The organism is Pannonibacter phragmitetus (genome assembly GCF_050510895.1).
Lineage (GTDB): Bacteria > Pseudomonadota > Alphaproteobacteria > Rhizobiales > Stappiaceae > Pannonibacter > Pannonibacter phragmitetus_B.
This window is the reverse complement of sequence record NZ_JBNINT010000001.1, coordinates 901,997-1,132,682: the sequence shown is the minus strand read 5'-3', so window position 1 is coordinate 1,132,682 and position 230,686 is coordinate 901,997. Positions and strand designations below refer to the sequence as shown.

Below are 230,686 nucleotides of genomic sequence, written 5' to 3'. Positions count from 1 at the left end.
AAGCCCCCGGCAGCACAGCTGACGGGGCTGAAATTTTTACGAGGAACCGGGATCTCAGTCGTCCCTGTACACCTTTTCGCGGCGCTCATGCGCTTCCTGAGCCTCGATGGACAGTGTCGCAATCGGACGGGCTTCCAGGCGCTTGACGGAGATCGGCTCGCCGGTCTCTTCGCAATAGCCGTAGCTGCCGTCTTCAATTCGCTCCAGCGCCGCATCGATCTTTGAGATCAGCTTGCGCTGCCGGTCACGTGCACGCAGCTCGATGGAACGGTCCGTTTCCGAAGAAGCTCTGTCAGCGAAGTCAGGGTGATTGGTGCTTTCTTCCTGCAGGTTTGCCAGCGTCTCGCGGCTTTCACGCAGGATGTCCTCTTTCCAGGCGAGCAGCTTGTTGCGGAAGTACTCGCGCTGCCGTTCATTCATGAACGGCTCGTCCTCGGAAGGTCGATAGTCAGACTCAAGTTCAACCGTCATCGGAAACTCCGGTTACCGTTAGGACGGGGCGAATATATAGTCACTGGAGGTCAGCTACAACGGGCAAGCCGGAAAAAAATGTTAAGCTTTACTCCTTATTTTTCAATATCTTACCCACAGCGCCTGAAGTTTGCGCAGCTCTGAAGCCGGCAAGCAGGCATCAACTAGTAAACCGGCCCTGCTTAGCCAGCTCAACCTTCACGCGCAGTTCAATCTCGTCGATGACTGATTCCAGTCCCGGATCGCTGCTGACAGGACGGTCTGCAAGAGCTGTCATCATCTCCTCCAGCCGGGAGGGCTCAAGCACACCGGCCAGCAGGTCTGCCTTCAGCGCATCGAGCAAATCCAGCATGGAATGCCCACGCGCGGTGGCAGCATCGCGATCATCTGGCTGGACCTGCATCTCCTGCAGAGACAGCAGGGCGTCGATCCCTGAGAGTGAGGATGACGAGGAGGTCGAGACCGCAGCATGCGCTTCGCCATCACCCCCGATCAGGAAACCGCCGCCGCCACCGGTCTTCTTCTTGCTGCCCTTACCCTGAACAGAGGAAACGGGCGTGTTGTTGGTGATACGCATTGTGGCCTCGCTTCCCGCGTTTCATGAGCCAGCCTGTACCAGGATGGCCGGTCTGACCTTGCCGGGCTCAGGATCAGATTCTTTCAGTACCAAAGGTAGGGAAAACCAACCTCCCCGGCAAGAATTGCCCGGCAGACTTCCAACGGAACGCAATCAAAACATAGAGCGCAAGGTATCGATTGGAGTTATTTCTTTTGTTTCCAGATACTTATAACAAATTCAGGAGACGTGGATAATCTGGCATGGACTTCGCATTAGCAGGTGCAAACCACTCATGCGCCGGGTCCCACCCATGCCATTTATACCTCTGCTCCGTTCTTGCCTTCTCCTCGCGGCCATGGCCGTTGCGCTGACGGCTCTTGCTCCGGCGGCAATGTCTGCCTCACGGGTCAAGGATATCTCGGACTTTGAAGGCATTCGTGAAAACCAGCTGGTCGGCTATGGCCTCGTGGTTGGCCTTCAGGGAACAGGCGACGGACTGCGCAACTCGCCCTTCACCCGGCAAAGTCTGCAGGCCATGCTGGAGCGGCTGGGCGTCAACACCGCTGCTGCGGACCTCAACACGAACAACGTGGCCGCTGTGATGGTGACTGCGAACTTGCCCCCTTCGCAACACAGGGCACGCGTATCGACGTCTCCGTCAGCGCACTGGGCAATGCTGACAGCCTGCAGGGCGGAACCTTGCTGGTAACTCCGCTGATGGGCGCCGATGGCGAGACCTATGCCATTGCACAAGGCGCTGTAGCCATTGCCGGTTTTGCGGCGCAGGGTGATGCCGCTTCGGTCGTTCGGGGCGTTCCGACTTCCGGCCGCATCGCCAATGGCGCGCTGGTTGAAAGGGAAGTCGGCTTCAAACTGGCCAGCATGACCACCGTGCGCATCGCCTTGCGCAATCCGGATCTGACCACCTCGCGCCGCGTTGCTTTGGCCATCAACGAACTGATCGGATTCCCGACGGCCGAGCCCCTCGATCCCGGGACTGTGCAGCTCACCGTACCGCGCGACTACAACGGCAACGTCGTGGACCTGCTCACAGACATCGAACAGCTGATCATCGAGCCGGACCAGCCTGCACGCGTTGTCATTGACGAAAGCGCCGGCATCATCGTGATGGGCCAGAACGTCAAGGTTTCGACCGTGGCCGTCGCCCAAGGCAATCTGACCGTCACCATCGCGGAAAATCCGCAGGTGAACCAGCCCCTCCCATTTGCAAACGGTCAAACTGCAGTCACGCCACAAACCGATGTGGCGGTGAGCGAAAGCGGCAGCAAGCTGGCGATCGTCAGCGAGAGCGTGACCTTGCAACAGCTGGTCGACGGGCTGAACACGCTCGGCATCGGCCCGCGTGACATGATTTCCATCCTTCAGGCCATCAAGGCAGCCGGTGCGCTGCAGGCTGAAATCGAGGCCCTGTAAGCCATGACGCCGTCAGATCTCAATCTCACCAGCTCTGCCCCCTGCCCCTCAAAGGCGGCAGCCGCATCATTGCTCCGGATTCGATCCGCAAGCAGGCCGAGACCTTCGAGGCGGTCTTCCTCAACACCATGATGCAGTCGATGTTCACCGGCCTTGAGGAAGGCGGGACCTGGGGTGGCGGACAAGGGTCCGACACCTGGCAGAAAATGCTGATCGACGAAATGTCCAAAACCATCGCTTCGGCCGGAGGAATCGGCCTGGCCAACACGATCGAGCGCGAATTGCTCGCCCTTCAGGAGGCAAACCAGTGAACGCCCACACTCCGGAAACAGCGGCCCTGCCCTTTTCCACCGCAAGGCCAACCAGCAGGTCTGAAGCAGAGAGCTTTTGCCTTGCGGTCTGTCACACCATGGAGAAGCTTCTCGAACTGATCGAGAAAGAGACCGACATGGTGCGGGAAGGTCAGCTTCGTGCGGCCGGCGAATTGCAGCCCGAGAAAGCCGTGCTGGTACACCACTACACACAAGGCGTTCTCTTCGCCAAAGAGCACTCTGTGGCTCTAGGCAATCTGGCTCCGGCTGCGGTACAATCCCTGCGGCGGCAGCATGCGGAGTTCCAGCCAGTCCTGCGCATCAATCTGGCGGTGCTGTCCACCGCAAGGGAAGTGGCGTCGACCGTGGTGACAACCGTCGCCCAGGCCGTTGGCGCACGGCAGCGGACGACGACCTATGGCCCTGGCGGAGCCTCACCGCAGGCAGCCCGGATCGCAGAAGGGATCGCTGTCAACAGATCGCTTTAACGCAACGGCGCGAATCACTTGCCAGCACCCGCGAAAAGTCTAACCTTTTCGTTAACGGAGGATTCATATCCCCGTTGTATTTTGTGGGTGATACCATCGGGTCAAGGAGTGTTACCCGAAGGAGGCAGGCATGGATACAGGAGCAATCCGGCCGTCACTGACCGCCTATGCGGCAGTAACCCCGGCTACGCGGGCTCCGGAACAGAACGAGCCCGCGGCTAAAACAGAATTGCCAGGTTCCCAGACCGTCAAGCCGTCAGGGAGTTCTGAAGAGCAGCGCCAGCTTGCCGAAAACGGTAATCAGCAAAGCGCAGCAAACCAGTCTGGGCAACGGGAGATCGTGCGTAAGAATACGCTCGATCCCGAGAGCCAGTCGTACATCTATGTCGCCATGGACCAGGAGACCGGAGAGGTCATCCAGCAAGTTCCAAGCGAGACATTACGCAAGCTTCGCGCCTATGCGAAGGCAGGCGACGAGCCAGGACCCCTCCAGAGTTCAGGCTCAGTTCAACGCACCGCCTGACCTCAGTCCAAATTCAAAGTTCTACGCAAAGCCCCAGGCCTCAGGCCGTGGGGCTTTTTTCGTTTGCCCTCACCCATGCACCTCACAGCCTCTTCCAGGCACCTGACGCGACGCACATTGCAAGCCCTTGATATGAAATTAAAATCAAATTAACCATAAAGTAAAGTTCACGATGCATTAAGGTTAAATTCCGATAACCATAAAGCTTAACTTGTCATTACAGTTTAAAGCTGACTTTGTTGCTTGCGGGATCCAGAACGGATCCATGTATTGTGTTTTCCCAGGAAGGAAAAACCGTAATGGCAAGCAATATCAGCCTGTCGAGCGCCGTGCGCTCGAACCTCAATGCCCTTCAGTCAACTGCTCAGATGATGAGCGGCGTGCAGGAGAAACTCTCCACCGGCAAGAAGGTCAACTCGGCTCTCGACAATCCGAACTCCTTCTTCACCGCAAAGGGCCTCGAGAACCGCGCTGGCGATCTTGGCTCCCTGCTCGATGACATGGGCCAGTCGGTCCAGACGCTGAAGGCCGCGGACAAGGGCATCAACTCCATCTCCGGTCTGGTTGACGCTGCAAAGGCAAAGGCCAACCAGGCTTCGCAGACCTCCAACCAGGTCGAACGTGCGAAGTATGCGAAGGAGTTCAATGAACTTCTCACGCAGATCGAAGACGTTGCCAAGGACTCCGGCTACAAGGGCAAGAACCTGCTCGCCGGTGACGGCAACGACCTGAAGGTGACCTTCAACGAAAGCGGCAAGTCGTCCCTGTCGATCTCGGCCGTGGATTACACGGATGCCTCCAGCTCTACAGGCCTCAATCTGTCGGACATCAAGTCGGGCACGAGCGGCACTGCAACCGTCTCGTTCCAGAATGGAACACCTGGCGCAGCAGCGCTTACGGCTGGCGGCTTGGTAGCAGCGGACAGCAACTTCAACGTTGGCGACGTCATTACTCTGACCGACACCAACGGCTCGGAACTGGGCAAGCTGGAGATCAAGGCGGACACCACCGTCAAGGATTTCGAGAACTTCATTGGCGAAACCGAAGGCGTCTCGACCAGCCTTTCAGGCGGCACGATCACCATCACTTCGGACTTCAAGCTGAGCGTCAAGTCCAAGTCTAGTGAAGTCGGCGCCTACGCCGGGACAACCACGAACAACACTGCAGAAGGCGGGTTCGCCAAGGACAGCGACATCGACGCCACGATGAGCAAGCTGAAGAAGGCCCAGGACTCCTTGCGCTCCCAGGCCTCCACCTTCGGTACCAATCTGTCTATCGTGCAGAACCGTCAGGACTTCACGAATGCGATGGTGAACACGCTTCAGGAAGGCGCCGGCAAGCTGACCCTCGCCGACACCAACCAGGAAGGCGCAAACCTTCTGGCTCTGCAGACTCAGCAGTCCCTCGCCTCCACTGCCCTGTCGCTGGCAGCCCAGGCGGACCAGAACGTGCTGCGTCTGTTCTAAGACAAGACATACCCCCGCGAAACAAGGCGGCAGACTCCGGTCTGCCGCCTTTTTTATTTTCGTTAACTATTCAGGCCACCAGCTTGAGATCAATTTAGAAGTAATAAAGTATTAACTCTATTTCAGAAAGCAATTAACTATGTATTAGGGTTACCAAATCATGATGAAGCCATCCCGCTCAGGACGAGCGGAAACTAATGCTGGACCCAGGAAAGGGATACTAGATGGCTGATATCACCCTGTCCGCCGCCGTACGGCAGAACCTGCTCACCCTTCAGCAGACTGCCGATTTCATGTCGGGCGTGCAGAACAAGCTCGCGACCGGCAAGAAGGTCAACTCGGCACTCGACAATCCGAACTCCTTCTTCACCGCTTCCGGCCTCAACAACCGCGCCAAGGACCTTGGCACCCTGCTCGATGACATGGGCCAGGTTGTTCAGACGATGAAGGCTGCCGATCAGGGCATCACCAACATCACCAAGCTGGCTGAAAGTGCAAAGGCCAAGGCCAACCAGGCCCTGCAGACCCAGAGCCAGTACGAGCGCGCCCAGTACGCCAAGCAGTACAACGACCTGCTCAAGCAGATCGAAGACATGGCAAAGGACAGCTCCTACAAGGGCAAGAACCTTCTGGCCGGCGATGGCAACGACCTGACTGCCATCTTCAACGAGGACAACACCTCGAAGCTGACTGTAAAGGCTGTCGACTACACCGACACGACCCTGTCCACGGGCCTGAACCTGCAGGATCTGGCACAGGCCAAGGGTGGCGCAGCTTCGTTGCAGCTGGAAGGCGGCAAGTCCTCCGCGACGTTCGTGAATGCCAGCGGCGATGCTTTGTCCTCCGGCTCGCTCCTGTCCGACGCAACCAATCTTGCCGTTGGTGACGTTCTGCAGCTGCGCACGGCTTCGAGTGGCGGCGGCGCCGGTGTGACCGGCTTCACCAACATCACCATCGGCGCCAATACGACGATGCAGAACCTGGTCGACCAGATCAACGGTGTCGCCGGTGTACGTGCCGAGTTCGATGAAAAGACAGGCTCCCTGTCGATCATCTCAAACGACAACGTTTATCTGCACAATACGGATGCTGGTGCTGCTACGGCAGTTCCCACGGACATCATCGGCGTTTCCGCCGCGAACTTCACGTCAGGGTCGCAGCTGCTGAAGAACTCGGGCTCGTTCAACGTTGAGGACATCCTGACGCTGACCGACGGCAACGGCTATGAGCTGGGCTCGCTGGAAGTGACGGACAAGACCTCGGTCAAGGACCTGACCGATTTCGTCAAGCGCTTCAACGGCGTCAATGCCTCGTTCAACACCGGCACTGGCAAGCTCACCATCGAAAGTGACGTTACGCTCAACCTGAAGAGCACGAACACTGACTTCGGCGCGACAACCTTCACCGCTGACTCGGATGGTGTCAACGTCGCGGCCGCCGTCGAATCCGGCTTTGCGACGGACGAGAACATCAATCAGACCATCGAGCGGCTGAACAATGCGCTCTCCACCCTGCGGTCGCAGGCCTCGGAGTTCGGCACCAACCTGTCGACCGTGCAGATCCGTCAGGACTACACCAAGTCCATGATCAACGCCCTGCAGGAAGGCGCCGGCAAGCTGACCCTCGCCGATACCAACGAGGAAGGTGCAAACCTTCTCGCCCTGCAGACCCGCCAGCAGCTTGCGTCGACATCCTTGTCCTTCGCTTCGCAGGCGGACCAGACCGTGCTGCGTCTGTTCTAAGAAGCAGCTCACGCACGACTCACAACCTGACAACCAGAAAAGGCCGGGCCAATCGCCCGGCCTTTTTCATGTCACCCGCGAGCAAGGGAAACTTGACGCTACGGCCTGCTGGCATTTCTGACCGGCACGCAAACATTAACGGGCATCCTGCAATTTTTAACCATCTGTTAAGGTTACCAAATCATGATGAGGCCATCCCGCTCAGGACGAGCGGATGAAATTGATGGACCCAGGAAAGGGACACATAGATGGCTGATATTACTCTGTCCGCCGCCGTACGGCAGAACCTGCTCACCCTTCAGCAGACTGCCGATTTCATGTCGGGCGTGCAGAACAAGCTCGCGACCGGCAAGAAGGTCAACTCGGCACTCGATAATCCGAACTCCTTCTTCACCGCTTCCGGCCTCAACAACCGCGCCAAGGACCTTGGCACCCTGCTCGATGACATGGGCCAGGTTGTTCAGACGATGAAGGCTGCCGATCAGGGCATCACCAACATCACCAAGCTGGCTGAAACGGCAAAGGCCAAGGCCAACCAGGCCCTGCAGACCCAGAGCCAGTACGAGCGTGCCCAGTACGCCAAGCAGTACAACGACCTGCTCAAGCAGATCGAAGACATGGCAAAGGACAGCTCCTACAAGGGCAAGAACCTTCTGGCCGGCGATGGCAACGACCTGACCGCAATCTTCAACGAGGACAACACCTCGAAGCTGACTGTAAAGGCTGTCGACTACACCGACACGACCCTGTCCACGGGCCTGAACCTGCAGGATCTGGCACAGGCCAAGGGTGGTGCAGCTTCGTTGCAGCTGGAAGGCGGCAAGTCCTCCGCGACGTTCGTGAATGCCAGCGGCGATGCTTTGTCCTCCGGCTCGCTCCTGTCCGACGCAACCAATCTTGCCGTTGGTGACGTTCTGCAGCTGCGCACGGCTTCGAGTGGCGGCGGTGCCGGTGTGACCGGCTTCACCAACATCACCATCGGCGCCAATACGACGATGCAGAACCTGGTCGACCAGATCAACGGTGTCGCCGGTGTACGTGCCGAGTTCGATGAAAAGACAGGCTCCCTGTCAATCACCTCGAACGACAACGTTTATCTGCACAACACGGATGCTGGTGCTGCCACGGCAGTTCCCACGGACATCATCGGCGTTTCCGCCGCGAACTTCACGTCAGGGTCGCAGCTGCTGAAGAACTCGGGCTCGTTCAACGTTGAGGACATCCTGACGCTGACCGACGGCAACGGCTATGAGCTGGGCTCGCTGGAAGTGACGGACAAGACCTCGGTCAAGGACCTGACCGATTTCGTCAAGCGCTTCAACGGCGTCAATGCCTCGTTCAACACCGGCACTGGCAAGCTCACCATCGAAAGTGACGTTACGCTCAACCTGAAGAGCACGAACACTGACTTTGGCGCGACAACCTTCACCGCCGATACGGATGGCGTCAACGTCACGGCCGCCATCGAATCCGGCTTTGCGACAGATGAGGCGATCAACCAGACGATTGACCGCCTTAACAACACCCTCTCCGTGCTGCGGTCGCAGGCCTCGGAGTTCGGCACCAACCTGTCGACCGTGCAGATCCGTCAGGACTACACCAAGACCATGATCAATACCCTGCAGGAAGGCGCCGGCAAGCTGACCCTCGCCGACACCAACGAGGAAGGTGCAAACCTTCTCGCCCTGCAGACCCGCCAGCAGCTTGCGTCGACATCCTTGTCCTTCGCTTCGCAGGCGGACCAGACTGTGCTGTCCCTGTTCTAAGAATCAGCTCACGCACGACTCACAACCTGACAACCAGAAAAGGCCGGGCCAATCGCCCGGCCTTTTTGCCATTTCATGACCCGGCGCCATTCAGACACACCGTTTTTCCCTTTGGATTCAACTCCTTAAAAGAAATCATTTGGTAACCTTCATGACTGAAACCTTAACAGGTGCAAATTGGATTTACTTTTCGTTAATGATTAATGTCAGAACATTGAGAGCGGGTGTTCACTCGCACCCCATGTAGAGACCGGTGAGCCAACCATGAGCGACATTGTCCTTTCCAGCGCCGTCAGGGAAAACCTGCTTTCGCTCAAGAATACCGCAGGCCTCATGTCCACGACCCAGAATCGTCTGGCGACAGGACTGAAGGTGAACTCCGCGCTCGACAATCCGAATTCTTTCTTCACTGCGGCAGGTCTTAATGACCGGGCAAAGGACCTGAACAACCTGCTCGACAACATGGGGCAGGCAGTCCAGACCCTCAAGGCGGCGGACAACGGCATTACTTCGATCACCAAGCTGGTGGAGTCGGCCAAGGCAATTGCCAACCAGGCCCTGCAGACTCAGAGCGAGTACGAACGCAAGATCTATGCCGAGCGTTACAACGCCGTCCTTGAACAGATCGAGGAAATGGCAAAGGATTCGAGCTACAAGGGCAAAAATCTGCTGGCTGGTGCAGGCAATGAACTCTCCATCCTGTTCAACGAAGACAGCACCTCGAACCTGAAGGTTCTGCCGGTCGACTTTACGGACACGCAACTTGAAGATGGCTTGGCGCTGAAGGATCTTGCGACAGGGGCAGGAGCAACATCTTCATTTGCCCTTGCAAGCGGCACTGGTTCTCTCGATTTGACAGGCCTTCAGGCATCGTCGCAGCTGACCGACCTGGCCTCGTGGAGCGCAGGCGACGTCGTGTCCGTGTCGGATGGTGTAACGACGCGAACCTTCACAGTTGGTACGGGTGCTGGACAGATCAACACGGTGCAAGACTACGTCAACGCCCTGAACAGCCTTGGCGGCGTGAAGGCAGCCTTCGACGAAGGAACAGACAAGATCACCCTCACCTCAGGTCTCGGATCAGCCCTGAGCATCAGCAAGAACGCGGCAGGCGGTGGCACAGCGACCAACGGTGGCACGTCCGCAGGCACAACGACCCTTGCAACGACGCCGATGACGGCATCTTCGAAGCTGATCGATTCCGGCACTTATGCTGTGGGTGATGTTCTGAAGATCGTGGACGGAAACGGCTACGAAGCGGCTTCGCTGGAAGTTTCCTCCAGCACGACTGTTGATGACCTCGTAAAGCTGATCAACAGCGTCAAGGGACTGGATGCAGGCTTCTCCGGCGGCACCATCAGCCTCGTCGGTGATATTTCCTTCGACATCAAGAGCACAAACAAAGACTTCAACGTTGGTGCACTGGCGACAACTGATGGCACAGTTAAGCTAACCGCCACCGACTCCGACTTCAAGGATGATACGGACATCGAGCGTACGCTGCAGGCCATCAATGGTGCGCTAGCCACCTTGCGCTCTACAGCCTCCTCCTTTGGCACGACACTCTCCACCGTTGAAGTCCGGCAGAAGTTCACGACCCAGCTGGTAAACACCCTTGAAGTAGGGGCCGGCGCCCTTACAATCGCTGACATGAACCAGGAAGGTGCGAACATGCTGGCCCTTCAGACCCGTCAGCAGCTCTCCTCCACGGCTCTGTCGCTGGCGAACCAGGCCGATCAGAGCGTCCTCAGCCTTTTCGGATAAGACTGAAACGGGTTAAGACTTTGTCAGCAATCGTTAACTCTTTGGTGAGTGATTCTGGGCGATGCTGTTTTCTGGAGGTTACGCATGGCTCTCAAGGTTGAGTTGAAGCCGGGTGAACGGATAATCGTTGGCGACAGCATCATCACCAATGACAATCAGCGCACACGCCTCTTCATTGAAGGCCAGGCCCCGATCCTCCGGGAAAAGGACATACTCACACCAGCTACCGCAGATCTCGCCGGCAAAGCGGATCTACCTTGCTGTGCAGCTTATGTACCTTTCAAAAGATATCGAGAAGATCGAGGACAACTACTTCAGCTTGGTGAATGACATAGTGCAGGCAGCACCAAGCACGATACCTTATGTTACCAAGATCAGTAATTCGATATTGGCTGGTGCCTTCTACAAGGCTCTGAAAGAAGCAAAAAAGCTTATCGAGTACGAGAGGACGCTTATCGGTCATGTACAAGCAGGCAGCACAAGCGTACCAGAAGACAAGCCAGGTAGCGGTTTCCCCGAGGGAGCTTGAGGCAACGCTGCTGATGAAGGCAGCTGCACGGCTTCAACTGATCAAGGATGAGTGGGATAATTCATCCCTCGCCGAGATCGATGACGCGCTGACCTACAACCGCAAGCTCTGGACCATTCTGGTCACCTCGGTGACAAATCCTGAAAACCCCTGCCCGACCAGATCAAGAACAACATCGCTTCGCTTGGTGTATTCATCTTCAAGCACACGATGGGCCTGATTGCTGATCCACATCCGGACAAGCTGAACACGCTGATCTCCATCAACAGGAGCATCGCGGAAGGGCTCCGCGCTCGACCCGAGTGATATCCGCCAAACAATGGCTGCGCCCATTCAAAGCCGCCCTAGAGGCGGCTTTTGCATTTTCGCACAAACAAAAAGATGGCGTTGCGGGTGGTAATGCACCTGGCTTTGCAGCCACATGCGAGACAAACGGCAATGGCAAAGCCGCTGCGGATGTCTCCGTCAGCGGCTTTGTCAGGCTTATAAGAAAACGTCAGATGTAATCTGCCAGCGAAAGCTTCATGACGATGGACGAGGCCCTGTAGGAAGCCTCAATATTCGTCTGCATCTGCAAAATTTCAGCTGCAAGCAACTCCTTGTCGACACCCTCGATCTCGTCCACGGTCGTGTTGTAACCGGACTTGCGGATCTGGTGCCGGTCAGCCGTGTTCTCGATGGATTTATAGGCGACAGCGACCTCAGTGGTGATGTCTACGATTCCAGACCGGTCTGTGTTGGCAGGCTGCAGAATGGCCTTCATGCCATCTGCAAGCGCACCATAGTACTTTTTGTCCGTCGCGGAGTTGGACGAAAAGTCTGCAGCAACAAACGTCGCAAGAGTCTTCACCACATCGGCAAGGCCCTGCTCGTTGGCACGAACGCCATAACCAAGACTGAGATTATCGTCCACTGCAGCGACCTTGTCCTGACGCGGATCAAGTGTGGGCAGGTTCTCCCCGACGTACCAAGACGTTGTCGTAGCGGCCCCAGAGACGACACCGGTGGCCGTATCGAAGGGTGGTCCATCAACACGGTTCGGAACCTGTCCGTTGAATGTGTTGAAGAATTCGTTGGCTGCCCACTCATCCGAGGCTGCACGCAGGCTGATCCCGGCCTCTTGCTGAATCTTGCTCTGAATGGCAGTCCTCAGGTTCGCCGCCGTTTCAGCCAGATCCGCGCCAATCAGGAATTCTCCCTCACTCGCACCTCCAACTGCTGCCGTCAGCTCGATCTTGGTGGTCTTGCTGCCATCAGGCGGCAGGCCCAGCTCGATCGTGATCTTCTCCCCAGGCAGCGGCTGCCCCGTGAACTCGACACCAAAACTGTCAGGATCCGCCCTCGCCGGAGGCGTGAGATTCATGTTGCTGAGGCTGGAGGTCACGGCACTGATGTCGAAGCCGAAGTTATGGGCGCCATCTTCCGTGATCGAAAAATCAGAACTGACCGGCACGCCAGCTGCCAGAACGGTGTTGAGCGGCGAAACCGTGAGCCGTCCTTCACTACCTGCCGGGCCCTTGTTCGCCTGCCAGTACTCATCCATCACCTGCTTGAGCCCCGCCTTGCCATCAACGCCATCCAGGATCTGGGACATCTCCAGAACCGGGTTGGTATTCGAATCGCTGCCGCCAAAAAGATAATGGCCGCCGACCTCCGCATTCAGAAGGCTGATGGCTTCCGTCAGCAGAATTTCAGCTGTCGCCTGGGTGCTCGTCTGACCATCTGCCTGGAGCTGAAAGTTGTTCAGATCCATGGTCGACTTGCTCTCGATCCGCAGTGCCTCAAGACGCTGCAAATTGAGGTTGAGCGTCTTGATGTGCAATCGGCTCATGGTGATCGTTTCCTCATAGGACTCGATCCGCTCAACCTTCTGCTTCAGTTCCATGCTGAGCAGGCGCTGATTGCCAATCCCGCCATAGGTTGTCGAAACCTTGCCGGTTGCCATCTGCGCTGTCTTCTCAGACAGCGTCGAGCTCAGCTTGTTGAGCTGCTGGGTCAGATAGCCCCGTGACGTGGTGATCGAACTGATACCCATTGCCAGCTCCTTACATCGAGTTCAGCAGCGTTTCGAACATCTCACGGGCCGCCTGCATGACGCGGGCGTTGGACGTGTAGGCGTTCTGAAGCTGAATGAGAAAACCAAGCTCGGCATCCACATCGACAGAATATTCCTGCTCATGGCGAATGGCGAGGTTCTGCGTTAACGCAGTATAGGACGCGGCCGCCTCTTTGTCGGTCTGGGCCTGTTCCCCCTGATAGGCCACCACCTGATTGACGAAATCCATGACAGATCCACGGAATGGATCCCCCTCAGTTCCCAAGCCAGTGGATGCAGAGAAAGAGAAGTTCGTCTTGCTCATGGCATTCACGAGGAACTGCGGCCGGCTGCTATCCTTGTCCGAGTTTGACACAGGCGTCGTCTGATAGATCACCAGCTTGGAGCTGTCTTTCGGCAAGGTGGAATTCAGCATAATCGAGCGCGCGTAGCCCGACTTTTGCCCGCCTGCCTCCAGAGCACCCGTGTAAAGCGCCTCACCCGCCCGGCCATCTGTAAAGAGGGCAAGACCCAGCCCCTGATCGGAACTGCCGGTGACCGTAACATTTGCTTTCAGTGACGTGACGGAGGTGTTGGTTGCCGTGTCGCCCAGAATGCGCAGCTGGTCAGAGCCATTGTTGGCAACATCCAGATCCGTGGCACCGAGCGCCGCAATCATCTGGGTGATGTAATTGGCAGGATTACCGCTCGAAATGTCGATGCCAAAAACCGCATCGGATGGATCGGCAGTGACATTGGCATCCAACGGCAGAAGCGCCGGATCCTGGACGGCAACGAAGGTCACGTTGCGCTGAACGCCGCCAGAGTCCTTGTAGCTGAGTGAGACAGTGTTCCCTGACTGAAGGGACGAGACATCCAGCGTAAAGCCGCTTTCCGCTCCAACAGTGGTTGCAGTGCTAGCAACGTCCACATTGGAGAACGCCAGGGAAAGTTGCGAGGCAATTTCGTCCAGCTGAGCCTGTGCTTCGACGAGAGTTTCATCCCGCAGATCGACAAGGGCCATCAGTGAACCGGAACTGGATGTTCTGCCCAGGTCCTGGGTCAGGCCTCCCGGCGTTGTCAACGTCACCTGATTGCCGTTCTGGCCAGGCAGAAGCGTACTTGCAGGTGTGAAACTGAGAGAGGAGGCCTTTCCGTCACTGAAAAGGCTCTCACCGTTGTTTGTGGTGATGTTGACGGTATTGTTGTCGCCGCGTGTGATCCGGACATCCAGATAGCCGGTCAACTGCTCCAGATAACGGTCGCGTTCATCCAGAAGGTCAGATTCGGAAACGCCGGCCGTCTGGGCCTTGTAGATCTTGGACTCAACCGCTTCGATCTGCTTTAGCAGCTGATTGACCTCACCAACCTGAGTTCCAATCGTCCGGTCCGCTTCCTTGCGCAGATCTTCGAAGGCGCGGTATGTGGAATTCAGTTCATTCGCCACCAGATTGGCGGTGCTCAGCACATCCTGACGGGCCGCATAGCTATCCGGAGAGCTGACAAGTGTCGCGAGGGACGTATTGAGCCTGGACATGAGCGAGGGCAGCGAGGAAGAATCCTGCAGCGTGCCCAGCGTGGCGTCCATCTGCTGCGTGTAACTGGCCTTGGTCGTGGAATAGGCCGTGGCTGCACGGCTTTCCCAATAGGCCATCTGGATGGATTCATTGACCTGACGCTTGATGTCACTCGACAGAATGCCGGAGACATTGCCATCCTTGTCGAAATAGACCTTGGCCTCAATCCGCTTGGCCGTATAGCCTTCGGTCTTGGCATTGGCGACGTTGGCCGCAGTCAGATCGATCTGCTTCTGATTATAAGACAGACCGAACAATGCCGTATTGAGTGCCGATGTCAGACCCATTTTGTGCCCCCGAAATCCTTTGGAAGCGGCGGCGCACCTTCCTGGGCGCCGCCTGTAAGATCAGCCAGCCAGATCAGCGGATCATGTTGAGAGCATCACTCAGCATCTGGTCAGACGAGGTAATGACCTTGGAGTTGGCCGAATAGGCCTGCTGAGTGATGATCAGCTTGGAAAATTCGGTCGCGATATCCGAGTTCGAAGATTCCAGGTTGTTGGCGAGAACCGCCCCGCCTTCACCAAACTCAGGCTCACCGGAACTTGGCGTCGCAGCAAAGGCAGCACCATCCACACGGCGCAGGTTCTGCTCCGCCTTGAACGTGGCGATCGGAATTTCGTAGACCGCGCGCTGCTGATTGTTCGAGTAAGACGCCGTGACGCGGCCCGCCTCGTCAATGGAAAGGCTCACCACCTGACCTGCAGGATAGCCATTCTGCTGGATATCAAGGCTGCTGACGATGCCGGCATCATCGTTGAACTGGGTCAGCGAACCATTGTCGAAGGACAGTTCCACGTTGCCAGCATTCACACCACCAACCGTCAGGCTATCGATCGTGAAGCTGGTGGCGGAGGCCGTGTTCGGCGCATCAGGTGTCAAGGTGTTCATGACACCCGACGCGGTGAAGTCCACCTCGCCGACGCGGCTCCAGGAAACAGCGGTCGCAGGGGTAGTCGCGCCAGTGTTGTAGTAAAGGTTCCAGGTGTTTGCCGAGGTCTGCGCCCAGCGCAGCGAAACGCTCACCGGAGCGCCATTCGCATCATAGACGGTCTTTGATCCGCCGGAGATGGACGAGTCCACAAAGGCCTGATCATCGGCAACGGTGATATCGGATGTGGTAGTGATCGACGTGGAGCCGCCCGTCTGCAGGAACTGGCTGCCCGGAGCATTTTGTGCGGCAACGGCACGGTTGGTCTTCGGAACGGTCGGAAGGTTGGCCTGATAGGTCATCTCCGTCGTTGCCTTCGACGGCATCGGCTTGTCATCAATCTGAATCACACCGGGAGCATCGCCAATGGCATTGCCGGTGAGCGGATCAAGCGGGAAGCCCTTCAGATAGTAGCCCGCGCTGTTGACAAGATAGCCGCTCTCATCGCGCTCAAAGTCGCCGGCGCGGGAATAGAATTGCGTATCCGCGAAAGTGGTCTTGCCGTCCACCACATCTGCCGCCTGCGTCACGACGAAATAGCCCGGGCCGTTGATCGCCATGTAGGTATCAACCTGAGACTGGATAATCGGCCCGGCTACGGTGTTGGTGGCGCGCGAGGTCGCAGCGGTAGTACCGCTCTGCTGGCTGGCCTGAGTGCCGCCGCCACCGCCAGCCACCATTTCCGAGAACGTGGTGTCGAGGCGCTTGAAGCCCACGGTCTGAGAGTTGGCAACGTTACCGGAGATGTTTTCCAGCGCCCTGGACTGCGCGGTCAGGCCGGAGATTGCAGCGTTGATAGCCCCGTAAATACCCATTTTGATTCCTCGTGAGCACAAGAACCCGAAGGTTTTTCCTGCCCACTCATCGCAAAGGGTGTGCCACATTGCGGCCAAACAGCTATCTGATTGATTTATTTGATTTTTGAGAAGAGTCTCAACTCAGTATGGCAGAAGCTGGACGGGACTTTCCTGCCGGAAAGGGAAGAAACTGCCGGGCGCAACCGGCAATTCCGTCCCTGCCCGGCAAAGCTTGCATGGGAACGGGCACACCCCTACTCTGCCCGCAACAGTCAGTTTGCGAGGCACGCATGCGCTTTGAGGGAACACGGGACTACATCGCCACGGACGACCTGCGGGTCGCGGTCAATGCAGCGGTTGCGCTGGAGCGGCCGCTCCTTGTCAAGGGAGAGCCGGGCACGGGCAAGACCGTTCTCGCCCATGAAGTGGCCAGGGCCCTCGGGGCCCCGCTGCTGGAATGGCACGTCAAGTCCACCACCAAAGCGCAGCAGGGTCTTTACGAATATGACGCCGTCTCCCGCCTGCGCGACAGCCAGCTGGGCGACGAGCGGGTGCGCGACATCCGCAACTATATCCGCAAGGGCAAATTGTGGGAGGCCTTTGAAAGCCCGGTGAAGCCGGTGCTGCTCATCGACGAGATCGACAAGGCCGACATCGAGTTCCCCAATGATCTCCTGCAGGAAATCGACCGGATGGAGTTCTTCGTCTACGAGACAGGCGAAGTGGTCAAGGCTCGCCAGCGGCCAGTGGTGATCATCACATCGAACAACGAAAAAGACCTGCCGGATGCCTTCCTGCGCCGATGCTTCTTCCACTACATCCGCTTTCCGGACCGGGAGACCATGGCGGAGATCGTTGCCGTGCATTTCCCCGGCCTCAAGGACAAGCTGCTGCGTGAGGCGCTGAGCCTCTTTTATGATATCCGCGACGTGGCGGGCCTGAAGAAGAAGCCTTCAACCTCGGAATTGATTGACTGGATCAAGCTGCTGCTCAACGAGGATATCGATGCAGATGCGCTGCGCGAGCGAGACCCGCGCAAGCTGGTGCCGCCACTGCATGGCGCCCTGCTCAAGAACGAGCAGGACGTGCATCTGTTCGAGCGGCTGGCCTTCATGACCCGGCGGGAGCAGCGCTGACATGTCCATCAGGGCGGCTCTTACGAAGTGGCTCCACGCCGCGGCAATTTCTGCCGCGCTGGGTTTTGCCTGTGCCGCCCAGCCTGCGTCTGCTCAAACTCCAGCCCCCTCAGTTCAAAATGAGTACGAGGCAGGCTGGATCAACGATGCAAAGGGCATGCGCCATTTCACCGGTTTCCGCTGCCCCAACGAGGTGGGCGGACTAACCCGTTCCAAGGTGATGCCAACCGTCAACAGCCGCATCGCCAGCTGCATCTATTTGGATGAAACAGCTGGCATACAGGTGGTGATCAGCGCCTTTCAGCAGGGCATGGCGCGGCGTGAGGCAGGCAAGTTCAAGACCGGGTATCAGGCGGCGGGATACAAGGAGCTTGCCCTCTCCGGCATTGCCGCCAGCGGCATAACATTCACCACTGGCGGCAACCAGAGCCGGATGCTGTGCGAGACCCTGTGGCCCATGTCGGGCAAGAACGCGGACTACACCGTCTGGATCCATTACTCGCTGCCCGTCCACGAACAGGCCGTCGAGCCGGCATTCAAGGCAGTGGTCGAGATGCTGAAGCAACAGAACTGATTCCCTACGTGGAACCACAGGGTTGCCTTGCCAGAGGGCGCAACACGCCTCAGGATGGCTGCGACAAACGCCAACCGGAGACACGCCCTTGCCGCGACTTTTGCTTCTACGCCATGCCAAGTCCGACTGGAGCACGCCGGGCCTTTCCGATCATGACAGACCGCTGAATGCCCGCGGCGAGGACGCCGCACGGCGGATGGCCCGCTGGATAGAGAAGGAAGGCCTCAGGCCTGATCTGATCCTCTGCTCCACAGCCTTACGCACCCGCATGACACTTGCAGCGCTGCTGCCTGTACTGGGCCATGAATCAGAAATCCGCCTCTCCCGGCGGATCTATGACGACAGCGATCTCGATTACATCAGTTTCCTGCGCGAGGAAGGTGGAGATGCCAAGACGCTCATGCTGATCGCACATAATCCGGCCACCCATGATACGGCCTGCGAACTGGCCATTCCCGGCTCAGGCATTGGCTGGGCGGCTCTGGAGACAAAGTTCCCGACCGGAGCCCTGGCGGTGCTGGACAGCCCTGCCGCCGCCTGGCCGGGCCTTCTGCCCCTGAGCTGCACCTTGCAGAATTTCATTCAACCTCGCCTTCTGCCGGAGTGATCCGCTCTCTGGTGCATTTGCGCAAGGTCTCCGGCCTTCCCATATGAAGGGCCGGAGACACAGGACCGACATGAAACTCTCTTCCCTTGCCGATGAGGCGCTGCTGGCGCTTGAGAACCTTGCCGAGAGCGCATCCGGCCTTGGTGTTCCCACCTTGCGGCTGGGCGTCACCGGCCTTGCGAGAGCCGGCAAGACCGTGTTCATCACCGCGCTCGTTCACAATCTGCTCCATGGCGGGCGCCTGCCGCTGTTCGATGCCGCAGCAGGGCGGCGCATCACCCGCGTATCCCTGCAACCACAGCCGGACGATGCCGTGCCACGCTTCGATTATGAGGCGCATGTGGATGCACTGGTAAAGGAGCGTATCTGGCCCCAGTCCACCCGGCAGGTCTCCGAACTGCGCCTGACCATCGAATATGAATCGGCCTCCTTCCTCGCCCGCAAGCTCGGGCGCGGCAAGCTGCATCTCGACATCATCGATTATCCCGGCGAGTGGCTTCTGGATCTGCCGCTGCTGGTCAAGGACTACCGTCAGTTCAGCGCCGAAGCGCTGGCGCTGGCACACTCTCCTGCCCGTGCGTCCGTAGCCTCCCCTTATCTTTCGGAGCTGGCACGGCACGATCCAGCTGCACCTGAAAGCGAAAGCGATGCACGGGCGCTGGCCAAGGCCTTCACCGCCTACCTGGCAGGCTGCCGGGCAGAAGAGCACGCTCTCTCCATGCTGCCGCCAGGCAGGTTCCTCATGCCGGGCGATCTCGATGGCTCGCCCGCCCTCACCTTTGCTCCGCTCGCTCTCCCGCAGAGCGGGCAGGCACCAGTAGGCTCGCTCTGGGCCATGATGGAGCGGCGCTACGAGGCCTACCGCAAGCATGTCGTCCGGCCCTTTTTCCGCGAGCACTTCGCCCGCCTCGACCGGCAGATCGTGCTGGTGGACGCGCTGCAGGCGCTGAACGCCGGACCTGAGGCACTGCGCGATCTGGAGACGGCGCTGGGACAGGTGCTCACCTCCTTCCGCCCGGGCAAAGCAAGCTGGCTGGCCTCGATCCTGACCCGCCGGATCGACCGCATCCTCTTTGCCGCCACCAAGGCCGACCACCTGCACCGGGATGACCATGACAGGCTGGAAGCCATCCTGAAACGGCTGGTAACGCGGGGCATCGAACATGCCGAGTTCAGCGGTGCCGAGGTGGATGTGCTGGCGCTCGCAGCCGTCAGAGCGACCCGTGAAGCCTCCGTACGCCATGCAGGCGAAGAGCTTCCCGCCATTCTTGGCACTCCTCTGCCGGGTGAGCGCGTCAACGGCGAGAGCTTCGACGGCAGGACCGAAATAGCTATGTTTCCCGGTGACTTACCAGAAGATCCGGAATCACTTTTCCAATCACTTGAATCAAAGTCTGCAAGGGTTCAGAGCCTTGAATCTGAATCAGAACATGAACCACGTGCATGCCTTGATTCATCACATGAAGAGGGTTTGCGCTTCGTGCGCTTCCGCCCGCCGCATCTGGAGCGAACTGCCGAAGGGCTGACGCTGTCCCTGCCCCACATCCGGCTGGACCGGGCGCTCAACTTCCTGATCGGAGACCGCATCGCATGAGCGAGGAGATCCGCAAGCCCCGCCGCCCCACGGCCTTCCGCCTTGATGACGAGCGGGTGCGCTTTGACGACGGTTCGCTCGGCGCGCCCCTGCGCAACGAGGCCCGCATCGTGCCCAGCGGCGAGCCTGAGGAAGATGCACTGCTTCCTGCAGAGCCTCGCTCCGCCCCTTGCGCTTTGGCCGCTGGCTGGCGGGCGGCCTTCTTGGCCTCGCCATGCTCGCCCTCGGCCTGTCGGTGGATGCGCTGATCCGCGATCTGTTTGCGCGCACGGACTGGCTCGGCTGGATGGGCCTCGCCCTCACCGGCCTTGCGGTCCTTGGTTTTCTTGGGCTGGCCGTGCGGGAAGTCATCGGCCTGATGCGCCTGTCCCGCATCACGCACCTGCGGCAGGCACTTGCAGACGCGGCAGAGGCCGATGACGCCAAGACCGCCCGTGCCGCGCTGACAGACCTGATCGAGCTCTATAAGGACCGGCCCGAGACAGCCCGTGGCCGCACCGCGCTGAAGGCACATATGGCCGAGGTCATCGACGGGCGCGACCTGGTGGTACTGGCTGAACGCGAGATCCTGGCACCGCTGGACGCCACTGCCCGGCGCATCGTCAGCGACAGCGCCAAGCGCGTCTCCGTCATCACCGCAGTCAGCCCGCGTGCTGCACTCGATCTGGTGGTCGTGCTCTCGGAGAACATCCGCATCATCCGCCGCCTTTCGGCGCTCTATGGCGGGCGGCCGGGGACGGCGGGCTTCCTGCGTCTTGCCAGGCAGGTGGGCACACATCTCGCCGTCACCGGCGGCATGGCCGCAGGCGACAGCCTCGTCTCGCAGGTGCTGGGACACGGCCTTGCGGCCAAGCTTTCGGCGCGGCTGGGCGAAGGCGTCATCAACGGTCTGCTGACCGCCCGCATCGGCGTTGCGGCAACAGACGTCTGCCGCCCCGCCCCCTTTATCGGCCAGCGCGGCCCGCGCATTTCGGATTTCCTGTCCGAATTGACACGCAGCAGCAGCGGAGAGATCAAGGATGGCAAGGCCGAGTGACCAATCGGGCAAGAACCTCCGGCGCCGCCTCGCGCTCTCCCCTTGATCCCGGTCAAGGCATCACAGGAAGCTTCTGTTAGCCTGCTTCGGTTGAAATGGCTGAGGAGGCAAGCCCATGGACGATCGCACTGTAACCCGCAAGCCGCGTGGCACTCGCACGGCACCTGCCGCCGATGCAGTTCTCCCAGTCACGGCGGACAGTGCTGAGGCAACCCCTTCCGCCGTTGCAGATACACCATCGGAGGCCGTAGCCGCACCCCAGCCGGGGACAGAACCTGTGACAGCACAGGAAGCAGCCCCTGAGCTAACCTCTGCCCCGATTGCCGCCAGACCGCGCAAGACGCTGGCCGAACTGCGTCATGACCCGGCAGCAATCCACGAGCTGTTTGAAAGCGGCAAGTATCCCTATGCCAGCCCCATGCGCCGGGCGCCCTATGAGCAGCGCAAGGCCAAGCTTCAGGCCGAGTTGCTGAAGGCACAGCGCTGGATCAAGGAAACCGGACAGCGCGTGGTCATCCTGTTTGAAGGCCGCGACGCAGCCGGTAAGGGCGGTACGATCAAGCGCTTCATGGAACACCTGAACCCACGCGGCGCCACGGTCGTCGCCCTGCAGAAGCCGACCGAGCAGGAGGTCACGCAGTGGTATTTCCAGCGCTACATCAATCACCTGCCCTCAGGCGGGGAAATGGTGCTGTTTGACCGGTCCTGGTACAACAGGGCAGGTGTCGAACGCGTCATGGGCTTTTGCAGCGCCAGCCAGTATCTGGAATTCATGCGGCAATGCCCGGAAATCGAGCGCATGATGGTGCGCGATGGCATCCACCTGTTCAAATACTGGTTCTCCGTGAGCCGTGATGAGCAGCGCCGCCGCTTCATGGAGCGCCAGACTGACCCGTTGAAGCAGTGGAAGCTGTCGCCCATCGATATTGCCTCTCTCGACAAGTGGGACGACTACACCGAGGCCAAGGAGGCGATGTTCTTCTACACCGACACCGCTGACGCGCCCTGGACCATCATCAAGTCCGACGACAAGAAACGCGCCCGGCTGAACTGCATGGAGCATTTCCTCCACTCCCTGCCCTATCCGGACAAGGACACCCATCTCGTCGGCGAACCGGACCCGTTGATCGTGGGGGCGGCACACCATGTCATCCGCCACGACAGCCATGTGCTTGGCAAGACACTGCATCCGGAAATGAAATCCGGCGAATAATGCCAAGGCTTTCGATGCTGACGCATCACGCCTTGAAATTGCTCAAGCGCCGCACGGGCTAAGGCAAAAGCAATCTCGACAGGCGTGATGGACGGGCCTAACCTCTGGCCATGTTCATCACGTTCTTCTCTGAGCTGAAAAGCGCCGGTGTGCCGGTTTCCTTGCGGGAATATCTCGACCTGATGCGCGCGCTGGAGCTTGATCTGGCTGGGCGCAGGGTCGAGGATTTCTACTATCTTGCCCGGTCTGCGCTGGTGAAAGACGAGAGCAATCTCGACCGCTTCGACCGCATCTTCTCGCAGGTCTTCAAGGGCCTTGATCTCCTTTCAGATGCGCCGCAGGCGGACATTCCCGAGGAATGGCTGCGCAAGCTCGCTGAAAAGCATCTCACCGAAGAGGAAAAGGCGCTGATCGAAAGCCTTGGCGGCTTCGACAAGCTGATGGAGACGCTGAAGCAGCGGCTCGAAGAGCAGAAGGAGCGCCATCAGGGTGGCAACAAGTGGATCGGCACGGCTGGCACCTCCCCTTTCGGCGCCTATGGCTACAATCCGGAAGGCATCCGTATCGGCCAGGCCGAAAGCCGCCACCGGCGCGCTGTCAAGGTGTGGGACAAGCGCGAGTTCAAGGATCTTGACGATACGGTTGAACTGGGCACCCGCAACATCAAGGTGGCACTGAAACGCCTGCGCCGTTTCGCGCGCACGGGCGCCGCCGACGAACTGGATCTTGACGGTACCATCCGCGCGACTGCCCACAAGGGCCTGCTCGACGTGAAGATGCGGCCAGAGCGGCGCAACGCGGTGAAGGTGCTGCTGTTCTTCGACATCGGCGGCTCAATGGACGACCACATCAGCATCTGCGAGGAGCTGTTTTCCGCTGCCCGGTCAGAATTCAAGGTGATGGAGCATTTCTACTTCCACAATTGCCTCTACGAGCATGTGTGGAAGGAAAACCGCCGCCGCCATTCCGAGCGCATGTCCACGATGGACGTGCTGCACAAGTACCCGGCAGACTACAAGGTGATCTTCGTCGGAGACGCCTCGATGAGCCCCTATGAAATCGCCTATCCCGGCGGATCAGTCGAGCACTGGAACGAGGAAGCAGGCGCCGTCTGGATGCAGCGGATCACCGGCCTCTACAGCCGTGCGGCATGGCTCAATCCGGTGCCCGAAGCCCATTGGGACTACACCCATTCCATCCGCATGATGCGTGAACTGATGGGCGGGCGCATGTATCCCATGACCCTTGAAGGCCTGACGGACGCCATGCGCGATCTGGCAAGGTAAGGGCGCTTTCCGGCAAATGCGGAAAACGCCCGTTCACGGCCTGAACTTTACTTCTCAGGGCGCAGCACCAGCACCGAGCAGGGAGCGTGGCGGACAACGTGGGCGGCGTTGGAGCCGATGAGATAGGTGGCAAGGCCCGGGTGATGGGACTCCATCACGATGAGGCCAGCCTTGATGAAACGCGCTTCCTCGATGATCTCATGATAGACACTGCCGCTACGCACCACGCCCGATACACGCCCGTCTGCCAGCCCCATGCCCTTGGCCAGATCCTCAAGCATCGCACGGGTTTCAGCCATGGCCTTGCTCTCGAAATCTTCCGGCAGATAGCTGGCAATGAAGCCTTGCGTCTGCGCCAGAACCGCAACGAGCCGGACCTTGCTGCCATAGTCATTGGCAAAGCGTGCGGCCGCCTCAAGGGCCGGAGCGGAAAACTTCGGTTCAGCCGGGTCAATCGGGACCAGAATGGTATCGAACATGGCACATCTCCTCTTTGTTTCTCATTGAGCCAGGAGAAGCTTGCCTGCCGGCTCAGCTTTTGGCGTTGAGAAAGATCAAGAGCTTTCAAAGCTTTTCGATGAAATGCCACCTTGCGGCACCTGACAGGGACAAGCAGGCTTGTTGCGCCGAATACATGGTTCCTGCCTTTGCTGACCTTGCGCACCGCCCCCGGATCTGTGCCTTGTGAAAACACCAGCTCCGCTGCTGCACGCGGGAGCGCGATGTCCCTTTCTTACTGGCATGGCCGATCATGAGCTTCTTTACGAAAACCGCAGATCCGATGACCGCTTCCACCGGCTGGCGCTCGCCGCTGATGCTGCTGATGCTCATGGCCGGGGCGATGCAGCTGTCCTTTGCCGGATGGTGGAACCTCGTCAACAATTTCGCCGTGCACGAACTGGCGTTCAGCGGACGCGAAATCGGCATTCAACAGTCGATCCGCGAGATCCCGGGCTTTCTGGCCTTCACCGCGGTCTACCTGCTGCTGGTCATGCGCGAGCAGACGCTGGCCTATGTCTCCCTCGCCTTTCTCGGGCTCGGCGTCGCGGCGACCGGCTATTTCCCGTCAGCCATGGGCTTCTACCTGACGACCTTCATCATGTCGGTGGGCTTTCATTATTATGAGACGATGGCCCAGTCGCTGTCGTTACAATGGCTGCCCAAAGCGACGGCTGCGGCCGGCATGGGCAAGATCCTGGCGGTAGGCGCCTTTGCCCAGCTCATTGCCTATTCTCTGATCCTCGTGGGCTGGAAGGCTTTTGAGCTCAGCTTCACCACGGTCTTTCTGATCTCCGGCCTCACCACCTTCGTCGCTCTTGCCGCACTTCTCATTATCTTCCCGCGTTTCCGGGAGGGCGTGCCGCAGCACAAGAAGCTAGTGCTTCGCAAGCGCTACTGGCTCTACTACGCCCTCACCTTCATGGCCGGTGCACGGCGGCAGATCTTCACCGTCTTCGCCGGTTTCCTGATGGTGGAGCGCTTCGGCTATGACGTGCATGAGGTGGCAGGCCTTTTCCTGATCAACGGCCTGATCAACATGCTGATCGCACCGAAGATCGGCGCCATGATCGTGCGCATTGGCGAGCGCCGGTCGCTGGCGATCGAATATTCCGGCCTCTTCTGTGTCTTTGTGGGCTATGCCTTCGTCAGCAATCCCCATGTGGCGGCGGGCCTTTATGTGATCGACCACATGTTCTTCGCCATCGCCATTGCCATGCGCACCTACTTCCAGAAAATCGCGGACCCGGCCGACATCGCCCCCACTGCGGGCGTTGCCTTCACGATCAACCACATCGCTGCGGTTTTCATTCCCGTGGTTTTCGGGCTGTTGTGGCTACTCTCTCCGGCAGCGGTTTTCCTGGCAGGGGCCACAATGGCACTGATCAGCCTGGCCCTGTCCCGCCTCATCCCGCTCGCCCCGGATGCCGGCAACGAAGTGGACTTCCCCTGGCGGCGTACACTGCGCCCGGCGGAGTGAGAGCTATTTGAGGCTGCAGGTCAATCAGGCGGCAAAATTGCGAAAACCCCTCAATCGTCATCGCGGACTCAGCGAAGCGAAGAGCCGGGACCGGTGAGCCGGGGCGCGTCCGGGATGACGATGGCAGGGCCGAAGGACATAAACAAAACGGCAGGCCTCAGGCCTGCCGCAGCATTCCCGTTTCCGGGCAGGCCTCAGGCCTGCCGCAGCGTTCCCGTTTCCGGGCAGGCCTCAGGCCTGCCGCAGCGTTCCCGTTTCCGGGCAGGCCTCAGGCCTGCCGCTCCGGGACATGCACCACGATGCCATCGAGGTCATCGGTCATCTTGATCTGACAGGACAGGCGTGAGTTGTGCTTCACGTCATAGGCGAAGTCCAGCATGTCTTCTTCCATCGGGTCCGGGAGCCGGCACGGCCGGACCACTCCTCGTCCACGTAGACATGGCACGTCGCACAGGCGCAGGCGCCGCCGCATTCGGCCTCGATGCCGGGGACCATGTGCTTGATGGCGCTCTCCATGACAGTGGCACCATTTGCGGCCTCCACATCATGACGGGCACCGTCAGCGGTGATGAATGTGATTTTCGGCATGATGATAGCGTCCATCCTGCGGGGAGAAAATTGACCTACCCGACATAAAGGTTCGGACGCAAAGGTCAAGAACCGCGCACGCGGCAAAAGAGCTTCAGCCCTCAATCAGTTCGCGGATGAAATCGTTCGTCTCGCCCACGAGACTGACAAGCGTCAGGAAGGCAGGCGAACTGCCTTCGCGCAGCTCCTCCTCCACCGTATCGCAGACATCAGCCAGCCGCAGAGCACCGATGCCGCGTGCCGAGCCCTTGAGGCTGTGCACCAGATCGGCCTGATGCTGGCGGTCATCGGCGTCGGAGAGCTCGCTGATCAGCGTCTTTGAGCGGGCAAGGAAAAGCTTGAGAACCTCCTGCTGGAGTTCCCGGTTTCCAAGGGTATTCGTTGCAAGCTGCGCAAGATCGATCGGAGCATGCCCCCCATGACGGACAAAGCGGTCCGTGCTGCCCTTGCTGGCCATATTCGCCATTCCAGCTACCCCGTTTACTCATGCACTTGCCGGGGCGCGGCCCGGCTTCATCAGGTTTGTTACCCGAATGAATGCCAGCCTGTCCGCAAAGGTGAGGTTAAGATCCCCAGTTCAAACCGTTGCCAATCCGCCTCTCTCCTCAACAAAGTGAATCTTTGGTTAACAAGGATAAACGAATTTTAGGGGATAGCGCAGGCAAGCCTTCATCATAGCCGCTTCCACAATGTGAAACAGCGCTCCGGAACAGGCATGGAAGGCTGGCTGAGGTTATTTTCCGGAAGCTGACAGAACGGCCTTGCGCCCTGCATCCGTCAGCCGGCAGACGAGCCAATCGGGCTTGATTGGGTTGGAAAACCAAGGTTCTGCCCAGCCTGCCGCCATACACGCACGGATCGTTGCGGCAGGAACAGAGCGGCCCTCATCGTCAAAAAGTGGAAGTTTTCCACCGGCCTGCGCCAAGCCTCTGGCAAGCCACTTGAGCTGTGCCGCAGTGGGCTTTTTCGCACCGGCTGCCTTGGATCCGTCGTGGTCTGAAGGGCCGGAGGACGACGATCTTACGTTGCGTTGGCTCATGGCTTCACCACCTCCGGCAGGCTGACTCACAATGGCGTTTCTTGTTCCTTAACGTAGATTGTGCCATTACGTTGTCTGATGCGGCAAGATGGGGAAAAGGCCGCCTGACTCAGCGTCAGGCAGCCGATGCGGCGGCACCCTGTTCTGCCACGTCCAAGCGGCGGACGGTTTCTGCTTCAGAATCGAGGCGGAGGCGGACCCGGAACGGCGCGGGAAAAAGTGCTCGGTGGCTCAGGCCTCCGATTTGTAATGAGTTCGGATGTGAGGCGATCCAGATGGCAAATCCCCCGAAGGTGAAAGACCCGGCGGAAGCGGCACTGTCGGCAGTTGAAGAGGCGCTGAAGCTTGACTTCGGTGGCCCTGCAACGGCAGCGGGCAGCGAAGACGGGGCCCGTGCGGCCCTTGGCGAAGCGGCACGCGCCGAAAGACCGGGCAGCGGATCTGCCGATGCAGCAGACAACACTGCGTCCGGCGAAGGACGCCGTGGCCGGGGACGCGGCGGACGGCCGCCTGCGGCCAATGACGACCGCCGCACCATCGGCAACCTGATCTTCGCCCTGCAGCGCCGCCCTTCGGCAGCCCCTTCTGGGTTGCGCTGGTGCTGAGCGTTCTGTGGGGCGCCATCGGATCACTCCTCACCATCTCCAGCTTCGGTGCGCAGATTGAAGCCCTGTCCAACGGCGCGGGCCTTTCCGCCGCCCCCGGACTGGTGCTTGCAGGCGTCGCCATCGCTGTGCCGATCCTGTTCTTCTGGGTCATGGCCATGATGATCTGGCGTGCGCAGGAAATGCGCATCGTCGCCCGTGGCATGACGGAAGTTGCCCTGCGCCTCGCAGAGCCGGAAGACATGGCCAAGGAATCGGTTCTGTCCGTCGGCCAGGCCATCCGCCGCGAAGTTGCGGCAATGGGCGACGGCATCGAGCGTGCCATTGCCCGCGCCAGCGAACTGGAAGTCCTCGTCCATAACGAAGTTTCCTCGCTCGAGCGCTCCTACAACGACAATGAGCTGAAGATCCGCGCCCTCATCGAGGAACTGGTCAGCCAGCGCGAGGCCATTCTCGCCAATGCCGACCGGGTGCGCGATTCCATTTCCGGCGCCCACGAGAGCTTTGCCGGCCAGCTGTCCGCCACCTCCGAGGAAATCGCACGCACCGTCGAGACGGCCACCTCCCGTCTTGTTGGCGCCGTGGAAGACCGCATCAATGAGCTGACCAGCTCTGTCGACAGCCGCATCGACGCACTCAGCTCCTCGCTCAACGCCTCTGGTTCCGAACTGGTCGACGCTCTCACCGACCGCGCCGGCGACTACGTGGCCCGCCTCACCTCTTCCGGCAGCGAGCTGGTCGACAACCTGTCGCGCACCGGCAACGATATGTGGGAGACGCTGACCACCCGCGGCAAGGAGGTCAACGACCGCTTTGCCGAGACGGCCAGCAACTTCGTCGAGACGCTGGACGTGCGCGGCGGCGAAATCACCACCACCCTCACCCAGCGCACCCAGGAATTCACCGAGGCGCTGGAGCGTACCGGCAACACCGTTGGCGAGACCATTGCCCTGCGTGGTGAAGAGATCAATGCAACCCTGTCCCTCACCTCGGGCCGCCTGATCGACACCATCTCTGCCCGCACCGACGAGCTCATCACCACCGTCGACACCCGCGTGTCGCAGCTGGATGCTTCGCTCAGCGACACCGGCGAGCGTGTGGTCAGCAGCATCACCGAACGTGGCCAGGCCGTCACCGACGCCATCTCCATCAAGGGCGCCGAAATCGTCGAGACCCTCGCCGAGCGCAGCTCCGAGGTCGCCGAGATCCTGCGTGGCACGGGTGAATCCATCGTCGTGGACCTGTCGCTGCGCGGCGGCGAAATCGCCTCCAAGCTCGATGCCACGTCTTCCAGCCTTGCCGAGACCATTACCGGCCGAGGCGGCGATCTGGCGGACCGCCTTGGTTCCATCAGCGAGCGTATCGAGACGGCCATCACCGTGCATGGTGCCGAACTCGACACCCGCCTTGGCGCACGTGGCACGGAAATGGCCCTGCTCATCGAGAGCCAGACCATCGGCTTCCGCGAGACACTGCAGGCAGCCTCTTCCGAAATCTCCAGCTCTCTCGGCCAGCGCACAACGGAACTCGCCCAGAAGCTGGCCGAGACCGGCACCGAACTCGCCCGCCTCATCGGCACCCGCGGCGAGCGCGTCAGCGCCGATATCGGCTCTGTCGGCGACCGCATTGCCGAAACCATGGAACTGCGCGGTCAGGCTCTGCAGGAAGGTCTTGCGACCCACCTCACCGAGCTGGAAAAGATCGTCACCGAGCGCGGCTCGCAGCTCGTCGAGAGCTTCGACAGCCGTTCCACCGTACTGGCGCAGACCCTCGACAGCCGTCTGGAAACTCTCGATCAGACCTTCGAGCACCGCGTCGGCGGCCTCGATCTGGCCCTCGACAGCCGCATCAGCCGTATCGACCAGACCTTCGAGGCACGCATTGGCGGGCTGGAGGCAACCCTCAGCGACAACATCAATCGCTTCGACCAGACCTTCGAGGCACGGGCCAGCAGCCTTGACGCTGCTCTTGACAGCCGTCTCGGCCGTCTGGACACGACCTTCGACAGCCGTATCACCACGCTGGACACGGCACTGGGTGACAGCATCAACCGTCTTGACCAGACGTTTGAAATCCGCGCCAGCGGCCTGGATGCCTCGCTCGACAGCCGCATCAACAGCCTGGATCTGACGCTGGAACAGCGTACGGCCGCCTTTGAAGCTGCGCTGGAAACCCGCACGGTCATGTTGTCCGATGCGATCAACTCGCGCACGGAACTGCTCAGCGAAACGCTGGAACAGAAGTCGCGCACCATTGCCGATGTTCTGGCCGACCGCTCCGACGCGATCACCTTCGAGCTTGCACGCCGTGTGGAAACCGCCGGCGAGTCGCTTGCTGACAAGGCTGACAATGTGGGCCGCCTCATCGGCGAGCGCGTGGACCAGGCTGCCGAAGCCATCTCTGAAAAGGCCGAGCATCTGGCCCAGAGCATGATTGCCGGCACCGAACGGATCGACCAGACGCTCGACAACCGTGCCCGCCAGATCAGCGAAACCCTGATTGCCCGCACCCGCGAGATCGCGAAGGCCTTCGTCGATGGCCAGACCGAGATGGCGCAGGCCCTCGACAGCCGTCTGGACGAGGCAGGCTCCGTTCTCGCCCGCCAAAGTGCGGAACTGACCGAGTCCCTCTCCGAGCGGATCGCGGAAATCAACGTGTCGCTTGGCGCCAAGGTGTTCGAAGTGGCCGAGACCCTCGACACCCGCGCCAGCCAGCTGGAAACGGTTCTGACTGACCGTCTGTCCTCCATCTCCGGCACCCTGTCGTCGGAGACCGAGCGCGCCCGTCTGGTGCTGACCGAAGCCATGCAGGATGCCACCTCGACGCTGAGCGGCGAAAGCACCCGTGTTCGCGAGATGGTGCTCGATGCCGTCACGCAGGCCGCTTCCGCCCTCTCCGAAGAGCGCAGCCGCACCGTCGAGACGGTCAGCACGACCTTCTCCGACGTCACCGGCAAGCTGACTGGTGAAGGCGACCGCCTGCGCCAGCTGGTGCTAGGCGCCGTGGGCGAGGCCCGTGGCGTGCTTGTTGGCGAAAGCCAGCGGGCTGCCGAAACAGTCACCAGCGCCATGGCTCTGGCCACAGGTTCGCTCTCCGGCGAAGGCGAGCGCATCCGCGATATGGTGCTCAGCGCCGTTGGTGAAGTCCGCGGCGTGCTGGAAGGCGAAAGCCAGAAGGCAGCCGAGAGCGTTACCGGCGCGATGACCGTTGCCACCGGCTCTCTCTCCGGCGAAGGCGAGCGTATCCGCAACATGGTGCTCAGCGCCGTTGCCGAAGCTGCCCGCTCCATGGCCGTGGAAAGCGAAAAGGCCCGCACGCTCTACGTCAGCACGCTGGCCGAATTCTCCGGTTCGCTGACCGGCGAAAGTGACAAGGTGCGCGGCGACCTCGCCCGCACGATTGCGGAAATCTCCGGCAACCTCAACGCCGAGAGCGAGCACGCCCGCGTCACCCTCACCCGCACCGTGGAAGAGATGCGCAATCTCATCTCCGGCGAGGCGGATTCGGTGCGCAGCCGCGTCAGCGGTGCCGTGCAGCAGGCTGCTGAGCTGCTGTCGCAGCGCGGCCACGCCGTTGCACAGGAAATGCTCGAAAAGGCCGCTGCCCTCAACGAGGCCTTCTCCTCGCAGAGCGCCGAGTTCACCAAGCTGGTGGGCGAAGACGGTAACCAGCTGGTTGCCGCCATTGAGACCCGCGCCAATGAACTCACCGGCCGTGTGTCCGAGATCCACCGCGCCATCCTTGACGCCATCTCCGTCAAGGGCCGCGACGTCACCGAGAGCTTTGCTCAGCGTGGCCTTGAGGCGACCCGTTCGCTGGTGGAAGCGGGCGACCGCATCATCAACGGCCTCGACGAGCGCAGCAACCGTGCTGTCAACGTGCTGGAAGAGACCAAGCTGCGTCTGGAAGCCGACGTTTCGGCCATCCTGGACCGTCTCGACACCTCGAACAGCACACTGCACCAGGTGATGACCGATGCCGGTCAGAACCTTTCGGACGTGGAAACGAACCTTGCCCGCCGTGCGAGCGAGTTCCGTTCCGCCGTGGACCGTGCCGTCGCAGAGACCAGCTCCTCCACCGGCCTCATCGATGGTCAGGTTGGCGCGCTGCGGGATATCTCGACCACGGTTCTGGCCGATATCAAGGCCCTGTCGACCCGCTTCGACCAGCAGAGCCAGGATCTCATCAGTGCGGCCCGTCACCTTGAGGAGACGAACCGTCTGGTGGAGGGCCGTGTAGCCGAGCGCAAGACCGCCATTGAACAGGTGGCCGACACGCTGCTGGCAAAGACCGAAACGGTCGACACGCTGATGCGCACCTTCACCAGCACGCTGACGGAAACGCTGGACTCGGCAGATGACCGGGCCCGCGAAGCCGCCACCATGCTCTCGGCCGCTGCCGAAGCTGCCTCGCGTCAAGTTGCTGAGCAGTTCGAATCCATGCGCCTCACCGCAGGCATGGAAGGCCAGCGCGCCCGCGATGCGATCCGCGCCGTGCAGGACGAGATCATGACGGAAATGAGCCGCACCGTGACGGAAGCACAGGAGCGGTTCGGCGAAGCAGCAACCCGCATGCGGGACGTTGCCCGCGAGGTGCACCGCGAGCTGGAGGCAACCCGTCAGGAGCTGAAGCAGGGCGTTCTCAACCTGCCGGAAGAGGCAGAAGAGTCGTCTGCAGCCCTGCGCAAGGTCGTCAACGAGCAGATCCGTGCGCTCAGCGAGCTGTCGGACATCGTGGCCCGCCAGTCCAACGCGCTGGATATCTCACGCCCGCAAGAGCGCGCCGTTGCAGCCAGCGCTGCCCCGGCTGCCAGCTACAGCGCCCCGAGCCGTCCGGCCGCCCCTGCCCCGCGCAGTGAGCCGGAACCGCGCCCTGCAGCACCCCGCCGCCCCGCAACCGCCCCTGCCCCCGAGCAGGCACCGGAAGCTGGAAGCGGCAAGGGCTGGGTAAGCGATCTGCTGCGCCGTGCCTCGCGTGATGAAGACACCGGTGGCAAGGCGCCGCGCAGCCCGCTGCACATGGTCGAAAGCCTGAACTCGCTGTCCATGGACATCGCCCGGGCCATCGATCATGAGACCTTCATCGACCTGTGGGACCGCTATAAGCGAGGCGAGCGGCATGTGTTCACGCGCCGTCTCTACACCCTGCAGGGCCAGCAGACCTTCGACGAGATCCGCCAGAAATACGGCCGTGATCCGGAATTCCGCACAGCGGTTGACCGGTACATCGCCGATTTCGAGCAGCTTCTCACGCAGGTCTCGCGCAATGACCGTGACAACATGCTGGGTCAGACCTACCTGACCTCGGACACGGGCAAGGTCTACACCATGCTGGCCCATGCCAGCGGCCGCCTCGACTGAGGCAGGCTGACCTGAAACAAAAAGCCCGCCGGAGCGATCCTGCGGGTTTTTTTCGTTTGCAGCGGCGGGTTCCTGCCTTCCGCCATCCGGTGCCTAAAGACGTTTGTCACCCGCCTGTTGTTTCGGAATGCCGACTCGATGGCATCCGGAATGCAGCCAGAATCGCAAGGATGGCGGCCGGACCAACAGGCAGCAAATGCCTTACAGATCCCGGCGCAAGGCCGGGACGGCGCGGTGGGGATGTTCAGGGAGTGCGCGGTGATTTCAGGCAGAGTGCGTGGAGTCTTCTTCGATAGGAGCCAAACTCTCTCCGCCGTCCCGGCCTTGTGCCGGGACCTGTGAGGAGGGCACGGTTTCCTGCTCTCACCAGCCCCTGCCCCAACCTTTGAACCAGATGCGCTCGTTCGCAGAGCAGCATGATGGCGGCAGGACGCAAAGGCTTGCTGCGGCCGGGAGCCTGCCGTACGGCAACGGACAGCCGTCTCTCTCTGAAAACGAGCGGCCCCCAGCCCGCACTGCCCTAGCCCGGGGTGTCTCAGTGCGGTTTACCCGCGCCCTGCTACAGACGTGGCTCGGCTCAGACCTTGGAAATGACCCAGGCCGCCAGTTCGGCAAAGACTTGCCCTGCGGCTGTGTTCATGGCGCGTACGGCCTGATCGGCAGACTGGCCGCCAGAGGCCACTTCTGCACGGAAGACCATGCTGTCCACCGTCCGGCCGTTGCGGTCGTTCACAAGCCGCGCGGCAATTTCCACGACGCCGCGCGCACTGCCGGCGACGTTCAGTTCAAAGGAACGGATTTCGGTCTGGAGCTGGTAATCGATCAGCAGACCATCCCCTGGCATGCCGACGCCGCGCAGGCGGCGGGTGTTCTCCAGCGTCCGCACCAGCCCGGTCTGCACCACATTGCCAAGCTGGTCGGCCCAGGCGACCTGCGGCAAATAGCTGTAGACCGGCCCCTGCTGCACCACGGCGATGTTGCTGCTGTCGAGCGCTTGCAGCGCCTTCGGCGCAGCCACTAGCACCTGCACGGGCTTGCGTGCCCCTTCCGCGGCAGAAGCAGCCGCCGGGGCCTCAATGCCATAGAGCGCATTGGGAGCAGTGGAGGCACAGGCAGACAGGCCTGCCGCCAGGGTTCCAAGACCCAGAAGCGTCAATGCACGGCGGCGGTTGATCAGCGTTACAGCGTCGGTCATGCCCTTAGTCTTCCCGGCCTGTGCCATTCCTTGCCAAGCCGCAGCGCCGCAACGCCGTGACTCCATTTCGTAAGTGCGTCATCCGTCAATCTGCCCGGCAGTATCCGGCAGATGCCGCGTCATGCCGCCCGCAGCGGTCTCAGCGCCGCTGCCCGCCATTGAAGCGTGGCACATCGTCCCCGCCGAAAATCACCCGGTTCGGCGCACGGTCAAAATTCTCGATTGCCCTCTGCAGGGTGATGAAAGTGCGGTTGACCTGCCCCAGCGTCGCCGCGAGATCAGCCGAGCCCTGCGAAGCAAATTTCGACAGCCCGTCAGCAATGCTGCCTGCACGGCTTTCAAAGGTCTCTGCCACCTTGCGGATCGCCGTCATCGCCTTTGTCGCCTCGGTGATCAGGCCTTCGCCATCAGCGTCCACCATGCTGTTCACCTTGTCCATCAGGCCATTCAGCTTTTCGGACGAGGTGTTGAGGTTAGAGGCGACCGTCTTGGCGTCGGTAATAATCTGATTCACGTCATCCGAGCGGGCGGACAGATCAGCCGACATGCGCTCGACATTGGTGGCGGCATTGCGCGCCGAGGCAATCGTCTCAGCGATGGCGTTGCCCTGCCCTGCAATGGCGCTGACCGTCCGGTCCACCGCGTCTACAATTGAGGACACCCGCGCCGGATCGATCGCGGCGACCACCTCACCGGTGTCATCCACGGTCTTGATCAGGCTGGCGAGCAGCTTCTGGGCATCGCCGATCAGCGTAACAATGTCTTCCTCACGGCTGCGGATCGTCTGCGCCACCTGATCCACATGCGCCATCGTGCTGGTCGTGCTGCGGATCAGCTCGTCGATGTCAGCAGAGCGGTTGGACAGCACATCGCCAAGGCTTGCGGCGCCTGCCACGACACGCTGCACTTCTTCCGGATTCACGGCATTGACCACCGCTTCGACCTGCGCCAGTGAGGTGTTCATCCGCTCGGTGAACTGCTGCACGTTGGCCACAGCGGAGCTGGCATCGCCCATAATCTGGCGGATTTCTGGCCCTGCGGCCTTCAGTGAATCCGAGAACTCGGTGATGTTGGCCACCAGTTCCTCAACCTTGTCATCCGGCACGGCGGCAAGTATCCGCTCGCCCTGCATCACCAGACCTTCCAGCTTGCCAGACAGAGAGCTGAAAGCCGTCGTTGCCTCGCCTACGGAGGCCATGAAGTCCTTCACGCCATCGGAATTCTGGGCCAGCGCCGCAGAAAATGTCTCCACATTCCGGATGGTGGAGGCAATCGCCGGCTGGTTTTCGCGCAGCACATCGTTGATGGACTCAAGCGTAATGTCCGCCTTCCGCAAGACATCACGGCCGTTCTCGAGCACATCATCAAAGAAGGAACGGTCGGCGTAGATCACCGGTTCCTTGCCATCGTTCAGCGCACCAAGAAGAAGTCCTGTCTCGGTGGAGCCCCCTTCAGGTCGACATAGGCTACGCCGGTCAGCCCCTGGAAGCCCAAGGTCGCCCGCACGTCCTTGCGCAAAGGAGCGTTGGGAGAGACACGGATTGTGGCAATCACGATGCGCGGATCACGCGGGTCAAAGTCGAGCGCCGAGACATCGCCCACCTTGATGCCATTGAACAGCACCTGGCCGCCAACGGGCAAGCCGGTTACCGGGCCGGGAAAGACCACCTTGACGTTGACGCTCTTGCCGGAATCGGCAGCCGCAGCCAGCCAGTAGATGAACAGGAACGCAGCTACGAGCGTGCCAAGAACAAAGCCGCCGATCATGACGTAGTTTGCACGGGTTTCCATCAGCTGCCTTTCAAACCCTGCGCAGGGCACGCTTGCCCCGGAAGTAGGATTTCACCCAAGGGTGCTCACTCTTCATCATGTCATCCACTGTACCGGCCAGCAGAACTTTCTTCTCGCCCAAGACCGCTATACGGTCGCAAATCGAATGCAGGCTATCAAGGTCGTGTGTCACCATATAAACGGTCAGACCCAAGGTTTCACGCAACTTTGCAATCAAACCGTCAAAGGCCGCAGCACCAATCGGATCAAGCCCGGAAGTCGGCTCGTCAAGAAACACCAGATCTGGATCCAGAGACAAAGCACGGGCGAGGCTTGCGCGCTTGACCATACCGCCGGACAGTTCCGAAGGATACTTGTCCGCCGCATCCCGGGGCAAGCCAACCAATTCCAGCTTCAGAAACGCAAATTCATCCATCAGCCGCTGGGAAAGCCCAAGGTATTCGCGCATCGGCACCTGAATGTTCTGCTTCACGGTCAGTGAGGAGAACAAGGCCCCCTGCTGGAACAGCACGCCCCAGCGGCGCTCGATCCAGTTGCGCTCTTCGGGCGTGGCGCTGTCGAGATCCTGGCCAAAAACGGAAATCTGCCCGCTCCGGCGCGGGGTGAGCCCAAGGATGGCGCGCATCAGCACTGACTTGCCCGTGCCTGAGCCACCCACGAAGCCGAGAACTTCGCCGCGGTAGACATCAAGGTCGAGCCCCTCGAGGATCACCTTGCTGCCAAAGCCGACGGTGACGCCGCGCGCGGACAGAATCACCTCGCGCTCCCGCGCAGGGTCCGGTGTCCGGGAAAGGGCTTCAGCGGCGCTCATCATCACCCTTATACGTTGATGGCTGCAAAGAAGATGGCGAAAAGACCATCAACGACGATCACAAGGAAGATGGCCTTCACCACGGACATGGTGGTGTGGCGGCCAAGGAGTCCGCAGAACCGCCAACTTTCAGGCCTTCCACGCAGGCGATCAGGCCGATGATCAGCGCCATGAAAGGCGCCTTCACCATGCCGACGACGAAGGTCTGGACGTTCACCGCCTCTTCCAGGCGGCTGAGATAGGCAGCAGGCGGAATTTCGAGGTACCACCAGGTGACGAGCCCGGAACCGCTCAGAGCCGCCAGATCGGCCACAAAGGTCAACACCGGCATAGCGGCCATCAGCGCCAGAAGACGCGGCAGAATAAGGACTTCCGTCACGCTCAGGCCAATAACCTGCAGCGCGTCGATTTCCTCCTGCATCTTCATTGACCCTAGTTCGGCTGTGAAGGCCGAGCCAGAGCGGCCGGCGACCATGATGGCCGTGAGCAGAACGCCAATCTCGCGCAGAACCAGCACACCGGCCAGGTCAACGACGAAAAGATCCGCGCCAAATTGCCTCAGGTAAAAGCCGCCTTGTTGCGCAATGATAGCCCCGATCAGGAAGCTCATCAGCGCAACAATCGGCACAGCCCCGATGCAGGACTTGTCGAACTGAACGGCGATGGCAATTCCGCGCAGGCGCTTGGGCTGGAAAAGCACCGTGAACACGACAGCGCTGAGCGAACCGAGGATGTGCAGCATGGCAATGAAGTCATGCCAGGCCTCGACCACGGCTTTTCCGGTGGTCTCCATCAGACTGATCAGCATGCCCTGACGCGGCTCGTGGCCTGGCGGAGGCGGATGGTGGGCATCCACTTCATTCAGCAGGACAGCCTGTTCAGGGCGCAACCCCTCGATACGAACGCGTGTGCCGGAAAATTCGATACGTCCGCGCAACTTGTGGATCAACCAGGCGCCAGCGGTATCGAGCGCACGCAGACTGGACAGGTCCAGGACAAGTTCGACCTGCCCCTGTTCGTCCGACAGGCCCTCGACAATCGCCTCTGCTTCCATGGCCGTCCGGATCACCCAGTCTCCGGACAGGGCAAAGGTCACGGTCTCCCCGTCATGGGTGGCCGAGCATCCGGGGGCGAGCAGTTGAACCTGTAATGACATGCGCTCTGACGCAACCCCTTGCCGCTTCGAAGGACTACCCCTATACCTGAGAGAAAGGCAGGCCGTCCAGACGCACGGCCGTCAACAACCAGAAGAGGCGGATCACACAATGGATATTGCAAACCCCTATCTGATGTTCCTGGGCGACGTTCCGGACGCTCTGGCGGCCAAGACTGCGCTTGGCGTGGTCGACTGGCGCCGCGAATGGTGCATTGGCCAGAATCGGCTGCCGGGCTGTCAGGCAGATGCCGGGCTGACCGACATGACGATTCCCGCAGCAGCAAAGGCTGGCGCAAAGACCATGATCGTCGGCGCCGTGAATGCAGGCGGACGCCTGCCGGATCACTGGGTTGCGTCCATTGTAGAGGCGCTAGACGCAGGCATGGATGTGGCCAGCGGGCTGCACGTGCGCCTCGGCTCCATCCCGGCCATCAAGGAAGCCGCAGAGCGCAATGGCCGCCAGCTGTTCGACGTGCGCCATTCCGACATGGCCTTCGCCACCGGCAAGGGCAGCAAGCGCACTGGCAAGCGCATTCTCACCGTCGGCACCGATTGCTCGGTCGGCAAGAAGTACACCGCACTCGCCATGGAGCGGGAGATGCGCGCCCGTGGCTATGACTGCGACTTCCGCGCAACCGGCCAGACAGGCGTGTTCATTTCCGGGCGCGGCGTCGCAATCGATGCCGTGGTGGCCGACTTCATCTCCGGCGCCGTCGAGTGGATTTCCCCGGCTGCGGACGAAAGCCACTGGGATGTGATCGAGGGCCAGGGCTCCCTGTTCCATCCGTCCTTCTCGGGCGTAACGCTCGGCCTGCTGCACGGCGCCCAGCCCGACGCCTTCATCGTCTGCCATGAGCCGACCCGCCGCACCATGCGCGGCGTACAGACGCCCCTGCCCTCCATTCAGGACGTCATCGACCTGACGATCCAATGCGGCAAGCTGACCAATCCGGACATCCGCTGCATCGGCATTGCGGTGAATACGGCTGCCCTTGGTGATGCAGAAGCTCAAGCCTATCTGGCCGAGCTTTCCGCCAAGTACGGCCTGCCCGCAACCGACCCCGTGCGCTATGGCATGGCCAAGGTGGTGGACAAGGTGGTTGAAATCTACGGCGCGGCCTGAGCCATGGCGTCGCCCCTGTCCATTACGGCAGCGCATGAGCGCTTTGCCATCGAAGGCGGCTTCGCGATCTCGCGGGGCAGCCGGACACATGCAGATGTGGTCACCGTCAGCGTTGCCCGTGATGGTGTCACGGGCCGCGGTGAATGCGTGCCCTACGCCCGTTACGGCGAAAGTATCGCCAGCGTGATGCAACAGATCGAGGAGTCGGCTGCACGCTTCGGTCAGGACATCAGCCGCAAGCTACTGCAGGAGCAGATGGAGGCAGGCGCAGCGCGTAATGCACTCGACTGCGCCCTGTGGGACCTGGAGGCCAAGGCAGCCGGAACCAGCGCTGCCGCTCTCGCAGGCCTTGCTGGCATGAAACCGCTCGTTACCGCCTATACGCTGAGCGTCGGAACGGCGGACAGCATGGGAGCGGCGGCCGCAAAGGCAGCGTCCCGCCCACTGCTGAAGGTGAAGCTGGCCGGACCGGGGGATGATGCGCGTATCGCCGCCGTCCGGGCCGCTGCGCCGGACGCACGGCTGATCGTGGATGCGAACGAGGCCTGGGACGAAAGCTGCTTTGCCGTCAACATGGCGGCTTGTGTGGCCGCAGGGGTCGAACTGATCGAACAGCCCCTGCCAGCCGGCAATGACGGGCTGCTTGCCACGGCAGAGCGGCCAATCACGGTCTGTGCAGATGAAAGCCTGCATACGCGGCATGAACTGGCAGGCCTGCGCCAGCTCTATGACGCCGTGAACATCAAGCTGGACAAGGCGGGTGGCCTAACCGAGGCACTGGCACTGGCAGCCGATGCGAGAGCCCTTGGCTACAGGATCATGACCGGTTGCATGCTGGGCACGTCTCTTGCCATGGCTCCGGCGCTTATCGTGGCACAGACAGCTGATTATGTTGACCTTGACGGTCCCCTTCTGCTCACCGCAGACCGGGAGGGCGGACTGACCTATGAGGGCAGCCTCGTCTATCCGCCGCAGTCCAGTCTCTGGGGCTGACCCTGCCGGGCACCAGACATGTTCAGCCTGCCGTCCCGGCCTTGAAACCGGGATGGCGGGCAAGCAGCAGAAGACACACGAAGGCCAGAGCGGCCATCGCTGACATGGCATAAAAGGCGTAGGCGGGCTTTGCCGCATAGAGCGGCCCGCTGAACCACGTGGCCGTTGCCGTCAGAAAGCCGGTGGACGTCGCCATCAGGCTCTGCCCTGTCGCCGACCAGCGCATCGGCACAGCCTGCGCAATCAAGGCCACGCCCCCAGATGCACGGCACCAAAGGAAAGCGCGTGCAGGGTCTGCATCGGCACAATGAAGACCGGGTCCTGGACATGGGTGAAAAGCGCCCAGCGAAGCACCGAACCGGCCGTTCCGATGATGATCAGACGCATCGGCGTCAGCCAGGCCGGAAGCCTTGCCGCAAACAGGAAGAGCAGGATCTCTGCCGTCACGCCGACGGACCAGAGGGGCCCCATCCAGTGTTCGGGAACGCCTGCTTTCGTCCAGTAAATCGTTGAAAACGCATAATACGCCGAATGCGCCGCCTGGGAGAGGCCAATGAGCGTGACCAATGCCAGAAACCAGTGTTCACGGAAGACGGCAGGTTTCTTGTCAGGCACCTGGAAAGCAGCAGAAGCCTCCATGGCTTCCCTCTCGGGATTGCGCATGGGGGGCAGTGTCCCCGCCACCAGCACAGTCGCAACCATCGACCCGAGGATGCCGGCCAGATAGGGCATCTCCGTATGCGGCGTCATCAGCCATCCGGCAAGGACAGTGCCTGCCACAAAAGCAGCAGAGCCCCAAAGGCGCATGCGCCCATAGGCGGCGCCTGTCTGGCGCACGACATCCAGCGCATAGCCATCAGCCAGCGGCACAATCGGTGCCCAGCAGACCATCAGCCCCATTACGGCGGCGACCGCCAGAACATAACTTGACGTAAAGGCAAATAGCGCAAGAAAAGCCATGCCCATCAAGGAGTAAAAGCAGATTGAAAGACGACGGAGACCAGTCTTGTCAGAGAACCCCGTCAGAAATGGAGAAGCTACTATCTTTGCATAGGTGCCAATTGCGAGAGCAAACGAGACTTCTGTAACCGAGTACGATCTGTTGGCAAGAATGATCGGGAAAAACGGGAGAAATAATCCCGTACCGACAAAATTGACACCATAGAGAGCACTCACCCGAGGGGCGAGCCCAACTTGGAACATCTTCATGGAGGATCGAACCTTGACGGCCTAAAGGGATGTTAACTTCTTGGGCCTACTATACCGCATGAGTTGGAGGAACATTCGAATCGAATGTCCTCTGCAGCGAATAGGACGCCGAGACGATACGATGGCAGAAACCGAACCGCCAGTCCTGATACCGGAGCACGAGTATCACACACTGGAGCAGACCCTTTCGGAATCGGATCGCGGCCGCCGCTTTCTGTCCGAATATCTGCGCCGCCACCGCAGCTCCGAAACAAACTCCATTCTTGATGCCATTGCCCGGCTTGAGAAGATGATGCGCCGGGAACGCAGCGTTCCCGATCTCAACCGCATCCGTCTCGACATTGCCGATATGCATGAGGCGATCGAGCGCACCAAGCGCGAGATTTCCAACATCAAGAAGGAAGACGAGGAAAGCAACCGTTTCACGGATGCCTCGCACGAGCTGGATGCGATCATCACGCAGACGGAAGGCGCAACGCAGGACATCCTGAACGCTGCAGAAAAAATCCAGGAATATGCCTGGACCCTGCGCGAGAACGGCGCCGACGAAGCGGTCTGCGACGATATCGACGCCAAGGCCACCGAAATCTTCATGGCCTGCTCCTTCCAGGATCTCACCGGCCAGCGTACCCAGAAGGTCGTGCATGTTCTGCGCTACCTCGAAAGCCGCATCAACCTGATGATTGGCATCTGGGGTATCGAAGATGTGGAAGCCGAGGATACCGCCGGCCCGGTCGACACCCGTCCGGATGCACATCTCCTCAATGGCCCCCAGCTTGCCGGCAAGGGCGTCAGCCAGTCGTTCGTTGATGACATGATGGGCAATGCCGACGCGGCCCAGAACAGTAGCTTCTTCAGCGTTGAGTTTGGCGGCGAAGCAACTGCTCCGGCGCCGCAGCCCGCAGCAAAGCCCGCTGCGGCTCCTGCCAAGGCAGCTGCCCCTGCACCGGTCAAGGCCAGTGAAGAGCAGGACATTGATCAGCTGGACGCAGCCACCATCGATGCCATTTTCGAGCAGACGGATGAGACGTTTGCCGGAGAAGCGGGCTTTGATGATCCGGAACAGGAGATGGGCGAGGACGATATCGCCAAGCTGTTCGACATGGGTGGAGGCGATGAAGCTCCGGCAGAAGAAACTCAGGCAGACGCCGAGTGGGAAGCCGCCGAGGAGTTCTCCGAAGATGAAGATCCGCTGGCGATGCTGACCGAAAGCGAGCGTCAGGCCCTGTTCAGCTAACCGCTGCTCACGCCATCATGATCTGCCACGCGAGCCCCCGGCCAACAGCCGGGGGCTCTTTCGTTTTCAGCCCCTCCGCACAAATGCTTAATTGATCCGTATCAAGGCCCGCTACGCCTGTATTCCCTTAGCTTTTCTCAAGCGCAACATTCAGGCAGAAAAATGCGGCATGTTCCTGCCAAATAGGAAGCAAGCAGGATTTATGAAATAGCGTTCACAAAACCAGAAAAGAACATCAGAACCCGAAAGCTGCCTCCAGACGATAAGTGCGCCTCAGCAACTCGCGACCATATTTTCTTCATGGAGAAACAGCATGGCCTACAAAACGCAAAATCCTTACACGGGCGAAGTGTTGCAGACATTTCCCGAGGCAACGGATGCAGAGGTGTCGGCTGCCATCAGCAAGGCGCATGAGGCCTTTCTTGGCTGGCGCGTGCTCTCCTTCACCGAGCGTGGCAAGATCCTTCAAAAAGCAGCCGACCTTCTGCGCGCCAGCGTTGACGACTATGCCCGGCTGCTGACGCTTGAAATGGGTAAGCTCTTTGCCGAGGCCAAGGCAGAGGTGGAGCTTTCGGCGAAGATCTTCGAATATTACGTGCAGAATGCCGAACGCCTGCTGCAGCCCGAAAAGCTGGAGGTCGCCGATCCGGCAGAGGGCGAGGCGATGCTCGTCTGCGAGCCCCTTGGCGTGCTGCTGGCAATCGAGCCCTGGAACTTCCCCTATTACCAGATTGCCCGCATCATCGCGCCGCAGCTGTCTGCCGGAAACACCATCCTGCTGAAACATGCGTCCAACGTGCCCCAAAGCGCAGCTGCCTTTGAACGCCTGATGCGTGAAGCAGGCCTTCCGGACGGGGCCTTCACCAACCTCTATGCCACCCGCTCGCAGGTCGAGATGATCATCAACGACCCGCGCGTCCATGGCGTCGCGCTGACAGGCTCGGAAGGGGCCGGCGCGGTTGTCGCCGCACAGGCAGGCAAGGCGCTGAAGAAGTCCACCATGGAGCTGGGCGGCGCGGATGCCTTCGTCGTGCTGGCCGATGCTGACCTTGAAAAGACCGTCCGCTGGGCCGTCTTTGGCCGCCACTGGAACGGCGGTCAGGTCTGCGTGTCATCCAAACGCATGATCGTCGTGGACGAGATCTACGACGAATTTCTGTCCCGCTACCGCGAAGGCGTTGCCGCTCTGAAGGCGGGTGATCCGTTCGACGCGCAGACGACGCTTGCCCCCTTGTCCTCGCAAGGCGCCGCAGACGAAATCAAGGAGAAGGTCAAGGAGGCCATCGCACACGGTGCCAAGGCAGAAGAGGTCGGCCAGCCGGTTCCCAATCAGGGCGCCTTCGTGCAGCCGGTAATCCTGACGGACCTCAGCGAAGACAACCCGGCACGCTATTGGGAGTTCTTTGGCCCCGTGTCCATGATCTTCCGCGCAAGAGACGAGGCTGATGCCATCCGCATTGCCAACGACTCGCCCTTCGGTCTCGGCGGCTCGGTCTTCACCCGCGATACCGCCCATGGCGTGGAGGTGGCCCGGCAGATTGCCACTGGCATGGTCTACATCAACCATCCGACCAAGGTGGAGGCAGACCTGCCCTTCGGCGGCATCGGCCGCTCCGGCTATGGCCGCGAGCTTCTCGGCCTCGGACTCAAGGAGTTCGTGAACCACAAGCTGATCGGCGTCGTGGACATCGACGCCCGCTTCTGAGGCACCGAAGCAAAGAGCTCCGGCAGATGCGGCTGCCGGGGCTCTTCTTTTCATCAGGCAGACCCTGAGTTCAGACCGCTAGCGCCCTCGCGAGCGTTTCCGGATCAATGTTGCCGCCGGAGAGGATCGCCACCACAGGGCCGTTTCCGGCTGGCACCTTGCGGAAGAGCACCGAGGCAAGCGCCACCGCACCGCCCGGCTCCACCACCAGCTTCAGTTCGCGGAAGGCAAAGGCAACAGCGGCCAGTGCCTCGTCATCACTTACCACAAGGCCACGTGCCTTGCGGCGGGTCAGCACCTCGAAGGAGAGCTCGCCGGGGCTTTCGGTGAGAATGGCATCACAGACCGAGCCGGAACCGCTTGCATTCACCTCTCGCCGGCCGCTGGCGAGCGAACGGGCATAGTCGTCAAAGCCTGCCGGTTCGCAGGTGCAGACCACAGCATCCGGCAGCCCTTCTTCCAGCCCCAGCGCCACGCCACTCGTCAGCCCGCCGCCGCCGGTGCAGGCTGCGACCGCCTCGATATCGAGGCCGAGGGCTGCGGATTGGCGGACGATCTCAAGGCCAATTGTCCCCTGCCCTGCAATGACCCCCGGTCATCGTAGGGATGCACGAAGGTGGCGCCGTTCTCCTCGCAGATCGCTTTGGCAATGGCGATCCGGTCCTCAATACCCCGCTTGTAGGTCACGACCCGAGCGCCCATCTCCGCCGTGCGCTTCAGCTTGATGGCAGGCGCATCCTCCGGCATGACGATGACGGCAGGCATGCCGAGAATGCGCGCAGCCTCCGCTACGCCTTGCGCGTGATTGCCTGAAGAGCAAGCCACAACGCCTGCCGTCCGCTCGCCTTCCGGGATCTGCGACAGGCGGTTGAAGGCACCGCGGAACTTGAAGGAACCCGTACGCTGGAGGTTTTCCGGCTTCAGCCAAACCTTGCGGCCAGCTGCATCATCCAGCACCTTGAAGGAGAGAAGCGGAGTTTCAAAAGCGTGCCCTTGCAGCCGTGCGGCTGCGGCTTTCACATCATCAAGCGAGAGGGTGCCATTCATGGCCAGTCTCCGGAATATTGGCTTTCCGAAGACCTACCAACGCCTTGCGTGCCCGGCAACGAAAGGCTTGTCACCGTGGCAATTCAGGCACCAGATCAGGCGGCCTGCGGCTGCGGCTCTCCGGGAAGCCCATAGGCGGCGATGGCATTGTCCAGGAACTGGCGGGAGCTGGCCTCCCAGCTGAAGCCGAGCGCCATCTGGCGGCAATAGCTGCGGGGAATGTCAAGTGCGGCCAGCGCCGCAGCTCTCAGATCCTCATCCAGCACCCCTGCCCCGCTATCGCCAATCACGTCGAGCGGCCCCATCACCGGATAGGCGGCCACAGGAACCCCGCAGGCCAGCGCCTCCAGCAGCACGTTGCCGAATGTATCGGTCAGCGAGGGAAACACGAACACGTCCGCAGAAGCATAGGTTCGGGCCAGATCCTCGCCCGTCTTCGGCCCCGTGAAAAGTACATCAGGGTATGCCTTACGCATGGTCTCCAGCTGCGGTCCACCGCCGACGACGACCTTGCTGCCGGGCAGGTCCAGCTCCAGAAAAGCTTCGATGTTCTTCTCCACCGCCACCCGGCCAACGTTCATGAAAATGGGGCGCGGGAGATCCGGCGGCAGGACAGACCCCTCATAGGGGCGGAAGAGCTCGGCATCCACGCCACGCGACCAGCGCATCAGGTGCGTGAAGCCACGCCCGGCCAGATCCTTCTCCAGACTGCCGGTAGCCACCATGCAGCCCTGCCCCGCATTGTGGAAGCGCCGCAACCATCTATAGGTGACAGACACCGGCACCGGCAGGCGTGCGGCCAGATACTCCGGAAAGCGGGTGTGATAGCTCGTCGTGAAGACCTTGCCCTGCTTCAGCGCAACGGAGCGGGCCATCAGCCCCAGCGGGCCCTCAGTGGCGATGTGCAGATGGTCACAGTCAAACCGGTCCATGATCGCCGCCACACGCGTCCGCGTTGTCAGGGACAGACGGATCTCCGGATAGGTCGGGCATGGCAGGGTACGGAAGAGCTGGGGCGTCAGAAACTCAACTCTCAAGCCCATGCGCACCAGCTGGTTTGCGGTCAGCTCCAGCGAGCGCACCACACCGTTGATCTGCGGATGCCAGGCGTCTGTGACGATGAGAATGGAGGTCATGCCGCGACGGAGCGCTCCCCAATCCCCTGTTCCGCCTGCAGTTCGGCCGGACGCTGCACCCATCTGATAACCTCGAACGTTCCGTCGTGATGCTCGGCAACCGCCGTGCAGCTTTCGACCCAGTCACCGGTGTTGATGTAGTGGATGCCGTCGATATCATGGCTGGCGGCATGGTGGATGTGGCCGCAGATGACCCCGTGAACGCCCTTGCGGCGGGCCTCATCGGACAGGGCATCCTCAAAGCGGCCAATGAAGTTGACGGCGTTTTTGACCTTCAACTTGGCCCAGGCAGAAAGCGACCAATACGTCAGCCCCAGGCGGCGGCGCATGAGGTTGAAGCCGGTGTTGAGCGCCAGCGCCGTGACATAGGCCTTGTCGCCGAAGAAGGCGAGCCACTTGGCATGGCGGATGACCACATCGAACTGGTCGCCGTGGATGACCAGATACTCGCGCCCGTCTGCTGCCGTATGGACAACACTATCCGCCACTTCCACACCGCCGAAATGTGTCCCCAGGAAGTCACGCAGGAATTCGTCATGGTTGCCGGGGATGTAGAAGATGCGCGCCCCTTGCGGGCCTTGCGCAGGATCTTCTGGATCACGTCATTATGTGCCTGCGGCCAGTACCAGCTGCGCTTCAGACGCCAGCCATCGACAATATCGCCGACAAGGTAGACCGTCTCGGCGTCATTGTACTTCAGGAAGTCGAGCAGAAGATCTGCCTGACAACCGCGCGTGCCAAGATGAACATCCGAAATGAACAAGGCCCGGTAATGCTTGCCTTCCTGCAGAGCTGTCATGTCTGGCGCTCCTGATTTCCTTTGCACCCGTTAGACGCGATTCAGGTATCAGGATTATGACAGCAAAGTTTCCAGTAATAAAAACGCCTGATTTACGGCCATTTTTCTTGTGTCACATGAGGCGCTTACGCCTAAATACGACAGTTTGGTGAACAGGCCGGACAGCCGTTTGTGTCAGAAACGAAAACGGCCGGCACCCAACGAGGCACCGGCCGCAAGTCTCACAGTTCCTTGATCGATCAGAACCGGTAGCGCATCGCTGCACTCACGATGTTGACCGAGGCATCAACATTACCGGACAGGACAAGACCGGCATAGTCCTGATGGCCCGGAACAATCGCAAGCTTGGTGTCGCGGCCAATGATGTGAGTGTAGCCGAGGTCGAAGGCCAGATTGTCCAGAACCTTGTAGCTCGCGCCAGCGCTCAGCCAGATGCGATCGTTGTCCGGCAGACGGGCAGAACGGATCTTGTCGTCGATCGGCGACCATTCGTAGGCCGCACCGGCGCGGACGGTCAGGCTCTCGTTGATGTCATACTCGGCGCCGAGAGCCGCGTACCAGCCGTCGTTGTAGTTGAAGTGCAGCGTCTGAACCAAAGCCCCATTCGGCTGCAGGGTTGCCTTCGGCTCCTTCAGACGGCTCCAGTTGGTCCACTCGACCGTACCGAGTACGCGGAACGCATCCGTCACGCGCTGCTTGGCGGAGAGGGTAACAGTATCCGGCGTGACGAGAGAGGCGTAGATCGGCAGAACAGCACCAGCTGTCAGCGTTCCATCCAGCCGGTGTGCAACACCAGAGCGGTAGCCAAGGCCCAGTTCGGTTCCGGCCATCGGCTTGTAGATCACACCAGCCGTGACACCCACACCGATATTGTCGCCTTCAAGAGTGGCGACGCGGGGTGATCTGGAGGCGTCCAGCGCGCTGCGAAGGCGCACGCTGAAATACTGCACCTGTACACCGGCGCCGAAAGCGAGCTGGTCGTTGATCTTGTAGCCAACCATCGGAGTGGCGTTGATCGAGAACACCTTGGAACCGGCATTGTAAACCTGGCCAGCCCAAGGCACGCCACCATCAGGCTTCGTGGACAGACCGAACGGCGCATTCACGGCAAGGCCGAAATACACCTGATCATTCACATTGTAGGCGGTGTAGCTGGAGCCGATCCACGCGTCAGATGCGATGTCACCGCCGTTCCCGTAGGCACGCAGGGTCGTCGAGGAGTCCAGATTGATCTCGGCCTTCGGCGCGATCAAAGCATGATGGGACTCGCTGGTGAGGCCCTTGCCTGCACCTGTGATGGCTGCCGGGTTCCAGAACATCGACGAAATGGACGGGCCAGTCGTCGCGTTACCGGCGAAAGACATACCCTGATAATAGGCGCTCTGCTCACGCAGCGCAAAGCCGCCCGCATAAGCCTGACCAGCAACAGAAATCATCCCGATGGCGGTGGTGCACAGAGCCAGCGTCTTGCTGATACGAATCATGTTGCTCAAACCCTCCCAAGCATTTCCCAAAGCCCTGCCAAGCTTTGTTCCTCAAGCACCACGGTCAGACAAATTCGAAGGCAGATCAATTGTAAAAGAGAGCATGGCTAATTGCCTTGCGGGCATGCTGCACCGCACCAAGCCCAAATGCGGACCTGCATTCCCCTAGGGAAGCTCCCTCAAGAATCATGGAAACAAGTCAATTCAGCAGGATTATGCGCTTCGGATCCCGCAAACACTCAATCTGCATAATTTTTAGGCAAAGGCATCATGATTTCACGCCGTTTCTTTTTCCAACACCGTGTTGCAATATAACAACAATTCAACCGGGCAGTTTCCACATTTCCGGCCTTGCTGCGGTGTCCTCAAGGCAGGAAGAGGCCAGCAGAGATTCTGCGTCACAGGCAAAGCACTTAATCGCATGCAAGCTGCCTGGGCAGTGGCTGGCCGGCGGCCTCCTCAGGCCTTGTCAGCGTCGCGGGCCGCTAGAAAGCGCTGCACGGAAACACGGCTCCAGGGTGAAAGCCGCGCCAGAGCCTTGTTATAGCTCGCATGGATGCGGCCGCTAAGATCATCCTTGGCAGCAAGTTCCCCCAACACCACCTCTGTTTCGCGGCGCAGCGCCTCCAGCACGTCTTCGGGATAGAAGCGCAGCAGCACCCCATCGTCCTTCTGCAGGCTCTCGAGGCTGCCCGCATTCATCCACTCGCTTTCGGCCAGCGACCGGCCATTCTCGGCCTTGCAGGCCTCCAGAACGATGGTTCTGAGGTCTTCCGGCAGCCCTTCCAGCGCAGTCCTGTTGAACAGGGCTTCGCCAGTGCCGTTCGGCTCGTGGAAGCCGGGGGCATAATAGAACTTGGCAACTTTCTGGAAGCCCATGGCCTGATCACTCCACGGCCCCAGAAACTCGGTTGCGTCGATGAGGCCGGATTGCAGCGCCGGGAAAATTTCCCCGGCGGCAGTGCCACCGGCGTTGCGCCCAGACGGCGCATGACTTCCCCGCCAAGCCCCGGCATGCGGATCTTCAGACCTGCCAGATCATCGAGCGTGTTGATTTCCTTGCGGAACCAGCCGCCCATCTGCACGCCGGTGTTGCCTGCCATCACCGGCTTGATGCCGAACGGGGCGTAAAGCTCATCCCACAGCGCCTGCCCGCCGCCCTGCTCGATCCAGGTGATGTGTTCCAGCGGCAGAAGACCAAAAGGAATGGCCGTGAACCAGACGGCGGCAGGCATCTTGCCCTGCCAAAAAGGACGCCGTGTGAGCCACCTGCGCCGTACCGGCCGAGACGGCATCGAACACGCCAAGCGGCGGCACCAGTTCGCCGGCCGCAAAGAGCCGCACGCGCATGCGCCCGCCCGACATTTTCTCAATCCGGTCACAGATTGTCTGCGCAGTCGTGCCCGGCCCCGGCAGGTTCTTCTGCCAGGAAGTCACCATTTTCCACTCGATAACGGCATCGCCAGTGTTGGCAATCGCGGGTGATGCCAGCAAGGATGCCGCGCTCGCGGCCCCCAGTTTGAGGGCCTGACGGCGCGAGGCGGAGGGCTTGAACTCAGCTGACATGACTTGTCTCCCAGAGCGCATGGAAATGATGCACGGGCCCATGCCCCTCTCCAACATGCAGGCTGTCGGCAGCGCGGATGGCATGGGTCACATAAAGCTTTGCCCCGGCAACAGCGTCAGGCAGGGAAGCCCCTTGGCGAGGCCAGCTCCAATGGCGGACGACAGTGTGCACCCCGTGCCGTGACTGTTGCGGGTGGCATGGCGGGGCGCGGTGAACCATTGCTCACGCCCATCGCGGGACAGCAGCAGATCCTCGCTCTCCGGCCCCTCCCCGTGGCCGCCTTTCAGCAGCACCGCGTTGGCACCCAGATCGAGCAGCGCCTGTGCCTGTATGCGCATGGCCTCACGACCCTGTGCGATTTCCGTATTCAGCATGCGGGCAGCTTCCGGCAGGTTCGGCGTGATCAGCCTTGCACGCGGCAGCAACTCCGCAATCAGCACAGACACCGCTTCCGGCACAAGAAGCGGGTCGCCGGAGGCAGCGACCATCACCGGATCGAGCACCACATTGGACACTTCATGCGCATCCAGTCCTTCCGCAACGGTACGGATCACGTCGGGACGCGACAGCATGCCGATCTTGATGGCATTGACCTTGAGATCGGACAGCACCGCATCCATCTGCGCACGCACAAAAGCGGGAGGAATGTCGTGAATGGCAGTGACGCCAAGGGTGTTCTGCGCCGTCAGTGCGCTCAGCACACTGGCGCCATAGACGCCCAGTGCCGAGAAGGTCTTCAGATCGGCCTGGATGCCGGCTCCGCCGCCGGAATCCGAGCCTGCGATGGTCAGGGCAATGGCAGTCATGGTTCCTCCTGAAATTGGTCCGCCAAGCCGGTTTGGCCGGGCCGGAAGGCAGCTCAGGCGAGCCGCAGGTGCGCGCCAATCTGCGGCGCATCAAGCCCGTAAAGGGCGTCAAGGAATGCGGGCACGAAACTGCCCGGCCCGGCGGCAGCAACAGCAGCGATCTCTCCGGCAATCGCCATGATGGACAGCGCGGCAGCCGCAGACACCAAAGGGTCCGGCTCCACGGCAAGCGCCGCAGCCGCCACCGCCCCGGCAGCACATCCGGTCGCCGTCACCTTGCCCATCAGCGGATGGCCATTGGCAAGGTGCAGGCTCTGCGTGCCATTGCTGATGTCATCCACGGCACCGGTCATTGCAACGGGAAGCCCCAGCTGGCGGGAAAGTTCCAGAACGGACGCCCCGCCGCCAAGAGCTGCGAGCTCCCCGGCATTGATCTTCAGTAGCGTGGGCCGAAGCGCCAGCAGGCGGCGCGCTTCCGTCAGACGTGGCGGCGAACGGTCGGCAAAGACCGGATCCAGCACCCAGGGCTTGCCTTCGCCTGCGGCAATGCTGATGGCGCGGTTTGCTGCTTCCTTGCGCGCTTCGTCCAGCGTTCCGAGGTTGACCAGCAGCGCCTGCGCAGAAGCCGTGAAGAAGGGCACTTCTTCCGGTGAAATCGTCATGGACGGAATTGCGCCCAGTGCCAGCAGCACGTTGGCGGTAAAGGCCTGCGCCACGGCATTGGTGAGGCAATGCACACGAGGGGCGGATTTGCGGATCTTGTCCAGAACTTCCGCTGTGCGCAAAGCCAGCTCATCTGCCGTGATGTGAGAACTGACAGCAGCATCCGCTGCGCCGCGTGCCATTTGACCGCTCATCATCCCAAATCCCTCCGCCGGTACAAGCCGGATCAGGTTCAAGGAGTTGGCACCATCGCCTCTCAGCCCGGCGCATCCGGCGGGCACCCCCATGAGACGGCAAACAGCTACCAAGCCCTTTCCGGCTTGGCAAGCTTGCTCTGCTGCCAGCAAGACAGCGCGGCGATTGACTGGCGGCGGCGGATCGGCCATGTCCTGTCACAGGACAGCCCTCAGGAGCACGCCATGAAGCCCTTCTTCATCATGATCAAATGCCACCTCGGCGAGACCTACAAGGTCGCCAATGCCATTGCCGATGCCGAGATCGCTTCGGAAATCTACTCCACGAGCGGCGACTATGACCTGCTGGTGAAGGTCTATATCGAAGATGGCGAGGACATCGGCCACTTCGTCAATGAGAAGCTGCACTGCCTGGAAGGCATCCGCGACACCCGCACCATCATCACCTTCAAGGCATTCTGAGACACTACGCAGCCTGCGCCCGGGCTTATCAGCGGGGCGCAGGCTGAGGGTCAGGGCCGCAGCGGCGAGGAGGCCTTGCGCGCCCGGGTATCATCCTTGCCCAGCGCCCGCTCGCGGTAGATGACGAAGAGGCCCGCCGCCACCACGATCAGTGCGCCTGCGACAACCTGCCAGACAGGAATATCACCAAAGATCGCCCAGCTGAGCAGAACCGCCCACAGCAGGTTGGCATAGTCGAAGGGCGCAATGGTCGAGGCATCCGCATAACGGTAGCTCTCGGTCATGACGATCTGGCCAACGCCGCCTGCAAGACCGACGAAGACAAGCAGCCCTGCCGTTTTCGCATCCGGAATGACCCAGGCATAGTCGGGGAAGATCCAGCCGAACGGAATGGTTGCCAGCGAAATCAGCGAGGCACAGCCGGAGAACCAGATGACGATGGTACTGGTCCGCTCTGTCTCGCAGAGCTTGCGCACGAAGATCATTGCCATGGCAGTACAGAAAGCGCCCGCAGCGGCCGCAGCTGCCCCAAACCAGGCATCCCCGCTCATCTCCGTCCCGCTCATATGCGGTGACAGGATGACGACGATACCGCAAAACCCGATGATGACGGCAGTCCACCGGTAGATCCGCACCGTCTCTCCAAGGAAGAAAAAGGCGAGAACCACCGTAAACAGCGGTGCGGCAAAGCCGATGGCAGTCGAGTCTGCGATCGGCAGATACTTCAGCGAGGTAAAGGCAAACAGCATGGCCGCGATGCCAGCCATGGCACGGCCCACATGCCCCAGAGGCTGGCGAGTGTGCAAGGAACTCGTCAGCTCGCCACGCAATGCCACCAGCAGCAGCACCGGGAACATGCCAAAGAAATTGCGGGCGAAGACGATCTCGCCAATTGGCACGCTCTCTGTGGTGATCTTCAGGGCGACGGCCATGCAGGCGAAAGTGAATGTGGAGCACAGCTTCAGAGCGATGCCCAACACGGGCTTCTGCGACGTGAGAACTACGGCTTGCGGCGGGACTGATGCCCCCTTCCCGGAAGCCAATACATGCGTCTCCGCCTCATCCTCGTCAGGGGCGTTCGACTCCCTCATGGCCATGTGATCGTCCAAAGGTCCGGCGCAGGGGCGGGCATGAAGAAGCTGGGCGCCGGGCCTGGCCTCAACTCAAATCTGCTGATAGCGCGGCAACTTCGCCGTGCGCATCATGCATGCTTATGTATACAAGGGTAGCAAACCGCTCTCAAAATTCCAGACCATATTGCCGCAGCATACAGAATTTTACGCTGCCGGGCAGAAGAAGCGGCCAGCATGGTCTCAATGAGGGGACGGCGCGCTTATCTGCGCTGTCCCCTCATTGTGTTCTCAGGCGCGCGCGGTCTGGATGGCCTGCCATACGCGGTGTGGCGTGGCAGGCATATCGATATGCTCCACCCCTGCCCCATCGCGCAGCGCCATCTGCAGGGCATTCATTACGGCTGCGCAGCCGCCAATGGTGCCGGCCTCGCCAGCGCCCTTGATGCCCAGCGCGTTGGTGGTGGACGGCACGTTCTTTGTCTCGAAGTGGATGTCCGGCAGGTCCGATGCGCGGATCAGGCGGTAGTCGAGCAGCGATGCGGTCAGAAGCTGGCCATCGGCATCGAAGACCGTCTCCTCACACAGGGCCTGACTGATCGCCTGCACCGTGCCGCCAATGACCTGTCCTGCGAGCAGAACCGGGTTCACCGTGACGCCGAAGTCATCGACGATCGTGTAGTTCAGCAGCTCCACATCACCCGTCTCCGGGTCCACCTCCAGCTCGCAGACATGCGTACCATTGGGATAGGTCGCTTCTGCCTGCTTCACCTCTTCCTGCCCGGCGAGCTTTTCACCGGCGGCAGAGGCAACGGCGGCCAGCGAGACGGAACGGTCCGTGCCAACGACGCGGACCTCACCATCTACCAGCTCCAGATCATCAATGCCGGTTTCCAGCTGATCGGCGGCCTTCTCCTTGATCTTGCGGACAAGGCTCTTCGAGGCTTCGAGCACTGAGGGAAGACCGAGCGGAATGGAGCGGGAGCCGCCCGTGCCGCCGCCCTTGCGCACCCGGTCCGTATCACCCTGGATCACCTCGATCTGCCCGATATCAAGCCCGAGCTGTTCCGCAATCACCTGCGAATAGGCCGTGGCGTGACCCTGACCGTTGGTCTGGGTGCCAATCAGCAGCGTCACCGTGCCATTGCCGTTCAGCTCCACCGTTGCCTCTTCTCCGCCGGGAAAGGCGCAGGCCTCGATGTAGCTGCAAAGGCCGATGCCACGGTACTTGCCACGCGCTGCGCTCTCTGCCTGACGGGCCGCAAAGCCGTTCCAGTCAGCCACTTCCAGCGCCTTGTCCATATGCCCGGCGAAATCACCGGTGTCATACATGCGGCCCGTTGCCGTGGTGTAAGGCAGAGCGCTGGAGGGCACAAAGTTGCGGCGGCGGATTTCTGCCGTGCCAAGGCCGGTCTCAAGCCCTGCCTTCTCGATCAGCCGCTCGATCAGATAGGCCGCCTCCGGACGCCCCGCACCGCGATAGGCATCGGTCGGCACCGTGTGGGTGTAGACGCCGGTGGCCGTGACGAAAAGCGCAGGAACATCGTACAGCCCCGTGGACATGGAGGTGCCGACGAAGGGGATGAAGGGGCCATACTGGTGCAGATAGGCACCCATGGCAGCCAGAACATTGATGCGCAGGCCAAGGATGCGGCCATCGGCATCCAGTGCCAGATCTGCGGTGGTGATGTTGTCGCGGCCATGCGCGTCGGTAACGAAGTGGTCCATGCGGTCGCCGGTCCACTTCACCGGACGGCGCAGCTTCTCCGCCGCGAAGAGGCATAGCGGATATTCCCGGTAGACGAACATCTTGGTGCCGAAACCGCCGCCCACTTCCGGAGTGATGATGCGCAGCCGTGCCGGATCAATGCCGAGGATATCCTTGGCGATGATGTCCCGCTGGCCGTGACCACCCTGCGTCCCCGCTGTCAGCGTGTAGCGGCCTGTATCTGCATCATATTCGGCAAGGCAGGCACGCGGCTCCATGTAATTGGCCACGAGCCGGTTGTTGACGAGGCGGATGGAGGTGACATGCGAAGCCTTGCGGAAGGCCTCTTCCGTCTTCGCCTCATCACCATGACCAAGACGGAAGGCCTTGTTGGTGCCATGCTCCGGCCAGACCAGCGTTGCCCCGTCCTGAGCTGCTTCCTCGATATCGATGATCACGTCGAGCGGCTCGTAATCCACCTCGATCAATTCCGCCGCAGACTTGGCCGCATTGACACTGTCTGCGACAACGAAGGCGATGGCATCGCCTACGTGGCGGACGGTATCCGTGCAAAGCACCGGCCGCACGGGACACCAGTGCATGGTGCCGTCCAGCTGCTTCATCACCGCCTTCACCGGCATGGACTTCATGCCGTCGAGGTCAGATCCACTCAGCACCAGCGCCACGCCCGGATGAGCGCGAGCCTCATCAAGACCGGAGACGGAAATCCGGGCATGCGCCATGGCCGAGCGCAGAACATAGGCATGCAAGGTGCCCTCGGGGGCGAAATCGTCCGTGTAACGGCCGTTGCCGGTGATCAGGGCAGGATCTTCCTTGCGGCGGACCGGGGCACCGATCCCGAATTTCTTCGGCGTCATCTGGTTCATCTGGAAACGGCCTCGATTGTTATGGGCTGATGCAGCCATGCGGCACATGGGGATTGGCCATTAGGGGCTGCGGCGCTTGTCTTGTCAGACAAGAATGTTGTGCCGGACCGTGAAACGTCAACCCCGAATTAGAGCCAAGACGCCCGTTCCTCATATCCGCAAGAATGACGAGGGCCTGCCGGCGGCATCCGGCAGGCCCCTGAGTTTTCAGGTGAAGGCTTCAGGCGGCAGGTTTGCTTGCCGCTGCAGCCGCGCGCTTGGCCGCTTCTTCTTCGACCAGTTCCTTCTTGGACAACTTGCCAACCATGGTCTTGGGCAGCGCATCGCGGAACTCGATCTCGCGCGGCAGCTCAATGGCCGAGAGATGATCCTTGAGGAAGGCGCGCATTTCCTCCTGCGTCACCGTGGCTCCGGCCCGCAGCTTTACGAAAGCCTTCGGCGCCTGGCCGCGGTATTCGTCCGGTACCGCAATGACGATCGCCTCTTCAACGCCGGCATGCTGATACAGGGCTTCCTCGATCACACGCGGATACACGTTGTAGCCCGAGCACAGGATGAGATCCTTGATCCGGTCCACCAGATAGATGAACCCATCCTTGTCCACGTAGCCCACATCGCCCGTGTGGAGGAAACCATTCTCGATGGTCCGCGCTGTCTCTTCGGGCCGCTTCCAGTAGCCCTTCATCACCTGCGGCCCCTTGATCACCAGTTCGCCTTTTTCACCCTGCGGCACAGTGCGGCTGGGGTCATCCAGAGCGCGGAACTCAGCCATGGTGCCGGGCGCGAGCTGGCCAATGGAGCCAGCGCGGCGGCGCTCGTCCAGCGGATTAACCGAAGCAACCGGCGAAGTCTCCGTCAGGCCATATCCCTCCACGAGGATACAGCCGGTGATCGTCTCGAACTTCTCCTTCACCTCCACCGGCAGCGGCGCGCCGCCGGAGATGCACAGCTTCACGCTGGTCAGGTCATAGGAAGGCGTAAGTGGCGAGTTGTTGATGGCCGTGTAGATGGTCGGAACGCCTGGGAACAGCGTCGGGCGCGTGCGTTTGATGGTGTCCAGCAGCATCTTCATGTCGAAGCGCGGCATAAGGACCATCTGCGCGGCAAGCACGACAGCAAGGTTCTGCGCAACCGTCATGGCGAAGACGTGGAAGAAGGGAATGACGCAGAGCATCCGCTCCTTGCCCTTCTCCGCCGCGTGGAAAATATCCTTCATCTGCTCGATGTTGGCGGAGAGGTTCGCATGCGTCAGCATCGCGCCCTTCGGCACGCCCGTGGTGCCGCCGGTGTATTGCAGAACCGCCACGTCCTCGGCAGGATCAATGGCAACCGGCACCGGACTGGCACCGCGGTTCAGCAGCGCCGCATAAGGCACATGGCCGCCGTCTGCTTTCCACGAGGCCCGGTCCTTACCCTTGAACAGGGTGAACAGCGCCCTCTTTACCGCAGGCAGGATATCGGCCATCGGACAAACGATGATCTTGTCCAGAATGCCATCCTTCCTTACGGCCTCAACCTTGTCGTAGATGACCTTGAGGTCGAGCGTGACCATGATGCGCACTTCCGCATCCCGCGCCTGGAATGCGATCTCGCGCTCCACATACAGCGGATTGAAATTGACGACCGTTGCCCCGGCCTTCATCAGCGCAAAGTAGAAGATTGTGTAGTAGGGCGTATTCGGAAGGCAGAGGCCAACCTTTGTCCCCTTGGTTACACCCAGAGCCTGCAAACCTGCGGTGACACGGTTCACCAATGCGCCAAGTTCACCATAGGTCCAGGTCTTGCCGAGGAAATCGGCAGCCACGGTCTTGCCGTAGCTTGCAACGGTCTCCTCCAGATATTCATGCAGCGGGCGGGGCCTGAAAGCCGCGACCCATTCCTCCACTTTCGCCATGGCGGTCTCCAATCGAGATTCTGCGCCACCTGGACGGCCTTGGCCCGGGAGCTTCACTCCCGGCTTGCGCTCCTCAGCGCAACCTCCCTGCCTGCAGCATTCCAGGTTGATACCCCTGCCTGGGGCGTCTTCCTACAGATTTGTCGTTCCTTCCGTTTACGTCAACCGGCGACGTAACGGCACCTGCGACTTTTTCTCCAATATCGCAGAGACAGAGGTTTAGGAGGTCAACTGCCCGGTGATTTCAGAATTCCGGTGGCACTTACGCAAATGGGGCAAAATTGTTCAACCACATTACCCATAGTTGAAATTGCCATCTCCTCAAAACAAGCAAGGGAATCTAATATGCCAGCTTCTGGAATTTGACGCAGTGCAACATCGAAAATGGTTGACTGCATGGCACAAGCATCAAATAATTAAATCAAGAAAAATTATTCGGTGCTGGCGGCAGTTTCATATCAGCCACCAGGGAGGACGCTGAATGGCAGGAAACGTCACAAGCGGGAGAGGCAGCAATTCGGCGCAATTGCGCCGTTACAACGAGCGTATCGTGCTGCAGATCCTCCGCCGCGCCGGGGAAGCGTCCAAGGCGGAGCTTGCCCGGGCAGCAAACCTGACCAACGCGGCGATCGGCGCCATTATCCAGGAACTGGCGCAAGACGGCCTGATCGAGGAAGTGGGCAAGCGCCATGACGGCGGACGCGGCCAGCCCGCGACGATCCTGCGCCTTGCCACGCGCGGTGCCTTCGGATTTGGCGTGCGTCTCGGCCGTGCGGGCATCGAGACCGTGCTCGTTGATTTCGGCGGGCGCATCATCGGCCGAAGCTATCACGATATGATCCTGCCACTGCCCTCCGTGGCTGTGGACATGATCCGGCAGGACATCGAAAAGCTGCAGGAGTTGCTGTCTCCGGCAGAGCGCCGCCGCCTGACCGGCATCGGTCTGGCGCAGCCCTTCAATCTGGGCGCCTGGCTTCAGCAGCTCGGGCTTCCGGCCGAAAACTTCAAGCCGTGGGACGAGGTCGACTTCGCCGCCAGTCTTGAGGAGGCCACCGGCCTTCCGGTCTTTGCCGAAAACGATGGAACAGCCGCAGCCGTCGCCGAGCTGTTCTATGGGCTGGGCCGGTTGGAAGACAATTTCCTCTATCTGTTCATCGGACCTGCCATCGGCGGCGGGCTGATCATGAACGGCGACGTGGTGCGTGGTGTTACCGGAAATGCTGCGGATGTGGCCGTCATGCCCGTTCCGGCAAGTACCCTGGCCAGCGCTCCGCGCCCAAAGGGCAAGTGGGACATCCTGCTGACGCGGGCTTCACTCGGCGCACTCGCACGGCATTTGACACAAGGTTCTGGCCTGCGCCCCTCCCGGGCTGAGCTGGAACAGGCTGTCATCGCAAAGCGGCCCGAAGTGGATGAATGGCTTGAGGACTGCGTGGACGCGCTGCTGCCAGCCGTCAGCGCCAGTCACGCCCTGCTCGACATCCCGCTGGTCGTGATCGATTGCGACATCGACAGCGGCATGCTGAGCCAACTGATCGGAAAGCTGCACCGGGCCCTTGTCGAGGAGGCCCCGGAAGCCCGCGACGCACCACGCGTGGAGCACGGCAGCTTCGGACAGGATGCAGGCGCCCTTGGTGCGGCCAGCCTGCCCATGTTCTTCAATTTCTCGCCCCGGGCAGAAATCCTGACCGGTGGCCTCAAGGGATCGGCGGGGGTGGGAGCCCTCCGTCTGGAAGCCCCTCGACAGCTTGAGGGGCAGCCGTTCTGGCCCGAACCGGCCGGGGTCAGAACGGGAGGAGAGAAAACGGTCAGGGAGGATGATGACAATGATCCGCAAGATGCTTCTCGCAGGTTCCGTATTCGCAGCCATGGGCGCCCTTGCCCCGGCACAGGCAGATACGGTCAATGCCTGCCTCATCACCAAGACGGACACCAACCCGTTCTTCGTGAAGATGCGCGAGGGCGCCACCGCCAAGGCCAAGGAACTGGGCATCGAACTGAATGCCTATGCCGGCAAGGTGGATGGCGACAACGACACCCAGGTGGCGGCCATCGAAACCTGCATCGCCAATGGCGCCAAGGGCATCCTCCTGACGGCCTCTGATACCTCGGCCATCGTTCCTGCGGTGAAGCAGGCTCGTGACGCGGGCATTCTCGTCATCGCCCTCGACACCCCCTAAATCCTCTGGATTCGGCGGATATGACCTTCGCCACAGACAATTTCCTTGCTGGTGAGCTGATTGGCCAGTGGGCCGTCAAGACCTTGGGCGACAAGGCCGCTGACGCAAAGATCGCCATGCTCGACCTTGATGTGTCCCAGCCGACCGTTGACGTGCTGCGCAACCAGGGCTTCCTCAAGGGCTTCGGCATCGAGCTGGGCGACCCGAACAAGTGGGGCGATGAAACCGATCCGCGCATCGTCGGAAACGACATAACCCAGGGCAATGAGGAAGGCGGCCGCAAGGCCATGGAAAGCCTGCTCGCCAAGGACCCTTCGGTCAATGTGGTGTACACCATCAACGAACCGGCAGCCGCAGGCGCCTATGAGGCCCTGAAAGCCATTGGCCGCGAGAAGGACGTACTGATCGTGTCTGTTGATGGCGGCTGCCCGGGCGTCGCCAATGTGGAAGCCGGCGTCATCGGCGCCACTTCCCAGCAGTACCCGCTGCTGATGGCCTCAAAGGGCATCGAGGCGATTGCCGCCTGGGCCAAGGACGGCACCAAGCCGCAGGCTTCCGACGGCAAGGACTTCTTCGACACGGGCGTATCGCTCGTCACCGGCAAACCGGTGGATGGCGTGAAGTCCATTTCCGTCGAAGAAGGCAAGAAGCTCTGCTGGGGCTGAGCCCCTGTGCATGCGGATCAGGCGGCAAACCCGCCTGATCCCTGACGTCGCAAGAACCAGAAAAAACATGCCGGAGAAGCTCCGGGCGCCCTGCCGCGCCCGGTGTCTCTCTCACAGCGGGAGGAGGCTTGGCCGTGAGCAACACCGACAACTTCGAGGACGCGGTAAAAACGCGCCGGGAAGAAAACTTCGCCGAGTTCCAGGATCCGAAGAAAGGCGTCCTGCAGCAGTTCCACCATGCGCTGCACACCAACACTGCGCTCGTGCCGCTGCTCGTTCTCATTGCGGCCATCCTGCTTTTCGGCGCTTATCTGGGAGAGAAGTTCTTTTCGCCCTTCGCCATGACGCTGATCCTGCAGCAGGTGCAGATCGTCGGCGTGCTGGCGGCGGCGCAAAGCCTGATCATCCTGACTGCGGGCATCGACCTCAGTGTTGGCGCCATAGCGGTGCTGACGTCCGTCATCATGGGCCAGTTCACCTTCCGCTATGGCATTCCGCCCTCTGTCTCTGTGATGATCGGTCTTGCCTGCGGCACGCTGATCGGCGCCGTCAACGGCTGGCTCGTGTCCCGCGTCAAGCTGCCGCCCTTCATCGTCACGCTCGGCATGTGGCAGATCGTGCTGGCAGCCAATTATCTTTACTCTGCCAATGAAACCATCCGCGCACAGGACATCGAGACGCAGGCGCCCTTCCTGCAGTTCCTTGGCACCACCCTGAAGGTTGGCGGCGCGAGCCTTACCTACGGCGTCATCCTGATGATCCTTGTGGTGGCAGTGCTCGCCTATGCCCTGCGCAGCACGGCCTGGGGACGCCATGTCTATGCGGTTGGCGACGATCCGGAAGCGGCAAAGCTTGCAGGCGTCAACGTGCATCGCACGCTCATGTCGGTCTACATGCTCGTCGGCTTCATCTGCGGCCTTGCTGCCTGGGTCATGATCGGACGCTTCGGCTCCGTCTCCCCTCGGCTACCACGGGTGTCATCGGCAACATTCAGGCCATCACCGCCGTTGTGATCGGCGGCATCTCGCTCTTCGGCGGGCGCGGCTCCATTGTTGGTGCCTTCTTCGGCGCGCTGATTGTCGGCGTATTCGAACTGGGCCTGCGCATGGCCGGCGCCGATCCGCAGTGGACCTATCTTCTCATCGGCGTGCTGATCATCGCCGCCGTCACCATCGACCAGTGGATCAGAAAGGTAACGGCATGACCGAAGCAATTCTGAAGGCCCGTGGCCTCGTCAAGCGCTATGGCCGCGTCACCGCCATGGATCATTGCGACTTCGACCTGATGCCGGGCGAGATTCTCGCCGTCATCGGCGACAATGGCGCGGGCAAGTCCACCCTCATCAAGGCACTGTCGGGCGCGGTAACGCCGGACAGCGGCAGCATCTATCTGGATGGGGAGGAAATCCGCTTCACCTCTCCGAATGATGCGCGAATGGCGGGAATCGAGACCGTCTACCAGACCCTCGCCATGTCCCCTGCCCTGTCGATCACCGACAACATGTTCATGGGCCGCGAGATCCGCAAACCAGGCTTCATGGGCAAGGTGTTCCGCACTCTGGACCGCAAGGCCATGGAAGACTTTGCCCGCGAGAAGCTGGCAGAACTCGGCCTGATGACCATCCAGAACATCAATCAGGCGGTCGAGACGCTTTCGGGCGGCCAGCGCCAGGGTGTTGCGGTGGCCCGCGCTGCGGCCTTCGGCTCCAAGGTGATCATCATGGATGAGCCGACGGCCGCCCTCGGCGTCAAGGAAAGCCGCCGGGTATTGGAACTCATCAAGGACGTGAATTCGCGTGGGCTGCCGATCATCCTGATCAGCCACAACATGCCGCATGTGTTTGAAGTGGCAGACCGGATTCACATCCACAGGCTTGGCAAACGCGCCGCCATCATCAAGCCATCGGATTTTTCCATGTCGGATGCTGTGGCAATCATGACCGGCGCCATGGAGCCTCCGGTGGGTCTAGCCGCTTGATTCTGTTGAACTTCGTTCTCCGCCTCTGAAAAACCAAATCGGGGCGGAGACGTTCAGGCGAATGCGTGTTAGCATTGCGGCCCAAGCCGATTTCCTTTATTTAACTCATCGAAATAAATCAGACGGCCGTTGCGGCCGCACTCCAAAAGGGAGACGAGGAGCATGGCCGTTCGCGTGATCGCAGTGGATGATTTCGATCTGGTCGTATTCGGCGGCACCGGTGACCTCGCGCACCGCAAGCTGCTCCCGGCCCTCTATTTCCGCGATCTCGACGGACAGATTCCCGAAGCGGCCCGCATCATCGTCACTTCCCGCCGAGAATACTCCTCTGATGAGTACCGGGCATGGGCAGAAGCGGCGCTGCGGGAACATGTGAAGGAACTGGACGATGAGGCCCTCGCCCGGTTCCTCGGCCGCCTCACCTATGTCGCCATCGATGTCGCCGCAGATGCAGGCTGGGCGGAGCTGGGCAAGATCCTGAACGAACGCCCCGACGTGGTCCGCGCCTTTTACCTCGCCGTCTCGCCGGACATTTTCGGCACCATCTGCGCTGGAATTGGCAAGGCAGGCCTTGTCAATGACCACACCCGCGTTGTCATCGAAAAGCCGATCGGAAAGGACGGAGAGTCCGCCAAGGCCCTGAACGAGACCATCGGCAAGGTGTTCCAGGAACATCAGATCTTCCGTATCGACCACTATCTCGGCAAGGAAACGGTGCAGAACCTGATGGCACTGCGCTTTGCCAACGCCCTGTTCGAGCCGCTGTGGAATGCCGCCCACATCGACCATGTGCAGATCACCGTCGCTGAATCGCTCGGCGTCGGCGGACGTGCCGGTTACTACGACACGGCAGGCGCCCTGCGCGACATGGTTCAGAACCATATTCTCCAGCTGCTGTGCCTCGTCGCCATGGAGCCGCCCGCCTCGATGGATGCGGACAGCGTGCGCGATGAAAAGCTGAAAGTGCTCAAGGCGCTGGCGCCCTTTACCCCTGAGCTCGTGGAAAAGCACATTGTGCGCGGCCAGTACAAGGCAGGCGCATCCTCCGGCGGTGCTGTGCCGGGCTATCTGGAAGAACTGGGCCGGGACGACAGCCTCACCGAAACCTTTGTCGCCATCAAGGCGCAGATCGCCAACTGGCGCTGGTCCGGCGTACCCTTCTACCTGCGCACGGGCAAGCGCCTTGCCACCCGCGTTTCGGAGATCGTCGTACAGTTCCGCCCGATTCCCACTCCATCTTCGGCGCAGAAGCCGGTGTCATCACCGACAATCGCCTCGTTATCCGCCTTCAGCCGGATGAGGGCGTGAAGATGGAGATCATGATCAAGGACCCGGGCCCCGGCGGCATGCGCCTGCGCAAGGTGCCGCTGGACATGAGCTTTGCCGACGCCTTCAAGGTGCGTAACCCGGATGCCTATGAACGCCTGATCATGGACGTGATCCGCGGCAACCAGACCCTGTTCATGCGCCGCGACGAGGTGGATGCAGCCTGGGAGTGGATCGATCCGATCCTCGAAGCCTGGTCAACTACCAAGGATCAGCCCAAGGGCTACACCGCCGGCACTTGGGGGCCCTCCGCCTCGATCGCCCTGATCGAGCGTGACAGCCGCACTTGGTCGGAAGAAAACGCCTGATCCTGCCCGAACCTGGGCAACCGTGCCGCCGGCCCTCCGCTGGCGGCACGTTGACACGGATCGAAAATGACATGCCGGAAGCGGTTGCCGCTTCGGCTTAAATCGATTAAATCCGCAGGGCGGCGGGATTGTGATCTTCTATGGACGCGCCTCATGCGCCCCTCCCGCCCCGGAACTGAGGGAGAGAAAGTTCCATGACCGTGCATGCCCGCATCGCAGAGGTGACCGAGCGCATCGTCAAGCGCAGCCACGACAACCGTTCCCGCTATCTGGACCGTATCCGGGCCGATGGTGAGAAGGGGCCGCGCCGCTCCACTCTGGCCTGCGGCAACCTTGCTCACGGCTTTGCTGCCTGCACCGTCTCCGACAAGGCCGCGCTCGCTGGCGATGTAGTGCCGAACCTTGGCATCATCACAGCCTACAACGACATGCTGTCCGCCCATCAGCCTTACGAAACCTTTCCCGAGCTGATCCGCCAGGCTGCGCGGGAGGCCGGCGGCGTTGCCCAGGTAGCTGGCGGTGTCCCGGCTATGTGTGATGGCGTGACGCAGGGCCAGTCGGGCATGGAACTGTCACTCTTCTCACGCGACATCATTGCCATGTCCACGGCCATCGGCCTGTCACACGCCATGTTCGATGCTGCCGTTTATCTCGGCATCTGCGACAAGATCGTTCCGGGCCTCGTTATTGGCGCCCTCTCCTTCGGCCATCTGCCTGCGATCTTCATTCCCGCCGGGCCGATGACTTCGGGCATCACCAATGACGAGAAGGCCAAGACACGCCAGCTCTATGCCGAAGGCAAGGTGGGCCGGGCGGAACTGCTGGAGTCGGAATCGAAGTCCTATCACGGCCCCGGCACCTGCACCTTTTACGGCACGGCCAATTCCAACCAGATGCTGATGGAGATCATGGGCCTGCACATGCCGGGCGCGTCCTTCATCAATCCGGGCACGCCGCTGCGTGAGGCACTGACCCGCGAAGCTGCCAAGCGCGCATTGGCGATCACTGCCCTTGGCAATGAATACACCCCCATCGGCGAAGTGCTGGACGAGCGCGCCATCGTCAATGGTGTCGTCGGTCTGCACGCCACGGGTGGCTCCACCAATCACACCATGCACCTTGTCGCCATGGCCAATGCGGCCGGTATCAAGCTGACCTGGGATGACATTTCCGAGCTGTCGGACGTGGTGCCGCTGCTGGCTCGCGTCTATCCGAACGGCAAAGCGGACGTGAACCATTTCCAGGCCGCCGGCGGCATGGGCTTCCTCATCCGCGAACTGCTGTCTGCCGGGCTGCTGCACAAGGACGTGCGCACCGTCAACGGCACCGGCCTTGACGGCTACACCGTCGAAGCCAAGCTGAGCGATGAGGGCACCGTCCGCCGCGATGCAGCTCCCGCCGTCTCGGGCGACGAAAAGGTTCTTGCGCCGATGCCGAAGGCATTCCAGGCAAATGGCGGACTGAAGGTGCTGGACGGCAACATGGGCCGCGCCGTCATCAAGATTTCTGCCGTCGCCGCGGAACGCCACATCATCGAAGCCCCTGCCCGCGTCTTCAATTCACAGGACGACCTGCAGGCCGCCTTCAAGCGCGGCGAGCTGACCAGCGACGTCGTGGCTGTGGTGCGCTTCCAGGGCCCCAAGGCCTGCGGCATGCCCGAATTGCACAAGCTGACGCCTGCCCTCGGCATCCTTCAGGACAAGGGCCTGAAGGTGGCGCTGGTCACCGATGGCCGCATGTCGGGCGCCTCCGGCAAGGTGCCTGCCGCCATTCACGTGACACCAGAGGCTTGCGACGGTGGTCCCATCGCCCGTATTCAGGACGGCGACGTGATCCGCGTCGATGCCGTCAAGGGTACGCTGGAGGTGCTGGTGGATGCGGCGGAGCTCAACGCCCGCCCGCTTGCCACCTATGACCTATCGGCCAACCAGACCGGGACAGGCCGTGATCTCTTTGCCCCCTTCCGTGCCCTCGTCGGCACGGCTGACACGGGCGCGCATGTTTTCGGCAGCTGATGCTGCCTCTACCGGAAGGACCAAGGAATGCCGCAGGATACCGCCCGCATTGAAGCTGTCATGACCGCCGCGCCGGTCATCCCCGTTCTCATCGTCGAGGACCCTGCGGCAGCCGTTCCCATGGCTCAGGCTCTGGTGCGCGGCGGCCTCCCGGCCATCGAAATCACGCTGCGCACCCCGCGTGCACTGGAAGCCATCAAGGCGGTTGCCGACAACGTGGAAGGCGCCATTCCCGGTGCAGGCACCGTTCTGGATGCCGCTCAGTATGAAGCTGCCGTCAAGGCTGGCGCCAAGTTCATCGTCTCTCCGGGCGTGACGCCGAAGCTGCTGGATGCGGCAGAGAACTTCGACGTGCCGCTGTTGCCGGGCGCAGCCACCTCCTCGGAAGTGATGGCCCTGATCGAGCGCGGCTATCTGCGCCTCAAGTTCTTCCCAGCAGAACAGGCAGGCGGCGCTTCCTATCTGAAGTCCCTGTCCTCGCCGCTGGCACAGGTGAAGTTCTGCCCGACCGGCGGGATCACGCTGGAAAAGGCTCCGGCCTACCTTTCCCTGCCGAACGTGTTGTGCGTCGGCGGCTCGTGGATTGCCGATGCCAAGGCCATTGCCTCGGGCGACTGGGCCGGGATTGAGGCCCGTGCCCGCGAAGCGGCCGCCATCAAAGGCTGATACGCACAAATATTCTGTATTTTACGGACGTAATGAACCGGCGGGCTTGAAAAAACCGCCGGTTCTTCTTAAGTGCGCCGGGATTTCCGGGACTGTTTTCCAGACAGTTGTGACTTTGGTTCCGCTCTTCTCTTGCGGCAGAGCGAACATGGCCGGCCGATCCGGCACCTGACAGAAGGAAGTGGTTTTATGGCATTGGATCTGACGTTTCTGGCAGCCGGTCTCATCCTTCTGTTTCTGGGCGGCGAAGGCTTGGTTCGAGGCGCAGTCTCGATCGCAGCGCGATTTGGCATGCCGCCGCTGATCATCGGCCTGACAATTGTCGGCTTCGGCACCTCCATGCCGGAACTGCTTGTCTCGCTGAAGGCGGCCTTTGACGGTGCACCCGACATTGCCGTCGGCAACGTGGTCGGCTCCAACACTGCCAATATTCTGCTCATCCTTGGCGTTGCTGCCGTAATCTGCCCAATCCCAACGGCCATTGCCGGCATCCGCCGGGATCTGGCCATGGTCACCCTGGTCGCCGCCTTCACGCTGTTTCTGGGCTATCTCGGCCATGTCTCACGCCCGATGGGCGCGGCGATGTTCATCACTCTCTGTGCTTATCTCTTCTATGCGGCCGTCTATGGCAAGAAGGAAGAAGCGGAGGAAGATGACGAGCATAAGCCTGTGCCGATGCCGCTCTGGATGCAGCTTGCCTATATCGCCGGTGGTCTTGCAGGTCTTGTCATCGGCGCAGATCTGCTTGTGCGCGGCGCAACGTCCATCGCCCGCGGCTACGGGATTTCCGAAGCCGTCATCGGCCTCACAATTGTTGCCGTCGGCACCAGTCTGCCGGAATTGGCAACCTCCGCAATCGCCGCCTTCCGCCGCCACTCGGAAATTGCCATCGGCAATGTGCTGGGCTCCAACCTCTTCAACATCATCGGCATTCTGGGTGCGACAGCGGTCTTCCACCCGGTCACGATTGCACCCAGCATCGCCAGCTTCGACATTCCGCTGATGCTTGGCATCACCGTTCTGCTGGCACTGATGCTGCTGGGGCTGAAGTCAATCAACCGGCTGGCAGGTGCAGCCTTCCTGCTGCTCTACGTGGGCTACTGCGGATATCTCTTCACCCAGATGCCCAGCGCCTGACGTCGAAACGGGCGCGCCGGGTCAGGCGCGCCGCACCATCTGCTCGATCGCACCGCCAGCCGCCACCCAGGCCGCGAAGCCTCCATCGAGATGCACGACAGGTTCGAGCCCCATCTCGGTTGCCGTCCGCGCAGCAAGCGCCGAGCGCCATCCGGCCGCGCAGAAAAACACATATGTCGCGTCGCTGGCGAAGACCGGCTTGTGGTAAGGGCTCGCCGGATCGATCCAGAACTCCAGCATGCCGCGTGGACAGGAGAAGGCGCCGGGAATGGCACCCTCCTTCTGTACTTCCCGCACATCGCGCAAGTCCACGAAGACATAACCTTCACGGCCAAGCAGCAGCTTCGCCTCTTCGGCGGAGATCGCGCTGACCAGCTCTGCAGCCTCTGCCAGAAGCACGTTGATACCGCGCGAGATTCTCTGAGCCATGCAAAAGCCTCCTGAGAAACGGGAAGGCTGATCATGCCACTGTCCGGCGAAGAAGGCGACCCATCAATGACACAAGAAGATTTCACGCCAGTCGGCTCGCTGCCATTCTACCGCCCGGAAACTGGGGCATGGCACTGTCATGCCCGCATGCTATACCATTGCCATGTTTTGCAGTATGCCTGCATTCACAGGCTTTTAAATCGATTGAGGAGCTTTCATGTTCACCCCGGACCACTGGCAGTCGCTGAAGTCTCATGCCGCAGACCTGAAGGCCACCAACCTGCGCAATCTCTTCGCGGCAGACCCGAAACGGTTCGAAAAGCTGAGCGTGCGTGACGGTGATTTGCTGATCGATTTCTCCAAATCGCAGCTGACGTCCGAAACCATCTCGCTGCTGTGCCGCTTTGCCCGCGAGGCCGGACTTGAGACGCACCGCGCTGCCATGTTCGCGGGCGAAAAGATCAACGGCACCGAAAAGCGCGCCGTTCTGCACACCGCCCTGCGCAACCAGTCGGACGAACCGGTGCTGGTGGACGGCGTGGACGTGATGCCCGATGTGCGCGAAGTCCTCGCTGACATGGGCGACTTCGCCGAGGGTATCCGCTCAGGCGATATCGCCAGCGCATCCGGCGCGCCTTTCACCGATGTGATCAACATCGGCATCGGCGGCTCGGACCTTGGCCCGGTGATGACGACGCTGGCGCTTGCCCCCTATCACGACGGCCCGCGCCTGCACTACGTGTCCAACGTGGATGGCGCCCATATCGCCGACACGCTGAAGGATCTGGACCCGGCCACGACGCTGGTGGTCGTTGCCTCCAAGACCTTCACCACCATCGAGACCATGACCAACGCCCGCACCGCCCGCGCCTGGATTGCCGATGCGCTGGGAGAGGCTGCCGTTGGCGCGCATTTCTGTGCCGTCTCCACTGCGCTGGACAAGGTCGCCGCCTTTGGCATCGCCGAAGACCGCGTGTTCGGTTTCTGGGATTGGGTTGGCGGGCGCTATTCTGTCTGGTCCGCCATCGGCCTGCCGCTGATGATCGCCATCGGCCCGGATGCCTTTGCAGAGTTCCTCGAAGGCGCTCATGCCATGGACGAGCATTTCCGCACCGCCCCGCTGGAGCAGAACCTGCCGGTGCTGATGGGTCTCACCGGTGTGTGGAACCGCAATGCAATGGGGTACTCCGCCCGCGCCGTTCTGCCTTACGACCAGCGCCTGTCGCGCCTGCCCGCCTATCTGCAGCAGCTCGACATGGAATCAAACGGCAAGCGCGTGACTCTGGATGGCACCACGGTGGAGACCGAAACAGGCCCGCTGGTTTGGGGTGAGCCCGGCACCAACGGACAGCACGCCTTCTACCAGCTGCTGCATCAGGGCACGACAGTGATCCCGTGCGAGTTCATCGTCGCCGCGCAGGGGCATGAACCGGAGCTGGCCCATCATCACGAGATGCTGGTTGCCAACTGCCTTGCCCAGTCGGAAGCCCTGATGCTGGGGCGCACGCTGGATGAGGCGAAAGCACAGCTGGCCGCGAGCGGGATGGCCGCAGACGAAGTGGCGCGGCTGGCCCCGCATAAGGTGTTCCCCGGCAACCGCCCGTCTATCACCATCGTGCATGACCAGCTGACGCCCTTTGCACTGGGCCGTCTGATTGCGCTCTACGAGCACCGCGTCTTCGTGGAAGGTGTCATCTGGGGCATCAACTCCTTTGACCAGTGGGGTGTGGAGCTTGGCAAGGAGCTGGCGACGGCACTCCTGCCCATGGTCAAGGGCGAGGTTTCCGCAGAAGGCAAGGATGCGTCCACACGCGGTTTGCTGGCTGCATTACGTAGCGCTTGACGGAACTTGGCTGCGAAGTCACCTTGATAGGTGGACGGGTGCGATTTATTGGAACCAAATCAGCGCCAGCGGGTTAAAAAAGTGACATGGATCACCGCAATCTCGTCACTTTAGACTAATAACGGTGCCGGTCTTGGTTGCGGAATCATATCCGCAATTTCGGGAGAAATCAGATGAAGAGATCTCGTTGTTCTTGCTGCGGCCGGTCTGCTGCTCGCAGCCTGCCAGTCCGACAGCCAGCGTGACCGCGCCCTGGTCGGCGGTGGTCTTGGCGCCGCAACCGGCGCTGTGATTGGTGCTGCGGCGACGGGCGACGTCGGCGGAGCCCTGGTTGGCGGCGTCATCGGCGGTGCCGGTGGTGCGATCGTCGGTTCTGCTACCACGCCGAAGAACTGCGTGGCCTATGACCGTTACGGCCGTCCGTACCGGGTCGTCTGCCCGTAAGCTTCAGGCTTGACTTGACAGGCAAGGCCTTCCCCATCCATCGGTGGGGGAGGCCTTCTTGCTTTGTGAGAGATACGTGTCCCTTTCGCCGCTTCCACTTACTGCCATTCTGCTCGGCGCAGCACTTGCCCTGTCCGGATGCAATTCGGCCAGCAAGACGGAACGTGCCGTAGCCGGCGCAGCCGTTGGCGGGGCGGCGGGCACCGGCGCAGGCTGGCTGCTGGGAGGCAATCCGGGCGCGGCCGTCGCCGGGGGCGTGGTGGGGGCAGCAGGCGGCGGGCTGATTGGCGCCCTCACTCCTGGAAAGTGCGTCAAGCGCGGCCCGGACGGCATCTATTACCGCATACCCTGCCCCGAATGACAAAACCCCGGCGCCTTGCGGCACCGGGGCTGAGCGCTTTCAGCAATTCGATAGTTCAGGCCTGCAGTGCAGCTTCCGGCGCGGCATAGTCGTAGCCCAGCGCCTCGGCAACGGCCTGACAGGTCACCTTGCCCTTGTAGACGTTGAGACCCGGCAGGAACGCCGGATTGGCGAGCAGAGCCGCCTTGGCGCCCTGGTCTGCCAGCGCCAGCGTGTAAGGCAGCGTCACGTTGTTAAGGGCAAAAGTCGAGGTGCGCGGCACCGCACCCGGCATGTTGGCAACGCAATAGTGCACCACACCGTCAACGATATAGGTCGGCTCGGCATGAGTGGTTGCACGGGAAGTCTCGAAGCAGCCGCCCTGGTCAATGGCAACGTCCACCACCACGGAGCCGTTCTTCATGCGGCGGATCATGTCAGCCGTCACCAGCTTCGGCGCGGCAGCGCCAGCCACCAGCACAGCACCCACAACGATGTCGGCATCCAGCACATACTGCTCAAGCGCAGCCTTGGTGGAATAAACGGTGCGCAGGCCCGAACCGAAGGTGCGCGACAGCCCGGCCAGCACGTCGACGTTCCGGTCCAGCACGGTCACATCGGCGCCAAGGCCCAGCGCCATCGTAATGGCATGGGCACCAACGACGCCGCCGCCGATGACAACGACCTTGGCAGGCGCCACACCCGGAACGCCGCCGACGAGGATGCCGGAACCGCCAGCCGCCTTCTGCAGGGCATTGGCGCCAGCGGTGATCGACAGACGCCCGGCAACCTGTGACATCGGCGCCAGGAGCGGCAAGCCGCCACGGCCATCAGTCACGGTTTCATAGGCGATGCAGGTCGCGCCCGACTTTACGAGGTCAGCGGTCTGCTCCGGATCCGGAGCCAGGTGCAGGTAGGTGAAAAGGGTGTGATCGGGGCGCAGCATGGCACGTTCAACGGCCTGCGGCTCCTTCACCTTGACGATCATTTCCGAAACGTCGAAGATTTCCTTCGCAGTCGCACAGATCTTGGCACCAGCCGCAACGTAGGCGGCATCTTCAGCACCAATACCGGCGCCTGCATTCGTTTCGACATAGACTTCGTGACCATGAGCCACAACTTCCATAACGCTATCCGGCGTCAGACCAACACGGTATTCATGGTTTTTATTTCTTTTGGCACACCAATGCGCATCGTTTATTCCTCTCTGGTAAGGATTTATGCGATGACACTAGAGGAGATGTGATCGAATAGGCTTGCGTTCTTTGCAGCGTGAGCGGCATTTTTGCATTACAATTCGAATTTGGGCGGTATATTCCGCATATTCTGCGAGGCGCGATGAAATTAGACCGGATCGACAAGCGTATTCTCACCCTGCTTCAGCAGGACGGGAGGATGCCAAATGCCGATCTGGCGCAAAAAATCGGCCTCTCACAATCGGCATGCCTGCGCCGCGTGCGGGCGCTTGAGGATTGCGGCATCATCAGCCGCTATGCCGCCCTGCTTGATCAGCGCAAGCTCGGGCGGCGCATGGATGTCTTCGTCGAAATCTCCCTCACTGGCCAATCCAACGAGGTGCTTCTGGCCTTTGAGCAGGCGGTCAGTCAATCGCCCGAGATCATGGAATGCTATCTCATGGCGGGCGATGCAGATTACCTGCTCCGGCTCGCGGCGGAGGACCCCAACGACTTCGAGCGGTTGCACCGCGAGACGCTGGCACGGCTGCCCGGCGTCTCGCGGATGAAATCCTCCTTCGCAATCCGGCCGATAGTTCGCAAGACCGCCTTTCCACTGGACAGTACCCACAGAAGCACCGACTGACCACTGCAAGGTCGACGCCAACAGCTCCTTCCGCCTATAGTGCGCGCAAACGACGCATCCATGGATCCGGAGCCTTTCTTGACTGCCGAAATCACCTGTCTGCTCGATGGCCGCTTCGCGCTGGCCGAATGCCCCACCTGGGATGAGCGCCGCCAGAAGCTTTTCTTCACCGATATCAAGGGCAAGGCCATTCACGCTCTCGACTGGAAGAGCCGTGAACTGGAAACCTGGACCTTCGCCAAGGAAGTTGGCTCTTTTGCGCTGTGTGAGGATGGGCGGCTGATCGTGGCCGTCTGGGATCAGGTGGTCCTGTTCGATCCGCAATCCGGCGCGCAACAAGCCATCGCCAGCATCGAGGCGGACAATCCGCATACCCGCCTCAACGACGGCAAGGCAGGGCCGGACGGAGCCTTCTGGGTCGGCACCATGGACAACCGTTCGCCGCGCCAGCCGGTTGCGGGGCTCTACAGAGTGGCACCCGATGGCAAGGTGACGCAGATCCTGGACGGCCTGCATGTCTCGAACGGCCTCGCATGGTCGCCGGACGGCACGGCCATGTATCACGCCGACAGCTCCCCGGCTGGGTGGACCGCTGGACCTTTGACCCGGCAAGCGGCGCAGTTTCGGGACGCACCCGCTTTGCCCAGCTTACAAACGAGACGGGCCGGCCGGATGGCGCCACGGTCGATTCTTCGGGAAATTACTGGAGCGCAGGCGTTTCGGCTGGCGTACTGAACTGCTTCTCGCCAGCAGGCGCGCTTCTGGCAAAGTTCACCCTGCCTGTGCCGCGCCCGACGATGCCCTGCTTTTGCGGGCCGGAGCTGGCCGACCTCGTCATCACCAGCCTGCGCCCGGATGATGCTGCCAGCATTGAGGCTGCCCCCAGTCCGGCAGCCTGTTCCATCTGCGTCCCGGCCTGACGGGCCTGCCTGCCTACCGGTTCGGAGCAAAGGGCTGAAACTCAGCCCTTTGCAGAGGTGTCCTCTAGATCCGGCTTGCGGACAAAGTCTTTGGCCTCCTCGGGGATATTGCGTCCCCAGGTGGCCTTGAGGTTGTGGTCTACGGCGATGCGCTCGTCAAAGACGAAGCATTCGCCGGACCACAGGCTCTTCTCTTCCGGCATCTTTTCCAGATAGTTCAGGATGCCGCCATCAAGGTGGAAGACGTCCTCGAAGCCCATGTCCAGCAGCAGTGAGGTGGCCTTCTCGCAGCGGATGCCACCGGTACAGAACATTGCGACCTTCGGCTTGCCCTCCAGCGCCTGCTGAGCTTTCAGCCACTGCGGAAACTCGCGGAAGGAGCGGGTCTTCGGGTTGATCGCGCCCTCAAACGTGCCGAAGGCAAATTCGTAGTCGTTGCGGGTGTCGATCACCAGCACGTCCGGGCTGGAAATGAGGCCGTTCCAGTCCTCCGGCGCCACATAGGAGCCGACGCGCTTGCGCGGATCGACGGTCTCGACGCCCAGCGTGACGATCTCCTTCTTCAGCCGCACCTTCATGCGCTGGAAGGGTTTGCGCTCGGCCCAGGACTCCTTGTGGTTGAGATCGGCCAGGCGCGGGTCCTGACGGATGACGCCAAGCACATGACGCAGGTTCTCTTCCGTGCCCGCGATTGTTCCGTTTATGCCTTCGGCTGCAAGCAGCAGGCTGCCGCAGATTTCATGCGTCTGGCACAGGTCCAGCAGCTGTCCGCGCAGATCGCGGAAATCTTCCAAAGGGACGAACTTGTAAAGGGCGGCAACGAGGTACATGCGGCAAACCTGAGTGATGCGGCGCGCAAATGCCGCCGTTCTGTCTTCTGACGCGCCTTATAAACCCGCCCGGCACCAAAACGCAAAGGGAGCGCAGCCCTTCCCGCAAGAGAAGGACAGCGCTCCAGTGATCCCGGCTCCTCAGGTCCGGGAAAGAGATCAGCGGCCGCCGCTGAAAGCGTTCAGAACGGTCAGCAGGCTGGTCAGGTTGTCGGAAACGCCGGTCTGGGCCACCTTCTCGGTCGCACCGGCCGCTGCCGTCGTGTCCAGCGTGTAGATCTGCATGATGCCCTGGTTCGCGGCAGCCTGCGCCAGAGAGTTCTGCTGCTGTTGGGCGGCAACGGCGTTCTCGAACAGGATGCCGGTCGAATGCACCATCGACTGATAGAGGGTGCTGATGGCGACAGCCGGAGCTTCGCCGACGACCTTCACGTTCGACTGCGTGACGGCATCGGTGATCATCGGATTCACGGTGGTAGGATCAGCCATGTATTTCACTCCTTCAAGCAGGCCTTGAAGCTTCAGGCCCGTTACACCCCTTAGGACGCCAACCCGCCGCTGGCGTGAGGTAGAGCGCGCATCTTTCAATCACTGACTGTGGACGGCGTGAGCAATTTCTCCTCGCCACCTCCTCAAAACTGGCTTTTGAATGCGTTCAGTGCCGTAAGCAGGCTGTGCAGGGACGCTGGATGCTCGGGCTGAGCGGAACTGCCGGCGTCCTTGGCCGGAATATCCGGCCAGCCAGTTTCATCTACATGCATCCCGCACGCCTCCTGCCGAACACTCGAAAGGTGATTGCCGTTTAAAGTATCCCCGCTCCGGTACGCTTCAAGCGACGGCTGCGTGTGGTGCGGATGCAAAACGGGGCTGGCGTCATGCCAGCCCCCTTGCAGAATGCCTCCGGTCAAGCGGGTTGCCCGCCGGTCACCGCCCCCGCTGAAAGCGTTGAGCACAGTCAGCAGGCTGGTGAGATTGTCGGAGACACCCGTCTGCGCCACCTTCTCCGTAGCGCCAGCAGCGGCGGTGGTGTTCACCGAGTAGATCTGCATGATGCCCTGATTTGCAGCTGCCTGAGACAGGCTGTACTGCTGCTGCTGCGCGGCAACCGCATTTTCGAACAGGATGCCGAGCGAGTGGGCTTGTGACTGATACAGCGTGCTGAGTGCGACAGCCGGCGCATCGCCGACAACCTGCACATTGGACTGGGTCACCGCATCAGTGACCATCGGGCTCACGGTGGTGGGATCGGCCATTTTTTTACTCCTTCAGGCGGGCCAGCACCGCATGCGGCCCTCTACACCTCATAGGACGTCAATCCCAGGCACCTGTGAGGGAGCTTCCCCTCATTTAGCCGACCCTCACGTGACAAAAGGGCCGGCATGAAGCCGGCCCCGATCTGGTCTGGTCTGATCTGTGCGTCCCCGGCGGTCTGCGGTCAGCTGAAGGACTGCAGCACCGTCAGCAGGCTGGACAGATTGTCGGACACGCCCGTCTGGGCGACCTTCTCGCTCGCACCGGCAGCCGCCGTCGTGTCGACGGAGTAGATCTGCATGATGCCCTGGTTGGTCGCAGCCTGGGCCAGCGAGTTCTGCTGCTGCTGAGCGGCAACAGCGTTCTGGAACATGATGCCGGTCGAGTGGGACATGGACTGATAGAGCGTGCTCAGCGCAATTGCCGGCGACTCGGCAACAACCTTCACGTTGGACTGGGTCACGGCATCAGTGATCATCGGGCTCACGGTAGTGGGTGCGGCCATATTCATCTCCTTGATCTGCGGCGTGGCCGGGTTCAGCCAACCGCCTGCAAAATAAAAGACGCCACCCACCACTCCACGTGACAAATCACTGAAAAATTAAATCTGTAAACGACAATAAAAATCAAGACGCCCCCGCAATTTAATCGCGGAGGCGCAAGCCTTTCATGATGCTCCCACTTGTTCAGCGCGAAGCTCCTGCCAAATGCTGCTTCATCTGCTCAATCTGATACTGGAGCCCCTGCTTTACAGTTGGGTTTGACAAGCCAGCTTTCTGGGTCGCCAGATTGTGGCCAATCTGCTCCATGACGCTCAGAGCTTTCACTGCATCCGGCGGCAGTTTCACCAGCTCTTCGTTGTTGGAGAGCAGCTTGGCCAGCGTCTCCTGCTCGCCCTGAATAGAGCTTGAGAGGTTCTTCGCGGCATCACGGGCGCTTGTCAGAACCTTCACGGCAACCGCCAACCCCTCTTCATAGGCCTGATCCGCAGCCTTCTTGCGCTGTCCGGCCTCAATTCCGGCCGCCAGCACCTTCGGCAAGGCCTGCGTCACCTGGGCATAGCCCGATTGCAGGGCGGCAACCTTCAGATGCTCGATGAGCAGCTGGCGCAGCAACTGCGCCCCAGTGGCGCCCCCGGAGCCAGTGCCCTTGCCATCTCCGCTGCTGCCAGCCAGATCACGGACGAACTCACCGGTGGCTGCTCCTTCCGGCTGGCCGGAGGATCCGCTTGCAGCCGCCTCTTCGCCGCCACGCCCAGCGCCGCGCCCGTCACCGCGCCCGCCATCACGCCCTTCTCCGCGGGCATTGCCCGCATCAGCCCCGGAGGGCGGGCTGGAAGGCGGGGTCATCACAGGCACTTTGACCTCCGGAACGTTTACCTCAGGCGCGGTGACCTTGGGCAGGTCCACCTGCGGTGCAGGCACTGCCGGTATCTGCCCTGCACTCTCGGTGCCGGACTGGACAGCGGACTGCCCGGAAGGCTGTACGCCTGCTTGAATGCCAGACTGGCTGTCAGGCTGTGGGGACGCCGTTTCAGCCTTGGGCTCAACTCCGGCACCGGTCTCTACGTCCGTCATTTTCGCTCTCCTTACGTGTCTTGGCCGAACGGCTGGTGCTGCGCATGGACTGGCTGATGAAGGCAAGAGCGTCACGCATCAGGCTCTCGGAGTTGCAGGACGCCTCCCTGGCGCCGCGCTCGGTGACGGCCGCCTCTCCGGCTTCAAACACGGCCGCCATCTCGCAAGTGGTGACCGCCGTCACCTCGCCCCTACTGGCAAGGTTCATCAACTGTCCTGCCTGTCCCAGCGCTGTACGCGCCCAGGAGAGCTGCGTGATGACCTGAGGATAGACGTTGAAGAGGGTTTCCTCTCCAGGCAAATCGCAGGCCTGGCCGATCTCTTCGGCCCAGTTTTCGAGGAAGCACTGGATCAGCACCTCCAGATCCTGGCACAAGCCATCCGTACTCAGTTCCATGACACACCTTCCCAATGGCCGAAGCTGATCCGGCCTCTGCGGCACGCTTGCCGTGCCTGTTCTTCAGGATTTCAGCGGCCCACCGGCTCTCAGGACACGGCCGTCTTCAGGTCACCAATCACCGTGGAAGCCGAGGTTCCTGCGGTGGTGCTGACGCTGCCGTAGACGGCAACAGCGGCCTGTACCATGGCCTGGATTTCCGCCATCAGCGGAACGGCAATCAGTTCGCCCGCAGGCCCTTGTGCCGCCTTCTTGATTGCGACCGCCTGCCCGGCCACAGCAATCTGCATGATGGCGTTCATGTAGCTTTCTGCATCCTGCACGGCGATGGCGGTCGTCTGGCCGACGCTCATCTCCGGCGGCGTGATGACCATGGCGGGCGCATTGGCCAGATTCTGATAATTGGTGAAGCTCACCGCCTGCACGATCTGCTTGTTCAGCGCCGAAGTGTCAGGCGGTGTCGCCCCACCGGGGCATTCGGATCTCCAGGCATTTGTTTCTCCTTTGACAGGTCTTTCTCAAGCTGCGGAGCAAAGGCCGCTTCAAGGTTCACCGGCTTGCCGTTGACCGGGCGGCCGTTGGCCGTCCGCACAGTCTGGGGCGCCCCAATCATCCGCCCGCCGAGGCTCATGTTAACGTTAACGGAACGTCCCGAACCTTCATCGGCATTCCCTCCCCCTTACCCCCGCAAGGACAGGCCGCGAGAGAGCAGCAGCCCCAGGATCAGGCGCCTTGGCGGACAGGCGGGACGCCGGCCGTGCCGAAGCAGAAGCTGCTGCAGGCGCGGCTCGCTGTTCAGCCGCCCGAGACTTCGGCTCCGCCTGCGCATCCTGCTTGTCAGGCCCGCCTGGCACCGGCTTTCCACCATGGATCCAGTCGGACAGCCAGCCATCCAGCCAGGCTCGCTGCTTGCCTGCTCCATCCACCCCGCTCACCACGGCGGAGGCGGACTGGCGCAGGCGGTCCAGAAACTTTTCGTGGCCATGGCACAGCTCCTCATCGCACCCCGGCCAGACCGGAGCGTCTCTGAGCACGTCAGGACGGAATGGAAAAACCCGTAGACCTGATGTTACTGGCCCACTTCCATGATCAGCTGCACCGCCTTGGAGACGACCGCCGTCATGACCTGGTTCAATGCCTGCTGGCTGTGAACCGCATTCTGGATCGACAGGCCCGTCGCATGGCTGCTAACCTGATAAAGGCTCGCGATTGCCTGGGAAGGCGCTTCGGCAACCACCTTCACGTTGGTCTGGGTGACCGCATCGGTGATCTGTGAATTTACAAGCTGATCGGCCATTTCCTGTTCCTGTTCGGTTTGCGATGACCCGACATAAATCTGGACGCGTCAGGCTTTCGTCCGTGAGGGCCGCGAAGGAGCGGTTTTTGTGGTCCGCTCCTGCGGCTGGTTCCATGGGTCCTGCCCGGTTTCGCCCAAGGCTGCTCTCAGCGTCTGGCGCAGGGTCTGCACCCGCTTGCGCGCCAGCGCCTCCGAAATGCCCAGCACATCCGCGATGTCCCGGTAGCTCTGCTCTTCGCAGAAACGCAGTTCGAAGATCCGCCGGTGCTCCGCAGACAGGGAGTTCATGACCGCCATCACCCGCCGCAGGATTTCCTGCTGCCACAGGAGATGCTCCTGTGACGGACGCACGTCGGCATAGCCCGTGTCGTTGTCCTCGTAGATGTCAGCGGAAAAATCCCGCACCTGGCGCTCGGAGTTCTTCCGGCGCAACCTGCTGATGTACTCGTTCTTGAGCGCAAAAAGCAGGAAAGCACGTGGCTCACGGATATGGGTTTCTGCACGCTCAACGTGTGAGATCGCCTTGATCAGTGTGGAGGAAAGCAGATCCTCTGCCTCCTCCCTGTCCCCTTTCGTCAGGCGCAGCGCCCGGCGCCGAAGCACAGGGGCGTCATCGATCCAACTGGTCCACAATCCGTTTGCAGGCAGAATACTCGTCATTGTGCGATTCCCGGTTTCAACCATGAAAGTCTTCGACGCAGACCCTCTCACCCTATGGGCTTGTCTGGATAGACGCAGAAGAAATTCCTTCGTGACAACCTTAGCGGGATTTTTTACAGCGACAAATTAATAAATTAATACTTTATTAAGCATGATATTGCTGCGTATTAGCGCTTTAACCTTGAATTCAGACAAACACCTTCTGGCAAATAGGAAAACGGAATCAGCCTCAACGTATTGCACGCATAAGATGAAGAAAGGGCGTACACCGCGTATACAACCTTGAATACGCAAACCTGCGGAGGGCTCGGCTACCTGCCGCACGCGCCAGATCTTTGCAACCAGATACAACCGAGGATTTAATTCACAGCTGCGGCAAAAATTACGCCCGGACAGGCAAACCTGACCGGGCGCAAGAATGTCGTTGATCGGAAATCGGGCCTACCAGCGGCTCTCGCACACGCAGGAGGGCACGTCGTCATGGCGCACGGTGATCTTCACACCCTCCATATACGACAGCAGGGCCTCAAGGGTCACGGGCTGCAGAGCGGCCAGAGGCGCGAAATCCAGCGTCGAAATCCCCTTCGCCGAACTGACATTCACATACATCAGACCGGCAGGATGCGGAACGGATGCGATGATGGCGGTCAATGCCTTGCGGCTTTCCTGATCCATCAGCTGATCGGGCAGCCCGTCAACCTGCTTGGTCAGCATTTGCTTTGCAGCCTCGACGGCACCCTCGGGCGTATCGCCATAGGCCGGATAAAGGAACGCGATCCAGACCGCCGACATGGATTCAAAGAAACCACCGTTCTCGACCTTGACGTCCAGTTCGTGAAGGCGGACCTGCGCGGCCTTGTCCATCTGCGCCGGCACCGCCAGCAATCCGGGAAGGTCAAACTCCTCAAGCCGGGCCGCCGTTCGCATCCGGGCGCCCCCGCCCATGTCGATTTCAAACCGGTTCAGTGTCAGCTGCTTGCGCTCCGGGTCCAGCTCATAGTCGAGATGAACGCTGCCGCGGTTCCTCTCCCCAATCAACCGCATCTGATAGATCGACTCGGGCATGCCCTCGAACATCGGGATGTTGCGTGCGCCGGTCATTTCCAGCACGAGCTTCTGCGGCGCGATCTCGCGGCCGCCCTCTCCCCATTGCGCGGTCCAGGCAACCTCATCCGCCTCGATCGTGTAGCTGACCATTCCCTCCGTCAACGGCAGGGAAACATCCCGCAGAATGCAGCGGCCATTCTCTTCCACCGGCGTCATCGCCGCGAGCGCGGCACCGGCGCGCTCAGTCGCAGCCTGTCTCAAAACAGAAGCGGCGAAAGCCACATCGGCAGCACAGTCAGTTTCCGCCGCCTGCGAACTGCCGGCAGCAGAAACGCAGCCCGCAAGGATCAGGGCGCCAGTGGCGAATAGCGATTTCATGGGAACTCCACATGCATGTCATCAGAATCGAATGCCAGAGAGGCTCTGGCCTGCCCGGACAATGCACAACCCTGCCCTGCGGATCCGTGATCTGCATCGCATTTTTACGGATGGAAAGATCAAAACAGAACAAAGCCGCAGAAACGCATCCGCTGCTTCAAGCTTCTAAATTTTCAAGGGAAGGAGATGGTGGGTGCACAAGGATTCTGAACCTTGGACCGTCTGATTAAGAGTCAGATGCTCTACCAACTGAGCTATACACCCATCTCGTCGCGGCGGCGTCAGCGCCTGTCCGCTTCGGATGAGCGGTGTATACCCACCACTTTCCGGACTTGCAAGAGGGTTCGATGAAGTTTTTGTGGCACCTGTGCAAAACTTTTCGGAGGCCGCAAAAACCGGCAGAAATCCGCCATTCCGGAAGCCAACTCCACCACCTCCGCAACTTTCGGCAACTGAAACGGGCTTTTGCGAAATAATCAGAATTTCCGCTTGACCAACCCTCAGCACCAATACTAGTGTGCAGCGCAACTGCAGCAGCTGCCGAAGGTGGCCTGCGGAACTGAAACTTGTCATGACCGGCCTTTACAGCAAGACCGGCAGTCAGGAAGCGGGACGCCCCATGGCGAAGCAGATTTTCGCAGCTTCACAGCTGCTTCTGGTAGTAGGAACGCGCGCGGCCTGAACGGTATACCCGTTCGGAACAGGCTGGCGCGCAGCAAGGGCTCCTCGGGAGCCCTTTTTCGTTCCAGCCTTCCGGACACACTTCAAACACGGCAAGATCAAGAGATTTCGGATCAAGAAGCCAAGGCAAGGAAGCAGACGATGACACGGGAGATGACCGGAGCCGGCATGGTGCTCCAGGCGCTTAAAGACCAGGGTGTGAAACATATCTTCGGCTATCCCGGCGGCGCGGTACTGCCGATCTATGACGAGATCATCCAGCAGGATGACATCGAGCATATCCTTGTGCGCCACGAGCAGGGCGCTGGCCATGCGGCGGAAGGTTATGCCCGCTCCACCGGCCGCCCCGGCGTTGTTCTGGTCACCTCCGGCCCGGGCGCGACCAACATGGTCACGGCGCTGACGGATGCGATGCTCGATTCCATTCCGCTGGTCTGCATCACCGGCCAGGTTCCGACCCATCTCATCGGCACGGACGCTTTCCAAGAATGCGACACCGTCGGTATCACCCGCAATTGCACCAAGCACAACTGGCTGGTCCGCGATGTCAACGACCTGCCGCGCATCATCCATGAGGCCTTCTATGTCGCCACCTCCGGCCGCCCCGGCCCGGTCGTGATCGACATTCCGAAGGATGTCCAGTTCGCAACCGGCACCTATCAGGGCCCGACGGCCAACCCGGCGGCGGCGCACAAGAGCTACCGCCCGCAGATAAAGGGCGACCTCAATGCCGTGCGTCAGGCCATCGAGCTGATGGCCAGCGCGAAGAAGCCGGTCTTCTATACCGGTGGCGGCGTCATCAACTCCGGTCCGCACGCCAGCCAGCTTCTGCGCGAGCTGGTCCAGCTCACCGGCTTCCCGATCACCTCGACGCTCATGGGCCTTGGCGCCTATCCGGCGTCCGGCGCAAACTGGCTCGGCATGCTGGGCATGCACGGCACCTACGAAGCCAACATGACGATGCATGACTGCGACGTCATGGTCTGCATCGGCGCGCGCTTCGATGACCGCATCACCGGCCGTATCGATGCCTTCGCCCCCAACGCCCGCAAGATCCACATCGACATTGACCCCTCCTCGATAAACAAGGTGGTCAAGGTGGATGTTCCGGTTATCGGCGATGTCGGCCACGTGCTGGAAGACATGGTCCGCCTGTGGCGCTCGTCCGGGGCCAAGGCAGATCCGGCCGCGCTCAAGGCCTGGTGGGCTCAGATTGATCAGTGGCGCGCCCGCAACTGCCTTGCCTACACGCCCAACAACGACATCATCATGCCGCAGTATGCACTGCAGCGCCTTGCCGAGCTGACGAAGGGCCGCGAGACCTATGTCTCCACCGAAGTCGGCCAGCACCAGATGTGGGCGGCGCAGTACATCGGCTTTGAATCGCCCAACCACTGGCTCACCTCCGGCGGCCTCGGCACGATGGGCTATGGCCTTCCCGCCTGCATCGGCGCACAGGTTGCCCACCGCGATGCGCTCAGCATCTGCGTGGCAGGCGATGCCTCCGTGCTGATGAACATGCAGGAAATGTCGACGGCGGTGCAGTTCAACCTGCCGGTCAAGATCTTCATCCTCAACAACCAGTACATGGGCATGGTGCGCCAGTGGCAGCAGCTGCTGCATGGCAACCGCATGTCGCATTCCTACATGGAGAGCATGCCGGACTTCGTGAAGCTAGCCGAGGCCTATGGCGGCGTTGGCTTCCGCGTCGAAAAGCCGGGTGAGCTGGATGATGCCATCCGCGAGATGATCGCCGTTGACAAGCCGGTGCTGTTCGACTGCCGCGTGGCCAACCTCGCCAACTGCTTCCCGATGATTCCCTCGGGCAAGGCCCACAACGAAATGCTGCTTCCCGATGAAGCCAATGACGAGGCGGTGGCCAATGCCATCGGTTCGGCAGGCAAGGCACTGGTCTGAGGCAAGGAACCGTCATGAACGCACAGAACGTCAACGCCCCTTCCGCCTATTTCATGGCCGAAGTCAGCGACAAGATCGAATCCCACACCCTATCCATCCTGGTGGACAACGAGCCGGGTGTGCTGGCCCGCGTCATCGGCCTGTTCTCGGGCCGTGGCTACAACATCGACAGCCTCACCGTTTCGGAAACCGAACATGAGGCGCATCTGTCGCGCATCACCATCGTCACCACCGGCACGCCGATGGTGATCGAGCAGATCCGCCACCAGCTGGACCGGCTGGTGCCGGTGCACCGGGTGACCGACCTTACCGTGCAGGCGCGCCTTGGCACCAATGACAAGCCGCTGGAGCGGGAACTGGCACTGGTGAAAGTGGCTGGCCATGGCGAAAAGCGTCTGGAGGCCCTGCGCCTTGCCGATGCCTTCCGCGCCACGGTGATCGACGCAACGACGGATCATTTCGTCTTCGAGATCACGGGCCGCACGTCCAAGATCGAGCAGTTCATCACCATCATGAAGCCGCTCGGCCTCGTCGAAGTCTCCCGCACCGGCGTCGCCGCCGTCCAGCGCGGCGCCGAAGGGCTGTAAGCTTCTCCGCGAAAGGCCCTGTCAGACACTGCAAGGCCATAGACGCACGCGCCGCAACGCAATATACGGTCACCGGCTCAGGCCGGTGACCGTTTTCCGTTCCGGCCCGCCCCTCTCGGATTGCTGACCGCAAGGTCCTACAAGGAAGGCTTAGAAGCCCATGAGCAACGGTTTGTCCCGGCCGAAGAATCAGATCCGCTGGCTGCTGCTGGAGGGCATTTCCCCCACGGCGAAGGCTGTGCTGGACGCCAGCGGCTATCACAATGTCGAAATGCTGCCGAAGGCGCTCGACAAGGAGGCGCTGATCGAGGCGCTCAAGGGTGTGCATGTGGTGGGCATCCGCTCGCGCACGCAGCTGACCCGTGAAGTCATCGAGGCGGCCGGAACGCTGGTCGCCATCGGCTGCTTCTCGGTGGGCACCAACCAGGTGGATCTGGCCGCTGCCCGCGAGCGCGGCATCCCGGTGTTCAACGCCCCTTCTCCAACACCCGCTCCGTCGCCGAGCTGACGATTGCCGAAATCGTCATGCTGATGCGCGGCGTCTTCGAGAAGTCCACTGCCGCCCACGCCGGGCGCTGGATGAAGACGGCCACCGGCTCGCGCGAAGTGCGCGGCAAGACGCTGGGCATCGTTGGCTACGGCAACATCGGCACGCAGCTGGCCATGCTGGCGGAGGCCATGGGCCTCACCGTCATCTATTATGACAAGGTGGACAAGCTGCGCCACGGCAACGTGATGCCGGTGGACACGCTGGATGAGCTGCTGTCGCGCTCCGACATCGTTTCGCTGCATGTGCCGGACACGGCCGAGACGCGGAACATGATCCGCGCCGAAGAGCTGGCGAAGATGAAGCCCGGCAGCTTCCTCATCAACAATGCCCGCGGCAAGGTGGTGGATATCGACGCCCTCGCCGCAGCACTGAAGAGCGGCCATATCGCGGGTGCAGCCATCGACGTGTTCCCCTCCGAGCCCAAGTCGAACAACGACGAGTTCCTAAGCCCGCTGCGCGGCTTCCCCAACGTGATCATGACCCCGCATGTGGGCGGCTCCACGGAAGAAGCGCAGGAGCGCATCGGCGAGGAAGTCTCCCGCCGCCTCGTCGAATATTCGGACGTTGGCTCCACCGTGGGCGCGGTCAACTTCCCGCAGGTGCAGCTGCCGCGCGGCACGGATGCCACCCGCTTCATCCAGGTGCACCGCAACGTGCCGGGCGCCATGCGTGCTCTGAACGACCTGTTCGCCCGCAACAACCTCAATATCCACGCCCAGTACATGCAGACGGTGCAGGAAACCGGCTATGTGGTGCTGGATGTGGACGGCAAGGTTGAGAACGCGGTCGATATCCTTGAGGAAATCCGCACCCTCCCCGGCACCATCCGCGCCCGCCTGCTGAACCGGGTGTGATGGTTCAAGCCTGATGAGACATGAACGGCGCGGGGCATGGCCTCGCGCCGTTTGTTTTTAGGGGTTCTGCCCCAACGGCAGGTCCAATAAATTCTTGTCACCGCAGCAATATCCGGTTTGACAGGGACGCCGTTCCGGCCGATTTTCGGCACTCTGCGGCACGAGCCGCCTCATTCTATTGCCGGACGCCTGCCATGACTGCCTCCCGCCTTTCCGTGAATGTCAACGCCATCGCCATGCTGCGCAACCGGCGCGATCTGCCCTGGCCGAGCGTCACCGGCATGGCGGCGATTGCGATGGAGGCAGGCGCAAAGGGCATCACCGTGCACCCGCGCCCGGACGAACGGCACATCCGCAAGAGCGACGTGTTCGATCTGGCAGAGCTGATCGAGGACCGGTTCCCCAACAAGGAACTGTGCCTTGAGGGCTATCCGACGCCGGACTTCCTTGATCTGGTGGAAAAGGCGCGGCCCGACCAGGTGCTGTTCGTGCCCGACGCACCGGAACAGACCACGTCTGACCACGGCTGGCAGTTCGGCGCGGACAAGGCGCTGCTGAAGGAAGCCATTACGGCAGCGCGGGAATGGGCTGTCACCGTCTCCCTGTTCCTTGATCCAAACCCGGCACTGGCGGCGGAGGCTGCCGCAATCGGGGCGGAGCGGATCGAGATCTACACAGGCCCTTATGGCGCCTGCTATGACAGCCCGGAGCGGGCACAGGTGGAGCTGGACAAGGTGGCGGCAACTGCGGAAGCTGCCCGCGCTGCAGGCCTCGGCGTCAATGCCGGGCATGACCTGACGGTGGAGAACATCCCGGCGCTGATCAAGCGCGCCCCCTTCATCCGCGAAATGTCCATCGGCCACGGCTTCACCGCCGACGCCCTGATCCACGGCTTCGCCGGCAGCGTTCAGCGCTTCCGCAAGGCGATGGGCGAAATATAGGCCTGCACGGACCATGTAAACATGCAGGCATAACTTGTGACCACACCTGAAACGCCCTAGCCTTTATCAAAATATTTCCGGGCGATTCTGATGATGTCAAATCCTTACAGCAGTTTGCCGCAGTCCAGTTTTTGGAAAACCGGCGTCACTGAGGATAGAAGTTCAGTGGTCTGCAAGGACCTCTGGCTGCCCCGGTTTCCCATCCCGCGGGACACGCGCATTCTGACTGCGGGCTCCTGCTTTGCCCAGCACATCAGCCGCTGGCTGACGGCCAATGGCTACAACTGGGTTGATACGGAGCCTGCGTCTGAAGAGTTGACGGATGACGAGCGCCGCGACGGGCAATATGGCGTCTTTTCGTTCAGAACCGGCAACATCTATACCGCAGCCCTGCTGCGCCAGTGGGTCGAGATTGCATTGGGCGTCCGCCCGCCCGTTCTCGACACTGCTGAAGAGGATGGCCGCCACTTCGATCTGCTGCGGCCGGCCGTTCCAGCCTGCGGATACGAAAGCAGGAAAGCCGCCCAGGAAGCACTCGACCGGACACTCGGCGCAATCCGCAAAGGGCTGAAGGAGGCTGACCTTTTCATCTTTACCCTGGGATTGACGGAGGCTTGGGCCCACCGGGACGGCCATGTCTATCCCATGTGCCCGGGCACCCTGCGCGGGACATTTGATCCCGGAACGGTTCATTTCGTCAATCAGGCTTATGAAGACGTGCGGCGGGACATGGCCGAGGCCATCCGTCTGGCCCGCACTGTGAACCCGGATCTGAAGTTCCTGCTCACGGTTTCGCCAGTCCCGCTCACGGCAACTGCCAGCGGCGATCACGTGCTCAGCGCCACGATCTACTCGAAATCGGTACTGCGTGCTGTGGCAGGAGACCTTTGCCGGGAACTGTCAGGCGTAGACTACTTCCCTTCCTATGAACTGATCTCCGCCTTCCCGGCGCGCGGGCGCTTTTATGAGGCGAACCTGCGCAATGTAACGGCGGAAGGGGTTGCCCATGTCATGTCGCATTTCAGCGAAGGCATTGGCGCAACACTGCCATCAAGCGGGAGTGGCGCTCCACTGCAGCCAGCAGCGGCCCAAAGCGGCAAGGCTGCCGAAGAAATTCTGTGCGATGAAGTGGGCCTCGAGTCCTGGGCACCGGGCGCGGCAGATGCGGCGGAGACATCCATCTGCCTCATCGGGGACAGCCACATGGGCCACCTGTCGCTTGCCTTCAGGCGTCTCGGGCTGCCACACGCGGGCGGCATGATCATGAATGGCAAGGCCTGGACTTCAAATGAACTCGCGCTTGATGACGAAGAGCTTTGGGTACCGCTTGAGAATGCTCTTGCCCGCCGGCGCTGGCAGGAAACACTGCCGTTTCTACGCTCAGCTGCCAAAGGGCCGGACGGCCAGAAGATCATCTTCACGAACATTGGCCAGCAGACACACCGCAGTGTGGCTTTCCTGTCCGCCTGGCTTAAGGCTGAGCACGGCAACAAGCTGACAAACCCGGTATTCTTCCAATATTTCGGCAAGGAAAATCACGACAAGCTGATCCTTATCAAGCGTATCGTCAATCTCGGCTTCAAAGTGGCTGTCATCAGCGACCCGCCGACGCAACATCTAGCAGGCTATCACGAACCTCAACTCTGGAAGATATATGAAAACTTGTCGGAACAGGTCTATTCCGAGCTTGGCTGCGAGTTCTTCAATGCCCGGAAATACATAGACACCATTGGCTTTCAGGACCGGTTCATCTCGGAAAAGTTCAAGCAAGGCGTGGAGTATGATTGGCTGCATGGCAGTGCAGCCTATTACGAAGAGATCGCTGAAGAGCTGATCCGGCGCTACGCCTTGAAGTAGAGCCACCTGTACCAGACTTCCCTCAGCACGTGACCTCTCTCGATCTGGCTGGCGCTGAACCCCGCCCAAACCGGCAAACAGCCGGTCCAGGCGGGGATCACCGGATCATTTTTCGAGAATGAACCGGCGGCCGATTTCCTGCAGCGGACGGGCGTTGGCAGCGTAGATGGCCTCAAACTCCTTGATGGAGGCCTCGGACACCTTGATCGGCTCCTTCATCACCGTCCAGACCACGGTTTCCGAGCAGGGCGGCGTGGTCAGTGAGCCTTCGTAGCGGAAGAAGTGCCGGGTGTCGGGCAGCATCTTTGCCGCATCCGCTTCGCCAACTTTCACCTCTTCACCGGCCTTGTGCGGCGCCTTGTCCATGACGGCCTTGAACAGGTCATTCTCACCACCTGGTTCGATCAACGCGCCGACGACGGCAAGTGAGCCGTCTTCGGCCTGATGCACGAAGTGGGCTTCCATCGGAGCCTTCTTGCCGTCGATGGCGTGCTCGGACGGCGTGTGGAAGTGGAACTGGCGCAGCACATAGGACTTGCCGTCCAGATCAATGGTGCCGCCATCATCGGTGTTTGCCTGAATGGTGTGCCCATTGTTGACGACGTTCCAATGAGCATCCTTGTTCCAGTGGAAGACGATGTCCGCAGGCTCGGCCTTGACCGCATGGGTCAGGTCGACGGGAGACTGCTCATGCCCGGTCTCGCAGGCCTCGAAGTTCTTGGCCAGATCCGCCCAATGGGCCGGTCCTTCGGCACCCTCGTAAGTCCAATGCGGCGAGCTTGCGGCAAATGCAGATGTTGAAATGAGGGATGCAGCAGCAACTGCAATCAGAAAACGGCTTTTCATCCTGGTCTCCTTGACCACCTCTCAGTCAGCGCTGAGGTGACACTGGAGTAAACACGAAGAAGAGCCGCGCAAAGTTACAGATCGGTCATGACAAAGATGTAATAGACTGCCAATCAGAATATGTAAGAAACGAAAATGCACCCCACAGACCCGACCAACTCTTGATGACTCAGGCCCATCGAAGGTTGGTATCATTCCACCTTTGGCAGGGTTTTGTCTTTCTCGCATTGAGCCAGTTTGAGCTGACGGAAAGAATAGACGGCGGTGATGAACTGCGTTCCGTCTTCCTTTTCGGTTTCCACCTTCATGCAGCCGCAGGCATAGCCGTAATTGCCGTTCACGGCGCGGTAGTCACCGGCGGAGATATCGCCGATATTTTCCATGCCAAGCGCCTCGCGGTCCGAGCCTTGCGTGGCCAGAATCCAGTCGCCGTCCCGGTCGGTCAGCCACCAGTTGCCCGGCGTTGGATTGACCACCCAGCCGCAGCGGTTCTCAGGCTCCGCAAAGGCACGAGTTGCCGGAACCAGACACGTTGCAACAGCACAGACGAGTGCAAGAACAGAGGGGATGCGCATTCCTTATCTCCTGAACCGGGATCAGTTGTTGATCGAGACAATCGCCCAGTAACTCTTTGTGCAGGCATTGTCCTCGCACACCGGGCTGAGCCAAACCGCCCCATCGCCAATGGCGACCCCCTCGTCCGTTACGAGAAGATCCTCGTAGGCGGCTTCCGCGACGATGTTCTTTGTCCCCTCGCTGACCAGCCGGGGATAGGCGGCGATGAATTCCTCTGCCGTTTCAACGGAATGGAACGTGCCACTGTTGTTGACCGGCAGCGGAAATGCAGCAAGGGCGGCAACCTCTTCCGCCGTTCCGTTCACCAGAGCCTGACGCACGTCTTCCAGAAACGGATCCAGCCCCTTGGCGTCGCCGAGGATGGTCTCGACCTGCTGATAGACATCTTCCGCACTCGCCGCAGCGGCAGGCAAGGCGGGCAGAAAGGCAAGAAACAGGGCAAGGACAGGCGTCTTCATCAGCAACTCCAGAGAATAACCGGGATGGAGAATACCCGCTTCCTGATCTGTGCGCCTGACAAACTTTGGGCTAAATAATGGCAGCGGCCGGAACTCGAAGCGCCTCGCTGCGTTTCCTGTTCGGCAAATTTCGCTGTGCCTCTCATCCTGACGGCACACACCAGCCGCTGGCGGACACAACAGCAGGGGCAGTGTCAGCAATGACCCCAAGCGATGGCCCTCTGGAGGGCGAAGCACATTCTCCTCATGATCATCTCCCAAAATCCAGCCACGGCATGCTCATGCTGGGCGCGGCCGGGGTGGTTTATGGCGACATCGGCACAAGTCCGATATATGCCCTGCGCGAGACACTGAGGGCAGCAACAAGTGGTGGCACGGTTCCACCCACAAGCACCGAGATCATCGGCTCACTGTCGATCATCGTCTGGGCCCTCACGGTCATCGTCACGCTCAAATATGCGCTCATCGTGCTGCGTGCAGATAACAAGGGCGAAGGCGGAACCTTGTCGCTGGCCATTCTTGCCCAGTCCGCCGCTGGGCGGATGCGCCTTGCCGTGGTCTCCCTCGGCGTCATCGGCGCGGCGCTCTTCTTCGGCGACGCAGTGATCACGCCCGCCATCTCGGTTCTGTCCGCCGTCGAGGGCTTTGAACTCACGCTTCCTGCGGTCGAGGACTACATTATCCCGATTACCGCCGGTATTCTCATCGCACTCTTCGCTGTCCAGCGTTATGGCACCGGGCGGGTATCGTCCGTCTTTGGCCCGGTCATGCTGCTCTGGTTCGCCTGTCTCGCCGCCGCTGGCGCGGGTCATATCATGGATGATCCAGCCGTCCTGCGCGCCCTCAACCCGCTGGAAGCCATCGCCTTTGCGCAGGCACACACAGGCGTTGCCCTGGCGGTGGCGGGTGCGGCCTTTCTCGCCGTGACCGGGGCCGAGGCGCTTTATGTCGATCTGGGGCACTTTGGCCGCAAGCCGATCATTCATACCTGGTTCGCACTGGTGTTCCCCGCCCTCGTCATCAACTATCTCGGCCAAGGTGCCTATCTGCTGAAAACCGGCGGCTCCATCAGTCAGCCGCTGTTCGAGATGATGCCAGCCTGGGGCCAGACGCCGCTTGTGGTGCTGGCGACCGTCGCAACGGTCATCGCCAGCCAGGCCGTGATCTCCGGCGCCTTCTCCATGGCACGGCAGGCAGCGCAACTGCATCTGCTGCCGCGTCTGACGGTGATCCACACTTCGGAAACCCAATCGGGCCAGATCTACCTGCCGCAAGTCAACTGGCTGCTGCTGGCCGGCGTTCTTGCGCTGGTGCTGGGCTTCGGCTCGTCGGATGCTATCGCTGCCGCCTACGGTATCTCCATCTCTGGCCAGATGCTGGTCACCACCCTGCTTCTGGCCCTCGTCATGCGCGGTGTCTGGCGCTGGCCTCTGCCGACGGTGCTGCTGGTCACGCTGATCTTTGCCGCCATCGATGCCACATTCCTCACGGCCAACATGCTGAAATTCATGGACGGCGGCTGGGTGTCGATCTTCATGGCCATGATGCTGCTGGTCGTAATGACCATCTGGACACGCGGCAGCAGGAAGCTCTTTGAAAAGACACGGAGAATGGAGATCCCGCTGGCAGACCTTGCCGCCTCGCTGGAGAAGAGCCCGCCGCACCGGGTGCCGGGAACAGCCATCTTTATGACCGGTGACCAGGAAAGCGCACCGACATCGCTGCTGCATAGCCTCAAGCACTACAAGGTGCTGCACCAGCAGAACCTGATCATGACGGTGAAGACCTTGCCTGTACCGCATGTCGAGGAAGACGACCGGGTGGAAATCACACCGCTGAACGGCGACTTCACGCTGCTGACCGTCAACTTCGGCTATATGGAAGACCCCAACATTCCCGGCGCGCTCAAGGCCTGCCGGAAGCAGGGCATCAAGTTCGACATCATGTCGACGTCCTTCTTCCTGTCACGGCGCACGCTCATTCCCGCCGCGGCACCGCCCCTCACCAGCCTGACGAAGCGGATCTTCATTCAGCTGGCCCGCAACGCCGCCGACACCACCAACTTTTTCCGCCTGCCCACAGGCCGTGTGGTGGAAATCGGCACGCAGGTGGTAATCTGACCCTGAGAACGGGGCGGGCGGGGAGCGGTCCGCCTACTTTCCAATCCCCTCCCCGTCTTCCCCTCTTGACGGCACATGCAGCCTCGCCTAGAACCATGAACCGTACGGTACGGTACAGAAATTCCGGAGTGGTTCCTTGGCCAGTGCAGACCTTCACGACAGCTTGCCGGATGAGGCAACCGCCTTTTCCCCGCGCCAGCAGGCCGTGCTGGAGTGCGCGCTGAAGCTGCTGGTCGAAGGCGGCGAAAAGGCCCTGACGACCGCGGGCCTTGCACGCAGCGCCAATTGCTCCAAGGAAAGCCTCTACAAGTGGTTCGGCGACCGGGATGGGCTGCTTGCGGCTGTCGTCGCCTATCAGGCCAGCAAGGTTCACTTTGCCTCAGAGGCGGCCGCCACCGATGCCACCACGTTCAAGGCCCATCTCACCGGTTTCGTGCGCGAGTTGCTGGAGGTTCTCTCCGGCGAGACGTCGCTGGCGCTGAACCGCCTGGCCATCGGCCAGTCCAACCGGGACGATTCCCGTTTGGGACGCCTGTTGCTTCTCAAGGGCAAATACACCATTTCGGCCCGCGCCCGCAGCCTGCTTGAGGCAGGCCGGTTCAGGGGCTTTGTCAAGTTCGATGACGCCGAAGAGGCCTACCAGGTGCTCTACGGCCTTGCGCTGCGCGACCAGCATATCCGCCAGATGCTGGGCGATACGCTGCGGCCGCGCGAAAAAGACATCGAGGCACAGGCCGCTTTGGCCGTGGACAGGTTCTACCGGCTGTTCAGCGCCTGAAGCTGCCAGCTGGAGAAAGCAAAGCGCCGCAGCGGATTACCGCCTGCGGCAGAGATAAACGGGAGAAAGGAAGACCCATGCGTGTTTATTACGATCGCGATGCCGATCTGAACCTGATCAAGTCCAAGAAGGTCGCCATCATCGGTTACGGCTCGCAGGGCCGCGCCCATGCGCTGAACCTGAAGGACAGCGGCTGCAAGGACATCGTCGTTGCCCTGCGCCCCGGCTCCACCACCGCCAAGAAGGTTGAGGCTGACGGCCTCAAGGTCATGAGCGTGGCAGAAGCTGCCGCCTGGGCCGACCTGATGATGATGGCAACGCCGGACGAGCTGCAGGCCGACATCTACAAGGACCACATCGAAGCCAACATCCGTGACGGCGCGGCAATTGCCTTCGCTCATGGCCTCAATGTCCACTTCGGCCTGATCGAGCCGAAGTCCACCGTTGACGTGCTCATGGTCGCTCCGAAGGGCCCCGGCCACACCGTGCGCGGCGAATACGAGAAGGGCGGCGGCGTGCCGTGCCTCGTGGCCGTTCACCAGAACGCTTCGGGCAACGCCCTTGACCTCGGCCTGTCCTACGCCTGTGGCGTTGGCGGCGGCCGCTCGGGCATCATCGAAACCACCTTCAAGGAAGAGTGCGAAACCGACCTGTTCGGCGAGCAGGCTGTTCTGTGCGGCGGCCTCGTCGAGCTGATCCGCGCCGGTTTCGAGACCCTTGTGGAAGCTGGCTACGCTCCGGAAATGGCCTATTTCGAGTGCCTGCACGAAGTGAAGCTCATCGTCGACCTCATCTATGAGGGCGGCATTGCCAACATGAACTACTCCATCTCGAACACCGCCGAGTGGGGCGAGTACGTCACCGGCCCGCGCATCATCACGCCGGAAACGAAGGCCGAGATGAAGCGCGTCCTCTCCGACATCCAGACCGGCAAGTTCACGTCCGACTGGATGCAGGAGTACCGTGCAGGCGCCGCCAAGTTCAAGGCAACCCGCCGCCTGAACGACGCTCACCCGATTGAGGAAGTTGGCACCAAGCTGCGCGGCATGATGCCGTGGATCGGCAAGAACAAGCTGGTCGACAAGACCCGCAACTGATCCCGGCTTACCGATCCACGTTTGAAAACTGGTGCGGGCATAGCCCGCGCCGGTGATCGGCAAGAACAAGCTGGTCGACAAGACCCGCAACTGATCCTGAATTCAGGCTTTAACAAACAAAATAATGGGCCCGTCATTGACGGGCCCATTTGCTTTGCATGCGTCAAGACAGCCAGCAGAGATCAGTTCATCAGGCTGGCAGTGTCAGATGCAAAGTACCGCTCGAACAGAGCAGTCACTTCCCTGTCCCGGGCCGATTCTGTTGCACCGCCGATGACGACAACCATCAGCTGGCGGCCGTTGCGGCTGCCGGTGGCGACCAGATTATAGCCCGACATATCGATGTGGCCGGTCTTCAGGCCATCAACGCCGGGCACCTTGCCAAGCAGGTTGTTGGTTGCCTCGATCGTACGGCCGCGGAACTGGAACGACGGCTCGCTGAAGTAATGCATGTGCTGCGGGAAGCGCCGGCGCAGTGCCTGGCCTAGCGTTGCCATATCGCGTGCCGTGGTCACCTGCCGGGTGTCCGGCAAGCCGGAGGCATTGACGAAGCGGGTTCGGGTCATGCCAAGCTGCAGTGCCTTGCGGGTCATCTCTGCGGCAAAGGCATCCTCGCTGCCTGCAAGCTGTTCGGCGACCGCCACTGCCATGTCATTGGCCGAGCGGATCGCCAGCGCCTGAACCGCCTCTTCCACCCGCAGCGAGCCGCCAGCGCCAACGCCCAGCTTTGCGGGCGGGCGGGATGCAGCACGGGCGGACACGGGAAGCTGACTGTCCAGAGAGATTTCACCCCGGTCGATCGCCTCGAAAAGCAGGTACAGCGTCATCATCTTGGTCAGCGAAGCCGGATAGCGCGGCGCATCGGCATTGAAGCTGTCCAGCTCCTGACCCGTTGCCATATCCACCACCAGCACCGACTTGCCACGGACTTCCGCCTTCGCCGGGGCGGAGATACGGCCAGTGGAGCAGGAGCCGCCGCAGCCTGAACCGCAGGCACAGCAGCAACAGCTGCCATGGCTGGCGGGCGCGAGGCCTGCTGGGCACTCTGGCACGCAGCCAGCGTAAGGATAGCAAGGCCAGCCAGCCCGGCGCGCAAAACGCGCAAGGCCGCCGTCGAATGGGAAAAGGATGCAGTCACGCCAGGCACTCTCTCAACTGGTCAGCCGGATCATGACTTGAGGCGATAGCCGGTCCTGAAGATCCACGCAATCACCCCAAGGCAAAGCACGAGGAACAAAAGCGTCATCACCAGTGACAGTTCCACCCCCACGTCCGCCTGTCCGTAGAAACTCCAGCGGAAGCCGGAGATAAGATAGACGACCGGATTGAACATGGTCACTGTCTGCCAGAATTCGGGCAGCATGCGGATCGAGTAGAAGCTGCCACCGAGGAACGCGAGCGGTGTGACGATCAGCAAAGGCACGAACTGCAACTGCTCGAAATTGCGCGCCCAGATGCCGATGATGAAGCCGAGCAGCGCGAATGTGACAGACGTCAGCACAAAGAACAGCGCCATCCAGAACGGATGCTGGATGTGCATGTCGACGAAAAGGCTGGCCGTGATGAGGATGATTGCCCCCACCAGCATGGCCTTGGTTGCCGCCGCCCCCACATAACCGATGACAATCTCCAGATAGGAAACGGGTGCCGACAGGACCTCGAACACCGTACCGGTGAAGCGCGGGAAGAAGATGCCGAAAGAGGCGTTGGAAATGCTCTGCGTCAGCAGCGACAGCATCGTCAGCCCCGGCACGATGAAGGCACCGTAGCTGATGCCGTCCACCTCCTGAATGCGCGACCCGATGGCGGCGCCGAAGACAACGAAATAGAGCGACGTTGAGATCACCGGCGAGACGATGCTCTGGAAGAGAGTCCGCAGGGTGCGGGCCATCTCGAACACGTAGATCGCCTGAATAGCACGAAGGTTCATTGGGACTGCCTCACCAGATTGACGAAGATCTTTTCAAGCAGAATCCTGCCGGGTCTGCAGGTCACGGAAGGTAATGCCGGCCTCACGCAGGTCATTCATCAGGCTGGTGATGCCGGTCCGTTCACCCTGGGTGTCGTAGGTGTAGACCAGTTCCCTGCCCTCCTCCTCCAGCGCCAGATCATGGGCGGAGAGGCTTTCCGGGATGGCTGCCAGCGGCTCGTTCAGCTGCAAACGCAACTGCTTCTTGCCGAGTTTGCTCATCAGGGCGTTTTTCTCTTCCACGAGAATGATCTCGCCCTTGCTGATCACCCCCACCCGGTCGGCCATCTCCTCGGCTTCCTCGATGTAGTGGGTCGTGAGGATGATGGTGACGCCGGACTCCTTCAGCCGCCGCACCACCTGCCACATGTCGCGGCGCAGTTCCACGTCAACGCCTGCGGTCGGCTCATCGAGGAAAAGCACTTGCGGCTCATGCGCCAGCGCCTTGGCAATGAGCACACGCCGCTTCATGCCGCCCGAAAGCGTCATGATGCGGGAATCCTTCTTGTCCCACAGCGAAAGATCCTTCAGCACCTTCTCGATATGGGCCGGGTTCTTCGGCAGGCCAAAAAGTCCGCGGCTGAAGCTGACCGTCGCCCAGACCGTTTCGAAGGACTCGGTCGTCAGTTCCTGCGGCACCAGCCCGATCAGGCGGCGGGCAGCGCGGTAGTCGCTGACCGTATCGTGCCCGTTGACCAGCACACGGCCAGAAGAGGCGCGCACGAGGCCGCAGATGATGGAGATCAGCGTGGTTTTGCCTGCGCCATTGGGCCCAAGCAGCGCAAAGAGTTCTCCCCTTCCGATGGACAGATCGACTGACTTCAGCGCCTGAAAGCCGCTGTCATAGACCTTGGAAAGGGCTTCGATGGAAATGGCCGGTTGCATGGCGGGGTCCGTGCAGGAGGGAATGGCTGTGGCGGGATGACGCAGGATATGAGTGCTTTGCGCTCATCTTTAAACCCCTTTGCCGCAATTTGCAGCACTTCACCGTTCACAGCGCCGTTCACCCAGGCTGAACACTGTGTATGGATACGCGCCCTTGGCCCCTGCCCCGGGGAGGCCTATCTTCAAGGCAACTTCACAAGATACCCGGAGGCTGCCATGTCCATCCGTCCCGTCCGCCAGATCTCTGGCACCACCCCCGCGCTGGAAGGCGCTGGCGTTCATCTGCACCGCGTTTTCGGCTTTCAGGATCCGGAACTCACCGATCCGTTCCTGATGATGGACGACTTCCGCAATGAAAACCCGCGTGATTATCTCGCTGGCTTCCCCTGGCATCCGCATCGCGGCATCGAGACCATCACCTACGTTCTGGCCGGTACCGTCGACCATGGCGACAGCCTCGGCAACACCGGCACGCTGGGCGCTGGCGACGTGCAGTGGATGACCGCCGGACGCGGCATCATGCATCAGGAAATGCCGAAAGGTGACGCCAAGGGCCGCATGCACGGCTTTCAGCTCTGGGCAAATCTGCCCTCAAACCTGAAGATGACGGCGCCGCGCTATCAGGACGTTGAATCCAAGGACATCCCGGTCATTCAGGATGACGACGGCACCATCGTGCGTGTCGTCTGCGGCGAGTTCTGGGGCAAGCGGGGACCGGTGGACGGCATTGCTGCCGATCCGCAGTATCTCGACATCACCATTCCGCCGGGCCGCGCCAAACGCCTGCCGGTCGACACCCGCCGTCAGGCCTTCGCCTACATCTTTGAAGGTGCAGGCCGCTTCGCCGATGCCTCCAAGCCCTTCGGCGTGCTGACGGAGAAGGAACTCGACAACGAGGAAATCTACATCCGCGACGAGACCGGCAACCGCACGCTGGTGGTCTTTGGCGCTGGCGACGAGGTGGTGGTGCAGGCAGGCGAGGAAGGCATGCGCTTCCTGCTCGTCTCCGGTGCGCCGATCCGCGAGCCAATCGCCTGGCACGGCCCAATCGTCATGAACACCCGCGAGGAACTGATTCAGGCGGTGACGGAACTGCGCAACGGCACATTCATCAAGCCGTAACGGCAGGCTCAGTCCATAATCCCGGGCTGATGCTCAGGGATGAAACAAAGCCAGCACTTGCAGGGCATAGAAGGGCACGCTAGCCATAGTGTGCCCTTTTGTTGTTTTCATCCGTGGATTTCTCCAATGTTTCCAAGCCTCAGCCTGCGCCGCGCCCGATTGTCCGACGCTCCGGAGATGACGCAGATCCTGCACCGGGCCAAGGCCTCCTGGGGCTATCCAGCGGCGGTGATGGATGCCTTCCGCGCCGAACAGCGCATATCTCCGGCAACGATCACTTCTCAGCTTCTCGTCGTCGCGGAGCGCGAGGGACGCATGGCCGCCTTTGCGGGCGGGGAAACGCGGCAGGACCACTTCTATCTCGGCTTCCTGTTCGTTGCGCCGGAGCATCAGGGACAAGGCCTTGGCCGCCTGCTTCTATCGGCCATCGAGGATCTGTGCCGCGATCAGGAAATCTACCGTATCCTGCTGGAAAGCGACCCGCACGCTGCCCCCTTCTACCGTCATCTTGGCTACAGGACCTTGAGCGAGCGCGCCTCCGCCATGGCCCCGGATCACCCCATTCCAATGATGGAGCGCACCTTCGAGCCGGAGTTTCTGCCGCTCGAAGGCATCTCCATGCATCTGTCGCGCTCTCAAGGCTGGACATTCGAGACACGCGAAGCCAAAGCCATCGCCGCGCACTGGCAGGATCTCAACAGCGCAAATCCGAGCCTGTGGAACGGGCGCAAGCTGCACACGCTGCATGTGCAGCACGAACGGGGCCATCTCACCGCCCGCTGCGCGGAGGTGAATTACGCCTCCTTCCTGGCCTGGCGTGACTGGGGTGCGCCGGACCGGGCGGCCTACAACCTCTTCGGTTCAGCCATCGTGCGCAGCAGCGACGGCGCGCTTCTCTACGGGGTCATGGGACCGAAGACCGCCAATCACGGCGCCTGCTATCCACCGGCCGGCAATCTCGACTTAAGCGACCTCAGGTCTGACGGCACCGTCGATGTGGAAGGCTCCATCGCCCGGGAACTGTTCGAGGAAGCGGGGCTGGACATAAACACGGCACAGAAAGGCACGCTCTTCGCCCTGTTCGACGGCCAGCGCATATGCATCGGCCAGGAGCTTACCTTTGACGCAACGGCCGAAGAACTGCGCGAACGGATGCTTGCCCATGCGGCTACGGACCCCGAGGAAGAACTCGAGGACGTCGTCATTCTGCGCCACGCGGACGACTTGAAAGCACATCCCTCGCCGGGCTACGCAAGGGCGATTGCCCGCAGCCTTTTGCCCGAATAGTGAATCAGGCGTTCACCAAAGATGAAAAAGCCGGGCTGGCGAAGCCATGGAAACCATGCAAAAGTCCGGCCTCATCTTGAACCAGCCCGAAGCGCTGGGAGAACTTGCAGGAGACATTGCTGATGGGACGCCGTTACGCTGTGCTTGATGTGTTCACGAACAAGGCGCTGGCCGGAAATCCGCTGGCCGTGGTTCTGGACTCCGAAGGCCTCGAAACCGCGCAGATGCAGGTGATTGCCCGCGAGTTCAATCTGTCCGAAACCGTCTTCGTCTTCCCGCCGGAAAATCCGGGCCAGTCCGCTTCCATCCGCATCTTCACGCCCGAATCCGAACTGCCCTTTGCCGGGCACCCGACTGTCGGAACCGCTGTCCTTCTGGCGATCGAGCGCTTCGGCGAAGTGAAGGGCGAGCAGGATGCGGTGGTCGTGCTGAAGGAAAAGATCGGGCCCGTGCGCTGCGCCGTCATCCTGCGCGAGAATGCGGCCGCCTTTGCCGAATTCGACGTGCCGAAACTGCCGGAACCAGCCGGCCCGACGGTCAACCCGGAACTGATCGCAGCCGCCCTGTCGCTGGACGTGTCCGAGATCGGCTTTGAGAATCACACCCCCAGCCGCTTCAAGGTTGGCCCTGCCTATACGTATGTGCCGGTGCGCGATCTGGACGCCCTCGCCCGCGCCAAGCCAGACCAGAGCCGCTGGACCGCCGCCTTTGGTCATGACGACCACAACAATGCCTATGTCTACTGCCGGGAAACGCGTTCCAACGAAAGCGCCTTCCACGCCCGCATGTTTGCGCCTGGCATGGGCGTGCCGGAAGATCCGGCAACAGGCTCGGCAGCGGCTGCCTTCGCCGGTGTCGTGCAGTTCTATGACGCCCTTCCGAACGGCACCCATTTCATCCGCATCGAGCAGGGCTTCTTCATGGGCCGCCCGTCGCTGATTGATCTGGAGATCGACATTGCCGCACGCAAGCTGCATGCCGTGCGCATCGGCGGGCAAGCCGTTCTGGTTGCAAGGGGCGAGCTTTTCGTTTGAGGGGAACTCCCTCTTGCGCGCAGCTCACCCATCCGCTACACAATTTCGCAATTAACGCATGTCCGGCGCCCTGCCGGCACGGGAAAGGCCCTGAATTTCATGATCGCCATTTGCGACATGACTGGCTCCAAGACCACCGCGCTTCTGCGTGGCGGCCTTTCCGCGCGCGCCCTTCTGCTTGGCAAGCTGCTTCTGCTTAGATGCCCCTGAGCGTCGGCTGCCCCATGCGCGGGCGGGCTCTCAGGGGATAGCGAACTCACCCGATTACGTCTGATCGCTCCCGTCCGAGACCCCGCTACCAAGGGTATGACATCAGGGCTGGCGGGAGACACCAAGGGAAGGAACACCCATGACCACCACCGGCTCCAAGGACCAGGTCCTCATCTTCGATACCACCTTGCGCGATGGCGAACAGTCGCCCGGCGCGTCCATGACGCTGGAAGAAAAGCTCCAGGTGGCCGAACTGCTCGACGACATGGGCGTCGACATTATCGAAGCCGGTTTCCCGATTGCCTCCAACGGTGACTTCGAGTCCGTGCGCGAGATCGCCAAGCGCTCCAAGCGCTCCGTCATCGCCGGTCTTGCCCGCGCCATCCACGCCGACATCGACCGCTGCGGTGAGGCGGTGCGCTTTGCCGAGCGCGGCCGTATCCACACCTTCGTCTCCACCTCGCCGATCCATCTGAAATACCAGATGAACAAGACCGAGGACGAAGTGCTGGCCATCATCACCGACACGGTGACCCGCGCCCGCAACCTCATCGACGACGTGGAATGGTCGGCCATGGATGCCACCCGCACGCCGATCGAATATCTCTGCCGCACGGTGGAAGCCGCCATCAAGGCCGGTGCCACCACGATCAACCTGCCCGATACGGTTGGCTATTCGACGCCGGACGAATACCGCGACATGTTCGCCCAGATCCGCAATCGCGTGCCGAACGCGGACAAGGCCATCTTCTCGGTGCATTGCCACAATGACCTTGGCCTCGCTGTTGCAAACTCGCTGGCCGGTGTGGCTGGCGGTGCCCGCCAGATCGAGTGCACCATCAACGGCCTCGGCGAGCGCGCAGGCAATGCGGCGCTGGAAGAAATCGTCATGGCGATCCGCACCCGCTCCGACATCTATCCCTATGGCTGCAACGTCGAACCGAAGTTCCTCACCCGCGCTTCCAAGCTGGTGTCGGCCGTTTCGAACTTCCCCGTGCAGTACAACAAGGCCATCGTCGGCAAGAACGCCTTCGCACATGAGAGCGGCATCCATCAGGATGGCATGCTCAAGAATGCCGAGACCTACGAGATCATGCGCCCCGAGGATGTTGGCGTGAAGGCCACCTCGCTCGTCATGGGCAAGCATTCCGGCCGCCATGCCTTCAAGGACAAGCTGAAGGAACTCGGCTACGAGCTTGGCGACAACGCCCTGCAGGAGGCTTTCCGCCGCTTCAAGGATCTCGCCGACCGCAAGAAGAACGTCTACGACGAGGATATCGAGGCCTTGGTCGAGGATGAAATCTCCACCTCCGGCGAAGGCGCCAAGGTGATTGCGCTGACCGTGATTGCCGGAACCGGCGGTCCGCAGAAGGCAATTCTCACCATGGACATCGATGGCCGCCATGAAACGAAGGAAGCCACGGGCGACGGTCCGGTGGACGCGACCTTCAAGGCCATCCGCGCCATCTGCCCGCACAACGCCACCCTGTCGCTCTATCAGGTGCATGCGGTGACCGAGGGCACGGATGCGCAGGCGGAAGTCTCCGTCCGCCTCGAAGCCAATGGCCGCATCGCCACCGGCAAGGGTGCTGACACCGACACGCTGGTGGCCTCTGCCCGCGCCTATGTGGCGGCGATGAACCGCCTGAACCTGCGCCAGCAGTCCACCAATCCGGGCGCGCTCAAGGCCAGCTGATCCAGCGCAAGCCTGACTTTCTGAAAACCCGGTGCTGCACCAGCGGCGCCGGGTTTTCCATTTGATGCTCTGCAACAGGGAAAAACTGCTGTGCCTGCTGGCGGCCTTGATCCAGAAGCAAAGCGTGCCATGCTGCGGCTCAAATCTGCCAGCCCGGAGGAGCCAGCCATGATTGCCGTGATCTTTGAAGTCGAACCGCATGCGGAGCATGTCTCCGCCTACTTCGATCTTGCAGGCTCTCTGAAAAGCGAACTGTCAAAGATCGACGGCTTCATCTCGGTGGAGCGCTTTGAAAGCGTCACCACGCCGGGCAAGTTCGTTTCCCTGTCCTTCTGGCGTGATGAGGAAGCCCTTGCCGAATGGCGCAGTCTTGCCCGGCACCGAGCAGCGCAGACGGCGGGACGGACCCGCATGTTCGCGGGATACCGCCTGCGCGTTGCCGCCGTCATCCGCGATTACGGCCTTGAGGAGCGGTCCGAGGCCCCGGAAGACAGCCGCGCCCTGCACGGCTGATGCTTCATCCGGTCGCCACCAGCCGCCGCAGAGATGGATTGAGGATCTGGTAGGCATCGCAGGGCCGCCCTGAGGACCAGCGGGTCTCCCGCCAGCCGAGGCCAGCCCGGTGCAGCACCTTGCGTGCAGCCGCATTGCCGCGAGCAACGAGGCAGATCAGATGGCTGTAGTAGGTGTTGAGAAAGAACCAGTTCACCAGCGCCGGAGCAAGTTCACTGGCGAGCCCCTGCCCCCAGTGAGCTCGGCCGATGACAATCTCCATGCTGATTTCGGAGGTCGGTTCATGTGGCTCGAACCCGGCCCTGCCAATGAAGGTGCCGTCCTTGGCCAGAACCTTCCACATGCCGAATCCCTGCAACGCATGGCTGGTGACGTAATCAACCAGCCGGCTCGCCAGCCAGATATCGTCCGGCACACGCTCTGCAAAGCGCCGGCTTATGTCGAGATGAGCGTTCACTTCCGGATCTGCATGAAGCGTCTTCAGCTCATCCAGATCGTCCGGCATGAAGGGTACGAGGCGTAAACGGCTGGTCGCCAGTACGGTATCCTGCATCGCGCATTCTCCCTTCGTCCTCATCGTTATTTTTGACGGGACGAGGAGATAGAGAGCGAATGTGCACTTTAAAGGGCTGTTTGACGACAATCCGGCGACAGTTTGCAATCTTCTTTATAACCATCAGAAATCATTAATAATTTCCCGCAGCAGCATATCCACCCCCTGCCCTTGAGGGTCGCGCCGTGGCCAATTGGCGAGTTGTCCGCGGAAAAAGGTCTCCTGCCGCTTCGCATATTGGCGGGTGGCCACGGTCAGGGCGAAATGGGCCTCGTCCCGGCTGCATTCCCCGCGCAGCAGCGCACCAATCTCGGCAATGCCGATGGCCCGCATGGCTGGCAGCGTGTCCGGCAGCCCCAGCGCCAGCAAGGCCTCTACCTCGGCGAGGCCTTCCGGTGCCAGCATAAGTTCGGCCCGCAGCGCAATGCGTGCATGCAGCCAGGGACGCGGCGGAGCGAGAACCACTTTCACCAGCCCTTCTGGCCCCAGCAGCGGCGCACCGTGCGCTTCGGCCTGCCAGTCTGCCAGCGTCCGGCCGGTGCCCAGCGCCACCTCCAGCGCTCTCGTCAGGCGCTGCAGATCCATCAATCGCTCAGCCGCTTCGGCATCCAGAGGTGCAAGCTCTGCCCGCACAGCAGCAATGCCCCCATCAGCCGCCAAAACCCGGCAATGCTCCCGAATGGGCGCGGGAATCGATGGCACCTCGGCAAACCCCTGCGTCAGCGCCCGGAAATAAAGCCCCGTGCCGCCCACCAGCACCGGCAGCTTGCCGTCTGCCCGGACAGCCTCGATCGCTCCGCGCACCAGTTCGAGATAGGCCCCGGTCGAAAAGGCTTCGCTCGCAGGAAGGCAACCGTAAAGCCGGTGCGGCACCAGTGCCTCTTCTTCGCTGGAAGGCCGGGCCGTCACCAGCCTCAGCTCGCGGTAAAGCTGCATGGAATCGGCATTGATCACCACACCATTTGCGGCACGTGCCAGTTCAATGGCCAATGCCGACTTGCCGCTGGCCGTCGGCCCGGCTATCAGGATCGCAGTTTTCGCTGTTCCGGCCATGTTGCTCCGGTCTTCTGCCCTTTCAAGAGGTTCACCGATGCCGTCTCTGGTTGCCACGCTCGTTTCCAATCCGGCTTCCCCGGCCCTTGATGATACATTTCTGGCCGAAGCCGCCCGCCTGCTGAACAGCGCCGTCGCTCCCGCTCTTCTTGCTCCCGGCGTTGCCGCAGATCTCTCCGTAGGGCTTGATTTGCCTGCCCGCGAGATTGATGCCAAGCTGCGTGCGCTTGTTGGCACACGCCCGGTTGACGTCTTTGTGCAGCCTGTCGAAGGCCGGCGCAAGCGGCTGCTGATCGCGGATATGGATTCCACCATGATCGGGCAGGAGTGCATCGACGAGCTAGCGGCGGAACTGGGCCTTAAGGACCATATTGCCGCCATCACCGAGCGCGCCATGCGCGGCGAAATCGAGTTTGAGCCCGCCCTGCGCGAGCGCGTCGGCCTGCTCAAGGGCCTGCCGGTCTCAGCAGTTGCAGATGTGCTCGACAAGCGCATCACGCTGATGCCTGGAGCCATCTCTCTGGTGCGCACGATGAAGGCCAATGACGCCTATTGCGCGCTGGTCTCAGGTGGTTTCACGCTGTTCACCGGCCCGGTGGCGGAACGCATCGGCTTTGACGAGAACCGCGCCAACATTCTGGAGCATGCGGACGGCAAGCTGTCCGGCACCGTGCGCGAGCCGATCCTTGGCCGCGAAGCCAAGCGCGAGCGTCTGGAACAACTGGTGGCGGAGAAGGGCATTCCCTTCGACGAGTCCATGGCCGTGGGTGACGGTGCCAATGACCTGGCCATGATCGCCCGCGCTGGTGTGGGCGTTGCCTATCATGCCAAACCCAAGGTGGCCGCCGAAGCCGACATGCGCGTTGATCACGGTGACCTGACGGCGCTCCTGTTTCTTCAGGGTTACCGGCTGCAGGACTTCGCCGCCTGAGATGTCTGCTTCCCAGCCGCGCCCTGCTCAGGCAGGGATACGCACCGGCATGCCGCTCGTATCGAGAAGTTGCTGAACATCAGCCGCTGGCATGGGACGTCCAATGAAGAAGCCCTGTGCCTGCGAACAGCCTTCCCGGCGCAAGGCGTCGAGCTGTGCGGCCGTTTCAACGCCTTCTGCAGTGGTTTCAATCCCGAGACTGGCGCAAAGGCTGGTCACGGCACGCACCACCGCCCGCTTGTCCTCGCCCTCATGAATGTCTTGCACAAAGGCCTTGTCTATCTTCACCTTGTCAAAGCGGAACTTCTGAAGGTAGCTCAGACTTGAATAGCCGGTGCCAAAGTCATCCATGACAATGCGCACCCCAAGGCTTCGCAGTTCTTCGAGGATCGTGAGCGTGGCTTCCGTATCCTGCAGCAGCACGCCTTCCGTAATCTCGATCTCCAGACGGCTCGCCGGAAGGCCTGATGTGCCAAGAGCGGCCAGAACATCCAGAACCAGCGTACGCGTGCGGAACTGGACCGGAGATATGTTGACGGCCACCCGCACGTCTGACGGCCAGCTGGAAGCTTCACGGCAGGCCTGTTTCAAGACCCAGGCGCCGATTGTGCTGATCAGCCCGGTTTCCTCTGCAACGGGAATGAACTCACCAGGAGGAATGTTGCCGCGCTCAGGATGCGTCCAGCGGATCAGGGCTTCGAAACACGCCACCTGACCATGGCTGAGACCATAGAGCGGTTGATAATGCAGCTGGAACTGCCCAGCCGCCAGAGCCGAGCGCAAGTCCAGCTCAAGTTCCCTGCGCTGCTGGATCTGCGCATCCATTGCCACCTCGAAGAAGCGGTGAATGTTGCGCCCGTCCTGCTTGGCGCGGTACAGCGCCATGTCCGCATGCATGAGAAGCGTGTCCGCGTCTTCTCCATCCTGCGGGGAAATGGCAATGCCGATGGAAACCCCGACGAAGATGCACTGCCCGCCGATATCAAACGGCTGGCCAATGGCGTCGATGATCCGATCCGCGATCTCCGCAGCCTGCGCGGGGCTGCGGCGGCCATGTAGCACGATGGCGAACTCGTCACCGCCCAGCCGCGCGATCAGGTCTTCTTCGCCAATCGCCTGCCGCAACCGCGCAGCAACTTCAACAAGCAGCTTGTCTCCAACAGGATGGCCAAGCGTATCGTTGACCGTCTTGAACTGATCCAGATCGAGATAAAGCAGGGCCGTCGGCTGGCCCGTCGCAAGGCTTCGGGCGACATATTCCTCGGCCTTTTCCCGGAAAAGGATACGATTGGCAAGGCCGGTCAAGGCGTCATGAAGGGCAAGGTGCGCAATCCGCTGCTCCTGCCGCTGGCGCTCCGTCACATCTTCATAGACGGCAACTGATCCGCCTTCTTCCGTCCTGGCGATAGTCACCACGATAGTGCGTTCGTCCCGCACCTGTACGATACGTTTGCGAGTCACCTGCAGCCCGGCAGCAAGCCTCTGATCCTGCGGGCCTTCATCGGCAATCACCTGTGCCCCCTGCCCAATGCAAGCCGCAACGACCCCGGCACGCTCTGTGCCCGGCAGGACCGCCTCTTCCGGCAGATCAAACAGAGCACGGAAGTTGCCATTGGCGAGGATCACCCTGTCATCCGGCCCGCACATCAGGATTCCTTGCGGAATGCTCTCCACCGCAGAAGACAGCCGGTCAAACTGCTGTTTTACCTCTTGGCGCGAGGAAGCCAGAAGATCCTGCCGCGCGGCCTCCAGAGACTGGATCAGCCCATCAAATGCGGCCCCCAACTCTCCGATCTCATCCGGGCGCCGGATGAGATCCTCCGGAACAGGATGAATGGCATTTCCCGATTCCTTGAGGGCCCTGGCGTGGCTCGTCAGGCGTTCCACCGGCCTTGCCACCGCAACACCAAAGGCAAACACGGCGCCGATACAGGCAAAACAGGCAAAGGCAGCCACGGCAAGAATGGTGAACATCCCGGCTTCAATACGCCGGCTGATCATTGCCGAAGTTTCCTCGTTCTGCTCCCTTGCCCAAACGGCGAGCCGTTGCACAGCCTTCGTCAACCGGTACTCAGAAAGGCGCAGCAGGCGCATGACATCAGTGCGGGCCCGGTCGATCGTCATGGCCTGCTGCAACACTGCCTCAAGCGGACCGCCAGCATTCATCTCATTTGAGACAGCGTGAAGGGCATCACGCAACGGGCGCGTCCGGGGAAGAGAAGACTGTGCCTCCAGCCATGGCATCAGTTGACGGGAGACTGCTCCGATCCTCTGAGCCGCAAGATTCTGGTTCTGAAGCGCCTCACCAAGATTGCGCGTGCCTGCCGCGTACCAATCCCCCAGCAGGCTGTCGTCGAAACGCTCCACTTCCTTGCGCAAGTCATAAGCAAGGCGGATGACTGGCCAATTCTCCACCATGGCGGAACCGAGTTGCGCACGCGCAGCCTCAAGCCCACCAGCTTTGCCGATCATCTCGCGCATGCTGCGCTCATCAAGCGCGACAGCACCGTCGATCTGCTCCAGCAGCCTGTCCAGCGTTGCGTTCATGCGCTTGAAACTGAAGTGGATACGCTCCTCAACCCGCCTGAGCTCTCGAGAGTTCAGAATATGCTGATCGCAGACAGCGAGGACCTCTCCCTGGATCTTCTTGAAATCATCGCGCGCCCGGATTGCGTCCTGTCCAAGAGACTCGAGATTCCGCTGGCGGATCGACACTTCAAGCGCATCAAACTCTGAATAATCGACTGAGCGCAGATTGAAGGCCGCAAGTGCGGGGTCTCCGCCCGTGCGGAAAAAACACTCATCAATCAAGGTCCGCGAAAGGCCGGCAATCTGCTGGACGCTGGCCGTTGCACGAAGGGCATCCACGTAGAGCGGGCCAGTTGCCTGGCTCATCAGGTTCATCCCGCCGGAGACCGCCTGCATCTGACGGATGCTGACCAAACCAAGGCTTAGGATGAGGAGAACAAGGACACCGCCAAAACCAGCGACAGCAATACGCAGGCGCTGAAACCGCAGGAGGACAGGTATTGAAAACCAAAAGCGCATCCAAAACCCACCCCAACTGGATTTCCTGCCTCAGACAATGCCACTCCAAACATCACCAGCGCCAATCCAGTCTGGCGCAGCCGGTAAAGCCAACCCTCGACAAAGGGAACACTCGTATAAATTGCTATACGTTTGGTAAAAGACATACGGAAAACACAAAATAACGCAGCGTCAATAATGACAATCCCGCAGGGCGGCGACACTCATCGGTTGCGCAACAAAAACAAGGGGTGCGGAACAGGTCCGCACCCCTTGCCGGCAAAGATACCAGGAGCTTGAATCTACTTCTGTTCGTCAATCCTCACCGGAATGAAGCGCAGCTCCCCATTCGGGTTGGCCAGCAGCAAAAGCGCCGACTTCCGGCCATCTTTTTCAGCTTCTCGACCTGAGTGGCGACTTCCTCGGGCGTCTTGACCGGTTCCTGGGCAACTTCCTTGATGGTGTCACCGGCCTGAATGCGCTTTTCCTCAGCGGAACTACCGGCGACGACCTCCGTCACCACAACTCCCTGAACTTCGGCATTGATCTGATACTTCTCCCGCAGAGCGTCATCGAGGGTAGCCAGCTTCATGCCCAGCACTTCGCTGGTCTTCTGCTCTTCCTCCGCCGGCTTCTTGTCGTCCTCAGCTGCACCCGAAGCATCCGCCTCCTCCAGGCGGCCGAGCGTCACCTTCAGGGTCACACGCTCGCCCTTGCGCAGCACTACAATGTCCACTTCTTTGCCGATGGCCGTGTCGGCCACCATGCGCGGCAGGTCACGCATCGCCGGAACGGGCTTCCCGTCGAACTCGACGACCACATCGCCAGGCTGGATCTTGGCTGCGGCAGCCGGACCATCATCAGACACACCAGCAACCAGCGCGCCCATGGCCTTTTCCATGCCCAGGCTCTCCGCGATCTCGTCCGTCACTTCCTGAATGCGCACGCCAAGCCAGCCGCGACGGGTCTCGCCGAACTCACGCAGCTGCGCAATCACGGCAGTGGCCGTGTTCGAGGGAATGGCAAAGCCGATACCAATCGAGCCGCCCGACGGGGAGATGATGGCCGTGTTGATGCCGATGACCTTGCCATTCATGTCGAACAGCGGGCCACCCGAATTGCCCCGGTTAATGGCCGCGTCCGTCTGGATGAAGTTGTCATAGGGACCGGCATTGATATCGCGCTTGCGGGCAGAAACAATGCCAACCGTTACGGTACCGCCAAGGCCGAAGGGATTGCCGATGGCCATCACCCAGTCGCCAACGCGGATCACCTCGCTGTCGCCAAACTCGACCGCCTTCAGCGGCTTGGCGGGCGTCACCTTGAGAACAGCCAGGTCGGTCTTTTCATCCACTCCGATGACTTCAGCTTTCAGCTTGGAGCCATCATTGAAGTTGGCCGTGATTTCGTCCGCATCCTCAATCACGTGATTGTTCGTGATGATGATGCCCTCGGCGCCATCAATGACGAAACCGGACCCGAGCGACTGGACGCGGCGCGGCGAACCGCCGCCCTCGCCTCCCTCTCCGCCTTCATCGTTATTCTGGCGGTTGAAGAATTCGTCAAAGAACTCCTGGAAGGAGAGCCTTCCGGCAATTTCGGGATTGGGATTGAGCGCCGGGCCTGCACGGTCTGCTCGGTGGAGATGTTCACCACAGCATCGGCAAGGCCTTCCGCCAGATCGGCAACGGAGGCTGGCCCCTGTGCGAGAGCAACATGCGCGGGCGACACAACAACAAAGGCCGTCAGCATCGCTGCGGCTGCCATGCGGGCTCCGCGAGAGAAATGTTGAGCTTTGAAAATACGGGCCATCGGCCGCTTTCCTCCATACCATCGGGCGGGCAAATGCCCGGATCATGAAATCACTCTAACGATATAAGCAAACATGGCGCCAGTTCGACAGCAATCGGACTGGCGCCATGACATTTCCGAGAGGTGGACAGCCCTTCAACCGCGAACCAGCCAGATGACAAATACACCGGCAGCCAATGCGGCAAGGCCAACTCCGCGCAACACGCTGTCATCCAGATCAAGCATGCTGCGCAGCATCGCTTTCATGCGCCCTGGCGCCAGCGCGTAGAGGGTTCCCTCCAGCGCCAACGCCAGGGCAATGGCTGTTACCAGATCGCTCATTGCCCCGCAGGTGCAGCACCTGCAGCTGGCACCGCCGCAGCTGCCGGAACTCCGGCCGGATCATTGAAGTACCGGAAGAAGCTGGAGTCGGGCGAAAGGACAAGACTTGTCTGCCCCGCCTTAAGTCCCGCTTCATAGGCTTGCATGGAACGGTAGAAGGCAAAGAAGGACGGATCCTGGCTGAAAGCTTCGGCGAAGATGCGTCCGCGTTCTGCATCACCGTCACCACGCAGAATTTCCGCATCACGGCGGGCCTCTGCGATCAGAACCGTTGCATCACGGTCAGCACGCGACCGGATACGGCGGCCCTGCTCTTCACCCTGGGCGCGGATTTCGGTCGCTTCACGCTCACGCTCGGTCTGCATGCGCGAGAACACGGCCTGACTGTTGGCTTCCGGCAGGTCTGCACGGCGGATCTTCACATCCACGACTTCAAGCCCAAGATCGGCAGTCGCAGTCGTTACCAGGGTGCGGATCTGCGTCATGATCTGGGAGCGGTTGTCACGCACCACGGCCGTAAAGGTCGAACGGCCCAGCTCGTCACGCAGCGCGCCCTGAAGCAGCGTCGAAAGGCGCTGGTTGGCGGCATTGATGTTGTTGACGCGCTGATAGAACTTCACCGGATCGGAGATCCGGTAACGGGCGAAGGCATCCACCACCAGACGCTTCTTGTCCGAGGCAATGGCTTCCAGCGGCGGCATGTTGAAGTCCAGAATGCGGCGGTCGATATAGACCACGTTCTGGACCAGCGGGATCTTGAAGTGCAGACCGGGCTGCTGGGTGGCAGAGATCACCTTGCCGAACTGCAGCACAAGCGCCTGCTGCGCCGGGTTGACGATGTAGATTGACAGGTACAGAGCCGTCAGCGCCAGGGCGACAATGACCCCGAGAAAACCGAGAACACCGTTCTTCATTACTGCTGTCCCCCGCCGTTACGCACTGCCGGCTGCTGCGGCTGGCTGGTTCCCCGGCCCAAGAGATCATTAAGCGGCAAGTAAGGCACCATGCCCTCACCAGCCTTCTGGTCGATGACGATCTTGGCATTGCTGCCAAGCACCCGCTCCATCGTTTCCAGATAGAGACGTTCGCGGGTCACGTCCGGGGCCTTGCGGTACTCTTCATAGATCTTGGTGAAGCGCTGCGCCTGACCGGTCGCCTCTGCAATCACCTGATCGCGATAGGCGTTTGCAGCTTCGATGACACGGGCCGATTCACCGCGTGCTTCGGGCACAATGCGGTTGGCATAGGTCTGTGCCTCGTTCTGGATACGCTCCTGGTCAGCACGGGCGGCCTGCACGTCGCGGAAGGCATCAATCACCTGCTGCGGCGGATCAACCTTCTGCATCTGCACGCTGACGATATCGATACCCGCCTGATACTGGTCGAGCGTCGTCTGCATCAGGTTCTGCACGGCAACCTGAATCGGTGCGCGGTTCTCCGTCAGGATCGCATCGATGTCCGAGCCGCCAACGACTTCACGCATGGCGCTCTCGGCCACGGCCTTCACCGTGCCTTCCGGATCCTGAATGTTGAACAGATAATTGGCCACGCCCTCGGTCGTGGTCTTGATGCGCCACTGAACCTTGAAGTCCGCATCAACGATGTTTTCGTCGCCCGTGAGCATCAGGCTTTCTTCAGGCACATCGACGGAGCGCACGGTACCGCCAGAGACACGCTCCTGCATGCCCACCGTCATTTCCTGAAGGCGCAGGACTTCCGGCTTGTACACTTCACCGATCGGATAGGGCCAGTTGTAGTTCAGGCCCGGCTGGGTCTGGCCGGTAACCTCACCCAGCACCAGTTCCACGCCCACCTGATCCGGCGCCACGCTGTAGAAGCCGGTCAGCATCCAGCCGCCCACCAGCACGACGCCAGCCAGCAGGATGCCCTTGACGCCGAAGTTGCCGCCGCCACCCGGCAGAACCGTCTTCATACGGTCCTGCGTCCGGCGCAGCAGATCCTCGAGATCAGGGGATTTCCGCCACCATTGCGATTGGGGCCGGAACCCCACGGTCCGCCATTATTGCCGCCACCGCCGCCGCCCCAGGGACCGCCGTTTCCGCCGCCCCCTTCCAGCCGCCACCGCCACCGCTCTGGTTGCTCCAAGGCATCAAGACATCCTTTTTCGGGGGCAGATTTGACTGTCCCCTGGTTGAACTTGCTGTATCTGACCTGCTGTGGGTTATAGGAAGGTTAGCGGCCGCTGACAACGCGCAGCCTCCGGAGCCTCCCCAACTCAGCCGGATTCAGGTTTATCACCCGGGACATGGGTGCCAAGACCCGGATTTTCAAGGCTTTGCGACGCCTAAGGTTACGCTGTGGCCGCGGCAGGGCGACGCATATCCACGTGCGGAATTCCATCCTCCAGATAGATTTCTCCGGCCGGCTCAAAACCATGGCTGCCATAGAAGCGCTGGAGGTGGGCCTGTGCAGAAAGCTCAACCGGCACATGCCGATGTTCTGACGCCGCCCAGGCGAGTCCTGCCGTCATAAGGTGATCCCCCAGCCGAAGCCCGCGCGCGTGCGGCGCGACAACAATACGGCCCAGGCGCACGAAGGGCTCTTCCGCAGAAGGCGCAAAGGCACGCAGATAGGCGGCAAGACGCCCCTCAGCATCCGTCAAAAGATAGTGAAGCGCCTCGGGATCGCGGCCGTCGATTTCCGGATAGGGGCAGTTTTGCTCCACGACGAACACGTCAACGCGCAGCCTCAGGACCTCATAGAGCACCGCAAGAGGAAGTTCATCGAAACAGAACCAGCGGCAGGACCAGCCGTCGGGCAACTCCCGCACCATCATGGTCATACTGCGGTCCTCCGGCGGTATGTTTGGAAGGTCACATCCGCGCTGTCCTTTTCACTGCGCTCTCCAGCCTGCTCTGCCGCAAGCTGCCAGACATCGCGATCGACCGCAGGAAACACGGTATCCCCTTCGGGAGAAGCATGAACGCGGGTCAGCTCCAGCCGGTCCGCATGGGCCATGGCCTGTGCATAGATCTGACCGCCTCCGATGATCATAACTTCTGCCGCACCGCTTTCTGCCGCCAATTTGCCGGCAAGTTCCAGCGCAGCGTCGAGGCTGTCCACCAGATGCACTCCTTCCGGCAGATCAATCGCCTGCCGGGAGATCACCACATGCGGACGGCCCGGCAACGGCTTGCCGAGGCTCTCAAAGGTCTTGCGGCCCATCACCACCGGCTTGCCCAGCGTCAGCGCCTTGAAATGCTTCAGATCAGACGGCAGCCTCCAGGGCATGGCATTGTCCGCACCAATCACCCCGTTAGCCGCCACCGCCGAGACAATCACCGTTTCCAGCATTTTTCCGCCTGCGCTGATCATGGTTTCACCGCCCCAACGCCTTCAGGCCGAGATCCGGCTGATCGGTGAAAAAGCCATCCGCCCCGGCTTCGAGCACTGTCAGGCGCACCAGCTCGTCATAGCTGGGCGCAAAGGACGGCAGGCGGTCGGCGCGCAGCGTATAGGGGTGAACGGCAAGGCCAAAGGCCTTGGCATCGCGCACCAGCGGCGTCACTTCGGCCACGCCGTCCTTGTTTTCATCCGTCAGAACCTGCGTCAGCGACGGCCCCAGCCCATTCGCAACTTCTGCAATGGCAGCCAGCCCTTCCGGCGTCTTCAGCCAGTCGTAGTTCGTGCCTGGCGCCATGTTCCAGCTGTTTTCCCCCAACAGCTGCACCAGCTTGCCCTTGTAGCCCAGTTCCTGCCGGACGCGGCGGATCTCGTTGAAATCAAAGGACTGGAGATAGACCTTGGCATCAGCTCCGGCGAGGTCATGAGCCTCAAGCACAGCAATCACCGCCTTGGCCAAATCCTGCCCCTCGTCCCGGTGGAAGGCAGGAGACTTCAGTTCCGGGTAATAGCCAAACGTCCGGCCGCTCGTCTGCGAAAGCCCCTTTAGGAAGACTATTTCCTCTTCCAGAGTTGGCACGGTCAGTCCCGTTTTCACCCGGGGAAAGCGGCCTGGAAACGCAGGCTCCCTTTTGCGGTTCACCCGCTCCATCACCTGAAGCCGGCGGATTTCCTCTAAGGTGAAGTCGATGGCGTAATGCAGACCGTCCGCCCGCGCCCGGCCCGGAAACACGTCCGCCACATCCGTGGTCGCATCCAGCGTGATGTCATGCAGAATGATGGGAACACCATCCTTCGTCAGCACCACATCCTGCTCGATGTAATCCGCCCCCATGCCCACAGCCAGTGCCTTGGCAGCCAGCGTGTGTTCCGGCAGATAGCCGGAGGCACCGCGATGGGCGATAACAAGGGGTTCTGCCATTGCAGAGCCCGCCATCAGGACGAGGCCGAGCAGAGTGGCAGGCAGAAACTGGTAAGGACGGCGCATGGCGTCTCCTTTTATGTGTCAGGCAGAACGTGGGCGAACCGCCATCCGGTCAGACGGCAATCGGCGCCTTGATTGCCGGATGCGGATCATAGCCCGACAGCTGGAAATCCTCATAGCTGAAGGCGAAAAGATCGGTCACGTCCGGGTTGAGCGTCATCACCGGCAGAGGGCGCAGCTCACGGCGCAGCTGCTCGCGCGCCTGATCGAAATGATTGGCATAGAGATGCGCATCCCCCAGCGTATGGACGAAATCGCCCGGCTTCAGCCCACACACCTGCGCCACCATCATGGTCAGCAGCGCATAGGAGGCGATGTTGAAGGGTACGCCCAGGAACACATCCGCCGAACGCTGGTAAAGCTGGCAGGACAGACGCCCTTCCGCCACATAGAACTGGAACATGGTGTGGCACGGCGGCAGCGCCATTTCGTCCACCAGCGCCGGGTTCCAGGCGGAGACGATCAGGCGGCGCGATTCAGGATTCTTGCGGATCATTGCCAGCACATTGGCAATCTGGTCGATGGTCCGGCCATCGGGTGCTGGCCAGGAGCGCCACTGCGCCCCATAGACAGGGCCCAAATCGCCGTTCTCATCAGCCCACTCGTCCCAGATGCTGACGCCATTGGCTTTCAGATAGCTGATGTTGGTGTCACCGGCGAGGAACCACAGAAGCTCGTGGATGATCGATTTGAGATGCAGCTTCTTCGTCGTGACGACCGGGAAGCCCTCCTCCAGATTGAAACGCATCTGGTGGCCGAAGACCGAGCGCGTTCCGGTGCCCGTCCGGTCGCCCCGGTCGATGCCTTCATCCAGAATGCGCTGCATCAGATCGTGATATTGCTGCACGTGAATGCCCGCCCGCTGTCCAGTTGCGCGTCTGTGCCTGTTCTGGCCCGCCCCGGTCTGAGGCGCAAGGATTCATTACGCCAGAAAGGCCCCGGCAAGACCAGCCATCCACAGGCGCCCTGCCCTCTTTCAATCCGGAGGGGAAATGCCTATATTCCACCTGCCGGTTCACCGGCTATGGCGATAAATTGACTGTGTAATAAGCCTATCGGACCCGGGGGCGGTACCCGGCGCCTCCACCCAAGCCCACCCGAGCGGTGGGTTTCGGCGGGGGCGAAATAGGATCGACGAGGGTGTAAAGACTGCTCTTTCGCTCGGCATGGTACCACCGATATCGGACCAAATCTGTAGTTGCAAATGACAACTATGCTCAGGACGTCGCTCTCGCCGCGTAATGCGGTGCGGGTTGTCCACCTAAAGCCCTGACGGGTAGCACTGTCAGGCGGGGTTCGGAGGCACCTGGCAACAGAAGCCTCCACTTAATCTCCCTAAGCAATCCATAGATTTCCGCCGTTTTTCAGCACGGCCAAGGCATTGCCCATGCGTCATGCTCTTGCCACGGCGTAGCCGCATGCCCATTATTTCCCGCATGCGCCCTTTCCGGCATCCGGAGCGGAAGCGGGTGTGGAGGACAGGTCAGCGAAAAGCCGGGATTACAGGCCTTTCAACAAGGCAATATGTGACGCTGGGGGCTTTTCTTTTGACCGGCAAAGGGTCAAGGTGCCCAAAATTGATTTGATTCCGGCGGATAATAAAGAATGGCAGAAGACCTGCTCCGTTATGACATCATCGTGCAGGACGCCCTGCGGGCGGCGGTGAAGAAGATCCTTGCCGAAGTTGCCCGGACGGGCCTTCCCGGCGAGCATCATTTCTACATCGCATTCGACACCAACGCCCCCGGCGTGCGGATTTCCTCGCGCCTGAAGGAGCGGTATCCGACCGAGATGACCATCGTTCTCCAGCACCAGTTCTGGGATCTGGCCATCGGCGAACATGCCTTTGAAGTTGGCCTGTCCTTTGGCGGCATCCCTGAGAAGCTGCTGATCCCGTTCAGTGCCATCAAGGGCTTCTTCGATCCGTCTGTCCAGTTTGCGCTGGAGTTCGAGCCGGGCAAAACCGCAGAACCCATTCCGGACGATCTTGTGGAAGCTGTTGGCGAGCTCGCCAATCTGGAAGCCGCCGCTGCCAAGTCCCTCGAGGACAAGAACGTCAAGCCGGCCACCCGCAAGACGGCAGCAAGTGCCAGCAAAGCCGAAAAGGCTGAAAAGGCCGCCAAGGCAGATGCAGCGGACGAGGGTTCCAAGGACGAGAAGCCGGCTGAAGGCGGAGAAGTCGTCTCACTGGATGCCTTCCGCAAGAAGCCGTAAGCTGCTGTCATACCGGGCGCCAGGCCTCAAGGGCCGGGCTGCCCTGTTGGGGTAGGGCACTTTGGCGAGGCTGAGCATGAGCGCCGATATCATCAACCTGCGGCAGGCGCGAAAGGCCCGTGACCGGAAGGCGCGGGAGAGCGAGGCCGAAACCAACCGCCGCCTGCACGGCCGCACCAAGGCGGAACGCAAGCTCAAGGACGCGCTCGACAGCAAGGCGCAGCAGATGCTGGATGCCCATCAGCTGGAGCGCAGGGCATCTGATGATGACGAGGGTCCGGACCAGGACCATCAGGCGTGACTTTCCTCAAGCGCTCGCTCAGCCTAAAGGGCCATCGCACCAGTCTCGCACTTGAACCAGATTTCTGGACAGAACTGGACCGGATCGCCGAAGACCGGTCTCTTTCCTTGCCGCGCTCATCGGCATGATCGACGCCGAACGCGCTCCTGATCAGCCGCTGTCTTCTGCGGCAAGAGTCTTCGTACTGCGGACACTCAAGGCTGTGCCGGAAAACGGGTGACGGATTCCACCCGTCGAATTCACCTCAAATACAGGAACCGTCCTTGCTGGCGAACGGCTCCAACCCTCCGCCATTCCTCCGTCATGGCATGACGAAACGGTTGAGGTCTCTCGAGATGCGCCGCTCTTGCCCAGAGGTATCAGTTGGCAGGTGCCGGATAGGTGACCACGACGCCGCTCGGCATGGTGACCTGCACCGGCTGTGCCGGTCTGGCCTGAGCGCGCGCGGCAGGCTTGCCTGCACCAGCATCAGAGCGTTGCCCCTGCACACGCGGCGCTGAGGGAATTTCCTTCGCCGGTTCCAGCGGCGGCAAAGGTGCTACGCTTCCGGTCGCCTCCGGATCGCTGGCTCCCGCACCATTGCCCCCGGCGTTTCCAATGGCGGACTGAATCTTTTCCTCGAAGGTGAGCAGATCTCCGATCGCATCCCCATTCGCAGACCGCGCCCCTGTTTGGGCACTCTCACTCCTGGATGGCCCTGAAGTCTGAGCACTTCCACGCTGATCGGGTGCAGGAGCTGTGTCAGGTACCGGTGCAGGTTCCGGCTCACGGACTGGCGCATTCCCGGCTGCGGCTTTTTCAGCAGCCGCCTTCTCCGCGGCCGCCTTCTCCGCAGCGGCTTTTTCGGCTGCCTTATGCTGCTCCTCCGCCTCGCGGAAGTACTTCATCTCGCGGGCCAGACGGTCACGGTCGAGAATATCGGCCTGGAGACGCTCCACCCGCTCCACTTCCTTCTCGAAGGCGCGCAGAGTGAGGAAGGCCATCAACGGGCCAGTGTCGATCCGCCGTTCCGGATTACCCAGAGGGCCGGAGAAGATGACCCCTGCCTGCGGTTCGGCTCCTGCGACTGCGTCTTCGCCTGCATCGGCCTTCAGCGAGAGGTCCGCCTGCACCGTCCAATCATTCAGATTGATCTGGCCGGAGCCAAGCAGCGCTGCCGCTGTCCCCTCAGCACTGAGATTGCGCAGGCTAACCCGGCCAGCTGCGATCGACAAAGAGCCCTCGATGGAAGTGAAAGGCAGCGTGCCAGCATCCAGCTGGCTGGCAAACAGGCTGCGGATCTTGTCTTCTTCCAGCTGCAGACCGGAATCGGCGGCGCGGATGATGAGGCCGAAGGCTTCGGGGTTCAGCGCCCGCAGTTCACCGTCCTTAAGAGCCACGGTACCACCGCCGCTGAGCCCCGCGGCCATGGCTGCGATGGACCGGCCACCCGTCTCGAACTGCGCATTCACATCCAGCGTGCCGGTGGCTACGGCCCGGCCAGAGCGCTGCCAGACCAGATTTTCAGCCTGCGCACCGGTCAGTTGCAGCGTTCCGGAGAGACCTGCCTCGCCGGCATTGCGGGTCAGTGCCACCTGTCCGCTCAAGCTGCCGCCACCATAGCGGGCCTCAAGACCTTCCAGGCGCAAGCTGTCCGGCACAAGCCGCAGCTTCGCGGAGACGGTCTCGATGGCCGTAAGGTCATCCAACCACAGTTTCCCCGCCTTCAGGTCAAGCCCCAAATCCATGTGCCCGGCAAAGGGAGCACCAAGCGCCTGCCCCGGCCAGACGCCATTGCCTTCGGCAAGCGCCCATTGATCCGCGCCGAGCATGACTTCTGACAACAGGCGGGCGTCGAGGGCCGACAGGTCCAGTGCGCCGGAGATCCGGTAGAGGCCGTTTTCTTCGCCAGGCGTCAGATCCCCTGTCAGCCGTCCGGCCACGGTGACACCGGCCATAGTCCCCTTGATATCACTCAAGGTGAGCTTTCCGCCCTCCCCGAGGAGATCAAAGCGCATGTCAGCCGTCAAATCCCCTGCCAGTGCAGGCAGAACCTGACCGGTCATCAGGACAGCAGGAGCAAGGTCCTGCGACTTCAGCGTCACCCCGGCGGTGTAGCGCAGCGGCAGGCCATCGCGCGGAAGCTCCACGTCACCTACGGCTTCCAGACGGCTTGATCCCGTCTTCGCATCGAGGCTTAGGGCAAGGCTGTCACCCGGCTGCCCATTCAGCTTCATTGCCATTTCTGCCGCGCCAAGTCCTTCTTCCGACGCAACGTCAAAGCCGAGCTGGCGCAGCAGAAGTGCGCCTTCCGGCCCGGACATGTTCAGCGTCAGGGCAGCATCTCCCTCGCGCCAGGTATCGATCCGCCCAGCAAAGCGGCCATCAATGCCAATCTTGTTGCCGTTGACCTCGCCTGACAGCACCAGCCGCATTTCACTGCCATTCTCACCGGACGGCTTGGCCTCGATACGCCCGTCCAGCTTGGCCGGCACCAAATAGTCGCCGCCGATCTGCAGCCGCCGGGTCAACTCGCTGTCCGGCGCCACATTCTCGATCAGGGCATAAAGCCCCGCGAGTGAACTTGCCTCCAGTGTTGCGTTGAGAGAGCCAGAGGGAACGGTCGCAAGATCGCGGATTGTGCCGATAGCGTCGATACGTGCACCGGCCAAATCGTTGGCGGAAAGCTTCGAGATATTCAGCTGCTCGCCGTCATATCCGGCTTCCACCGTCAGCGCTTTGCCCTTGATGCCCCGGATCGACACCTCGCGGGCGTGGAGCTTCACGTCAATCTCAGCGCCGGCAAGCATACCGCCAAGCGCATCGGTACCCAATGCCGGAGCCAGACCGGATACAAGATCCAGATCCAGTTTCTCCGCCTCAAGGCCGAGCGCGAACACCGGTTTGCCATTGTGCTCATGGGTATAGGCAATAGAGCCGGACGCCTTCGCGCCATCGATATCAAGGCGCGACACGGCAAAGCTCATCCCGCTTCGGCCTGCATCCAGCTTGCCTTCAAGTGCGACCGGCAGGCCGGTAAAAACCAGCCCGTTGTGTCCCTGAAGCCAGCCCATCAGCACGCCCGGCTGCGCAGAATTAAGTACAAGCGTTCCGCTGTAGAATGGCTCGCCTTGCAGGGAGAGGTCCCCTTGGGAAGTTACCTGCGTGCGGCCCGGCAGGCGGCTTGCAAGCCGCAGCACTTTCCAGCCGCCCGTAGCCGTTTCAAGGTCCAGCCTTGTCCCCTGAATGATCTCGCCGCCTGCCACAATGGCAGGAAGATCAAGAGACACCTCGCCCTTCAGTGTGTTGGGGGCAAGAGCTGCAAGAGTGGACAGAAGGCTCTGCCCTGCCGAGCGGATGGTCACTGGCTGCTGCGGGCCCTGCCCCAGCATCCGGTCCAGATCCAGTTGCCGCGCACCTGCCTTGACGAGGAACCGGCGCGAACCGGCCAGATCCAGATTTCCCTCGCCCGTCAGCGTGACATGCCGTTCTTCAGACCCATAGCGAAGCTCAAAAGATGGTGCAGTGATCGCCGCCGGCCCGGCCTTCAGGTCTCCCTGCACCCGCCACTCCTGATCGGCCGGATCATCGGAAGGCACGGAGGCGAGCGTGAAACGGCCCTCAAGCTCCGGCGCACCGGCCTTGTCGCTCAACAGCGCATCAACACTCACCTGAGCAGGTGTCAGTGCTGGGGTCAGGTCTGCCTTGACGCGGATGCCACCGCCGGGCTGGCGTTCGCCGGTGGCAAGACGCAGGGACATGGGCTCGCCATCGCTGGAGAGGCTGCCATCCACCTTGAACGGCCCGTCGAGCGAGCGGGCGCTCACCACCACGTTCACATTCTCAATCTTGCGCGAGCTGCCGTCGCGTGCATCGGACAGCGTCACGCTGCCGTTGTTCACCTCGATCTGGTCGAAGGCAACGTTTTTGGGATCGACCCGCGCAAGGCCAGAGTCACTGCGCTCCATCAGCCAGTCGAGGCGGCCATCCTCGTCGAGCGCTAGATTCACCTGCGGCCGGTCAAGCCGCATTTCCACAACGCGGATCTCGCCTTTCAGCAGAGACGGCAGTTCGACGCGCATCTGGAAACGGGAGACGGAAAGCAGCGGATTTTCCGCATCCCCCACACGCACATCCGTAAAGGTCAGAGCCGGAGCGGGCAAAAGACTCATGTCGGCCTTGCCCAGCACCGTCACCTTGTGGCCCAGCGCCTCGCCTGCATAGCGCTCGAAGGTCGAACGGTACGCTGTCCAGTCAACAAACAGAGGCCCGACCAGCGCCGCCAGCAGCGCCAGGATGATGGCCACACCCGCCGTGATATAGACCGAATTCAGCGTCATTCTCCTGTCGCTCGAGGCAGCCTTCCGTTACACGAGCACGATCTTGCCCGGATTCATGATGTTATCCGGATCAAGGGCAATTTTAAGGGTACGCATCACATCCAGCGCCTCCCCGTGCTCTTTTTCAGATATTTCATCTTGCCCTGCCCCACGCCGTGCTCGCCGGTACAGGTGCCGCCCATCTCGATTGCGCGCCAGTTCATCTGCTCGATGAATGCCTCGCTCTCAGCCATTTCCTTCGGGTTGTTGACATCCACCAGCACCAGCGTGTGGAAGTTGCCATCACCGACATGGCCGACGATGGGAGCCAGCAACCCGCGCCGCTCGATATCAGCCACAGTTTCGGCCACGCATTCGGCAAGGCGGGAGATGGGCACGCACACATCCGTAGAGACGGCCTTGGAGCCTGGGCGCAGCCCCTGCGCTGCGAAATAGGCGTTGTGGCGGGCGGTCCAGAGCTTTGTCCGCTCCTCCGCCTGCGCAGACCAGCGGAATGTGCCGCCGCCGCAATCAGCCGCAATGGCTTCAAACAGCTCCGCCTGCTCCTTCACGCCCGAAGCCGTGCCGTGGAATTCGAGGAACAGCGTCGGCGTCTCTTCAAGGTCCAGCTTGGAATAGGCGTTGCAGGCCCGCACCTGCATCTTGTCCAGAAGCTCAATCCGTGCCACCGGAATGCCAGACTGGATGGTCATGATCACCGCGTTGCAGGCCGATTCCACATCCGGGAAGGGGCAGACACCGCCGGAAATGGCTTCCGGCTGACCGAAGAGCCGCAAGGTGATTTCGGTGATCACGCCCAGCGTGCCTTCCGAGCCAACGAAAAGCCGGGTCAGATCATAGCCCGCGGAAGATTTGCGTGCCCGGCCGCCCGTGTGAATGATGCGGCCATCCGCCGTCACCACGGTCAGGCCCAGCACCACATCCTTCATGGTGCCATAACGCACCGCATTCGTGCCCGAAGCACGGGTTGCCGTCATGCCGCCAATGCTGGCATCGGCGCCCGGATCAATCGGGAAGAACAGGCCTGTGTCACGGATATAAGCGTTGAGCTGCGTCCGCGTCACGCCCGCCTGCACCACGCAGTCAAGGTCTTCGCTGTTCACTTCCAGAATGCTGTTCATGCGGCTGAGATCAATGGAGACGCCGCCGCCGGGTGCGTTGACATGGCCTTCCAGAGAAGAACCGGTGCCAAAGGGGATGACAGGGACCTTGTGCTGGGCGCAGAGGCGGACAGCTTCCGCCACCTCTTCTGTCGTCTGCGCAAACACAACAACGTCGGGTGCCTGATTCGGGAGCCATGTGGTGGTGTGGCCGTGCTGCTCACAAACGGCTGCGGAAGTGAGGCACCGCTCACCGAAACGGGAAGAAAGCGCCGCTTTCACCGCGGCAATGCCGTCCTCATTGCGTTTTACCTGAACCTGCATGGCCGCCAGCGACATGGCGCATCTCCTCATCCTGTCGTGAGAACCTTGTTTTCCGGCCCTCTTGTGCTGGCGCACACTATCAAAGATGCCCCGCTACCCAAAGCTGTCTTGTGGGCAAGTCCCGGATCTGTTGCCGCCCTCCCGGCCCCGGCAGACGGAAAGGGGCCGCACAGCTGATTCTGTACGGCCCTGATCATTCAACACGCTTGCGGCAGTTCAACCATAGTGGTTGGCAATCACCGCCTCTGCGATCTCCGGCGCATCGACCACACCGACCACATCATCCGGGCGGGGAATGCGCCCGTCGCCTGCAACAATCAGTGCATAGCTGCGCTTGCGCGCATTCATCCGGGAGATCACCGAATTGAGGATGTTGTCTTCGGGCGCGACGACGAAGTCGCTCGACAGAAGATTGCGCAGCGTCTGCCCTGCCATCCGGTCCGCCTGATAGGGAAGGTGCCAACGCGCACGACACCGGCAATCCGCCCCTCTTCCGAGACGATGATATGCGCGCCGTTGCGGGCATGAAGCGCCTCCAGCGCATCCTGGACCGGTGTATCCACCGGCAGAATGATGAAATTGCGCGCCATCACCTCATGCACCGGACGCACGAGATACATGTTCGTGTGCCGGTTGGTCGGAATGGCCCGGCCGCGATGGCGCAGTTTGATGGTGTAGATATTGTCCTGAATGAGCGCCCGGCGGATGCCCACCGCGATAGCCACGGCCAGAACCAGCGGCACGATGACGTTATAGTCGCGTGTCATTTCGAAGATCATCACGATCGCCGTCATGGACGCGCCCGTCGCACCGCCAACGAGGGCCCCCATGCCAACGAGGGCAAACTCGACCGCCGTGAAGCCATGGCCGGGGAACATGTAGTTGCAGGCCGTACCGACAAGACCGCCCAGCGTCGCGCCAATAAAGAGCGACGGTGAGAAGACACCACCCGACGCCCCTGCCCCGAGACTGACCGAGGTGGCGATGATCTTGGCGATGAACAGGACCGCCAGGAGAGCCATCGTGTAGGGCGTTGCATTCAGAATGTCCTGAATGGTCGCATAGCCCACACCAGCGGTATGAAGCTGTCCCGTCGTCAGGAACAGCGCATAGGCCAGGACGCCGATGAACAGCATGCCGATAATGTTCTGAACGTAGTCATTGCCCGGCAGCTTCGGGAACAGATCCTCACACCAGGCAAGGGTGCGGATGAAAGCCCAGGACGCACAACCTGCCAGAATGCCAAGGCCCGCGTAGGCCAGAAGCTGGAGCGGGTCCGCAGGTGTCAGCATCTCCTGCCGCGCCAGAGGCACGATGAAAGCCGGATCCAGCCCGAAGGCGATGCGCCCGGCGTAGGTGGCCGTTGCGGTGGCGACGACAACAGGCAGGAAAGTGCGGTTGCTGACTTCAGGCAGCAGCATCTCGACCGCAAAAAGCACACCGCCCAGTGGTGTGTTGAATGTGGCGGCAATGCCTGCGCCCGCACCGGCCGAAAGAAGCGTAATCTTCTGCCAGCGCACAACCCGAAATGCCCGGGCAATCGTGGAACCGAAAGACGCACCGATCTGGATGATCGGTCCCTCGCGGCCAACGGATGCGCCAGTTCCGATCGAAATGGCCGAAGCAAGAGACTTCACCACCGCCACGATGCCACGGACGTTTCCGTCCTTGTGGTAGATCGCAAACATCACCTCGGGCACACCGTGTCCCTTGGCTTCCGGCGCGAATGTCTTGACCAGAAAGACAACAACAAGACCACCAATGACAGGGATCAGGATGACAAACGCACCAAAGGGGCTGGGGTCACCAAACTGATTGGCATCATAAACGCCGGAGAATGTGCCGTAGTAGAACAGATTATGGATGAAGGAGATAAGATAACGGAAGACTACGGCACCAGTTGCGGCAACGATGCCAATGGCGACGGAGATAAGGCACAGAACAGGAACAGAAAAAACCGCTCCTGATTACCTTCACCCTCAGGCAAAGCAGTTGCCTGAGAATTATCAGGAAGATCAAGGGAAGACATGGCAGACCAACTGTTATGGACAGGACTGGATCGCTTGTACCTGCCCTAGCCCAAAAGGGGTACAGACTCAGATTGTCAGATTGAAGAACTTGTCTGAACGGCAGGCCTTTACGTCCTGAACCTCTCCGGAATGAAAATCAAGAAAAAATCCTGATATTTTTTTGAGCAAGAGACTGCCCTTCCCTGATCACCGCACGCATAATCGGATGCAATGGCCGCTCTTCCAGAATGCGGACAAACTGCCCATCGGGGCAAGAAACTGGCACAGGAACACGTCTTGCCACTTCGATTGCATCACGCCTTCAGGTCAGGGCTTGCGACCATTTCAGCTTCGTTGCGGATCAACTTGCGCACATTTCGCGCGCAGAAGAGCCCTTTTGTCTGGTGCCTGGCGCTTGCCATCGGCACCATCGTTTCCTGGGCCGCAATCATTTTCCGCGAAGCCATTGGCCTCGTGCAACTGTTCTGGCTCGGCACTTCGTCCGAAGCCGTTGCCTCTGCCGCGGCCGCACTGCCTTGGTATGTCATTCTGCTGGCTCCAGCCTGCGGTGGCCTCGTGGTCGGACTGATCCTGCAAACCGTACACCCCATGCAGCGGCCTTACAGCGTTGCAGATGCCATCGAAGCTCGGGTGGCAGGCGGGAGGGGTCTGCGTTTCTGGCCCGGCATGTCCTCTGCCATCATCGCCGCTATATCACTTGGGTCCGGCGCAAGCGCGGGCCGCGAGGGCCCCATGGTGCATCTGGGAGCGACCATCGGCACAAGCATCTGCCGCGTCTTCAGCCTGCCGGATTCGTCCCGCCGCATCCTGCTTGCCTGCGGCGTCGCCAGCGCCGTCTCTGCTTCGTTCAATGCACCGATTGCAGGCGTTCTCTTTGCTCATGAGGTCATTCTGGGTCACTACGCCCTTTCGGCGCTTCCGCCCATCGCCATCGCAGCTGTCACAGGCACAGTGTTCTCCCGGCTCTGGTTTGGCGATGTGGCAGCCTTTGTCATTCCCGGCCACCAGATAACCTCCTACTGGGAATTTCCGGCCTTTGCCCTGCTGGGGCTGGTCTGCGCGCTGGTATCCATCCTGTTCCAGTTCGCTCTGACGGGCACTGACTGGGTGGCACGGAACATCTCCATGCCCGTCTGGCTGCGCCCCGTCACGGGAGGCCTTGCCGTGGGCGCCATCGCTCTTGTGTTTCCTCACGTGCTCGGCGTCGGCTATGAGGCAACAGATGCAGCGCTGAAAGATCAACTGCCTCTCTGGCTCATGCTGGCGCTGCTCGTGGCCAAGACGGCAGCAACCGCAATCACCCTTGCCTCGCGCTTTGGCGGCGGAGTTTTCTCCCCTGCCCTCTATCTGGGAGCCATGGCTGGCGGGGCCTTCGGCATCATGGCTGCTGGTGTCTTCCCGCAGATGGCCTCAAGCGAGGGGCTGTATTCCATTCTGGGCATGGGCGCCGTTGCCGCCTCCATGCTGGGCGCACCCGTATCCACCACAATGATCGTGTTCGAGCTGACCGGAGGCTATGCCCTTTCCATGGCTTTGCTGCTCTGCGTCTCCATCGCCACGGGCATCACTCAGGCCGTGCACGGGCGCTCCTTCTTCCAGTGGCAGCTGGAAATGCGCGGTGTGCCACTCAAGGACGGCCTGCACCGGATGCTGGTGCGGGAGGTACGGGTAGACGACTTCATGACGCCGCTGGCAACGGTAGACAGCTCAGACACGGCCCTCCTGACACCGGAGGCGCCCGTGCTTTTCACAGACGAAACGCTGGACAGGGCCTTGAGACGTTTTGATGAGACCGGTCAGATGAGGCTTCCGGTCGTGCGCCGCTCAGCCCCGCTAGTGCCTGTTGCCACGGCCTTCCACGTGCATGCGCTGGCGCATTACAACGCAGTGCTGATTAAAGCGGCGGAAGAAGAACACCGGTAAGGGCTATATTTTTCAGCGAGTTAACTGGAGAACCGAAATCAAGCCGCTAGGCAGGACCAGCACTGTCTCAGCGGCTTGACTCAATGTGTGAGGAACAGCCTCAATCCGCAGGCCCTGCCCCTCTGGCGCCATCCCGGGCGCGGTGAAGCGAAGACCCGGGATGACGAAGGAGGGGCAGCAGGCCCGTGAAAAGACCCCAGAGCAGGGTCAAACCGGCTCCGTTGCCTGCTCCAGCCAAATGCGCGTCTTGCCATCGAGATGCGGGCCAACTTCATGCCGCACACGGGCATGGTAGGCGTTGAGCCAATTGCGCTCGGCCACCGTCAACAGATCCACATCCACCAGCCGGCGGTCGATGGGGGCAAGCGTCAGCGGCTCGAAGCCCAGCATGGGCCGCTCCCCGCCGGGAATGTCCCGCGCCTCCGTCACCAGTTCCAGATTCTCGATGCGGATGCCGTATTCCCCCGCAGGGTAATAGCCCGGCTCGTTGGAAAGGATCATGCCCGGCTTCAGCGGCTGGGTGCCTGTCTTGGCAATGCGCTGCGGCCCTTCATGGACGGAGAGATACGCCCCCACGCCATGGCCGGTGCCATGGTCATAATCAAGCCCGGCCTGCCACAGCGCGATGCGCGCCAGCGTGTCAAGCTGAGCACCTGTCGTGCCTTCCGGGAAGCGGGCCGTGGCGATGGCGATATGCCCCTTCAGCACGAGCGTGAAGTGACGCTTCATCTCCGCCGTCATCTCGCCCACCGCGATGGTGCGGGTGATATCGGTGGTGCCGTCCTCATACTGGCCGCCAGAGTCGATCAGGAACGGGCGGTTCAGCGGGATCGGCAGATTGCTCTCCCGGTTCACACGGTAATGGCAGATCGCCCCGTTCGGCCCGGCACCGGAAATTGTGTCGAAGGAGATGTCCTTCAGCACGCCCGTTGCAGCGCGGAAGGCTTCCAGCTTCTCCGCTGCGCCGATCTCATCCAGCGTGCCCTTGGGTGCCTCTTCATCCAGCCAGCACAGGAAACGGCAAAAGGCGGCCGCATCACGCAGATGCGCCGCCTTGGCCCCGGCAATCTCAGCCGCATTCTTGATGGCCTTGGGCAGCAGCACGGGATCTGCGGCTTCCACCAGCTTGCCGCCGGCGTCTGTGATACGCGCCGCGATGGCCTCTCCGGCAAGATCAGGATCCACCATCACCGTGAGCCCCTCCTTGCCGAGGCTTTCCAGCGCAGGCAGGAACTGATGCGGCTCGGCAATATCGGCATGGGCCGAAAGTTCGCTGCGGACCTCGTTAGAGAGCTTACGCCCGTCGATGAACAGCACCGGCGGTTTCGCTGCGTTGAGCACCGCAAAGGACAGCGGCAGCGGCGTGTGAGATACGTCAGACCCGCGAATGTTGAAGAGCCAGGCAATCGAGATCGGGCTGGGTGATCACTACCGCATCGGCACCGCGCTCCACGACAGAGGCCATCACGCGGCCAATCTTGTCCGCAACGGCCTCACCTGCAAACTTGAGCGGATAGAGCGAAACTGCGCCCAGCGGCGCCTCGGGCCGGTCTTCCCAGACGGCATCAACCGGGTTCGTCTCGACAGCCACCAATTCCGCGCCCGCCTTGGCACACACTTCGCGCAGGCGGCGGGTGGCATTAAGCGTGTGCAGCATCGGGTCAAAGCCCAGCTTCATGCCCTTGGAAAGATTCGCCTCGATCCACTTCAGCGGCGGTTCGTTGATCAGATGCAGCGGCGTGAAGAGCGTACAATCCACCTGCTCTCGCACCTGCAGCGTATAGCGGCCATCCACGAAGATCGCCGCTTTGCCGCCCAGCACAGCGGCCACGCCTGCCGAGCCGCCAAAGCCGGTCAGCCATTGCAGGCGGCAATCGCAGGGCGGAACATACTCGCCCTGATGCGCATCGGCGCGGGGGATGAGGAAACCGTCAAGGCCACGGCGGGCAAGCTCTGCCTGAAGGGCCTGAAGCCGGGGACGGCCAACGGAAGGATCGGTGGGGGTGTCAAAAGTCTGGAACATGGTGCGGAGCCTAAACCCGCAGGCGCGGCCAGACAATCTCAAAGGCGGCACCCGTCCACATGCAGCAAGGTTAAAAAGCCGTTTCCCTTCGCACTGCGGTATAGTCTTTTCGCACATGCAATAAATGCAAGGCAGTCATGCGGTTCCATGTCTTTTCGGAATGGCCGGATAAGGACATATTCAACCCGTGACGAGGGAGGAACCTAGCCACACTGAATTGATGGAGAAATCCAAATGGCACTTTCGACTGTTACCTCCACGATGATCGCCGCTGATCGCCGTTCGTCCCGCAGCATCATCCGCCGCGCTTTCGACCACATGGTCGCTGCGCGTGAAAAGCAGGCCCTGCGTTATGTCAACGGCTACCTGCTCTCGCTGGACGATGCCACGCTGGCAGCATACGGCTATGATCGCGAAGAACTGCGCCGCCAGGGCTCGCTGACCAGCGCGATCTGAGACGGAAACCATATCGCAGCCGCGGCGGAGTGATCCGCCGCCCGGACTGCGGAATGACAAGGCTCCTCCGGGGGCCTTTTTCCGTTTTGGGGCAATGGCTTGTGGTGCTTGGCGGAATCAGGCAGGCAGCAGATTGAGTCAGACTGTTGGCGAATGGCACTGAAGGCACGGAATTGCCCTTCCCGACATCCTCCGCCGTCGTCTTCCCTGACGAGAGCGAAGCCGAGATCCGTGACCGGTGAGCCAAGGTCTCCCGGCTATCGCTTTTAAGGGCAAACCAATTTGCACCCCGGCTCACCGGTCCCGGCTCGCGCTGCGTTTGGCCGGGATGACGACCGAGAGTATCTTCTGTTTTACAAACAGTTAGGCGGGCACATTGGCCCGCCTTATGCTCGTCTGATCTACGCTCAACCGCGCCCGCGCGTAAGCGTCAGGGTGATCCAGCCATTCTTCTCAAAGCGCCGCACCAGACGGAACCCCTGCGTGCCATAGGCAAAGAGGATGCGCGGGCCGTCCTCGATCTCGCAGACCCGAGAGAACCAGCGTTGCATCGCCAGTCATGCGGGCGGAAATGCTTTTCGCCATCTGCATCAGCGGGCGGGCCAGAATGTTGGCGATCACCAGATCAAAAGGTCCGTATTCGGCAAAGCGGCGGTCCTCCACGCCTGCGGCGGTGAATGTGCGCACAAAATTGCCCACGCCGTTCAGCACGGCGTTTTCTGCAGCCGTCTGCGTCGCCACCGGATCGATGTCACTGGCGATCACCTGCTGATGGGACAGCTTTGCCGCAGCGATCGCCAGAACGCCGGTGCCGGTGCCGATATCCAGTATCCTATCGAAGCGCCAATGGGTCAGAAGACGGCTGATCTCGCGCAGGCAGCCCTCTGTGGTGGCGTGGTGCCCGGTACCAAAGGCAAGGGCAGCCTCGATCTCGATGCCAATACTGCCCGCAGGCACGGTGCCCCGGTCATGGCTGCCGTGGATCAGGAAACGTCCCGCAGGGACGGGAGCAAGCCCCTCAAGGCTCTTCTCCACCCAGTTCAGGTCTTCAAGGACCTCGGCTTCCACCGGCGCGGCAAAAGCGTCAGCCCCCACCCGGTCCTTCAGCTCATCGGCGGCCTCGTCCGGCTCCATGCCGAACATGAGAATCTCGACCGCCCAGACCGAGCCATCCGGCACGAACTCATAGACCGTGACCGGATTGCCATCGTCCTCATAGGCCTGTTCCACGATCCCGTAGATACGTTTGGCTTCCAGTTCGGCGGCACAGATCCGCACTCTCACAGTCTGCATGAAATCCTCGGCAGCTTGGCAATGACGTGGCCGATATAGACCCAGCGGCCTCAAACAGCCAGCCTATTCGGGCGGCAGCTGCCTGAAGATCGCAGGAAACCAGCGGGCGGCCTTCGTTCAATGCCGCTCGACGAAGCTGTCGATCACCCGCTTCTCGCCAGCCTTCTCAAAGTCGATGGTCAGCTTGTTGCCCTCAATAACCCGGATCGCGCCGTAGCCGAACTTGATGTGGAACACCCGCTCGCCAATCTCGAATTCCGAAGGCTTGTCCGCCACGGAACGGGCAACCAGCTCGCCCTCAATGGTCAGCGGACCTTGCGCCCGGCTGCGGGAAGAGCGCATGTCGCCGCGCCGCCCGTAATCCTCGCCGCCAGCCCGCGCCTTCTGCGCCCGCTGCCAGCCCGGCGTGGAATAGGTGTTCTGGAAGGCATCGCGGCTGTCAAAGCGTGACACGCCATAGCCACCGCCACTGTAGCCGCCATAGCGGCTGGAGCTTTCGACAACCTCCACATGATCCTCCGGCAGCTCATCAAGAAACCGCGAGGGAATGCTCGACTGCCAGGTGCCATGGATGCGCCGGTTGGAAGCAAACCAGATCTTGGCCCGCTGCCTTGCGCGCGTGATGCCCACATAGGCAAGGCGCCGTTCTTCCTCAAGCCCGGCCCGGCCACCATCGTCCAGCGCCCGCTGATGAGGGAAGAGACCTTCTTCCCAACCCGGCAGAAACACCGTGTCAAACTCCAGCCCCTTGGCCGAATGCAGCGTCATGATCGACACGGCATCGGCAGCGTCAGCCGAATCCCGGTCCATGACAAGGGCGATATGCTCGAGGAACCCCGGCAAGGACTCGAACTCCTCCATGGAGCGGATGAGTTCCTTGAGGTTGTCGAGCCGGCCCGGCGCCTCGGCAGACTTGTCCTGCCGCCACATGGCCGTATAACCGCTCTCATCCAGAATAACTTCCGCCAGCTCCGAATGCTTGACGCGGGTCAGTTGCGCCCGCCAGCGGTCAAGGTCGGCCAGCAGATCCGTGAGCGCCTTGCGCGCCTTGGGCTTGATCTCTTCCGTGCGGCACAGCTGCGTTGCCGCTTCGATCAGCGGAATGCGCTGCGACCGGGCAAGCTCATGCACGATTTTCAGTGTCGCCTCGCCAAGGCCACGCTTGGGTGTGTTGACGATGCGCTCGAACGCCAGATCATCGGCTGGCTGCACCACGCAGCGGAAATAGGCCATGGCATCGCGGATTTCGAGCCGCTCATAGAAGCGCGGGCCGCCAATGACGCGGTAATTCAGCCCCAGCGTGATGAACCGGTCTTCAAACTCGCGCATCTGGAAGGACGCACGCACCAGAATGGCGATCTGGTTGAGCGAATGCCCCTTGCGCTGCAGCGCTTCGATTTCATCACCGATGGAGCGCGCCTCTTCCTCCGAATCCCACGCAGAGGCGACCGTGACGGCCTCAGCCTCCGGATCTCTGTCATCCGTGAAGAGCGTCTTTCCAAGCCGCCCCTCATTGTGGGCGATCAGATGCGAGGCCGCACCCAGGATGTGCGCAGTGGAGCGGTAGTTCCGCTCCAGCCGGATGACGAGCGCACCGGGAAAATCGTGTTCAAAGCGGAGGATATTGTCCACCTCCGCTCCGCGCCAGCCGTAGATCGACTGGTCGTCGTCACCCACGCAGCAGATGTTGGCATTGCCCTGCGCCAGCAGCCGCAGCCACAGATACTGGGCAATGTTGGTGTCCTGATACTCATCCACCAGCATGTAGCGGAAGCGGCGTTGATAGTCCTTCAGCACATCCGGCTGGGTCTTGAACAGGGTGATACAGTGGAGCAGCAGGTCACCGAAATCCGCAGCATTGAGCACGGACAGCCTGTCCTGATATTCTTCGTAAAGCTTGCGCCCCTTGCCATTGCCGAAGGAGCGCGCCTCGCCCTCCGGAATGTCCTTCGGAGTCAGGCCACGGTTCTTCCAGCTGTCCACCTGCGCGGCGAACATGCGGGCCGTCCAGCGCTTCTCATCCAGCCCCTCGGCCTGGATCACCTGTTTCATCAGGCGCAGCTGATCGTCGGTATCGAGAATGGTGAAGCTGCTTTTGAGGCCCACCAGCTCCGCATGGCGGCGCAGGATCTTCACGCAGATGGAGTGGAACGTGCCCAGCCAGGCCATGCCCTCCACGCCCTCGCCCACATAGCGGGCGATGCGCTCCTTCATCTCGCGCGCCGCCTTGTTGGTGAAGGTCACCGCAAGGATCTGCGAGGGATAGGCCCTGCCGCTCGCCAGAATATGCGCAATGCGGGTGGTCAGAACCCGGGTTTTGCCCGTGCCGGCACCTGCCAGCACCAGAACGGGGCCATCGGCACTTTCCACCGCCAGCCGCTGTTCAGGGTTGAGACCTTCGAAATACTCCGGCGCCCCGCCCTGCTGGCCGGTCCCCTGCCGCGCGGCCAAAGCCCGCGCCGCAATGCCGCCGCCCTGCGGCTTGTGGGCCGCAACAGGCGCAGCCCCCGGCCCACCCCCGGCATCATACTCAGCGTCAATATCGCTCCAGTCGTCGGAAAAACCGGGGGGCACAGTCATTCATCCAGCCAGGGTTCGGGTGCTTGTCATGGAGAACAATATAGCAACAATCGCGGCAAGAGCGAGGCTTTGAGGGGAATATAATGGGGGAAAGGGCGGGAGGGAGCTGCAGCGCCGGATCATACGGCCAGAATTTTAATTGTGTTTTTCAATAACATCTCCTCATGATTGCCGAGGAATGCAGGATGGAGAAGACATGCCATTCCATGTCTACATCACAGCCAGCCGGATGAATGGCACCTTGTACACTGGGGTAACGAATGATCTTGCCCGGCGCATTCACGAGCACCGGACTGGCATCGGCTCAGCGTTCTGTAAAAGACACCGCGCAATTCTGCTGGTCTATTACGAAACATTTGAAGATCCTCAGGCAGCTATCAGCGCAGAGAAAAGGATAAAACGCTGGCAGCGCAGTTGGAAAATCCAGCTGATAGAGCGCTTCAATCCAGACTGGAGGGATCTTTATCTGACGCTCAACGAGTGACAGCACTGGAGTATTCGCCACGTGTTTCACTTCAATAAGAAGCACAGCCCACCACACACACCGCGTCGCCCCGGGCGGAGCGGAGCGCAGACCCGGGGTCCACTCACTACCTGAGCGGTGAGGTTGCGGCAGAATGGACAGGCTTGCACAAAATCCCGCTGCTGCAGCACTCAGAAATACGGCCTCTCTCTGCAAGCGAGTGGGCCCCGGCTCGCGCTACGCTTGGCCGGGGCGACTCAGTGTCGGCTACGCAGCACCGTGCCGGGCGGCAGGGCGGATCAGCCTCAAAGTGAAGCACGGCCTCACCACACACTCCGCGTCGCCCCGGGCGGAGCGGAGCGCAGACCCGGGTCCACTCACTCCCAGAGCGGTGATGCTGCGGCAGAGTGGACAGGCTTGCCAAAATCCAGCTGCTGCAGCACTCAGAAATACGGCCTCTCTCTGCAAGCGAGTGGGCCCCGGCTCGCGCTACGCTTGGCCGGGGCGACTCTGTGCCGGCTACGCAGCACCGTGCCGGGCGGCAGGGCGGATCAGCCTCAAAGTGAAGCACGGCCTCACCACACACTCCGCGTCGCCCCGGGCGGAGCGGAGCGCAGACCCGGGGTCCACTCGCTTCCAGAGCGGAAAGTCCGAAACAAGGCGGGTAGACCTGCAAGCAATCCTGCTGTCGCGCCGCTGAGGACAACACGCCCCCTCTAGTGGGCCCTGGCTCGCGCTGCGCTTGGCCGGGGCGACTTGGTGACCAACCCCTCACCCGCCAACCAGATCGAACCAGCCGTCTTCCGTGATCACCTCAATGCCCAGGTCCTGTGCGGTCTTGAGTTTGGAGCCTGCGCCCGGGCCAGCCACCACAAGGTCGGTCTTCTTGGACACCGAGCCTGCCACCTTGGCGCCCAGCCGTTCGGCCATGACTTTTGCCTCGTCGCGGGTCATGCGCTCCAAGGAGCCGGTGAAGACGACTGTCTTGCCCGCGACCGGAGAGCCTTCAGCGGCGATCTTCTCCGCATCCTGCGGCGTCACTTCAGCCAGGAGCGCAGTCAGGGCCTCGCGGTTGTGGTCTTCACCAAAGAACTGCACCACCGCCTCAGCCACGGTCTCGCCGATGCCGTCGATGGCGTTAAGCTCCGCCCAGGCGTCGCTGCTGCGGTCCTGCGCGGCTTCCATGGCAGCGGAAAAGGCGGCGAAGGAGCCATAGGCGCGTGCGAGAAGCTTGGCATTGCCCTCCCCCACATGACGGATGCCGAGCGCAAAGATGAAGCGGTGAAGATCGATGCGGCGGCGGGCGTTGATCGCCTCGAACAGATTCTTCGCTGAAACGGCGCCCCATCCTTCGCGGTTGCGCAGCTTGGTCAGCGCCAGCTTGTCACGCGCCTCCAGCGTGAAGATCTCCGCCGGGCTGCGCACCAGCCCTTCAGCAAAAAAGGCATCGACCTGCTTGTCGCCAAGCCCCTCGATGTCAAAGGCATTGCGGGAGACGAAATGCTTCAGTTTCTCGGAAGCCTGCGCCGGGCAAATGAGGCCGCCGGTGCAGCGGCGCACGGCATCCGGGCGGCCCGTCTTGCTGTTGATCTCCCGCACCGCATGGCTGCCGCAGGCGGGGCATACGTCCGGGAAAGCAAAGGGCGCGGTATCCGCCGGGCGGCGCTCCAAATCCACCGCAATCACCTGCGGAATCACGTCGCCCGCGCGCTGGATCTGCACTGTGTCGCCGATGCGCAGATCCACGCCGCCACGGATAGGCTCGCCGTCCGTGCCGATGCCCTTGATGTAATCCTCGTTGTGCAGCGTCGCGTTGGAGACGACCACACCGCCCACCGTTACCGGCTCAAGCTTGGCGACCGGCGTCAGCGCGCCGGTGCGGCCAACCTGAATCTCGATATCGCGCAGGATGGTGTAGGCTTTCTCCGCCGGGAATTTATGCGCAATCGCCCAGCGGGGCGAGCGGGAGACGAAGCCGAGCCGCTGCTGCAAGTCCAGCCGGTCCACCTTGTAAACGACACCGTCAATGTCATAGCCAAGGCTGGCACGGTCTTCCTCGATGCCGTGATAGACGGCGAGAAGCTCCTCTACGCTGGAGCAGCGGACCATGCGCGGGTTCGTAGCAAAGCCCCAGTCGCCAAAGCGGCGGACCATGTCGAACTGAGTGTCACAGGGGACATCGCTCATCTGCCCCCAGGCATAGGCGAAGAAGCGCAAGGGGCGTGAGGCGGTGATGTCCGGGTTGAGCTGGCGCAGCGAGCCTGCCGCCGCATTGCGCGGATTGGCGAAGACCTTGCCGCCATTGCCTGCCATGCGGGCATTAAGAGCCGCAAAATCTGCGTGGGACATGTAGACCTCACCGCGCACTTCCACCACCTCCGGCACACCGGCGGGCAGTTGGTGCGGGATATCTGCAATGGTGCGGGCATTGGCCGTCACGTTCTCCCCCACCGCACCGTCACCACGTGTGGCGGCGCTGACCAGAACGCCTTTCTCGTAGCGCAGCGACAGGGAGAGACCGTCAATCTTCGGCTCGGCTGTGACGGCAAGCTCCCCCATCAGCGGATCGAACTTCAGGAAGCGGCGGACGCGGCCCACGAAGTCGCGCACATCCTCGTCGGCAAAGGCATTGTCGAGGGAGAGCATCGGCACCGCATGGGTAACCTTGCCAAAACCATCAGCCGGCGCAGCGCCAACACGCTCCGAGGGGCTGTCGGCCCGCATCAGCTCCGGGAAGCGCGCCTCGATGGCGGCATTGCGCTGACGCAGGGCGTCATAGTCCGCATCGGAAATGACCGGCGCATCCTCGCCGTGATAGCGCGCATCGTGGAAGGCAATCTCGCTGGCGAGCCGCTGCAACTCGGCAGCCGCCTGCTCAAGCGTCAGAGCCTCGACGGCGATGTTGGCGTTGGAGCTGTCAGTCCCGGTCATGGTTGTCATCCGCAAGCGCAGCGGCCCGGCATCTGCCGCAGGACCGCAAAAAATCAGAGCAGGGACGGAACCGGAAGCAGGGCTGCCGAGTTCTTCTCCCGAACAGACCAGCCAAGCCCCACGGGGACATGATTGGTCTCAAGGCCGGATGCGTCAGCATCGCAGCGCCTTGGTATTAAAGCCAGAAGAAGGAGAGGCCAAGATGCCCGCAGGAAACAATTCAGCAAAGCTTCGTCCCAGTAGCAATGCGGGATGGTTTGTGGCTGGTGCCCTCGCCGTGGCACTCGTTGGTGTCGCTTTCTATGCGGCGGAAGGCGGCTTCACGAAGCAGGACAAGGCTGTGATCGAGCTGAACATCCCCGATGTGGGTGAGAGCAAGATCGAGCTGCCAAAGCCTCAGGAAGGCCCGATGACAACGCCGACCACGCGGGAGTAATCCCCGCACAAGGCACAGACAAGACACTCCAAATCAGGTGAAATCCCCCGCACCTGATTTTCATGGCCCACGCTCCACGCAAGCCCCCAACTCAGCCCGGAGCGTGGGCCATGAGCTTTTCAGCCGCCGCACGGGCTTCATCCGTAATGACGCTGCCAGCCAGCATCCGGGCGATCTCCTCGCGCCGGTGCGCGTCATCAATCGCCGTGATACGCGTGGCGACCCGGTCTTCGGCGACTGCTTCCTTCGAAATCAGCAAGTGACCATTGGCGCGGGCAGCCACCTGCGGCGCATGGGTCACTGTCAGCACCTGAACCGACCGGGCCAGACGGGCCAGACGCATACCGATGGCCTCGGCCACCGCACCGCCAACGCCCGTATCAATCTCGTCAAACACCAGCGCCGGCACCGAACCGCTGTCGGCCAGCGACACCTTCAGCGCCAGCAGGAAGCGGGAAAGCTCTCCACCGGAGGCAACCTTCATCATCGGGCCGGGGCGTGTGCCGGGGTTGGTCTGCACCCAGAACTCCACCGTATCAACGCCGTTTGCCGACCGGTTCTCCGGGTCGCTGGTCATTTCGACGATAAAGCGCGCCCGCTCAAGCTTCAGGGCCGGAAGCTCGGCGGCAACGGCAGCCTCCAGAGCACGGGCAGCATTGGCGCGGCGGGCGGACAGTTTCGCCGCCAGACCATCAAAGGCCTTGCGCGCCGTGTCAGCCGCAGCAGCCAGCGCATCCAGCTTCTCCTCACCTGCATCAAGGTCGTTGAGGTCTGCCGCCATCTTCTGGCGCAAGGCCGGAAGCTCATCCACCTGGACTGAGAACTTGCGTGCTGCAGCACGAAGGGCAAACAGCCGCTCTTCCGCAGCTTCCAGCTCCCGCGGGTCAAAGTCGGTCTCACGGATTGCAGTCTCAAGGCCTGAGCGGGCTTCCTCAAGATTGTCCAAGGCAGTTGCCAGAGCCGCCACAGGGCCAGACAAAGCTTCGGCGCCTGATCGGCCTTGCGTTCGAGACGGCGCAGCAGGCTGGAAAGTTCCGGGATGGGCGAAGCGCCGCCATTCAGCGTCTCGTAGGCTTCATTGAGGTCGGTGGCGATCTTTTCCACCTGCATCATTTCGGCACGGCGCATGGCCAGCGCGTCTTCCTCGCCCTGCTTCGGATCCAGTCTTTTCAGCTCATCAACGGCTGAGCGCAGGAAATCAGCCTCCCGGCGGGCCGCGTCGATGCGGGCCTTGTGGTCACGCAGCGCCTTCTCTGCCTTGCGATAGGAGGCATAAGCGGCCTCAACGGCCGCCAATTCGCCCTGCAGCACGCCAAAGGCATCCAGCAGCTGCCGGTGGCTTTCCGGATCCACAAGCGCCCGCTCGTCATGCTGTCCATGCACCTCGACCAGCATTTGCCCTGCCTGCCGCAGCAGGCCGACGCTGACGGGCTGATCGTTGATGAAGGCACGGCTGCGGCCATCGGCCGTCTGGATACGGCGCAAAATGACATCACCATCGTCGGGCACGTCATTCTCACGCAGCAAGGAGCGCACAGGGTGGGCACCGGCGACATCGAAGACGGCAACCACCTGCCCCTGCGCCTCACCATGGCGCACAAGGCCAGCGTCGCCCCGCCCGCCGAGGGCAAGGGTAAGCGCGTCGAGAAGAATGGACTTGCCCGCACCGGTTTCACCGGTGAGCACAGTCATACCGCCGGAAAACTCGATGTCGAGCCGGTCGATGAGGACGATATCGCGAATGGACAGCGTCGCCAGCATGTGAAATTGCCCCGCCCTGATGACCCGGTATCCGGATCAGAACACATTCACCCCCTGGAAGGCGCGGCTGATCCAGCTCGACTTGTTCTCGGAAGGCTCATATCCGCCCTTCTGCAACAGCGAGAAAGCGTCCTTGTACCACTGGCTGTCAGGATAGTTGTGACCGAGAATAGCCGCAGCGGTCTGCGCCTCGTTCACCACACCCAGCGCGTAATAGCCTTCGGTCAGACGGAAGAGAGCTTCCTCGACGTGGCGGGTGGTCTGATAATTGATCACCACCGTCTTGAACCGGTTGATGGCCGCAATGTAGTTGCGCTTCTCAAGATAGAAGCGGCCCACCTGCATTTCCTTGCCTGCAAGCTGGTCTTCCGCCATCAGCAGCTTGGCCTTGGCATCCGCCGTGTACTCGCTGTCGGGATAACGCTGGATCAGCTCACTGAAGGTCTGTGCGGCCTGTTCGGTGATCTTCTGGTCGCGGGTGATGTCCGGAATCTGACGCTGATAGGACTGCCCCTTCAGATACAGCGCGTAAGCTGCATCCTCACTGCCCGGGTAAAGCGTGATGAAGCGGTCTGCAGCATTGATCGTCTCGGCGTAGCGGCCCAGCGAAAAATTGATGTAGGCGAGGTTGATCAGCGATTTCCGGGCATATTCGGAATAGGGATAGACCTTGTCTACCTCGGAGAACTTCTTGCCGGCATCACTCAGGCGGCCTGCATTGCGCAGCGCCAGGCCCTCGTTGAACAGCACTTCGGCCGGGGTGTCGTCCAGCGCCAGGTCGTCATCGTCCTTGGATGCGCAAGCTGACAGGGTCAATGCACATACCAGCATGATCGAGCCAAGAAGGGCAGTCTTTCTGCCGGAACGCTTGCCAGCCTCTGTTGCCATGTTTCGCAGCACGCCTCACCACTCCTTGCCCGAGTTATGCATGAGCCCCCTGCCCAGGGGCCACAGTCCGGTTACCAAACACGTTCCACGCTAAGGCTTTTAGCGGAACCGGACGGCATTCGTCACGCCGTGTGTCGTCTTTTTTGAGCTTTTTGTGACCGTAGACAAAGAGCGGGCGCCTCTCGGGCGCCCATACTCGAATGACTTGTGCAAAAACTCAGGAAACCTCAGGGCCGAAGGCCGCTGCAGCCAGCCCGGAACGCTCAACATTGCCATGTTCGCGCCATGCCGGAGCCTCGACAATTTCGAACGCATCCTGCCCTGCCTTGCTGAACAGTTCAGCCAGAATGGCCACATTCATGCGGTGACCAGCCTTGTAGGAGCGGTAAAGACCGAGAATCGGCAGACCGGCCAACGCCAGATCACCAACTGCATCCAGCGTCTTGTGACGGACGAACTCGTCAGCCCAGCGGGTGCCTTCCGGGTTGAGCACCCGGTCACCGGCAACGGCGACGGAATTCTCCAGCGAAGAGCCGCGGGCAAAGCCCATCGCCCACAGCTTCTCGACTTCCTTGACCTGACCAAAGGTGCGGGCACGCGAAACTTCCTTGCGGAACACATCCGGCGTCATGTCGCTGGCAAAGGTCTGACGGCCGATCAACGGCGTCTCGAATTCGATGGTCACTTCGAAACGGGTGCCGGAATAGGGCAGAAGCTCGCACCAGGCACCATTCTGCTCAAAGCGAACGGGCTTCTTGATTCTGCAGATAGCGGCGGCCACGGTCGAGGCGCTTGAGGCCAACCTGATCGATGGCCTCCACGAAGGCAGCCGCACTGCCATCCATGATCGGCATTTCCGGGCCGTCCATTTCGACGATGACATTGTCAACGCCGAGGCCGCGCAGCGCAGCCATCAGATGCTCGACCGTGGACACGCCGTTGCGGGCCGGGTCAGCCATGACGGTGCAGAGTGCCGTTGCCGTCACATGATCCCAGCGGCCGGGAATGTCCGTCTGCAGGTCGTCACTCACGTCCGTGCGGTGAAAGACAATACCCGTTCCAGCATCTGCGGGCAGAAGGGTCACCGAGGCCGGCGTACCCGAATGAACGCCAATACCTGTCAGTGTCACCTGATCCGCCACAGTGGTCTGGAAATCAAGACGGTTGGTCATTCGGGTCTGCCTATGCCGGTTTCGCGGTCAAAGTGTCATTCCGAAAACTGAAATGACTTTAGCTACCGCGCATTAACGCTTCTGGAACTGGCAGCACAATACCCCCCAAGCGTCATGTCAGAAATAAAGCTTTATTACGGTTTGTAACGCGAACTCAGGCACCAACATATTGAATCTACAACGGAACCCTCCAGACACACGGAAACGGCCTGACACATTGTGTGTCAGGCCGTCCAAGGGAAGAAGGGTCAGGAGCGACTCAGTTCGACTGACGGCGCAGGAACGCCGGGATCTCGAGCTGGTCTTCCTCGCTGTGCACCTGCGGACGCGCCGGAGCGCGGCCCTGCATGTCGAGCTGACCGGCAGCGCCAGCCGGGCGGCCCTGCTGAGCAGGGGCCATCTGCGGCATGCGCGGAGCCGGACGCATCTGCGGCTGGGGAGCAGCAGCCGGAGCACGCGGGGTCATGACGGGAGCTGCCTCATGCGCGGCATGCTCTTCATGATCTTCGCGGCGGGACAGACCGCTGGCCAGACGGCGCAGCAGACCCATCGGGCGGCGGTCATCGCCATGCTCTTCCATGTCGAGCGCAGGCGCAGCCATCGGCTGCGGCGCGGGAGCGGGAGCCGCCGGGGCAACAGCTTCGGGGCGCTGCGGCTGGCGGGCCATCAGCTCACGCTGGGCGATCGGCGGGAAGTCTTCCACGCGCGGCATACGCGGAGCAGCCATCGGCTGTTCAGCTGCCGGGGTCTCGAACGGAACGGCGGCCTGGACTGGCTGCTGAACCATTGGCTGCATCGGAGCTGCCGGAATTTCGGCCTGAACCGGAGCGGGGATTACGGCTTCGGTTGCGGGACGAAAGGATTTGGCTTCCACAGCCTCGCTCACCTGAGCGGCCGGAGCCGGCTCATTGATCGCCAGTTCACGCTCAAGGCTGGCCAGAGCGCGGGAAGCTGCATCCTGCTGGAAGCTGGTCACGGCCGGACGCTCAACGGGACGCTCAGGCTGACGCGGAGCGGTGTTGACGACCGGGCGGGAGACGGGCTCGGTCTTCGGGGCCGGAATGGCCTCGAATTCACCGTTTCCCATCAGCAGTTCCTTGTCGATGCCGGTGGCGACGACGGAGACGCGGATGATGCCGTCCATGCTTTCATCGAAGGTCGCGCCCAGGATGATGTTGGCGTCGGCGTCCACTTCCTCGCGGATGCGGGTGGCAGCTTCATCAACTTCGAACAGGGTCAGATCGTTACCGCCCGTGATCGAGATGAGCAGGCCCTTGGCACCCTTCATCGAGGTCTCATCGAGCAGCGGGTTGGCAATGGCAGCTTCAGCCGCCTGTTGGGCGCGGTTCTCGCCCGATGCCTCGCCGGTGCCCATCATCGCCTTGCCCATGCCGCGCATGATCGAGCGCACGTCGGCAAAGTCGAGGTTGATGAGACCTTCCTTGACCATCAGGTCGGTGATGCAGGCCACGCCCGAGTAGAGCACCTGGTCAGCCATCGCAAATGCGTCGGCGAAGGTGGTCTGGGCATTGGCGATGCGGAACAGGTTCTGGTTCGGAATGACGATCAGAGTATCGACATTGCGCTGCAGTTCCTGGATGCCTGCTTCGGCGATGCGCATGCGGCGCGCACCTTCGAACTGGAACGGTTTGGTCACCACACCTACCGTCAGTATACCCTGGGCGCGAGCCGCCCGGGCGATAACGGGGGCAGCGCCCGTACCGGTGCCACCGCCCATGCCGGCGGTGATGAACACCATGTGCGAGCCGGACAGGTGGTCGTTGATTTCGTCGATAACCTCTTCAGCAGCAGCGCTGCCGACTTCCGGCTGAGAGCCGGCGCCGAGGCCTTCGGTCACAGCCACGCCCATCTGGATCAGGCGTTCTGCGTGGTTCATGGCAAGAGCCTGCGCATCCGTGTTGGCTACGACAAAGTCGCAACCCTGCAGGCCGGCCGTGATCATGTTGTTGACGGCGTTTCCGCCCGCGCCGCCGACGCCGAAAACCGTGATCCGCGGCTTCAGCTCCTGAATGTCGGGCATCTTCAGGTTGATGGTCATTCTATCCTCGCGACCCTAAAAGGAACACCCGGTTCTCGGGGGCTCCGCATTCTTCCCTTTGAAGTTCGCCGTTTCCGGCAGTTTCCCTGACGCGGATGCCGCGTCAGAAGCTGTCCCTGATCCACTGGCCGACACGGGCCAGGTAACCCGTGCTGCCGCCCCATCCAGACCGCCTGTGTTTCGGTTGAAACTGTTCGATCTGGGAGACCTGCGGATAAATCAGCAACCCGACCGAGGCGGCGAAAGCCGGCCCCTTGGCTGCATCCGGCAGTCCGGCCACCCCGAGTGGCCGTCCGAGCCGGACATTGCGGCCGATGACACGGCGCGCAACTTCACTCAATCCCGTCAGCTGGCTCGCCCCGCCCGTGAGGACGATTTGCTTGCCGACGCGCCCGGCAAAACCGGAGGCCGTCAGCCTGTCACGGACCAGCTCCAGGATTTCCTCAACCCGCGGACGCACAACCCGGATAAGGGCCGAACGCGGGATCTGGTTCGGAAGGTCACCTTCCACCGGCGGGATCGTGAGCATCTCACGGTCATCCACGCTGGTCGGCAGGGCCGAACCATGAAGGGTCTTCAGACGCTCAGCGTCCGAAAGGCGCATGGCAAAAGCCCGCGCAATGTCAGTCGTCACATGCTGGCCGCCAACAGCGATGGCATCCAGATGCACCATCTGCCCCTCAACGAAGACGGACAGCGTCGTGGTGCCACCGCCCATGTCGACGCAGGCAACGCCCAGCTCAGCCTCATCATCCACGATCGTGGACAGGCCGCTGGCATAAGGCGTTGCCACCAGTGTCTCCACGTGCAGGTGGCCACGATTGATGCAAAGCTCGAGATTGCGGACCGGCGGCACCTCGGTGGTGACGACCTGCATGTCGACGCCCAGCTTCATGCCCAGCATGCCGCGCGGATCGCGGATGCCACGGTTGCCATCCAGCGAATAGGAGATCGGCAGCGCGTGATTGACAGCCCGGCCTTCCATGACCGTGTGCGAGGACCCGGCAACCAGAACACGCTGGATATCGGCTTCGCTCACGGCATCACCGGCCAGCGGCACGGTGGCGCTGAAGATCTCGCTCTGCAGGCGGCCGCAGCTGACGTTGGCGATGACGGATTCAACGGTCACGCCAGCCATGCGTTCGGCGGCATCCACGGCAAGGCGGATCGCCTGCTCGGCCGCATCCATGTCCACTACCACGCCGGACTTGATCCCGCGCGAGCGCTGGTAGCCGTAGCCCAGAACCTCGATGGCATGGGACCGGCCGGCCAGAACGGAACCTTCGGCACGCGGAGTCAGCTTGGCGATGAGGCAGCAGATCTTGGTAGAGCCCACATCAAGCACGGACATCACAACGGCGCGGCGCCCCGGAAGGGGCGCATGCGCGGCAGATAGAGGGTGGAACCGGTGCGGCTCATGTGTTGGCACCCCCTCTTGCAACTTTCTTGTTTCCATCCAGCGCCTCGCGGCGGCGCTGCGCGGCTTCATCCGTCAACCGCACCACCACACGGTCCGGCAGGCGCAGGTCGATGGCCGCAATGTCACGGGCCAGAATGGCGCTTTCCTTGTCCATCTTCACCAGAGCAGCCAGAGCCTTGGCCGGATCTTCTTCCGGCAGGCGGATTGTGATGCCGTTTTCGAGCATGAGATCCCAGCGGCGCTGACCGATGAGATACGCGGCGCGCACTCGCGGGCGCAGCTCAGGCTCGCTCTCAAGGGCCTTGAGGATTTCACCCGCACGGGTCTGAGCGCCGTAGTTCACCACCAGCAGCAGATTGGCGTAGCGCCCATCTACATCGTCGGTAATGACTTCACCCTGCTCGGTAACGATGGACACGGTGTTGCCGCGCTGCCAGAGAGCGTAAGGCACCCATTCGTCAATCGTGACCTTCACCGTATTCGGGTAAAGCTTCATGACCGAAGCGGACTTGACCCAGGGGTTCTGCTTCAGGCGTTCGCGCGCAGCATCTGCATCGAAGAGCACCAGCAGAATCACCTTCTTCGAGCGCGAGAGCATCGAGGATCTGGTATTCAGCCACTTCACGCTGACCAGACAGCTTCACAGCCTCAACACCAAGACCGGCTGCGCTGATGAGGGACTGCGCGACCATGCGCCCATGACCGCCCAGAATGACACCATACGTGATGGTGGCAGCCAGGAAGGCCACAGCAGATACAGTGCCAGTCCAGCGGGGCAGATCAGCGATCCAGCCCGCCTGCCGCCAGACAGGGCGGCGCCGCAGCCGCGGAACACCACGCCCGCGCGGCGCCAGCTCCGCTTCCAGCGGATAAGCACTTACTATCCCGGCTTTGCGCCTCAGCGACAGCAACTTGCGTCCTCCACCATCCAGGTGACGAGATCCCCGAAATCACGGCCGGCATGGGCGGCAAGCTCAGGAACCAGCGAGGTTGGGGTCATTCCAGGTTGAGTGTTAACTTCCAGGCAGATCAGGGTACCCGACCCATCCGGACGCTCATCGAAGCGGAAATCCGCCCTCGAAACACCCCGGCAGCCGAGCGCACGATGCGCTGTTAAGGTAAGTTTCTGTACTTCTTGGTAAATAAAGGGTGAAATTTTCGCAGGAAGGATGTGAACAGAGCCTCCTTCCGCATATTTCGCTTCAAAATCATAGAAACCGTGCCCTTTTGGCACAATGTCGATAACTCCAAGCACCTCATCTCCCATCACTGCGCAGGTCAGCTCGCGGCCAGGGATGTAGGTCTCGCACATCATTGTGTCGGGATATGGCCAGTCAGAGCGCGTCAGCTCCTGCGGCGGATGCGACTGGTCTTCCTTAACGATCAGCACGCCAAAGCTGGAGCCTTCGTTAATGGGCTTGATCACATAAGGCGGGCGCATCGGGTGCTCATTACCCACTTCCCGCCGGTTGATGATCAGATGCTCGGTCACCGGCACCCCATGCGCCGCCATCACGGCCTTGGCCTTGACCTTGTTCATGGCAAGGGCAGAAGCCATCACACCGGAATGCGTGTAGGGGATATTCATGATTTCGAGCAAACCCTGAATGCAGCCGTCCTCGCCGAAGGGGCCATGCAGGGCGTTGAAAGCCACATCCGGCTTCAGCTCAGCCAGACGATCAGCGATGGAACGATCAACATCCACGCGCGAAACCTTGAAACCGCGCGCTTCCAGCGCGTCGGCGCAGGCGTTACCGGACGAAAGGCTCACCGGCCTCTCATTCACCCAGCCACCCATCAGTACCGCGACATGCTTACCCGTCATTTCCACCGACTCACTCAGACAAACGTGAGCCCATAAGATGCTGCCCAAATTGGTAAGGAAACGTTAACCAAGCCGTTAAGGAATGTATTAACCCCCTGTTGCCTGCACTGTGTGATTCAAATGCAACAACAGCGGCAGCAGACGCGTCTGAGGCTGTGGAAATCCGGGGCAGGGCTGAATTCGCCCCGCCACTCCCCTCAATCCAGAAATGGGGTGATCGCCTCACCGGGCATGAACTGCCCAAGGCGCTTGATTTCCCATTCGAGTTCGACGCCCGAATGGTCACGCACGCGGCGGCGGACGGTTTCGCCCAGAAGCTCCAGATCGTGACCTGTCGCCGTGCCGGTGTTGATCATGAAATTGCAGTGCATTTCCGACATCTGCGCCCCGCCGACGGTCAGCCCGCGGCATCCCGCAGCGTCGATCACCTTCCAGGCAGAATTGCCCGGAGGGTTCTTGAAGGTGGAGCCGCCGGTCTTTTCACGGATCGGCTGAGCCCGCTCACGGTGGGCAACGACCTCGGCCATCTCAGCACGGATCTTCGCCTCATCCTCGACCGGGCCTTCAAAGACCGCACTGGTAAAGATCAGGCCGGGAGCTGCGGAACTGTGCCGGTAGGTGTAACCCATATCCGCATTGCTCAGCACATGACGCGAGCCCTTGCGGTCAATCGCGGTGACTTCCACCAGACGGTTGCAGGTTTCCGTGCCATGGGCTCCGGCGTTCATGCGCAGTGCGCCGCCGACGCCACCGGGAATGCCGGTGTAGAAGGAAAAGCCGCCGATTCCGGCTTCTGCCGCCGATTCCGCCAGCCGCTTGTCCGGCACGGCAGCGCCCGCACGGATGCGCCCGCCATCGAGCACCTCAACGGCACCGAAACCGCGCGCGCCAAGACGGATTACAACACCCTCGATGCCACCATCGCGCACCAGCAGGTTGGAACCGAGGCCGATGGTCAGAACCGGGATTTCCTCCGGCAGCACAGACAGGAACTGCGCCAGATCCTCTTCGTCCGCCGGCTGGAACAGCAGCTGCGCCGGTCCGCCTGCCCGCAGCCAGGTGACTGCGGACAGCGGCTGATTGGCCGTTAGCTTGCCGCGCAGCCCCTCAAGCCGGGAGCCAAGGCTTTCCAGAAGATCGGGAAAGCTCACGCCCTCTCCCTTGCCAAGGGCTTCCAGCTGGCCCGGCAGCGCATGCGCCCACTGGGTGATGTTGCCTGCCCCAAGGCAGACAACGTAATCGCCCGGCTTGGCGAGATCCGCGATGACACCGGCCAGAGCTTCCGGCCCCTCCAGCGCAATGGCGGAACGGTGGCCGTGGGTCTTGAGGTTGGAGACCAGGCTGTCCCGGTCAATGCCCGCGATGGGCTGCTCGCCTGCGGCATAGACCGGAGCCACGATCACCGTGTCCGCATCGTTGAAGCAGGTAGAGAAGTCCTCGAACAGGCTGGCGAGGCGGGTGTAGCGGTGCGGCTGCACCACGGCAACCACCCTGCCCTTTGCCGATTCACGCGCAGCCTTCAGCACGGCGCGGATTTCCACCGGATGGTGGCCGTAGTCATCGAAGAACTCGGCACCGTTCCAGCTGCCCGTGTGGGTGAAGCGGCGCTTGACGCCGCCAAAACCTGCAAGCCCCTTGCGGATGGCATCTGCTGAGATACCCAGCCGGTTTGCCACCGCAATGGCTGCCGTGGCATTGGAGATGTTGTGCAGACCCGGCATGGGCAGCATCAGATCATCAATCACTTCGCTTTCGCCTGACCGGCGGTTTTGCAGGATGACACGGAAGCGGGACTTCCCCCGCGATAGAAACATCCGCAAAGCGCACGTCTGCCTGCGGGTTGGTGCCATAGGTGACGATGCGCTTGTCCTCGATCTGGCCAACGAGCGTCTGCACTTCCGGGTGGTCAAGGCACATGACGGCAAAGCCGTAGAAAGGCACGTTCTCAACGAAGTGGCGGAAGGCCGCACGCACTCCGGCGAAATCGCCGTAATGGTCGAGATGCTCCGGGTCGATATTGGTGACGATGGCAATGTCGGCAGGCAGCTTGACGAAGGTGCCGTCGCTTTCGTCCGCTTCCACCACCATCCACTCGCCGTCACCCATACGGGCATTGGTGCCATAGGCGTTGATGATGCCGCCGTTGATCACGGTCGGGTCCATGCCGCCAGCCTCAAGCAGCGCTGCCACCAGTGAGGTAGTCGTCGTCTTGCCATGAGTGCCGCCGATGGCGATGGCCTGCTTGAAGCGCATCAGCTCTGCCAGCATTTCGGCGCGGCGGACCACCGGGATCAGCTTCTCGCGGGCGGCGATCAGCTCCGGATTGTCGCGCTTGATGGCGGAGGAAACGACCAGAACCTCGGCCCCGCCAAGGTTCTCCGCCTTGTGACCGATGAAGACCGGAATGCCCTTCTCGCGCAGGCGCAGCACATTGGCACTCTCGGACATGTCCGAGCCCTGAACGGTGTAACCGAGGGTATGCAGCACTTCGGCAATGCCGCTCATCCCGATGCCCCCGATGCCGACAAAATGCACCGGCCCCAATTCACGCGGCATCTTCATGCGCGGTCTCCTTTGTCTGTTGTGTATGCGCCAGCGGTCTCTTCCACCAGATCGGCAAGGCGGGCAACCGCATCGGGCTTGCCCTGCCCGCGCGCGGCGGCGGCGGCGGCTTGAAGGGTGGATGGCTCATCCATGAGCCGGGTGAGTTCTTCGGCAAGGCGCTGCGGCGTCAGGTCCTTCTGCGCCACCGGCCAGGCCCCGCCCACGGCTTCCAGCACCCGGGCATTGTTGCTCTGGTCCTGATCCAGCGCATTGGGCAGCGGCACGAGGATCGACGGGCGGCCAATGACGGACAACTCGCTGACGGAAGACGCGCCGGAGCGGCAGATGACGAGATGGGATGCGGCAATCCTCGCTGGCATGTCGCGGAAGAACGGCGCGAGCTCCGCCGAAAGCCCAAGCGCCTCGAACGCGGCTTTCACACGTTCCATGTCTTCTGGACGGCACTGCTGCACCAGCCTGAGCCGGGCGCGGTGTTCCGGGGACAGAAGCTTCACCGCTTCCGGCATGACATCGGAAAAGAAACGCGCCCCTTGCGAGCCGCCGAAGACCAGCAAGTGAAAAGCGCCGCCAGCCTGTGGCACCGCATAAGGCACGCTGGCAGCATCGACCACCGGCGGGCGCACGGGGTTGCCTGTCTCGCGGATCTTCGGGGCAACGGCTGCATCCGGATTGACCAGCGTCAGGCTGGTAGCCACACGGGTGACACCCTTGGCCAGCATCCGGTTGGCCCGGCCCATCACCGCATTGGCCTCATGCAAGATAGACGGCACGCCCGTCAGCCGCGCCGCCATCATCGGCGGAAAGGTGGGATATCCGCCGAAGCCAACCACAACGGCAGGCCTGATCTGCCGGATGACACGGCGGGCCTGCAACGTGCCACGGGCCAGGCTCAGAACCGTCTTGATCAGGGCAACAGGTGACTTCGAGCGCAAGGTCTCGGAGGCAATGATATGGACCTCCCGGGCCGGAAAGCTCGTTCCGTAGCGGTCGGCCCGCTCATCCGTCGCCAGATCGACAGTCCAGCCCCGACGCACCAGTTCATGCGCCAGCGCTTCGGCAGGGAACAGATGACCACCGGTTCCGCCGGCAGTCAGGAGAACGGTCTTGCTCATTGAATACCCGGCTGGATGATCTGCGAGGGCTGTACGCGGGCAACCGTCACTCTGTCGCTGTGCAGAGGCCGCGGCTTGCGGCGTGACAGGGCCAGAATGAAGCCCGCCGTCAGCGCCGTCGAAAGCAACGACGAACCGCCGTAGGAAATGAAGGGCAGCGTCATGCCCTTGGCGGGCATGAGGTTGAGGTTCACCATCAGGTTGATCGTCGCCTGCAGGCCGAACATGATCGTAAGCCCAGCCGTCGCCAACCGCGAAAAAGCATCCTGATCCCGGCCCGCATTACGCAGACCACGCAGGATGATAAAGGCGAAGAGCGAGACAAGCAGCATGCAAACGATGATGCCGAATTCCTCAGCCACCACGGCAAAGATGAAATCGGTGTGACTGTCCGGCAGGCCGCGCTTGACGATGCCCTCGCCCGGCCCCTTGCCAAACCAGCCGCCGGACAGAAATGCCTCACGTGCCCGGTCGATCTGGTAGGTATCGCCGGATTCTGGATCAAGGAAGCGGTTCACACGTGCTGTCACGTGCGGCAGCATGAAATAGGCCGATGTCAGCCCGGCAACACCCAAGCCCCCAGGGCTATAATGGCGATCCACGGCAGGCCGTTCATGAAGAACAAGCCGCCCCAGACCAAGCCGATCAGCATGGTCTGACCGAAATCTGGCTGCGCAACCAGCAGTGCCGCACACATGACAAACAGCAAGGCGGAGAGCACCATGCCCGGCACCTCGCGCCGCCGCCCGCTTTCCGACAGAAGGAAGGCGACCAGAACGACGAAGGCAGGCTTGAGGAACTCGGAGGGCTGAACCGAAAAACCGGCGATGTTGATCCAGCGCCGGGCGCCCTTCACTTCAGCGCCGACAAACAGCGTGGCCACAAGAAGCGCAAGCGACACGCAAAAGAGCAGCAAGGCTCCCCGGCGCACCATTCGCGGTGACATCAGAGACACGCTGAACAGCACGATTAGCGCCAGAGGCAGGAACATGGCTTGCCGCTTGACGAAATAATAGCTTTCAACACCGATGCGCTCGGCCACAGGAGGGCTCGCGGCAAAGGACAGCACCACGCCGCCGATCATGAGCAGGACGAAAAGCGCGAGAAGAATGTGGTCAACCGTCCACAGCCACTCCGCCAGAACACCACGATCAGCGCGAGAAACCATCAGGCATCCTCCGTCTTTTCCGGCACCGTCAGCAGCGCCTGGACACTTGCGGCAAACGCATCACCACGCACTTCAAAATTCGGATACTGATCAAACGACGCACAGGCCGGGGACAGCATGACGACCTTTTCGGACTGCGGGTCGAGCGCAGCATCCGCCGCAGCCCGCTGCACCGCAACGTCCAGCGTGCCGCTGATCTCGTAGGGTACCTTACCGTCCAGCGTGCGGGCAAACTCCTCGGCAGCCTCGCCGATCAGATAAGCCCGGACAATACGCGGGAAGAACTCGCCCAGCGGCTCGATACCACCCGACTTCGGCTTGCCGCCTGCGATCCAGTAAAGCCGGGGATAGCTCGCCAGCGCCCAGGCCGTGGCATCGGCATTGGTCGCCTTGCTGTCGTTGACGAAAAGCGTGCCTTCATGGCGGGCGATGATCTGCATCCGGTGCTTGAGGCCGGGGAAGCTCTCCAGTCCGGCAGCCAGTTCCTGGGGCATCACACCAAGCGACAGCAGGGCTGCACAGGCCGCTGCCGCGTTCTGTGCATTGTGCTGGCCCCGCAGAGACGGCGCACGCGACAAATCAGCAATGACGGTTTCCGTACCATTGTCAGCGCAGATCAGCAGGCCATCACGGGCAAAGACGCCATGTTTCTGTGTCTGATAACCGGAAATGCGGCGCACATCGTGCCCGGCAGCTTCCAGCCGGTCGGCAATGGCAGCACTCATTTCGTCATCCACGCCGACGACCGCCGTACGGGCAGCTGCAACCAGCCGCTCCTTGATGCCGGCATAGTTCTCCATGGTCCCGTGCCGGTCGAGATGATCCGGTGACAGGTTCATGTGAATGCCGGCCGTAGGGGCGAGACCGGGGGCAAGGTCGATCTGATAGGACGAGCACTCGATGACATAATGCCGGTCGACCGCGAGCGGGGCGAGGTCGAACACCGGTGTCCCGATGTTGCCGCCCATCTGCACATCACGGCCCAGCGACTTCAGCAGATGCGCCGTCAGGGCCGTGGTGGTGGACTTGCCATTGGTACCGGTGATGCAGATCAAGGGCGCATCGGGGCAGACGAGCGCACGCTCACGGGCGAACAGTTCGATATCGCCGATGACTTCGACGCCCGCTTCCCGCGCCAGCGCCACCGTCCAGTGCGGTTCGGGATGTGTCAGCGGCACGCCGGGAGACAGCACGAGGGCTGACAGGCCGTGCCAGTCGAGCTCTGCCAGATCGCGGGCCTCGAGGCCTTTGGAGCGCGCAAGATCATTGCGCGCGGGCGCGTCGTCCCAGACGGTGACATGCGCACCGCCAGCCTTCAGTGCCAGCGCACTGGAGAGGCCCGAGCCGCCAAGCCCGAAGAGCGCTATCCTTTTTCCCTTGAAACAGGTGACCGGGATCATGACCGCCTCACCTCAGCTTCAGAGTGGCAAGGCCGACAAGTGCGAGAACCACGGCGATGATCCAGAAGCGGATCACCACCTGAGACTCGGTCCAGCCCAGCTGCTCGAAATGATGATGAATCGGCGCCATGCGGAACACACGTTTGCCAGTCATCTTGAAGGACGCCACCTGCACGATCACGGACACGGCCTCCAGCACGAACAGCCCGCCAACGATGGCAAGCACGATCTCGTGCTTGGTCACGACGGCGATGGCGCCAATCATGCCGCCGAGCGACAGCGAACCCGTGTCACCCATGAAGATGGCCGCCGGCGGCGCGTTGAACCAGAGGAAGCCAAGCCCTGCACCAATCACCGCACCGCAGATGACCGCAAGCTCGCCCGTGCCTGGCACGTGGTGGATCTGCAGATATTCGGCAAAGACCGCGTTGCCCGAAAGATAGGCGATGAGCGCAAATGTAGCCGAGGCGATCATCACTGGCACAATGGCCAGCCCATCCAGCCCGTCTGTCAGGTTCACCGCGTTACCGGCTCCGACAATGACGAAGGCAGCGAAGGGGATGAAGAAGATGCCAAGGTTGAGCAGCAGGTCCTTCACGAAGGGGAAGGAGATGGACGTGGCAAAGGTGCCCTTGTCCAGCATGGCCACGGCCAGGGCCGCTCCGCCTGCAATCAGAAACTCGATACCAAGCCGGGCCTTGCCGCTGAAGCCCTTGTGTGTCGCCTTCGTGACCTTCAGATAGTCATCATAAAAGCCGATGGCGCCGAAACCGACGGTGACCCAAAGCACGATCCAGACATAGGGATTGCGCAGGTCCGCCCACAGCAGTGTGGAGACGATGAGCCCGGAGAGGATCATCAGCCCGCCCATGGTCGGCGTGCCCTTCTTGGTCAGAAGGTGGCTCTGCGGCCCGTCTTCACGGATGGGCTGGCCCTTGCCCTGGCGCAGGCGCAAGCCCGCAATGATGCGCGGCCCGAACAGGAACACGAAAAACAGCGCCGTCATGATGGCACCGCCCGTGCGGAAGGTGATGTACTTGAAGACGTTCAGCGCAGAAATCTGGCCGGACAGTTCACCGAGAAGATAGAACATTTGGATTCCTCAGGCCGAAGCCACTTCATCCGCTGCGGGATATTCCTGCTTGAGCGCTTCCACAAGGGGGCCCATTCGGCTCCCGAGGGAACCCTTGATCATGATGATGTCGCCAGGGCGCAGCTCATCCTTGAGGCGCTCGGTCAGCGCTGAGGATTGCTCGGCATAGACGGCGCGCTTCTCGCGCGGCAGCCGCTCCCACAATGCGTGCATCAGCGGGCCCGAGCAATAGACCAGATCTGCTCCGCAGTCTTCGACGGGGCCAATCAAATCGGCATGCAGCTGTTCAGCAGCATCGCCCAGTTCCAGCATATCGCCAAGCACCGCAATCTTGCGGCCCGGCGCTGCAGCCAGCATGCCGCCAAGCACGCTGAGGGCGGCGCGCATGGACGCAGGATTGGCGTTGTAGCTTTCGTCTACCAGCACGGCTTCACCGCCCGGCAGCTTCAGCCGGGTCTGGGCGCCGCGCCCCTTCGGAGCCGAGAGCTCGGCCAAAGCCAGACCGGCCAGCGCCAGATCGGCTCCAAGCTCGCAGACAGCCAGCAGCACCGCGAGACTGTTGCGGACAAGGTGCTTGCCTGGCGCGCCGATCTTGTAGGTGATCTCATGCCCGAGCACCTGCGCCTGAATGGAGGACGACCCGGTCTGCACCGCATAATTCTCCAGAAGCGCGTCGCAGCCCTCGGCCTCACCAAAGGTCTGAATACGCTCCACACCGGCCGTCTTGGCCAGGAACGTCAGCAGGTCAAACTGATCATTGTCCCGGTTCAGGATGGCAAGGCCGCCCGGCTCCAGCCCGAGGAAGATCTCGGCCTTGGCCTGCGCGATCTTTTCAACCGAGCCGAAGAACTCCAGATGTACGGCCTGCACCGTTGTGATGATGGCCGCATGCGGGCGCACCATCTGCACCAGCGGCGTGATTTCGCCGGCATGGTTCATGCCGATTTCAAAGACGCCAAACTCGGTATCTTCCGGCATGCGCGCCAGCGTCAGCGGCACGCCCCAGTGATTGTTGAAGGAAGCTGCCGATGCGTGAACCTTGCCAGAACGGCCAAGGGCGAGGCGCAGCGCCTCCTTGGTGCCGGTCTTGCCGACAGAGCCGGTAACAGCCACGATCCGCGCATGGGTACGGGCCCGGGCGGCGCGTCCGAGATCGCGCAAGGCCTCCAGCGGATCATCCACCACCACGTAGCGGCCGTCCCTGGGCAGATCGACCAGCTTGTGCCTGGCAACCAGCGCCAGTGAGGCACCTGCCTCCAGCGCCTTGGCCACATAGTCATGCCCGTCCAGCCGGTCTCCGACGATGGCGACGAAAGCCTCACCGGGCGTGATGGTACGGCTGTCGATCGAAATGCCGGTGATTTCGGCCTGCGGCTCTCCGCGGGCTTCGCCGTGAGTTGCGGCCAAAAAGGCATCTAGGGTCCAGAGCGGTGCGCTCATGACCGGGCTCCTTGTGCAAGCGCGGTGCGAACCGCATCATGATCCGAGAACGGGAGCACCGTCTTGCCGACGATTTGGCCCGTTTCGTGACCCTTTCCAGCCACACACAGGACATCCCCGCTTTCCAGCATGGAAACGGCCGTTGCAATGGCCTCCGCCCGGTCGCCAATCTCCAGTGCGCCCGGAGCGCCTGCCATGACAGCCTTGCGGATGAGAGCAGGGTCTTCCGTTCGGGGGTTGTCGTCAGTGACGATGACCACATCGGCGCGGCGGCTTGCTGCTTCTCCCATAAGAGGACGCTTGCCCGCATCCCGGTCGCCGCCCGCACCGACAACCACAATGAGCCGTCCCGTGGTGAAGGGGCGCAGAGCGGCCAGCGCATTGTCCACGGCGTCAGGCTTGTGGGCATAATCTACGAAGCAGAGAGCACCATTATCCTTGCGGCCCACCAATTCCAGGCGCCCCGGCGCCCCTTCCAGCGTCTCCAGCGCCCGCATGACAGCCCCCGGCGCCTCGCCTGCGGCAATGGCAAGACCAGCAGCAACAAGCGCGTTGGACACCTGGAAATGACCGGCAAGCGGCAGCGAAACCTTGTACTCACCGCGCGGGGTGTCGATCGTCAGAACCTGGCTGAAACCGCTGAACTGAACATTGCGCAGATGAAGATCCCTGCCCCGCTCGCCGACGGTCAGCACCTGCTGGCCACGTTCTCCGGCAACCGCCAGAACACGGTCCGCCTTGTTCTGTGCAGGATCCACCACCACGGTGCCCCCGGCAGGCAGAAGCTCACGGAAGAGACGCAGCTTGGCCTGCAGGTATTCCTCTTCGGTGGCGTGATAATCCATGTGATCACGGCCAAGATTGGTGAAACCGGCAGCCACCAGCTCCACACCATCCAGACGGTATTGATCAAGCCCGTGGCTCGAAGCTTCCATGGCCGCATGGGTGACACCGGCATCAGCCAGCTTCGCCAGTTCGGCATGCAGGGAAACCGGATCCGGCGTGGTCAGGCCGCCGTAGCTGGTGCCGGAGGCTGTCACTGTCCCAAGCGTGCCAAGGCTGGCTGCATTATGGCCGCAGCGCTGGAAAATCTGCCGGACGAAATAGGCAACGGACGTCTTGCCGCTGGTGCCGGTGACGGCCACCATCGTTTCCGGCTGGCGGCCGTGGAAACGCGCCGCCATCTTCGCAAGAGCCAGACGCGGATCTCGCAGCAACGATCACTGGCGCCGGGACACCGCCATCAGCCTCGATCAGTGCCGCGCCCTCAGCATCCGTCAAGACAGCCGCAGCACCCTGCTCCACAGCCTTTGCTGCAAAGCGTGCACCATGGGCCTGCACTCCGCCGAGCGCAAAAACAAAAAGCCCGGCCCAGCCGCCCGGCTGTCCGAGGTCAGTCCCCCGATCATGAGGGTCTCATCTGGCACGGCGGTGCCTGTGCCCGCCGCAAGTGTTCCTAGCTGCATTGTCTGCCAAATCCGGTAGTGCGCCGTCACAAGCCGGCGCGGAACCCTTTTCAGCTGCGACCCTGATGTTCCGCTCCGGCGCTTTGATTACGTCTCAATAAGATACTTCGAGTGCCTTTGTCCCATCAGTCTGTTTCGGCATGACACCCAGCATCGGAGCTGCGCGGCGGATGATGTTGCCGACCATCGGCGCGGTGTTCATGCCAGCGGTTGCAGGCAGGCCCGGCTTCTCCGGCTTCGGCTCATCCAGCACCACCAGAACCACATACTGCGGGTCATCCATGGGGAAGGCTGAGAGGAAAGAGTTGCGGCGTTTGTTGGAAACATAGCGGCCGTTCTCGACCTTTTCCGCCGTGCCGGTCTTGCCGCCAACGATGTAGCCAGGCACCTCAGCGCGCTTGCCGGACCCGCCCGGCTGAACAACGTTGAGGCGGAACAGGTAACGCATCTTGCGGCTTGTCTCTTCCGAAATTACCTGCTTGCTCAGTGCCTTGGCTGCATTCTCATCCCTCGGCAGGAATGTCGGCGGGATCAGGCGGCCACCATTGACCAGCGCGGCCGCAGCCGTTGCCGTCTGCATCGGCGTCACCGAAATACCGTGCCCGAAGGACGCCGTAATAGCGGCCAGTTCACCCCAGCGGCGGGGCAGCAGCGGAGCTGCATTTTCCGGCAGCTCGTTGGACTGGCGATCCGTCAGACCGAGACGTGTGTAGAATTCACGCTGATAGTCGACGCCTGTCGTCAGCATCATCTTGGCCGTGCCGATATTGGACGAATAGATGAAGACTTCCGGCACCGAGAGGATGCGTCTTTTTCCGTGGAAATCGTTGATCGTACGCCCGCCAGCCCGGATTGGGCGGCTCGCATCGAAGCTGTCGTTCATGCCGACCTTGCCCGAATCGAACGCGCTGGCAAACGTGAAGGTCTTGAAGACGGAGCCCATCTCGAAGACACCACCCGTCGCGCGATTGAGGCGGTCCTTATCCAGGGCCTGTGCGCGGTCGTTCGGATCGTAGTCCGGGTAGGAGGACATGGCGACGACCTCCCCGTATGCACGTCCAGAACGATGCCGACGCCTGCAATCGCGTGGTAGCGCTCGACACCTTTGACCAGCTCATCCCGCACGACAAACTGCACCCGTGAATCGAGTGCCAGTTTCACGGGTTCGAGCGAACGGTCCGTCGCAAAGCCAAGCTTCTGCAACTCGGACAGCCAGGAGTCATCGAGATGCTTCTCGAGGCCAGCAATACCCTGATTGTCGATGTTCACGGAGCCAACGATATGTGACGCCAGCGGCCCGCCCGGATAGAAGCGCTGCTTCTCCCAAAGGAAACCGATACCCGGAATGCCGAGCCGGTGAATGGCCTGCTGCTGGGCGGGAGAGACCTCACGCTTCAGCCAGATGAATCCAGCGCGGCTGTCGAGCCGCTTGCGCATGCTCTCGTTGTTCAGCTCCGGAAAAACACTGCCGATGCCCTCAAGCGCCTCATCCACGTCGATGATCTTGCGCGGTTCGGCGTAAATGGAGGCCGTCTTGATGTCGGTTGCGAGAATTTCGCCATTGCGGTCAACGAGGTCGGGACGGGAGGCTGCAATGGAATCCTGCGCCGAGATGAAAGCCGCATTCGGGGCTTCCTCCATCTGGGCGAGATGCACGAGCCGGGCACCAATCACCGTATAAAGCAGGGCGAAAGCCGCCATCGCAAAATAGATGCGGGTTCTGACGGTGCTGGTGGAAACCGACCCATAGGCAGGACGCGCCGCCGCACGGGCTGGCTGCGCCGGAACTGCAGAAAGGAGGCAGGCTCACTTGCCATTGTCATCGCAGCGCTCCTATCGGATGGAAGAGGTGGAAGCAGGCTCCCCGAGGGCTGCAAAGCCATCAAGCGGAGCCTCGCCGCCAACAGGCGGCAGCATGACGGGCCGCATCGGCAGATCCTGCAGCTGCACGATCTGTTTGCCCGGGTCCATCTCCTGGAGTTTCAGAAAGTCGTTGTAACGCTCGGTCAGCCCCTGCATTCGGGCGGGCTGATTGAGAACGCTCCATTCGGCACGCAGCACGCGGATGGCTTCGTGCTCCTCGTCAATCTTGACCTTGAGCGACGCAACATATTCGGACGTGTGCTCGGCCTTCATCTTCATGTCGTAAACGACACCGGCGCCCGTCAGCACCGCAAGGACACAGATGATATTGAGATAACGGCTCACCATCACTCAGCCTCCAAGTCCCTTGAATTCCGCCAGATGCGGAACGCCAATGGCGTGAATATCCAGATCGCGCGCCGGAGCCTCGGTGCGCCGCCCAGCCCTGAGACGAGCCGAGCGCGCACGCGGATTGGCCTGCGTCTCACTCTCGTCCGGCTCCTGACCACCCTTGACGACCAGCTCGAAGGTTGCCGGCGGCACATCCTCTTCCGGCATATGCCGGGAGCCGCCGCCCCGCGTGCGCGTGCGGTCGGCGAAGAATTTCTTCACGATCCGGTCTTCCAGGCTATGGAAGCTGACGACCACCAGCCGCCCGCCGGGGCGCAGAACCTTTTCCGCCGCCCCCAGCACAGACGCGGCCTGATGCAATTCGCCATTCACATAAATGCGCAGGGCCTGAAACGTGCGCGTTGCCGGGTGGATGTGCATCTTCTTCGGCGAGCGGCCCACGACCTTCTCAATCAGCGCAGCGAGATCGCCGGTGCGGGTGAAGGGCTGTTCCTTGCTCCGCCGCTCAATGGCACGCGCCACCTGCCCTGCCCGCTTCTCTTCGCCCAGAAGACCAATGATCCGGGTCAGATCCCGCGCCGGCAGTGTGTTGACCACATCGGCAGCCGAAGGCCCGGCCTGCTCCATACGCATGTCGAGCGGACCGTCACGCATGAAGGAAAAGCCACGATCTGCTTCATCCAGCTGCATGGAGGAAACGCCCAAGTCCAGCACGACACCATCCACGGCCTCGACGCCGAGTGACGCCAGATGGGTCTCGATATCGGCAAAGCGCCCTGGCACCAGCGTCAGCGCGCCATTCGAAGCTTCCACCAGCGGCTGACCGCCGGCAATGGCATCCGGATCACGATCAACGCCGATGACCTTCGCGCCCGCAGTCAGAAAGGCACGGGAATAACCACCAGCTCCGAAGGTGCCATCCACGACGATCTCACCCGGCTTGACGGACAGCGCCGAAAGAACCCCGTCAAGGAGGACGGGCACGTGGCGGACCAGTCCGCCAGCGCCTTCAGTCTCATGACCTTCTGCGCGACCCGCCGTCATGCCAGTCCTCCTGACGCAGCAGCCGGGTTCAGGCCCGACAGCATCGCAAGCGCGCGCTTCTGGGCCTCTGCGCGATGCTCACGAAAACGCTCTGGTTCCCAGAGCTGAAACTTGTAACCCAGACCCGCAAAGGTGACCTGATCCGTCACACCAGTCTGCTCACGGATCATGTCGCTCAGCACGATGCGGCCATCGGAGTCGATCTTCGGCGTTTCGCTGGCACCGAAGAGCGCGATAGCCAGCGCATCATGATCCGGCGACAGCTTGGCAAAGGCAGCAAGACGCCCTTCGATCTCATTCACCAGCTCATTGCCACCAGCATCAACCGAGGCCGAATGGGGAGAGGCAATGCAGTAAAGGCCCTCGAACCCGTCGCGCGCCAGCACGGCCCGGAACGGCGCAGGGATCGAAACACGCCCCTTCGCATCCAGCCGGTTGGTAAAATGCGACACGAAGCCGGCCATGATCCCCTTTCAACGCGCCATCCTGGCGCCTGCTGCACTGGCAAAGTCTGGAACTTGCAAAACGAAACGAAGCGTCCCGGCACTCACGGGACAGACCCTGAAAACAGCTGCCTTCGAATGGAACCCAAGGCAGCTTCATGGGTTAATATGGGATAACATGGGACAGCATGGGCGTCAATGGAATCGGGCGGATTCCATGACTTGAAGCCCTGTGCAACTGCCCAGTCTTCCACAAACATCAACATGGTTAATAAAATGCTTCCAGCGGCAGAAATGCCCCGGTTTGCGCGCAGGCTGCGCGCTTCTTTCTAAGGAGAGGGAAAGGTGTCAGCCGGCCTGTAAGCCGGGTTCTGTAAGGCACGGAAGCAAGCTTCCATACGTGACGGTCATTCATCTGGGACGCCTGTTGCCAGACGCCTCACGCAACCTACCCGGATGGCTGGCCAGGAAACCAACCCGGACCCGAAGGCCCTGTGCCATCCCTATTCGGTTTTGCTCCCGGTGGGGTTTACCGTGCCGCGTCCGTTACCGTCCGCGCGGTGGGCTCTTACCCCACCCTTTCACCCTTACCCCTTGCCCGAAGGCCGGGGCGGTTTGCTTTCTGTGGCACTTTCCCTGAGGTCGCCCTCGCCGGGCGTTACCCGGCACCGTGTTTCCATGGAGCCCGGACTTTCCTCCCCCGCGGCCTTTCGGCACTTGCGGCAGCGACCGTCCGGCCAGCTGACCGGCTCCCCTTACGGAGGAAACGCCAGCCGGTCAAGGACGCTTCTTGCAAGCCCCTCTCACGCAGAAGGCGGCTTGCGGGCAATCATGCGCTGGTAGAGGTAACCAATGGCGATCAGAACCGCTCCCAACCCGAGGAAGGACAAGGCCCTCAGCACGCCCTGCAGCGAGGACATGTCGAACAGGAATACCTTGACCACCACCAGCGCGACAATGGCGCCGGCCACCTGCCGCAGGCGGAGGCTGTCGCGCCAGAGCCCTGCCACAACACCCGCCACGCCGAGCACCAGCCAAACAATGGAGTAGACGTAGTTTTCCAGTTCGCTGACGGGTTCCATGTTGAGGATCAATGGGCTGAAGGCATGGCGGATCGTGAGATTGACGAAGCAGAAGCCAAGAAGGCCCGCAAACGCTCCCACCAGTACGACATATCCCGCCGGGCGCACCGGACGCGCCGCATAGGCAAGCAGGGCGTAGATCACGAAGGGAACGCCGTAACCGAGTGTGACCCAGTTCAGCACCGGCGTGTAACCCACCGGGGCGCCGGTCCAGAGCGGGTTTTGGCTCACGAGAACCAGCCCGCCTGCAAAGATGCCCAGCACGCTGACGGCCATGGCCGCGCCGGAGAACACCAGATTGCCCCTTGCCCCATCCGTGCCCGGCAGGATTCGGGTCAGGCCCAGAGACACCGATCCGCCGACAATGAGCATCATCGCAGCCGCCTTGAACCGGCTGGCATCGGAGTAGAAGGTGAAGGTGGGATCAATCGCATGCAGCGCCAGCATGGCCAGGGTGATACTGACACCGGCGATGGCCATCGCCTGCAGGATACGGGCCCAAAGGTCATCACGGCTGCGCGTCAGCGCCCAGGCAGCAAAGACCAGTCCGAGTGCCGGAATGCCATAACCGTAGAGCAGCTGGTTGAACACAGGCGTGATGCTGAGCTGCCCGCCCGCGATGAACGGGTCCCACAGCAGGCGGCAGACATAAGGCAGGATCGCGACGGGCGCGAGAACACGCAGACCTTGCACCGGATAGCGCAAGTAGACGAACACGAAGGCAGGAACCAGAAGGCCCAGCGCCGTGGTCAGGAAGCCTCCCTCCAGCACAATGGCAATGGACAGGGCAAGACCGCAGAGCGTTCCAGTGAACCAGGCCGCCACCGCCCCGGCACTGCCCGGATGCGTGTCCGCAATCTCACCACCAGCTTTCGGTCCGCGCACAGCAAAGAGCACGGCAAGCCGGTCGCCCAGGATCAGGAAAGCGGCGGAAAGGGCGAGGCCGGTGACAGCAAACAGTGGCGATGCAGCAAGCCCTTCCACACGCCACCAGGCAGCGGCAAGCAATGCAAGGCTGCCAGCTGCCGCAAGCGAGGCCAGAACGGCACGGGAGGCCGATTTGAGGCTGCCTGCAACACCTGCGGCCAGCAGGATCGCACCGGTCAAAAGCCCCAGCATGCCAAAGCGGGACAGCATTGCCTGCGTTTCGGCAGGCACTGGCGAGACCACTGGACCGAGGGGGCCGACAGCACCCGGATAGGCGCCTAGATCCCTGAGCGGCAGATCAAGGCTGGCGTAGGCAATCACCTGCACCAGCAACGGCACCACGGCAGCATAGCGCACCGCATTGCAGCCGTAGGCAAGCGCCAACGGCGCAGCGGTCAGAAGCAGCGTCTCCAGAACGAAAAGCGAAGCACTGTCTGACAGGCTAACATGGCCAAGGAAGGGAATTGCCAAAGCGCTGAGCGCGGCCGTGGCATACCAATCCAGCTTACTGGATCTGTCAGGCGCAAAGTCATGCAAGCGCCAGACAAAGCCCGCAGCCGTGATGACATAGGCGCCGGCCAGATAAAGGTCGAGCAGCAGCCTGTCTCCGGCATCCGCTGCCATTTCGAAAAGCAGCGCCCAGCCGAAGAGACCTGCGACAGCAAGGCCTGCAAGCCACAGCCAAAGACGCACGCGCCCGACGGCCACCGCAGCAGCCGAGACAGCCAGCACATAAATGACAGCCGGAAGGATCTGCGAGCTGCCGGAAGACACCAGCACGGGCACGGAATAGGCGCCCGCAAGCCCGAGCGCTGCCAGTGCTGGCCCATGCAGAAGGGCGGCAAACATGGTGAGCAGCGAGACGGCGCCAAGCAACACGAAGGCACCTGCCGGACCAATCAGATCGTAAAGCGCATAGGCGGCAAAAACATCCGCAAAGAGCGCCATCGTGCCTGAAGCGGTCAGCACAGCCGGAATATTGGCCGTGGCAAAGCCCGGCAGAGAGAAGGTGTTGGGGCGGCGGCGGGTCCACTCGCCAAGCCCCAGCAGGATCAGGCCCAGCGCCGCGCCAGCCAGAATGCGGGCAAGCGGACCGAGAAGATCGTTTTCGACTGCAAAGCGCACGAGGAACACGGCACCAGCAGCCAGGGCAATACCACCGGTCCAGATAGTCCACTTGCCGCCGATCTGCTGTTCACGCGCCGCAGCTGCCTCTCTGGCGTCTTCGGGCTTCTTCGAGTCATCGGGAGTGGCAGGAGAGCTGCGGCGGGCGGAAGATGTGCGGGCGGCAATGTCGAAGGGCCCTGCAGGGCGTGCGGGCCTGGCAGGCTCCCCGCTCGCGGGCTCATCTGCCGGTGCGCTTTCCTCCTGCGGTCCCGTGGTTTCCGGCTCGTCCGCTTCTACAAAGGAATCATCTGCAGAAGGTTCTTGCGGGACGGCTTCCGGCTGTTCGGGCGCCGCGGACTTCGCATCCGTCTCCGGAGCCCCCTTTACGGCAGCCTCATTCAGCTCAAGACGCCGCTGCAGGCCGGTCACGACCTGCTGCAGGCCTGAAATCTCACGCTTCTGCAGATCAATCTGCCGCTGAAGGCTGCCGGTGGTGCCATAGAGGATGAGCGGCAGGATGAAGCTGACGAACAGGAAGACCAGCCCAAAGCCGATCAGCAGCGTGAATTCCATATCCAAGGGTTCGTCTCCGCCGGTCTGCAGATGCACAAAGTCAGCCTGCATCCTGACGCAGGCTGATCAAATTACCTAGTCTCATGTGCAAAGCTGACCTGTGACTTGTGCCACAACATGGAGCTTTCAGAGGACAGAGGCCGCTCTCAGGCCATCTGCCCTGCAGACTCTCCGGCAGCGGCCTCTTCCGGAAGGGTGCGCTCGTCGATCACTTCCGGGCCTTTTACTGCACCGGGGCGGCCGAAGAGATAGCCCTGCACCAGATCGCAGCCGGCTGCGCGCAGCAGTACCACCTGATCCTGGTTCTCGACGCCCTCTGCGGTGATCAGCACATCGAGCGAACGGCCAAGACCAATGATCGACGTGACAACTGCGTCGGTGCCTGCATCCTTGCCGAGGTTCTTGATGAAGCTGCGGTCGATCTTGATCTTGTTAAACGGGAAGCGGTTCAAATAGCTCAAAGAAGAATAGCCAGTGCCGAAATCATCCATGGCGATGGTTACGCCCATGGCACTGATGGCTTCCAGCGTCTCAACCACCGCATCCGTGTCTGCAATCAGCAGGCTTTCCGTAATCTCGATCTCAAGCCGCTTCGGATCAAGGCCGGATTCCTCAAGTGCCCTGGCCACCTTGCGCTGCGTTTCACCAGCCTTGAACTGGGCCGGAGAGAAGTTGACGGCAACGCGCAAAGTCTTGTCATGCCACTCTGCGGCCTCACGGCAGGCACGGCGCAGCACCCAGTCGCCGATGTCCTCAATGAGGCCAGTGTCTTCGGCCACCGAGATGAACACATCCGGCGCGATAGTGCCCTTGGTCGGATGCTCCCAGCGGATCAGAGCTTCGTAGCCCTTCAGCGTGTTGTCATGCAGCGAGAACTGCGGCTGGTAGAGAAGGTCGAACTGATCGTATTTCAGCGCCTTGATCAGTCCGGCCTCCACTTCCTTGCGGCGCTGCGCTTCCGCGTCCATTTCCGGCTGATACCAGAAGAAGGTGGAGCGGCCGGAGTGCTTGGCCCGGTACAAAGCCAGATCGGCACAATGCAGCAAGCGCGAGGAGCGCCAGTTGCCGTCATTCGCCCGCGCGATGCCCATGGACAGGGAAATCTGCAACTCGACACCATCAATGACGCAGGGCGGCTTGGTGGCCGCAATCATGTCACTGGCGAGTTTCGTAATCCGCGCCACATCGGAAATGGATGTCACCATCACCGCGAACTCGTCTCCCGACAGGCGCGCAACCAGATGCTCACCGAAGACAGCCCGCAGCCGGTCGGCAATCACCTGCAGGAAAATATCGCCCGTGCCGTGGCCATGGGTGTCATTGACCGACTTGAACTTGTCCACATCGATCAGGATCACAGCCATGTTGCTGGCCTTGGCGTGGGTCACGCGCAGAGCTTCCGTCAGCTTGGCGCTGAACAGCGCACGGTTCGGCAACGACGTCAGCGGATCGTGGTGGGCGAGAAACTCCATGTTACGGCTGATTCGCACCACATCCCGGTAGCGGAACCAGAGCAGGAGGGCAGCCGCACCGGCAGAGCTCACCGTGAGAAGCGCAAGCAGCACAGTTGCCAGAAGCACAGTCCGGTTCGCCCCGGAAACCACGGGGGCAATATCAAGCACCAGAAGATCTGCGGCAATGACAGTACTTCCATCTGCAACCGGAACCGTGACAAGCGCCGCATCCCGGGCTGCCCCCACCAGGTGTAGAACACCGTGACACGCGGCTCGCCGCTTGTCTGGGCCAGCACCAAAGCATGACGGATGGCACTGCTGCCAACACCTGCCTCAATGATGGCTTCCGGCATCTCCTTGGGCAGGATGCTCCCGGTCTCATCCTGCAGTGGCACCCTTGCGTGGGCACGCATGGCTGAAGAGCCCAGATCCGCTGTCACCGCATCGGCAAAACGGGTCAGTTCGAAGATGTGCAGGGAGCCGTTGTCAACGCCTGCAATTTGCGGCACGAAACTCTGGCTGAAGCTGCGCAGACGCAGAATGGCGCTGGAAAGATCTTCCGGCTCACGCCCCTGCCGCGTATCCAGACGCAGATCTGATTCGGTCCAATTGCGCAGGGAGCCTTCCAAGGCATCTCCGACCAGCCAGCTGGACAGCAACCGGTTGCTGGCAAAGATCCCCAGGGACAGCGCAAACACGACAGCAAGCATAGCGGCTGCGGCCATCAATTTCTGGCGGCTGATCGTGCTTTTCATAGCTGTCTGGACTACCCTGTTTACCAATGTCCCGGGAGCACCATACGCGGATGATGGTTTAGCTCAGGTGAATGGAATTCTGCCCTTGCGTTATTTTGGGAGGTCTGCCCCGCTAGGGCTTGCGCCCCTGGTCCCGGTGCCTGTACTCGGGTGGCGAAGAAGCAGCGGTGCCCGTCTTCGGCCAGACGGACACCCCGATACCGGAGCCTGACGCGGTGAACATCTGGTCCAGCATTGGCGCCATCGTCACAGCTATCGGCTCGGCCATTGGTTCAGGCAGCGCCCAGCTGATCGACCGGCTGGTGCAGCTCGTCCTTGCCCGGCCGGAAGGGACATGCACGGTGGGTTTCACCGTCGCCATGATTGCCCTGTCTGCGAAGATGGCCAAGGCAGACGGCGTGGTAACGACTGACGAAGTCCTCGCTTTCCGCAACCTGTTCGAGGTCCCTGAAGGCGAAGAGCGCAATGTCGCACGCCTGTTTGATCTCGCCAAACAGGACATTGTCGGCTTCGATACCTATGCCAAGAAACTGGCGGACCTCTTTCCCTATGACCGCAAGACCCTCTTCGACATTCTCGACGGCCTGTTCTTCATCGCCAAGGCCGACGGGCTGATCCACACGCAGGAGCTTGAGTTCCTGCGCGAGGTGGCGCGGATCTTCGGTCTCGATGAGCGGGAGTTCAACAAGGTGGTTGCCCGCCATGTGCGTGACCGCAACGACCCCTATGCGGTTCTGGGCATCCAGCCGGATGCATCAAATGAGGACGTGAAGGCGCATTACCGCCGCGAGGTTCGGGAAACGCACCCCGACGTGCTGATTGCCCGCGGTGTGCCCCAGGAATTCGTCCGTATAGCCAATGACCGTATGGCCGCCCTCAATGCGGCCTATGCCAAGATCAGTTCGGAGCGTGGCCTGTGAGTGTGAAGCCTGACTGCGGCGTGACCGCAAGAGTGCACCCCTCCCCCAATCACAACGAGCGGCGCGAGGATGCGCCCATCGACATGATCGTCCTTCATTACACGGGCATGAAGACGGCTGATGAAGCCTTGCAGCGCCTGTGCGACACACGGGCGGAGGTCTCCACCCATTATTTCGTCCATGAGGATGGCCGGATCCTGCAATGCGTTCCGGAAGCCCGGCGTGCCTGGCATGCCGGCAAGTCGTTCTGGAAAGGGGAAACGGACATCAACTCCCGCTCCATCGGCATTGAGATTGTCAATCCCGGCCACGAGTGGGGCTACCGTCCCTTCCCCGAAGCACAGATCGAAGCGGTTCTGCACCTGTGTCAGGACATCATGCTGCGCCACCAGATGAAGCCCTGGCGCGTGCTCGCGCATTCCGATGTCGCCCCCACCCGCAAGGAAGATCCGGGCGAGCTGTTTCCATGGAACATTCTGGCCGCTGGCGGCGTTGCCCATCATGTAGAGCCGGTCCCCGTGACCAGCGGCCGGTTCTTCCAGGAGGGAGAAAGCGGTCAGCCGATCGAGGCGCTGCAGTCGATGCTGGCGATCTATGGCTATGACGTGCCGGTGCAAGGTGAGTTCGATGCCCGCACGAAGGCCGCCGTCACCGCGTTCCAGCGCCATTTCCGCCCCGAACGGGTGGATGGCATTGCCGACGCTTCGACCATCGCCACGCTGCACAAGCTGCTGACGGCCCTGCCCGAACTGTAATGCCGCATTGGCGCGGGAATGACTTGGCCGGAGCGAGGCGGCGCCAACAGGCGGGGAACGCCATTGTGCATGGCAACATCCGGGGCAAATCCAGAGATAAAGACGGGCGCTTTGATGGCTGAACGCTTCTCACCAAACAAGCGCCCCGGTTTCGCCAAGATCTGCGTGATTTACCTATAAAACGCTTAAATATTTAACGAGCTACCCTTAATTTCCGTAACATTTCGTGATGGTAGCGGGCCGATTTTGGCCCAAGCTGGCGGTCATTTCTCCCCCATCGAACCGCGGCAAGCCGCATTGACCTTAGCCGCGGGCAGCCCCGGAAGACATTCACGGAGCCACATCACATGACCCAGACGCGCACCTCCCTGCGCCGGGCACTCTATTGCCTTTTCTCTGTCGCGCTTACCCTGACCATGATGTCCGGCGAAAGCCATGCCAAAAGCCGTTCAAGTCAGGAGACAGCCTCCGAAGATGTGAAGCCCGAGATGCGCGAGGTGCTGGTCAATGTGGGCGGGCGGCTGATGCCAGCCCTGCGGCCCGTCAGTGACGAAACACCGGGCGGCCTGATCGTGACGCGGACGAAGGCAGACAGCACAGGAACGGAAAGCGCCAGAAAAAGTACCAAGACGGACACCGCAAGCAAGGCAGATGATGACGGCACTGCCGCCGGTCACAGCTCCTACGATCATCTGATCGAAGCCGCCGCCAAGCGCCATGGCGTACCGCTGGAACTGGCTCATGCCGTCATCCGGGTGGAAAGCAACTACAACGCCCGCGCCAGGGGCCGCCATGGGGAAATCGGCCTCATGCAGATCAAGCCCGCCACCGCACGTGGTCTCGGCTTCCGCGGCAAGACGTCGGCGCTCTATGATCCTGCAACCAACCTTGAATGGGGGATGCGCTATCTGGCCGGTGCCCAGGCCCGTGCTGGTGGTGACACCTGCGGCACGATCCTTCGCTACAACGCCGGTCACTTTGCCACCCGGATGAATGCCCGCAGCCGCCAGTATTGCGGACAGGTGAAGCAGATCATCGCTTCGCTGTAATCAGTCAGCTTGAAAAACAGGCGGCCGGCCGGAGACCAAAATCCCCGGCCGGCCGTGGCTGCATTCACTACATGGCCGCAGCTGCCCGTGCCGCCTGATCGTAGGAACCGGAGACAGAGCGCAGGATAGCCGCAAGGCGCGACAGTTCCTTCTCGTCAAAACCGATGGCTTTCACCGGCTGCACCAGCAGCGCCTCGCGCAGGCGGCGGTATTCGAGGCAGGCCTTCTCGCCTTTTGGCGTGATGGCAACCGTCTTCTCCTTGCCCCGGCGTCCTGAAACGATCAGCTTGGCGGCCTCAAGCTTCTTCAGCGCATAGGACACCGTATAGGTATCCTCAATGTTCAGCACGAGGCAGAGATCGGCCAGCGTCTTCGCCCTCCCCCGGTGATTGATCGAGTGCAGCACCTGCACATCCAGCGGGCTCATGCCCGGGACACCGGCAGCCGCCATGCAGCGGACCATCCAGCGGTAGTAGGCGTTGATCATCATCGTCACGCCGAACTCCACCTCCGACAGCGACGGCATTGCGCCAGAAGCAAGATGCGCGGCGGATACGACCGGACCAATAGGAGCCAGTTCCTGCGGTTCTTCTTTTTCTGTCATTGGTCCAGCACATCTCCCCGGTGCGAAATCCCAAATCAATCGTAGCTGCAAACTACCTGACAGATACGCCCCCCAGCAACAGGCCCAAAGTCGGTCGCTCGCGCAGATCCAATACGCACCTGCTGTTTTAAGGGGCATTTTGCCGTCCCGAATAATGCACCAGCATGAAAAGACCCTGCATTCCGGCGCATTCACTGCAGATATTATGCACGCAAATTCGTCAGGACAGCACCCGCCTAAACGGCCATGATTTATTGACATTTTGTAGGCGTCAATTAACGTCCCGGTTTGGTTTTGTGAGTTGGGAGGCTTCGAGGCATGACAGGAAGATCAAGCAGGCCCTCTGGGGCCCTTGCGGCATGAGTGCTTCCGGCCCAATTGCCGTCATCGGCGCCGGCATTGCCGGAGTATCGACAGCCATTTGGCTGGCCCGCTCAGGTGCCAATGTCATCCTGATCGACCGGCAGGAGCCCGGCGAGGCGACCTCCTTCGGCAACGGCGGCGTGCTTGCCGCCTGCGCTATCGTGCCGGTGACGGTGCCGGGCCTTATGCGCAAGGCGCCAGGAATGCTGATGGACCCGGACAGTCCCCTCTTCCTGCGCTGGTCCTACCTCCCGAAGCTCCTGCCTTTCCTCACCCGATATCTTTCCAACTGCCGGGCTGACCGGGTGGAGGCAATTTCGCGTGGTCTGGCGCTGCTCAATGCTGACAGCCTTGCCCAGCATCAGGCGCTGGCTGGCGGCACAGAGGCCGAACGCTGGCTGGTACCTTCCGACTATGTCTTCCGCTATCCGGACCGTGCCGCCTTCGAGGGCGACAGCTTCGGCTGGAACCTACGCAGGCAAGCCGGCTTCGAGTGGGATGAGATCGAAGGCGCAGCCCTTACGGAATATGATCCGCTGTTCAGCCCGAAGAACAGCTTTGCGGTGCGCCTGAAGAACCACGGACGGATCTCCGATCCAGGCCGCTATGTTAAGGCCCTTGCCGGCCATCTCCTCTCCCTTGGCGGAGCGTTCCGCAGGGCTGAGATCCACGACTTCCGTATTGGGCCGGGCGGGCTGGAAGGCCTTGAGACAAGCGGCGGCTTCATTGCCTGCAGCAAGGCAGTTCTGGCCACTGGCGTCTGGTCGAAGCCACTGATGGCGAAGCTGGGCCTGTCCGTGCCGCTGGAAAGCGAACGCGGCTATCACATTGAACTCATCGAGCCCAGCGCCATGCCTGCGGCTCCAACCATGATGACGGCGGGCAAGTTTGTGGTCACGCCAATGGAGGGCCGCATCCGGCTGGCGGGCATTGTCGAGTTCGGCGGGCTCGATGCAGGACCCAGCGAAGCGCCGTTCGCACTGCTGGAGCGGCAGGCACGTGCAGCCATGCCCGGCCTGACCTGGCGCGAGACCAGCCGGTGGATGGGCCACCGCCCAGCCCCCTCCGACAGCCTGCCGCTGATCGGCGAAGTGCCTGGATGCCGTGACGTGATCGCCGCTTTCGGACATCATCACATTGGCCTGACGGCAGGCCCCAAGACAGGCCGCTTCGTTTCCGGCATGCTCACAGGCCAGAAGACAAACGCTGATCTTTCCGCATTCAATCCCTCGCGCTTTGCCTGAAGGGCGATGGCGCGAGGCAGAATAAAAACCAACCGGCACGGAAAATAAAACCGGAGCCAGAACCTGAGGGGAATTGACGATGAGACATATGATGAAGACCACGATTCTGGCCAGCGTCTGCAGCGCAGCGCTTGCTCAGGCAGCCATGGCTGAGAAGTGGGATATGCCGCTCGCCTATCCGGCAAGCAACTATCATACGGAAAATGTCGTCGAGTTCGCTGCCTGCGTGAAGGAAGCCACTGGCGGTGAAATCGACATCGTGGCCCACCCGAATGGTTCGCTCTTCGGTGGCGCCGATATCAAGCGTGCTGTCCAGACCGGTCAGGTGCCGATCGGCGAGCGCCTGCTTTCTGCCCATGCCAACGAGAACCCGCTGTTCGGCGTGGACAGCATCCCCTTCCTCGCAACCTCCTTTGAAGAGAGCGACAAGCTGTGGGACGCAGCAGGCCCGGCCGTCGCCGAAGCGCTGGACGAGCAGAACCTCGTTCTGATCTACACTGTGCCGTGGCCGCCGCAGGGCCTCTATTTCAAGAAGGAAGTGAACTCGGGTGCCGACATGAAGGGCACCAAGTTCCGCGCCTATAACGCCGCAACATCAAAGATCGCAGAACTGACCGGCATGGCCGCCGTGCAGATCGAGGCAGCCGAAGTGCCGCAGGCCTTCGCTACCGGTGTGACCGAGTCCATGATGTCCTCCGGCGCCACCGGCTTTGACAGCAAGCTCTGGGAAAGCGGCGTCACCAACTTCTACGAAGTAAACGCCTGGCTGCCGCGCAACGCCGTCCTGGTCAACAAGGACAGCTACGCAGCTCTGACCGACGCCCAGAAGGCCGCTTTCACCGATTGCGGCAAGAAGGCTGAAGCTGCAGGCCTCGAAAAGGCCATTGGCTACACCACCAAGACGCTGGAGGGCCTTGCTGCCAACGGCGTGAAGGTGGCACCGCCCTCCGATCAGCTGAAGTCGGATCTGCAGGCCGTGGGCGAAACCATGACCAGCGACTGGCTGGCTGCCGCCGGCGACAAGGGCAAGGCCGTCATTGACGCCTACAAGGCCAAGTAATCCTTGAAGCGGGCCTGTCCGGAGATATCCGGGCAGGCCCATTCCCCCGCCTGTCCGGGGATAACGGACAGGCCCATTCCCGAAGTCTTGCGATTGGCAGGTTCCCGCACGCAAGGTTTCCGGCATGGTATCTGAAGGGGCAAATAGGCCGGTGCTGCGACGCGCTGGAACGCAGAATCCCTCCAAAAATGGAGGGGCAGGCACCATGGCGAAGAGGGGAACCTGATGCTTGAAAGATCCGGACACGTGCTGCTGCGCGTCCTTGATGGCCTATACCGGGCCGGTGCCGTGCTTGCGGCCGTCAGCCTGGTGATGATCCTCGTGATCATCGTTGCACAGATGGCGGCCCGCTGGCTGGGCATTACCTTCCCCGGTGCTGCCAATTATGCAGGCTACGCCATGGCCTCCGCTTCTTTTCTCGCCTTTGCCCATGCGTTGAAAAGCGGCACGCATATCCGTGTCGGACTGCTGTTGAACCTCTCCGGACGGCACGTGCGCTGGGTCGAAGCCTGGTGCCTTGCCATTGGCGCTTCCCTCGGCTGGTATCTGACCTGGTATGCGGTGAAGGCCGTCTACTGGTCCCGCAAGCTGCATGACATCAGTCAGGGGCAGGATCAGACGCCGCTCTGGATCCCACAGTCGGCCATGGCTGCAGGCGCAGCGCTCCTTGCCATCGCCCTCACCGAAAGCTTCTTCCGGGTGCTCGTCACCGGCCGTACCGGCATTGCATCCGGTACCGGTGAACAGTCTCACGCCGAGTAAGCCCCATGGAAACCATTGCACCGATTGCCATCTTTCTCTTCGTTCTGTTCTTGCTGCTGGGCACTGGTGTCTGGGTTGGCCTTGCCCTGCTGGGCGTCGCCTATGTCGGCATGGAACTCTTCACTTCGCGCCCGGCTGGCGACGCGATGATCACCGTGATCTGGGCCGCGTCCTCCTCCTGGACGCTGACGGCCCTGCCGCTGTTCATCTGGATGGGTGAGATCCTCTACCGCACCCGCCTGTCGCAGGACATGTTCCGCGGCCTTGCCCCCTGGATGGGCGGACTGCCCGGCGGGCTGATGCATACCAATGTGGCTGGCTGCACTGTCTTTGCTGCCGTTTCGGGCTCTTCGGCCGCGACACTGACGACCGTCGGCAAGATGACCATTCCGGAACTGCGCAAGCGCGGATATCCGGAAAAGACCATCATCGGCACGCTGGCAGGCTCGGCTACCCTCGGCCTGATGATCCCGCCGTCCCTTACGCTGATCGTCTATGGCGTGACGACGAATGAGTCGATCACCCGCCTGTTCATGGCCGGCGTCATTCCTGGCCTCGTGCTGGCGGCTCTCTTCATGGGCTACATTGCGGTCTATTCGAAGGTTTCGAAGGACTACAATCCCAAGCCCGAGCCTGTGATGTCCCTGGCTGAAAAGCTGAAGAACTCACGCTTCCTGCTGCCCGTCATGGCGCTGATCGTGGTGGTCATCGGCTCCATGTACGCAGGCCTTGCCACGGCAACGGAAGCCGCTGCCCTTGGCGTCATCGGTTCGCTGCTCCTGGCGCTTGCGCAGGGTTCGCTGACCTGGAAGTCCTTCGGCGAGAGCCTGATGGGCGCCACCCGCACCTCTGCCATGGTCGCGCTCATTCTGGCCGGCGCCGCATTCCTCTCCCTCTCAATGGGTTTCACCGGCCTGCCACGCGCACTGGCAGAATGGATTGGCGGCATGGAACTCTCCAAGTTCCAGCTGCTGCTGGCGCTTCTGGTGTTCTACATCGTCATCGGCTGCTTCCTCGATGGCATCTCCTCGGTGGTGCTGACCATGGCCGTGGTGGAACCGATGATCCGTCAGGCAGGCATCGACGTGCTGTGGTTCGGCATCTTTATCGTGGTGGTGGTCGAAATGGCACAGATCACGCCGCCGATCGGCTTCAACCTGTTTGTTTTACAGGGCATGACCAACCACCCGATGTCCTATATCGCCCGGGCCGCCCTGCCGATGTTCTGCATCATGGTGGTGATGGTGATGCTGCTGATCGTGTTCCCGGATCTGGCCACCTGGCTACCCATGAACATGGGGAACTAAGGGGAGCCTTCGGGCCGCGATGCGTCAGCGCCAAGGGACCGGAGCAAACGGACGTATGGCGGCCCGAACACAAAAATAATTTATCGACAAAATATCGACAAAAACATAACCTGAAGTCCAGCCATGGAAGAACCGTACCCAGAGGGATGAAAAAATGAACGGTCAGTGGGATTTCTGGATTGATCGCGGCGGCACCTTCACCGACATCGTCGGACGTACGCCCGATGGGACAATCCGCGCGCATAAGGTGCTCTCAGAAAACCCGGAAGCCTACCGCGATGCCGCCGTGCAGGGCATCCGTGAGCTGATGGGCCTTGATGCTGGGGACGCGATCCCCTCCGGCGCCATCGCCACGGTGAAGATGGGCACGACGGTCGCCACCAACGCCCTGCTGGAGCGCAAGGGCGAGCGCACGGCCCTGATCACCACCAAGGGCTTCCGCGACGCGCTGGCCATTGGCTATCAGGCCCGCCCGGACATTTTCGCCAAGGAGATCATCAAGCCGGAACTGCTCTACGAGAGCGTCCACGAGGTGAGCGAACGCCTGCGCGCCGATGGCACGCTGGAGACGCCGCTGGACGAGGCGGAAGCCCGCGCGGCGCTGAAAGCAGCCTGGAACGATGGCATCCGCTCCGTCGCCATCGTCTTTATGCACGCCTATGCCTATCCGGACCACGAGAAGCGCGTTGCTGCCATCGCCCGTGAGATGGGCTTCCCGCAGATCTCCGTCAGCCACGAGGTCTCCCCGCTGATGAAGCTGGTGGGGCGCGGCGATACGACGGTGGTGGACGCCTATCTCTCCCCGATCCTGCGCCGCTACGTGCAGCAGGTGCAGGAAGAGCTGGGCGAAGGTCCGCGCCTAATGTTCATGCAGTCCTCCGGCGGCCTGACAGCGGCAGACCTCTTCCAAGGCAAGGATGCAATCCTCTCCGGCCCGGCGGGCGGTGTCGTCGGCGCGGTCGAGACATCCCGGCTTGCGGGCTTTGAGAAGGTCATCGGCTTCGACATGGGCGGCACGTCTACGGATGTCTGCCATTTCGATGGCACTTATGAGCGCGCCTTCGAGACGGAAGTGGCCGGTGTGCGCATGCGCGCGCCGATGATGATGATCCACACGGTGGCCGCTGGTGGCGGCTCGATCCTGCACTATAAGGACGGACGCTTCCAAGTGGGCCCGGACTCGGCTGGCGCAAACCCCGGTCCGAAGTGCTACCGGCGCGGCGGCCCGCTGGCCGTAACCGACGCCAACGTTATGACCGGCAAGCTGATCCCGGATTTCTTCCCGAAGATCTTCGGCCCCAACCGGGACGAGGCGCTGGATGCAGAGGCCGTGAAGACGGCCTTTGCGGAACTGGCGGACAAGATCGGCGGCGGACGCAAGCCGGAAGAAGTGGCCGATGGCTTCCTGCGCATTGCCGTCGAGAACATGGCCAATGCCATCAAGAAGATCTCCGTGCAGCGCGGCTATGATGTGACCGGCTATGCCCTCACCTGCTTTGGCGGCGCGGGCGGCCAGTCCGGCTGCATGGTGGCAGACAGCCTCGGCATGGAGACGGTGATCCTGCATCCCTTCTCCGGCATTCTCTCGGCTTACGGCATGGGTCTTGCCGACATCCGCGCCAGCCGCCAGCAGGCGGTGATCAAGCGGCTGGAAGACGCGCTGATGCCCGCGCTCGACACCTTGCGCACCGAGCTTGCCGCCCAGACCGAAGCCGAACTGAAGGCGCAAGGCGTCACAGGCGATGACTGCGAGACGCTGACCCGCGCCCATCTGCGCTATGAGGGCACCGACACCCCCTGCCCGTCTTGCTGGCGAGCCCGGCAGAGATGATGGCAGCCTTCGAGGATGCGCACCGCAAGCAGTTCGGTTTTGCCTACGAAAACAAGCCTGTGGTGGTGGAAGCCCTCGAAGTTGAAAGCTCCGGCGGTGGCGCCGGCATCATCGAGGCGGATCATCCGCTGACTGAAGGCACGCCGGAACCTGCCCGCACCACCCGTTTCTACGCGTCCGGCCAGTGGCATGACGCGGACGTATACCTGCGTGCGGGCCTCAAACCCGGCATGAAGGTGCCCGGCCCTGCCCTCGTGATCGAGCCGCATGCCACAATCGTCGTGGAACCGGGCTGGCAGGCAGAAATAAACGTCAAGGACCACGTGATCCTGCGCCGTGTCGTGCCGCTGGAACGCTCTGCCGCCATCGGCACCCATGCAGATCCGGTGATGCTGGAGGTGTTCAACAACCTCTTCATGTCCATCGCCGAACAGATGGGCCTGACGCTGCAGAACACCGCCTATTCGGTGAACATCAAGGAGCGGCTGGACTTCTCCTGCGCCGTGTTTGACCGCAACGGCGCCCTGGTGGCCAATGCACCGCACATGCCGGTGCATCTGGGTTCCATGGACCGGTCCGTCGAAACGGTGATCAAGCTCAACGAAGGCAAGATCCGCCCCGGCGATGTCTTCGCTCTCAACGCCCCCTATAACGGCGGTACCCACCTGCCGGATATCACCGTGGTCTCACCGGTGTTTGACGATGCAGGTAAGGAGATCCTGTTCTGGTCCGCCAGCCGCGGCCACCATGCGGATGTGGGCGGTTCGGCCCCCGGCTCCATGACCCCGCTTGCAACCACGGTGGACGAAGAAGGCGTGCTCATCGACAACTTCAAGCTTGTTGATCAGGGCCGGTTCCGCGAGGCGGAGCTGATCGAGCTGCTGACCAGCCATCCTTATCCGGTGCGCAATGTTCACCAGAACGTCGCCGACCTGAAGGCGCAGATCGCTGCCAACGAGAAGGGCATTCAGGAACTGCGCAAGATGGTCACCCACTTCGGCCTCGATGTGGTGCAGGCCTACATGGGCCATGTGCAGGACAATGCCGAGGAAAGCGTCCGCCGGGTGATCTCTGCGCTGAAGGACAGCGCCTGCGACTACCCGACAGACCAAGGCTCGGTGATCAAGGTGAAGATCACCGTCGACAAGGACAAGCGCGAGGCAACCGTTGACTTCACCGGCACCAGCCCGGTCGCAGCCAACAACTTCAACGCGCCGGAGCCAGTGACCCGCGCAGCCGTGCTCTACTGCTTCCGCGTGATGGTGGATGGGCACATCCCGATGAATGCAGGCTGCCTCAGGCCCATCCGCATCATCCTGCCGGATGGCTGCATGCTGAAGCCGGAATATCCGGCAGCCGTTGTGGCAGGCAACGTAGAGACCTCACAGCACGTCACCAACGCGCTGTTTGCGGCACTGGGGGCAATGGCCAACAGTCAGGGTTCCATGAACAACCTGACCTTCGGCAACAACACCTACCAGTACTACGAGACCATCTGCTCCGGCTCTCCCGCTGGTCCCGGTTTCAATGGAACGGACGGGGTGCATGTGCACATGACCAACTCCCGCCTCACCGATCCGGAAGTGCTGGAATTCCGCTTCCCCGTGCTGCTGGAGGACTTCCACATCCGCAAGGGGTCGGGCGGCAAGGGCAAATGGTCTGCGGGCGGCGGCACGCTCCGCACGCTGCGCTTCCTGGAGAAGATGGATCTCGCCATTCTCGGCTCCCACCGTACCATTGCCCCGAAGGGCATGGAAGGCGGCGAGAACGGACAGCTTGGCCGCACGGAAGTGCGCCGTCTCGGCGGGCGGATCGAAGTGCTGAAGGGCTGTGATCAGACCGTCCTGGAGCCCGGCGAAGCGGTGACCATGATCACTCCGACAGCGGGTGGCTGGGGCCGCCTGGACTGAAGCTCCGGCATGAGACGGACGAAGGGCGAAGCTGCGGCTCCGCCCTTTTTCATGCGGAAAAACACGTAACCAGCCATTGTATCACTCTGGTAACGCAGAAGGTTCGACCCCATATCAGACTGGTTATGCCCGTTATGGGCCCTATTGGAGGAAACCTTGATGCCTGCTGCCGCCCGCCGGATGCGCAAGACGACAGCCGCCCTTGTCCTTGGAATCGCGACCCTTTTTGCCGCAGTTGAGTTTGCCGAAGCCCGCCGGGCCGGAAGCAGCGGCTTCGGCAGCCGTGGCAGCCGCACCTATTCCGCTCCCGCTCCGACCAACACAGCCCCCGGCACTGCCGCCCCGATGCAGCGCACCATGACGCCGCAGCCCGCACAGGGCCAGCAGGCAGCACCGGGTGCAGCCGCACGGCAGCAGCAGGCAGCCCAGCCTTCGCGCGGACTTTTCGGCGGCATGGGCGGCGCGCTGCTCGGCGGCCTGCTCATGGGCGGCCTCTTCGGCATGCTGTTTGGTGGTGGTCTCGGCGGCTTTGCCGGATTCCTCGGCCTGATCCTGCAGGTCGCCCTGATCGCCGGTATCGCAATGCTCGTGATGCGTTTCCTGGCCGCGCGGCGTCAGCAGCCGGCAGCGGCGGGTGGCGCTCGCCCTGACTTCCGCACTGGCATGGGCGGAACTGGCATGGGCGGAAATGCAGGGCGCTCGTTCGGCTTTGGCGGCACAGGCGGCGGCAACGCAAACCAGTCTGCTGCGGCACCAGCCTCGGCGCCAGTCATGGATACACCTCTGGAACTGGAAGCTGCCGATTTCGACCGCTTCGAGCAGATGCTGACCGAAGTCCAGGAAGCCTATGGCCGCGAGGACTACGCTGCCCTGCGCCGTCTGGCGACGCCGGAGGCCATGTCCTTCCTCGCGGAAGAACTGGGCGAACTCGCCTCCTCCGGCAAGCGCAACAGCGTTTCGGACGTCAAGCTGCTGCAGGGTGATCTTTCCGAGGCTTGGAGCGAAGGCAGCGACGACTACGCGACGGTCGCCATGCGCTTCTCGGCCCTGGACGCCATCCTCGACCGCAACTCCGGCAGCGTCCTGTCGGGCAGTCTGGAAGAGCCGCAGGAAAGTACCGAGTTGTGGACCTTCCGCCGCCAGAATGGGGAGAATGGCTACTCGCCGCCATTCAGGGCACCGAGTAACGCTCGCCATCAGATCCAACCATCGCGAAAGCCGCCCCACACAGGGCGGCTTTTGTTTTGCTCCGGCCAGCGGGCAGCGCAAACTGCTTCCTTACGGTAAATTTTTCACGAAACATGAAGCAGAAATAGATACCGAACCTCCGCATAATTGATTACCCAGCGATACTTTTGACAATGCAATTCCACCCATATCGAAAATTATTTCAGCAATACACCTCACTCCGCTAAGTTCATTTTATATGTTTATTAATTCGGACATCAAACTATCGGCTTTGCACGAGAAACTACCCAAGCGACCGGAACACAACCGGGCCTTGGCCAAAAAATAGACACTTCTCATTTCGAATACAGGGCTACGTAGATGGATTCTTCGCGCTCACTGGTCAGCCGTTTCCATTCGATCGCTGCAAAGATCCTAGGCCTCGTCGGCTTTCTTAGCGCGATGATGCTGGTTATCGCTGTTGCAGGGCTTCTCCAGATGCAAAAATCGGAGGAGAGCTGACGGAGATCGCCGATGAGACCATTCCGCTGACAGCCAACGTTACGAATGTCACCCTGCACCAGATGGAACAGGCCCTTATGCTGGAGCGCCTGCTCAGGGCCGGAGATCTGAAAGCCAGTGAAGCGACCGGCACTGTCGGCGGCCTTTCAGAAAGCCTGTCAATACTTGCAGACAAGGTGCAGAAGGAAGTTCTTCACGCAGAAAGCATTGCACAGCAAGGAATCAAGCTCGCGACCACGCCAGACCATAAGGCCAAGTACGAAACCGTACTGGCCCAGTTGAAGCGCATTGAGGCCGAGCATCAGACCTATGACGAACATATCCGTGAAGTCATTGCACTCATCAACTCCGGAGACATTTCCGGAGCTTCTATGACCGCAGAAAAGCTGGAACGTGAGCAGCAGGAACTGAACCGGGAGCTGACAACGCTTACCGAAGACCTTAACGCGTTCACCGAGGAAGCCGCGTTGCAGGCGAAGGAGCACGAAGCTCACGGATTGACGGTCATGACGGTTGTCTCGCTGATCGCCATAGTGGCAGGTGTCTGCATAGCCCTTGTCATTGCCATCTTCGGCATCAGCCGCCCGCTGCGTTGCGTCGTGCACGCTCTCAATCGTCTGGCACAGGATGACACCACGGTTCAGATCAACGTGCGCAGCCGCGACGAGATCGGAGAGCTCGCCATTGCGTTTGAATCCTTCCGTGAAAAGACCATCGAGATCAAACGCCTGCAGGCCCAGGCAAAGGAAGAGGAAGAACGCATCGAGCAAGAAAAACGCGACGCGACACTTCGCCTTGCTGACAGTCTCGAATCCACGGTCAAGGGCGTCTCCGACAGCATTGCAACTGCCGTGAAGGAGCTGGAAGCAACGGCGCAAATGATGGCACGGAACGCCAATGACACCTCCTCCACGGCGAACACCGTAGCGGCCGCGGCGGAACAGTCGAGCCGCGGCGTGCAGACCGTCGCATCTGCCGCCGAAGAGCTTTCAGCTTCCATTGGCGAGATCAGCCGTCAGGTCACTGCCGCTCTCACTGCCGCAGGTGTCACCACCGACAATGCCCGCAGCTCAAGCCAGACAGTGGGAACTCTGGCTGCCTCTGCCCGCAAGATTGACGACGTGGTGAAGCTGATCAACGACATCGCATCACAGACCAACCTTCTCGCTCTGAACGCCACTATCGAGGCCGCCCGGGCCGGTGAAGCAGGCAAAGGCTTTGCCGTCGTGGCCGGAGAGGTCAAGGCACTTGCCAACCAGACTGGGCAAGCAACCGAGGACATCAGCCGGCAGGTCGGCGAAATGCAATCCGGCGCCTCTCTCACCTCCTCTGCCATTGAGGCTGTGGTTGCTGCCATCAGCCAGATCAATGGCCAGATTTCGGCAATCGCTTCGGCCATCGAAGAACAGAATGCAGTGACATCCGAGATCGCACGCAATGTCCATGAAGTTGCGCAGGGAAGCGACGAAATTACCCGCAGCATTTCGACTGTTCGCGAAAGCGCCATGGACTCAAGCTCCGGTGCACGCCAGGTGCTGTCCACGGTAGGTGTGCTGTCGGAACAGTCGGGCGCCCTGCAGGCCGAACTCGACACATTCTTGCGGAATATCCGGGCGGCCTGAGTGCCACCCGGTCAGCTCTCAGGCCGGTGCTTTCGCTCTCGCTGCCCTGGCAAGCTCCACCAGCTTTTCGCGCAGGGCCTTGGGCTCAGTGAGCGGTGTTTCAAACCAAAGCCGGCAGGCCAGATCACCGGCAGCAAGATCGAGCCCCTCGGGATCAAGGGCCGTCAGGCGCCAGTTCGCTTTGGGCTGGCCGCACAGAACCTGCGCGTAAAGGGCAAGCGCATCTGCGTGGTCTTCATTCATGTGGGCAACGGCACCAGCCTCCCATCCGGACAGCGGCTCACAGACTTCGGCAGGCAGCACGAGATCTGCCGCACTCAGCGCATAGGCCTTGCCGAAGCCGCCGTTGAGGCTGGCGCGCACCACCTCCAGCCGGAAGAAGCTCATATCCGGAAAGTCCACGTAAAGCTCAGCCTTGGGATGGCGGGCAAGATGACGGCGGCGGGCCTCATCATGGTCAGGCGAGCCGCGCTCAATTTCCTGTGCGACAGCCATCACCGTCATGCGCGGATGAGCCAACGGATCGCCCTTGCCGGGCTCGCCCACAAGCAGCGAGCAGCGGCCATCTGCCAGCATGGCCTGCTTGTGAGCCGCGAGCTTTGAGGCCAGTACGATCGGCGTTCCATCCATGGCGGCAACGGGTGTCACCCGTGAGACAAGCGGATGGCCTGTCTCCACTTCCAGAACACCGAGGGCAGCATGACGCGCAAGGCGCAGCAGCGAGCGGGCCTGACGGCGCACCTCGCAATCCACCTCTTGAAGAAGAGCTTTTTCCTTTCCGGCTTCAGTCACCAGAGTTCTCCGAACAGCAATCTCCCTCGCCGCCATTCTATCCGGGCGGAGGCCAAAAGACAGCCCCGCCTGGCCGGCAAAGGCCCTGCCGTGGCAGTTGCCAACATGAACGGCAGATGAACGGGCATCTCAGAGTGCATTCAGTACCCCCATGGCAAATTGGCACCATCGGAACACAGAGGAACGGGCCGCACGGATTAGCCCCCTCACGCGAAGGAGACGGAAGATGAACACCCTGACCAAGCGCATTTTGACTGCCGCCCTTTCGGCCAGTCTGCTGGCGCCGCTGGCAACCGGCGCGCAAGCGGGCGGCTGGGGTGAGCGGCATGGCGGCTGGGGCCATGGCCGCGGCTTCGAGCGCGGTTACGACCGGGGCTACGACAGTGGCTGGGAAGACCGGAACCGGATCGAACGTCGCCGGGACCGTCACGAAGAGCGCCGCGGCAAGCGGGACAACTCCGATGCCGCCATTGCTGCCGGTGTCATCGGCCTCGCCGCCGGTGCCATTCTGCTGGGCACCATGAGCGGCGGCGCCAGCGCCTCCACGCCTCCCCCGGCCTACTACCCGCCGGCTCCGGCTCCTATTCCGGCTCCCGGTCCGGTCTATGGCGCCCCAGACACCTCTCCCGGCTATCTGCCCTGGAGCCCGGCTTGGTACGAGTACTGCAGCTCGCGTTACCGCAGCTTCAACTCGCGCACAGGCACCTTCACGACCTATGGCGGCGAACAGCGCTTTTGCCAGTAACGCCGACCGTCTGCCCACTTTCCTGAGGGAGCCCGCACTGCGGGCTTCCTTTTCTGTCTGCCTGTCAGCTCCAACTCCAGAATCCAGCTTGCAAAATGTTCTGCGTCATGGCTCGCTTTACCTGTTGGCAAAGAACCGGGCTTTTTCGCGAGGATTGTGGAATGACACTGGAACTCTACATCGCCTATGTGGCGGCCACTCTCGTTGTGCTCGCCATTCCTGGGCCGACCATCCTGCTGGTAATCAGCTATGCGCTGTCACATGGCCGCAAATCGGCCGGGGCCTGTGTATTGGGCGTAGCTCTGGGGATGCAACTGCAGCCACAGCCTCGCTGCTTGGCCTCGGCGCAGTTCTTGCCGCCTCTGCCACCGCCTTCACGGCACTGAAATGGGCTGGCGCACTCTATTTGCTGTGGCTTGGCATCAAGATGTGGCGGCAGCCGCCATTCGTTCCCGCTGCGGATCAGGTAGAGGCCTCCGCCCCGGCCATTGAGCCCCGCAAGATCTTCTGGAACACCTATGTGGTGACAAGCCTCAATCCGAAGGGCATCGCCTTCTTCATTGCCTTCCTGCCGCACTTCATCGCCCCTGCCGCTCCTGTGGCGCCGCAGCTGATGCTGATGGGAGTGACCTTCGTTGTGCTGGGAGCCTTGAATGCAGGCGTCTATGCAGTGGCCGCCTCCGCCCTCAGAAGGCAGATCCGCAAACCTTCCCTCATGAAGGCGCTTAACAGGCTCGGCGGCTCCCTGCTGATTGGCGCAGCTGCCATGACGGCCGCCCTGCGCCGGGCTGCTGCCTGACCTGAAGCCGCGCCCTCTTCAGGAGGCTTTCTTCGCGCGCTCCCGGATCACGGTGAGCGCGCGCATTGCCTCTGCCCTCTGCATACGGCCATAGCGCAGAAACGCTTCGTTGATATCCTGCCCGTTCATCTTCAACCGCTGGGCCCGCAGCTTGACGATGTTCTTGTAGGCATTGTCCGTCACACCATTGGCGCGGCACAGAATGATCAACGGCGCATCATCGGCACTGAAGAAAACCCGGGCAACCATAGCGGTGGGCAGCTCGCTCACCTCTGCCAGCAGATGGGCAAGGTCTACCGGACGGTCCGTCTTGGAAAACTGGTTCACGGCATCATCAATCGGACGCCGCCGGGCTTTGACGTCATCAATCAGCATCTTCGCACGCGACTGCGCACTGCCCAGATCACGCACCTGAGCCTGCACTTCCTGTGCGGCACGCTCCGCCAGGATCTGCACCAGCGTCCCGTCTCCCCCAGATCCAGGATACGCTTCTTCAGCTCTTCGGAGAGATAGGGAACAAGATTGCGCGCGCCCTCAGCTGGTAGATCCTCGCGGCCGATCAGCGCTTCCTGGATCATCGGATGATGGCGAGCCTTTTCCAGCAGCATATCAAAGGCGTTAGCCGTGAACCGGGCCTGCTCGTTGCTGGCGACGGTCGCCAGGACTTCGGTGTTTCCCCGGTTCACGATGACAGTTGTCACCGCCTCGCTCAGCGGCCGCCGGTCTGCGATGACGCCCAGATGATCCATGCTGCCAGTTTCGGCAATGGAGACAAGATCACCGGTGGTCAAAACGGGCGAGCCGGCAAGAATGGGGGCTGCCACATTGATCTGATCCGCAGCAAGCGACATGATCAGGTCTCGCGGTGCAGCATCCGCCTCGCTGATACGCACAGCAAGTGCCATGCGAGCTTCTTCCTCCAGCTTGCCAATCACCTTGAGCACGATATCGCCGAAGAGCAAGCTGATGTGATCGACCTGATCGGGGGCGGCAGTCATAAACATGTCAGTTACCGCATCGACGAGCGCACGCCGGCCTGCCGGGGTGTTGTCCCTTGCAAGTTCAGCCAGCCTGCCGAGATTTTGCATTTTTGTCCGCCCAAATCATGCTCAGATCGAGATTCTACAGTTTGTAGAAACTGTTACTTTTTTATTAAGTCGATGATAATTCTTACAAATAGATTTTCAACCTCAAATATTTATCTTGCCGCACCTGCATTTCGATAAATCTGCACTGCGCTAACTACAAACACAGCACAAGCGCTACCTGCGGAACCATGCAACCTAAATGTAAGAAGGAGGCTTCAGCATCCAGCCCTTGTCAGACAAGGACTGACATTCACACAAAAAATCAAAGCCTTACTCCTTTGAAGTAGAAAGTTTACGCAACGGCTTTTGCAGTGCAGCACATTTTCTGCTTTGCGCAGGCGCCAGCCTTGCCTACATTGATGAACGTGCAGGAAAGGACATCGGGAGGCAAAACAATGTCGATTGTCCGCAATCTTGACGTGATAGCAGTCTGTGCAGCTTTCGTCTTTCTCGGCGCCATCGTGATTGGTGCGCTGTAGGAAACTTGGAGGACTGCAGATCTGATGCTGGCTGGGTGGAAATAGGCATCAGATAAAAATCTGGCAGGCCGGAAAACCGGTAGCCGCGCAGGAATTGCGCAGCCAGACATACCAGGGATCCAGTTGGAGCGCCCGCAGGATGATCGTCCGGCGGGCGTTTTATTTCAGATCGCGCGATGCTGGCGCGTGCCCCCTCAAATTGACCAGCCCCCGCAACGGCATGGGCAACTGCCAATCTGAGGGGTCTGTCAGGAATGGGCGTTCTCCGCAGACCCCAGGCACGGCCCTAAAACGGAACAGCCGCCCTTTCGGGCGGCTGCGGAATTCATAACTCTGCCTTGAGCCAAGCTTTGCCTGAACTCAGGCAGCCTTGGCGATGAGAGCGTCGATGGCCTCGTTCGCAGCCTTGATGCTGCCTTCTGCGTCCATCGCCAGCTTGTCGGCTGCAACGACTTCCACATCGGTGATGCCGAGGAAGCCGAACATGTGGCGCAGGTACGTGGTGGCATAGTCATAGGAAGAGCCGACCGGCGTACCGCCAGATGCCGCGACGATATAGGCCTTCTTGCCCTTCAGCAGACCTTCCGGACCGGCTTCGGTGTACTGGAAGGTTTCGCGAGCGCGGGTCACCAGATCGATCCAGGACTTCAGTGCTGCCGGAATAGCGAAGTTGTAGACCGGAGCTGCGATGACGATCACGTCAGCGGCCTTGAGTTCGGCAACGAGGCTGTCGGACAGGGCGAGTTTCGCCTTCTGCTCATCGGTGCGGGCTGCCGGGTCGGTGAAGTTGGCACCGATCCACTCTTCGTCGAGCAGCGGGAAGCCGGCGGCAACGTCACGGGTCACGGTCTGGGCGCCAGCGATCTTGGCAGCAAGGCCGTTCACCAGCTTTTCGGTGAGATCACGGGTCGCGGAGCCTGCCTTGCGGGCAGAGGCATCAATCTTGAGAATGGTCTTGGACATGAAAGCTCTCCTTGGAGGTGAAGTGCCGGTTGTTCGTAGCGGTACAGATAAACCCGCATCTCCCGGAGAACTAGGTCACCGTAAGTGAACAGTGTGTTCGTGCCATCCGGAAAACACGTTATCTAAAGGCGATTAAACGCTGACCATTGCGCATCAAGGCAGCCCCATGCCCGCACAAATCCGATGGCAGCGTTTCCTCCCCTCGAACAGCTGTTTTCACACCTGTCTCCCCGTTGCGTCCCAGTCTTTGCCAGTCATCCTCTGACAAGGAGTCATTTCATGAACATCATCTGGGGCGTTGTGAACGCCAACGGCAGCATCGCATCCGGCAGCGGTGGCGCCGGGAGCTACGAATTCGACGTCATCAATGAAGGTCCGGGGATCTACCAGATCTCGTTCAACGGCAACTTCGCAGGCGTGCCAGCCATCACCGGCTCACAGGTCATGTACGGCAACATGGCCGAGAGCTCGCTCGACAATGTGGTCTTCCCCTACCTCACGGCCGCCAGCGCAACCGCGATCACCGGCGCATCGAATGGCGCAGCCGGAAATCGCAGCTTTTCCTTTATCGCCGTGGGCGAGTCGTCCAGCGGCCGCTGAAACCCCGCGAGAGGCAGGCAGCAGAGCGGTGCCGCCTGCCTCTCAAGTCCTGCGCCTCACTCCGCCGCCGTGCGGCGGCGGCGGTCGTAGTTGAGGATCGGCGCGAGCCAGCGCTCGGCGTAGGCGAGATCCCAGCCCTTGCGCTGCGCGTAGTCCTCCACCTGATCGCGCTCGATCTTGCCGACGCCGAAGTAGTGACTGTCCGGATGGCTGAAATAGAGGCCTGAAACCGACGAGCCAGGCCACATGGCATAGCTTTCCGTCAGCGTGATGCCGGTCGCCTCTTCCGCGCCGAGCAGATCAAACAGGGTGCGCTTTTCGGTGTGGTCCGGCTGGGCCGGATAGCCCGGTGCCGGGCGGATACCCTGATATTTCTCCTCGATCAGCTCCTCATTGCTGAGGGTCTCATCCGCCGCATAGCCCCACAGGTCCTTGCGGACGATCTGGTGCAGCTTCTCGGCAAAAGCTTCCGCAAGACGGTCGGCCAGCGCCTGGCTGAGGATCTTGTTGTAGTCATCCCCTGCCTTGGCATAGCGGGCAGCAAGTTCATCTTCGCCGTGACCGGTGGTGACGGCAAAGCCGCCCACCCAGTCGGCGATGCCGGAGCCTTCCGGTGCCACGAAATCGGACAGGGCCACATTCGCCCGTCCGCCTGCCGTGCGGGCCATCTGCTGGCGCAGAGTGTAGAAGGTGGCAATCGGGCTGCTGCGGTCTTCGCTGCCAAAGAGCAGGATGTCATCGCCGCGTGCCTGCGCAGGCCAAAGTCCGGCAACGCCCCTTGCCGTCAGCAGCTTCTTTTCGACGATCTCGTCCAGCATACGCCGGGCGTCATCATAAAGCGCCTTGGCAGCTGGACCATACCGGTTGTCCGTCAGCACGGCCGGATAGCGGCCCTTGATCTCCCAGGTGGAGAAGAAGGGCGTCCAGTCAATTACCGGCACAAGCTCTTCCAGCGGGAAGTTCTCGAAGCGGGTGATGCCTAGCTTGCGCGGTGCCTGCGGCTTGCGGGTGAAGTCGCAGGTGAAGGCATTGGCGCGGGCATCAGCAATGGACACGCGCGCGCCAGAGCCGCGTGCATTGGCATGCGCTTCTGCGATCTCCACATATTCCTTGCGGATTTCTGCATAGTAGGGCTCACGCTGTCCCTCGCTCATGAGGCGCGAGGCAACACCCACCGCACGGCCGGCATCGGTCACGTAGATGGCCTGTCCACGGGCATAGTTCGGATGGATCTTCACCGCCGTATGGATGCGGCTGGTGGTTGCCCCGCCGATCAGCAGCGGCACATCCAGCCCCTCGCGCTCCAGTTCAGCGGCGACATGGCACATTTCGTCGAGGGACGGGGTGATGAGGCCGGACAGGCCGATGATATCCACCTTCTCCGCCTTGGCCGTCTCCAGGATCTTCGTGGCCGGCACCATGACGCCGAGGTCGATCACCTCGAAATTGTTGCACTGAAGCACGACGCCTACGATGTTCTTGCCGATGTCATGCACATCGCCCTTCACCGTCGCCATCAGGATCTTGCCCGCAGAGGACGAGCCCTCAAGGCCGGAGAGGCGCTTTTCCTCTTCCATGAAGGGCATCAGATAGGCCACGGCCTTCTTCATCACGCGGGCAGACTTCACCACCTGCGGCAGGAACATCTTGCCCGCGCCAAAGAGGTCTCCCACCACGTTCATGCCGTCCATCAGCGGGCCTTCGATCACGTGCAGCGGACGCTCCACGGTCTGACGGGCAGCTTCGGTATCCTCAACCACGTAATCGTCGATGCCGTTGACGAGCGCATGCTCCAGCCGCTTGGCCACAGGCCATTCGCGCCAGCTGAGATCGGCTTCCTTCTTCTTGCCGCCCTCGCCTTTCCAGCGCTCGGCCGCTTCCAGCATGCGGTCGGTCGCTTCGGGCGAGCGGTTGAGCACCACGTCCTCGCACAGGTCACGCAGCTCCTTGTCGAGGTCGTCGTAGATGGCGAGCTGACCAGCGTTGACGATACCCATGTCCATGCCACGCTTGATGGCGTGGTAGAGGAACACCGAGTGCATCGCCTCGCGCACGCCCTCGTTGCCGCGGAAGGAGAAGGAGAGGTTCGACACGCCGCCCGACACATGGGCGTGGGGCAGGTTCTGCCGGATCCAGCCCGTCGCCTCGATGAAATCGACGCCGTAATTGTTGTGCTCCTCGATGCCGGTAGCCACCGCGAAGATGTTCGGATCGAAGATGATGTCTTCCGGCGCAAAACCGGCCTTTTCCGTCAACACCTTGTAGGAGCGGGTACAAATCTCGGTCTTGCGCTCGAAGGTGTCGGCCTGCCCCTTCTCGTCAAAGGCCATCACCACCACGGCCGCGCCATAACGGCGCACGAGCTTGGCCTGCGCCAGGAACGCCTCCTCGCCTTCCTTCAGCGAGATGGAATTGACGATAGGCTTGCCCTGCACGCACTTGAGGCCCGCCTCGATCACGCTCCACTTGGAGCTGTCGATCATGACTGGAACACGGGCAATATCCGGCTCGGCAGCAATGAGGTTCAGGAATGTGACCATGGCAGCTTCCGAATCCAGAAGCCCCTCGTCCATGTTCACGTCGATGATCTGCGCGCCGCTTTCGACCTGCTGGCGGGCCACATCCAGCGCAGCCGAATAGTTGCCTTCCTTCACCAGCTTGCGGAAGCGGGCGGAGCCGGTAACGTTGGTTCGCTCGCCCACGTTGACGAAGTTGATTTCAGGCGTCAGCACGAAGGGCTCAAGCCCGGACAGACGCATCAGGCGCGGCACATCGGGCAGCACGCGCGGCGCCTTGTCGGCCACGGCTTCAGCAATGGCGCGGATGTGGGCCGGCGTCGTGCCGCAGCAGCCGCCGACGATGTTGACGAGACCAGAAGCCGCAAATTCACCCACGAGCCCCGCCATATGCTCCGGGCTCTCGTCATATTCGCCGAATTCATTGGGCAGGCCCGCATTCGGATAGGCGCAGACCAGCGTATCGGAAATACGGGCAAGATCAGCCACATGGGCGCGCATCTCCTTGGCACCCAGCGCACAGTTGAGGCCGATGGAGAAGGGCTGTGAATGCCGGACAGAATACCAGAAGGCTTCCGCCGTCTGGCCCGACAGGGTACGGCCGGAAAGGTCGGTGATCGTGCCGGAGATCATCACCGGCAGGCGGAAACCCTTTTCCTCGAACACCTCGTCAATGGCAAAGAGCGCGGCCTTGGCATTGAGCGTGTCGAAGATGGTCTCGACCAGCATGATGTCTGCGCCGCCGTCGATCAGACCGCGTGCAGCCTCAGCATAGGCCTTGCGCAGATCATCGAAGCTCACGGCGCGGTAGCCGGGATTGTTCACATCCGGCGAGATGGAAGCCGTACGGTTGGTCGGGCCGATGGCACCGGCAACAAAGCGCGGACGCGCCGGATCCTTGGCGGTCACCAGCGCGCAGGCCTCGCGGGCAAGGCGGGCGCTCTCGAAATTCAGCTCATAGGCCAGCGCCTCCATGCCGTAGTCGGCCTGGGCGATGGTGGTGGAGGAGAAAGTGTTGGTTTCAACGATGTCCGCCCCGGCCTCAAGATAGGCCACGTGGATGGCGCGGATATCATCCGGGCGCGTCAGGCTCAGAAGATCGTTGTTGCCCTTGAGGTCCTGCGGCCAATCGGCAAAGCGGCTGCCCCGGAAAGCCTCCTCATCCAGCTTCAGCGTCTGGATCTCCGTACCCATGGCGCCATCCAGCACAAGAATGCGCTTGGCGGCGGCAGCGTGGAGGCGGTCGAAAACGTCAGACTTCTTCAGCATGGATGTGATCCGGTTCCTGTCACACAAAAGGTCCGCCACGCGGACCTGAAGATCATTTCTGCCCGGCGCAGGCCTGAAGCTCCGCGCCGGATGTGTTTCTTAGATGCCCTTCCGGTTCCGGTCCGGCCCAACCCTCACGCCACCTGACGCGCGGTCTCGCCCTGCCCCAGCCCCAGCATGTGGCAAAGGGCGAAGGTCAGTTCAGCGCGGTTCATGGTGTAGAAGTGGAAGTCGCTGATGCCGCGGTCGACGAGATCCATCACCTGCTCATAAGCAACAGCCGCACCGACCAGCTTGCGGGTTTCGGCATCATCATCAAGGCCGGCAAAGCGGCGGGAAAGCCATTCGGGAATGGAGGTGCCGCACCCAGACGAGAACTTCACCACCTGATCGAAGTTCAGGATCGGCAGGATGCCCGGCACCACAGGAATGGACAGACCGGCCTTGGCGATACGCTCCAGATAGGCTTCGAACAGGTTGTTGTCGAAGAAATACTGGGTAATGACGCGGCTCGCGCCAGCGTCGATCTTGCGCTTCAGATTGTCGATCTCGACCTGCCAGTCCGCGCTCTCGGGATGACGTTCCGGATAGCCGGAAACGGAAATCTCGAAATCGCCAATGGCCTTGATCCCCGCCACCAGATCGCTGGCATAGGCATAGCCGTCCTCACGCGGCGCATAGGCCGTACCGATGCCCTCCTGCGGATCACCGCGCAGAGCCACGATATGGCGCACGCCAAGGTCCCAGTAGTCCTGCACAACCGCATCCACATCTGCGCGCGAGGCGCCGACGCAGGTGAGATGGGCAGCCGGCAGCATCGGCGTTTCCTTAAGGATGCGTTCGACCGTACGGTGGGTCCGCTCACGGGTGGAGCCGCCCGCGCCATAGGTCACCGACACGAAGGACGGCGACAGCGTCTCAAGGCGCTGGATGGTGGCCCACAGGGTCGCTTCCATCTTGTCTGTCTTCGGCGGGAAGAACTCGAAGGACACCTTGACCGGAGCGCTCTCGCTGCCGCGCGAACGGCGGGCGTCGGAGGAAGTGGACATATTACGCAACCTCGCGGGTTAGATCAGCCAGTGGCAGGTCCGTCACGACCCTCGGGTCGCGCGCCAGCCACAGGGTGACAGTCAGTGCTGAATGATTGCCTGCGGCGGCAGGCACAAGATCGGTGACGTCTTCCACGTCAAGTCCAAGCCCCTGAAGCCAGCGGCCCATCTGCTCGCGGGAGAAGCCCAAGCGGCGGTGAGCGTGCTCCTCGCGCAGGAACTCAAGCTCATGCGGGGCAAAATCGACAATCATCAGCCGCCCGCCGGGGCGCAGCGCGCGGGCAGCCTCAGCAAGGGCGCGGGCCGGATCGTCGAGGAAATGCAGAACCTGATGCACCGCCACCACGTCAAAGGACGCAGGCGGCACATTGAGCGCATAGATGTCGCCATGGCGCACCTGCGCCTGAGTCAGCCCCTGCCCGGCCAGATTGGCACGGGCTACGGCCAGCATGTCATGCGAGGCATCGACGCCAAGCGCCGTGGTGTACAGCGGGGCAAACAGCTCGAGGAGACGGCCGGTGCCGGTGCCAAGATCCAGGAACGACTGGAAGGGTTTGTTGCCAAGGGCGCGAAGCATGGCGGCTTCCACCTCACGCTCGGCCACGTGCAGCGAACGCTCCTGATCCCACACCTGTGCCTTGGCCGCGAAGTAGGCAGCCGCCTCCTCTGCCTTGGCCTTGCGCAGACCATCAAAGCGGGCGGCATCGGCCTCCAGCACGTCGTCTGTTGGCATAAGCCGGTCCACGAGATCACGAGCAAGATCCCCGGCGGCATCCTCCGCCAGCCGGTAAAACACCCAGGAGCCTTCCGGATAGCGGCGTACAAGACCGGCCTCTGCCAACAGCTTCAGGTGCCGGGAGATGCGCGGCTGGCTCTGACCGAGGATTGCCGTTGCATCTTTCACCGTCAGTTCGCTGCGAGCGAGCAGCGCCAGCAGCCGCAAACGGCTCGGCTCACCAGCCGCCCGCAGGCCCGACAACAGGTCATCGATGGAAAGATGCTGATCGCCGCTCATGCCGTCCACACCGCTCCGCCACAATTGGCGTTTCTTGATATAAAGATATCTTTATACCACGCCAAGCCTACGTGCAAGCCCTGAGGCGCCTCATGTTCCGGCACAAGGTGAAGAAAGGCTTCATGTGAGCGGGAAGGTGAAGGACCGTATTCAGAGCATCAGCCACCCCGGCCAAGTGACTCTGGCGACTCGCAATTCCGCCCTGCACACCGCTGGATCCAGGCACAGATCACACACCCGTTCAGGCCTTGCGTTAACCGCCAGATCCCAGAAAAAGGCCCGGATCTCTTTCGAGCCGGGCCAGATCAGCGTGAGGCGCTGTCGAAATTCAGTCAGCGGAAAGCCCATCGCGCTGGGCGAAACGCTGACGGGCGTCGTCAACCCGCATGGCATCAAAACGCGCCAGCGCCTGGGCGCGGGCCTGCACCGTGAGCCGGTGACGCCAGGGGCCGACCTTCAGCAAGGTCGCCACCGTCAGTGACGACAGATTATTAGCCTTGGCAACAATGAGGAAAGGCTCCACATCAAGACGGACCATCCAGTTGCTGGCCTCGGTCAGGCTGACCTTGGTCAGGGAGGCGAATGCCACCACCGCTTCGGCGAACCGGTCGTCTGCCGCCAGCCAGCGCAGGCTGCTCTCGCTGAGGCGCCCGTCACGCATGAGGCTCAGCACCCGCGTGCGCGCCGCTTCAAAGTCGTAACGGCTCAGCCAGTAATCATTCGACATGCGCTGCTCGGCAATGCGGGCTGCCTGCGGCAGTTGCTCTGCATCAGCGAGCGCACCAGCGATCACCAGTTTCTGGCGGACAGATTCGGTTGCCACCTCCACCAGCCGGGCGATATGCGCGTCAGCAAGATCGCGGCGCTCGCTCAGCGCAAGCTGCAGGGCATGGTCCTCGGCGGCGGCATCCAGCAGCCCCTCGAAGCCCTCCAGCGAGAACGCTGCACCTGGGTTGGAGGCCACACGGCGCTTGACGCGAATGTCGCCACGGCGGACCAGAACGTCTGTGACTTCCTCGGACAGAACTTCACGCTGGGCGATGGCAAGGCGGTGGGCATTGCTGTTGACATCGGCAATCCCGGCGAGTTCAGGATCCTTGAGCACTGTGGAGCGGCGCAAAAGAGCTTCGGCGACTTCAATCTCATCACCCGCCAGCTGGCGGATCGTACGCTCCGGCCCCCGGCGCAATTCAGCAAGCCGCTCGGCCACAAAGCGCCGGACTTCCACTTCCACCATGTTTACCAGCCGCAACAGGACTGCATCATATATGCCGACCTGTTCGTCTGAGCATTTGTCCGAAGTCAGGGAGAAAAGGACGGCAACGTGACGGGCGAGTTCCGCCTTCCGGTCTGCGCTGGCTTCGGACGATAGTCCGCCAAAGTTCACAAGCTCCGTCTGCAACGCTTCTGTCATCTCTCAACCCACATTCGAGGACACCCCAGCACCCTAATAGCGATTCTTGAAGATAAGAGTAACGGCAAAACGTATTCTCTAAATTTGTTTTACCAACTATCGTTTAAAATTTTAGTCAAATCGATTTTTATTGTTAGTTCAAGAGTTTGCTTTGGAGGGAACCCGTACCACAGGCAAGATCCCCGTGCCTGAAGCTTGTGCGAAGCTTGCGGAACTGCGTCTCAAAGTAATATTACGTAGCGTAATTTTTGAACCAGATATAAAAAAGGGCGGTCCACAGGACCGCCCAGTCTGGCACCAGTAGCTGGAAACTACTCACCTGGCGATCATGCCGGAGGGTAATGATAAGGTCTAATAGGATTGATTCGGCTGCGGAATAAGATAAACTGATCACATGATCTCACTCCGCCAGCTTCGCTATCTCGACGCCCTTGCCACCCACCTCCATTTCCGCAAGGCAGCGGAGGCCGTGGCCGTCACACAGCCCGCCCTCTCCATGCAGATCAAGGAACTGGAGGAAAGCCTGGGCGTCATGCTGGTTGAGCGGCGCTCTGGCCTTGCCCGGCTTACGCAGGAGGGAGAGGAGGTGGTAAGGCGCGGGCGGCGTATCCTCGCCGATGTGCGTGATCTGATGGATTACGCACGCCACCGTGGACAGCCACTCACCGGTCCGCTACGCCTTGGCATCATCCCGTCGATTGCGCCTTATCTTCTGCCCCGTGTTTTGCCCAAGCTGCAAAGTGGCCACCCGGACCTGCGGCTGACGCTGCGCGAAACCCTTACGGACGTGCTGGTACAGGAACTGATGGCAGGAGAACTCGACGCCATCATTGCCGCGCTGCCACTCGGCCAGCCGGAGCTGACCACCCTGCCCCTTTTCGAAGACCGCTTTCTTCTGGCGGTACACAACACACCCGAACTCGACGAGCGGCGGCGGATCGGCATTGACGAGATCCGCCAGGAGGAACTGCTTCTGCTTGAGGAGGGGCATTGCCTGCGCGACCAGGCGCTCAACTACTGTCAGATCGTCACCTCAGGCCGCCGGTCCTCTTTGGGCGCGACCAGCCTGGCCACAGTGATGCAGATGGTCGCCGCTGGATATGGCGTGACGCTGCTTCCCGAAATTTGCGCGGATGTGGAGGTCCGTGACGACCGGGTTGCCCTGCTGCGTTTTCAAGATCCGCAGCCTGCCCGCATGGTCGGCCTTGCCTGGCGCAGGACGTCTCCGCGCCGCAAGGACTTCGAGATCCTGCGCGACACGCTTGCGATGACATTGAGCGGATTGGGCGTCGCAGCAACGCCGCTGGAAGATGGCTAGGACACGCCCTCAGGCAGCAACCCGCTCCCGAATGCGGTAGACACAACGCCGTCCGCCAGACAGCAGATGCTCGCAGCGTTCAATTTCGGCCTGCGGCCCCAACACACTTGCAAAAAGCGACAGCTCTGACCGGCAAAGCCCCTGACAAACGGACGCCGCCGCGCAGATGGAGCAATGGTTTTCGATAAAAAGCCAGCTCCCGTCAGCCTCCCGCTCGACTTCAGCCATGTATCCTTCCCGGTTACGAAGGTCCGCAAGACGGGACAAACGGTCGGACAGAGCCGAAGCACCAGACAGCGCGCTCTCGTAGCTCGCCAGCATCTCTTTCTCGCGGAAAGCAATCAGATCATCCACACCCTGTGCGCCGTGAAGCTCGCGCAGGCCCGAAAGAAGCGACAGGATAAGGGCCGAATGATTGTCCGGGAAACGGGCGTGACCTGCAGCGCTCAGCGTCCATACACGGCGTGGACGGCCCACGGCCCCCTTCATGTCCTCAAAGTCAACCTGCTCCTCCTGCAGCAGCCCATCCAGGTGCTGACGCACGGCAACAGGCGTGACGGAGAGCGAAGCGGCCAGTTCCGCCGCTGTCTGCGGACCACCAGCCTTCAGGGCATTGAGAATACGGGTACGGGTTCTGTCTGACATGCACAGAACATAACACGGGACCGGACATATAGAAAGATTTCACTTTCCATATTCCGAAATCCGATTTAGAAAGAAAAACTTTCTTTATAGGAGGCCATCATGGTTTTCAGCAGAGCCCGTCAACATGCCGTCACACTTGCCGCTTTCGTTGCAGCGTGCCTCAGGCGCCCTACAGGCAGGCGCGACAGTACTCTCCAATTGCTTGATTTGCCCCCAGAGCTCCTTGACGACATCCCGCTGCCGCAGAATGTCCAAGAACGGCTGCAGCAAGAAAGAGAAATACAGAAGCGAAGCCTGCATATCTTTCTGCAGCGATGAGAATATCCCAAGGCCCTTCCAAAAACCCAACGGGATAAAGGCCTTAAATATGAACATGCCTTTGCGGCAGAGTTTCAAAAAACGCTAGTTCGCATTAAATGCAAGTTATCACTTTGGCATCATACTCTCTGAAAAAGGAGGGTGCCCAAAGTGAAGATGATGCACCGCTTTATGAACTGGATGACTTTGTCCGGGCAAAAACCGGAAATCCTTCAGGCGCAGTTCAGAGAACTGCGCCGGCAGGTTCCGTTGCTCTATGCCTTGCTGATGGTCAATGCGGGTGCTGTCTCTTTTACTCACTATGGCCTGGCGCCGGACTACCTGACTATCTGGCTGCTCCTGCCGCTTTTCCTCATCTGCACTGTCAGGGCAATCTCCTGGCTGCGCCGGCCGGCGGAAGCGGTATCTGCGGAAGAAGCACTTTATCAGCTGCGCAAGACGCTTTTCCTGAGCGGCGTGCTGGCGCTTGCCTATGTCGCCTGGTCGCTGGCTCTCGACAGCTACGGTGGACCGCTGGAGCGCGGGCATGTCGCGCTCTTCATCGCGATCACTGTGGTCGGCTGCATCTTCTGCCTGATGAACCTGCCTCAGGCTGCCCTGCTTGTCATGGTGTTGGTCACTGGCCCCTATATTGCCTATTACGCGCATCTGGAGCTTACGGTCTTTCATGCCATTTCGATGAACATTTTCCTCGTCAGCCTCGTTCTGATTCAGGTGCTGTTCAATGGCCACAAGGCTTTCACCAAGGTCATTCAGTCTCAACAGGCCCTCGCACTGAAGCAGCAGGAGACCGAACGGCTGAGTGAGGAAAACGCCATCCTTGCCCATACGGATGTGCTCACTGGCCTGCCAAACCGCCGCCATTTCTTCTCCGCCTTGCAAAAACGCATCCAGGAGGCCTCCACAGCCAACACCAGCTTTGCTGTCGGCGTCCTTGATCTTGACCGGTTCAAGCCGGTCAATGACACCTACGGCCACCATTTTGGGGATTTGTTGCTGGCAGAAGCAGGTGACAGGCTGAAGGGGCTGACCAGCAGCAGCACACGCCTTCAGATCAGCCGCCTGGGCGGTGACGAGTTCGGCATCATAATCGAAGCGCCTGACAAGGATCTGGAGGCGCTTGGCCAATCGATCTGCGACATCATTGCCACCCCATACGAGATCGAGGGGATATTCATCCGGATTGGCTGCTCCTGCGGCCTGGCAGTCTTTCCGGACGCCGGGCGCACGGTCCACGAGCTGTTCGACCGTTCCGACTATGCCCTTTACAACTCCAAAACCGGACGGCGAGGTCAGGCGACGCTTTATTCCGTGGAGCATGAAAGGCAAATTCGCTCCGACCGCGCAATCGAGAGCGCCCTGCAAGGCGCTGATCTGGAGGAGGAATTCGAGGTCTTCCTGCAGCCCATTCTTGACCTCCGGCAAGGCAGCATTAGCGGCTTTGAAGCACTCGCCCGCTGGAACAGCCCTATTCTCGGGCAGGTCCCGCCGGATCAGTTCATTCCGCAGGCAGAGCGCTCCGGCCTGATGCGCCGCCTCACCATCTCGCTTTTTGCCAAGGCTCTTGCAGCGATGAGCCAATTGCCGGCGCATCTCTCCCTGTCCTTCAATCTGTCAGCGCATGACATCACGAGCAAGGAAACGGTGCTCACCTTGCTCACCCTGCTGGGGCGCAGCCGGATACAGCCAAGCCGGCTGATGTTCGAGATTACGGAAACGGCCGTCATGCGCAGCTACGAAGGAGCCGAACAATCCATGCGGCTGCTGCGCCAGACAGGTGCACGTCTGGCGCTCGACGATTTCGGCACAGGATACTCGAGCCTTGGCTACCTTCACCGTCTGCCGATCGACCGGGTGAAGATCGACAAGAGTTTCGTGTCGGGGATCGATGACCCGAACGGAACCGGGATTGTCTCCTCGGTCATCGCCCTGTGCCGCTCCATGTCGCTGGATTGCGTGGTTGAAGGCATCGAGACAGATGCCCAGCGCGCAAGGCTGGAGAGCCTTGGATGCCGTTACATTCAAGGTTATCTTATTGCCCGCCCGATGCCCGCAAAAGACGTGGCAGCATGGCTGGAGCGTCAGGACTATCATCAACACGCCGCAGTTAGAGGCGTCGCTTTCATGCCTGTGAACTGAACAGATGGGGGACACGGCAGGTGCCGGATGAAATCGGCCTTGTAGTGCCAGCAACAGGAGGCACGCGCCGGCAGAAGGAGATGCGCAAGTCCCTCCGCCAGCTCGCTCCGCGCATTCCCTTTTTTGATGCACAAGCTGTTCTGTCCGGCGCTCTCGCCGGGCACCTGCGCCACCTGCCGCCCTCCATTGCCTTGCAGCAGGCCCTGACATCCCATATCCGCCACACAGCCACTGAGTACGACGCGCTTCTTGCCGAAGGCTATGACCGGGACTCTGCACGGCATTTCGTGCTGGATGACATCAATGAATGTCTCGCAGACTGGGGGCTGGCCTGCGCGTGACGGAGGAGGACGGGGACTAGCCCCGCCTCATATCAAGAGCCAGAGAACCGGCGCTTCACGGACGCCGCGCGACGAGATCAATCTCCACAAGCGCATGAACGGCAAGACCGGTCACCCCGACGCAAGTGCGGGCGGGAAGCTTTCCCGGTGCGAAGTAGCTGCTGTAGGTTTCATTCATCTGCGCATAATCGCGGTGGAAGTCCGTCAGATAGACGCGGGCCATGGTCACGTTCTCCAGTCCGAGCCCGATGCCTGCAAGCACCAGCTTGAGGTTCTCCATAACCCGAGCCGTCTGCGCGGCAATCCCCTCCGGCAGCGGCGCATCCGGGGCAGCCGGATCAGTGGGCATCTGCCCGGTGATGAATACCCAGCCATCAGCCTCGACCGCATGGGAGAATGGCGCGACGGGACGCGGCCCGCCGGAAATCATGTGATGGATTGGAAGCAAACCGGTCCCCTCTGTTTCTCGTTTCCGCCGCACTGGCAGCATCCGGACATTCCTGCGTGCCTGCTGGCGCATTCCAGAAGCCGATCTAACAGGGATTCTTCACGGCGAGCCAGCGCTTCGGCACGTCAGAGAGCATGGGAATAACTTGCGCAAAACCCGGTCAGCAAGCAGTCATTCAAGAGATCCCGCCACAGAAACAGCCATCATCCGTATTGTTTCAGACACAGGGATGTCCCTCCGGCCAGATCGTGGCGAGACGCGCAAACTGGACTGACGCTGATCTTTTCATTTGCATACAAATAAAAAGCCTTAACACAAACGTCATGCTCTTCACTACGCAAATCTACAAAAGTTCAAAACAAACAGAAAATAACCTTACGTACTTTTCGATTTTTATATAACAACACACCAGAGACAAACAACTTATCCGATTAATTTCATGTAAAGATTCTGATGTTTTGATCCAAAACACTTTCATGCGAGGGGCGAAAGAATGACGATCAAGCAAAAAATGCTCGTTCTGTCACTGATGGCACTCAGTGCCGTTTTGCTGACGGGGCTAATACAGATTTTTTCACTGCGCAGCACGATGCTGGAAGAGCGGCGCGATCTTATCCGTTCACAGGTTGAGACGGCACAGAGTGTCGTGAAGGCCATTGCAGAGGAAGCGAAGGCGTCTGGCCTGCCGCTTGAGGCCGCGCAGGCCAATGCAAAGGCCGTTCTGCGCAGCATGCGCTTCAACGGCAACGACTATTTCCTCGCCATTGATGCCAGCCCGGCCAATCAGGGCCTCATTCTGGCACATCCGAGCGCATCGGTCGAAGGCAAGAACCTGTGGAACTCCAAGGACCCTTCAGGCAATCTCTTCGTTCAGGGCGAGATCGAAGCAGGGCGCAAAGGCGGTGGTTTCTCCGAATTCCTGTTCCCGCGCCTGAATGAGACGGAGGCATCCCCCAAGCTTGCCTACACCATGAACTATGACCCGTGGCAGTGGGCCATCACGTCAGCGCTCTATATCGACGACATCAGCGCCGCCTTCTATTCGGAACTCTTCACGATGCTGACGTGGATGGTGCCGCTGATCCTTGTGATTGCCGCAGGCACATTCATGCTTTCCAACAGCATCACCCGCCCGCTGGAGGCCATCACAAGCGTCACGCGTCAGCTTGCAGACGGCAACATGACCGTCACCATCCCCGGCACTGGCCGCAAGGATGAGATCGGCCATATGGCGGAAGCCACGGAAATCTTCCGGAACACGATGATCCGCGCCCGTGATCTGGCCCAGTCTCAGGCCGCAGAGCAGGCCCAGCGCGAGACGCGCGCCCTGCATATTGAGGAGCTCACCCGAAACTTTGACGCGAGCGCTGCTGCGCTGTTGCAGGCCGTCACCCAGTCCGCTTCCGGCATGGAGGGCAGCGCCCAGAATATGGCCCGTATTGCCGAAGGCACCAACTCCAGCTCGTCTGCCGTTGCTTCGGCTGCGCAGCAGGCTGCCGCCAATGTGCAGACGGTTGCCTCCGCCACGGAAGAGCTGAGCTCTTCCATCTCCGAAATTGCGTCGCAGGTTTCCCGCTCCTCGCAGATCGCCATGCAGGCGGTGGATGAAGCCCGGCGCACGGACGGCCAGATCCAGGGCCTTGCCAATGCGGCCAACAAGATCGGCGAAGTGGTGGACCTCATCCGCGCCATCGCCGAGCAGACCAATCTCCTTGCTCTCAACGCCACTATCGAAGCGGCGCGGGCGGGCGAAGCGGGCCGGGGATTTGCCGTGGTGGCCGCCGAGGTGAAGGAACTCGCCTCGCAGACCTCCAAGGCAACCGAGGAGATCACCTCCCAGATTTCGGCCATCCAGTCGGAAACGCGGGTGGCAGTGGACGCGGTTCAATCCATCGGCAAGACGGTGGAAGAAATGAACCATATTGCGGCCGCCATCTCGGCCTCCGTCGAGGAACAAGGTGCAGCCACCAGCGAAATCGCCCGCAACGTCGAGCAAGCCTCGCGCGGCACGCAGGACGTGACGGACAACATTCTCGAAGTCTCACATGCGGCCAGCGAAACCCGCGGTGCGGCATCGAGCGTGGAGCAGGCTGCAGCAGCGGTGACACGCGATGCGCTGGCGCTTCGCACCGAAGTGGAGAGCTTCCTCAGCGGTGTCCGCGCAGCCTGACAGCCAAGACCACACGTTATGGCTGAGAAGGCCGGGTCCCCGTGGCCCGGCCTTTTCGTTGCCACAGGACCGGCACATTGACGCCGCACTATCCCGGCACAAGTTGCATCCGGAACACTTTCACGCTTGCATTTCCTTCGAGGTCATCATGAAAATCAGGCACTTGCTAGCAGCGGCCCCGCTGCTTCTTTCCCTCGCTGTCCCCCTGGAACTGCAATGGCCGAAAACAGAATAGATACCATCCGTCCCGATGCGCCGGTGCGGGCAGCCTATGGCAGCTACGGCGTCGGCGTGACAACGATCGAGCTGACCAATCCGGGCCAGATCGATGTGCTCAACTCGGAGCCAGGCAAGGAGCCTGTGCGCTATGACCGCCCGCTCACAGTGGAGCTGTTCTACCCGGGAGCGGCCACTGCAGAGCCCACCCCGCTCAATGCCATGATGCGCGATGGCAGCACCATGATCGAACTTCATGGCCGCTCGTCACGCAGCGCGGAACAAGACCGCAGCGGCGCCCCTACCCGCTGGTCATCATTTCCCACGGCTATCCTGGCAACCGGTTTCTCATGAGTCATTTGGCGGAGAACCTGGCCAGCAAGGGTTATGTTGTCGCGTCGGTCGACCACACTGAGTCCACCTATGACAACAAGGCCGCCTTCATCTCGACGCTGGTCAACCGGCCCGTGGACCAGATGTTTGTTCTCAACGCCATGGATGAGCTTGCCAAAACCTCCGGCGGCCCGTTCGAAGGCCTGCTCTCCACGGAAAGAACCGGCCTAATCGGCTACTCCATGGGCGGATATGGCACGCTGATTTCCGGTGGCGCAGGTCTTTCCGATTTTGCGCTGGAAGCCGGCTGGGCAAATGGCAAGGGTGCGTTTCTTGAGCGCCACCTGGCAGGTAGTGAAAGCCATGAAGCGCTGGTCGATCCGCGCCTGAAGGCCATCGTCTCCATTGGCCCCTGGGCGCGCAAATCAAATGCGATGAACGCCGAAGGCCTTGCAGGCCTCCGCGTTCCGGCCCTGATCGTGGGCGGCAATCAGGATGATATTTCCGGCTACAGCGACGGCATCCGCAAGATCTGGCAGGAAGCAAAGGGCGCGGACCGATACCTGCTGACCTTCGTCAACGCCGGCCACAATGCAGCGGCCCCCATGCCTGCCCCGGCAGAAAGCTACGCCTTCAGCGAAGCCATCGGCTTTCCGCCGTTCCAGCATTATGCCGATCCGGTCTGGGACAGCGTGCGGATGAACAATATCCTCCAGCACTTCACCACAGCTTTCCTGAACATCAACCTCAAGAGCAAGACGGACGAGGGCAAGTACCTCAAGCTCCTGCCCTACGCCGAAGATGGCGTGTGGTCGATGAATGCGGAGGGCAAGCCCAACGCAGACCACACCTACTGGGAAGGCTTCCCGGAAGGCAGTGCCATCGGCCTGCGCTTCGAGCATCTGGAGAAGGGGCAATAAGACCAAGGCTCTGAGATGCTGGCGCATCACGCCTTGAAGTTGCTCATGCGCAGCGCGGGCTTGGCCAACACTCAATGAGTTGAGCTCATTGTGTGTTGGCACCCTCTTCCCCTTATCAGCCAGGATAGATCCAATGCTCCGGCAGATGCGCCGTGATCGCGTCGCCGGGCAGGATACGTCCAGGCAGTTCGACGAAGGCAACAAGACCGCGCAGATATTGCGCGGTCTTCGGGAACAGCAAATCAAGCCCTTCGCGGCCCGGCACGTTCTCCGCAATCTTCCGGCCAGCCGCCCGGCAGGGTGGGTTGTAGCCATCCACCCGCAGCACCGCCCCGCTCTCGAACACGAGCCGCGTGCGCGGTGGCAGAAGGCTGAGGCTGGGAATGCCTTGCGTCACCACATTTCCGCCGATCCAGCCAGCAGGCAGCGCGTCCAGCTCCATGCGTGACGCTATCAAAGCCAGCTCCTCCGCCGACAGGATGGAGAGCTGACGCTCGTTTGCCATCACCGTACCACGCGGATACCAGGGCTCCCGCCCACCCGAGCGCCGGGTGCGCCCGCCGTGCCGGTCTCCCTCGATGCCGTCAAAGGTCAGATCCAGAGCTTCGCAGGGGACGGTCGCAAAGTCTGACTTCTTCCCCGTCCGCAGCACTTCGGCGGTCTTGCCCGGGATCTTGCGCGCAGGCACCCGCTGCAGCTGCGCCAGCCCGTCTGCCTGCCCTGCCTCACTTGCCTCAACACTCATACCACCTAGCCTCCCGGCATTTCCGTCCTAGCCCCAAGCTTGGATACTTAGCGCAGGCATGTGGCGGCGGCCAATGAATTGGCGTGAAGTGAGTATCACGCAAATTGCACGCAGGAGGCGCACATTCATGGCTGCCCTGCGTCCTGCCGGAGGAGGAATGGCCACTCCAAGGAGATCTGAATGAGCACCAGCAGCGTCACCCTGAACCTCGTCAACCTGCGCGGTGCGCCAGCAGCAGCAGACGAGGACGTCTACATCCTCCTGACCGGCACGGGCGTGACCGGCCTCAGCGGCATTACGCTTGGCACGGTTACGCCGCTATCGCAGATCACCAACGCCACAATCAGCTTCACCACCATCAACTCCGGCAGGCTCTATGCGGGGCTGGGGCAATTTCCCAATCCGCCCACGCCAACCGGCGGCATCTATTATGGCTGGATCGAGTTCAGCTGCCTCACGGCGGGAGACAATCTCTGGATCAACATGTCGAATGTGGATCTGCTCGGCCTGCCGCTCAGCATCGCGGGCACGGAGGCCGGGGGCAGCAGTTTCTCTCTTGGCTACAAGAGTCCGATGACTCCCACGCTCATAAACACCATGCAGAATTCGGTTTTGACCAAAGCAGGCCAGGCCGCGATAGTCACAACCGTCTCCGGCCAGCAAATGGTGATCGGGCCGACCGTCATGCCTTCGGCCTATCCAGACCTGAACTCTTACGTCAACAGCCTCATCCAGGCCAGCGCCCCCGTTACGATTGTCTCCGACACCCCGCCAGGAGGCTCTCCCGAGACCTTTACCGGCACCTTCCAGGCCGCCGATCCGAAGACGGGCGTGATCCTCTCGCTGAAGGGTGACCAGGGCGACACATTCGAGCTGACGGCCATCAATCTCAGCAGTTCGATCATCTACCGCTGTGATGGCGGAACCATCATCTTCAATGGCCGCGTTGTGCCGCAGAACCGCACGGCAACGAACGATCCGTCTGGCCAGCCGGCCTCACAGATCATCAGCAATTCTGTGTTCCGCAACGTGATGATCGGCTTCAACGAAGGATATCTGACCACTGCCGGGCCGAATAATTCCAGCCAGTTTCCAGGCCAGACGCCATTTGCCGGAGGCAATGGCAACCTCTATGCGCAGGCCATCCACAATGGCACCAACTCCTATGGTTTTCCCTATGCGGACAGCAATCTGAAAGTGCTCATTCAGGCAGACCCCACCCAGCCGGTGACCCTCTCCCTTCTTGCCGACAGCATGGCCTATGGCTATTCCGAAAACCCGGGGGTGGCAGCAACCAGCCCTCCTCCGGCACCTATCAATTCGGCATCGGTGCAGGCAGCGGCGCACTGGGGCCGATCAGGATCGGCAACTGGGTCTACGAAGCCTCACCCAACACAGATGGGAGCCCGGGCGGAGCCTTTGGCGGCTTCCTGCCAGACCTGACAGACTGGACGCAGATGCAATTCACCGGGGCAGGCCCTGGCGCTTATATCTGGGTGAAGAACGGACAGATCTCCGCCGGAAGCTGCCTCAACGCAACGGGCAGCTGGAACGAAGGGCAGACCGTCTACAGCTGGCCGGCCAATCTGCAATGGGTGCCGGGAGCCAAAGCCCCCGCCAAACCCGCAAGCTAGGCCAGCGTGGCCGCAGCAAACAAGCTGCTGCGGCCATCTGCTGCGCCACAGACAGCAGATGTAAACCCTCCTTGCGCTAGGATCGGCAGCAGCATGGGCCTGACCGGGGATGGGGACGCGCAATGACCGCTTGGACAAATGCCTTGAGGACGTACAGTGCAGTCATGAAGACGGCCGTCGGCCTGCTTCAGGGCCTGCTGTTTGCTCTGGCCATAGCGGCCTGCACGGCCGCACAAGCCAGTGCCCAGACGCAGCCTGCGCCGTCCGCACAAGACACAGGCCTCATGTCCATGGACATGAACGAGACGATGAACGAGAGCTTCCGGCTGCGTGGGGCCATCCGCGAGCTTGTGGCAGCAGCTCCGGACTTGCCACGCGCCATTGAAGCGGCACTGCGCGGCGAGCAGCCGGATGGATCTTTGGCATGGCTCGGAAATGCCCTTGCCGTTCTGGCGTTGGCCATCACCGCAGGCATCGCGGTTCAGCTGCTCTTCCGTCACTGGGCCAAGGCCGTCTATCTCGCCCGTTTTGCTCCCGAGCCGGAGACCCGCGCAGGCCGGATCGCCTTTCTGCTGGGGCGTGGCCTTGTCATGTCGCTGGAGGTTGCCGTCTTTCTGGTTACGGCCTGGCTGACAGCGGTTCTTCTGCATGAAGACATGGCCGCCGCCCGCGCTACTGTGCAGAGTGGCCTCCTCGCCTATACGGCCTGGCGCGTGATCCGGCTGGTTCTGTTCAACATTCTTGCCCCCGACAGCGCGGCCTACCGCATGCTGGCACTTGATGATGCATCTGCGGCAAGCCTCTACAATGCGCTGCGGGCAGGCCTTGGCTTGTCGATCCTGATCATCTCCCTGTCGATCTGGCTGGCCAAGCTAGGCCTTGATGAGCAAAGCCACAAGCTGGCGCTGATCATCTCGGCGGCGGCTTCGACACTCATTCTGTCTGCGATCGCCATCATCTGGCACAAGAGCGTGGCGGCTGCGATCGAAGGCGCCCGCCCGGCAGGTGGGGATGGCCACATCTCTCCCGCCCTGCATTTTGTGGCCCGCGTCTGGCACATGGCGGCCGTCATCTATTTTCTCTTCGCCTTCGGTGCTTCCAGCATCCGCATCCTGCTTGACCAGCCTTTTTCCTCGGGCCTTGTCGGCGCCCCTGTCATCGCGCTCGTGACAGCATTGATGCTGCACGGGCTGCTGCTGCTTCTCATCGAGCGGCTGCTGCCGCGTCTCGACACACGCCGGGCAAGAGCAAACCTCATGCAGGATCTAGCCCGCGCCGAGATGGCAGCAGGCGAGGCACCGGATGCAGCTTCCAATGCCTCTCAGGCAGAAGCAGAGGCCTTGGAAGCAGAGGCTGGCCGTGCCCCGTACCGCGACCTCTTCGACCATGGCGCGGGCATTCTCACGCTCGTCTTCTCCGCATGGATGCTGCTGCGCACCTGGGGGATCTCGATCACGGACGACTCGTCCATTCTAGGCAACCTGATCGAAATCTCGATTGTTACCTTCCTTGGATACATGGCCTATCAATCCGTCGAGATCGCGGTCGCCCAGACCATCCGGCGCGACATGCAGCGGCTTGACCCGGCGGGCCATGAAGCGGCAGAAACCGAAATCGGCGGCAGCGGTGACAGCCGCCTCTCCACGCTGCTGCCGATCTTCCGCAACTTCCTGCTGATCACCATCGTGGTCATTTCCGGCATGCTGATCCTGTCGCAGATCGGCATCGACATTGCCCCGCTATTCGCCGGTGCCGGTGTCGTCGGCCTTGCCATCGGCTTCGGCGCGCAGACCCTGATCCGGGACATATTCTCCGGCGCCTTCTATCTGATCGACGACGCCTTCCGCAAAGGCGAGTACATCGACATCGGCAGCGCCAAGGGCACAGTGGAAAAGATCTCGATCCGCTCCATGCAGCTGCGCCACCACCGGGGCGCGCTGACCACCGTGCCCTTCGGCGAGATCAAGCACGTGCAGAACTTCTCGCGTGACTGGGCGATCATGAAGCTCGCCTTCCGCGTCACCTATGACACGGACACCGAGAAGATGCGCAAGATCATCAAGAAGTTTGGTCAGGAGCTGCTGAATGATCCTTACTACGGACCGATGTTTCTTGATCCACTGAAGTCCCAGGGCATTCTCTCTATGGAAGACTCGGCCATGATCGCCCGCGTCAAGTTCACCTCCCGCCCCGGCAAGCAGTTCGAGCTGCGCAAGGTGATCTATGCCGGGCTGCAGGACCTGTTCGAGAAAAACGGCATCCGCTTCGCCCACCGGGAAGTCACCGTGCGCGTTGCCGATGCTGACGGCCACCTCCTGCCCGCCCCCACACCTGCGCAGATCGCAGGAGCCGCAGCAGGGGCACATGTTGGGATCGTGGAAGCGGAGGCTGGCGGTCCAGCCCAGGATCCACAGTAGCAGCCCCCAAACAAAAATCCCCGGACCATCGGCCCGGGGATTTTCTTTTCGCAAAACAGCAGCTTGAGCCGCAGCGATATCAGCGCGTCAGCGGCTTGTACTTGATGCGGCTCGGGTCGGCGGCGTGGGCGCCGAGGCGGCGGACCTTGTCCTTCTCGTAGTCCTCGAAGTTGCCCTCGAACCATTCCACATGGCTGTCGCCCTCGAAGGCGAGCATGTGGGTGGCGAGGCGGTCGAGGAACATGCGGTCGTGCGAGATGACCACAGCGCAACCGGCGTAGTTTTCCAGCGCGTCTTCGAGGGCGGCCAGCGTCTCGGTGTCGAGGTCGTTGGTCGGCTCGTCAAGCAGCAGAACGTTGGCGCCCTGCTTCAGCACCTTGGCAAGGTGCACGCGGTTGCGCTGACCACCGGAGAGGTCGCCCACCTTGGCCTGCTGAGCCGGGCCCTTGAAGTTGAAGGACGAGCAGTAGGCGCGGGAGTTGATCTCCTTGCCATCGAGATAAATGATCTCGTTGCCGTCGGAGATTTCTTCCCAGACCGTCTTGTTCGGGTCCAGCTTGTCGCGTGACTGGTCAACGTAACCCAGATGCACGGTATCACCGATGATGACTTCACCGCTGTCCGGCTTTTCCTGACCGGTGAGCATCTTGAACAGGGTGGTCTTGCCCGCGCCGTTCGGCCCGATGATGCCAACGATGCCGCCGCGTGGCAGCTTGAACGACAGGTCCTCGATGAGCAGGCGGTCGCCGAAGCCCTTGGAGACGTTCTTCACCTCGATGACGTTGGCGCCGAGACGCTCGCCCACCGGGATGAGGATCTGCTCGATGGTGGGCATGCGGGTTTCCTGTGCCGCCACCAGATCCTCATAAGCGCGGATACGCGCCTTGGACTTGGTCTGGCGGCCCTTCGGCGACATGCCCATCCACTCGCGTTCACGGGCAATGGCCTTGGAGCGGGCCATGTTCTCGCGGCCTTCCTGCTCCATACGCTTGGTCTTCTTCTCCAGATAGGCGGAGTAGTTGCCCTCGTAGGGAATGCCCTGGCCGCGGTCCAGCTCCAGAATCCAGCCGGTGACGTTGTCGAGGAAGTAGCGGTCGTGGGTGATGATCAGCACGGAGCCCTTGAACTCGCGCAGGTGGCGCTCCAGCCAGTGAACGGTTTCAGCGTCCAGATGGTTGGTCGGTTCGTCGAGCAGCAGCAGGTCCGGCTCGCTCAAGAGCAGCTTGCACAGTGCCACGCGGCGGCGCTCACCACCCGAGAGGTTGTCCACCGGGCTGTCGGAGGGCGGGCAGCGCAGGGCTTCCATTGCCATCTCGACCTTGCTCTCAAGGTTCCACAGGTCTTCCGCGTCGATGATGTCCTGCAGCTTCGAGCCTTCCTCGGCAGTCTCGTCCGAGTAGTTCATCATCAGCTCGTTGTAACGGTCGACGATCGCCTGCTTGTGGGCGACACCTTCGAGCACGTTTTCCAGAACGGTCTTGCCCTCGTCGAGCTTCGGCTCCTGCGGCAGGTAACCGACCTTGGCCCCTTCAGCGGCCCAGGCTTCACCGGTGTATTCCTTGTCGAGACCAGCCATGATCTTGAGCAGGGTCGACTTACCGGCACCGTTGGGGCCGAGAATACCGATCTTGGCATCCGGGTAGAACGACAGGTGAATGTTGTCGAGAACCTTCTTGCCGTTATAGGCCTTGCTGAGGCCATGCATGTGATAGATGAACTGGCGCGCCATGGGGCCTCGCATCTCCGTTTTGGAATTGTGCCGGGAATCTGATCGACATTGGATCGAAACTGGCCGCCCTTTTACGCCATGCAGCGGGCCGGGGCAATGGCTGGCGGCAAACCCGATGAGGCACGCAGTCCCTGCCTCCGCGAAACGGCAGCCGTGTTGCGAAACATATTCGCAAGGCCTTGCGGCATCCTCAGCCGTCACCCCGGCCTGCGCGCCGGGGTCCACTCGTTCGCAGAGAAGCGCGATTGCGGGAGGCGGTCAGACCACAGGACCTGTGCAAGCCTTCACGCCGGGGCCTGCCCTCACCGCTCTGCAAGCGAGTAGACCCCGGATCTCCGCTTCGCTTCGTCCGGGGTGACGCGGAGGGGATGGCGGGGATGGCGGGGATGGAGTGCCATCCACCAGCACCGCGCCGTCCCGGCCTCCGTGCCGGGACCTGTCAGGAACGCAAGACCTTGCGGCATCCCCAGCCGTCACCCCGGCCTGCGCGCCGGGGTCCACTCGTTTGCAGAGAAGCGCGATTGCGGGAGGCGGCGAGGCAGCATGACCTGCGCAAGCCTCCACGCCGGGGCCTGCCCTCACCGCTCTGCAAGCGAGTAGACCCCGGATCTCCGCTCCGCTTCGTCCGGGGCGACGCGGAGGGGTGGATATGCCCCCTAACAAAAATGAACATGAGAAACACAATCAAGAAACTAGCCAACAGCACTAAGCCTTTTATGCAGTTTATTAATAGCGTCTTCTATAATCTTCGCCTCACGACCACGCCGATCCAAAGATGAATAATTAAATTTAGTATGAACAAGACCCCAATAATCATCAAAATTCGGATCTCGATACAAAGCTTCCTCAACCTCAAATCTAGCAAAATTAAACAATAGATCTAACCGATGAAAGTAATCCAAGATCATTATCAGCACATCAGATGATGACATTGAACCATCACCACCCAAATAATTATTCACTCTCGCTTCGAATATTTGCGACCATTCAATCACTTTCCTCAAAGCACCAAATGTATTAGCATCAAAATAGGAGGACTCTTCAATTATAACATCTATCGAACCTCTTGGTGGTTCCGGCCTCGAAGTATGATCCTCGCTCATCAAAAATTTAAAGACGCATGTCAAATATTCATGAACATCAGAAATTGCATGTAAAATCCTTGAACGACCCGAGATTTGCCTTCTCATTAGCGCCATAGTAAATTGGCTTCTCTGGTCTTTTATCTGAAACCAAAGGAGAACTGCACCTACTCCGGCTGCAACAGTTGCAAAGATGCCCGCAAGCAACGTCTGCCAAGTGTAAAGGAAGCAGGACACCTCGCTCCCCTCACAGGCCTCCGGCACCTTGATCACATCCGGCCCGAACCACATGCCGAACATCGCACCAAGTGCCAGACCAGAGAGCACTCCGATCAGCGCCGACCCGGCATGCCAGCCCGCCCCAAAACCACTATCCTTCATGCCTGCCCCCATAAATCCACAACCAAGGATATCCGGATTCCGGGCAGTGTTTGAAGCGGGGATGATGCCGGTTTGCGCTGCGCCGGCAACCAGCCCACAGGAAGCAGGCCGGGCATGGTGCTTTGGGTTCCTTTTCCTCGTGGCGCACGGGTTACAACAGAGGCACAGAGGAGGATCAGGCCCCTCCTTTTGCCGCAGTGCCCCTCTCCCCCTTGAGGGGGAGATGTCTGCGTCAGCAGACAGAGGGGGGTAGCAGCGCCTCGACACAGCAGGACCGCTCGCATGAACAGACAGGCCGTCACCCCCTCTGCCCCCTCCCGGGGGCATCTCCCCCTCAAGGGGGAGAGAAGTTGGAGCCTCACTGGAAGTCCGTTGTAAACACGGTACTCCCCCGGAACCAGACCCCGCCACATTCTGTTCATCTTCCTGATTGAAACAGGCGCTTGCGTGGGCTTGCGCGGCGGGGATGGCTGCGCTGGAGGATGATGAGGCATGCGAAGGGACAGGCCGGAGGTGGTCTTGCGCGCACTCACGTGTTCAGACGCTGGCGGATTGGAGACTGGCGGGGCCGCGATGCCCGGCTTTCAGCTCACCCGCCGCGGGCTGTTGCAGGGCTGTGCGGCGCTGCTTCTGGCGGGGCCTGTTGCGGCCTGCAGGAAGGACGGCGCCATGACGCAGGAACTCTGGCAGCAATGGCAGGCGGACTGGCAGCGGATGCAGGAGATTGTCCTGCGGCGCGGCTGGGATGTGACCACCCTGAAGATTGCACCACCGGCCACTGAAGCAAGCCTCCGGGCCATCGAGACGCGGAACGGCCTGATCTTCCCGCCGCAGCTGAGGGAAATCCTGACGCGCTATTCCTCCGCCGTCACCTTCGGCTGGTATATCCCGCCGCATTTGCAGCCGCAGGAAAGGCAGAACCTTCCCAACATGAGCGCCAACCGCGATGCGCTGTGGGATGTGCAGCAGATCGAGGAACTGTCGATCCCGAATTTCCTTGGCTGGAAGCGGGATCTGGCGCATGTGGATCAGTCGGAAGCACCGAACACGCCGCAGATGTGGGAAAACCAGTTTCCGCTCTATAACCTCGTCAATGGCGACATGGTGACCATCGACATGTTGCAGCCTGACGGCCCGCAGCCGGTGCGCTATTTCAGCCATGAGCTGGAGATGCTGCACGGGCTGGCGCTGGCTCCGGACCTGATCACCTTCATCACGCACATGTCGAAGCTTGGCTTTGCCGGGACTGAGTGGGCCTCGTGGATGGCCTTCGGCCAGTATGACGAGGCAGCCCGCACCTACTATCTCACGGCAGACAGCCCCGGCGGCAAGGCCTGGCTGGAGTGGCTGGAGAAAGACCCCGCCGAGGTAGGCGCGGACATGCCGCCGCCGGCCATTGTGGAGGAAACACCGGCCGAGCGCGCCCTACTGGATTCAGCAAGGGAACAGAACATTGCCGGTGTGACGAGAGCGCTTTCCAATGGCGCAAGGCCCGATGTGGTGCCAAACAGTGACTGGCTGAGAGACACATTGAACTGGGGCGATGAATTTGCCACCGCGCTGAACTATGCCGTCATGGCCGGGAACACCGCGCTGGCGGATGTGCTGCTTGCGGCGGGGGCAACGCTGAACACGCGGCGGCTGGTGATGGGTGATGCGGTCAGCCGCTCGTCCCTGCCGGTTGTGGAGTGGCTGATCGCCAAGGGCGCCCGCGTCAACGGCTGGAAGGATGACCGCTACTGGCCGCTGCATCAGCTGATCGTCAACCGCTCGCGGATGACGGCAGCCTCCCCACAGGAGCTGGAGGCCTCGCTGCGCGAGGAATATGCCCCGCATGCCCGCAACCCGGATCTGCCGCCGGAGCCGCGCAAGATCGATGCTTTCGAGGACAACCTCATCAAGGAGCAAGTGAAGCTCTGGCTCGACCGGCCAACCTATCTGAACATGGTCGAGGCCCTGCTGAAAGCGGGCGCGGACCCCGATGCGCGCTGGGACAATGACATCACCATGCTGATGCAGGCAGATGCGGATGCTGCGGAACTGCTGCTGAAGGCAGGCGCAGACGTGGATGCGCGCAACATTCACGGCGGCACGGCGCTGCACTGGGCAAGAAGTCCGGAAAAGATCCGCCTGCTCGCCGCCCATGGCGCGGATGTGAACGCGCTGCAAACACCCCGGGATGCGGCAGAAACCGGCTCAACACCGCTGCAATCGGCGCTGATCCTGTCGCGTCTGGGCTCCATCGAGCGCGTACAATCGCTGCTGGTGGTAGGGGCGGACCCGAAAAAGCGGGACAGCCGGGGCCAAAGCAGCCTGTGCTACTGCACCACCATCGACACCTTCAAGCTGATGGCCGGATACGGGCTGGATCCCAAGGAGCGGCTGCCCGATGGCGGCACACTGCTGCACAATCTGTTCCGGATGACCAGCGTGCGGGCAAGCTGGAAGGAGGAAGTCGCGTTCCTCGATTATCTCCTCAGCCTCGGCCTGCCCATCAATGCGGCGGACAACGCCGGGCAAACGATGCTGCATGTGGCAGCCGAGAGCGCCACATCACCGAAAGACATCGCCTTGCTGCTGGACCGGGGCGCGAACAAGACCATCCGCGACAAAGAGGGCAACCGGCCTGTTGATCTCGTCGCCCCGTCGCTGGAAGACATCCGCAAGCTGCTGAGCTGATCCCCCGCCCTCAGCTCCAGCGGTCCTTCAGCCCGTACCACCAATAAGCGACCTGCAGGTAATGGCGGCGCAGGGCGGGCAGCGGAAAACGGCGCAGGGGCGTGTGGACCGGCAGCGGCAGCTGCCAGGGGAGCGGGCCTCCAGCGCCAGTTCCGCCGCCAGCGCCCCGGCATAGGAGCCCATGGCAACGCCATTGCCGTGATAGGCAAGCGCGGCGAAGACGCCGGGCCAGAGCGGAATGGGGCCGATGTAGGGGTTCAAATCCAGCGCCAGGCACACCCGGCCAGACCAGTGGTGCGTTGCCTCCACATGGGCAAGCGCCGGGAACAGGCGGTCGAAGCCCTCACGAATGGCCAGGCGCAGCCGCGCCTCTTCCATCGCTGTGCCGAAGATGCCGCCGCGCATGCCGAACAGCATCCGCCCGTCCGGCAGCAGACGGAAGTAATGCAGCAGCGTGCGGGCGTCCGATGCCATGACAGGATTGGTCCAGCCCTGCGCCTGCTTTTCCTCATCCGTCAGCGGCCGGGTGACCATGACATTGGACAGCACCGGCAGCAGCCGCCCCTGCAGCCAGTACATGAGGCTTTCATCCGTATAGCCGTTACTGGCAAGGATCACGCGGCGGGCATGGACGGTGCCCTTCGGCGTATCCAGCCGCCAGCGGCCCAGTTCCGGGCGGATGGATGTCACCGGCGAGCGGGCAAAGATGGGCTGCCCCGCCTCCCGCAAGGCTCTTGCAAGGCCTTGCACATATTTCAGCGGATGAAGGCCGAAGCCATGGGGATAGAACAGCCCGCCGCAGGTGCCGGCCGCCTTCAGCCCCATGGCCTCCAGCGCGGCAGTATCCAGCAATTGGGTGCCGAGGCCGAAGCGGGCGTTGACGAAGGCGCTTTCCTCTTCCAGCCCTTTCAGGGCGGAGCGCTTGTGCGCCAGAACCACCTCACCACTGCCGGAGCGGTCCGCGTGGATGGAATGTGCGTCGAGAAGTGCCGCCACATGGTCGATGGCCTCACGCTGCATCTGCGAAAAGCGCTCGGCCTCCCTTGCGCCATAGCGTTGCACCATGTCTTCGGGAGAGAGCTTGGAGCCGCCCAGGCAGCAGAAGCCGCCATTGCGGCCAGAGGCGCCAAAGCCCACGTGGTGACGCTCCAGCACCACGGTGGACGCGCCCAGCGCCTGTGCCCGCAAGGCAGCATTGAGACCGGTAAAGCCAGCGCCGATAACGGCCACATCCACCGCCAGCGCCTCTTCAAGCTCCGGGTCTACATGGGCATACGGTGAGGCACCGGCAGCGCTGTCTTCCCAGTAACTGCCGATTGGTCCGCCGCCGTCTGCCTGCATGGGTCAGAACCCCAGCCGGTCACGCAGGGAAAACCAGGTCATCGCCAGCACCAGCAGCGGGAAGCGCAAGCGCGAGCCGCCGGGGAAGGACGGCACCTTGATCCGCTCGAACACCTCGAAGCGCCCGGTCTGTCCGTTGACGGCCTCGCCAATCAGACGTCCTGCGAGACAGCCCATCGCCACCCCATGGCCGGAATAGCCCGAGGCGGTGATCACATTGGGCGCAAGCCTTGCGAAGAAGGGCATGCGCTTGGGCGTGATGGCCAGCGTTCCACCCCAGCCATAGTCAATGCCAATGTCCGCCAGTTGCGGGAACACCTTGCTCATCGGCTTGCGCACAAAGGCGGCAATGTCGGAGGGAAAGCGGTAGCCGTAGTTTTCGCCGCCGCCAAACAGCAGCCTGTGATCGGCGCTCATGCGGAAATAATTGATGACGAACTTGCTGTCAGCCACCGCGACACCGTCACGGATCAGCGATTGCGCCCGTTCTGGCCCCAGCGGCTCCGTAGCGATGATGTAATTGTTGATCGGCATAACGCGGGCCGAAACCTTCGGCTCCAGCTGGCCAAGATAGCCGTTGCAGGCCAGCACCATGTGGCTGGCCGTCACCTCTCCGGCCTCTGTCTTCACGACCACGCGGGAGGGCCCTGCCGTATAGGAGGTCACCTTGGTGCGCTCGAAAATGCGCGCGCCGGCAGCCTCCGCCGCGGCGCCAATGCCCAGCGCAAAGTTCAGCGGGTGCAGGTGCCCTGCCCCACGGTCGAGGATTCCACCATGATAGAGCGGGCTCGCCAGCCTCTGGCGCACTGCATCGCGCCCCAGCACCTCGTTGCCCTCATAGCCATAGACCTGCTCCAGATGCCGGGCATAGTCCGCATGGTCCCTGGCTATGTCAGGGCGGTGATCCACATAGAGGATGCCGGGCCGGTAGTCGCAGTCAATGGCATGATCGCGGATCAGATCCTGCACCACGGCCTTGGATTCTTCGGCCAGATCCCACAGCAGCCGGGCGCCGGACTTGCCGACCATGTCCTCCAGCGTGATCTGATCGAGCCGCTGGCCCGAGCCCACCTGCCCGCCATTGCGCCCCGAAGCGCCCCAGCCGATGCGGTTCGCCTCCAGCACCACAACGGAGTGGCCGGACTGTGCAAGTGAAAGCGCCGCCGAGAGGCCGGTGAAACCCGCCCCAATCACCACCACATCCGCCTGAAGGGAGCCTTCCAGCACCGGGTGATCACTGCGCCGGTTCGCGGTGGCGGTATACCAGGACGAGGGTGATGCCCCGGGCGGTCGTTGGCGGTCAAAAGATCAAGCTGCTGCAAACTGAAGACCCCGGCTGGCACATCCGCACCCCTCCTGCCCTCGAAGGTGCAACGCAACCGTAAGACAGGCCGACGCCCTTGTGAAGCTTGCAGAGAGGCCCGGGGGCAGAAAACATTGAGCAGGCCTCTACCTGCAGAACCGCTGCGTAGTGCTGCCGAAGCCGCTCCGAGCTCAAGCCTGAGCGGGAACCTAACGGAACCTCGCGCATTCTCTCCAGTAGCTGTCTGCTACAAGCGCTCCCCGAACTCTGTTTGCTTTCGCAACCGGCGTGTCCTGTTCCCGCATGAGCACAGGGCGGGCTTTAAAGACTGACAATGTGCGGCTGGTCGCTGCAGAGCTTGATCCCGACGTATTTGTCGTAGACGCACCTATGACAAGTCTGGTCATATGATGTAAAGTTAAACACTGAAACATCTCCTGAACCCCGGAGGAAGATAGGGCACATGTCATAACGCCCAAACCTGAAGGAAGACGATGACAGAAGAAACAGAAAAGCCAGCCAACGAAATCGAGATCGACACCCAAACCGAAAGTGAGCCTATCCCTGAGCCAGAGGGAAAGACCGAGATCATTGAAACAGACTATGAAATTGGTCAGGACAATATCGCGAGTTCTTGGAAACTGGAATTCGACATCCATCAGGTGGTTTTCACCGTTTCCGCTCTCGGCATTGTGGCGTTCACATTCCTCACTTTGGCTTATCAGAGCGAGCTGGAGCCCATATTCGTCGGTGTTCGTAACTGGCTGACCGGCTCCCTGGACTGGTTCTTCCTTCTTGCAGGCAACATTTTTGTCCTGCTTTGCCTGTTCCTGATCGTATCGCCGCTGGGCAAAGTACGCCTCGGCGGCCCCGAGGCCACCCCTCCTACAGCTATATCGGCTGGTTCTCGATGCTGTTTGCCGCAGGCATGGGCATCGGCCTGATGTTCTACGGCGTGTCAGAACCCATCAGCCACTTTGAAGCTGCGTTGGGTGGCATCACAGTTGACGCAAACGGCTTGCGGACAGACTGGGCCCCTCTTCAGGGCGCTCAAGGCAATGAGGCCGAAGCTGCCCGTCTTGGCATGGCGGCCACAATCTTCCACTGGGGCCTGCACCCCTGGGCCATTTATGCCGTTGTCGCGCTGTCCCTGTCGCTATTTGCCTATAACAAGGGACTGCCGCTGACCCTGCGCTCCTGTTTCTATCCGATCTTCGGCGAAAGGGTGTGGGGCTGGCCGGGACACGTCATCGACATTCTCGCCATCTTTGCCACGATCTTCGGCCTTGCAACCTCGCTGGGCATCGGCGCGCAGCAGTCTGCAGCCGGTCTGAACTTCCTGTTTGGCATTCCCACTGACGATCCCACCCTTGTAACCCTGATCATCATCATCACGGCCATTGCGCTTTTCTCGGTGATTGCCGGTCTTGATGCAGGTGTCAAAAGGCTTTCCGAGATCAACATGGCGCTCGCTGCCATCCTTCTGATCTTCATCATTGCCTTTGGTCCCACAGCCCAGATCATATCGGACTTCTTCCTGAACCTGGTGTCCTATGGTGAATATCTGCCGGCACTGGCGATGCCATTCGCCCGCGAAGATCACAACTTCGCCTCTGGCTGGACCGCGTTCTACTGGGCCTGGTGGATCAGCTGGTCTCCCTTTGTCGGCATGTTCATCGCCCGGGTCAGCCGTGGCCGCACAGTGCGTGAGTTCCTGATCGCGGTGCTCATCGTGCCGACCATTCTGTCGGTCCTGTGGATGACGGCGCTGGGTGGCACTGCAATCAGCCAGATCGTGCATGAAGGGTTCACCGGCGCCAAGGATGCGGCACTGGAACTGAAACTGTTCGAGATGCTGACGCAGCTGCCCTTTACCGGACTGACCTCGCTTGTGGGGATCATTCTGGTGGTGGTGTTCTTCGTCACCTCGTCGGATTCAGGCAGTCTGGTGATCGACACCATCGCCGCAGGCGGCAAGGTGAATGCCCCCACGCCGCAGCGCGTCTTCTGGGCCAGCTTCGAAGGCTTTCTCGCCATCGCCCTCCTGCTTGGAGGCGGTCTGGCGGCCTTGCAGGCGATGGCAGTCTCTACTGGCCTGCCATTCACCATCGTGCTTCTGGGCGCCTGCTACTCGATTGTACGCGGCCTGATGAACGAGCCGCGGTAACGGCCTGACAAACAGCCGGAGCGGTCTCACCGCCGCTCCGGTACGCTGGCAGCCAATTGAATCCGCAGTTGAGCGGAACATGGCCGAAGCACCAAAGGCGCGCATAAACGCCGATCCGGCCAGCACAGGCACCCCAAGACCAAACGTCGATTTTCGTTGAAAAAATGGTGGGCCCGGAGGGACTCGAACCCCCAACCAATCCGTTATGAGCGGACGGCTCTAACCATTGAGCTACAGGCCCTTGCCCGTCGTGCGGGCAGGTGTGTGGTATACCAGCGCAGGCCGAGGCTGCAAGTGTCTTGAGAGCGGAATATGCGCATGTTTCCGCCGGAAATACCCGGCCGCAATGTTCCGGCAAGTGGACAGACGTGCAACGGCATGCCTTGTGCCTGCCGCATTTGCGGGCAAGTGTCAGCTTGCCTTTTGGTTCTCAAGGGATTTTTTCATCCATGACCTTGCATTCACGCCCTCACCGTCCCGCTCTTTCCCGACCACTTGCCTTCTCCCGTGCAGCAGCGCTGGCACTCGTTCTGCCGCTGGGCCTTGCCGCTTTTGCAGCTCCCTCGCTCCGGCCTTCGCACAGGAGGCAGCTGCCAAGAACGAGCGCTTCATCACGATCCAGGGCTTTGGCTCGATCAGCGCCGTGCCGGACAAGGCCACCCTTTCGGGCGGTGTGACCACCGATGCAGAGACTGCTGCCGATGCACTGGCCAGCAACTCCGCTGCGCTGAATGCCGTACTCGCGGCATTGAAGGATGCGGGCGTTGAAGCCAAGGACATCCAGACCAGCAACTTCTCGGTCCAGCCGCGCTATGGCGACTATTCCAAGTCTGCTCCCTCTGGCCTGCCGAAGATCGAGGGCTATCAGGTGTCCAACACGGTCAGCGTGCGGGTGAATGATCTGGAACGCCTCGGGCCGCTGCTCGACACCATGGTCACCTCCGGCGCCAACACCATCAATGGCATCAGCTTCGAAGTCACCGGCTCCAATGAAAAGCGCGATGCGGCGCGTGAAGCTGCCGTTGCGGATGCCCGCCGCAAGGCAGAGCTCTTTGCAAAGGCTTCGGGCGTGAAGCTGGGGCGCGTGATGTCCATGTCCGAGAGCGGCGATGGCGGCCCTCAGCCGAGGTACCGCATGGCTGCCATGGCGATGGAAGCAGCCGCCGCTCCGGCGCCAGTGATGGCGGGCGAGGAAACGCTCTATGCGAGCGTCACCATCGTTTACGAACTGGTCGACTGAATGAATGCGGGGCTCCGGTCACCCCGGAGCCCCATTTCTGCTTGAACAGAACCTTGCCATCCTGACAGCTCTGGGGGCGCTCTCAAACAGAGAGCCGCCTTGTCAAAGATAACGCAGCCACACCTGCATCGGCTTTTCGGTCTCTTCCGTATCGCCCATGTCCTTCCAGGGGAAATAGACCGTGGCGCCTTCCAGTGGCTTGTAGCCCCGCTTGGTCCAGAAGCCATCGAGCGGGCGGTAGTCTGCCGGACGGGCTGGGTGATCTGCCGGGCGCACCACGGTACAGAAGCTTGCCTTGGCAAAGCCGAGCTTGCGGGCATGAGCCTCGCGCTCGTCAAAAAAGCGGTGGCCGATGCCCTGCCCCCGGTATTCCGGCAGCAGAACGGATTCGGCCATGTAGAAGATTTCCTTGAGATTCAGGCCCCGGTCCTCGAAAGGCTGACGGAACTGGATCACTTCCTGCGCCAGTGGTTCGCCAGTGGCAGCCCCGACGATACGCTCCCCGTCAAACGCGGCAACGATGACCGCGCCCGGAGTGCCAGCATAACGGCTGATGTAACTGCGCTCATAGTCCATAGACCCATCGTAGAGATAGGGCCAATCGCGGAACACTTCGATGCGAAGCCGCGCCAGATCGTCCAATGCGTCCTGAAGTTCTCCTCCAGTCAGGCTCTTCACGGTGACCGGCATTTTCTCTCCCATATGATTTATGTCTGTTCTTATGGTCACACGATGCGGGCGCGGACGGCAAAATCAAGCCCCCGCCCACGTGAAATCTGCCTTGCAGAGCTGCCATGCGGCCGGTGCAGGGCTTTCCTCACCTGGAGCCCGATACGGACAGGCAGCATCAATCGCGTGCTTCCAGCCAGATGCGCGCCCCATCCACGTCCCCCGAAATCAGCCCTTCGGCGATTTTCTGCCCGACAACGGCCCCGAACTTGTAGCCATGTCCGGAGCAGGCGGAGACGATGACCGAGCGCCCATCCTCCCGGGCGAAGAAGTGATTGTCCGCCGTGAAGGTGTAGGCGCAGGTCACCACATCCGTGACCTGATATTCGCTGATGCGTCCAAAGGGCGGAGCAAAGTGATTGCGCAGCCGCTCGCCCTCGCCCGGCACGATCCCCCGGTTCTGATCCGCATCCGGGTTCTTCACTTTGTGGATGCCGGCCCCAAACTTCAGACCCGTGCCCGGTACCGGCGGCAGCACATAGCCATCCACCTTGCCACCAACATCGAGAATGACGGGCGCAGCTTCCCAGGCAGCCTTCAGGTCTGCGGGCGGTTCCAGATAGACGACCGCCGTGCGGTAGGGAGCTAGATCAACCGCAAGCTCCGGAGCCAGCTTCAGCACCCAGGCACCCGCGCTGATCACCACCCGGTCAGCGGTCAGGTCTTCGCCGCTTTCCAGCGTGACCCGGCCAGCAGCCCGGTCGACCGCCACCACCTTCGTATATTCCAGCAGCCTTGCGCCCTTCGCCAGCAGAAAGGCGCGCATGTCAGCGGCAATCTTCTGGCACAGCAGCACGCCGCCTTCCGGATGCACGGCCACGAAACGCAGCCCCTCGGGCGAGAGGAACGGATAGAGGGCGCTTGCCTCTTGCGGGCTCATCTGGTCAAGGCTGTAACCGGCCTCAACCATGCCGCGCCAGTAGTCCTCGCCCTCGTCACCCTCTTCCTGCGAGATGACCATGAAGCCGGTGTCGACGAGGTGGCGGGCGCCAAAATCGTCCCACATCTCGTCCCATGCGGCATAGGCGTCGCTGATACGGCGCTGATAGCCGCCTTGCCCGCCATAAGCGCGGCGGATGATGCGGTGCTGGTCACCGGAGGCGGAGAGCGGATTGGGGATCGGCCCCTGCTCGATCAGCGTCACCTCCACCCCGCGCTTGACCAGCGCCCAGGCCGTGGAAAGACCGGTGATGCCGGCGCCAACGATAATGACATGCATGGTACCGCTCTCCTGCGGGCCCATGCCCGCACGTCTGTGTGTGGGATGAGGCTCTGGCGCGGATCAGGCTCCGACCTGGGCGATCCAGTCTTCCAGATTGTAATAGGTGGTAATGCGGGCGATCTTGCCGTTCTTCACGTCGAAGAAAGTGCCGGCCGGCAGGCGGTAGGTCTGGCCGGCAGCTTCCGGCAAGCCCTCATCGGTGCTGAGATATGTGCCGTTGACGATGAACTCTGCCGCAGCACGCGTGCCGTCCTCGCTGGCGAAGATAACGATGTCCGTCAGGTCTTCCCTGTAGCAGCGGGTCATGTGGGCATTGAACTCGGCAAAGAGCTTCTTGCCCGTGCGGCGGGAGCCCTGGTTGACGTCATGGGCCACATCCTCGCTCACCATATCCAGCATGGCGCCCGTGTCCCCCTTGTTGAAAGCGGCATAGTAGGCGCTGATCAGGGCTTCGGTCTGAATGCGGGCTGATGTCATGACAAAACTCATAGGGACAGGATTCGACTGATCCATCTGAGCGCATCGTCAGGCGTTGCGCAAGATGGGGACAAACGCAAACGCCGCAGCGTGGAGCTGCGGCGTTCAAAAACCGTCTTGAGAGAGAGACTTAACGTGCGCCCCGCATGGCGTCGATGCTCCAGCGCCCGCCGCCTGCTGCCGCCAGATAGAGGAAGACGAAGCAGTAGAGCGCTGCCAGTTCGCCACCATTGAGGAGCGGATAGAAACCCTTGGGGTAGTGCGCCAAGAAATAAGCCACCGCCATGGTGCCGGAGGCCAGGAAGGCAACCGGGCGGGTGAAGAGGCCCAGCACCAGCAAGGCGCCGCCCACCAGTTCGATCACGCCTGCCATACCCGGAAGGGTGGTCACCGACACGCCGCTCATCTGCGTTGCAGGAATGCTGAGAAACTTGGTGGTTCCGTGCTGCAGAAACAGCAGGCCCGACATGATGCGCAGGGCGCTCAGAAAGTCAGCCGAAAAGCTGGTGAGAAAACGCATGGATGCCTCGTATTTATCTGATGAACGGCTTCCGGCCATTCTTCTGGAATCACGCATAACCGTTTCATATCCGGCATGCAATTGCATTCCTGAACGGCATTCTGTTCACTTTTTCGAGATGTTTTATTTGGCAGGAGCAAGAAGGCGATCTGCCGCAGCGGCACGAACGGCTTGCGTCAGCCGCAGCAGACCCGGAGCTGCGGAGCGGCTGATGTGCCAGTAGAGCGGCACGGCAAGCGGCGTTCCAGGCACCAGTTCCTCAAGGCGTCCATCTGCCATGTGCACTCTCACCAGAGGCTCCGGATTCATGCCCCAGCCAATGCCTGCGGCCGCCGCATCGACGAAGGCATGTGTGGAGGCGATGTAATGGGCAGGCATCACCACATCCTGACCGAAGGTCTGGCGCACCCAGGCGGACTGCAGCCCATCCTTCAGATTGTAGATCATGGCAGGGGCGCGGGCGAGGCTCTGCACATCCACACCTTGCGCAAACCAGCGGCTCATGAAGGCCGCGCTTGCCGTTGCCCGGTAAACCAGGCTGCCCAGCGGTACCACATCGCAGCCCTGCACCGGAGCCGGATCGGCGCTGACGGCGGCCCGCACCTCGCCCCGGCGCAGCCAGCCGGCGCTATGGTCCTGATCATCGATCTGAAGATCGAACAGCAGATCCCCTGCGCCTTGCATCGCCACCACGAACCAAGTGGCGAGGCTGTCCGCGTTGACGGCCACCCGCACGCCCGGCATGGGGCTGTCTTCCGCATCCGGCAGGCTGCTGCCGATGTCCTGCCACAAGCCCTGCTCCAGCAGCGCCACGTCCTCCGCATGCCGGGCAAGACGCTGGCCAGCGGGCGTCGGCAGGCAGGGCTGGCCGCGCACCACCAGCACCGTACCAAGCCGCTCTTCCAGCGCACGAATGCGCTGCGACACGGCGGAGGGTGTCAGATTGAGCTGACGTGCCGCCTTCTCAAAGCTGCCCAGCCGCAGCACGGCGGCCAACGCTTGCAGATGGCTTGCCTCAAGGCGCATTAGGCATTCTTCATCAAGATCAGAAACTTTAATTTCTCTAATCTCTCGAAGACCGGTAGTCAAACCGCAGCACATTGCCTCACATCACGGAGCCCTCCCTTGCTCACCGCCGCCCTTGCCGGATTCTTACTCTGCCTTGGCCTTATCGTGGCCATCGGCGCGCAGAATGCCTTTGTCCTGCGTCAGGGACTGAGGGGGCAGCATGTATTCTGGGTGTGCCTCACCTGTGCCATCTGCGATGTCTTTCTGATCACACTGGGCATCACCAGCTTCAAGGCCATCTCCGCCCTGCTGCCGGGCATCGAGCCGGTGCTGCGCTATGGCGGGGCAGCGTTTCTGCTGGCGTATGGGCTCAGGTCCATGCGCTCTGCCTGGCGCGGCGGCAATGCGCTGGATGCAGGCGGCGGGCAAAGCGCCTCGCTGAGGGCGACGATTGCCACGCTGCTCGCCATCACCTTTTTCAATCCGCATGTCTATCTGGATACGGTGATCCTGATCGGATCCATCGCCACCAACTATCCCGGCCATGAGATGGCCTTTGCGGCCGGCGCCAGCCTCGGTTCGCTCGTGTTCTTCTTCACCCTCGGCTATGGCGCAAGGCTGCTGCGCCCGCTCTTTGCCAAGCCCGCCTCCTGGCAGGTGCTGGACGGGCTAATCGCCATGGTGATGACGGGGTTGGCGGTGAAGCTGGTGGTCTGACAGCAGTCCCCTGCCTCAACTGCCCTCAATTAACGGGCAGACGTCGCTTTGCCCAGTCGGCGCGAGGTACAGGCCCCCCACTTCAAAGGCAAAGCTGACAACCCGCGTGATGCCAGCGTCCAGCTCGCAGCGCAGAGCGAGATTGTACCACTGGCCGCGCTCGCGGAAGGCCGTCTGCGGCGTCTGCAACACGTTGCCCGTCGCCAGCCGGAACGAGGGCAAGAGTTCAGGCACGCGTGGCGGATTGGAAAAGAGCAGCTGGGCGCGCAATTCGGTCATGCACAGCACATCCGCCCTCTCCTCCCGAGGCATGCCGCGTATGGCCGTCTGGGCCCGCACACCGCCATTGCTGCGCGTCGAGAAAAGCTGGCGCGCCATATTGAGCGGCACACCGCCCGCCACAATCTGCCCGGCGGCTCTGCCGCCTCCCACCGGAGGCTTGGGCTTGGGTACCGCCAGTGCCACGATCGGGCCGACAGCGCCGAAATCGTCTGCTGCCGCCTCGGCCTCACCCGGCGCGAGAGAAGGCAGCTCCCCATCGGCAGCGGCCGGTGCTTCAGCGGCTGGGGCGGGTTCCAGCCCTGCTTCATCTGCGGTGGCTTCCGCCTGCGCAGCAAGCTCTGCAAGCGCATCAGCCTCCGCTGCCTGAGTTTCCGCTTCCGGCGCCGTCTCTGCCTCGTCTACGGTCTCTTCGGCCATCTGGTTTTCAGCCTCAGGGCCGTTCTGCGGCTCGGCCTCACCTTGCCTCTCCGGTTCGGTTTCCGGCGCTTCCGCCGCAGAGCCATCCAGCGACACTTCGGGGCCGGTGTCCTCCTCGCCGAACTCCGTCACCGGCTGCAAGACCGGATAAGGCTGCTGCGGCACCACGGGCAAAGGCGCTTCGGCCACCTGTGTCTGCTCAGGCTCTGGTTCGGGTTCTGGCTGCGCCTGCGCTTCTTCCGGAGCCTCTTCAGGGGCCGGTTCTGGCACCGCTTCAGGTTCCGGCTCAGGTTCTGGTTCCGGGGCAGCCGCTTCCGGCTCAGGCGCGGCCTCAGGCTCCGGCGCAGCTTCCGGTTCGGGCTCAGGTTCTGGCGTTGTTTCCGGCTCGGGCTGCACCTCCTCCTGCGGCGGGGGCACCAGCGCCACCTCCACCACCTCAGGCTCAGGCGTCATGTCCGGAAACGGCAGACTGACATTGGTGAAGAGCACAAGCGCCAGCAGTCCGTGCAGGGCAAGCGACAGCATCAGCGCCAGCGCAGGACCGTCCCGGTCCTCACGCCCGCCCGCACCTGCCCTGCGCTCTCTGCCCCTGTCGGCCCTGACCTTGTCTGCCGTGAGCTTGTCCGCCCTGACCTCTTGCTCCATGCCCCCTTCCTACCCGCTCCCGCAGGCAAAGGGAGGCATGGTGTGAGCGGATTGATCATCTTTTTGGGAGGAAGAAGCCGACGTCCGCATCAGGATAAGGATGAGAACAATGCCACCCCCTCACGCCGTCCTGGCCTTGAGCCGGGATGACGATGGTGAGGTGTGGTAAGGGCGGATAGAAGATGGAGAGACGAAGGGCGCAGGGCGGCGGGGGCTTGCGCAGGGCGGCTCGGCATCTTATCAAGAGGAGCCGTCATTCCGGCCGTAAGCGTTTACGTGAGGCAACGCATCCAGACCTGAAGCCGTCCGCAAGGGCGCTCACGCACAAGGTTCGTGATGCGATTTTTATATGCCCTCACGGCGGCTTTTTCCCTGCAAAGGAAATTCGAATGCAGCTCAGGCGCTTTCCCGCCCGCTACGCGGGCATCCTCATGCCGTTTATCCTGTCCATCCTCATGACACTGGTTGTGTCTGCCGTCGCAACGGCGAAGAACCTCGGCTTCGGGCCTGACTTCCTGTCGAACTGGCCTTCCGCATGGGCGCTGTCATGGGTCATCGCCTTCCCGGCGCTGCTCATTGCCCTGCCGCTCACACGCCGCCTCGTCCGCCTTCTGGTCGATCCGGCATAAACAGGAAAAGGCCGGAGCGTTGCCGCTCCGGCCTTCTCTTCATTCTGTTGAACCGCCGCGTCCTCAGCTGTCGAGGAAGGAGCGGAGCTTGCGGCTGCGGCTCGGGTGCTTGAGCTTGCGCAGGGCCTTGGCTTCGATCTGACGGATACGCTCACGCGTCACCGAGAACTGCTGGCCAACTTCTTCCAGCGTGTGGTCGGTGTTCATGCCGATGCCGAAGCGCATGCGCAGCACGCGCTCTTCACGCGGGGTGAGCGAGGCGAGCACGCGGGTCGTGGTTTCGCGCAGGTTCGACTGGATAGCCGCATCGATGGGCAGAACTGCGTTCTTGTCCTCGATGAAGTCGCCGAGGTGAGAATCCTCCTCGTCGCCAATCGGGGTTTCCAGCGAGATCGGCTCCTTGGCGATCTTCAGGACCTTGCGGACCTTTTCCAGCGGCATCTGCAGCTTTTCGGCCAGCTCTTCCGGGGTCGGCTCGCGGCCGATCTCGTGCAGCATCTGGCGCGAGGTGCGCACGATCTTGTTGATCGTCTCGATCATGTGCACCGGAATACGGATGGTACGGGCCTGATCGGCGATCGAACGGGTGATCGCCTGCCGGATCCACCACGTCGCATAGGTGGAGAACTTATAGCCGCGCCGGTACTCGAATTTGTCCACCGCCTTCATCAGGCCGATGTTGCCTTCCTGGATCAGGTCGAGGAACTGCAGGCCGCGGTTGGTGTATTTCTTGGCGATGGAGATCACGAGGCGCAGGTTGGCCTCCACCATCTCCTTCTTGGCGATGCGCGCTTCACGCTCGCCCTTCTGCACCATGGACACGATCTTGCGGAACTCGGTGATCTCGAGACCCGTTTCCGTTGCCAGCGTCTGGATCTCCTGACGCAGCTCGCGGATCATGTCCTTTTCCTTGGCGACAAAGTTCTTCCAGCCGCGCGTCGCAAGATTGGCCACCTTGCGCAGCCAGTTCGGGTCCAGCTCGGCACCCTGATACTGCTTGAGGAAGTCCGTGCGGTCCACGCCATGGCTGTCGGCAAGGCGCAGCAGACGCCCTTCATAGCCCATCAGGCGCTTGTTGATGTCATAGAGCTGCTCGACCAGCGCATCGATGCGGTTCTGGTTGAGCGACAGGCTCTTCACATCGGCGACCAGCTCTTCCTGGATCTTCTTGTAGCGGCGCTCCTGGCTCGGCGACAGGGTCTTGTTGGAGAGCTTGTTCTCCACCAGCTGATCCTGCAGGCGGCGCAGCTTCTTGTAGCTGTCAGCGATGCTGTCGAAGGTTTCCAGAACCTTTGGCTTCAGTTCCGCTTCCATGGCAGAGAGGAGACGTTGGACTCGAATTCGTCCTCTTCCTCTTCGCCTTCCTCGGGCAGTCCCTCAGGCGCGCCCTCCTCACGCGGGGCGCTGCCGGCAGCCGGGCTGCGCGGTTCGCCATCGCCTTCCTCTTCCTCGTCGCCCTCTCCTTCGCCCGCCACGGGGCCGCCACGGGCATCCGGGCCGGCATAGGTCGCTTCAAGGTCGATGATGTCGCGCAGCAGAACCTTGCCTTCGTTCAGCTCGTCGCGCCAGATGATGATGGCCTGGAAGGTCAGCGGGCTTTCGCAGAGCCCGGCGATCATGGCCTCGCGGCCAGCTTCGATGCGCTTGGCGATAGCGATTTCGCCCTCGCGGGACAGAAGCTCAACGGAGCCCATCTCGCGCAGGTACATGCGCACCGGGTCGTCGGTGCGGTCGGTTGGCTCGCGGCCGGAGCTGGCCTTGGCAATCGCCGTCGGGCTGGCAACGGCGATTTCGCCGCCCTCTTCCGCGTCGTCGGTCTGGGCTTCTTCGACTTCGTCGCTGTCGATCACGTTGATGCCCATGTCCGAAAGCATGGCCATCGTGTCCTCGATCTGCTCGGAAGACACGTGCTCGGAGGGCATCACCTCATTCAGCTCGTCATAGGTGACATAGCCGCGCTTCTTGGCGGCCTTGATCATTCGCTTGACGGCAGCATCAGAAAGATCGAGCAGCGGGCCATCCTGACCTTCTGCTGCCGCTTCCTGGGTTTCTTCCGTCTGCGTCGCTTTCGCTACCATATTCTGCTCCAGAACCGCCGCATGTCTGCGGCGCCGTGCCCGGCTGTTCGCCCACATCCGAACCATCAGACTGCCTTCCGGCGCGCGGGGAACGCGCAGCTCTCGAAGACCTTGCGATGATTCGGCTTTTAAATCGGTGTCCCTTAAGTCCTACTTAACCGTACCGGAATGCCCTGCATCCGCAGGGTGGAAACCGGACGAGTGACGCCACACCGCCCCGGCAAATGCCAGACCGGCAGACAATTCCTCAGGATATGCAGCGCGACTGAATGTTCCGCTCGTGGCTCTTGCCATCATGAACGCTGTGGGCTGCCTGAATTCCCCTATTTAGCTCGACGCCACCGATTCGCAAGTGTGATTCGCGAATCGTCAATGTGATTCGCGAAATAGCCACAGTCAGAACGCAGTCTGGACCGTGAATGCCGCCCTTTGCCGGGTTCAACGGCACATCCCGAGGACCTGCCTCGCGGTTAATGTGGGGACGAAGCCGCCTGATTGCCATGGCCTGGCACCATTGCAGGGCCTGCATGGCGCAATTTTTTCGCACGTTCAGCCAGTTCACCCTCCTCACGGGCGCATTCCTCACGCCGGCGGGAAAGGTCTTGCGTCAGGCCGCGGATACGGTTCCAGGCCAGTTCGTCAAAGGCGTGTTCGGCAGCAGCCAGTTCCTGCTTCAGCTCCTGTTCCAGCGCCATCAGCTCAATCTGGTCAAGGAAGTGCAGGAAGGCAGCTTCGATGAAATCTTCCGGCGGCGTCGCCTTGAGCAGCGGAAAGCGCTGGAAGAGGCCGGAGAAGTCACCGTGCTTCTGCGCGCCCGCCTCGTCCGCCGTCATCACCTCATGCAGGATCTTGTAGAAGCTGTCATCGACACCTTCAGCCAGCTGCGCTGCGGTCAGGCTGTTGAAGTCACGTGCCACGCGGCACAGTGCATTGCGGAAGCCCGCATGCAGCGGATCGGCAAAGGGAAGGCTGGCAACCCGCTCGATGTGTTTGTCGAGCAGGTCGGGGAATTTCACGCACATCCCGCAGACCAGACGCTCTGTGCCGAACAGCGGCCCCTGCGGCGCAGTGATGGCCTCACCGCCCGGCCCGCGCGTCAGAAGCTGCAAGGCAACGGCGGCTTCCCCGGCCGCCCGCGTCCGCGCTCTGCGCCCTGTCCCCAACTCTGCCGCTGGCCCTGAGCCGCGCTGCGCTGGCGGCGGGAATGCTCGTAGAACAGGTTCGAAAGGCGCAGGCGGAAATCCAGCTGATAGCGCTTGCGCACCCGCTCGTCGGCGATGGTGCCGATCAGATCCTCGAAACGCTTTTCCAGT

Annotated in this window: 169 protein-coding genes, 2 tRNA genes, 2 other RNA genes, 31 pseudogenes and 1 riboswitch (1 of these 205 only partly in view); of the genes and pseudogenes, 89 read left to right on the top strand and 115 right to left on the bottom strand. The window is 61.4% G+C overall.

Going from position 1 to position 230,686, the window contains the following annotated elements:
- Positions 1-54: 54 nt before the first annotated feature.
- Both dksA and ACQB61_RS05275 read right to left on the bottom strand, forming a co-directional pair.
- A complete protein-coding gene (gene dksA, locus ACQB61_RS05280; protein WP_026355707.1) occupies positions 55-471 on the bottom strand; it encodes an RNA polymerase-binding protein DksA in 417 nt (138 codons plus the stop codon).
- Positions 472-631: 160 nt separating this feature from the next.
- Positions 632-1,048, bottom strand: coding sequence for a flagellar assembly protein FliX (locus ACQB61_RS05275; protein WP_430511776.1), 417 nt, complete (start codon positions 1,046-1,048; stop codon positions 632-634).
- A gap of 337 nt (positions 1,049-1,385) precedes the next feature.
- Here ACQB61_RS05275 and ACQB61_RS05270 point away from each other — a divergent pair.
- The 10 genes and pseudogenes from ACQB61_RS05270 (at position 1,386) to flaF (ending at position 11,359) form a co-directional block, all read left to right on the top strand.
- A pseudogene (locus tag ACQB61_RS05270) lies at positions 1,386-2,464 on the top strand (flagellar basal body P-ring protein FlgI).
- A 128-nt stretch (positions 2,465-2,592) separates the two neighbouring features.
- Entirely contained in the window at positions 2,593-2,775 is a 183-nt protein-coding gene (locus ACQB61_RS05265) for a rod-binding protein (RefSeq protein ID WP_430511775.1), read from the top strand.
- A complete protein-coding gene (locus tag ACQB61_RS05260; protein ID WP_430511774.1) occupies positions 2,772-3,263 on the top strand; it encodes a flagellar protein FlgN in 492 nt (163 codons plus the stop codon). Before ACQB61_RS05265 ends, ACQB61_RS05260 begins: the two co-directional genes overlap by 4 nt.
- Positions 3,264-3,393: 130 nt before the next feature.
- Complete coding sequence (locus ACQB61_RS05255) at positions 3,394-3,786, top strand: hypothetical protein (protein ID WP_430511773.1); 393 nt, start codon at positions 3,394-3,396, stop codon at positions 3,784-3,786.
- Positions 3,787-4,085: 299 nt separating this feature from the next.
- Positions 4,086-5,252 (top strand): flagellin, encoded by a 1,167-nt coding sequence (locus ACQB61_RS05250; RefSeq protein WP_430511772.1) that lies wholly within the window; start codon positions 4,086-4,088, stop codon positions 5,250-5,252.
- Between the two features lie 224 nt (positions 5,253-5,476).
- Positions 5,477-6,994 carry a flagellin gene (locus ACQB61_RS05245; RefSeq protein ID WP_430511771.1) on the top strand — a complete coding sequence of 506 codons (1,518 nt, stop codon included), beginning with the start codon at positions 5,477-5,479 and terminating at the stop codon, positions 6,992-6,994.
- A gap of 248 nt (positions 6,995-7,242) precedes the next feature.
- Positions 7,243-8,760, top strand: a complete 1,518-nt coding sequence (locus ACQB61_RS05240; RefSeq protein WP_430511770.1) for a flagellin — start codon at positions 7,243-7,245, stop codon at positions 8,758-8,760.
- 264 nt (positions 8,761-9,024) lie between these two features.
- Positions 9,025-10,524: a flagellin gene (locus tag ACQB61_RS05235; RefSeq protein ID WP_430511769.1), complete on the top strand. Its 1,500-nt coding sequence runs from the start codon at positions 9,025-9,027 to the stop codon at positions 10,522-10,524.
- 84 nt (positions 10,525-10,608) lie between these two features.
- Positions 10,609-11,053 (top strand): annotated as a pseudogene (flbT, locus tag ACQB61_RS05230) (flagellar biosynthesis repressor FlbT).
- Positions 10,986-11,359 (top strand): annotated as a pseudogene (gene flaF / locus ACQB61_RS05225) (flagellar biosynthesis regulator FlaF). The pseudogenes flbT and flaF overlap by 68 nt, the downstream one beginning before the upstream one ends.
- Before the next feature lie 190 nt (positions 11,360-11,549).
- On the opposite strand, the gene ACQB61_RS05220 reads toward flaF, so the two are convergent.
- The 3 genes from ACQB61_RS05220 to ACQB61_RS05210 all read right to left on the bottom strand — a co-directional run bounded on the left by ACQB61_RS05220 (position 11,550) and on the right by ACQB61_RS05210 (position 16,411).
- Positions 11,550-13,088 carry a flagellar protein gene (locus ACQB61_RS05220; protein WP_430511768.1) on the bottom strand — a complete coding sequence of 513 codons (1,539 nt, stop codon included), beginning with the start codon at positions 13,086-13,088 and terminating at the stop codon, positions 11,550-11,552.
- 10 nt (positions 13,089-13,098) lie between these two features.
- The gene (gene flgK, locus ACQB61_RS05215) at positions 13,099-14,952 is read right to left on the bottom strand and encodes a flagellar hook-associated protein FlgK (RefSeq protein WP_430511767.1); all 1,854 of its coding nucleotides are present in this window, start codon (positions 14,950-14,952) and stop codon (positions 13,099-13,101) included.
- 73 nt (positions 14,953-15,025) lie between these two features.
- Positions 15,026-16,411, bottom strand: coding sequence for a flagellar hook protein FlgE (locus ACQB61_RS05210; protein WP_430511766.1), 1,386 nt, complete (start codon positions 16,409-16,411; stop codon positions 15,026-15,028).
- A 272-nt stretch (positions 16,412-16,683) separates the two neighbouring features.
- Here ACQB61_RS05210 and ACQB61_RS05205 point away from each other — a divergent pair, with 272 nt between their 5' ends.
- The 8 genes from ACQB61_RS05205 (at position 16,684) to ACQB61_RS05170 (ending at position 23,839) form a co-directional block, all read left to right on the top strand.
- The gene (locus ACQB61_RS05205) at positions 16,684-17,529 is read left to right on the top strand and encodes an AAA family ATPase (RefSeq protein ID WP_430511765.1); all 846 of its coding nucleotides are present in this window, start codon (positions 16,684-16,686) and stop codon (positions 17,527-17,529) included.
- Position 17,530: 1 nt separating this feature from the next.
- On the top strand, positions 17,531-18,103 hold the full coding sequence (locus tag ACQB61_RS05200) for a hypothetical protein (protein ID WP_430511764.1): 573 nt from the start codon (positions 17,531-17,533) through the stop codon (positions 18,101-18,103).
- 88 nt (positions 18,104-18,191) lie between these two features.
- On the top strand, positions 18,192-18,710 hold the full coding sequence (locus tag ACQB61_RS05195) for a SixA phosphatase family protein (protein ID WP_430511763.1): 519 nt from the start codon (positions 18,192-18,194) through the stop codon (positions 18,708-18,710).
- A 70-nt stretch (positions 18,711-18,780) separates the two neighbouring features.
- Positions 18,781-20,304, top strand: a complete 1,524-nt coding sequence (locus ACQB61_RS05190) for a YcjX family protein (protein ID WP_430511762.1) — start codon at positions 18,781-18,783, stop codon at positions 20,302-20,304.
- Positions 20,301-20,552 (top strand): hypothetical protein, encoded by a 252-nt coding sequence (locus ACQB61_RS05185; protein ID WP_430511761.1) that lies wholly within the window; start codon positions 20,301-20,303, stop codon positions 20,550-20,552. The genes ACQB61_RS05190 and ACQB61_RS05185 overlap by 4 nt, the downstream gene beginning before the upstream one ends.
- A complete protein-coding gene (locus ACQB61_RS05180; RefSeq protein ID WP_430511760.1) occupies positions 20,519-21,340 on the top strand; it encodes a YcjF family protein in 822 nt (273 codons plus the stop codon). The genes ACQB61_RS05185 and ACQB61_RS05180 overlap by 34 nt, the downstream gene beginning before the upstream one ends.
- A gap of 115 nt (positions 21,341-21,455) precedes the next feature.
- On the top strand, positions 21,456-22,553 hold the full coding sequence (ppk2, locus tag ACQB61_RS05175) for a polyphosphate kinase 2 (RefSeq protein WP_430511759.1): 1,098 nt from the start codon (positions 21,456-21,458) through the stop codon (positions 22,551-22,553).
- A 110-nt stretch (positions 22,554-22,663) separates the two neighbouring features.
- On the top strand, positions 22,664-23,839 hold the full coding sequence (locus tag ACQB61_RS05170; protein ID WP_430511758.1) for a vWA domain-containing protein: 1,176 nt from the start codon (positions 22,664-22,666) through the stop codon (positions 23,837-23,839).
- A 47-nt stretch (positions 23,840-23,886) separates the two neighbouring features.
- Here the strand turns inward: ACQB61_RS05170 and ACQB61_RS05165 are convergent, their stop codons facing one another.
- A complete protein-coding gene (locus tag ACQB61_RS05165; RefSeq protein ID WP_430511757.1) occupies positions 23,887-24,318 on the bottom strand; it encodes a universal stress protein in 432 nt (143 codons plus the stop codon).
- Positions 24,319-24,590: 272 nt separating this feature from the next.
- On the opposite strand from ACQB61_RS05165, the gene ACQB61_RS05160 reads away from it, so the two are divergent.
- A complete protein-coding gene (locus ACQB61_RS05160) occupies positions 24,591-25,817 on the top strand; it encodes an MFS transporter (protein WP_430511756.1) in 1,227 nt (408 codons plus the stop codon).
- A gap of 268 nt (positions 25,818-26,085) precedes the next feature.
- Here ACQB61_RS05160 and ACQB61_RS05155 read toward each other — a convergent pair.
- A pseudogene (locus ACQB61_RS05155) lies at positions 26,086-26,405 on the bottom strand (2Fe-2S iron-sulfur cluster-binding protein).
- A 94-nt stretch (positions 26,406-26,499) separates the two neighbouring features.
- Positions 26,500-26,871: an Hpt domain-containing protein gene (locus tag ACQB61_RS05150; RefSeq protein ID WP_430511755.1), complete on the bottom strand. Its 372-nt coding sequence runs from the start codon at positions 26,869-26,871 to the stop codon at positions 26,500-26,502.
- A gap of 848 nt (positions 26,872-27,719) precedes the next feature.
- Between ACQB61_RS05150 and ACQB61_RS05145 the strand changes: the two genes are divergently transcribed.
- Positions 27,720-28,049: a hypothetical protein gene (locus tag ACQB61_RS05145; RefSeq protein WP_430511754.1), complete on the top strand. Its 330-nt coding sequence runs from the start codon at positions 27,720-27,722 to the stop codon at positions 28,047-28,049.
- Positions 28,043-33,409, top strand: a complete 5,367-nt coding sequence (locus ACQB61_RS05140; RefSeq protein WP_430511753.1) for an antitoxin — start codon at positions 28,043-28,045, stop codon at positions 33,407-33,409. Before ACQB61_RS05145 ends, ACQB61_RS05140 begins: the two co-directional genes overlap by 7 nt.
- Before the next feature lie 577 nt (positions 33,410-33,986).
- On the opposite strand, the gene ACQB61_RS05135 is transcribed toward ACQB61_RS05140, so the two are convergent.
- The 5 genes and pseudogenes from ACQB61_RS05135 to ACQB61_RS05115 form a co-directional block, all read right to left on the bottom strand.
- Positions 33,987-34,604, bottom strand: coding sequence for an ABC-type transport auxiliary lipoprotein family protein (locus ACQB61_RS05135; RefSeq protein ID WP_430511752.1), 618 nt, complete (start codon positions 34,602-34,604; stop codon positions 33,987-33,989).
- 139 nt (positions 34,605-34,743) lie between these two features.
- Entirely contained in the window at positions 34,744-35,997 is a 1,254-nt protein-coding gene (locus tag ACQB61_RS05130; protein ID WP_430511751.1) for an MlaD family protein, read from the bottom strand.
- A gap of 17 nt (positions 35,998-36,014) precedes the next feature.
- Positions 36,015-36,395, bottom strand: coding sequence for an MlaD family protein (locus ACQB61_RS05125; protein WP_430511750.1), 381 nt, complete (start codon positions 36,393-36,395; stop codon positions 36,015-36,017).
- Positions 36,396-36,405: 10 nt separating this feature from the next.
- Positions 36,406-37,209, bottom strand: a complete 804-nt coding sequence (locus ACQB61_RS05120; RefSeq protein WP_430511749.1) for an ABC transporter ATP-binding protein — start codon at positions 37,207-37,209, stop codon at positions 36,406-36,408.
- 5 nt (positions 37,210-37,214) lie between these two features.
- Positions 37,215-38,302: pseudogene (locus ACQB61_RS05115) on the bottom strand (ABC transporter permease).
- 169 nt (positions 38,303-38,471) lie between these two features.
- Between ACQB61_RS05115 and dgcN the strand changes: the two are divergent.
- Both dgcN and dgcA read left to right on the top strand, forming a co-directional pair.
- A complete protein-coding gene (dgcN, locus tag ACQB61_RS05110) occupies positions 38,472-39,485 on the top strand; it encodes an N-acetyltransferase DgcN (RefSeq protein WP_430511748.1) in 1,014 nt (337 codons plus the stop codon).
- Between the two features lie 3 nt (positions 39,486-39,488).
- Positions 39,489-40,478: an N-acetyl-D-Glu racemase DgcA gene (dgcA, locus tag ACQB61_RS05105; RefSeq protein WP_430511747.1), complete on the top strand. Its 990-nt coding sequence runs from the start codon at positions 39,489-39,491 to the stop codon at positions 40,476-40,478.
- 22 nt (positions 40,479-40,500) lie between these two features.
- Here the strand turns inward: dgcA and ACQB61_RS05100 are convergent, their stop codons facing one another.
- Together ACQB61_RS05100 and ACQB61_RS05095 are read right to left on the bottom strand one after the other, a co-directional pair.
- On the bottom strand, positions 40,501-40,731 hold the full coding sequence (locus ACQB61_RS05100) for a hypothetical protein (protein WP_430511746.1): 231 nt from the start codon (positions 40,729-40,731) through the stop codon (positions 40,501-40,503).
- Positions 40,722-41,687, bottom strand: coding sequence for an MFS transporter (locus tag ACQB61_RS05095; protein ID WP_430511745.1), 966 nt, complete (start codon positions 41,685-41,687; stop codon positions 40,722-40,724). The genes ACQB61_RS05100 and ACQB61_RS05095 overlap by 10 nt, the downstream gene beginning before the upstream one ends.
- A 121-nt stretch (positions 41,688-41,808) precedes the next feature.
- On the opposite strand from ACQB61_RS05095, the gene ACQB61_RS05090 reads away from it, so the two are divergent.
- Together ACQB61_RS05090 and ACQB61_RS05085 are read left to right on the top strand one after the other, a co-directional pair.
- Complete coding sequence (locus ACQB61_RS05090) at positions 41,809-42,924, top strand: protein phosphatase CheZ (protein ID WP_430511744.1); 1,116 nt, start codon at positions 41,809-41,811, stop codon at positions 42,922-42,924.
- A gap of 313 nt (positions 42,925-43,237) precedes the next feature.
- Positions 43,238-44,629, top strand: coding sequence for an NAD-dependent succinate-semialdehyde dehydrogenase (locus tag ACQB61_RS05085; RefSeq protein ID WP_430511743.1), 1,392 nt, complete (start codon positions 43,238-43,240; stop codon positions 44,627-44,629).
- Between the two features lie 70 nt (positions 44,630-44,699).
- On the opposite strand, the pseudogene ACQB61_RS05080 reads toward ACQB61_RS05085, so the two are convergent.
- The 3 genes and pseudogenes from ACQB61_RS05080 to ACQB61_RS05070 form a co-directional block, all read right to left on the bottom strand.
- A pseudogene (locus ACQB61_RS05080) lies at positions 44,700-45,676 on the bottom strand (threonine ammonia-lyase).
- Positions 45,677-45,771: 95 nt separating this feature from the next.
- Positions 45,772-46,812, bottom strand: a complete 1,041-nt coding sequence (locus tag ACQB61_RS05075; RefSeq protein ID WP_430511742.1) for a glycosyltransferase family 4 protein — start codon at positions 46,810-46,812, stop codon at positions 45,772-45,774.
- Positions 46,809-47,512, bottom strand: a pseudogene (locus ACQB61_RS05070) (UDP-2,3-diacylglucosamine diphosphatase). The gene ACQB61_RS05075 and the pseudogene ACQB61_RS05070 overlap by 4 nt, the downstream one beginning before the upstream one ends.
- On the opposite strand from ACQB61_RS05070, the gene ACQB61_RS05065 reads away from it, so the two are divergent.
- Complete coding sequence (locus ACQB61_RS05065) at positions 47,420-47,626, top strand: hypothetical protein (protein ID WP_430514447.1); 207 nt, start codon at positions 47,420-47,422, stop codon at positions 47,624-47,626. The pseudogene ACQB61_RS05070 and the gene ACQB61_RS05065 overlap by 93 nt on opposite strands.
- Positions 47,627-47,850: 224 nt before the next feature.
- On the opposite strand, the gene ACQB61_RS05060 is transcribed toward ACQB61_RS05065, so the two are convergent.
- The 5 genes and pseudogenes from ACQB61_RS05060 to thiM form a co-directional block, all read right to left on the bottom strand.
- Positions 47,851-49,095 (bottom strand): OmpP1/FadL family transporter, encoded by a 1,245-nt coding sequence (locus ACQB61_RS05060; protein ID WP_430511741.1) that lies wholly within the window; start codon positions 49,093-49,095, stop codon positions 47,851-47,853.
- 459 nt (positions 49,096-49,554) lie between these two features.
- A pseudogene (locus tag ACQB61_RS05055) lies at positions 49,555-50,330 on the bottom strand (TRAP transporter substrate-binding protein).
- Positions 50,230-50,661 (bottom strand): hypothetical protein, encoded by a 432-nt coding sequence (locus ACQB61_RS05050; RefSeq protein WP_430511740.1) that lies wholly within the window; start codon positions 50,659-50,661, stop codon positions 50,230-50,232. The pseudogene ACQB61_RS05055 and the gene ACQB61_RS05050 overlap by 101 nt, the downstream one beginning before the upstream one ends.
- Positions 50,651-51,468, bottom strand: a pseudogene (gene thiD, locus ACQB61_RS05045) (bifunctional hydroxymethylpyrimidine kinase/phosphomethylpyrimidine kinase). The gene ACQB61_RS05050 and the pseudogene thiD overlap by 11 nt, the downstream one beginning before the upstream one ends.
- A 53-nt stretch (positions 51,469-51,521) precedes the next feature.
- Complete coding sequence (gene thiM / locus ACQB61_RS05040; RefSeq protein WP_430511739.1) at positions 51,522-52,328, bottom strand: hydroxyethylthiazole kinase; 807 nt, start codon at positions 52,326-52,328, stop codon at positions 51,522-51,524.
- A riboswitch (TPP riboswitch) is annotated at positions 52,317-52,426 on the bottom strand. It overlaps the preceding gene by 12 nt.
- A 124-nt stretch (positions 52,427-52,550) precedes the next feature.
- Here thiM and ACQB61_RS05035 point away from each other — a divergent pair.
- Positions 52,551-52,787, top strand: a complete 237-nt coding sequence (locus ACQB61_RS05035; RefSeq protein WP_019964510.1) for an Lrp/AsnC ligand binding domain-containing protein — start codon at positions 52,551-52,553, stop codon at positions 52,785-52,787.
- 50 nt (positions 52,788-52,837) lie between these two features.
- Here ACQB61_RS05035 and ACQB61_RS05030 read toward each other — a convergent pair whose 3' ends face one another.
- From ACQB61_RS05030 to ACQB61_RS05020, 3 genes are all read right to left on the bottom strand, one after another.
- A complete protein-coding gene (locus ACQB61_RS05030) occupies positions 52,838-53,767 on the bottom strand; it encodes a DMT family transporter (protein WP_430511738.1) in 930 nt (309 codons plus the stop codon).
- Between the two features lie 381 nt (positions 53,768-54,148).
- Positions 54,149-56,452 (bottom strand): xanthine dehydrogenase family protein molybdopterin-binding subunit, encoded by a 2,304-nt coding sequence (locus ACQB61_RS05025; protein WP_430511737.1) that lies wholly within the window; start codon positions 56,450-56,452, stop codon positions 54,149-54,151.
- A 220-nt stretch (positions 56,453-56,672) separates the two neighbouring features.
- Positions 56,673-58,346, bottom strand: a complete 1,674-nt coding sequence (locus tag ACQB61_RS05020) for a long-chain-fatty-acid--CoA ligase (protein ID WP_430511736.1) — start codon at positions 58,344-58,346, stop codon at positions 56,673-56,675.
- Between the two features lie 481 nt (positions 58,347-58,827).
- On the opposite strand from ACQB61_RS05020, the pseudogene ACQB61_RS05015 reads away from it, so the two are divergent.
- The 8 genes and pseudogenes from ACQB61_RS05015 to ACQB61_RS04980 all read left to right on the top strand — a co-directional run.
- A pseudogene (locus ACQB61_RS05015) lies at positions 58,828-59,982 on the top strand (ROK family protein); the annotation flags it as partial.
- A gap of 190 nt (positions 59,983-60,172) precedes the next feature.
- Positions 60,173-61,191 (top strand): annotated as a pseudogene (locus ACQB61_RS05010) (sugar ABC transporter substrate-binding protein).
- A 134-nt stretch (positions 61,192-61,325) separates the two neighbouring features.
- A pseudogene (locus ACQB61_RS05005) lies at positions 61,326-62,395 on the top strand (ABC transporter permease).
- Entirely contained in the window at positions 62,392-63,168 is a 777-nt protein-coding gene (locus ACQB61_RS05000; RefSeq protein ID WP_430511735.1) for an ATP-binding cassette domain-containing protein, read from the top strand. Before ACQB61_RS05005 ends, ACQB61_RS05000 begins: the two are co-directional and overlap by 4 nt.
- A gap of 162 nt (positions 63,169-63,330) precedes the next feature.
- Positions 63,331-64,802 (top strand): annotated as a pseudogene (gene zwf, locus ACQB61_RS04995) (glucose-6-phosphate dehydrogenase).
- Positions 64,803-64,996: 194 nt separating this feature from the next.
- Positions 64,997-66,817, top strand: a complete 1,821-nt coding sequence (edd, locus tag ACQB61_RS04990) for a phosphogluconate dehydratase (RefSeq protein WP_430511734.1) — start codon at positions 64,997-64,999, stop codon at positions 66,815-66,817.
- 27 nt (positions 66,818-66,844) lie between these two features.
- Entirely contained in the window at positions 66,845-67,483 is a 639-nt protein-coding gene (locus ACQB61_RS04985; protein ID WP_430511733.1) for a 2-dehydro-3-deoxy-phosphogluconate aldolase, read from the top strand.
- Positions 67,484-67,672: 189 nt separating this feature from the next.
- On the top strand, positions 67,673-68,620 hold the full coding sequence (locus ACQB61_RS04980) for a calcium/sodium antiporter (RefSeq protein ID WP_430511732.1): 948 nt from the start codon (positions 67,673-67,675) through the stop codon (positions 68,618-68,620).
- Positions 68,621-68,641: 21 nt separating this feature from the next.
- Here ACQB61_RS04980 and ACQB61_RS04975 read toward each other — a convergent pair whose 3' ends face one another.
- Positions 68,642-69,049, bottom strand: coding sequence for a rhodanese-like domain-containing protein (locus tag ACQB61_RS04975; RefSeq protein WP_430511731.1), 408 nt, complete (start codon positions 69,047-69,049; stop codon positions 68,642-68,644).
- A 217-nt stretch (positions 69,050-69,266) separates the two neighbouring features.
- On the opposite strand from ACQB61_RS04975, the gene pgi reads away from it, so the two are divergent.
- The 3 genes from pgi to ACQB61_RS04960 all read left to right on the top strand — a co-directional run bounded on the left by pgi (position 69,267) and on the right by ACQB61_RS04960 (position 71,697).
- Positions 69,267-70,892, top strand: a complete 1,626-nt coding sequence (gene pgi / locus ACQB61_RS04970; protein ID WP_430511730.1) for a glucose-6-phosphate isomerase — start codon at positions 69,267-69,269, stop codon at positions 70,890-70,892.
- Positions 70,893-71,099: 207 nt separating this feature from the next.
- Complete coding sequence (locus ACQB61_RS04965) at positions 71,100-71,336, top strand: glycine zipper domain-containing protein (protein WP_430514300.1); 237 nt, start codon at positions 71,100-71,102, stop codon at positions 71,334-71,336.
- A gap of 76 nt (positions 71,337-71,412) precedes the next feature.
- Positions 71,413-71,697, top strand: coding sequence for a bacteriocin (locus ACQB61_RS04960; RefSeq protein ID WP_430511729.1), 285 nt, complete (start codon positions 71,413-71,415; stop codon positions 71,695-71,697).
- A gap of 55 nt (positions 71,698-71,752) precedes the next feature.
- Here the strand turns inward: ACQB61_RS04960 and ald are convergent.
- Positions 71,753-72,870, bottom strand: a pseudogene (gene ald, locus ACQB61_RS04955) (alanine dehydrogenase).
- Between the two features lie 144 nt (positions 72,871-73,014).
- On the opposite strand from ald, the gene ACQB61_RS04950 reads away from it, so the two are divergent.
- Positions 73,015-73,497, top strand: coding sequence for an Lrp/AsnC family transcriptional regulator (locus ACQB61_RS04950; RefSeq protein WP_430514299.1), 483 nt, complete (start codon positions 73,015-73,017; stop codon positions 73,495-73,497).
- 60 nt (positions 73,498-73,557) lie between these two features.
- A pseudogene (locus ACQB61_RS04945) lies at positions 73,558-74,417 on the top strand (SMP-30/gluconolactonase/LRE family protein).
- A 41-nt stretch (positions 74,418-74,458) separates the two neighbouring features.
- On the opposite strand, the gene ACQB61_RS04940 reads toward ACQB61_RS04945, so the two are convergent.
- The 11 genes and pseudogenes from ACQB61_RS04940 to ACQB61_RS04890 all read right to left on the bottom strand — a co-directional run bounded on the left by ACQB61_RS04940 (position 74,459) and on the right by ACQB61_RS04890 (position 82,118).
- The gene (locus ACQB61_RS04940; protein ID WP_430511728.1) at positions 74,459-75,247 is read right to left on the bottom strand and encodes a rhodanese-related sulfurtransferase; all 789 of its coding nucleotides are present in this window, start codon (positions 75,245-75,247) and stop codon (positions 74,459-74,461) included.
- Between the two features lie 159 nt (positions 75,248-75,406).
- Positions 75,407-75,736 carry a RebB family R body protein gene (locus ACQB61_RS04935; RefSeq protein ID WP_019964490.1) on the bottom strand — a complete coding sequence of 110 codons (330 nt, stop codon included), beginning with the start codon at positions 75,734-75,736 and terminating at the stop codon, positions 75,407-75,409.
- 446 nt (positions 75,737-76,182) lie between these two features.
- Positions 76,183-76,500 (bottom strand): annotated as a pseudogene (locus ACQB61_RS04930) (RebB family R body protein); the annotation flags it as partial.
- A gap of 182 nt (positions 76,501-76,682) precedes the next feature.
- Positions 76,683-77,003 carry a RebB family R body protein gene (locus ACQB61_RS04925; protein ID WP_334252960.1) on the bottom strand — a complete coding sequence of 107 codons (321 nt, stop codon included), beginning with the start codon at positions 77,001-77,003 and terminating at the stop codon, positions 76,683-76,685.
- Positions 77,004-77,184: 181 nt separating this feature from the next.
- Positions 77,185-78,075 (bottom strand): hypothetical protein, encoded by an 891-nt coding sequence (locus ACQB61_RS04920; RefSeq protein WP_430511727.1) that lies wholly within the window; start codon positions 78,073-78,075, stop codon positions 77,185-77,187.
- On the bottom strand, positions 78,044-78,472 hold the full coding sequence (locus tag ACQB61_RS04915; RefSeq protein WP_430511726.1) for a hypothetical protein: 429 nt from the start codon (positions 78,470-78,472) through the stop codon (positions 78,044-78,046). Before ACQB61_RS04915 ends, ACQB61_RS04920 begins: the two co-directional genes overlap by 32 nt.
- 89 nt (positions 78,473-78,561) lie before the next feature.
- The gene (locus tag ACQB61_RS04910) at positions 78,562-78,888 is read right to left on the bottom strand and encodes a hypothetical protein (RefSeq protein WP_430511725.1); all 327 of its coding nucleotides are present in this window, start codon (positions 78,886-78,888) and stop codon (positions 78,562-78,564) included.
- 653 nt (positions 78,889-79,541) lie between these two features.
- Positions 79,542-79,769, bottom strand: coding sequence for a RebB family R body protein (locus ACQB61_RS04905; RefSeq protein WP_019964483.1), 228 nt, complete (start codon positions 79,767-79,769; stop codon positions 79,542-79,544).
- A 48-nt stretch (positions 79,770-79,817) separates the two neighbouring features.
- The gene (locus tag ACQB61_RS04900) at positions 79,818-80,429 is read right to left on the bottom strand and encodes an RNA polymerase sigma factor (RefSeq protein WP_430511724.1); all 612 of its coding nucleotides are present in this window, start codon (positions 80,427-80,429) and stop codon (positions 79,818-79,820) included.
- 441 nt (positions 80,430-80,870) lie between these two features.
- Positions 80,871-81,854, bottom strand: a complete 984-nt coding sequence (locus ACQB61_RS04895; RefSeq protein WP_430511723.1) for a hypothetical protein — start codon at positions 81,852-81,854, stop codon at positions 80,871-80,873.
- A 187-nt stretch (positions 81,855-82,041) separates the two neighbouring features.
- Positions 82,042-82,118: transfer RNA gene (locus ACQB61_RS04890), tRNA-Lys, on the bottom strand.
- A gap of 558 nt (positions 82,119-82,676) precedes the next feature.
- Here ACQB61_RS04890 and ACQB61_RS04885 point away from each other — a divergent pair.
- The 5 genes and pseudogenes from ACQB61_RS04885 to ACQB61_RS04865 all read left to right on the top strand — a co-directional run bounded on the left by ACQB61_RS04885 (position 82,677) and on the right by ACQB61_RS04865 (position 89,241).
- Positions 82,677-84,452 (top strand): acetolactate synthase 3 large subunit, encoded by a 1,776-nt coding sequence (locus ACQB61_RS04885; protein ID WP_430511722.1) that lies wholly within the window; start codon positions 82,677-82,679, stop codon positions 84,450-84,452.
- Positions 84,453-84,466: 14 nt separating this feature from the next.
- Complete coding sequence (gene ilvN, locus ACQB61_RS04880) at positions 84,467-85,039, top strand: acetolactate synthase small subunit (protein ID WP_430511721.1); 573 nt, start codon at positions 84,467-84,469, stop codon at positions 85,037-85,039.
- 160 nt (positions 85,040-85,199) lie between these two features.
- Positions 85,200-86,443: pseudogene (gene serA / locus ACQB61_RS04875) on the top strand (phosphoglycerate dehydrogenase).
- Positions 86,444-86,637: 194 nt separating this feature from the next.
- The gene (locus ACQB61_RS04870; protein WP_430511720.1) at positions 86,638-87,384 is read left to right on the top strand and encodes a pyridoxine 5'-phosphate synthase; all 747 of its coding nucleotides are present in this window, start codon (positions 86,638-86,640) and stop codon (positions 87,382-87,384) included.
- Positions 87,385-87,549: 165 nt separating this feature from the next.
- Complete coding sequence (locus ACQB61_RS04865) at positions 87,550-89,241, top strand: GSCFA domain-containing protein (protein ID WP_430511719.1); 1,692 nt, start codon at positions 87,550-87,552, stop codon at positions 89,239-89,241.
- Positions 89,242-89,346: 105 nt separating this feature from the next.
- Here ACQB61_RS04865 and ACQB61_RS04860 read toward each other — a convergent pair whose 3' ends face one another.
- The 3 genes from ACQB61_RS04860 to ACQB61_RS04850 form a co-directional block, all read right to left on the bottom strand.
- Positions 89,347-90,087: a carbonic anhydrase gene (locus ACQB61_RS04860; RefSeq protein ID WP_430511718.1), complete on the bottom strand. Its 741-nt coding sequence runs from the start codon at positions 90,085-90,087 to the stop codon at positions 89,347-89,349.
- Positions 90,088-90,278: 191 nt separating this feature from the next.
- A complete protein-coding gene (locus ACQB61_RS04855) occupies positions 90,279-90,662 on the bottom strand; it encodes a DUF4087 domain-containing protein (protein ID WP_430511717.1) in 384 nt (127 codons plus the stop codon).
- A gap of 21 nt (positions 90,663-90,683) precedes the next feature.
- Entirely contained in the window at positions 90,684-91,121 is a 438-nt protein-coding gene (locus ACQB61_RS04850; protein ID WP_430511716.1) for a hypothetical protein, read from the bottom strand.
- Positions 91,122-91,321: 200 nt separating this feature from the next.
- Here ACQB61_RS04850 and ACQB61_RS04845 point away from each other — a divergent pair, with 200 nt between their 5' ends.
- The 3 genes from ACQB61_RS04845 (at position 91,322) to ilvC (ending at position 95,116) form a co-directional block, all read left to right on the top strand.
- Positions 91,322-93,241, top strand: coding sequence for a potassium transporter Kup (locus ACQB61_RS04845; RefSeq protein WP_430511715.1), 1,920 nt, complete (start codon positions 91,322-91,324; stop codon positions 93,239-93,241).
- 136 nt (positions 93,242-93,377) lie between these two features.
- A complete protein-coding gene (locus tag ACQB61_RS04840) occupies positions 93,378-94,019 on the top strand; it encodes a TetR/AcrR family transcriptional regulator (protein WP_430511714.1) in 642 nt (213 codons plus the stop codon).
- A gap of 77 nt (positions 94,020-94,096) precedes the next feature.
- Positions 94,097-95,116 (top strand): ketol-acid reductoisomerase, encoded by a 1,020-nt coding sequence (ilvC, locus tag ACQB61_RS04835; RefSeq protein WP_430511713.1) that lies wholly within the window; start codon positions 94,097-94,099, stop codon positions 95,114-95,116.
- Positions 95,117-95,298: 182 nt separating this feature from the next.
- Here ilvC and ACQB61_RS04830 read toward each other — a convergent pair whose 3' ends face one another.
- The 3 genes and pseudogenes from ACQB61_RS04830 to ACQB61_RS04820 form a co-directional block, all read right to left on the bottom strand.
- Positions 95,299-96,015 (bottom strand): D-alanyl-D-alanine carboxypeptidase family protein, encoded by a 717-nt coding sequence (locus ACQB61_RS04830; RefSeq protein WP_430514298.1) that lies wholly within the window; start codon positions 96,013-96,015, stop codon positions 95,299-95,301.
- 269 nt (positions 96,016-96,284) lie between these two features.
- A complete protein-coding gene (locus ACQB61_RS04825; protein ID WP_430511712.1) occupies positions 96,285-97,046 on the bottom strand; it encodes an ABC transporter permease in 762 nt (253 codons plus the stop codon).
- Positions 97,043-97,970 (bottom strand): annotated as a pseudogene (locus ACQB61_RS04820) (ABC transporter ATP-binding protein). Before ACQB61_RS04820 ends, ACQB61_RS04825 begins: the two are co-directional and overlap by 4 nt.
- Positions 97,971-98,186: 216 nt before the next feature.
- Here ACQB61_RS04820 and ACQB61_RS04815 point away from each other — a divergent pair.
- The 5 genes from ACQB61_RS04815 to ACQB61_RS04795 all read left to right on the top strand — a co-directional run bounded on the left by ACQB61_RS04815 (position 98,187) and on the right by ACQB61_RS04795 (position 103,832).
- On the top strand, positions 98,187-99,092 hold the full coding sequence (locus ACQB61_RS04815) for a pirin family protein (protein ID WP_430511711.1): 906 nt from the start codon (positions 98,187-98,189) through the stop codon (positions 99,090-99,092).
- Positions 99,093-99,218: 126 nt separating this feature from the next.
- On the top strand, positions 99,219-100,379 hold the full coding sequence (locus tag ACQB61_RS04810) for a GNAT family N-acetyltransferase (RefSeq protein ID WP_430511710.1): 1,161 nt from the start codon (positions 99,219-99,221) through the stop codon (positions 100,377-100,379).
- Positions 100,380-100,501: 122 nt separating this feature from the next.
- On the top strand, positions 100,502-101,413 hold the full coding sequence (locus ACQB61_RS04805; RefSeq protein WP_430511709.1) for a PhzF family phenazine biosynthesis protein: 912 nt from the start codon (positions 100,502-100,504) through the stop codon (positions 101,411-101,413).
- Between the two features lie 349 nt (positions 101,414-101,762).
- Positions 101,763-103,319 (top strand): 2-isopropylmalate synthase, encoded by a 1,557-nt coding sequence (locus tag ACQB61_RS04800; RefSeq protein ID WP_430511708.1) that lies wholly within the window; start codon positions 101,763-101,765, stop codon positions 103,317-103,319.
- A 168-nt stretch (positions 103,320-103,487) separates the two neighbouring features.
- Complete coding sequence (locus ACQB61_RS04795; protein WP_430511707.1) at positions 103,488-103,832, top strand: antibiotic biosynthesis monooxygenase family protein; 345 nt, start codon at positions 103,488-103,490, stop codon at positions 103,830-103,832.
- Positions 103,833-103,836: 4 nt separating this feature from the next.
- Here the strand turns inward: ACQB61_RS04795 and ACQB61_RS04790 are convergent, their stop codons facing one another.
- Positions 103,837-104,385 carry a GNAT family N-acetyltransferase gene (locus tag ACQB61_RS04790; RefSeq protein WP_430511706.1) on the bottom strand — a complete coding sequence of 183 codons (549 nt, stop codon included), beginning with the start codon at positions 104,383-104,385 and terminating at the stop codon, positions 103,837-103,839.
- 123 nt (positions 104,386-104,508) lie between these two features.
- Positions 104,509-105,438 carry a tRNA (adenosine(37)-N6)-dimethylallyltransferase MiaA gene (miaA, locus tag ACQB61_RS04785; RefSeq protein ID WP_430514297.1) on the bottom strand — a complete coding sequence of 310 codons (930 nt, stop codon included), beginning with the start codon at positions 105,436-105,438 and terminating at the stop codon, positions 104,509-104,511.
- Positions 105,439-105,475: 37 nt separating this feature from the next.
- Between miaA and serB the strand changes: the two genes are divergently transcribed.
- A complete protein-coding gene (gene serB, locus ACQB61_RS04780; protein WP_430511705.1) occupies positions 105,476-106,369 on the top strand; it encodes a phosphoserine phosphatase SerB in 894 nt (297 codons plus the stop codon).
- A gap of 27 nt (positions 106,370-106,396) precedes the next feature.
- Here serB and ACQB61_RS04775 read toward each other — a convergent pair whose 3' ends face one another.
- The 10 genes and pseudogenes from ACQB61_RS04775 to ACQB61_RS04730 all read right to left on the bottom strand — a co-directional run bounded on the left by ACQB61_RS04775 (position 106,397) and on the right by ACQB61_RS04730 (position 116,724).
- Complete coding sequence (locus ACQB61_RS04775; protein ID WP_430511704.1) at positions 106,397-109,264, bottom strand: putative bifunctional diguanylate cyclase/phosphodiesterase; 2,868 nt, start codon at positions 109,262-109,264, stop codon at positions 106,397-106,399.
- 56 nt (positions 109,265-109,320) lie between these two features.
- Entirely contained in the window at positions 109,321-109,620 is a 300-nt protein-coding gene (locus ACQB61_RS04770; RefSeq protein ID WP_430511703.1) for a hypothetical protein, read from the bottom strand.
- Positions 109,621-109,698: 78 nt separating this feature from the next.
- Positions 109,699-111,208: pseudogene (locus ACQB61_RS04765) on the bottom strand (DegQ family serine endoprotease).
- Between the two features lie 135 nt (positions 111,209-111,343).
- Entirely contained in the window at positions 111,344-111,529 is a 186-nt protein-coding gene (locus ACQB61_RS04760) for a DUF2065 domain-containing protein (RefSeq protein WP_430511702.1), read from the bottom strand.
- On the bottom strand, positions 111,526-112,443 hold the full coding sequence (hflC, locus tag ACQB61_RS04755; RefSeq protein WP_430511701.1) for a protease modulator HflC: 918 nt from the start codon (positions 112,441-112,443) through the stop codon (positions 111,526-111,528). The genes ACQB61_RS04760 and hflC overlap by 4 nt, the downstream gene beginning before the upstream one ends.
- Positions 112,443-113,640: pseudogene (gene hflK, locus ACQB61_RS04750) on the bottom strand (FtsH protease activity modulator HflK). The gene hflC and the pseudogene hflK overlap by 1 nt, the downstream one beginning before the upstream one ends.
- 200 nt (positions 113,641-113,840) lie before the next feature.
- Positions 113,841-114,332 (bottom strand): GNAT family N-acetyltransferase, encoded by a 492-nt coding sequence (locus ACQB61_RS04745; protein ID WP_430511700.1) that lies wholly within the window; start codon positions 114,330-114,332, stop codon positions 113,841-113,843.
- Positions 114,329-114,865 (bottom strand): dihydrofolate reductase, encoded by a 537-nt coding sequence (locus ACQB61_RS04740; protein ID WP_430511699.1) that lies wholly within the window; start codon positions 114,863-114,865, stop codon positions 114,329-114,331. Before ACQB61_RS04740 ends, ACQB61_RS04745 begins: the two co-directional genes overlap by 4 nt.
- 4 nt (positions 114,866-114,869) lie before the next feature.
- Positions 114,870-115,880, bottom strand: coding sequence for a glycerophosphodiester phosphodiesterase (glpQ, locus tag ACQB61_RS04735; RefSeq protein ID WP_430511698.1), 1,011 nt, complete (start codon positions 115,878-115,880; stop codon positions 114,870-114,872).
- A 49-nt stretch (positions 115,881-115,929) separates the two neighbouring features.
- Entirely contained in the window at positions 115,930-116,724 is a 795-nt protein-coding gene (locus ACQB61_RS04730; RefSeq protein WP_430511697.1) for a thymidylate synthase, read from the bottom strand.
- A 123-nt stretch (positions 116,725-116,847) separates the two neighbouring features.
- Here ACQB61_RS04730 and ssrA point away from each other — a divergent pair.
- From ssrA to ACQB61_RS04710, 4 genes are all read left to right on the top strand, one after another.
- Positions 116,848-117,204, top strand: a transfer-messenger RNA (tmRNA) gene (ssrA, locus tag ACQB61_RS04725).
- A gap of 278 nt (positions 117,205-117,482) precedes the next feature.
- Positions 117,483-118,091, top strand: a complete 609-nt coding sequence (locus tag ACQB61_RS04720; protein WP_430511696.1) for an SspB family protein — start codon at positions 117,483-117,485, stop codon at positions 118,089-118,091.
- A gap of 76 nt (positions 118,092-118,167) precedes the next feature.
- Positions 118,168-118,392: a DUF4169 family protein gene (locus ACQB61_RS04715; protein WP_430511695.1), complete on the top strand. Its 225-nt coding sequence runs from the start codon at positions 118,168-118,170 to the stop codon at positions 118,390-118,392.
- Positions 118,389-118,520: a ribbon-helix-helix domain-containing protein gene (locus ACQB61_RS04710; RefSeq protein WP_430511694.1), complete on the top strand. Its 132-nt coding sequence runs from the start codon at positions 118,389-118,391 to the stop codon at positions 118,518-118,520. The genes ACQB61_RS04715 and ACQB61_RS04710 overlap by 4 nt, the downstream gene beginning before the upstream one ends.
- A gap of 231 nt (positions 118,521-118,751) precedes the next feature.
- On the opposite strand, the gene ACQB61_RS04705 is transcribed toward ACQB61_RS04710, so the two are convergent.
- From ACQB61_RS04705 to ACQB61_RS04690, 4 genes and pseudogenes are all read right to left on the bottom strand, one after another.
- Complete coding sequence (locus ACQB61_RS04705) at positions 118,752-122,711, bottom strand: AsmA family protein (protein ID WP_430511693.1); 3,960 nt, start codon at positions 122,709-122,711, stop codon at positions 118,752-118,754.
- 27 nt (positions 122,712-122,738) lie between these two features.
- Positions 122,739-124,135: pseudogene (locus tag ACQB61_RS04700) on the bottom strand (FAD-binding oxidoreductase).
- Positions 124,136-124,351: 216 nt separating this feature from the next.
- Complete coding sequence (locus tag ACQB61_RS04695) at positions 124,352-124,570, bottom strand: hypothetical protein (protein ID WP_430511692.1); 219 nt, start codon at positions 124,568-124,570, stop codon at positions 124,352-124,354.
- Positions 124,492-125,835 carry a chloride channel protein gene (locus tag ACQB61_RS04690; protein WP_430511691.1) on the bottom strand — a complete coding sequence of 448 codons (1,344 nt, stop codon included), beginning with the start codon at positions 125,833-125,835 and terminating at the stop codon, positions 124,492-124,494. Before ACQB61_RS04690 ends, ACQB61_RS04695 begins: the two co-directional genes overlap by 79 nt.
- 3 nt (positions 125,836-125,838) lie before the next feature.
- On the opposite strand from ACQB61_RS04690, the gene ACQB61_RS04685 reads away from it, so the two are divergent.
- Together ACQB61_RS04685 and ACQB61_RS04680 are read left to right on the top strand one after the other, a co-directional pair.
- Positions 125,839-126,102, top strand: a complete 264-nt coding sequence (locus ACQB61_RS04685; RefSeq protein ID WP_430511690.1) for a hypothetical protein — start codon at positions 125,839-125,841, stop codon at positions 126,100-126,102.
- A 402-nt stretch (positions 126,103-126,504) separates the two neighbouring features.
- Positions 126,505-128,088, top strand: coding sequence for a chloride channel protein (locus ACQB61_RS04680; RefSeq protein WP_430514296.1), 1,584 nt, complete (start codon positions 126,505-126,507; stop codon positions 128,086-128,088).
- 207 nt (positions 128,089-128,295) lie between these two features.
- On the opposite strand, the pseudogene ACQB61_RS04675 reads toward ACQB61_RS04680, so the two are convergent.
- Positions 128,296-130,111: pseudogene (locus ACQB61_RS04675) on the bottom strand (aminopeptidase P family protein).
- A gap of 234 nt (positions 130,112-130,345) precedes the next feature.
- Between ACQB61_RS04675 and ACQB61_RS04670 the strand changes: the two are divergent.
- Positions 130,346-130,567, top strand: a complete 222-nt coding sequence (locus ACQB61_RS04670) for a hypothetical protein (protein ID WP_040678584.1) — start codon at positions 130,346-130,348, stop codon at positions 130,565-130,567.
- A gap of 453 nt (positions 130,568-131,020) precedes the next feature.
- Here the strand turns inward: ACQB61_RS04670 and ACQB61_RS04665 are convergent, their stop codons facing one another.
- Together ACQB61_RS04665 and ACQB61_RS04660 are read right to left on the bottom strand one after the other, a co-directional pair.
- Positions 131,021-131,860 (bottom strand): 50S ribosomal protein L11 methyltransferase, encoded by an 840-nt coding sequence (locus ACQB61_RS04665; RefSeq protein WP_430511689.1) that lies wholly within the window; start codon positions 131,858-131,860, stop codon positions 131,021-131,023.
- A gap of 117 nt (positions 131,861-131,977) precedes the next feature.
- Complete coding sequence (locus ACQB61_RS04660; protein WP_430511688.1) at positions 131,978-134,440, bottom strand: ATP-dependent helicase; 2,463 nt, start codon at positions 134,438-134,440, stop codon at positions 131,978-131,980.
- Positions 134,441-134,636: 196 nt separating this feature from the next.
- On the opposite strand from ACQB61_RS04660, the gene ACQB61_RS04655 reads away from it, so the two are divergent.
- On the top strand, positions 134,637-134,924 hold the full coding sequence (locus ACQB61_RS04655; RefSeq protein ID WP_430511687.1) for a GIY-YIG nuclease family protein: 288 nt from the start codon (positions 134,637-134,639) through the stop codon (positions 134,922-134,924).
- Between the two features lie 750 nt (positions 134,925-135,674).
- Here the strand turns inward: ACQB61_RS04655 and ligA are convergent.
- Positions 135,675-137,834 (bottom strand): NAD-dependent DNA ligase LigA, encoded by a 2,160-nt coding sequence (gene ligA, locus ACQB61_RS04650; protein ID WP_430511686.1) that lies wholly within the window; start codon positions 137,832-137,834, stop codon positions 135,675-135,677.
- Positions 137,835-138,093: 259 nt separating this feature from the next.
- Between ligA and ACQB61_RS04645 the strand changes: the two genes are divergently transcribed.
- A complete protein-coding gene (locus ACQB61_RS04645) occupies positions 138,094-138,270 on the top strand; it encodes a hypothetical protein (protein WP_430511685.1) in 177 nt (58 codons plus the stop codon).
- Positions 138,271-138,361: 91 nt separating this feature from the next.
- Here ACQB61_RS04645 and recN read toward each other — a convergent pair.
- The 24 genes and pseudogenes from recN to ACQB61_RS04525 all read right to left on the bottom strand — a co-directional run bounded on the left by recN (position 138,362) and on the right by ACQB61_RS04525 (position 167,238).
- A pseudogene (gene recN, locus ACQB61_RS04640) lies at positions 138,362-140,031 on the bottom strand (DNA repair protein RecN).
- 36 nt (positions 140,032-140,067) lie between these two features.
- Positions 140,068-140,919: an outer membrane protein assembly factor BamD gene (locus ACQB61_RS04635; RefSeq protein ID WP_430514295.1), complete on the bottom strand. Its 852-nt coding sequence runs from the start codon at positions 140,917-140,919 to the stop codon at positions 140,068-140,070.
- 217 nt (positions 140,920-141,136) lie between these two features.
- Positions 141,137-142,091: pseudogene (lpxC, locus tag ACQB61_RS04630) on the bottom strand (UDP-3-O-acyl-N-acetylglucosamine deacetylase).
- Positions 142,092-142,350: 259 nt separating this feature from the next.
- Positions 142,351-144,150, bottom strand: a complete 1,800-nt coding sequence (gene ftsZ, locus ACQB61_RS04625) for a cell division protein FtsZ (RefSeq protein WP_430511684.1) — start codon at positions 144,148-144,150, stop codon at positions 142,351-142,353.
- A gap of 103 nt (positions 144,151-144,253) precedes the next feature.
- The gene (ftsA, locus tag ACQB61_RS04620; RefSeq protein WP_430511683.1) at positions 144,254-145,501 is read right to left on the bottom strand and encodes a cell division protein FtsA; all 1,248 of its coding nucleotides are present in this window, start codon (positions 145,499-145,501) and stop codon (positions 144,254-144,256) included.
- 64 nt (positions 145,502-145,565) lie between these two features.
- A complete protein-coding gene (locus ACQB61_RS04615; protein ID WP_430511682.1) occupies positions 145,566-146,195 on the bottom strand; it encodes a cell division protein FtsQ/DivIB in 630 nt (209 codons plus the stop codon).
- A 273-nt stretch (positions 146,196-146,468) separates the two neighbouring features.
- Entirely contained in the window at positions 146,469-147,395 is a 927-nt protein-coding gene (locus ACQB61_RS04610) for a D-alanine--D-alanine ligase (protein WP_430514294.1), read from the bottom strand.
- A 197-nt stretch (positions 147,396-147,592) separates the two neighbouring features.
- Complete coding sequence (gene murB, locus ACQB61_RS04605) at positions 147,593-148,546, bottom strand: UDP-N-acetylmuramate dehydrogenase (protein WP_430514293.1); 954 nt, start codon at positions 148,544-148,546, stop codon at positions 147,593-147,595.
- A gap of 15 nt (positions 148,547-148,561) precedes the next feature.
- Positions 148,562-149,957 (bottom strand): annotated as a pseudogene (gene murC, locus ACQB61_RS04600) (UDP-N-acetylmuramate--L-alanine ligase); the annotation flags it as partial.
- The gene (murG, locus tag ACQB61_RS04595) at positions 149,954-151,072 is read right to left on the bottom strand and encodes an undecaprenyldiphospho-muramoylpentapeptide beta-N-acetylglucosaminyltransferase (RefSeq protein WP_430511681.1); all 1,119 of its coding nucleotides are present in this window, start codon (positions 151,070-151,072) and stop codon (positions 149,954-149,956) included. The gene murG and the pseudogene murC, both read right to left, overlap by 4 nt.
- Positions 151,069-152,240: pseudogene (gene ftsW / locus ACQB61_RS04590) on the bottom strand (putative lipid II flippase FtsW). Before ftsW ends, murG begins: the two are co-directional and overlap by 4 nt.
- Positions 152,240-153,640, bottom strand: a complete 1,401-nt coding sequence (gene murD / locus ACQB61_RS04585) for a UDP-N-acetylmuramoyl-L-alanine--D-glutamate ligase (RefSeq protein ID WP_430511680.1) — start codon at positions 153,638-153,640, stop codon at positions 152,240-152,242. The pseudogene ftsW and the gene murD overlap by 1 nt, the downstream one beginning before the upstream one ends.
- A gap of 7 nt (positions 153,641-153,647) precedes the next feature.
- A complete protein-coding gene (mraY, locus tag ACQB61_RS04580; RefSeq protein WP_430511679.1) occupies positions 153,648-154,733 on the bottom strand; it encodes a phospho-N-acetylmuramoyl-pentapeptide-transferase in 1,086 nt (361 codons plus the stop codon).
- A gap of 9 nt (positions 154,734-154,742) precedes the next feature.
- Complete coding sequence (locus tag ACQB61_RS04575) at positions 154,743-156,173, bottom strand: UDP-N-acetylmuramoylalanyl-D-glutamyl-2,6-diaminopimelate--D-alanyl-D-alanine ligase (RefSeq protein ID WP_430511678.1); 1,431 nt, start codon at positions 156,171-156,173, stop codon at positions 154,743-154,745.
- The gene (locus ACQB61_RS04570; protein ID WP_430511677.1) at positions 156,170-157,357 is read right to left on the bottom strand and encodes a UDP-N-acetylmuramoyl-L-alanyl-D-glutamate--2,6-diaminopimelate ligase; all 1,188 of its coding nucleotides are present in this window, start codon (positions 157,355-157,357) and stop codon (positions 156,170-156,172) included. The genes ACQB61_RS04575 and ACQB61_RS04570 overlap by 4 nt, the downstream gene beginning before the upstream one ends.
- A gap of 376 nt (positions 157,358-157,733) precedes the next feature.
- Positions 157,734-158,627: a peptidoglycan D,D-transpeptidase FtsI family protein gene (locus ACQB61_RS04565; RefSeq protein WP_430514292.1), complete on the bottom strand. Its 894-nt coding sequence runs from the start codon at positions 158,625-158,627 to the stop codon at positions 157,734-157,736.
- Positions 158,519-159,340: a hypothetical protein gene (locus tag ACQB61_RS04560; protein WP_430511676.1), complete on the bottom strand. Its 822-nt coding sequence runs from the start codon at positions 159,338-159,340 to the stop codon at positions 158,519-158,521. The genes ACQB61_RS04565 and ACQB61_RS04560 overlap by 109 nt, the downstream gene beginning before the upstream one ends.
- A gap of 132 nt (positions 159,341-159,472) precedes the next feature.
- A complete protein-coding gene (ftsL, locus tag ACQB61_RS04555) occupies positions 159,473-159,850 on the bottom strand; it encodes a cell division protein FtsL (RefSeq protein ID WP_430511675.1) in 378 nt (125 codons plus the stop codon).
- 3 nt (positions 159,851-159,853) lie between these two features.
- On the bottom strand, positions 159,854-160,897 hold the full coding sequence (rsmH, locus tag ACQB61_RS04550; protein ID WP_430511674.1) for a 16S rRNA (cytosine(1402)-N(4))-methyltransferase RsmH: 1,044 nt from the start codon (positions 160,895-160,897) through the stop codon (positions 159,854-159,856).
- Entirely contained in the window at positions 160,894-161,361 is a 468-nt protein-coding gene (locus ACQB61_RS04545; protein ID WP_430511673.1) for a division/cell wall cluster transcriptional repressor MraZ, read from the bottom strand. Before ACQB61_RS04545 ends, rsmH begins: the two co-directional genes overlap by 4 nt.
- Positions 161,362-161,684: 323 nt before the next feature.
- Positions 161,685-162,085: RNase P RNA component class A (gene rnpB, locus ACQB61_RS04540), an RNA gene on the bottom strand.
- A gap of 58 nt (positions 162,086-162,143) precedes the next feature.
- The gene (locus tag ACQB61_RS04535; protein WP_430514291.1) at positions 162,144-165,029 is read right to left on the bottom strand and encodes a DUF2339 domain-containing protein; all 2,886 of its coding nucleotides are present in this window, start codon (positions 165,027-165,029) and stop codon (positions 162,144-162,146) included.
- Positions 165,030-165,175: 146 nt separating this feature from the next.
- Positions 165,176-166,651: a putative bifunctional diguanylate cyclase/phosphodiesterase gene (locus ACQB61_RS04530; RefSeq protein WP_430511672.1), complete on the bottom strand. Its 1,476-nt coding sequence runs from the start codon at positions 166,649-166,651 to the stop codon at positions 165,176-165,178.
- On the bottom strand, positions 166,570-167,238 hold the full coding sequence (locus tag ACQB61_RS04525; protein WP_430511671.1) for a hypothetical protein: 669 nt from the start codon (positions 167,236-167,238) through the stop codon (positions 166,570-166,572). Before ACQB61_RS04525 ends, ACQB61_RS04530 begins: the two co-directional genes overlap by 82 nt.
- Positions 167,239-167,405: 167 nt before the next feature.
- Here ACQB61_RS04525 and ACQB61_RS04520 point away from each other — a divergent pair, with 167 nt between their 5' ends.
- From ACQB61_RS04520 to ACQB61_RS04510, 3 genes are all read left to right on the top strand, one after another.
- A complete protein-coding gene (locus tag ACQB61_RS04520; RefSeq protein WP_430511670.1) occupies positions 167,406-168,158 on the top strand; it encodes a TerB family tellurite resistance protein in 753 nt (250 codons plus the stop codon).
- Positions 168,155-168,913, top strand: coding sequence for an N-acetylmuramoyl-L-alanine amidase (locus ACQB61_RS04515; protein WP_430511669.1), 759 nt, complete (start codon positions 168,155-168,157; stop codon positions 168,911-168,913). Before ACQB61_RS04520 ends, ACQB61_RS04515 begins: the two co-directional genes overlap by 4 nt.
- Positions 168,914-169,437: 524 nt before the next feature.
- On the top strand, positions 169,438-169,962 hold the full coding sequence (locus ACQB61_RS04510) for a lytic transglycosylase domain-containing protein (protein WP_430514290.1): 525 nt from the start codon (positions 169,438-169,440) through the stop codon (positions 169,960-169,962).
- A 67-nt stretch (positions 169,963-170,029) separates the two neighbouring features.
- Here ACQB61_RS04510 and ACQB61_RS04505 read toward each other — a convergent pair whose 3' ends face one another.
- A complete protein-coding gene (locus ACQB61_RS04505; protein ID WP_430511668.1) occupies positions 170,030-170,566 on the bottom strand; it encodes a winged helix DNA-binding protein in 537 nt (178 codons plus the stop codon).
- Between the two features lie 359 nt (positions 170,567-170,925).
- Here ACQB61_RS04505 and ACQB61_RS04500 point away from each other — a divergent pair, with 359 nt between their 5' ends.
- From ACQB61_RS04500 to ACQB61_RS04470, 7 genes and pseudogenes are all read left to right on the top strand, one after another.
- Positions 170,926-172,173: an NAD(P)/FAD-dependent oxidoreductase gene (locus tag ACQB61_RS04500; RefSeq protein WP_430511667.1), complete on the top strand. Its 1,248-nt coding sequence runs from the start codon at positions 170,926-170,928 to the stop codon at positions 172,171-172,173.
- 79 nt (positions 172,174-172,252) lie between these two features.
- Positions 172,253-173,233, top strand: coding sequence for a TRAP transporter substrate-binding protein (locus ACQB61_RS04495; protein ID WP_430511666.1), 981 nt, complete (start codon positions 172,253-172,255; stop codon positions 173,231-173,233).
- Between the two features lie 225 nt (positions 173,234-173,458).
- Positions 173,459-173,995 carry a TRAP transporter small permease gene (locus ACQB61_RS04490; protein ID WP_430511665.1) on the top strand — a complete coding sequence of 179 codons (537 nt, stop codon included), beginning with the start codon at positions 173,459-173,461 and terminating at the stop codon, positions 173,993-173,995.
- Between the two features lie 5 nt (positions 173,996-174,000).
- Entirely contained in the window at positions 174,001-175,302 is a 1,302-nt protein-coding gene (locus tag ACQB61_RS04485) for a TRAP transporter large permease (RefSeq protein WP_430511664.1), read from the top strand.
- Positions 175,303-175,456: 154 nt separating this feature from the next.
- Positions 175,457-179,043: pseudogene (locus ACQB61_RS04480) on the top strand (hydantoinase B/oxoprolinase family protein).
- A 159-nt stretch (positions 179,044-179,202) separates the two neighbouring features.
- A pseudogene (locus ACQB61_RS04475) lies at positions 179,203-180,230 on the top strand (TIM44-like domain-containing protein).
- 564 nt (positions 180,231-180,794) lie between these two features.
- A complete protein-coding gene (locus ACQB61_RS04470) occupies positions 180,795-182,354 on the top strand; it encodes a methyl-accepting chemotaxis protein (RefSeq protein ID WP_430511663.1) in 1,560 nt (519 codons plus the stop codon).
- 18 nt (positions 182,355-182,372) lie between these two features.
- Here the strand turns inward: ACQB61_RS04470 and ACQB61_RS04465 are convergent, their stop codons facing one another.
- Entirely contained in the window at positions 182,373-183,146 is a 774-nt protein-coding gene (locus ACQB61_RS04465) for a HugZ family protein (RefSeq protein ID WP_430511662.1), read from the bottom strand.
- Positions 183,147-183,372: 226 nt separating this feature from the next.
- Here ACQB61_RS04465 and ACQB61_RS04460 point away from each other — a divergent pair, with 226 nt between their 5' ends.
- Both ACQB61_RS04460 and ACQB61_RS04455 read left to right on the top strand, forming a co-directional pair.
- Entirely contained in the window at positions 183,373-183,891 is a 519-nt protein-coding gene (locus ACQB61_RS04460) for a BA14K family protein (RefSeq protein ID WP_430511661.1), read from the top strand.
- Positions 183,892-184,052: 161 nt separating this feature from the next.
- Positions 184,053-184,690: pseudogene (locus tag ACQB61_RS04455) on the top strand (LysE family translocator).
- A gap of 18 nt (positions 184,691-184,708) precedes the next feature.
- Here the strand turns inward: ACQB61_RS04455 and ACQB61_RS04450 are convergent.
- The 3 genes from ACQB61_RS04450 to ACQB61_RS04440 all read right to left on the bottom strand — a co-directional run bounded on the left by ACQB61_RS04450 (position 184,709) and on the right by ACQB61_RS04440 (position 187,220).
- Complete coding sequence (locus tag ACQB61_RS04450; RefSeq protein ID WP_430511660.1) at positions 184,709-185,101, bottom strand: DUF2336 domain-containing protein; 393 nt, start codon at positions 185,099-185,101, stop codon at positions 184,709-184,711.
- Entirely contained in the window at positions 185,059-185,778 is a 720-nt protein-coding gene (locus ACQB61_RS04445; RefSeq protein ID WP_430511659.1) for a DUF2336 domain-containing protein, read from the bottom strand. The genes ACQB61_RS04450 and ACQB61_RS04445 overlap by 43 nt, the downstream gene beginning before the upstream one ends.
- An 839-nt stretch (positions 185,779-186,617) precedes the next feature.
- Positions 186,618-187,220: an FMN-dependent NADH-azoreductase gene (locus ACQB61_RS04440; protein WP_430511658.1), complete on the bottom strand. Its 603-nt coding sequence runs from the start codon at positions 187,218-187,220 to the stop codon at positions 186,618-186,620.
- Positions 187,221-187,499: 279 nt separating this feature from the next.
- Between ACQB61_RS04440 and ACQB61_RS04435 the strand changes: the two genes are divergently transcribed.
- Positions 187,500-187,820, top strand: coding sequence for a hypothetical protein (locus ACQB61_RS04435; RefSeq protein WP_430511657.1), 321 nt, complete (start codon positions 187,500-187,502; stop codon positions 187,818-187,820).
- Between the two features lie 56 nt (positions 187,821-187,876).
- Here the strand turns inward: ACQB61_RS04435 and metH are convergent, their stop codons facing one another.
- The 4 genes from metH to ACQB61_RS04415 form a co-directional block, all read right to left on the bottom strand.
- On the bottom strand, positions 187,877-191,605 hold the full coding sequence (gene metH / locus ACQB61_RS04430) for a methionine synthase (protein WP_430511656.1): 3,729 nt from the start codon (positions 191,603-191,605) through the stop codon (positions 187,877-187,879).
- A 134-nt stretch (positions 191,606-191,739) separates the two neighbouring features.
- Positions 191,740-192,654, bottom strand: coding sequence for a methylenetetrahydrofolate reductase [NAD(P)H] (metF, locus tag ACQB61_RS04425; RefSeq protein WP_430511655.1), 915 nt, complete (start codon positions 192,652-192,654; stop codon positions 191,740-191,742).
- Position 192,655: 1 nt separating this feature from the next.
- A complete protein-coding gene (locus tag ACQB61_RS04420; RefSeq protein WP_430511654.1) occupies positions 192,656-193,669 on the bottom strand; it encodes an ArsR/SmtB family transcription factor in 1,014 nt (337 codons plus the stop codon).
- A 328-nt stretch (positions 193,670-193,997) separates the two neighbouring features.
- Entirely contained in the window at positions 193,998-195,083 is a 1,086-nt protein-coding gene (locus ACQB61_RS04415) for a DUF2336 domain-containing protein (RefSeq protein WP_430511653.1), read from the bottom strand.
- 394 nt (positions 195,084-195,477) lie between these two features.
- On the opposite strand from ACQB61_RS04415, the gene ACQB61_RS04410 reads away from it, so the two are divergent.
- The gene (locus ACQB61_RS04410) at positions 195,478-196,401 is read left to right on the top strand and encodes a LysR substrate-binding domain-containing protein (RefSeq protein WP_430511652.1); all 924 of its coding nucleotides are present in this window, start codon (positions 195,478-195,480) and stop codon (positions 196,399-196,401) included.
- 9 nt (positions 196,402-196,410) lie between these two features.
- Here the strand turns inward: ACQB61_RS04410 and ACQB61_RS04405 are convergent, their stop codons facing one another.
- Positions 196,411-197,046, bottom strand: a complete 636-nt coding sequence (locus tag ACQB61_RS04405; RefSeq protein WP_430511651.1) for a helix-turn-helix transcriptional regulator — start codon at positions 197,044-197,046, stop codon at positions 196,411-196,413.
- Between the two features lie 474 nt (positions 197,047-197,520).
- Here ACQB61_RS04405 and ACQB61_RS04400 point away from each other — a divergent pair, with 474 nt between their 5' ends.
- Together ACQB61_RS04400 and ACQB61_RS04395 are read left to right on the top strand one after the other, a co-directional pair.
- Positions 197,521-199,503 (top strand): putative bifunctional diguanylate cyclase/phosphodiesterase, encoded by a 1,983-nt coding sequence (locus tag ACQB61_RS04400; protein WP_430514289.1) that lies wholly within the window; start codon positions 197,521-197,523, stop codon positions 199,501-199,503.
- 80 nt (positions 199,504-199,583) lie between these two features.
- Positions 199,584-199,844, top strand: coding sequence for a DUF2293 domain-containing protein (locus tag ACQB61_RS04395; RefSeq protein ID WP_430511650.1), 261 nt, complete (start codon positions 199,584-199,586; stop codon positions 199,842-199,844).
- A gap of 55 nt (positions 199,845-199,899) precedes the next feature.
- Here ACQB61_RS04395 and ACQB61_RS04390 read toward each other — a convergent pair whose 3' ends face one another.
- Positions 199,900-200,274 carry a RidA family protein gene (locus ACQB61_RS04390; RefSeq protein ID WP_430514288.1) on the bottom strand — a complete coding sequence of 125 codons (375 nt, stop codon included), beginning with the start codon at positions 200,272-200,274 and terminating at the stop codon, positions 199,900-199,902.
- 511 nt (positions 200,275-200,785) lie between these two features.
- Between ACQB61_RS04390 and ACQB61_RS04385 the strand changes: the two genes are divergently transcribed.
- The 3 genes from ACQB61_RS04385 to ACQB61_RS04375 all read left to right on the top strand — a co-directional run bounded on the left by ACQB61_RS04385 (position 200,786) and on the right by ACQB61_RS04375 (position 203,931).
- Positions 200,786-202,462: a methyl-accepting chemotaxis protein gene (locus tag ACQB61_RS04385; RefSeq protein WP_430511649.1), complete on the top strand. Its 1,677-nt coding sequence runs from the start codon at positions 200,786-200,788 to the stop codon at positions 202,460-202,462.
- Between the two features lie 216 nt (positions 202,463-202,678).
- Entirely contained in the window at positions 202,679-203,032 is a 354-nt protein-coding gene (locus ACQB61_RS04380) for a hypothetical protein (RefSeq protein WP_430511648.1), read from the top strand.
- Positions 202,987-203,931, top strand: coding sequence for an alpha/beta hydrolase family protein (locus ACQB61_RS04375; protein ID WP_430514287.1), 945 nt, complete (start codon positions 202,987-202,989; stop codon positions 203,929-203,931). Before ACQB61_RS04380 ends, ACQB61_RS04375 begins: the two co-directional genes overlap by 46 nt.
- 115 nt (positions 203,932-204,046) lie before the next feature.
- Here ACQB61_RS04375 and ACQB61_RS04370 read toward each other — a convergent pair whose 3' ends face one another.
- Positions 204,047-204,676 carry an MOSC domain-containing protein gene (locus tag ACQB61_RS04370; protein ID WP_430511647.1) on the bottom strand — a complete coding sequence of 210 codons (630 nt, stop codon included), beginning with the start codon at positions 204,674-204,676 and terminating at the stop codon, positions 204,047-204,049.
- 180 nt (positions 204,677-204,856) lie between these two features.
- Between ACQB61_RS04370 and ACQB61_RS04365 the strand changes: the two genes are divergently transcribed.
- Both ACQB61_RS04365 and ACQB61_RS04360 read left to right on the top strand, forming a co-directional pair.
- Entirely contained in the window at positions 204,857-206,119 is a 1,263-nt protein-coding gene (locus tag ACQB61_RS04365) for a beta-1,3-glucanase family protein (protein WP_430511646.1), read from the top strand.
- A 355-nt stretch (positions 206,120-206,474) separates the two neighbouring features.
- A complete protein-coding gene (locus ACQB61_RS04360) occupies positions 206,475-208,727 on the top strand; it encodes a mechanosensitive ion channel family protein (RefSeq protein WP_430511645.1) in 2,253 nt (750 codons plus the stop codon).
- 79 nt (positions 208,728-208,806) lie between these two features.
- Here ACQB61_RS04360 and ettA read toward each other — a convergent pair whose 3' ends face one another.
- The gene (gene ettA / locus ACQB61_RS04355; RefSeq protein WP_430511644.1) at positions 208,807-210,456 is read right to left on the bottom strand and encodes an energy-dependent translational throttle protein EttA; all 1,650 of its coding nucleotides are present in this window, start codon (positions 210,454-210,456) and stop codon (positions 208,807-208,809) included.
- Between the two features lie 692 nt (positions 210,457-211,148).
- A complete protein-coding gene (locus tag ACQB61_RS04350; protein ID WP_430511643.1) occupies positions 211,149-211,919 on the bottom strand; it encodes a hypothetical protein in 771 nt (256 codons plus the stop codon).
- 519 nt (positions 211,920-212,438) lie between these two features.
- Between ACQB61_RS04350 and ACQB61_RS04345 the strand changes: the two genes are divergently transcribed.
- On the top strand, positions 212,439-214,598 hold the full coding sequence (locus ACQB61_RS04345; protein ID WP_430511642.1) for an ankyrin repeat domain-containing protein: 2,160 nt from the start codon (positions 212,439-212,441) through the stop codon (positions 214,596-214,598).
- A 27-nt stretch (positions 214,599-214,625) separates the two neighbouring features.
- Here ACQB61_RS04345 and ACQB61_RS04340 read toward each other — a convergent pair whose 3' ends face one another.
- Positions 214,626-215,939, bottom strand: a complete 1,314-nt coding sequence (locus tag ACQB61_RS04340; protein WP_430511641.1) for an NAD(P)/FAD-dependent oxidoreductase — start codon at positions 215,937-215,939, stop codon at positions 214,626-214,628.
- A gap of 3 nt (positions 215,940-215,942) precedes the next feature.
- Positions 215,943-217,166: an NAD(P)/FAD-dependent oxidoreductase gene (locus ACQB61_RS04335; protein ID WP_430511640.1), complete on the bottom strand. Its 1,224-nt coding sequence runs from the start codon at positions 217,164-217,166 to the stop codon at positions 215,943-215,945.
- Positions 217,167-217,736: 570 nt separating this feature from the next.
- Between ACQB61_RS04335 and ACQB61_RS04330 the strand changes: the two are divergent.
- A pseudogene (locus ACQB61_RS04330) lies at positions 217,737-219,409 on the top strand (BCCT family transporter).
- Between the two features lie 165 nt (positions 219,410-219,574).
- On the opposite strand, the gene ACQB61_RS04325 reads toward ACQB61_RS04330, so the two are convergent.
- A tRNA-Ile gene (locus ACQB61_RS04325) sits at positions 219,575-219,650 on the bottom strand.
- 402 nt (positions 219,651-220,052) lie between these two features.
- Between ACQB61_RS04325 and ACQB61_RS04320 the strand changes: the two genes are divergently transcribed.
- On the top strand, positions 220,053-220,649 hold the full coding sequence (locus tag ACQB61_RS04320) for an SIMPL domain-containing protein (protein ID WP_430511639.1): 597 nt from the start codon (positions 220,053-220,055) through the stop codon (positions 220,647-220,649).
- Positions 220,650-220,751: 102 nt separating this feature from the next.
- Here ACQB61_RS04320 and ACQB61_RS04315 read toward each other — a convergent pair whose 3' ends face one another.
- From ACQB61_RS04315 to ACQB61_RS04295, 5 genes are all read right to left on the bottom strand, one after another.
- The gene (locus ACQB61_RS04315) at positions 220,752-221,339 is read right to left on the bottom strand and encodes a GNAT family N-acetyltransferase (RefSeq protein WP_430511638.1); all 588 of its coding nucleotides are present in this window, start codon (positions 221,337-221,339) and stop codon (positions 220,752-220,754) included.
- A 157-nt stretch (positions 221,340-221,496) separates the two neighbouring features.
- Positions 221,497-222,597, bottom strand: a complete 1,101-nt coding sequence (locus tag ACQB61_RS04310; protein ID WP_430511637.1) for an NAD(P)/FAD-dependent oxidoreductase — start codon at positions 222,595-222,597, stop codon at positions 221,497-221,499.
- Positions 222,598-222,660: 63 nt separating this feature from the next.
- Positions 222,661-223,077 (bottom strand): ketosteroid isomerase-related protein, encoded by a 417-nt coding sequence (locus ACQB61_RS04305; protein ID WP_430511636.1) that lies wholly within the window; start codon positions 223,075-223,077, stop codon positions 222,661-222,663.
- Between the two features lie 130 nt (positions 223,078-223,207).
- Positions 223,208-223,597, bottom strand: coding sequence for a DoxX family protein (locus ACQB61_RS04300; RefSeq protein ID WP_430511635.1), 390 nt, complete (start codon positions 223,595-223,597; stop codon positions 223,208-223,210).
- A 123-nt stretch (positions 223,598-223,720) separates the two neighbouring features.
- Positions 223,721-224,623, bottom strand: coding sequence for a LysR family transcriptional regulator ArgP (locus tag ACQB61_RS04295; RefSeq protein WP_430511634.1), 903 nt, complete (start codon positions 224,621-224,623; stop codon positions 223,721-223,723).
- Between the two features lie 99 nt (positions 224,624-224,722).
- Here ACQB61_RS04295 and ACQB61_RS04290 point away from each other — a divergent pair, with 99 nt between their 5' ends.
- Positions 224,723-225,322 carry a LysE/ArgO family amino acid transporter gene (locus ACQB61_RS04290; protein WP_430511633.1) on the top strand — a complete coding sequence of 200 codons (600 nt, stop codon included), beginning with the start codon at positions 224,723-224,725 and terminating at the stop codon, positions 225,320-225,322.
- A 15-nt stretch (positions 225,323-225,337) separates the two neighbouring features.
- Here the strand turns inward: ACQB61_RS04290 and ACQB61_RS04285 are convergent, their stop codons facing one another.
- Entirely contained in the window at positions 225,338-226,666 is a 1,329-nt protein-coding gene (locus tag ACQB61_RS04285) for a DUF930 domain-containing protein (protein WP_430511632.1), read from the bottom strand.
- Positions 226,667-227,055: 389 nt separating this feature from the next.
- Between ACQB61_RS04285 and ACQB61_RS04280 the strand changes: the two genes are divergently transcribed.
- Positions 227,056-227,295 carry a DUF2798 domain-containing protein gene (locus ACQB61_RS04280; RefSeq protein WP_430511631.1) on the top strand — a complete coding sequence of 80 codons (240 nt, stop codon included), beginning with the start codon at positions 227,056-227,058 and terminating at the stop codon, positions 227,293-227,295.
- A 63-nt stretch (positions 227,296-227,358) separates the two neighbouring features.
- On the opposite strand, the pseudogene rpoD reads toward ACQB61_RS04280, so the two are convergent.
- From rpoD to dnaG, 3 genes and pseudogenes are all read right to left on the bottom strand, one after another.
- A pseudogene (gene rpoD / locus ACQB61_RS04275) lies at positions 227,359-229,373 on the bottom strand (RNA polymerase sigma factor RpoD).
- 470 nt (positions 229,374-229,843) lie between these two features.
- On the bottom strand, positions 229,844-230,482 hold the full coding sequence (locus ACQB61_RS04270; protein ID WP_430511630.1) for a hypothetical protein: 639 nt from the start codon (positions 230,480-230,482) through the stop codon (positions 229,844-229,846).
- Positions 230,470-230,686: the end of a DNA primase gene (dnaG, locus tag ACQB61_RS04265; protein ID WP_430511629.1), read on the bottom strand. Its footprint extends 1,178 nt past the window's final position; 217 of the gene's 1,395 nt are visible here — the last part of the coding sequence; its start codon lies off the right edge, out of view; its stop codon occupies positions 230,470-230,472. The genes ACQB61_RS04270 and dnaG overlap by 13 nt, the downstream gene beginning before the upstream one ends.

Excerpts from the sequence above, each read along its gene's own strand:
- dksA (WP_026355707.1), bottom strand. The coding sequence starts at position 471 with ATGACGGTTGAACTTGAGTCTGACTATCGACCTTCCGAGGACGAGCCG.
- ACQB61_RS05275 (WP_430511776.1), bottom strand. The coding sequence starts at position 1,048 with ATGCGTATCACCAACAACACGCCCGTTTCCTCTGTTCAGGGTAAGGGC.
- ACQB61_RS05265 (WP_430511775.1), top strand. The coding sequence starts at position 2,593 with ATGATGCAGTCGATGTTCACCGGCCTTGAGGAAGGCGGGACCTGGGGT.
- ACQB61_RS05255 (WP_430511773.1), top strand. The coding sequence starts at position 3,394 with ATGGATACAGGAGCAATCCGGCCGTCACTGACCGCCTATGCGGCAGTA.
- ACQB61_RS05250 (WP_430511772.1), top strand. The coding sequence starts at position 4,086 with ATGGCAAGCAATATCAGCCTGTCGAGCGCCGTGCGCTCGAACCTCAAT.
- ACQB61_RS05245 (WP_430511771.1), top strand. The coding sequence starts at position 5,477 with ATGGCTGATATCACCCTGTCCGCCGCCGTACGGCAGAACCTGCTCACC.
- ACQB61_RS05240 (WP_430511770.1), top strand. The coding sequence starts at position 7,243 with ATGGCTGATATTACTCTGTCCGCCGCCGTACGGCAGAACCTGCTCACC.
- ACQB61_RS05235 (WP_430511769.1), top strand. The coding sequence starts at position 9,025 with ATGAGCGACATTGTCCTTTCCAGCGCCGTCAGGGAAAACCTGCTTTCG.
- ACQB61_RS05220 (WP_430511768.1), bottom strand. The coding sequence starts at position 13,088 with ATGGGTATCAGTTCGATCACCACGTCACGGGGCTATCTGACCCAGCAG.
- flgK (WP_430511767.1), bottom strand. The coding sequence starts at position 14,952 with ATGGGTCTGACATCGGCACTCAATACGGCATTGTTCGGTCTGTCTTAT.
- ACQB61_RS05210 (WP_430511766.1), bottom strand. The coding sequence starts at position 16,411 with ATGGGTATTTACGGGGCTATCAACGCTGCAATCTCCGGCCTGACCGCG.
- ACQB61_RS05205 (WP_430511765.1), top strand. The coding sequence starts at position 16,684 with ATGCGCTTTGAGGGAACACGGGACTACATCGCCACGGACGACCTGCGG.
- ACQB61_RS05200 (WP_430511764.1), top strand. The coding sequence starts at position 17,531 with ATGTCCATCAGGGCGGCTCTTACGAAGTGGCTCCACGCCGCGGCAATT.
- ACQB61_RS05190 (WP_430511762.1), top strand. The coding sequence starts at position 18,781 with ATGAAACTCTCTTCCCTTGCCGATGAGGCGCTGCTGGCGCTTGAGAAC.
- ACQB61_RS05185 (WP_430511761.1), top strand. The coding sequence starts at position 20,301 with ATGAGCGAGGAGATCCGCAAGCCCCGCCGCCCCACGGCCTTCCGCCTT.
- ACQB61_RS05180 (WP_430511760.1), top strand. The coding sequence starts at position 20,519 with ATGCTCGCCCTCGGCCTGTCGGTGGATGCGCTGATCCGCGATCTGTTT.
- ppk2 (WP_430511759.1), top strand. The coding sequence starts at position 21,456 with ATGGACGATCGCACTGTAACCCGCAAGCCGCGTGGCACTCGCACGGCA.
- ACQB61_RS05170 (WP_430511758.1), top strand. The coding sequence starts at position 22,664 with ATGTTCATCACGTTCTTCTCTGAGCTGAAAAGCGCCGGTGTGCCGGTT.
- ACQB61_RS05165 (WP_430511757.1), bottom strand. The coding sequence starts at position 24,318 with ATGTTCGATACCATTCTGGTCCCGATTGACCCGGCTGAACCGAAGTTT.
- ACQB61_RS05160 (WP_430511756.1), top strand. The coding sequence starts at position 24,591 with ATGAGCTTCTTTACGAAAACCGCAGATCCGATGACCGCTTCCACCGGC.
- ACQB61_RS05150 (WP_430511755.1), bottom strand. The coding sequence starts at position 26,871 with ATGGCGAATATGGCCAGCAAGGGCAGCACGGACCGCTTTGTCCGTCAT.
- ACQB61_RS05145 (WP_430511754.1), top strand. The coding sequence starts at position 27,720 with ATGGCAAATCCCCCGAAGGTGAAAGACCCGGCGGAAGCGGCACTGTCG.
- ACQB61_RS05135 (WP_430511752.1), bottom strand. The coding sequence starts at position 34,604 with ATGACCGACGCTGTAACGCTGATCAACCGCCGCCGTGCATTGACGCTT.
- ACQB61_RS05125 (WP_430511750.1), bottom strand. The coding sequence starts at position 36,395 with ATGGAAACCCGTGCAAACTACGTCATGATCGGCGGCTTTGTTCTTGGC.
- ACQB61_RS05120 (WP_430511749.1), bottom strand. The coding sequence starts at position 37,209 with ATGATGAGCGCCGCTGAAGCCCTTTCCCGGACACCGGACCCTGCGCGG.
- dgcN (WP_430511748.1), top strand. The coding sequence starts at position 38,472 with ATGGATATTGCAAACCCCTATCTGATGTTCCTGGGCGACGTTCCGGAC.
- dgcA (WP_430511747.1), top strand. The coding sequence starts at position 39,489 with ATGGCGTCGCCCCTGTCCATTACGGCAGCGCATGAGCGCTTTGCCATC.
- ACQB61_RS05095 (WP_430511745.1), bottom strand. The coding sequence starts at position 41,687 with ATGAAGATGTTCCAAGTTGGGCTCGCCCCTCGGGTGAGTGCTCTCTAT.
- ACQB61_RS05090 (WP_430511744.1), top strand. The coding sequence starts at position 41,809 with ATGGCAGAAACCGAACCGCCAGTCCTGATACCGGAGCACGAGTATCAC.
- ACQB61_RS05085 (WP_430511743.1), top strand. The coding sequence starts at position 43,238 with ATGGCCTACAAAACGCAAAATCCTTACACGGGCGAAGTGTTGCAGACA.
- ACQB61_RS05075 (WP_430511742.1), bottom strand. The coding sequence starts at position 46,812 with ATGACCTCCATTCTCATCGTCACAGACGCCTGGCATCCGCAGATCAAC.
- ACQB61_RS05065 (WP_430514447.1), top strand. The coding sequence starts at position 47,420 with ATGTGCCTGCGGCCAGTACCAGCTGCGCTTCAGACGCCAGCCATCGAC.
- ACQB61_RS05060 (WP_430511741.1), bottom strand. The coding sequence starts at position 49,095 with ATGATTCGTATCAGCAAGACGCTGGCTCTGTGCACCACCGCCATCGGG.
- ACQB61_RS05050 (WP_430511740.1), bottom strand. The coding sequence starts at position 50,661 with ATGTCAGCTGAGTTCAAGCCCTCCGCCTCGCGCCGTCAGGCCCTCAAA.
- thiM (WP_430511739.1), bottom strand. The coding sequence starts at position 52,328 with ATGATGAGCGGTCAAATGGCACGCGGCGCAGCGGATGCTGCTGTCAGT.
- ACQB61_RS05035 (WP_019964510.1), top strand. The coding sequence starts at position 52,551 with ATGAAGCCCTTCTTCATCATGATCAAATGCCACCTCGGCGAGACCTAC.
- ACQB61_RS05025 (WP_430511737.1), bottom strand. The coding sequence starts at position 56,452 with ATGAACCAGATGACGCCGAAGAAATTCGGGATCGGTGCCCCGGTCCGC.
- ACQB61_RS05020 (WP_430511736.1), bottom strand. The coding sequence starts at position 58,346 with ATGGCGAAAGTGGAGGAATGGGTCGCGGCTTTCAGGCCCCGCCCGCTG.
- ACQB61_RS05000 (WP_430511735.1), top strand. The coding sequence starts at position 62,392 with ATGACCGAAGCAATTCTGAAGGCCCGTGGCCTCGTCAAGCGCTATGGC.
- edd (WP_430511734.1), top strand. The coding sequence starts at position 64,997 with ATGACCGTGCATGCCCGCATCGCAGAGGTGACCGAGCGCATCGTCAAG.
- ACQB61_RS04985 (WP_430511733.1), top strand. The coding sequence starts at position 66,845 with ATGCCGCAGGATACCGCCCGCATTGAAGCTGTCATGACCGCCGCGCCG.
- ACQB61_RS04980 (WP_430511732.1), top strand. The coding sequence starts at position 67,673 with ATGGCATTGGATCTGACGTTTCTGGCAGCCGGTCTCATCCTTCTGTTT.
- ACQB61_RS04975 (WP_430511731.1), bottom strand. The coding sequence starts at position 69,049 with ATGGCTCAGAGAATCTCGCGCGGTATCAACGTGCTTCTGGCAGAGGCT.
- pgi (WP_430511730.1), top strand. The coding sequence starts at position 69,267 with ATGTTCACCCCGGACCACTGGCAGTCGCTGAAGTCTCATGCCGCAGAC.
- ACQB61_RS04950 (WP_430514299.1), top strand. The coding sequence starts at position 73,015 with ATGAAATTAGACCGGATCGACAAGCGTATTCTCACCCTGCTTCAGCAG.
- ACQB61_RS04940 (WP_430511728.1), bottom strand. The coding sequence starts at position 75,247 with ATGTACCTCGTTGCCGCCCTTTACAAGTTCGTCCCTTTGGAAGATTTC.
- ACQB61_RS04935 (WP_019964490.1), bottom strand. The coding sequence starts at position 75,736 with ATGGCTGATCCTACCACCGTGAATCCGATGATCACCGATGCCGTCACG.
- ACQB61_RS04925 (WP_334252960.1), bottom strand. The coding sequence starts at position 77,003 with ATGGCCGCACCCACTACCGTGAGCCCGATGATCACTGATGCCGTGACC.
- ACQB61_RS04920 (WP_430511727.1), bottom strand. The coding sequence starts at position 78,075 with ATGACGGACGTAGAGACCGGTGCCGGAGTTGAGCCCAAGGCTGAAACG.
- ACQB61_RS04915 (WP_430511726.1), bottom strand. The coding sequence starts at position 78,472 with ATGGAACTGAGTACGGATGGCTTGTGCCAGGATCTGGAGGTGCTGATC.
- ACQB61_RS04905 (WP_019964483.1), bottom strand. The coding sequence starts at position 79,769 with ATGGCCGATCAGCTTGTAAATTCACAGATCACCGATGCGGTCACCCAG.
- ACQB61_RS04900 (WP_430511724.1), bottom strand. The coding sequence starts at position 80,429 with ATGACGAGTATTCTGCCTGCAAACGGATTGTGGACCAGTTGGATCGAT.
- ACQB61_RS04895 (WP_430511723.1), bottom strand. The coding sequence starts at position 81,854 with ATGAAATCGCTATTCGCCACTGGCGCCCTGATCCTTGCGGGCTGCGTT.
- ACQB61_RS04885 (WP_430511722.1), top strand. The coding sequence starts at position 82,677 with ATGACACGGGAGATGACCGGAGCCGGCATGGTGCTCCAGGCGCTTAAA.
- ilvN (WP_430511721.1), top strand. The coding sequence starts at position 84,467 with ATGAACGCACAGAACGTCAACGCCCCTTCCGCCTATTTCATGGCCGAA.
- ACQB61_RS04870 (WP_430511720.1), top strand. The coding sequence starts at position 86,638 with ATGACTGCCTCCCGCCTTTCCGTGAATGTCAACGCCATCGCCATGCTG.
- ACQB61_RS04860 (WP_430511718.1), bottom strand. The coding sequence starts at position 90,087 with ATGAAAAGCCGTTTTCTGATTGCAGTTGCTGCTGCATCCCTCATTTCA.
- ACQB61_RS04855 (WP_430511717.1), bottom strand. The coding sequence starts at position 90,662 with ATGCGCATCCCCTCTGTTCTTGCACTCGTCTGTGCTGTTGCAACGTGT.
- ACQB61_RS04850 (WP_430511716.1), bottom strand. The coding sequence starts at position 91,121 with ATGAAGACGCCTGTCCTTGCCCTGTTTCTTGCCTTTCTGCCCGCCTTG.
- ACQB61_RS04845 (WP_430511715.1), top strand. The coding sequence starts at position 91,322 with ATGACCCCAAGCGATGGCCCTCTGGAGGGCGAAGCACATTCTCCTCAT.
- ilvC (WP_430511713.1), top strand. The coding sequence starts at position 94,097 with ATGCGTGTTTATTACGATCGCGATGCCGATCTGAACCTGATCAAGTCC.
- ACQB61_RS04830 (WP_430514298.1), bottom strand. The coding sequence starts at position 96,015 with ATGGCAACGGGTCAGGAGCTGGACAGCTTCAATGCCGATGCGCCGCGC.
- ACQB61_RS04825 (WP_430511712.1), bottom strand. The coding sequence starts at position 97,046 with ATGAACCTTCGTGCTATTCAGGCGATCTACGTGTTCGAGATGGCCCGC.
- ACQB61_RS04815 (WP_430511711.1), top strand. The coding sequence starts at position 98,187 with ATGTCCATCCGTCCCGTCCGCCAGATCTCTGGCACCACCCCCGCGCTG.
- ACQB61_RS04810 (WP_430511710.1), top strand. The coding sequence starts at position 99,219 with ATGTTTCCAAGCCTCAGCCTGCGCCGCGCCCGATTGTCCGACGCTCCG.
- ACQB61_RS04805 (WP_430511709.1), top strand. The coding sequence starts at position 100,502 with ATGGGACGCCGTTACGCTGTGCTTGATGTGTTCACGAACAAGGCGCTG.
- ACQB61_RS04800 (WP_430511708.1), top strand. The coding sequence starts at position 101,763 with ATGACCACCACCGGCTCCAAGGACCAGGTCCTCATCTTCGATACCACC.
- ACQB61_RS04795 (WP_430511707.1), top strand. The coding sequence starts at position 103,488 with ATGATTGCCGTGATCTTTGAAGTCGAACCGCATGCGGAGCATGTCTCC.
- ACQB61_RS04790 (WP_430511706.1), bottom strand. The coding sequence starts at position 104,385 with ATGCAGGATACCGTACTGGCGACCAGCCGTTTACGCCTCGTACCCTTC.
- miaA (WP_430514297.1), bottom strand. The coding sequence starts at position 105,438 with ATGGCCGGAACAGCGAAAACTGCGATCCTGATAGCCGGGCCGACGGCC.
- serB (WP_430511705.1), top strand. The coding sequence starts at position 105,476 with ATGCCGTCTCTGGTTGCCACGCTCGTTTCCAATCCGGCTTCCCCGGCC.
- ACQB61_RS04775 (WP_430511704.1), bottom strand. The coding sequence starts at position 109,264 with ATGAGCCAGGCAACTGGCCCGCTCTACGTGGATGCCCTTCGTGCAACG.
- ACQB61_RS04760 (WP_430511702.1), bottom strand. The coding sequence starts at position 111,529 with ATGAGCGATCTGGTAACAGCCATTGCCCTGGCGTTGGCGCTGGAGGGA.
- hflC (WP_430511701.1), bottom strand. The coding sequence starts at position 112,443 with ATGAAGAACGGTGTTCTCGGTTTTCTCGGGGTCATTGTCGCCCTGGCG.
- ACQB61_RS04745 (WP_430511700.1), bottom strand. The coding sequence starts at position 114,332 with ATGACCATGATGGTGCGGGAGTTGCCCGACGGCTGGTCCTGCCGCTGG.
- ACQB61_RS04740 (WP_430511699.1), bottom strand. The coding sequence starts at position 114,865 with ATGATCAGCGCAGGCGGAAAAATGCTGGAAACGGTGATTGTCTCGGCG.
- glpQ (WP_430511698.1), bottom strand. The coding sequence starts at position 115,880 with ATGCGCCGTCCTTACCAGTTTCTGCCTGCCACTCTGCTCGGCCTCGTC.
- ACQB61_RS04720 (WP_430511696.1), top strand. The coding sequence starts at position 117,483 with ATGGCAGAAGACCTGCTCCGTTATGACATCATCGTGCAGGACGCCCTG.
- ACQB61_RS04715 (WP_430511695.1), top strand. The coding sequence starts at position 118,168 with ATGAGCGCCGATATCATCAACCTGCGGCAGGCGCGAAAGGCCCGTGAC.
- ACQB61_RS04705 (WP_430511693.1), bottom strand. The coding sequence starts at position 122,711 with ATGACGCTGAATTCGGTCTATATCACGGCGGGTGTGGCCATCATCCTG.
- ACQB61_RS04695 (WP_430511692.1), bottom strand. The coding sequence starts at position 124,570 with ATGGCAGGGCAGACGCTGCGCAATCTTCTGTCGAGCGACTTCGTCGTC.
- ACQB61_RS04670 (WP_040678584.1), top strand. The coding sequence starts at position 130,346 with ATGGCACTTTCGACTGTTACCTCCACGATGATCGCCGCTGATCGCCGT.
- ACQB61_RS04665 (WP_430511689.1), bottom strand. The coding sequence starts at position 131,860 with ATGCAGACTGTGAGAGTGCGGATCTGTGCCGCCGAACTGGAAGCCAAA.
- ACQB61_RS04660 (WP_430511688.1), bottom strand. The coding sequence starts at position 134,440 with ATGACTGTGCCCCCCGGTTTTTCCGACGACTGGAGCGATATTGACGCT.
- ACQB61_RS04655 (WP_430511687.1), top strand. The coding sequence starts at position 134,637 with ATGCCATTCCATGTCTACATCACAGCCAGCCGGATGAATGGCACCTTG.
- ligA (WP_430511686.1), bottom strand. The coding sequence starts at position 137,834 with ATGACCGGGACTGACAGCTCCAACGCCAACATCGCCGTCGAGGCTCTG.
- ACQB61_RS04635 (WP_430514295.1), bottom strand. The coding sequence starts at position 140,919 with ATGGCAACAGAGGCTGGCAAGCGTTCCGGCAGAAAGACTGCCCTTCTT.
- ftsZ (WP_430511684.1), bottom strand. The coding sequence starts at position 144,150 with ATGACCATCAACCTGAAGATGCCCGACATTCAGGAGCTGAAGCCGCGG.
- ftsA (WP_430511683.1), bottom strand. The coding sequence starts at position 145,501 with ATGTCCGTGCTTGATGTGGGCTCTACCAAGATCTGCTGCCTCATCGCC.
- ACQB61_RS04610 (WP_430514294.1), bottom strand. The coding sequence starts at position 147,395 with ATGACGGGTAAGCATGTCGCGGTACTGATGGGTGGCTGGGTGAATGAG.
- murG (WP_430511681.1), bottom strand. The coding sequence starts at position 151,072 with ATGAGCAAGACCGTTCTCCTGACTGCCGGCGGAACCGGTGGTCATCTG.
- murD (WP_430511680.1), bottom strand. The coding sequence starts at position 153,640 with ATGATCCCGGTCACCTGTTTCAAGGGAAAAAGGATAGCGCTCTTCGGG.
- mraY (WP_430511679.1), bottom strand. The coding sequence starts at position 154,733 with ATGTTCTATCTTCTCGGTGAACTGTCCGGCCAGATTTCTGCGCTGAAC.
- ACQB61_RS04575 (WP_430511678.1), bottom strand. The coding sequence starts at position 156,173 with ATGAGCGCACCGCTCTGGACCCTAGATGCCTTTTTGGCCGCAACTCAC.
- ACQB61_RS04570 (WP_430511677.1), bottom strand. The coding sequence starts at position 157,357 with ATGGCGGCGCGTTTCCACGGCCGCCAGCCGGAAACGATGGTGGCCGTC.
- ACQB61_RS04560 (WP_430511676.1), bottom strand. The coding sequence starts at position 159,340 with ATGGCGGCTTTCGCCCTGCTTTATACGGTGATTGGTGCCCGGCTCGTG.
- ftsL (WP_430511675.1), bottom strand. The coding sequence starts at position 159,850 with ATGGTGAGCCGTTATCTCAATATCATCTGTGTCCTTGCGGTGCTGACG.
- rsmH (WP_430511674.1), bottom strand. The coding sequence starts at position 160,897 with ATGACGGCGGGTCGCGCAGAAGGTCATGAGACTGAAGGCGCTGGCGGA.
- ACQB61_RS04545 (WP_430511673.1), bottom strand. The coding sequence starts at position 161,361 with ATGGCCGGCTTCGTGTCGCATTTTACCAACCGGCTGGATGCGAAGGGG.
- ACQB61_RS04535 (WP_430514291.1), bottom strand. The coding sequence starts at position 165,029 with ATGGAATTCACGCTGCTGATCGGCTTTGGGCTGGTCTTCCTGTTCGTC.
- ACQB61_RS04525 (WP_430511671.1), bottom strand. The coding sequence starts at position 167,238 with ATGAAAAGCACGATCAGCCGCCAGAAATTGATGGCCGCAGCCGCTATG.
- ACQB61_RS04510 (WP_430514290.1), top strand. The coding sequence starts at position 169,438 with ATGCCAGCCCTGCGGCCCGTCAGTGACGAAACACCGGGCGGCCTGATC.
- ACQB61_RS04505 (WP_430511668.1), bottom strand. The coding sequence starts at position 170,566 with ATGACAGAAAAAGAAGAACCGCAGGAACTGGCTCCTATTGGTCCGGTC.
- ACQB61_RS04500 (WP_430511667.1), top strand. The coding sequence starts at position 170,926 with ATGAGTGCTTCCGGCCCAATTGCCGTCATCGGCGCCGGCATTGCCGGA.
- ACQB61_RS04495 (WP_430511666.1), top strand. The coding sequence starts at position 172,253 with ATGAGACATATGATGAAGACCACGATTCTGGCCAGCGTCTGCAGCGCA.
- ACQB61_RS04490 (WP_430511665.1), top strand. The coding sequence starts at position 173,459 with ATGCTTGAAAGATCCGGACACGTGCTGCTGCGCGTCCTTGATGGCCTA.
- ACQB61_RS04485 (WP_430511664.1), top strand. The coding sequence starts at position 174,001 with ATGGAAACCATTGCACCGATTGCCATCTTTCTCTTCGTTCTGTTCTTG.
- ACQB61_RS04470 (WP_430511663.1), top strand. The coding sequence starts at position 180,795 with ATGGAACAGGCCCTTATGCTGGAGCGCCTGCTCAGGGCCGGAGATCTG.
- ACQB61_RS04460 (WP_430511661.1), top strand. The coding sequence starts at position 183,373 with ATGAACACCCTGACCAAGCGCATTTTGACTGCCGCCCTTTCGGCCAGT.
- ACQB61_RS04445 (WP_430511659.1), bottom strand. The coding sequence starts at position 185,778 with ATGCAAAATCTCGGCAGGCTGGCTGAACTTGCAAGGGACAACACCCCG.
- ACQB61_RS04440 (WP_430511658.1), bottom strand. The coding sequence starts at position 187,220 with ATGTCCAAGACCATTCTCAAGATTGATGCCTCTGCCCGCAAGGCAGGC.
- ACQB61_RS04435 (WP_430511657.1), top strand. The coding sequence starts at position 187,500 with ATGAACATCATCTGGGGCGTTGTGAACGCCAACGGCAGCATCGCATCC.
- metH (WP_430511656.1), bottom strand. The coding sequence starts at position 191,605 with ATGCTGAAGAAGTCTGACGTTTTCGACCGCCTCCACGCTGCCGCCGCC.
- metF (WP_430511655.1), bottom strand. The coding sequence starts at position 192,654 with ATGTCCACTTCCTCCGACGCCCGCCGTTCGCGCGGCAGCGAGAGCGCT.
- ACQB61_RS04420 (WP_430511654.1), bottom strand. The coding sequence starts at position 193,669 with ATGAGCGGCGATCAGCATCTTTCCATCGATGACCTGTTGTCGGGCCTG.
- ACQB61_RS04415 (WP_430511653.1), bottom strand. The coding sequence starts at position 195,083 with ATGACAGAAGCGTTGCAGACGGAGCTTGTGAACTTTGGCGGACTATCG.
- ACQB61_RS04410 (WP_430511652.1), top strand. The coding sequence starts at position 195,478 with ATGATCTCACTCCGCCAGCTTCGCTATCTCGACGCCCTTGCCACCCAC.
- ACQB61_RS04405 (WP_430511651.1), bottom strand. The coding sequence starts at position 197,046 with ATGTCAGACAGAACCCGTACCCGTATTCTCAATGCCCTGAAGGCTGGT.
- ACQB61_RS04400 (WP_430514289.1), top strand. The coding sequence starts at position 197,521 with ATGATGCACCGCTTTATGAACTGGATGACTTTGTCCGGGCAAAAACCG.
- ACQB61_RS04395 (WP_430511650.1), top strand. The coding sequence starts at position 199,584 with ATGCGCAAGTCCCTCCGCCAGCTCGCTCCGCGCATTCCCTTTTTTGAT.
- ACQB61_RS04390 (WP_430514288.1), bottom strand. The coding sequence starts at position 200,274 with ATGATTTCCGGCGGGCCGCGTCCCGTCGCGCCATTCTCCCATGCGGTC.
- ACQB61_RS04385 (WP_430511649.1), top strand. The coding sequence starts at position 200,786 with ATGACGATCAAGCAAAAAATGCTCGTTCTGTCACTGATGGCACTCAGT.
- ACQB61_RS04380 (WP_430511648.1), top strand. The coding sequence starts at position 202,679 with ATGGCCGAAAACAGAATAGATACCATCCGTCCCGATGCGCCGGTGCGG.
- ACQB61_RS04370 (WP_430511647.1), bottom strand. The coding sequence starts at position 204,676 with ATGAGTGTTGAGGCAAGTGAGGCAGGGCAGGCAGACGGGCTGGCGCAG.
- ACQB61_RS04365 (WP_430511646.1), top strand. The coding sequence starts at position 204,857 with ATGAGCACCAGCAGCGTCACCCTGAACCTCGTCAACCTGCGCGGTGCG.
- ACQB61_RS04360 (WP_430511645.1), top strand. The coding sequence starts at position 206,475 with ATGAAGACGGCCGTCGGCCTGCTTCAGGGCCTGCTGTTTGCTCTGGCC.
- ettA (WP_430511644.1), bottom strand. The coding sequence starts at position 210,456 with ATGGCGCGCCAGTTCATCTATCACATGCATGGCCTCAGCAAGGCCTAT.
- ACQB61_RS04350 (WP_430511643.1), bottom strand. The coding sequence starts at position 211,919 with ATGAAGGATAGTGGTTTTGGGGCGGGCTGGCATGCCGGGTCGGCGCTG.
- ACQB61_RS04340 (WP_430511641.1), bottom strand. The coding sequence starts at position 215,939 with ATGCAGGCAGACGGCGGCGGACCAATCGGCAGTTACTGGGAAGACAGC.
- ACQB61_RS04315 (WP_430511638.1), bottom strand. The coding sequence starts at position 221,339 with ATGCCGGTCACCGTGAAGAGCCTGACTGGAGGAGAACTTCAGGACGCA.
- ACQB61_RS04310 (WP_430511637.1), bottom strand. The coding sequence starts at position 222,597 with ATGCATGTCATTATCGTTGGCGCCGGCATCACCGGTCTTTCCACGGCC.
- ACQB61_RS04305 (WP_430511636.1), bottom strand. The coding sequence starts at position 223,077 with ATGACATCAGCCCGCATTCAGACCGAAGCCCTGATCAGCGCCTACTAT.
- ACQB61_RS04300 (WP_430511635.1), bottom strand. The coding sequence starts at position 223,597 with ATGCGTTTTCTCACCAGCTTTTCGGCTGACTTTCTGAGCGCCCTGCGC.
- ACQB61_RS04295 (WP_430511634.1), bottom strand. The coding sequence starts at position 224,623 with ATGCGCCTTGAGGCAAGCCATCTGCAAGCGTTGGCCGCCGTGCTGCGG.
- ACQB61_RS04285 (WP_430511632.1), bottom strand. The coding sequence starts at position 226,666 with ATGGAGCAAGAGGTCAGGGCGGACAAGCTCACGGCAGACAAGGTCAGG.
- ACQB61_RS04280 (WP_430511631.1), top strand. The coding sequence starts at position 227,056 with ATGCAGCTCAGGCGCTTTCCCGCCCGCTACGCGGGCATCCTCATGCCG.